A 208,297-nucleotide genomic window follows, 5' to 3' on the forward strand; every position below is an offset into this window, starting at 1 on the left:
CCGAAACTGACCTTCCCGGGCGGCGCGCTGATTGGCTGTTCCGCCGGCCTCGTCAATGTGCCGCGCATCAAGGGCAGCCACAACGCGGTCCTGTCCGGCATTCTGGCCGCCGACAATATCGCCAAGGCAATCGATGCCGGCCGCGCCAATGACGAGGTGATCGAGATCGAGACCGAATGGCGCTCGACGCCGATCGGCACGGACCTTAAACGGGTGCGCAATGTCAAGCCGCTCTGGTCGAAGCTCGGCACCGGCTTGGGCGTCGCGCTCGGCGGTCTCGACATGTGGACCAACACGCTGTTCGGTTTCTCCTTCTTCGGCACGCTGAGACACGGCAAGACCGACGCGCAGAGCCTCGAACCGGCAGCCCGGCACAAGAAGATCGACTACCCGAAGCCGGACGGTGTGCTGACCTTCGACCGCCTGTCATCGGTGTTCCTGTCGAACACCAACCATGAGGAAGACCAGCCGGTCCATCTGCAGGTGAGGGACATGGACCTGCAGAAGCGCTCCGAGCTGGAAGTCTATGGCGGTCCCTCGACACGCTACTGTCCGGCCGGCGTCTACGAGTGGGTGGAGAAGGACGGCAGCCAAGTCTACGTGATCAACGCCCAGAACTGCGTCCACTGCAAGACCTGCGACATCAAGGACCCCAACCAGAACATCAACTGGGTCCCCCCGCAGGGCGGCGAAGGGCCGGTCTATCCGAATATGTGAGTTTCAGTGCAGATGGCTTGGCATAGCAATGCCAAGCGAATGCGCCATCTTGTGGAGTTTCTTGTCGCGCGTCCATAGTGTGTGACCAGCCGAAAGAAACACGGACGCAAGCAGGTGTGCGTCCACATAGCCGATTCCTGTTCCGAAGAGTGTCTTGCTGCGGATCATGTGCCTTACTTCGTTGTCGTCCGCTTTGACTATATTCGGCAAATCTCCCAACATAACCATGACGTCGTCGTACCGGGGGATATGTCCCAAAGACAGTTCGCCGATAACGAACGAATGAATGATAACCTCTTCCCCATCCAGCAATGCCTGCAGATGTGCGTCGCCGGCCCGAAAATGATCCACCCAGATTGAGCTGTCGACGAGAATCATTCCGGCTCCACCGGATCAAAGCGCCGCCGGGGAGGAGCCACAAGGTCGGGTGCGCTTCCTCCAAGTTGGGCTAGGCGCCTTGCTGCTTCCCGCTGGACGAGCCCTTCTAGAGCCAGCCGGATCAAGGTTGGAGTTTCAGCAACTCCCGTGTATTTGCGAGCCTTTTCAAGCAGTTCGTCATCAATGGTTATGGTCGTACGCATAGCCGGATCTCCTTGTCATCAAAAATAGCATCAATTGATGCGAAATTCAATGCGCGCGTACCGGGTCGCCGTCTACTTCTGACGCGTTCGTGATGACTGGGGCAATCGCCCGTTTAGCACTTCATTAACCATAATATTCTTAAGGTCAGCGTCATTCTCTCGACGCACCAAGGACACATTCATGTCGATTTCCCGTCGCGGCTTTCTTGCGGGTCTGCCGCTTCTGCTTGCCGGTTGCGCTTCCACCATCAACGATCAGACGAATTACGCAGCGCTGCCGAACGAACAGTTTCCGCTGAAGACCGTGCCGGTCGAAAACATCAAGCCGGAGCTGCGCCGCACCGAAGTCGCCTATGTCAGCCCGTATGCCGCCGGCACTGTGGTCGTCGATACGCCGGCCCGCCGCGCCTATTATATTCTCGGCAACGGCCGCGCGATCCGGTATGGCGTCGGTGTCGGCCGGGCCGGACTGGCGCTCGCCGGCAATGCCTATGTCGGCCGCAAGGCCGAATGGCCGACCTGGACGCCCACCGCAAACATGCAGCGCCGCGAGGAGCGATACCGGAAGCTCGCAGGCGGCATGCCGGGCGGCCCGAACAATCCGCTCGGCGCCCGCGCCATGTATCTCTATCGCGGCGGCAACGACACGCATTTCCGCATCCACGGCACTAACCAGCCGCAATCGATCGGGCTTGCCATGTCGAGCGGCTGCATCCGCATGATGAACCATGACGTCGTCGATCTCTACAGCCGCGTCAATGTCGGCGCCAAGGTCGTCGTCATCCAGGCCTGATCCACCGCCAGGCCGCTAAGAAAGCCCGCTGTTTCAGCCACGGCGGGCTTTCTTTGTTTTTTACAGGGCCTCGTCAGAAGCCCGAAAGCACCAGCTTGCCCTTGGTGCGGTTGCTTTCGACCATCGCATGCGCCTTCTTCAGGTTGTTGGCGTTGATCGGCCCCAGCGTTTCGGCAAGCGTCGTGCGGATCTTTTTGACATCGACCAGTTCGGCGACGTGGTTCAAGAGCTTGTGCTGCTCGATCATGTCCGCGGTCTGGAAGACGGCACGGGCGAACATCATTTCCCAATGCACCGACAGCGCCTTGCTCTTGAAGGCGCGCAGGTCCATCGGTTCCTTCGGATCGTCGATCAGCGCCAGCCGGCCCTGCGGGGCGATCAGCTCCAGGATGTCCTTGAGGTGGTTTTCCGTATGGGTCGTAGAGAAGACGAAGGCGGGTGCGCCGATCGCCATCTGGGCAAGCTGCGGCCCCATAGGCTTCGAATGGTCGAGCACATGGTGGGCGCCGAGTTCCTTGATCCACCCTTGCGTCTCCGGCCGCGATCCGGTGCCGATCACCGTCACGTCGGAGAGTTCGCGCAGGAGCTGGATGGCGATCGAGCCGACCCCGCCGGCGCCGCCGATAATCAGCACCGCGTTCCAGGCACCCGCCACCTTGTCCTGCACCTTCATGCGGTGGAACAGTGTCTCATAGGCGGTAATCGCCGTCAGCGGCAGGGCGGCAGCCTCCTCGAAGTTCAGGGTCTTCGGCTTGAAACCGACGATGCGCTCGTCGACCAGATGATATTCAGCATTGGTGCCCGGCCGATTGATCACGCCGGCATAATAGACCTCGTCGCCTGGCTTGAAGAGTTTGACGCCCGGGCCGACCGCCTTCACCACGCCGGCAGCGTCATAACCGAGGATCCGGTGCTGGCCGGGTTCGACCGCGGCCGAGCGGCGCACCTTGGTGTCGACCGGATTGACCGAGACCGCCTTGATCTCGACGAGCAGGTCGCGGCCCGCCGCCTCCGGCATGGGCAGCTCGATGTCGATCAGCGAGGTTTCGGCGGTGATGGGCTGGGGAGTATTGAAGCCGACGGCGCGCATGGAACGTCTCCTTGGTGTGTGTCCTGTTGTCCGGAGACTAGATGGTGCCTATGTTCAAGGAGCGCAAGAATGCACATTTTTGGTCTATAGTACCGAAAAGTATACCGTGAAAGGACGCTGACCATGTCGAAACCCCGTGCCAAGCTGACCGACAATTTCCCTGGCTGCCCGGTGGAATCGACCTTGAGTTTCCTCGACGGAAAATGGAAGGGCGTCATCCTTCATCATTTTCTGGAAGACGGCACGCTGCGCTTCAACGAACTGCGCCGCCGCATTCCGGCGGTCACCCAGCGCATGCTGACCAAGCAGCTGCGGGAACTGGAAGAGGCGGGTCTGCTGTCGCGCACCGTATTTCCAGTCGTGCCGCCGCGCGTCGATTATGCGCTGACGCCGATCGGCCGCAGCCTGGAACCGGTCATCGCCGCCCTCCGCCTCTGGGGCAAGGAACACGTCATCTGCGAAGGCGGAAAAAAGTATATGGTCATGCCGGAGGAAGAGGCTGCGTCGAAAGCGGCTTAGTCATCGAAGCGCTGCGTGTTCATGCGGACTCTAACGGGAGACGGCAGCGCAAGCCACCCCCTCATCCGACCCTTCGGGCCACCTTCTCCCCGCTGGGGAGAATAGGGAATGTGGCCGCGACCTATCGATCATCCTCTCCCCTCGGGGAGAGGTCCGCTGAGCGACAGCGGAGGCGGGGTGAGGTGGAGACTTGCTCTCAGGCCGCCGCAGTCTTCCGGTCGAGCGCCGCAGATACAGCGAACACCCCGAAGCCTAGCAGCGACAGCACCGCCCCAACATAACCGGTGGCGGCAAACCCCCAGCCCCAGGCGATCACCAGCCCGCCGAGCCAGGCGCCGAGGGCATTGGCGATGTTGAAGGCCGAATGGTTGGAGGCGGCGGCAAGCGTTTGCGCGTCGGCGGCCACATCCATCAGCCGCGTCTGCAGTGCAGGGCCAGCAGCAAACCCGCAGCCGATCAGGAAGACGCAGAGGCAGAGCACTACGGGATATTGCGCCCACAGGCCGAAGGCGCCCATGACGACGATGTTGAACAGCATCACGCCGCCGATCGTGCCCTTGAGCGACAGGTCGGCCAGCCGCGAACCGACGATATTGCCGACATTCATGCCGATACCGAACAGCGTCAGCACGATCGCCACCATGCTGACCGACATCCCGGCCGTCACCGTCGTGGTTGAGGCGATGTAGCTGAACACCGAGAACATGCCGCCGAACCCGACCGCCGCGATGCCGAGCGTCAGCCATACCTGCGCGCGGCCGAAGGCGCTGAGTTCGCGCCAGATGCTGGCGCCCTCATGCACCGCGTCGCGCGGCTGAAAATACCAGAGCAGTGCCACCGTCACGACGCCGATGCCGCCGACCAGGAAGAAGGCGGCGCGCCAGTTGAGCATTTGTCCCATGAAGGTGGCGATCGGCGTGCCGACGAGGGTCGCGACGGTGAGGCCGAGCATCACCCGGCCGACGGCGCGGGCACGTTTGTTGGGTGGCACCATCGAGGCAGCCACGAGAGCCGCGACGCCGAAATAGGCACCATGCGGCAGGCCGGTGATGAATCGCAGCGCGGTAAAGCTCCAGAAATCCGGCGCCATTGCGCTCGAGATGTTGCCGAGCGCGAACACAGTCATGAGGATCAGCAACAGCGACCGCCGCGTCATCCGGGCAGCGGCGACCGCGATGATCGGCGCACCGATGACAACGCCCAGAGCATAGGCGCTGATCACGTAGCCCGCCATCGGAATGCTGACCTGATAGGTGGAGGCGACATCCGGCAGCAGGCCCATGATGGCGAATTCGCCGGTGCCGATGCCGAAGCCTCCGACCGCCAATGCGATCTCGATCAGGATGACGGCGAGCCGCGAAAGAGCGGGTACACCATCAAAATCCTGGGCTTCCGAACGGTCCCGTGCGGATTGAAAATCGGCGGCAGTATCGGTCATAATATTGAATCTGCTGGAAAAAAGACGCGGGTAGGATGTGGGAGGCATCCACCCGCTCTGGAGGTGAGTGGGTCATCGAAACGACCGAACTTCAGGCTAACATGGCATTGTGCGTTGCGGTAGTATCCGCCATTTATTCAGGCGCGCCCTCACGGGATTGTGAGTTTTTTCCTGAAGCGACGGCGGGCTTGTTGATAAAGCTCCGGGTCGCAACCATTTCTCTGATGGGCCGTTGTCCCGCGCCAAATCCGCTCCTCTGCAAGCGAGATCAAATGAACCTTTTTGCCGTCTTCAACCGCGATGGCGGTACCTTCCGAACAACCGATATGGACGCCTATTGTGCTCGAGCAGCCGAGACGTTCAAGGCGGCCGGTCACGAGATCGAATGCCATGTAGTGTCCGGCAAGGACGTGGTCGCGACCATGGAAAAGGCGGCCTCGACGACCGGCGTCGAAGGGCTGATCGCCGGTGGCGGGGACGGGACCATCTCCGCGGCCGCCGGCATCGCCTGGAAGAGCGGCATCGCGCTCGGCGTCGTGCCGGCCGGCACGATGAACCTTTTCGCCCGCTCGCTGAGACTGCCGCTCGATATCTGGCAGGTGCTGGATGCGCTGGCCGACGGCACGCCGGAAAACATCGACATCGCCAGCGCCAACGGCAAGAGCTTCGTGCACCAGTTTTCTGCCGGCATGCATGCGCGCATGGTGCGCTACCGCAATTCGATGACTTTCGCCTCACGGCTCGGCAAGATCCGCGCGAGCACGCGGGCGGCGATCGGCGTCATGTTCAATCCGCCGGAATTCGAGGTGGAGTTCAATGCGGAGGGCAAGACCGGACATCGCAAAGTCTCGGCGATTTCCGTCTCCAACAACGAATTCGGCCGCGACCCGCTGATGTTCGCCGACAGCCTGACCGGCGGCCATCTCGGCTTCTATGTCGCCGATCCGCTGACCCCGGCGGGCGTGGCGCGGCTGACGTTCGACATCATGCGCGGCCGGCTGAAGGAAAGCGCTTCTGTCACCGCGATGACGGTGACCGAACTGGAACTGCATTTTCCGCGCGAGCGCCACGATATCCGTTGCGTCATCGACGGGGAATTGCTGCCCATGGACCGCGACGTGCTCCTGAAGATCCATGCTGGCGAGCTGACCGTGCTGGTCAACCAACCGCAGGAACGCGTGACGCAGGAACGGGACGGCAGCGGCATCTGAGCGGGCTCGCTGCGGTACCGAACCGTTCTGCCGACGCTTCAGATGGATGAAACCACCCGATTTCGCCCGAGCGATTTTGCCTCGTACAGGTTTACGTCGGCAGCTCTGAGGCATTCATGAGGATCGAAGCCCGAAGCGCAGTGGATGGCTCCGATGCTGGCCGATACCGGCACACGCGATCGTGAGGCGGAGCGCACATCCAGGCCTTCGATGAGTTCACGGATATCCTCGCACCACCTCAACATCTCGTCGACGGTCAGGCCACCTTGAAAGAGAGCGAACTCTTCGCCCCCGAGGCGGCCCGCTATGGTGAATTGCCCGTCATACGTGGCGAGTATCTGCCCGGTGCGGCGAAGGACCTCGTCACCGGTCGCATGACCGTAGCGATCGTTGATCGATTTGAAGTGGTCGAGATCCAGGAAAATAAGCGCTCCGGTTAGACCCTCCCCGCTGAAGGTCTGCAGTTCCTCCATGAAGGCGCTGCGGTTCAACAGCCCGGTCAGTCCGTCCCGGCGGGACTGCCAGTGAAGTTCCTCGTAGGCGGCGGCCAGTTTCGCGAGTGCGTCAGAGGCCACGGCTTCCGCACGTCGAACGCGTTCTGTCTGGCTGAAAAGCACGGCCGAGGCGGGAATGGAGATAGCAAGCGGGCAAACGATGGTCATCACCAGGCCGGCACCGGCGACTTCCCCGCCCAGCATCGGAACGAAGGCAAACGATAGAGCCAGAGATGCGAGCAGGGACAAAAGTCCGGCAAAGAGTGACTTGGCGATAACAATATGCATCGATTTTGCCGCAAGACTTCAAATATCAAGCTTCCTTAGCCTCCATGAATTTAAGATAGGTTGAAACATTCGCTTAAACATCGATCGTGTGCGGTCAATGCGCTGGTCAATCAATCGCAGGAACAGGATGGCAGCGGCATTTGGGCGAGTTCAGGGCCTGCAATACAACCTCTTGCATCCGCTTGTTCATATCTCGTTAAGTGGGGAGCATTAGATTTTCAACCATTGATAGAATCATTGGTTGGTCTGGCCATGAAGCGCCCGACAAATCGCGGCAATACCCATCAAGGGTGGTGCGTCGCGGGCGAGGGCCGGCATGACTTCCATCTCCGCTGTTCAACCTGCGGCTCTGCTGATCCTTCAGCAGGCGAGCGCCCAGCCTGCCGAAACTGACGAAGACAAGGAAAAGAAAGCCGATCTCGTCAAGGTGGCAAACGGTATTACCGGAGAGCCCGCTGAAGAGACGCTGAAGGCCGCCTTTGCGATCAGCGTCGCATTCATGGAACTGGCCGCCGAGGCGATGGAATTTATCGACTCGGATCAATTCAAGGTCACCGACCTGACCGTCAAGCAGACGCTGAAGCAGGTGATCTCCGAAAGGGGATGGGAATTCATGCAGCTGGTGAAACAGCAGCAGGAGGCCCATGACGGTGCTATTTCGCGCGAAAACCTCTTCGCAATCGTGCTTCCCCAGATGATCGTCAAGAACCGCGAGCGTTTCACCGAAGACGAGATCGAGCTTTCGGTGAAGTTCGAGGACAAGAGCGGCATCATCGTCTTCATTCCCGACAGCGAGGGGAACAGCACCTATAGCGACCTCATGAACGCGATGAAGGAGGAAGAGATCAACGCTGCCACGACCGGCGACGAGACGGCTTTACGTGAACTCGGCATGGAACTCGGTTCATACGCCACCGCCTGGAGTGATGCATTCGGCTTCAAGCCAGGCGATGTATTTATGTTTGTTGACGTGAAGGATATTCTCTACGCAGCATGGATGAAGCCCTAAATCCGCGTCAGGTAGGTCTGATAGTCGAAATCCGAGATCGTGCGCAGGTAGGTGATCGCCTCCTTGCGCTTCGTGTCGCCGTAAAGCTTCTGATATCGCGCGCCAAACACGTCGGCGATGAAGGGCGAGGCGGAAAACTCCTCGACCGCCGTCAGGAAGTCGTGCGTCAGCTTGTTTGCACCGATCGGCGGCTCCTTGCCCGGTTCGGTTGCAGGGCCCGGATCGAGCGTTTCGTCCAATCCTAAAAGCATGCCGCCGAGGATGGCGGTGAGCAGCAGGTACGGATTGACGTCGGCGCCGGCGACGCGGTGTTCAATGCGAGCGGCAGGCCCTTGGACATCCGGAATGCGCACCGCAGTCCCTCGATGACCGTAGCCCCAGTCGATATCGACCGGCGCGAACGAACCTGGCTGGAAGCGGCGGTAGGAATTGGCAAACGGCGCGAAGATCAGCTGTGCATCGCGCATCGTCTTCAACATTCCAGCGCAGACAGATTTCAGCCGCAGCGGATCGCCACCCCTGGCATCCAGCACATTGTTGCCGTCCCGGTCGACGATGCTCGCATGCACATGCAGGCCGGAGCCCGCATGCTCCGCATAGGGTTTTGCCATGCAGGTGGATTTGAGACCATGTTTCCTGGCCGCCTGTTCGGCGATGCGCTTCAGGTAGATGCAGTCGTCGGCGGCCGCCAGTGCATCGGCGCGGTGCAGGAGATTGATCTCGAACTGGCCGGGGCCGAATTCCGCGGTCGTCGCATCGGCCGGCAGGTCTTGGAGTTTCGCCCAGGCCCGCACCGTCTGCAGATAGTCGTCGAGCGCATCGAGGGCCCTCATGTCGTAGAGCTGGAAGCCGTTCGGCTCGCCGCGATACATGAGGCTGGCCGGCGGGCGTGGCCTGCCGGTCTCGCGCCAATCGTCCTCGATCACGTAGAATTCGAGCTCGGTCGCCACGACCGGCGTCAGGCCGCGTTCGTCGAAGCGCTTGAGAAGGGCTGCGAGGATGGCGCGGGGATCCATGAAGGAAGGCGTGCCATCGAATTCGTGCATGGTCGAGAGAACCTGCTTCGACCCTTCCGGCGCCCATGGCATCGGCGCAAGGCTACGTCGGTCGGGAAGGCAGATCCCGTCCGGATCACCGACCGATAGCGACAGGCCAGTAATGTCGTCGTTGTCATCGCCCCAGATATCCAGCGACTGGGTGGAGGAGGGCAGGCGCACCGTACCGTCCCAGACCTTCTTTTCAGCCTCGAGCGGAATCTGCTTGCCGCGCAGGTCGCCGTTCATGCCGACGAGCAGGATTTCGATGCGGGGCGGGGCGGTCTCGTCAGCCATGGGAAATGTCTTCTGCGGGGTGTTGCGGAACTCTGTTCGTAGCCGATAAGAATTGACGGCACAATCTAGGGCAGAGAGACAGTCATGACCGATATGCCGCCGCTTTCCAATCTCGCCGCCATCGATGCCGCGCATCACCTGCACCCGTTCTCGGACATGAAGCAGCTGAACGCCAAGGGTGCGCGGGTCATCCAGCGCGCGGAAGGCGTCCATATCTACGATTCGACGGGCAAGAAATATCTCGACGCCTTTGCCGGCCTCTGGTGCGTCAATGTCGGTTACGGCCGCAAGTCGATCGCCGACGCCGCTTATGCCCAGATGCAGGAACTGCCCTATTACAACACCTTCTTCGGCACCACGACGGCGCCGGCGGCATTGCTCGCCCAGAAGATCGCCTGCCATACCGGCGAAAAGCTGAAGCGCGTCTTCTTCACCAATTCCGGCTCGGAGGCGACCGACACCTGGTTCCGCATGGCGCGGGTCTACTGGAAGGCCCTGGGCAAGCCGGAGAAGACCTTGGTCATCGCCCGCAAGAACGCCTATCACGGCTCGACGGTCGCCGGCGCCTCGCTCGGCGGCATGAAGCTGATGCACGAACAGGGCAATCTGCCGATTGAGGGCATCCACCACATCAACCAGCCCTATTGGTATGCCGAGGGCGGCGATCTCTCGCCTGCCGAATTCGGCCTGAAAGTCGCCCGAGAGCTCGAGGCGAAGATCGACGAACTCGGCGAGGATCGGGTCGCTGCCTTCGTCGCCGAGCCGATCCAGGGGGCAGGGGGCGTTATCATTCCACCCGAGACCTACTGGCCGGAGATCGCCCGCATCTGCAAGGCGCGCAACATCCTGCTCGTTTCCGACGAGGTGATCTGCGGCTTCGGCCGCCTGGGTACCTGGTTCGGCCACCAGCATTTTGGCTTCGAGCCGGATCTGGCGCCGATCGCCAAGGGCCTGTCCTCCGGTTATCTGCCGATCGGCGGCGTGCTGGTCAGCGACCGCGTCGCTGACGTGATGGTCGAGGAGTTAGGCGATTTCTACCACGGCTTCACCTATTCCGGTCACCCGGTTGCAGCTGCCGCTGCGCTCGAAAACATCCGCATCATCGAGCAGGAGGGGCTGGTCGAGCGTGTCCGCGACGATATCGGCCCCTATTTTGCCGCTGCCTGGAAAAGCCTGGAGGATCACGCGGTGGTCGGCCAGGCCGAAAGCGTCGGCCTGATCGGCGGCCTGCAGCTTGCGGCCGACAAGGGCACCCGCCGGCGTTATGCAAAGCCCGACGATATCGGCACGCTGGTGCGTAATCACTGTGTTGAGAACGGCCTCATCCTGCGCGCCACCGGCGACCGCATGCTCGCCTCGCCGGCGCTGACCATCAGTCGTTCGGAAGTGGACGAAGTGATCGACAAGTTGCGGGCGGCGCTGGATCATTTGCGGGATAGCATAAGGGACTGAGCGGTCGCCACGAGTCAATCTCCCCCCTTGCGGGGGAGATGCCCCGGCAGGGGAAGAGGGGGATGGTTCAACATACTCTTCGGCAGTCGAGTTCGCGGCGCTACCCCCCTCTGTCACCTCCGGTGACATCTCCCCCGCAAGGGGGGAGAGGGAGCCTGTTGGTCTCTATCTGCCCGGCTCCACCCAGGCATATCCAAACGTGACGCCATCCCGCCCACCTGAGAAGAGATAAGACACGACCTTGGTCGCCGGCGCCAAACCTTCCGCCGCAACCCCGTTCGCCTGCAGATATGGCTTGAGAGCACCGAGCATTTCCCCGCCTCCCTGCCAGACGATCAGCCCCGGCCGGTTTCTCTCCGCCTCGCCGAGCGGCGGCGTCTGCCCGAAACTTCGCAGCAGCACGCGGGCCTGCGGCAGTTCCAGTCGGGCGCTTCCGGCAAGATAGGGGTCGTCGGTGATCACATAGGCCGGCTTGGCACCGGCATGCTCCGCCACCACCTGTTCGATGAACGGCCCGGACGGCAGGTTTTCCTTGGTATAATCGCCGAACATCGGGCCGATGAAATTGCCAACCGCGATATAGACGACGAAGCCGAGCGCCAGCCCCGCCACCGGAAACAGCAGCCGCGGAATGCTGCGGCTGGTGTCCGCTTTGGCGGCCTCGAGCTTCAGGCAGAGATAGAGGGGTAGCAGTACCAGGAACGGTGACAGCCATTTCTCGCTGATGCTGGTGGCGCCGAAACCGAGCCCGATCAGTCCGACAGCAATCAGGCAGATGACGAGCGTCCGGCCAATCACCCGCGTCCATTGGTTCGTCGCTCGCCAGGCATCGATGAGCGGCCGCCGGAAGGCGATCAGGAAAAAGGCGAGCACCGGCAGCCCGCCGGCCAATACCGCCGCCAGAAGCGTGCCGATACCGGACAGCCGGTCGAGAATGGGGTTGCCCGACGCGTCCGCGCGCATCGCCTTGATCGTCCCGGCCGTCGCTTCGCCCAGGTTTCCGAGCACCCAAAGCCCGTGCGGCAGGCACATCACCGCTGTGACGGCAAGTGCCGGGATCAGTCGCCAGTCGAGAATGCGCTTGCGCAGCTCCGGTTCCGGCAGGATGGCGAGGATCGCCGCGACGGGCACGATGACGAAATTATACTTGGCGATCAGCCCGAACCCGACTGCGATGCCGGTGAGCAGATAGGTCCAGAGGGTCGGCCGCGTCAGCGTCTTGAGGAAACCGTAGAAGAACAGCGCGACGGCAAACAGCGTGGCGATCGCATGCGTCAGGTCCCGCTGCGCCATGACGCTGACCGCCGGCATGGCGATCACGCCGATCATGGCGATGGCAACGAGCCGCTGATCTTTCAGCAACACCCGCGCCGCAAGCCCATAGACCGCACAGGTGAGGAACAGCAGCAGGTTCTTGACCAGCGCGACCGCAAGGACCGACGGGCCGATCAGGTGGACGGCCCCGTATTGCAGCCAGTTGTAGAACGGCGGCTGACGGCCGTAGCCCATCAGCAGGAACTGCGACTGGTAGAGCTGTTCCGCCTCGTCGCTTTCGAGCGCCTCCGAGCGCAGCACCCTGAGGATGATCGCGAGCACATAATATGCCGCGATCAGCCGGAGGATGAGGTCGGGACGGCGGGCAAGCGCGTCACTGATGCGCCGCATCGCCCTCATAGACTTCCCTGACGATGTAGCTGAGCGAGTTGTCATCGCGGTAATAGGTGCGGGCGATCATTTCCGCGATAATGCCGGTGGTGATCATCTGTACCGCCGACAGGAACAGCATGACGCCGATGAGGAACAGCGGCCGTGTGCCGATGTCGTTGCCCATGATGAACTTGTCGATGAACAGGTAGAAGAGGATGATCGCCGACAGCGCCCCCAGCCCGAGGCCGAGCGAGCCGAAGAAATGCCCCGGCCGCGCCTTGAAGCGCATGAAGAACATCACCGACAGCAGATCGAGGATCACCCGGAAAGTGCGGGAAATCCCGTATTTGGAAACGCCGTGCTGGCGCGCATGGTGGGTCACCGGCATTTCGCCGATCCGCGAGCTCGGCACCACGCCCGCGACCCAGGCGGGGATGAAGCGGTGCATCTCGCCCATCAGCTTGACCTGCTTGATCACCGACCCGCGATAGATCTTCAGGGAACAGCCATAGTCGTGCAGCCGCACGCCGGTGATGCGGCCGATCAGCCGGTTGGCGATGAAGGAGGGCACCTTGCGCAGCAGCAGCCCGTCCTGGCGGTTCTTGCGCCAGCCGACCAGCAGGTCCAGCTCGCGCCGCTCCAGTTCGGCCACCATGCCGGGGATATCCTTCGGGTCGTTCTGCAGGTCGCCGTCGAGCGTGGCGATCAGCCGGCCGGTTGCCTGGTTGATGCCGGCCTGCATGGCGGCGGTCTGGCCGAAATTGCGCTGCAGCGCGACGATCTTCAGGTCGAGGCCGGGACGGTTCAGCGCTTCGCGGGCATTGACGATCGTCGCGTCCGTGCTGCCGTCGTCGACGAGGATGAGTTCCCAGCTCGCCGCGTAGCCGGCCATCGCCGCGCAGATCCGTTCGATCAGCGGGCGCACGCTTTCTTCTTCGTTGAAGAGGGGCACGACGAGGGACAGTTCGATCGGCTCGGCCGTCTCGATGCGGCTGGTCACCGACTCTGCTGTTGTACGCACCTTGCGTTTCTCCTAAACCACGGGCTTGAAAGGCCCTCTGATAATGGCCGAAACCCGAAATTTCACATGGGGCACCCTACTATATGAAGAATTCTCCGGTTGCCAGCCGCCGGGCGTGGATAATTCGCCACGCGATGACGCTCGCAACGATGGCGATCATCCTCGTCTATGCCGCTTTCATCCAGTGGGTCTGGGGCTGGCAGAGCGTCGTGTCGCTGTGGAGCAGCGCCGGCTGGGGTTCGGCGGCGGTAGCGCTGGTGCTGCTGCTCGGCACCTACGTTCTGCGCACCTGGCGTATCTACGACTACTTTCCCGTCGAGACCGGCGGCCGGTTCGGCACGCTGCTGAGGTTGGTCCAGGTCCATAACCTCTTGAACATCATGCTACCCTTCCGCACAGGCGAAGCCAGTTTTCCGCTGCTGATGAAGCGCGAGTTTGGCCTGGGCGTTGCGCGCAGCACCGCGGCGCTGTTGGTCATGCGGCTCTTCGATCTGCATGCGCTGCTCGCCGCCGCCGGCACGGGGCTGGCGCTGCAGACGGGGAAACTCTGGGCCTGGGCGCTCTGGATCGCCTTCCTGATCCTGCCGGCTATCGCCTTCGCGCTGCGCGGCCCGGCCTTCCGGTTTGCAGCCAAGGTCCTGCCGGACAAGGCGAGAAAATTGCTCGACGAGGTCGAAGCCGGCATGCCGCTCGATGCAAAAGCCTTTGCCCGTGCCTGGGGTGCGACACTGATCAACTGGTTCACCAAGATCGCCGTCCTCGCCTGGGTCCTCGGCCTGCTTGGCGGGCTGTCCATCGCCGCAAGCTTCGGCGGTGCGCTCGGCGGCGAACTTTCTTCGGTGCTCCCCATGCATGCACCGGCCGGCGTCGGTACCTATCCCGCCGGCATCACCGCCGGCGCCATCGCCTTCGGCGCCGGCACGGCCGGACTGCCCCTGGCGGAACTCGGCCAGGCGGCGATCAACACGCATCTGCTGGTGATCGTTTCGTCGCTGGTAGGGACGGCGCTGTCCTTGCTGGCGGCGAGGCCGGCAAAGATCGAGTGATCAGGCGATCTGCAGGCCGAGATGTTCGACCATCGGCAGGTAGTCCTTGTCCCTATGCAACAGGCGGTGGCCGCGTTCGATGCAATAGGTGCCGATAATCATATCTATCGTCTTCCGCACGGTGACGCCTCGATCCCGAAGAAGTCGGTAATTGGCCGCCGCCTTTACTGCGAGCGAGGGCGACAGCATTTGTGCGGCGGGAAAGTCGCGGAAGTTTTGTTCGATCCAACGGGCTTGATGGTAATCACGGGCGCCCTGAAGCACTTCGAGCATGATGATATCGCCTACAAGAACAGTGCCTTGGGCTATGAAGGAGCGCAGCCTACCCGCGACGTCGACATCGTCTTTTCGAAATAACGAGATCCAGACCGAGCTGTCGGCGACGATCATTCGCGGCCCTCTAAGCCCCAATCGGCAAAGCGAATGGAGTCTTTGCGCATGTCATCGAGATCGCCATCCCAACCTATGCCTTCGAGATTGTCGACCGCACGCATCTGCCTGCGGATACGAACGAGATCCTTCAATGCCTGCTCCACCGTAGCCTTCTTCGTCGGCAGGCCGGTCAGTTCCATAGCTTCGGTGATCAGTTCATCGTCGAGTTCGATATTGGTGCGCATAGCCACCTCGTGTGTATGAATTCGGAAAATCATACACCAAGGTGGCTGGCCTTACAACATCACTGAAACGCCGTCTCATAAAAGCTTCTCAGCTTGCGCGAATGCAGTGTCTCGGTCGGCATGGCCGCAAGTTTCTGCACGGCGCGGATGCCGATCTGCAGGTGCTGGCTGACCTGGGTGCGGTAGAAGGCGGTCGCCATGCCGGGCAGTTTCAGTTCTCCGTGCAGCGGCCGGTCGGAGACGCAGAGCAGTGTCCCGTAGGGGACCCGGAAGCGGAAACCGTTGGCGGCGATCGTCGCAGATTCCATGTCGAGGGCGATTGCCCGTGATTGGGAGAGCCGCTTCACCGGTCCGCGCTGGTCGCGCAGTTCCCAGTTGCGGTTGTCGATCGTCGCGACCGTGCCGGTGCGCATGATCCGCTTCAGTTCGAAGCCCTGGTAGCCGGTGACCTCCTCGACGGCGCTTTCGAGCGCCTGCTGCACTTCGGCCAGCGCCGGGATCGGGATCCACACAGGCAGGTCGTCGTCGAGCACGTGGTCCTCGCGCACATAGGCATGGGCCAGCACATAGTCGCCGAGGCGCTGGCTGTTGCGCAGACCGGCGCAATGGCCGACCATCAGCCAGGCATGCGGTCGAAGCACGGCGATATGGTCAGTGATCGTCTTGGCGTTCGAAGGTCCGACGCCGATATTGACGAGCGTGATGCCCGCATGACCCTTCTTCTTCAGGTGATAGGCAGGCATCTGCGGCAGGCGGACGACCGGCTCGGTTTCCGGCTTGTCGTTGCCTGCAAGCGTGACGACATTGCCGGGCTCCACGAAGGCCGTGTAGCCGTCGCCGCCGCGCGCCATCATCTCGCGCGCCCAGGTGGCGAATTCGTCGATATAGAACTGGTAGTTCGTGAACAGCACGAAGTTCTGGAAGTGATCGGCGCTGGTCGCCGTATAGTGGCTGAGCCGGGCCAGCGAATAGTCGATGCGCTGGGCGGTGAACGGCGCAAGCGGCGCCGGCTCTCCGGGCACCTGGTCGTATTCGCCGTTGGCGATCAGGTCGTCGGTGTTGTTGAGATCCGGCGTGTCGAAGAGGTCGCGCAACGAGATGTCGGCGAGCGAACTGGTCGCCGATGCCTCCACATGCGCGCCTTCGCTGAAGGCGAAATGCAGCGGGATCGGTGTCGTCGATTCCGAAATCGTCACCGGAACGCTGTGGTTGCGCATCAGGAGGCCGAGCTGTTCTTTCAGGTAATGCCGGAACAGCTTCGGGCGGGTGATCGTCGTCGTATAGACGCCGGGCGACGAGACATGGCCGTAGGAGAGGCGCGAGTCGGCGTGGCCGAAGGAGGTCGTCTCGATGCTGACCTGCGGATAGCAGGCACGGTAGCGGCCGGTCACGGCAGCACCATCGGCAAGCGCCCCGAACGCATCGATGAGGAATTGCGTATTGCGCTCGTAGAGCTCGGTCAGGGCATCGACCGCCTCGACCGGATTGTCGAAGGCGCGCGGCTCTACCGGGCTCGGGCTGATGAAGGAAAGCGGGGTCAAGGAAAAGATTCGTGTGTTCATGCGCTATTATAGAGAGAACTCAATAACAATCAAACGACGTTGGAAGCCTCCCGCGATTGAACACCTGAACTTTTTCAAAGCGCCGCGACGCAGTTCGGCGTGGCGGGATGATAGCAGGGCACCACAGTGCCAAGATGCACGCGCAGATCGTTGCGCGCCGGAACGGCGACGAGTGCGGCAAAGGCGAATGCGAAAATGGTCATGATCAGCGTTACGATTGTCAGGCGGCGTGCAAGGATGGTCATGGTTCTCTCCCCAAAGCCAATGACGGCAGAATAAAGGCGCGGGGCTGAATGCGTCCTGAGAGAAGGTTTCATCCAGGGTTCAGAATGGTTAACGCCGAAGGGGGGCGGAATGCGCCACGCTCACCGGGGCGTCGGCCGCCCCACCGGAGCACTGCGTTCATGAAAAAGCCGGCCACGAGGGCCGGCTTCGAAATTGGTCTGTCGGTGGAGAGGTCATCCCGTGCATTGGTGCGACCAGCGCGGGATGCGGTATCTTGAAGCAACTGCTTAGTTATGCGGACGCAACGTACCGTCGTAGTAGTCGCCTTCGTCCTGTCCACCATCGAGATCGGCGTTGCCGCTCGCGTTGTTGTTGTACATGTAGCCGGTGCTCGGATAGATGCTGCCGGTCGACATGGTATCTACGCCCTGACTGCGATCCTGGCCGCGATCCTGCTGGATGGTCGGCGGCGATTGCGGCAGGCCGTTCGGGTCAGGATAGACGGCATCCTGCGCCATGGCTGCACCAGTAAAACCTGCTGAAATGATAAGAGCGGCAATACCGGAAGTCAGATAGCTTCTCATTGTCCTGTCCTTTCCATCTGTTCTCATGGTGCGGAGCGACAGGTTCATCGCTCCGTCCGAGGTACAAATCCCTGGAAGGGAGGATCGTTCCAATAGAAATGGAGCGGAGCCGCCAACTAGCGGTTTTTTTTGAACGGCAAAAAAGCCTGTAATATTGCGGGAAACCGGCGGCGCAGCGCCAAATGCAGGAAATCTCACGAAGAAGAGCATCAACGTGATTGATTCGTGGAAAAGCTTCACTTAATCTTGAACTCGATGGCTGGTTTCAGAGTCCGGCCATCACGCACCGGAAAGACGATTGCGACCCGTCTTTCCAATCGGTGTCTTGAATGAACTGCGAATACCAGCCGCTCGCGCGGCTGGTATTTCATTTTTTTCCGTATGTTTGCTGTCTGTTTGATCCCGCACCGGGCAAGGCTCTGTGCGGCTATCGATGGCGAACGAACTTCAGGGTTAGTTCGGGCGGTTAACGCCGCTGTAGTAGTCGCCGCTGTCCAGATTGGAAGCACGGTTATCGCGGCCGCCGCCATTGTTGAACGGAAGCTTGCCGTCCTGACGGTCGATGCTGCCGGTGTTCAGGCGATCGATAGTTGTGGCAGGCCCGGTCTTCTGGGCGCCCTGGTAGTAGTCGCCTTCAGCAAGTGCTGCACCGGCGAACGAAACCGAAGCGATCAGCGCTGCGGCGAGGGCGGAAGTCATCTTTGTCATTGTCTTATGCCTTTCAGAGTTGCCCGCGGCAGTGAGTTTGCGACCCGTCCTGCGGACATATGTTCATTGTCTTGAATAGGAGGCGGTTAGTTCGGACGAACTGCGCCTTCGTAGTAGTCGCCACGGTCCAGGGTGACGGTGCCGTCGAACGACTGGTTCGACTGGTCGGAACCCTTGGCGCGAGCGATCGAACCGGTGTAGCCGAAGCTATCGACGCGGGCGCCATGGACGGACTGAGCCTGCTGGGTGGGCTGTGCGCCTTCGTAATAGTCGCCTTCATCGGCGAGAGCGGCGGTGGCGAAGGAAGCCGAAGCGATGAAGGCTGCGGCGATAGCGGAAGTGATCCTGGTCATTGTGGTAGTCCTTTCAGAGTGTTCCGCGGCTTCAAAGTTTGCGACCCGGCCTGCGGAAATTGTTTCGGTATCTTGTATGAGCTGCGATTAGCTCGGGCGGTTTGCGCCGTCGAAATAGTCGCCGCTGTTGACGTCGGCCTTCTGGGCGTCAACCTTCTGGCCGATGCTGCCGGTCTGAACGTGGTCGACGGCAGCGGAAGCCTTGGAGGCGCCCTCGTAGTAGTCGCCTTCGGCCAGAGCGACGGAAGCGAACGAGGCCGAAGCGATAAGGGCTGCAGCGATAGCGGAAGTGATCTTGGTCATGGTGGTAGTCCCTTCAGAGTTACCCGCGGCTTTGAGTTTGCGACCTGGCCTGCGGAGATTGTTTCGGTATCCTGAATGAGCTGCGGTTAGTTCGGGCGGTTTGCGCCGTCGAAATAGTCGCCGCTGTTGACGTCGGCCTTCTGGGCATCAACCTTCTGGCCGATGCTGCCGGTCTGAACGTGATCGACGGTGGCGGAAGCCTTGGAGGCGCCTTCGTAGTAGTCGCCTTCAGCAAGAGCGACGGAAGCGAACGAGGCCGAAGCGATAAGGGCTGCAGCGATAGCGGAAGTGATCTTGGTCATGGTGGTAGTCCCTTCAGAGTGTTCCGCGGCTTTCAGTTTGCGACCTGGCCTGCGGAAATTGTTTCGGTGTCTTGAATGAGCTGCAGTTAGTTCGGACGAACTGCGCCTTCGTAGTAGTCGCCACGGTTCAGGATGACTGTGCCGTCGAACGACTGGTTCGAACCCTGGGCGTTGGAGACCGAGCCCGTGTAGCCGTAGCTGGCCGAACCCTTGGCCTTCTGATGCGTTGCCGCGTGCTGCTGGCCGGCCGACGGCGGAGTAACGCCTTCGTAATAATCGCCTTCAGCAAGAGCGACGGAAGCGAACGAGGCCGAAGCGATAAGGGCTGCAGCGATAGCGGAAGTGATCTTGGTCATGGTGGTAGTCCCTTCAGAGTGTTCCGCGGCTTTTAGTTTGCGACCTGGCCTGCGGAAATTGTTTCGGTATCTTGAATGAGCTGCGGTTAGTTCGGGCGGTTTGCGCCGTCGTAGTAGTCGCCGCCGCCGATCGGAGCCGGGACCTGGTTCTGTTGATCCTGAGCAATGCTGCCGGTCTGAACATGGTCGACGGTAGCCGAAGCCTTGGAGGCACCTTCGTAATAGTCGCCTTCAGCGAGGGCGACGGAAGCGAACGAGACCGAAGCGATAAGGGCTGCGGCGAATGCGGAAGTGATCTTGGTCATTGTCTTTATCCTTGGGTTATGTTCGGTTCGGTCTTGGGTCCGAACCAGAGTGAATTTCTGTTTGCGATGCTGATATCGGACCGATCGGTTCGATCCGAAAGCCCCCCATTTCGGCGACTGCTGTCAACGAAACGTTGACAGCGAAAACTGCTTGGAAAAAATGCACGTAAAACGTGCTTATCGTGGTTATTTCTCGGAAAAAGCCACGAATAAATCGATTAAGTTACGATTTGGTAAGATAATTAATAAGTGAAATCAGTAGGATATCTGGTTCGGAAAGGAATTGCACCGACTGCGTGTAATTTTCCGGAAATCATGTCTTTTTCGAGGCTTTTCTGTGGCATAAATAGTGTTCAATAGGTATTCAAGATTTTCACAAAACTGTGACATTGAAATTTCGCGAATTTTTACGCCCCAAATCGATGCCGTTCGCGTGATCAAATTGCCTTTTCTTGATGCGGCGCAGCAAAATAATCGGGCACCTCTTGACGGTTGGAAACCAAAAATGGCCGTGCCGTTGCCGGCGCGGCCATTTCTGCACTTCTTATATGAGACGATATTCGGGCGATCGGCTTAGAGGCGGGTCCATGTCTGCGACTTGCAAAGGATGGCGAGGACGCAGCCTTTCATCTTGAGCGAATTGCCGTTGACCGAGCCGGACCCGCTATAGGTCTTGTCCTCCGCGGGATCGGTGATCTCGCCGCTATATTCGCCGTCCTTGCCGGAGAGCTTGCCGATCTGCTTGCCCGAATGTTTGCCGGTCTTCAGCGTCACGCAATAGGCGGTGCCGCATTTGCCGATCACCGCGGTTTCGCCGCTGGCCGTCTTCCAATTGCCTTCGATCGGCTCTGCGGCCCGGGCTCCGGTCGCGGCAAGTGCCAGCACTGCAACAAGCATCAGTCTGCGCATCATGATTGTTCTCCTCCTTCGCTTCCGCCGCTGAGCTCTTCGAGAGCAGACAGACGGCGCGGTTTCCTCCAGTTCGCACCCCTCTGGACGAACTCGTGCTGAAATTTATCTTACGCACACGTAAAGGTAAATATGAGTTTGGGCCCGATATGGCGGAATTTCAGCGCTCGGGAAGCCGGGTTTTCCATAGCCCTGGAGACAGGTTCACCGAACCGAACCGTATTCGTGGTTAGCAATCGGTTTAAATCGTTTCCTAAACTTTTCGTAAAAATCTCCGCAAATTCCTTAAGATGCAAGGCATCCCATGTTTAACAAAAACTCAAATTTACGAAGCGTTTGAACTTTGTTTTCGTTGAATTAATCATGCTTTTTAGGCGTCTTTTGGAAGGTTGGGCGCATAGTGAAGTCATCAAACGAGCGGAAAAAACCGCCGGCCGGAAGGATCGAAACAGCCGCTTCAAGACGGTGATCCGGATGGAGCCCGAAAGGGCAAAAAAACAGGGCAGACGACGAACAACAGGCTTTAACAGGGATCAAACCGATGGCACGCTTTGAAATGAACAATTCCGGAATGGCCACCATGGGTGGCGAAACCCGCGCCGACACTTTCTGCGAAATGGGCCTGATGTATGCGACCGGTCGTGGTTGCGACGTCGATCTGATCTCCGCACACAAATGGCTCAACATCGCCGCGATCAAGGGCTCCGATCGCGCCGCCGAATTGCGCGCCGACCTCGCTCAGACGATGAGCAAGATGCAGCTGGCTGCGGCACTCCGCGCCGCTCGCGAATGGATGACCATGCACTGAGCGCCTTCAGAGAGCGCCGTGGTCGACGAATTGACCGGCCCCGCAAGAGGGCCGGCGGGAGAACAATCCAAAAGACAGCACCCATGAGGGATTGGGAGACAGGGCGGTCGGTCTGGACGGGGACGATCGTCGGAAATTGAGACCGCGACCGGCAGGAACAAGGCCGGCGCGGTCGTTTTTCGTATAGCCTATAGGCCCTTCAGCACCTTCGGCAGCGCTTCTTCGAACAGCGCCATGTCCGATTCCGGGCCCGTGCTGACGCGGATGCAGCGGTTGAGCTGGGCAACACCCGGCATGCGGATAAAAACCCCGTGCTCCATCAGCCCATCGACGATCGAGCGTGCATAGGCGCCGTCGCGGCCGCAATCGATAGCCACGAAATTGGTGGCGGACGCCAGCGGCTTCAGTCCATTGGTTTCAGCGATGGCCGCGATCCGGTCCCGCGAGGCCTTGATCTGCCCGATCACCTGGGAGAGGTAGGCCTGGTCTTTCAGCGCCGCGAGTGCCGAGGCGATACCGATCCGGTTCATGCCAAAATGATTGCGGATCTTGTCGAAGGCTTCAGCAGTGCCGGGCGTCGAGATCGCATAACCCACCCGCGAGCCGGCCATGCCGTAGGCCTTCGAGAAGGTCCGGGTGCGGATAATGTTCGGCCGGTCGATCAGGGCGGCGATATCGGGCGTCGCGCCGGCCGGGCCTGTTTCGCAATAGGCCTCGTCGAGAATCATCAGGCAGGTTTCCGGCAGCGCCTTGGCAAAAGCGACGATGCTGTCGGCATCCCACCAGCTTCCCATCGGATTGTCCGGATTGGCGAAATAGACCAGCGGCGCGTTTTCGCGGCGAACGGCTTCCAACAGCCCATCGAGGTTTTCGCGGTCGTCGACGTAAGGCACCGTCACCAGCCGACCGCCATGGCCGGCCACATGAAAGTTGAACGTCGGATAGGCGCCGAACGAGGTGACGACCGGCATGCCCGGCTCGATCACCATCCGCACGATCATCCCGAGCAGGCTGTCTATGCCTTCGCCGACGGCAATGTTGTTGATCTGACAGCGCAGATGCGCGGCGAGCGCCTGCTTCAGTTCGAAATTTTCCGGATCCGCATATTTCCAGGTGCTTGCCGCCGCAGCGCTGATCGCCTCGATGACGGAAGGCGCGGGGCCGAAGCCGTTTTCATTGGCGCCGATGCGGGCCTTCACCATGAGACCGCGATTGCGCTCGATGGCCTCGGGTCCGACGAAGGGGACGGTGGCAGGAAGGGCGCTGATCAGCGGTGTAAAGCGCGAGAATGCGGGCATGGACTTCAGTTCCGGTTCTTTTAAAACCGGCACACATTAGGGTCGTTTCACCGGCATGCAAGTCTGGTTGGGCTCGATTAGGCTTGATCGCCGCTAAATCTTTTCGCCTCCCGTTTGAAAAGCGTGTCGAGCCTTTCGATGACCTGGCGTACCTCCGGCCGGTGCCGGTCGTCGTCATTGGCGACGATCCACATTGTATAGGTGAGCTCCGCGATGATGCCGCCCTCGCGCACCAGACCGGGAACGGAATCACCGATGAAGCACGGCAGCACACCGCGCCCGTTGCCGCGGGCGATCAGTCTCGGCAGGATATCCGGAGAATTGGTCCAGGTGCGAATATCAGCCTCGTGATGCTGGAACACCCATTTATCGGCCGGGGAATGGGAGTTGTCGGTGCCGAGCGAAACCCAGGGCATGATCTCGTCTTCGGCAAGGGCGCTCGCCCTATATATAGAGTGTGCGACGACGACTGATCGGCGGATCGCCACATTGCCTGATTCCGGTCTCCGGGCGACTATCCCGATATCCGCCTCGCGATAGGTGAAATCGACGCCCTTGTGCAACGACTTGCAGCAGAGCCGGAACCGGTCCTCTCTGCCCCTGATCTCCGGCGTGTGATCGCAGATGTAACCGGAAAGCCAGGCATCGGCGCCGATAGAGACGATCGGCATGGCAAAGGCCTGTGCGTTCCAGTCGGCGATGCTGTCGGCGGTCCTTTGCATGGCGCGGACGTGTTCGAGCAGCGTTTCGCCATCCGGCGCCAGTCGATAGCCCTGCTGGCTGCGCACGAACAGGGTCCGGCCTGTCGCCCGTTCGAGCGCCAGCATCCGCCGGCCGATCGTCGGGGCACTGAAGCCCGTGCGGGCGGCGGCGCCGCTCAAGCCCCCTTCGCTCGCCACATGCAGAAACAGTTTGAGATCGTCCCAGCCCGCGTCCGTCATATCAGGCACCATATCGTTTCACCGGTGATCTTCCCATCGTTCACGGATGAAAAGCGGCTTTCGCCGGCGCGTCTACAAGCCGCGCGGCAAATCACTAGCTCGATGGCATCGCATCATAGATGGAGTGACCGCCATGCTTCTCAACTGGGTGAGACTTTGGGAACAGCTGAGCAAGGGAAAGGACAGGTACCGCCTGAACGGGCTCCGGCATCCGATGGCCGATCCCCTCGAGGGTGCCGAATGGGACGGGCTGCTGTGGGTCGTGCCGTTTCTGTCGCGGCTGGCGAGCGGCGGCCATGAGCGGCGGGAGGAAAAGGTCCCCCGACCGCGGGACTATCTGCCCGTCAATGACTCGTCTCGAAGCTCAGCCGGATTACGTGATGCAGAAACTCGGCGTCGATCAGCATGTTGAAGCCGACGGTGACCTTCTCTTCTTCGCGGCGGATCACCGTGCATCCGATGTCGTCATGAATGCCGAGGATTTCGAGGAAGAAGTTGTTCGGCATCGGCAGGGTAGGGCCGACCTCGATTTCCGCACCGTAGAGCGAGATGCTGCGGATCAGGCAGCGGAAGCTGGTTTTGGTGCTGAGATGATGGCCGACAAGGATGACCTTGCCGGGGCGGTCGATCGTGAACTTCTCGAAGGCCCGGTCGCGCGGGCCGTCTTTTCTGGTGTCCTGGTCCATAGTCAAGGGCATCACACCCTCCCGTTTTCATTCCTACCCTGTGACTATATTCCTCCTGCGCTGACACATTCTGAAACGGAATGATAAAATGCGACGGATCGACGGGGATATTGGAGGCAAATTCCGGTTTTAACGCTGTAGAGGCGATTTTTCCTTTTCGTATGGGACAGCTGCGAACTCATTGCGCGTAATCGGCCATGTCGCGTTGTTGACGGACCGGTGTCGCGGGGATACCCCTTGCGATCGGATTGGTGGTGCTATCAACGAAACCATGATCGGTGTGGGGAGCGAGACGTGACGGGCAGGTTGGTGATAATTGGCGCGGGCCAGGCGGGTTTCGCGCTCGCTGCAAAACTCCGGGCCTTGAAGGATGCGCGGCCGATTACGATCATCGGTTCGGAAAACGTGATCCCCTACCAGCGCCCGCCACTCTCCAAGAAATATCTGCTCGGCGAAATGGAGTTCGAGCGGCTGACCTTCCGGCCCGAAACCTGGTTTGCCGAAAACGATGTCAAGCTTCTGCTCTCGACCTATGTCGAGGAGATCGACCGCAAGGCAAAGTCCGTCCGTATGCAGGACGGTGCCGTGCTTGAATACGACACCCTGGCGCTCGCCACCGGCTCGACGCCGCGCACGCTGCCGGCAAGTGTCGGCGGCGATCTCGACGGTGTCTTCACCGTGCGCGACAAGCGCGATGCCGACCTGCTCGCCGGCGAGATGAAGCCGGGCCGCCGGCTCCTTATTATAGGCGGCGGTTATATCGGCCTCGAAGCGGCCGCCGTCGCCCGCCATCTCGGCCTCGAAGTGACGCTGATCGAAATGGCCGACCGCATCCTCCAGCGCGTCGCTGCAAAAGAGACCGCCGACGTGATGCGCGCCATTCACGACAACCACGGCGTGATCATCCGCGAAAAGACGGGCCTGCATCGTCTGGTAGGTGGAGGCGGCCCGGAAGGGAAACATGTGCGCGCCGCTGAACTCTCCGACGGCAGCACCCTCGAGGTCGATTTCGTCATCGTCGGCATCGGCGTCAAGCCGAACGACGAACTGGCGCAGGAATGTGGCCTCGACGTTGGCAATGGCGTGATCGTCGACGAATTCGCCCGCACCTCGGATCCGTCCATCTTCGCCATGGGCGACTGCGCCATGCTGCCCTGGAAGGGCGAGCGCATCCGTCTCGAATCGGTACAGAACGCCGTCGACCAGGCGGAAGCCGCCGCAGCGATCCTTGCCGGCGGCTCAGCGCCCTATGACGCAAAGCCCTGGTTCTGGTCCGACCAGTACGATGTGAAGCTGCAGATCGCCGGCTTCAACATGGGGTATGACGAGACGCTGGTGCGCAAGGGTACCCGCGAGGGAAGCCTGTCGATCTGGTATTTCCGTCAGGGCCGCTTTATCGCCGTCGACGCGGTCAACGACGCCAAGGCCTATGTGAGCGGCAAGAAGCTGCTCGATTCGGGAATCGAACCGAGCCGTGTCATCCTCGCCGATCCTACCGCCGACCTGAAACAGCTCCTCTCCTGAAGGGAAATGCGATGCCGTCTCCGAAGAATCACTTCAAGGCGGCGCTGAAGGCCCGCCAGCCGCAGATCGGCCTCTGGCTGAACATGGGCGAGGCGCTGACCGCCGAGATCGCCGGCCATGCCGGTTTTGACTGGCTGGTGATCGACGGCGAGCACGGCCCCAACGACCTGCGCAGCATTCTGGCGCAATTGCAGGCGCTTGCCACCTCGCCCTCGGAAGTGGTCGTCCGGCCGCCGGTCGGCGAGACCTGGGTCATCAAGCAGATGCTCGATATCGGCGCCCGCACGCTGCTCGTGCCGATGGTCGATTCGGCCGAACAGGCGAGGGAACTCGTCCGGGCCGTGCGTTATCCGCCACGCGGCGTGCGCGGCGTCGGTGCCGCCGTCGCCCGCGCCTCCGGCTTCAACTCTATTGCCGACTACGCCGAGACGGCCGCCGACGAAATCTGCCTGATCGTTCAGGCCGAGACCATGGCCTCGATCCGCGACCTGGAGAACATCGCAGCCGTGGATGGTGTCGACGGCGTCTTCATCGGCCCGGCCGATCTTTCGGCCGACATGGGTTATCTCGGTCGCATGGAAGCTCCGGAGGTCCAGGAGGTGATCGAGAAGGCCATCGGCACGATCCTGAAATTCGGCAAGGCGGCCGGCATCCTGACATTCAGCGAAACCCTGAACCGCCATTATCTCGATCTTGGCGCGAGCTTCGTGGCGGTCGGCGCCGATGTCACCGAATTTTCCGGCGCGCTGCGATCGCTGGCCGGTCGTTACGGCCGTGGCGGCGGCGTCGGCAAGCAGCGTTCGGGCTACTGAGAACCACTGAAGCTGCGGGAATGGAATCACTTGTTGCGATTCGCGTGTCGTGACCGGTGGGAATCGCATGACATTTCCATAAAAGACCTTGCCATCGATATCGTTTCCCAATAATCAGGCCCGACCGGAGAGGTGGCCGAGTGGTCGAAGGCGCTCCCCTGCTAAGGGAGTATACCCGAGAGGGTATCGTGGGTTCGAATCCCATCTTCTCCGCCATTCCAGGCTCGAAACGCCGACCCAATCCTCAAATCCAATCCCGTTCTGATCGACCTTTGCGTGTTGCTCGCAGGACCGCGCAGTCGCGCCCCCGTGGTGGGCGAGGTGATTCCCCTCCGGAGCTTTCCCGAGGCGCTAAGTGGCTGCCAGATAAGCTCTTTCTTAACAAAGCGTAAAATACCATCTAAGCCAGTCCCCGGCTTTGTGTCCTTTCGGCAACAGACTTATGGGAAGCGGGTACCGGAAGGGCGCCCGATTGAAGTTCCAGATTGCATGACCTCCCCCGTCTTGTATTTTCAAATCCAGAAGCGAGGCGGTGGATCGTCCTTCTTCTAGCAATCGACGGGGATGGGGCAGGGAACGCTGTCCTTCAGCAAAAAGAACCCAGACCCATACGAAACTTTGACTGGAGGTCAAAAATGAACATCAAGAGCCTTCTTCTCGGCTCCGCTGCTGCCCTCGCAGCAGTCTCCGGCGCTCAGGCAGCTGACGCCATCGTAGCTGCTGAACCGGAGCCCATGGAATACGTTCGCGTTTGCGACGCTTTCGGCACCGGCTACTTCTACATCCCGGGCACCGAAACCTGCCTCAAGATCGGCGGTTATGTCCGTTTCCAGGTTGACGCTGGTCAGGACGTAAACGGCCTCAATGACTACGATTGGGATGCCTGGTCGCGCGTTCACCTGAACTTCACGGCGAAGTCTGACACCGAGCTTGGTACGCTGACCTCGGTTGCTGCGGTTCGTTTCGAAGCTAACCAGGACAGCGCCTATACCACGAATGGTACCGGTGGACCTGTTGCTGGCACGACCCTCGGTAACAGTGGCAATTCGGCTTACATCGACGAAGCCTACATCCAGCTCGGCGGCTTCAAGGTCGGTCGTTACTACAACCCTTGGGATAAGGGCATCAACGGCGAGTCCGATTGGAACTCCGGTAGCCAGAACACTCGCATGGAGTCTGTCGGTTACTTCTACACGGGTAGCGCCTTCACCGCTGGTGTCCAGGTTGACGAACTGTCGCGCCTCCGTGGCGTTGGTGGCCAGAACGTCGGTCTCGAAGGTATCGTAACTGCCAAGTTTGGCGCAGTATCTTTCGACCTTCTCGGTGCCTATGACTTCGGTGCAGAAGAAGGCGCTGTTCGCGCTCTCGTGTCAGCTCCGGTCGGTCCTGGCACTCTGCAGGCTCTCGTTATCTATTCTACCGGTCTTGGCGATCAGAATGGTGATAACGCTTACGCCAACCGCGGCGAATGGACTCTGGCTGCTTCGTATGCCTTCAAGGTCGGCGACAAGCTGACCATCACTCCCGGCGGTTCCTACATCTGGAATGCAGCTGACGGTACTGCCGACTACGGCAGCGACGAAGCTTGGCGCGCTGGTCTGACGGTCGATTACACGATCGTTCCGGGCTTCACTGCCAAGGTTACTGCGAACTACAACAAGGTTCAGACTGTAGCTGACGAGTTCTGGGACGGTTTCGTCCGTCTCGACCGCTCGTTCTAATCATAATGGAACTCCCCCGGTTCGCCGGGGGAGTTCTCTATAAATGGCTGGCCACTATGTAGGGCCTCCATATGGGGAGATGATACTGGGGAATGGGGCTGCTTATGCGGCCTTTACGCGTTTGATCAATTTTCGGTCGGGCGCGAACTAGCATTCAGAGAAATTGACTGGAGGTCAAAAGAATGAACATTAAGAGCCTTCTTCTCGGTTCTGCAGCGGCTCTCGCGGCAGTTTCCGGTGCTCAGGCTGCCGACGCCATCGTCGCTGCCGAACCGGAGCCCATGGAATACGTTCGTGTCTGCGACGCGTTCGGCACTGGTTACTTCTACATCCCGGGCACCGAAACCTGCCTCAAGATCGGTGGTTATGTCCGTTTCCAGGTTGACTTCGGCCAGGACGTAAACGGCCTCAACGACTACGATTGGGATGCTTGGTCGCGCGTTCAGCTCGAATTCACTGCCAAGTCTGACACTGAGCTCGGCACGCTGACGTCGGTTGCTTCGGTTCGTTTCGAAGCCAATCAGGACAGCGCCTATACCACGAATGGTACCGGTGGACCTGTTGCTGGCACGACTCTCGGTAACGGTGGCAACTCGGCTTACATCAATGAAGCCTACATCCAGCTCGGCGGTTTCCGCGTTGGTCGCTGGTTGAACTGGTGGGATGCAAACGACCTTCCGGGCGAACTCGACAACCTCGGTTCGAACCGTCTGCAGTCGATCTCTTACACCTATACGGGCTCTGCCTTCACGGCTGGCATCCAGGTTGACGAACTGTCGCGTGCTCGCGGCCTCGGCGGCCAGAATGTCGGTATCGAAGCTGTTGTTCAGGCTGCGATCGGCCCGGCCAAGCTCGAACTGCTCGGTTCTTATGACTTCAGCGCCGAAAACGGTGCGATCCGTGCGATCGGCTCCGTGGCCGTTGGTCCGGGCACCTTCTACCTCTCCGGTGTCTGGTCGTCGGGTGACAATGCCTACTACGGCGTGGCCGATACCGCCGCTGGTGAAGCAGCTGTGGCCGTTGCCTATTCCTTCAAGGCGACCGACAAGCTCGAAATCATTCCGGAAGCCCAGTACATCTGGAATACGCAAGCTGATGCGGACGGTGACTTCTTTGGCGACGATCTCTGGGGCGCTGGCGTAACCGTTAACTACCAGATCGTCGAAAACTTCGCTGCCAAGGTTGCTGTCAACTATCAGGAAATTGGCGACGACGATGGTTTCGTACAGGGCATTGTTCGCCTGCAGCGCGACTTCTAATCTGATTTTATCGGATTGAATTTAGAAGCCCGGCCTCGTGCCGGGCTTTTTGCTTCGAGTGAACATCAAACTGCAGCGGGATGGCTGTTAAGCCCGCGTCGTCTCTTGTTTGAAGACAAAGGACCAAACCCGATCAAGCCGCGGTCTGACTACCGCCGCCCGAACCGCAGATCCGCTTCGATATCCGCCTTCTGCCCAAGCCTCGTCTTGTAGACTTGGTAGTTCTCCATCACCCGCTGCACGTAATTGCGGGTTTCGGGGAAGGGGATGCGCTCGATCCAGTCGACCACCTCGTCGAGCGACTTGCCGCGCGGGTCGCCATAGCGGGTGATCCATTCGGGCACACGCTTCGGGCCTGCGTTGTAGGCGATGAAGGTGAGGATGTAGGAGCCGCCGAACGTGTCGATCTGCTCGCCGAGGTAATGCGCGCCGAGTGTCGCATTGTAGCCCGCATCCGTGGTCAGCCGCGCCGCCGCATAGGTGAGGCCGTGCCGCTTGGCGACGCCCTGCGCCGTGCCGGGCAGGATTTGCAACAGGCCGCGGGCATTGGCGGGAGAAACCGCGCCCGGGTTGAAGGCGCTTTCCTGGCGGGCGATCGCATAGGCGAGTGCCTTGCCGGAACCTTCAATATCGGCACCGGCCGGGATGACGCCGATCGGGAAGGCGAGTGCCGCCACATCGATGCCGCGGCTGAAAGCCGTCTTGCCGATCTGCAACGACAGGGCGTGATTGTCTTCCGATTCGGCTCTTGCCGCGAGGATCGCCAGTTCTCCCGGGCTTGTCATTTCTTCCGCCAGCGCGCGATAGAGCACCGCGGCGCGTTTGCCGTGGCCGGCATCTTCGAGCCTTGCGATCGCCCGGACGGCTTCGCGGCTTTCGAAATTCTGACGGTCGGTCCCGCTCGCGGTCGGATAGGTGACGTCGAGTGACTTGAGGTCGAGCCGTGCGGCGGCAAGCTGGCCGTAGAACGTGCTGGAGAAATGCGCCGCCTTGGCGAAGAACTCCTTGGCGCTGCCCGGACCGCCGTCTTCCGCCGCGCGGCCGAGCCAGTAGAGGGCGCGCGACGCCGAAAGCGGCTTGTTCGAGGTCTCGAGGATCTTGCGGAAATGTTTTTCGGCGGTTGCCGGTTCATGCAGCGCCCGTAGCGCATACCAACCGGCGTGGAATTCCGCATCGACGATATCGGTGGAGGAAGCGGCGACATAATTGGCAGCGGTCCGGTAGGCGAGCTTGAACTCGCCCTGATCGGCGAGGCCGCGCGCCACGATGCGCCGCTCGTTCCACCATTCCGTCGTGTTGACCAGTTTGGCCGCGTCGCGCGGGGCCTTTTCGAGCAGGTCCGCAGCGTCCCGGTATTTGTCCTGCCGCCGAAGATATTCGACGCGGGCGAAGAGATAACCGGCATCGTCCTTCAGGGAGCCGTCGACGCCGTTCAGCAGCGCCTCGGCATTTTTGGCATTGTTGATGACGGCGGTCCAGGCCTTGTAGAGCGATTGCGCCTTGCCGAGATCGCTAAAACGCTTCGCCTGTGCCGTACGCCCCTTGTACATCAGGAAGTCCATCCGCGCCTTGTGGTCGGCGGCGGTGAGAAGCGCAGAGAATTCAGAGAGGATCCGGTCCTCGGTTGGCTTGTCGAGCGCCTCGGACAGCCAGATTTGCCGAAGCGGCCGGGCAGCCTCGACCTGTTTGCTGGAGGCGACGAGCGCGCGGGCGAGGACGAGCGTGCCCTCGGTCGTTTCCGGGCGGGTTGAGCCGAAGGCGGCAAGCACCGTCGGAGCGGGCGGGTTTTCGCGATAAAGCGCGCGTTCGGAATTGGCGCGCAGGCCCTTCAGCCCCGGCCAGCCCTTCAGTTCCGTCTGGGCCGCTGCGATCTCGCCGGACGGTACGCCCGACGCGCCGGATGTGGCGATCGCCCAGGTGAGGATATGCCGGTCGAGCGAACCTTCGGCAAGATCGTTGCGTGTGACAAGGGCGGTGGCGATGTCGTTGCCGGCAAGCGCATCGAGCCCGGCTTTCAGCGCGGGTGCCACCACCAGCGGGTCGGTCCTCGGGATCGTGCCGGTCACGTCCGGCGCCGGCATCGCGGCGGGCATAGTGATCGCGACCGGGTTTTCGGGCTTCATATAGGGAAGGGGGGCCATGCTTTCGGGCGGCGATGCGGCAAATGCATGCATGCTCGCAGCGCCGAGCCCCAGTGCTGCGAGGATCAGAACAGGCCTGTACATCCGGTAACTCGCGAAAATAGTCGTCCCCTTATTAGCCGCCAGCCACGTTAACGAAAGCTTACCGCATTTATGAAAATGCGTGGTTTCTTATATGAGATTCCATATGAAATCCCTGGCACTTGCGCTTGTCGCCGCTTTCCCGCCGCTTTATGGTGCGCGACCTGAAAGGCTTTCGGGAAAAGGTCGGCTGCGTCGCTGCCCGTCCAAAACTGTCGAGAGCCCTCATAGTCATGGATTGCGGCAGCAGAATGGACGCTGTCGATTGGGAGTTTTGCATGTTCAAGGGATCGATGCCCGCGCTGGTCACTCCGTTTACCGCCGATGATGCGGTGGATGAGCAGGCTTTTGCCGCGCATGTGGATTGGCAGATCGTCGAAGGCAGCAGCGGCCTGGTGCCTGTCGGCACCACCGGTGAATCGCCGACGCTGAGCCATGACGAGCACAAGCGCGTCGTGGAACTCTGTATCGAAGTCGCCAGGAAGCGGGTTCCCGTTATCGCCGGTGCCGGCTCCAACAACACGCGCGAGGCGGTGGAGCTTGCCGCGCACGCGGAAAAGGCCGGCGCCGATGCCATCCTCGTCGTCACGCCCTATTACAACAAGCCGACCCAGAAGGGCTTGATCGCGCATTTCTCGGCGATCGCGCAGGCGACGAAGCTGCCGATCATCATCTACAACATCCCGCCGCGTTCGGTCATCGACATGTCGCCGGAAACGATGGGCGCGCTGGTGAAGGCGCACCGAAATATCGTCGGCGTCAAGGATGCGACCGGCAAGATCGAGCGCGTCTCGGAACAGCGCATCACCTGCGGCAAGGATTTCGTGCAGCTCTCGGGGGAAGATGCGTCAGCCCTCGGCTTCAACGCGCATGGCGGCGTCGGCTGCATCTCGGTGACGGCCAATGTCGCGCCGCGCCTCTGCGCGGAATTCCAGGCGGCGACGCTAGCCGGCGATTATGCCAAGGCGCTCGAATACCAGGACCGCCTGATGCCCCTGCACAAGGCGATCTTCCTGGAACCCGGCCTCTGCGGCGCCAAGTATGGCCTCAACAGGATCCGTGGCATGAACCGCACGGTCCGCTCGCCACTGGTCTCGACGCTGGAACCGGCAACGGAGGCGGCGATCGATTCCGCGCTGCGCCACGCCGGCCTCCTGAACTGAGGCACATCCGCGCTCGCCGCTTCACTTTCGGCATCGGCCGCATTACATAGACAAGTAACCCCGCTCATAGCCCATGGGCGGGGATTTGTTTTCAGATAAGGGCGGAACGGAATACACCCATGGCCCCCAAAGGCAGCCAGCGTACGGTCAACAAGATTGTCGCGGAGAACCGCAAGGCCCGCTATAACTATGAAATCCTGGATACCTATGAGGCCGGCCTCGTCCTGACCGGCACAGAGGTCAAGTCTTTGCGTGAAGGCAAGGCCAATATTGCCGAATCCTATGCCTCGGACGAGGGCAACGAAATCTGGCTGATCAATTCCCATCTGCCGGAATATCTGCAGGCCAACCGTTTCAATCACGAACCGCGCCGCCGCCGCAAGCTTCTCCTGTCGAAGCGCGAGATCAACCGCCTGCGCGTTGGCATCAATCGTGAGGGCATGACGCTGGTGCCGTTGAAGATCTATTTCAACGAAAAGGGCCGCGCCAAGCTCGAACTTGCGCTCGCCAAGGGCAAGAAGCTGCATGACAAGCGCGAGACCGAGAAGGAACGCGACTGGAACCGCCAGAAGTCGCGGCTGTTGAAGTCGAACTGAGTAACCGCTCAGGCCCGCCGCGCCATTTCGCCGTATATCGATCGTGAACTTCCATGCCTCCCAGCCGTTAAGGGAGATACCAGGGAGTTTTCGTGCGGAAGACAAGCTATCCGGATATCATCATCGGCGCGATCGAGCGGCGGCGGATCGTCGAACTCCGTTACAAGGGCGTAAAGCGCAAGGTGCGGCCGCATATCCTCGGTTATGTCGGCGAGGGCGCGCTCGCCCTCAGCGCCTGGCAGATTGCCGGAACAGGTTCCGGGTGGCGTCTGTTTCACGTCGACGACATCAGCGATTTGACCGAGACCGAGACGGGCTTCCACAGCCCTGCGCGCGGATATAACCCCGACGATCCCGCCTTTTCGCGCATCATCGAGCGGCTGTGAAATCTTGGCTTAGGAACAAAATCCGCCTTCGCCCGTTCGTTTTTCATCTCTGAGCGCGAGCGGGCAATGGGCAACGGGGCGATGACGCGAAAGAAAATCCTCACCTATGGCATGCTGGTGATCGGCGTCAGTGCTGCCGCCTATCTGCTTTATCACACCTTTCGCGAATACTCGGTCTCCGACATCGTCGAATCCGTCCGCGCCATCCCTATTTACAACCTCCTGATGGCGCTCCTTTTCGCCTTCGGTTCCTATCTCTGCCTCTCGGGTTTCGATTGGGCCGGCGTGCGATATGTGAGGAACGACCTCGCCTATCCGAAGATCGGCGTTGCCTCCTTCATCGCGCTGTCGATCGGCCAGAGCGTCGGTCTTTCCGGCTTGAGCAGCGGCGCGCTGCGCTACCGCTATTATGCCCATTGGGGCATGAGCACCGAGGACGTGGCGAAGATCGTGCTGCTGTCGGGCGTCACGGTCGGCATCGGCATGGCAATGCTGTCGGGCATCGTCATGGTCCTCAACCCGAAGGATGCCGCTTCGGTGCTGGGCCTGAGCGAAGCCGTGATCATCGCGACCGGTTCTGCCTGCCTTGCCGCAACAGCCGGCTACCTAGTGCTGGCGGCCTTCGTCCGCACCCCGCTGAAGATCCGTTCCTGGACCTTCGAAATGCCGACATTGAAGATCGCCATCGCTCAGGTGGTGATCGGCACGATCAATTTCGCGCTGGTCTCGGCCTGCCTGCGCGAAGTCATGGCCGCCAGTGCCGACGTAAGTTATCTGAAAGCTGCCACCGCCTTCGTGCTCGCCAACCTGGCGATATTGATCACCCATGCCCCGGGCGGTCTCGGCGTCCTGGAAGCGACCGTCCGCCATGTCATGGGGGACCAGGCCTCCATCGGCTCCCTGGTCGCCTTCCGGGTGATCTATTTCTTCATCCCGTTCTTCATCGGCTTGCCGCTGTCCTTGATCGTCGAGGCGATCTTCCGCGCCAACAAGATAAAACGCCAGTCGCAGTCGGGGCTTCAGCTTTCCGAGCCGGCATCGACGTGACCTCGCTGAGGGCGTCACTCCGGTCTGAGCTTCTAGCCCTTCCTCACCGCCATCCGCCGCTCATGCTCAAGCAGCCAGCGCTTGCGCCACAGTCCGCCGCCATAACCGGTGAGGCTGCCGTCGGCACCGATCAGGCGGTGGCAGGGGATGACGATGGCGATCTGGTTGGCGCCGTTGGCGCCCGCCACCGCGCGGGTGGAGGAGGGGAGGTTGAGCTCGGCCGCGACCGCTCCATAGGTCGTCGACACCCCGGCCGGGATCATCCGCAGCGCCTCCCAGACCTGCCGCTGAAAGGGAGAACCGTGCCCCGCCAGCCGCGTTTTGAACCCACGGTCCTCGCCGGCGAAATAGGCCTTCAGCTCCGCCTCGATCTGATCGATCGGCGGATGGCGTCCCATGACGATGCCGCTGCCGGTGAACTTTTGAAGTTTCTGGATTTCCGCCGGCAGCGCCTTGCGCTCGGCGAATTCGAGGAGGTGCAGCGAATGCTGGTCGGCGATCGCCATCATCGGCCCGATGGGCGTTTCAATCCAATCTGCCCTGAGCAGCACCTTGGTCCGCAGATTGGCGGGCGCCGCACCGAACAGCTTGGTCACCGCGCTGCGGAAGCCGCTGCCGGATTCATAACCGGCATCGAGCTGCGCATCGAGAACGCTTGCGCCTTGCCTCAGCGTGTCGGCCGCCTTGCCCATCCGCCTGAGCCTGGCGATCTCGAGGAAACTCATGCCGAACTGGCGCTTGAAGGCACGTCGTGCGGTGGAGGGGTCGATGCCGAGCGAAACGACATCCTCTTCGCTCCAGCGACGGAAGGGCTCCGTATCGAGCGCCGAAAGCAGCCGCGTCACCATCGGATCCGCCTCGCCGAGCTTCAGCATTGGCCGGCAACGGCTGCAGGGTCTGAAGCCGGCCTCCAGGCATCCGGCAATCGTCTCGAAGAAACTGGTGTTTTCCCGCTTCGGCTTGCGGGCCGGACAGGTGAGGCGGCAGAAAATGCCGGTCGTCTTCACCGCCGCCCAGGCAAAGCCTTCATAGGAGGCGTCGCGGGCGACCAGCGCGTCGTAAAGAAGATCATCGGAAGGGCGTTCGAAAAGCATGGACCTTTTCTAGCCCAGAACGAAAAAAGGCGCCGCCGAAAAACGGGCGCCTATTCTTCTTTTTAGTGGTGCGGATGCCGGGTGATCAGACGTCGGTGGTTTCGGTCGACTCCGCCGGACGGGGCGGGCGTTCGGACGGATCGCGGCCGACTTCCGCCTTGAGCGACACGAGATCGATAAAATGATCGGCCTGGCGGCGCAGGTCGTCGGCGATCATCGGAGGCTGGGTTGCCATGGTCGAAACCACGGAAACTTTGCGGCCCTTGCGCTGCAGGGCTTCCACCAGCGTGGTGAAGTCGCCGTCACCGGAAAACAGCACCAGATGGTCGACGGTTTCCGACTGTTCCATGGCATCGATCGCAAGCTCGATGTCCATATTGCCCTTGATCTTGCGGCGGCCCATCGAGTCGGTAAACTCTTTGGCGGGCTTGGTGACGACCTTGTACCCGTTGTAGTCGAGCCAGTCGATCAGCGGCCGGATCGAGGAATATTCCTGATCTTCTATCAACGCGGTATAGTAATAGGCGCGTAGAAGATAACCGCGCTTCTGAAAAGCCTTAAGCAACTTGCGGTAATCGATGTCGAAGCCGAGGCTTTTCGAAGCAGCGTAAAGATTTGCGCCGTCTATGAAGAGAGCAATCTTCTCCCTTGGGTCAAACATGTGGTCTCCATCCCCTTTTCTTATCAACCTGCTTGGCAGGTGGAGGCCTGGTCAATATAAGCCGAACCAAATCTCCGGAATAATCCACTACATTACGAACTATTCATATAACTGTCATTTATGGCACGATTCATAATAATCCAAGCAGCTTGAGGTTGAAATTCGCGGGCGCCCCCAGAAGACGCGGGGCGCCTTGTCAAAAGTCAATTCTCAGGAAAAACTTGAATTTGCCGCGCAATGGCTGTATCGGGCGTATCAATTCCGAAAATCACCGATCAAAGGACAGGCAATGGCCCGTGTCACAGTAGAAGATTGCATTGACAAAGTCGACAACAGGTTCGAACTGGTCCTGCTCGCGAGCCATCGCGCCCGCCAGATTTCGCAGGGCGCTTCGATCACCATCGACCGCGACAATGACAAAAATCCTGTCGTCGCTCTTCGCGAAATCGCCGATGAGACGCTTTCCCCGGACGACCTCAAGGAAGACCTCATCCATTCGCTGCAGAAGCATGTCGAAGTGGACGAGCCCGAACCCGATCCGGCTTCGCTGATCGCTGCCGGAAGCGGATCGACCGCTTCGGATCGCGACGAGGAAGAAGACGCTCCGGAAGCCGTTACCTTCGACCAGATGTCGGAAGAGGAACTGCTCGCCGGCATCGAAGGCCTCGTGCCGCCGGAAAAGAGCGACGATTACTAAGCGAAACATTCGCTTCGCAAGTTTTCGTTCATTCTCTCGCCCTAATCTGCTTGAATGTTTTATGATGGCTGCGCCAACCTATCCGGTTGGCGCGCCATTTTCTTTTCGTCCGGTGCCCATTCGCAGGCACTGAAGCGGTATCGAGGACATTTTTCAGGATGATGCGGCAATACGAGCTGGTGGAACGGGTTCAGAAATACAAGCCCGAAGCCAACGAAGCTCTGCTCAACAAGGCCTATGTCTACGCCATGCAGAAGCATGGTCAGCAGAAGCGCGCGAGCGGCGACCCCTATATTTCCCATCCGCTCGAAGTGGCCGCCATCCTCACCGACATGCATCTCGACGAGTCGACGATCGCGGTCGCCCTGCTGCACGATACGATCGAGGATACCACCGCCACCCGCGCCGAAATCGACGAACTGTTCGGCGAGGATATCGGCCGCCTGGTCGAAGGCCTCACCAAGCTGAAGCGCCTCGACCTCGTCTCCAAGAAAGCCAAACAGGCGGAAAACCTGCGCAAGCTGCTGCTTGCCATTTCCGACGACGTCCGCGTCCTTCTCGTCAAGCTCGCCGACCGCTTGCACAACATGCGAACGCTCGAGCATATGAAGGCCGAGCAGAAGGCGCGCATTTCCGAAGAGACCATGGATATCTATGCGCCGCTTGCCGGCCGCATGGGCATGCAGGACATGCGCGACGAGCTGGAGGAACTCTCCTTCCGCTACATGAACCCGGAAGCCTACGACACCGTCACCCAGAGGCTTGTCGATCTCGAAGCCCGCAACGAAGGCCTGATCAAGAAGATCGAGGACGAGCTGCGTGAGCTGCTGATCGCCAACGGCCTCAAGGATGCCTTCGTCAAGGGCCGCCAGAAGAAGCCCTATTCGGTGTTCCGCAAGATGCAGTCGAAGTCGCTCTCCTTCGAGCAGCTCTCGGATGTCTACGGTTTCCGCATCGTCGTCGGCGACATTCCGTCCTGTTATCGCGCGCTCGGCATCGTCCATACGCGGTGGCGGGTCGTGCCGGGCCGCTTCAAGGATTATATCTCCAACCCGAAGCAGAACGACTACCGCTCGATCCACACGACGATCGTTGGCCCGTCCCGCCAGCGCATCGAGCTGCAGATCCGCACCCAGCTGATGCAGGAGATCGCCGAATACGGGATCGCCGCGCATGCGCTCTACAAGGACGGCCAAGGGGCGGTGAAGGGCGGCGAGCTGCTGCCGAAGGAATCCAACGCCTATTCCTGGCTGCGCCACACGATCGAGTCATTGGCCGAGGGCGACAATCCGGAAGAATTCCTGGAACACACCAAGCTCGAACTGTTCCAGGACCAGGTCTTCTGCTTCACGCCGAAGGGCAAGCTGATCGCGCTGCCGCGCGGCGCCACGCCGATCGACTTCGCCTACGCGGTCCACACCAATATCGGCAACACCACGGTCGGTGCCAAGATCAACGGCCGGATCATGCCGCTGGTGACGAGGCTCAACAACGGCGACGAGGTGGAGATCATCCGCTCCGGCGTGCAGGTGCCGCCTGCCGCCTGGGAAGAGATCGTCGTGACGGGCAAGGCGCGCTCGGCGATCCGCCGCGCCACCCGGATGGCGATCCGCAAGCAATATGCCGGCCTCGGCCACCGCATCCTGGAGCGCACCTTCGAGCGCGCCGGAAAGGTCTTTGCCCGCGATACGCTGAAACCCGCTCTGCCCCGGCTCGCCCACAAGGATGTCGAGGACGCGATCGCCGCCGTCGGGCGCGGCGAGCTCTCCTCGCTCGACGTGCTGCGCGCGGTGTTTCCGGATTACAAGGACGAACGTGTCACGGTGAAGCCGGCCACCGATGATGGCTGGTTCAACATGCGCAGCGCCTCGGGCATGATCTTCAAGCTGCCGAACCAGCGGCGCGTCTCGCCGGAGGAAATCGAGGCCGGGCCGGATCCGCTGCCGATCCGCGGTCTTTCGGGCAATCTGCAGGTGCGGTTCGCGCCGAGCGGCGCAGTACCCGGCGACCGCATCGTCGGCATCATGGAAAAGGACAAGGGTATCACCATCTACCCGATCCAGGCCTCCGCCCTGCAGCGGTTCGACGACCAGCCGGAACGCTGGATCGACGTGCGCTGGGATCTGGACGAAGCCAACAAGTCCCGTTTCCTCGCCCGCATCGAGGTCAACACGCTGAACGAGCCGGGCACGCTCGCGACCGTCACCCAGACGATCGCCCATCTCGACATCAACATCCGCACGCTGACCATGGGCAGCAACCGTGCCGCTGATTTCTCCGAGATCACCATGGAAGTCGAGGTCTGGGACCTGCGCCAGCTGAACCAGCTGTTGAGCCAGATGAAGGACCTCGACTGCGTGGCGAACGTCAAGCGGGTGTATGACTGAGAGGCCGTTTGAAGACGGAGCAGAAATTTAAAGGTGCCCGCGCTTCAAGCCTCTGATGTGGAAAACAGCGAACTGGGCGTCGATGGCTGTCGGTGTTGATGTGTCTGGAACGTCCTTTGTTGGGCGGGGCGAGACCCTGTCGGTTGAAACGACACATGGGAGAGTAGAAACATGGCCCTCAAGCGGATGGACAACATCGGAATCGTCGTCGAAGACCTCTCAGAGACGATCGATTTCTTTCGCGAACTCGGCCTTGAGCTCGAGGGGCGGGCGACGATCGAGGGAGAATGGGCCGGGCGCGTCACCGGACTGGGCAATCAGCATGTCGAGATTGCCATGATGCGCACGCCGGACGGCCACAGCCGGCTCGAGCTCTCCCGCTTCCTCACGCCGCCCGTCGTCGAAGATCACCGGAACGCCCCGGTCAATGCGCTCGGCTACCTCCGCGTCATGTTTACCGTGGACGATATCGACCAGACGCTCGAAAGGCTCCGCGCGCGCGGTGCTCAGCTCGTAGGCGAAGTCGTCGACTATCAAGACGTGTATCGGCTCTGCTACATCCGTGGCCCCGGAGGGCTTCTCATCGGTCTCGCCCAGGAACTCACCTGAGATCAGCCCTGCACCGTTTCCGCCTGGCTCACCACCGTAGCCGCCTCGCTCGCATCCCGCACGAAGGCGCCTTGAGCGCGCAAGGCCGACTGCAGCTCGGCAATATCCACGTCCCGCGGCGCGATGCCGCGATTGGCCGCAATGCCCGCCGCAGCGCCCGCCGCCTGTCCGGTCAGCCAGCACTGCGGAATTTCGCGCATGAAGCCGTGGCTGTTCGCATCGCAGGAGATGTGCCGCCCGGCGGCCAGCAGTCCGTCCAGCCTTGCCGGCACGAGTGCGCCGTAGGGTACTGAGATCACCGGAAACTTCGGCGAGACCGAGGGACTGACGCCGATTTCGTCCGGCAGAACGGCACCGACCGGCCACTGGCTGCGCTCGACCCGGCCGACACCGGCGAGCCGCCGTGTATGCCGGACGCCGAGCTGCGGCGCGCTGAGCAGCATATAAGCGTCCTTGAACCCCGGCGCATTTTTCCTGAAGAATTCGCAGTGTAACTGCATGAACCGGTGCGAGCGGATTTCGACTTCGGTCATGTCGTCGACGTTGAGGGCCGAAAGCCCCGATTGCCGCGGCCCGAGGAACAGCGCGATGTCGTTGCGCCAGGAAACGTACGGCGTCTGGAAGAAGCCGAGTTCTCCGCGGCCGAGCGTGTTGAAGTCGGCAAACGCCTGTTCCTGCTCCGATCGGAAGGCGAGCCAGGTGGCCATGTCCACGCCGCCAAGCATGAAGCCGGTATTCATCGAGTGATGCACGTCGCCCTCCTCGATATCGGCCTCGAAACTCGCTCCTGCGCGCGCAAAAACGTCGCCGTCTCCGGTGCAGTCCACCACGACCTTGGCCATGATCCCCTGGCGGCCTTCCTTGCTTTCGAAGATGACGCCCTTTACCGCGCCGTCCTCGACCACGGGTGTTGCCGCCCAGGAATGGAAGACGATTCGCACGCCCGCCTCGATCAGCATTTCCTGCGAGGTCAGCTTCAGTCTTTCAGGGTCGATCGTGGGCGCCCAGGTGACGATGCCGTGGAAAGCGGATGTGCGCAGCCGCCAGTATTTGGCGAGATCCGCGTCCCGCTGCCCCCACAGGCTCCTGTCCGGGCCGGCGACGGCTTCAGGGGGGAGGCGGCCGAGAACCTCCTCGGCAAAACCGCGAATGACCTGCCGCCCGTCCCAGTCGGTCATCCGGTCGATCCAGATCACCACGCCTCCGGTGGAAAGCCCGCCGAGATGATTGTAGCGCTCCAGCACCACGACCTCCGCACCGGTTCGCGCAGCGGCGAGCGCTGCGGCGGTTCCGGATGGTCCCCCACCCACGACCAACACGTCGCAGCGATGATAGACCGGAATGTCGCGCGCCTCTTCCCTGAGGACGCCCTCGCCGTTGCGACGGGGGAAGACATACTGCCCTGATTCAAAAATGTCGGAGCTCAGGAAGCGGTTCTCGTTCTGGCGTATCTCCTTCACCGATACGTTGCGATCATTCATGGCATCCTCCTCATTTCCGCCGGCCGTCACGCCCGACGAGCCCGAGGGGGGATTTAGCCAAGGAAAAGGCTAGTCGGAAAGACACCAATCCGCCGATAGAGCTTTCTCGATTCAGGGCAGGATCGGCCCCGCAGGCCGAGCAAAAAAGACTCGGATGATGGCTTCGAACCCGGAGCCGGCCGTGGTCAGCCGGCCGATGCGGCTGTGAAAACAGCCAATTGGGCGGCGAAAGCACGCTTGTATGCGGGCCGCGCTTCGCCGCGGGCGACATAGGCGGAGAGGTTCGGATAGTCGTCCAGCATATCCGATGATGCTTTCAGCCTGAGCAGTACCGACACCATCAGAAGGTCGCCGGCACTGAATTCGCCATCGAGCCAGTCAGCCTCGCCAAAGTGGCGGGAAAGATCGGCCAGCCGTTTCCGGATGGTCTCGTCGAGGGAGCGCAGACGCTTTTCATACCAGGGCTCGTCGCGCTCGAGGATCCTGGCAAGGCTGCGGTCGAAGATCGGCGGCTCCACGGTGTTGAGCGCGGCAAACATCCATGCGATCGCCCGCGACCGGGCATTCGCATCGTCCGGCAGCAGGCCCCCGTGACGTTCCGCGATATGGAGCACGATCGCTCCCGACTCGAAGAGTGCGAGATCGCCCTCTTCATAGGTCGGGATCTGCCCGAAGGGCTGAAGTGCCAGATGCGCGGGTTCCTTGATCGCCTTGAACGAAACGAGGCGAACGTCATAAGGCTGTCCCGCTTCCTCGAGCGCCCAGCGTACGCGCATGTCACGCGCCAGCCCTCTGCCGCGGTCGGGCGATCGTTCGAAGGCGGTAATAGTAATAGTCATCGTCGTCCTCCATGGCTTGTCCGTCTTGAAGACGGTCGGCTAAACGAGATTCCGACACCCGTGCTCGAAATAATGCCTGCGATCATACCAAACATGCTCAAAAGCGCACGTTCCCTATGCATGATGGAACTGGAGAACTCGGCGCTCGCCTATTTCCTGCGCATCCCCATTAACCCGCCATGCTTACCACGCAGGGCTGCCCGGCAGTTGCGGCGTTGGTAAAACATGATGCTGCGTCTTATATTGCTGCAGTGCAATATTAGAAAGAAAGAAGACATCATGTTTGACTCAGTACGCAAGTTCGCCCGCGCTTTCCGCGTTCCTACTACCCAGGACCGTGAAGTCGCTTACCTGAACGAAGCAAACGACCGGATCGACCTCGAATACCGCATGCGCCAGATCGACCGCGGCATGTTCCGCAAGTCGTCCTTCTAAGCGATACGCTCCGATCAGCTACCCGTTCGCGCGGAAAATGACGCCGCGCGGCTGCTGCAGGTCTTACCGCGTCGACGCGACCGGTGACCGGATCACCTCTGCGAAAGCCACTCTCATGCAGAGCGGGCCAATTTTTGCCATCATCTTCGGCTTGGGCTAAAGCCTGTTCGCCCGAAGATTCCCGCAGCTGACGGATGAATATCCCGCTGCCGAACCAGATGCGCCCCGATGCCGTTTCGCCGCCGTACACCGCTTGGAATTCGTGAAAGACTGCGCCGTGCCGTCCTGCCTCCCAAGGGCTTTCGCCGCGTCCTCGCATATTATCGCCTGAAGGTGATGCGCATCGGCGGTTCGCCGCATGCGGTTGCGGCGGGGCTTGCGATCGGCGTCGTCAGCGCCTGGACGCCGTTTCTCGGCCTCCACATCCTGTTTGCGATCCCGCTCGCCTATCTCTTCGGCGGTAGCATGATCGCCGCGGCACTCGGCACCACTTTCGCCAATCCCATCACCTGTCCGATCATCTGGCCGCTCACCTGGAAGCTCGGCGAGACGATGCTTGGCCACGACGCCGCCGGCCATGACAGTCTCGATCTCGGCAGGTTGTTTCACCACCTCGACGTCTCGCAGCTCTGGCGGCCGATCCTGGAGCCGATGCTGATCGGTTCCCTGCCACCGGGCATCCTGTGCGGCCTGGTTTTCTATGCCGTCACCTATCTGGGCGTGCGCAGTTTCCGCAACCGGCGGCTGGAACGCTTGACGGCGCGGGCCGGAGCCCTCAAGTCAGTATAGGACTGACGAGAACCGGCCGGGCGCCGCGAGGAAGATTTCATGATCATCGGCATGGGCAGTGACCTCATCGACATAAGACGCGTGGAGAAATCCATCGAACGGTTCGGCGAGCGTTTTACCCATCGCTGTTTCACCGAGATCGAGCGAGCGAAATCCGACCGCCGCCAGAACCGGGCGGCCTCCTATGCCAAGCGTTTCGCCGCCAAGGAGGCGTGCTCCAAGGCACTCGGCACCGGCATCGCCCACGGCGTGTTCTGGAAGGATATGGGGGTTGTCAATCTGCCTGGCGGGCGGCCCACCATGGTGCTCACCAATGGCGCCGCCGAACGTCTCGCGAGCATGATGCCGGCAGGCCACGAAGCGGTTATTCACATCACCATCACCGACGAATACCCCTATGCGCAGGCTTTTGTGGTGATCGAAGCGCGCCTCGCGGCCTAATCGACCATTGCCGCCGCTTTGCGAAGGGTTTAGAGAACGCAAAACCGCTGGCAACAGCCGAGCCGAACAGAAAGACGTCAAACGTGTCCGACAAAGCCGAGACCAAGTCGCAGAACAGCCTCTGGGAAAACATCAAGGTCATCATCCAGGCTCTCCTGCTGGCAATGGTGATCCGCACCGTGCTGTTCCAGCCTTTTACCATCCCGTCCGGCTCGATGATGCCGTCGCTGCTCGTCGGCGACTATATCTTCGTCAACAAGTTCGCCTACGGTTATTCGAAATATTCGCTGCCGTTCTCGCCCAATCTGTTCTCCGGCCGTATCCTGGAATTCAGTGAACCCAAGCGCGGCGACGTCATCGTCTTCCGCCTGCCGAGCCATCCGGACATCGATTATATCAAGCGCCTGATCGGCCTGCCGGGTGACCGCGTCCAGGTTACCAACGGCGTGCTGCTCCTCAACGGCAAGCCGGTCCCCAAACAGGGCGACGGCACCTTCACCTCCGATTACAGCCTCGATCCGGGCACCGACGTGCCGGTCTTCCGCGAAACGCTCGATAACGGCGTGACCTATGACACGCTCGACCATTCGCCGGTTTCGCGCGGCGACAATACCCAGGAATTCGTCGTCCCGGCCGGCCACTATTTCTTCATGGGCGACAACCGCGACAACTCGCTCGACAGCCGTTTCGACGTCGGTTACGTGCCCGCCGAGAATCTTGTCGGCCGCGCCAGCGTCATCTTCTTCTCGCTCGGCAACGACACCTCGTTCCGTGAAATCTGGAAGTGGCCGACGAACATGCGCTGGGATCGGATTTTCAAGGTCGTCCGGTGATGAAGTCCAAGACGCTTTCGGCGGAGGAACGCGGCCAGCTTGAAAAAGCCATAGGTCATGAATTCGCCGACAAGCAATGGCTCGACCGGGCGCTCACCCACGCGAGCACCGGGTCGGCCAAGAGTGCCAATTACGAACGGCTGGAATTCCTGGGCGACCGCGTGCTCGGCCTCTGTGTCGCCGAACTGCTGTTCAAGACGTTCCGCACCGCCGCCGAAGGTGAGCTTTCGGTGCGTCTGAACCAGCTGGTCAGCGCCGATAGCTGCGCTGTTGTCGCCGACGAACTCGAACTGCATAAGTTCATCCGTACCGGCGCCGACGTCAAGAAGCTGACCGGCAAGCGGATGATGAACGTGCGCGCCGACGTGGTCGAAAGCCTGATCGCCGCCCTCTATCTGGATGGCGGGCTGGAAGCCGCCCGCGGCTTCATCATCAGGTACTGGGAAGGCCGCGCCACCCGCGCAGACGGCGCGCGGCGCGATGCCAAGACCGAGCTGCAGGAGTGGGCGCACGCGAAATTCGGCCTGACGCCCGCCTACCGGGTGGACGAACGGTCCGGCCCGGATCATGATCCCCGTTTCACGGTGACCGTCGAGGTAACCGGCGTGGCGCCGGAGACCGGCGTGGACCGTTCCAAGCGCGCCGCCGAACAGGTGGCCGCCAGCAAAATGCTCGAACGCGAAGGCGTGTGGCAGAAACCCTCTGCCGAACAATGAATTGGACACCATGACCGAGAACGACAACAATACCGGTGAAGAGAACGCAGCCGGCCAGACATCCGCCGGTGCTACCCATTCCGGCTTCGTGGCGCTGATCGGCCCGACCAATGCCGGCAAATCGACGCTGCTCAACCGGCTCGTCGGCGCCAAGGTCTCGATCGTCAGCCACAAGGTGCAGACGACGCGCGCCATTGTGCGCGGCATAGCCATCCACAACAACGCCCAGATCGTCTTCATGGATACGCCCGGCATCTTCAAGCCGCGCCGCCGGCTCGACCGTGCCATGGTGACGTCGGCCTGGGGCGGCGCCAAGGATGCCGACCTGATCCTGCTCCTGATCGACAGCGAGCGCGGCATCCGCGGCGATGCCGAGGCGATCCTCGAAGGCCTGAAGGACGTCCACCAGCCAAAAATCCTGGTCCTGAACAAGATCGACCGCGTCCGCCACGAAGACCTGCTGAAGCTCGCCGCCGCGGCCAACGAAGCCGTGCCGTTCGAGCGCACCTTCATGGTCTCGGCCACCACCGGTTCCGGCTGCGGCGACCTGATGGATTATCTCGCCGAAACCCTGCCGGAAGGCCCCTGGTATTATCCGGAGGACCAGATCTCCGACCTGCCGATGCGCCAGCTGGCGGCCGAAATCACCCGCGAAAAACTCTTCCTGCGCCTCCACCAGGAACTCCCCTACGCCAGCCATGTCGAGACGGAGAAGTGGGAGGAACGCAAGGACGGTTCGGTGCGCATCGAACAGGTGATCTACGTGGAGCGTGACAGCCAGAAGAAGATCGCGCTCGGCAAGAACGGCGACGCCATCAAGGCGATCTCGACCGCATCCCGCAAGGAGCTGGCGGAGATCCTCGAACAGCCGGTCCACCTCTTCCTGTTCGTCAAGGTCCGCGAGAACTGGGGCGACGACCCGGAACGTTTCCGCGAAATGGGACTGGAATTTCCGAAGTCCTGAGCAACGCCATATCCGCCTACGCCGCCGCATGGCGGCGTCAAGTCCTCCGAGCATCACCTGCGGACGAGGTAGATAGCTAGCGGTTTTTATCCATCATTATAATGACTTGTTAACGTAGAGCCGACGATCCAATTTATCGACAAAGTGGCGCGGAGAGTCATGAATGTCGGACGTCGGATCGGAAGAGGAAGACACAGGCTCGGATAATCCGAATTCTCTCGGCTTCTACAGTTGGGTCGTCCCGGAAAACAAGGTGTATGGCGACCAGGTGATCGCCGACATATTCGGTGTTTCCGAAGAGGAACTGGCCGCCGGCGCCCCCATCGAAAGGGTCATCCGCTACATCAACGAGGGCGACAGGCAGCGGGTCGCAAAGGCGATCCACGACGCGATCGTCGGCGGTGGCGCATACCAGGAAAATTACCGCCTTACCCATCCGGACGGGCGGCGGATCGACGTCACCGCCAATGGCCGTTGTCTGCGCGATGCCGAGGGCGTTCCGTATATCTATTCCGGCACCGTTGCCATCCAGTCCGCGGCAGTTGCCGCGACCGATCCTCTGGAACACCATTGCCGCGCCGCCCTCTGGCTCGCCACCAAACGCCGCCAGATGCTCGCTGCACGCTATCTCACCTCGGCGCTCAACGTGCTCGGCAAATAGGCTTGCGCGTCACTTCTGCCGGTCCATCAGCGCCCTGACCTCCTGGTAGCGGCGTCGGTTGTCCTGGTCCTGCTCGTTGGGTCCGTAGCAGGTCTCGGAAATGCAGAAGCGCTGCAGGCGGAAGGGCGGCTGCCCCTTGTCGAACTCGCACTCGATCTGGTTGGTGAAATCGGTCGGCTTGGCGTCCTCGCGGGTGGAATAGGTCAGCCGCGCGCCAGGCGGATCCAGTTCCGGGAAGGACTGGACGATGCCCGTCTTGATCGACGGCACCAGCAGGAAATTTTTGGCGACCGTGATGCAGGCCTGCTCGAGCTGCTGCGATTGCGCGGCGGCCGGCGAGGGGAGAAGGGTGGCAGGCGAGGCGGCCAGAAGGGCGGCGGCGAGGAGGGCGTGTTTCATGAGGACTCCCGAGGGTCGTATTTGACGTGGCGAATTTCGGACAAGAATCCAAATGGAGGCCGATTTGTTCCAGGCAAGTCCATGGGCACATGCATCTTTGCCGCAACCGCGCGACAGCAGAAACCGATTCAGTCCGAAGGACTTATGCTCTATTGTTGAATCGGCTCGAAAGGAGCTTGAACCGATACATGCAGTGGCAGGACGAAGCGATCATCATAGGCGTCAAGCGCCACGGCGAGACGAGCGTCATCGCCGAGCTGATGACCCGTGACCGCGGAAGGCACCTGGGCCTCGTCCGCTCCGGCCGTTCGCGGGCGATGCAGCCGGTGCTGCAGGCCGGAAACCGGGTGGACGTGGTCTGGCGCGCGCGGCTCGACGAACATCTCGGCGAGTTCAAGCTGGAACCGATCCGCCTGCGCGCCGCCAAGCTGATGGAGACGGCGACCGCCGTCTACGGCGTCCAGGCCATGGGCGCGCTGCTGCGCCTGCTGCCCGAGCGCGACCCCCATCCGCATCTCTTCGATGCGCTGGACATCATCCTCGATGCCTTCGACGACCCCGCCGATGCCGGCGAGCTTTTTGTGCGCTTCGAGCTTGCTGTGTTGAACGACCTCGGTTTCGGCCTCGACCTCACCGAATGTGCGGCGACCGGCGGACGGGAAAACCTCGTCTACGTCTCGCCGAAAAGCGGCCGCGCCGTTTCCCGCGAGGCCGGCACGCCCTATGCCGACCGCATGCTGGCCCTGCCGGGCTTCCTCGGAGAAGGCGCCGCTTCGGCCGCCGATCGCGACAGCATGGCGGAAGCCTTCCGGCTTACCGGCTATTTCCTGCACCGCCACGTTTACGAACCTCGGGGCCTGATGGAAAACGCCGCCCGCGACGGTTTCGTCCAGGCGGCGCTGAAGGCGCTTTCGAAGGATGCGGAACGTCAGGCCAGCTAAGGCTTGTCCGCCATTACTCCGCCGGCTGCGGCTGCAATACCCCGCGGTCCACCGCCTTTTCCTGTATCGGCCAATGCACGGCGGCGGCAAAAAGGCCGAGTGCCACGCCGAGCCACCAGACCGGATCGTAGGAGCCGAAACGGTCGTAGAGATAACCGCCCATCCACACGCCGAGGAACGAACCCACCTGGTGCGACAGGAAGACGAGGCCGCCCAAGAGCCCCAGATGGCGCGTACCGAACATGATGGCGACGAGCCCGTTGGTCGGCGGCACGGTAGAGAGCCACAGGAGCCCCATGACGATCGCGAACACGATCACCGAGGTCGGCGTTTGCGGCAGGAGGAGGAAGGCCGTTACCGCGATCGACCGGGCGATATAGATGTAGGCGAGGAAATAGGGTTTGGAATACCGCTGGCCGATAAAGCCCGCGCCGAGCGAGCCGATGATGTTGAAGAAGCCGATCAGCGCCATGGCGATCACCGCGTAAGCGGGCGCGATGCCGATATCCCCGAGATAGGCGGGGAAATGTGCGGTGATGAAGGCGACCTGGAAACCGCAGACGAAGAACCCGGCGGTCAGGAGCAGGTAGCTCTGATGAGCAAAGGCTTCCTTCAGGGCCGCACCGACCGATTGCTGGAACTGGCTGTGCGACTGGCTTCCCGAGTTTGCATTGCCGCGCAACGGAAAGGCGAGCAGCGGCACGATCAGCATCAGCACCGACAGATAGACCAGACTGTCGGACCAGCCGAAATTGCTGATCAGCGCCTGGCTCAGCGGCGCAAACAGGAACATCCCGGCCGAGCCTGCGGCGGTGCCGATGCCGAACGCCATCGAGCGCTGCTCCGGCGTCACGTTGCGGGCAAAGGCCGAGAGGATGACGCTGAAGGAGCCCGCGGCGATCGCCAGGCCGATCAGCACGCCCCCGCCGATATGCAGCCAGACCGGCGCGTTGGCATTGGCCATGATGATGAGGCCGGCGGCATAGAGCACGCCGGACATGGTGAGGACGCGGCCTGTGCCGTATTTGTCGGCAAGCGCCCCGAAGAAAGGCTGGCCGAGTCCCCAGGCAAGGTTCTGGATCGCCATGGCAAGCCCGAAGGTGGACCGGTCCCAGCCGGTGTCGGAGAGCATCGGAAGCTGGAAGAAGCCCATGGCGGAACGCGGGCCGAAGGTCAGCATGGCAATCAGGGCGCCGGCGACGATGATCAGCCAGGGCATGGAAGCCTGCTTCGGCCTCGAGGGGAGCACGGATGGCGACGCGGACGTGGGCATGGGAATCTCCTCGAACACAAGGAGCAAAACATACCGCGTGCGCCGCTGTTCTTAAAACAACTTTTGCTCAATCAATCCATCACCAGGATTGATGGTGCGCTGCCTTACGGCGTGCCCGGCGGGTCGATCGCCGGCGGCGCGGCGCGGCCGAGCCGGGCCTCCCGCCAGATGGTGAAGATGCCGGCGCCGATGACGATCGCGACGCCGAGGATCATGTTGGCGGTCATCACTTCGCCGAACACGAAGACGCCGATCAGGCAGACCAGCACCGACTGGATATAGGACATCGGCTGCACGACCACCGCATCGAGCAGGTTGAAGGCGCGGATCAGAAGGTAATGCCCGCTTATGCCGGTGATGCAGAGCACCAGCATCCACAGCCAGTCGGCGGGCGTGACCTGCGTCCAGTAGAACGGGCCGACGACGGTGATCGTCACCGCGCCGACGACGCCGGTATAGAAAAACGCCGTGTCGGAGGTGTCGGTGCGGCTGGCAAGCCGGGTCATGACGGAATAGAGCCCGAACATCAGCGTCGCGATCATCGGGATGACGATCCGGGCGTCGAAGGTGGCGTTGAGCGGGTTGACGATCAGAAGGATGCCGACAAAGCCGACGCCGATCGCCGTCCACCGCCGCCAGCCGACCTTTTCGCCGAGGAACGGCACCGAAAGACAGGCGACCACCAATGGCGTCGCCGCAAACATCGTATGGCTGGCCGCGAGCCCGACATGCGAGAAGGAGAAGATCGAAATGACGATCTGCACCGCCAAAAGCGCGCCGCGGGCAACCTGCAGCCAGGGCCGGCGGGCGTTCGCCGCAACCTTCACCCCGCCGGCCGAGCGGCTCGCCAGCGCAAACGCAAAGCCCGCGAACGCCCAGTAGCGGATCATGGTGATGAAGATCGGCGGGTAGGCGCTGCCCAGATGTTTGGAAATCCCGTCCTGCATCGAAAAGATCGTCACCGCCGCAATGGCGCAGATGAGGCCGGTGGACCGAGGGGTCATGAAGGCAGTCTCTTTCGGGGAAACCGCCCGGAAACCCGGCCGGCGCATGAGCAGCATATGGTGATGACCCCGTTGTGACCGTTCGGCAAGGGGCCGGACAACCTGCTTTTGCGAATAGCTGCCATGCGTGGGGCGGGGGAGTGGGGTGGAATCACGCCTTGAACAGTTCGCCAGCCATGTAATCGACGAAAGCCCGGACCTTGAGGGAGAGATATCGATTGGTCGGCCAAAGGACACGGAATGTCCCGGTCTCGGCCATGTACTCTTCCAGCAGCGAAACGAGTTTTCCCTCGGCCAGTTCCGATGCCACGGCGAATGGAGGAAGGCAGGTAATGCCGAAGGATCGTTCCGCCAGGTAGATCAAGGGTTCCAGCGTGCTTGCAACGGTGGTCACGGGAATTTCGAGCTTCACCTCGCGTCCGTCGCGAACCAGCGGCCAAGGCTCGAGAGTTCCGGAATTGGCGAACCGGTGGTGAAGGCACTGATGCCGGAGCAGGTCTTCCGGAACCTTCGGCCAACCGTTTGCGGCGAGATATCCGGGTGCGGCGACGATCTTGTGCCGGAAGGTCCCGAGCTTTCGGCTCATCAACCGGGTGTCTCTGACCTCGCCCGTTCTGATCACCGCATCGAAGCCTTCCTCGATGACGTCGACCAGCCGATCAGTGAAGTCGAGATCGAGATTGATCTCCGGGTATGCCTTCATGAAGGCCGAGATCGTCGGCATCAAAAGCATGCCTGCGAGCGGAAGGCTGACGCGAAGTTGTCCGCGCGGGCTCGTCTGCGACCTCGACAACTGCGCCCGGGCCGCCTCGACCTCGGATTGAATCCGCCGACAGGTATCGAGGAAGAAACTGCCTTCTTCGGTCAAAGCCATGCTGCGGGTCGACCGATGGAACAGCCGCACACCCATCTCGTCTTCGAGCCGTGAAATGGCCTTTCCCACGGCCGAGCCGGACAATCCAAGACGGTGGGCTGCCGCGACGAAGCTTCCGCATTCCGCGACCTGGATGAAAACTCCGAGCGTTCCAAGCTTATCCATGACAATCCAATTGCGGAATAAAAATCCGATGTGATGAGAATACGGGCTCATTTATCCGATATCTGTCGCCGGATATCCAGATGCCGCCGCGGCAGCTAGCCGCGTTTCAAACGGAGACACTCATGGATACGAATTCTTCCGCCACCTTCTCGCCGATGCCCGTCCCTACGACATTCATCGTCAACGTCATTCACGCCCATCCCGGCAAGCAGGAGGAGGCGTTCGCCATCATCCAGGATGTCGTCCACTATGTGGCCGAACGGAAAGAGGGGTTCCTGTGGAGCACCTTGGCGAAGAGCACGGACGGACAGACCGTCGTCAATATCGAAGCCATCCAGGCCGCCGGAAATGTCGACGAGTTCTTCTCCGACCCGGTATTCGCCGAGAAGTTTCGAAAGCTGGACGGCGTCTCGAAGAGCGAGTTCCACACCTATACCGTGGGTGACCTTGTGCTGCCCAAGCGCGTAGCGGCGCTCTAAGGGGGAAGGCGAGGGAGCTGTACGCGATGCGTAGAACTCCTTCCCTTGTAGGAATGAGGCTCAAGGGTGCGTTTCCGACGGGGGGCTCCGGGGATCGTCAAATCCGCGCGGCGGACATCCAAGAACTCGCTTATAAGGGCTGTTTTGCTGAACTTGATAGGTCCAGCGTTTCCCGACGCAGATAGGTCCAGTCGATCAATTCTGCCATCGCTGGCCCAAGCGCCTTACCCAAGTCGGTCAGCGCATATTCCACCCTCGGAGGTACCTGCGGATAGACTGTTCGGGTAATTATCCCGTCCTTCTCCAGCTCCTTCAGTTGCTGGATGAGCATCTTCTGATTGACGCCTTCCACACGCCTCTCAAGCTCCGAGAAGCGCAGGGGCTCCTTCGCACCGAACAACTGGCAGATAATCACGATCTTCCATTTGCCCTCCAACACTCGGAGGGCGTCCGTGGTCGCTTCTGCCCAAACAAGATGCTGTTGCGGGTCGCCGCAATTCCATTCGCGTTCCTGTGCCATACTTACCTTTTGGTGGGTAACCCACTTTTCAGTCCGTTCTTGCTGATATCGCAGTATGTATTATCTTTGGGAGCTGAATAACAGGAGTAATCACTATGAAAATCGGCATTATCGGTGTTGGCAACATCGGTGGCACGCTTGCTCGGAAGCTCACATCTGCTGGGCATGAGGTCAGGGTCGCCAACTCCAAGGGCGTTGACGATGTGAAGCCATTCGCGGACGAGGCGGGAGCCACGGCGGTGGACGTGCGCGGGGCCGTCTCCGGCGCGGATTTGGTCATCATGTCCATCCCTCTCCCTGCCCTGGGGAAGTTGCCAAAAGACCTTTTCAAGTACGTGCCTGGGAGTGTCCCTGTCGTTGACACTAGCAACTACTATCCGAGGATGCGTGACCCTCAGATTGCTGACCTTGATGCAGGCGAGGTGGAGAGCGTGTGGGTGTCAAAGCAACTCGGCCGTCCGATAATCAAGGCCTTCAACAATATCCTTGCCGAGTCCCTGTCGGAACTCGGTCGGCCAGAAGGCGCTGCCGGTCGATTGGCTGTGGCAGTTGCGGGAGACGACGCCGCGGCCAAGCAGGTTGTCATGGGTATCGTCAATGAGATCGGTTTTGACCCGGTTGACGCCGGATCGCTGGCGGAATCATGGCGGCAGCAGCCTTCAACGCCCGCCTATTGCTGTGACTACCCCGCCGCCACCATGCGCAAGGCTCTCGGCGCTGCGGTGAAGGGCGAAGCACCTAAGAAGCGCGACCAGTTGCCCGAGAAAATGGGGGCACTTGGCCCTAACCCGACCCATTCTGACGTGGTGGCGATGAACCGCTCGCTCAACCCGCTGACCTGACGAGCGAGCCGTGACGACATTTGTCACAGGCGCAGCGGTGTGTTGATTTACGCAGGTGGCGCCTACCTTCTGTGGCCTCGGGAGCCGGACAGGCCGGGAGAGCCGCGCCTCACGATCTCACTCCAACCCAATCAGACTGGGTTCGTCCGCAACGAGCTGAAAGCGGAAGCAAGATGTCTTCCCGGCTCGGCCAACGTAGCGCCTCAATCTCACCTCTCCACCAACAACCCCGAAACCAGCGTCAGAAACGCCTCCACCGCCTTTTTCGACACCGCTTTCGGGTCCTCGGCACTGGCGATCCAGAGTGCGGCACTCAAGGTCGCGCCGTTGACGAGGCGGGCGGTGGCTTCGGCGTCGACGGGGCGGATCGTGCCGTCGTCGATCAGTTTCTGGATGCTTGCGGTGGTGGTGCGGATGCAGGCGCTCTGGCTCGGCCACTGCGACGGATCGCCGAGCACCGCCGGGCCGTCGAGCAGCATGATCCGCTGGATTTCGGGCTCCAGCGACATCTCGATATAGGCGACGCATTCGTCGACGAAGCCGCGCCAGGTATTGTCGGCCCGGCTCGAGATCTCGCAGAGCCGGTCGGATATCTCCGCGTCGATCTGGGTGACCACCGCCATCAGCAGGCCCTTCTTGTCGCCGAAATGGTGGTAGAGCGCCCCGCGCGTCAGCCCGGCGCCGGCGGTGAAATCGTCCATCGAGGCTTCCGCATAACCTTGGCGCGCAAACGCATTCCGTGCGGCGGCGATCAGCTTGGCCTTCGTTTCGGCGATCATTTCCTTGCGCGGCCTGGCGGCGCTCTTCGGGCCCGTGCCGGGAGCCATCTCGGGTGCGATCTTGTCTGCCATCTTTTCTGCCATGCGGACTCCGAATTATTCGCATACGTCCCGTATGTGAATTGACATACGAAACGTATGCTACTATTTACCTCACATACGCGGCGTATGTAAGTCCTCATTCAAAATAACCCAAGGAGCAGGTTATGCCCAATCCCTATCGCGAAATATTCGCAAGGCCGGGTACCAAAGGTTTTTCCGCCGCTGCTTTCGTGGCGCGGCTGCCGCTGCCGATGACGACGATCGGCCTCGTTGCCATGCTGTCCCAGACGCATGGCGAATATTGGCTGGCTGGCGCCGTCTCGGCCACCTTCGCACTCGCCAACGCCTTCATCTCCCCGCAGGTGTCGCGCTGGGTGGACGCCAGGGGCCAGTCGGCGGTGCTGGTGCCGACCACGATCATCACTCTCCTGGCGCTTGTCGGCCTTGCCGCCGCCGCCTGGATGCGCTGGCCGAACTGGACGCTGTTCGCCTTCGCCTTCGTCGCCGGGCTGATGCCGAGCATGATGGCGCTGGTGCGCGCCCGCTGGTCGGAAATCTACCGCGACCGGCCGGAACTGCACACCGCCTTCGCCTTCGAATCGGTGATGGACGAGCTCGTCTATATCTGCGGACCGGTCTTCGGCATCGGCCTCAGCGTCGCGCTCTTCCCGGAAGCCGGCGTGCTCGCTTCCGCCGCTTTCCTCGCCGTCGGCACGGCATTGTTCGTGGTCCAGAAGTCGACCGAGCCGAAAGTCGATCCGCAGCGGATGAAAGGCGGCGGTTCGGTCATGCGGCTGCTGCCCATGTGGTTCCTGGTCGTGGTCTTTGCCGGCATGGGCACCATTTTCGGCACGGCGGAAGTCTCGGTAGTCGCCTTCTCGGAAGCGCTCGGCAACAAGGGTGCCGCCAGCTACATCCTGTCGGCCTACGCCGCCGGCTCCTTCGTGGTCGGCCTCGTCTTCGGCGCCATCAAGTTCAAGTCGTCGCTGGCCCGCCGGCTGCTCTTCGCAAGCCTGGTCGCTGCCGTCACCACGCTGCCCATGCCTTTCGTCGGCAGCCTGTGGGCGCTGACGGCCGTCATCTTCCTTGCCGGTGCCGCGATTTCGCCGACCTTCATCAGCGCCATGACCCTGATCGAGCGCATCGTTCCCTCGTCGCAGGTCACGGAAGGCATCACCTATGCGATGACCGGCGTCAGCATCGGCTTTGCCGCCGGCTCCTCGCTCGCAGGCTGGACGATCGATGCCTACGGCGCCTCCAACGGCTTCTGGGTCGCCGTCGCCGGCGGCGCGGTGGCGCTCACCACCATGCTCGCCGGTTACGGATTGTTGAGCCGGCCGGATCGGCAAACGGTGCCAGGGGCAGGGGCGCTCAATCCTGCTGAGTGATCTCTTTGGGTGACTTTCTGCGGGGAGGCAGCCCCTCACCCCGCCTCCGCTACGCTCGGCGACCCTCTCCCCGCAAAGCGGGGCGAGGGGGACCGGATAGGGCGCGGCAATAGCCTTCTCCCCGCCTGCGGGGAGAAGGTGCCGGCAGGCGGATGAGGGGCTACCCTCGGCAATCATCTCCAGAGCCTTCACCGCGAACCAATTTCCGTCAGTCGTCTCAGGCCCGCCGCTTGATCGCCCAGGCCTCCGCCCGCTCGGCAGCCACAGTCGCGATATCGCCAACCTTGATATGGCCGGTGCCGCGCGGCACGGCGTTCCAGCCGAACAGCGGGCCGGGCACGCGCCGGTCGGCGGACATGCGGATGCGGCCCATGGCGGGGATCGGGTCCGGCACGTCGCGCGAACCGGTCTGCTGGTCCTGAGTGGTCATGATGCAGCGGGCGCAGGGCTTGACGAAATCGAAGCGGATGCCGGCGATTTCGATGCCGGTCCAGCCGTCCTCCGCCCAAGGTTCGTCGTGGTCGAGCACGATGTTCGGCCGGAACCGTTCCATGCCGACCGCGCCTTCGCCTCTCGCCGCCATGTCCGCATTGAGCGCGGCAAGCGACCCGGTCGTGGTCACCAGCACCTGGTAGCCGTCGGCAAACGTCACCGGCGAATTGTCGCCCGCCCATTCGGGGCTTGCAACGCGCTTTGCCGCATCATCGAAGAACACCAGCCGGATATCGCGCCCGAGCCAGTCCGACAGCACCGCATTGGCCGCATCGTCGGCGAGCGCCGCGTTGACGCTGGATTTCCACACCACGGTTTCCATGCGCCGCTCAGTCGGCGGCCGGGCGACGCTGATCTCGCCCTGACCTTCCATCGCGAAGCGCACGGCATCGGTTCCGGGGTAGACCTGAAGCCTGGCAAGCGACTGCAGTTCCCGCTGGGTGATGAACATGCCGGTCGGATCCACGACCATCATCTCCCGGTCGCCGGGAATGCCCGCGGCCGTGATCTCCGCGCGGTCAAGCGCAATGCCGCGGCCGCTTTTCAGGGGATAGAAGTTGAGTTCGCTGATCCGCATGGTTTCTCCTTCAGATCTCGTCGATGAAGAGGTCGAGCACCTGGCGCAGGCGCTCATGCCGTTCAGTGGCAAGCGCGCGGCCCGTCGCCGTCTGGAAACCGTCGGCGAGCTTGAACAGTTTCACCTCGAAGTGGTCGATCGCAAACGCCTTGTCGTCGAGCGGGCGATGTCTGGCGAGCGGATCGGCCGGGTCGTAGAGGCCGGACCCCATCCGCCCGGCGATATAGAAACAGCGCGCCGCTCCCACCATGCCGATCGCATCCAGCCGGTCCGCATCCTGCAATATCCTGGCCTCCAGCGTCTCGGGTACGATGTTGGCCGAAAAGCTGTGCGCCGTCACCGCGTGCGCGACGGCCGTGATATCCGTCTTGTCCCAGCCGAGATCGGCAAGGACGGTCGCGGCCTTTTCCGCCGCCAGCCGCGAGGCCTGCGCCCGCAGCGGCGAGTTCTTCTCCACCGAAACGCAATCGTGCAGCAGCACGGCAGCGGCGAGCACCCGCCCGTCGCCGCCTTCCTTGGCATGAATGCGCATCGCGTTACGGAAGACGCGCAGGATATGGGCGATGTCGTGCGAGCCGTCGTCGCCTTCGGTCGCATGCGGGATCAGGGTCTCGGCAAGCGCCTCGAAGGGTGAAAAGGCGGCGATAAGCGAAACGGTCACGAAGCGGGTTCCTGGGAATCGATAGCTGCGGGTTCACCGCTCTTGTTCACCAGAATGCGCTGGTAGAAAAGCCCGATCCCGATCAGCACCGCACCGAGCCCGATGAAGGACAGCGCCCGGAGGATCCCTTCGAGGTTCGACATGTCAACCAGGAACACCTTTACCACCGCGACCAGCACGAGAGCGGCGGAGGCAAGCCGCAGGCTCTTGGCGTCGAGCTTGGAGCCGATCGCCAGCAGCGCCACGCCGATCAGCAGCCAGACCACGGAATAGGTGTAGGTCTCGGCGGCGATGAACCCCTTCCAGTCGGCGATGTTCTCGCCCTGCCAGAAGCGCCGCACGGAAAGCGTCGCCCAGAGGAAACCGAGCACCGCGCCGGCGAGCGCCAGCATGATCACATAGGGCATCGGCCGCCGCCCGCGTGCGTAATAGGCAACGAGCGCATAGGCGAGGCCGGGCAGAAGATAACCGAGCAGCAGCAGGTTTAGGAAAGGCCAGGCGCCGGTGTTTTCGCCGCTGAAATAGGGGTTGAGCGCAAACACGTGAAGCGACAGAACGTTGATGGTCGCAAGCACGCCGGCGATCATCGAACCCCAGCGGAACACCGGGCTTGGCGACTTGAGGTCGAGTGTCATCAATATGCCCGAGAAGCCGACCGTCAGCAGCGTGTAGATCGACTGTTCGCCAAGCGTCGGCACCCGGTCGTCGAGCACGCCGCCGTTCATCGCGTGGCGCACCAGAACGGCAACCGTCATGAGAGCGGCGAGCGAGGCCAGCGCCTGCATGAGGTTGCGGATGCGGAAATCGGAAGAGCCCTTCAAGAGGTAGGCCGTCACGATCGCCAGCAGCGTCGGAATGCCGTAGCCCGGCAGAAGTGCGTTGAAGAACGGCGTGGTGCCGAGACTGTTCTGGCCGATCAGCGTCGGCTCCCAGGCGATCCGGCCGAACACGATCAGGATCGCAGCCGCCATCATCCAGGGAAGCGCCGGCCATGGCCGCGCCCGCATGCCCAGTACATAGGCAAAGCCCAGCACGGACAGCAGAATGGTGGTGACGATGCCGTTGGTCAGCGCGTGCAGCGCGAACGTGAACCCGGCAAACGAGCCGGCGATGAAGAAATTGGCCGCCCAGTCGACGCGTCCATCGCTCGTCTCGTCACGCTCGCGGAACAGCCATTCGGCGCCGGCCAGCAGCACCAGGCCGAGGCCGACCCCGTAAAGCCCATGCGTCCAGTCGCGTCCGAGATTGCCGAAATTGAGGAAGCTGATGGTCGCCAGCGCCACCGGCACGCCGGACATCAGCACGCTCCAGACCATCGAGAATTCCGGCTCCGTCCTGCGGAAGCGCTTCAGGAACGCAAAGCCGAGCAGCGTGAACACTGCCCCGAGCAGCAGACTGATGGCGATTTCCGTCGCATAGGTCACGACCGGCAGCGGTTCGTTGCCGACCGGTTGCGGCACATAGGTATCGAGCAGCATCAGCGCCACGACGGCAAGGACCAGCACCGACCCGCAGGCGGCGATCATCGCCGGCCAAACCGTATAAGCGCGGCTGGCGCCGAGGGCGGCGAGGGCCGCGATCACGGCAGCGGAGGCGAAGTACGGATCGATGCCGGTGACCGTGTCCGCCACCAGCATGGCGAGCGCCGGCAGCACCGACATGATCGCCACCGACAGCGTGATGGCCAGCGGCTGGCGCCCGAGCAGCCCGCTCCAGCCGCTTTTTGCCACACGGTCGGTACCATAGGCGGCACCGGGCCAGAAGAAGCCGGTGCCGGCGATCATCACGATCAGCGTCAGCGTCGACGGCATCGGGTCGAATTCGGCGGCGCCGAACGTGTAGGCGATCGCCCAGAGCCCGATGCCGATATTGGCGAGCATAGGCACGATCGTCCAGCGGCGGAAGCGCGAGGCGGCATTGACGGCCACCCAGGTGAGGCAGAGGAAGGCGAACAGCGCATTGGGGTTCGGTTGTTCGCTGGCGACCAGGGCCGGCGTCAGCAGCGAAGCGAGCAGGCCGAGCCCGGCCAACGCCTGCCCGTGCAGCAGCGACAGTGCGATGGTTGCAAAGGATACGAGCGCGAGCAGGATGAAGGCCGGCGTCGCGCCGATAAATCCGTAGACGCCGTAGGCCGCATAGATCGCGCCCAGCAGCGTCACTGCACCCGCCGCGGTCAGCGCGCCGGGGATCATCGCATTGCTGAACCGGTCGGATACCTGCGGCATCGCCCGGCGCCGCACGATCTCGCCGCCGGCCATCAGGACGAGGCCGAACAGGCAGGCGAGCACGAGGCGTGCGCCCGGTCCGAGCAGCCCGGCCTCGATCGAGGCGCGCACCAGGAAGATGCCGCCGAAGGCAAGCGCCACGCCGCCGACCCAGACCGGCCAGCGTGCACCGAGATAGCTTTCGAGATTTTCGCGGTTTTTGGGTTTGGCGGGCGTCGGTGCCCTCGCTACCGCCGGGCCCGGAGCCTCTTCTATGGCCGGAGCCTCCTCGGCCGTCGTGCTCGCCGCGATCGTCTCCTCCGGCAGGGCCGCGGGCGCAGCCGGAACAGCCTCGGGCATCGGCTCTGCCTGAGCAGGCTGTTCCTCGACAGTCGTCTCGGTGGTGACAGCCGCTGCTGCAGCCGGAACGGCCGCCGGCCCTGCCATGGGCGTGGCAGCGGAAACCGGTTGCCGAGCCAGGAGATCGGCCTTGACCGCCTCGAGCTCCTTTTCAAGCAACGTCACCCGGGCCGATGTCTTGCGGTGGAGACCCGTCATCAGGATCACCAGCAGCAGAAGGAGGATTTCGATCATCGGCACGCTCGCGAGTGAAGAGTTCGGTCTTGCGTTTATACAATTGCCGGACGAGGGAAGGGAAGAGCCGTTCCACAGCCAATTTCCAAACGGAAGCCTCGGAAACTATTGTCGTTTCGGAGTTCCGTCTGCCGCCTCCGGTGGCCGGCACCTCCTTTGCGACGTGGTCCGGACCGTTCCAGGTGTCGCGGCGGCTCCTGCCGGAAAGATAGGCAGTGGTATGTGCGCCAAAGCAGCATGTGCCTGCGTAGAGGGCGATGCAAAAATATGATTGTTTTATGTGCAGTTTCGACTTGCGCGGCCCTCGAATAAGCGCTTGGATGCAGCCCATCCGCACAAAAAACTCCAGGGGACGACCTTTCATGATCTCGCGCAGACTGCTCTCAAAACTTTCGGCCGTCGCGGCACTGGCGCTTGCTGCCGGCTTTTCCATGCCGGCCGGCCAGGCTGTGGCGCAAACCGCGGTCAAGTTCACGCTCGACTGGAAATTCGAAGGCCCGGCCGCCGGCTTCCTGCTCGCCCAGGACAAGGGTTACTTCAAGGCCGAGGGCCTCGACGTCACCATCGACACCGGCAACGGCTCGGTCGAAGCGATCCCGCGTGTTGCGACCGGTGCCTACCAGATGGGTTTCGGCGACATCAACTCGCTGATCAAGTTCCTGGACGAGGATTCCTCCCAGAAGATCAAGGCCGCGATGATGGTCTACGAGCGCCCGACCTTTGCGGTCGTCGGCCGCAAGTCGCTCGGCATCACCACCGATCCGAAGTCGCTGGAAGGCAAGAAGCTCGGCGCGCCTCCTCCGGATGGTGCCTTCGCGCAGTGGAAGGCCTTCAAGCAGGTCGCCAAGATCGACGATTCGAAGATCACGCTGGAATCGATCGGCTTCCCGGTCCGCGAGCCGATGCTCGCCCAGGGTAAGGTCGATGCGGTCTTCGGTTTCGCCTTCTCGGTCATCCTCAACCTGAAGGCCCAGGGCATCAAGGATGACGACATCGCCACGATCCTGATGGCCGAGCACGGCCTCAACCTCTATGGCAACGCGGTGCTGATCAATACCGATTTCGCGGCCAAGAACCCGGCCGCCGTCAAGGGCTTCCTGAAGGCACTCGCCAAGGGTTTTGCCGATGCCGTCGCCAAGCCGGAAGAGGGCGTTGCCGCCGTCCTCAAGCGCAACGAGACGCTCAACAAGGATATCGAGCTCGAGCGCCTCAAGATGGCGAATGCGATGAACATCAAGACGCCCTACGTGGTCGCCAACGGCTTCGGCGGCATCGACCCGACCCGCCTTGCCGCCTCGATCGACACGCTGAAGGTCTCCATGGGCCTCAAGGGCAACGTCAAGGCTGAGCAGGTTTTCGACGCCAGCTTTCTGCCGGCGAAGGCGGAGCGTATGCTGCCGTAGCATCCCCTCACTTGCGATTTCTAACACTTAGCCGTTGGCTAAGATGTTGAAATCGCTTTCTCTCCCGCAAGGGGGAGAGATAAGTGTGCCGCAGCGCCGCAGCTCTACCTCCCCCTTGGCGGGGGAGGAAGAAAAATCAGCATCTTAGCCAAAGGCTAAGTGCTAGATTTTTCAGGTGAGGGGGTATTTGCCCCAATTGTCCGAAGAAAGAAGATCGATGTCTCACCTCGTTACCATCGACAATGTCGACATGCGCTATGGCGGCGCGGCCGGCACGCTTGCCGTCTCCGGCCTCACTATGAAGGTCGGCAAGGGCGAGTTCGCGGCCGTCGTCGGCCCGTCCGGCTGCGGCAAGTCGACATTGATGAAACTGGTCACCGGCCTGCACATCCCGCAGAGCGGCGTGGTGATCGTGGCGGACAAACAGGTGACCAAGCCGGTCTCGATCGTCGGCATGGCCTTCCAGAACCCGACCATGCTGCCCTGGCGCACCACGCTCGACAACATCCTGCTGCCGCTCGAAATCGTCGAGCGACATCGCCACCGCCTGCGCGCCAACAAGAAAGAGTATGTCGAGAAGGCCGAGCACCTGCTCGAAACCGTCGGCCTCAAGGGGTTCGGCTCGAAATTCCCGTGGCAGCTTTCAGGCGGCATGCAGCAGCGCGCCAATCTCTGCCGCGCACTCATCCACGAACCCGAACTGCTGATGCTCGACGAGCCGTTCGGCGCGCTTGACGCCTTCACCCGCGAGGAACTGTGGTGCGTCATCCGCGACCTGCACGCCGCCCAAGGCGTCACCATCGTCCTCGTCACCCACGACCTGCGCGAGGCGACCTTCCTCGCCGATCGCATCTTCGTGATGAGCGCCCGTCCCGGCAAGGTGCTGAAGGAACATACCGTGCCCTTCGCCCGGCCCCGCGATCTGGAAGTCATGTACGAAAAGGCCTTCAACGACATGGTGCATGAACTGCATGGCGAAATCGCCAGCGCGAGGGTGGTCGCATGAGTATCGTGACCGGAAATACCGCCGCTCCCGCCTCGCCGGCGAAGCCGCTTGCCCAACGCATCAACTGGGTGAAGCTCGCCCCCTGGCTCTACACGATCGGGCTCTTCGTCCTTTGGGAACTGCTGGTCATCGTGCTGCAGACGCCGCCGACCATCCTTCCGGCGCCCTCCCGCGTCTTTCAGGCGATCGTCCAATACTGGTCGCCGATCTGGAAGAATTCGCTACAGACGCTTTATACGACCACCGTCGGCTTCGCGATCGCCGTCGTCGCGGGCCTTGCGATCGGCCTTTTCATCGGTTGGTCGAAGGCTATCTACGCCGGGCTCTACCCGTTGATGATCGGCTTCAACGCCATCCCCAAGGTGGCCCTCGTGCCGATCCTGGTCATCTGGTTCGGCATCGGCGCCGTACCGGCCATACTAACCGCCTTCCTGATCTCCTTCTTCCCGATCGTCGTCAACGTCGCGACCGGCCTTGCCACGATCGAGCCGGAGACCGAGGACGTGCTGCGCGCGCTCGGCGCAAAGAAGCTCGACATCATGCTGAAGGTCGGCATCCCGCGCTCGATGCCCTATTTCTTCGGCTCGCTGAAGGTGGCGATCACGCTCGCTTTCGTCGGCTCCGTCGTCTCGGAAACCGTCGCCTCGAACTATGGCCTAGGCAACATGATGAGTTCGGCCCAGAGCCAGTTCAACGTGCCGCTGGTCTTCGCCGGCCTCTTGATGCTCGCCGTCGAAGGCATCGCCATGTATGCGCTGATGGCCTGGATCGAGAGGCGCATGACCGGCTGGGCCCACCGCTCGACCATGTCGCAGTAAGGAGCCCCTAGCCGGTGGCCTTCGGCGCTTGTTCTGCACCCGCAGTCCGGTCACCCCCGCGGTCCCGGCCGAAAAGCATCCCGCAGGTGCTCGACGACCTCCGCGACGCTCGGCCCGTGGATCGGTGGCGGTACCGACCGTTCGCAGAATTCCCGCCAGACGAAGAACGTCAGTTCTGCGCCATCCGTCGCGGTCTCGCCCGGGCCTTCCGCGAACGTACTAAGCATCCGGTACCGATCGTCCTGCCAGAAAAGTGCTTCCACCCAGCGGTAGATCGGGATCACGTGGAAATGGAGCGAATGGCCCGGCATGTGGCCGTATCGTCCGATATAGACCCGCTCCGCGTTCAATTCCCCGCCTAGCGCCCTCTGAGCCTTCGCCATCAGTGGCCCGAGCTCCAGCAACGCTTCCTCCGCGAGCTCAGAAAGATCATCCACAAAGCGCTTCGAGCCGATCATCAGATAGCCGGGAAGGGCGGAATTGGTCCGTTGGTTGATAAGCCAATGTTCGGTTTCGAAGACATGGAATTCTGGAGGAATGCGCATCTCGACCGACTTTCTGCAGAAATCCCATAAGCGATAGCAATACTGGCGATCCGCGACAATGTGCCATAAAAGGTCATATGGCCTTTACATTGAGTGCAAATGGACTAAACTCTGCCGAAGCAGGAGCCTTGCCCATGGAAGTCGCCGCCAGAAAAGAAAAAGCAGAACAGCTGACGGCCGTCGCGCTGAAGGCCTTCGGCAATGTCGTCGCCGAATGGAGCGTGCCGGTGAACGAGGCGGCGGCCCTTGCCGACATGTCGGAAAGCACCTGGAAACGTGCTCGGAAACCCGGTTATTCGGGCGGCCTGACCAAGGACCAGATGCTGCGCCTCAGCGCCGTCATCGGCATCTATAAGGCTTTAAAACTCTATTTCAGCGATCCGATCGCTTCCCGGTGGATGACGTTGCCGAACGAGGGGCCGCTGTTCCGCGGTACCCGCCCGATCGATACGCTGATCGAGGAGGGGTTGCCGCAATTCCTTGCCGTCCGAAACTACCTCGACGCCCTGCGGGGCGGCGCGTGATCGTCACGCCTGTCAGCGACCGGGCCCTCGTGCGGCTGATCCCGGCGACCTACCATAAGCCGCCTAGCCTGCGCGGCCTGGTGGATAGCGACGAGGAACTGGCGATTCTTGCCGAGATCGAGGGTATGACCAGCGCCCGGCTGACCGCCGAGCGGGGATTGAACCTGCATCTCGACCGCCGCGAGCTCGCCTGGAAACGCCGCAAGCACGACCTGCAGGTCTACGGCAACACCCATATCAACGCGGCCTTCACCTATACGCGAAAAGGCGGGAACCGCTTCAACGACGAAAACCGAGGCGCCTGGTACTGCAGCTGGGACACGATGACGTCGATTGCCGAGGTCGCCTTCCACAAGACGCGGGAACTGCGCTTCATCGGCCTGTTCGAGGAGACCGCGCGTTATGTGGAACTGCTGGCGGATTTCATCGGCGAGTATCCGGACATCACCGGCGAGCGCGGCCACCCGGCGCTCGATCCGGATCCGGCGATCGGCTACCCCCGTGGGCAGGCGCTTGCCGAAAGATTGAGGCGCGACGGGCATGACGGACTGATCTATCCGTCGGTGCGGCACGATGAAGGCCGCTGCCTCGTCGCCTTCGAGCCGACTGCCATCCGCAACGTACGCCCAGGTGCATCCTGGGACATCGTCTGGTCGGGCAGCGAGGAATACGACCTCAAGGCGGTGTGACGGCGATCGCCGATTCGATTCTCGCGAAAATTTGGGCATCGGGGCCGGCTTCCTCGTAAAAAGCCGGCCCCGATGCATCCTTTCCTTCAGGTCCGCTGCGTGACCGGTTCGTCCGCACCGTGAGGAGCCGGAGGTCCGCTCTCACCGGTGACGTCGCGGGCTTCTACCTGAGGGTCTGGAATCTGTTCCGGCGATTTGTCGCCAGGGAATTTATCGCCGGGGAACTTATCGCCGGGGAATTTATCGAAGGCGAGCTTGACCTCCCGGGTCAGGTCGCGGCCGGTTTCCCACCAGTCGCTGCTCTTCGTCCAGTAGCGCAGCGTCAGCTTGGCGCTGCCGGCATCGAATTCGGCGACGTAGACAGTCGGCGCCGGGTCTTTCAGCACCCGCCTGTCGCCGCTGGCGATCGCCATCAGTTTCGCCTGGGTCCGGCCGATATCGCGGTCAGTGCCGATACTGACCGAAATCTCGTTGCGGCGCGTCTTCAGCCGGCTGTAATTGGTGATCGGCACGTTCCACAATGTCGAGTTGGGCGCCAGCCGATACACGCCGTCGGCGGTCCGAAGCTCGGTTGCAAATAGTCCAACATCGACGATCGTGCCGGTGACGCTGCCGGTCTCGATGCTCTCGCCGACCCGGAACGGCCGCAGGACCAGGAGCATGATGCCGGCCGCGATGTTCTGCAGCGTGCCCTGCAGTGCGAGGCCGACCGCAAGGCCGATCGCGCCGAGGGCGGCAAGTACCGATGCCGTCTGCACACCGAACTGGCCGAGCACCATGACGACGACGAGAACCAGCATCGCATAACGGATGATGTTGGAGAAGAATTGCGACAGCGTCGCATCGATGCCGTGGATGCGCGACAGGCCGCGATGAGCCCAGCGGCTGATCAGGCCGGCGGCCATCCAGCCGAGAATGAGGAGAACGATCGCGCCGACCGCGGAGAAGGAATATTGCACCGCCAGTGCGCTCAACTGAGCAAGCGCCGCCCTGGTCGCCACAACAAATTCCGACGCCTGGTCCATCCGGCGGTCTGCTCCTGATTTTAGTTTCGCCGTTAATTGGGGCAGCAGGCCGCGACGTCAAGATAAAAGTGGAGCTTTTTCACCCCGAGCTAAACAATTAGGAAAATTCAACTTTCAGGTTCAAGGCGAGATTTTTAGCGGCAGGATGAAGGACGCCCGGCCATCGGTCTCGGCGCCGCGGCCTATCCCCTTCATGGCAGCGACCAGCCGGCCGTTGCGGCCGAGCAGCCGGTCACCGATCTCGATCAGTCGCGTATTCGGCGTCGCATGTGGCGCGACGCTGCGAAGCCTCGCAGCCAGCGCGAAATCGTCCTCTTCCGGGCGTAGCGAGAGAACGGCGATCACCGCTGCGGCCGGCGAACGGGAGACGCCCATCCAGCAATGGATGACGATCGGCGCTGCCTGGTCCCAGTCGCGCACGAAGCCGATCAGGCTTTCCACATGCGCCTCGCTCGGCGCGATCAGGCCGCCGGTGCCGGCAAAACCGATATCGTTCATCGCCAGCTTCAGGTGCCGGTCGGCGGAAATGACGCCCGGCCGGTGAAAGTCCTGGCCCTCGGCGATCAGGCTCACCATCTCGCGCGCCTTGTGGCGGACGGCTGTCTCGGCGATGGAGCTCAGCGGGCAGACGACGATCGCGGTCATGGCGTCTTGCCCGCGCGCTCGGCCTCGATCTGATGGAACCGGTCGAGGAAAAGCTGTTGCGCCGCCAGCGCCGGCATCGGCTGGATCGGCAGCATGTCTCGGGTGATGCCGCGCGGCTGGCCGAAAAATTTCCGCGCCTCAGTGACCGAGAAGCCGGCAAGTTCCGTGGCCTCGAAAAAGGCAGCGATCGTGTCGGCCTTCTTGATCAGCGCCTTGAGTTCGCGAGTCGGATGCGGCGGCAGGCCGAAACGCAGGTGGATCGCCGCCTCCAGCCGCTGCTCGACCGCCTTGTAGCCGCCGCCGACCACCGATTTGAACGGCGAGATCATGTCGCCGATCACATATTCCGGCGCATCGTGCAGCATCGTCATCTGCAGCGCATCGGCCGTGCAGGCCTCGTTGCAGCGGCGAAAGATCTCCTCCACGACAAGGCAGTGCTGGGCGACGGAAAAGGCATGGTCGCCGCGCGTCTGGCCGTTCCAGCGGGCGACGCGGGCAAGCCCGTGGGCGATATCGGAGATTTCGATGTCGAGCGGCGAGGGATCGAGCAGGTCGAGCCGGCGTCCCGACAGCATCCGTTGCCAGGCGCGTGGTGCCGTCATCGCTGGGCTCACGTCTCGGCCTCTTCAGCCCCGACAGGGAAGGAGAGCCCGCTCCAGGCGGGAAGCGCCAGGCTGACGGTCACGTCGCCCGCGGAAAGCGGCACGCCACGTGCCAGGGCGTCGCCGACGCGGTCGATGCGCACGATCGCCAGCCCCTTGTTTCCGGCGACCGATCCGAGCGCGCCGACCGGCTTGCCGCCGACCACGATCTCGGTGCCGGAGGCGGGCAGGGCGGCTTCGCCCGAAACGATCGCGACCCGTCGCCGCGCCGTGCCGCGATGCTGCATGCGGGAGACGACTTCCTGGCCGACATAGCAGCCCTTGCGGAAGGAAAGTCCGCTCGTCTTATCGAGTAGGACGTCGTGCGGAAAGGCGTCCTGCAGCGCATAGTCGTGACCGGAGATCGAGATGCCGGCTTCGACGCGCAACGCGTGATAAGCCCCTTCCGGCCTGTCATCCAGCTTGCCGGGAGCGCGGGCGAGGCCGATGCCGGCCTTGGCGAAGGCCGCATCCTTCACCGCGCCCTTGCCCGAATCGTCACCCCAGAACACGGTGACACCGTCTTCCGGACCGGCCGTGATATCCACGGCTGCGCGCAGCTTGTACATCGTCAGCCGCCGCATCAGCGCCTCGTGCTGGGCCGCCTCGGTTTCGATGAGGAAACCGTCTCCCTCCCGCCAGACCAGGAAATCGAACAGGATCTTGCCCTGCGGCGTCAGCAGCGCGCCTGGCCGGGCTTCACCTTCCGGCAGCGAATCGATGTCGGTGGTGATCAGCCCCTGCAGGAAATCCTGCGCATCCTTGCCGGTGAGGCGGATCAGGCTTCGCGAGGGAAGAAAGGCGGCGGGCATGGTGCAGGAATCCGGTTGTTCTGAACCTGACAATTAAGTCTTCGCTCTCAACGCGGCAAGGCGTTCCCGGAGATTGCCGACAAAGTTTGGTGGCTGTGCGGGTGCGGCACACTCCCTCTGATCTCCCTCCTTGTGGGGGAGATGTCACCGAAGGTGACAAAGGGGGAGCGACGGTGCGGCAGATGAAGGTAGCGAGAGTGCAGCTTGCTCATGCAAGCCTGTTGAAAACAGCAGTTCACACCCGCTCAGTCGCCGCCGGAGAAGAACTTCCATTTGCCGTCCGGGCTGATGCCGGCGCGGAAGAAGTTGTAATTGCCGTTCTCTTCCATGCCTGCGAGGTCGCCAGCCGTCACGATGCGCAAAAGGTCGACCCGTTCCGGCGGCGTCAGCGTCGAAAGCTGCTTTCCTGCGAAATAGGGCCAGACATAGGCCTCGTCCGGCGTACCGACGTCGAAATGCGCAGCACCGGTGGACAGGATGTCGAGCAGGATGGCGAGGATCTCCTGGCCTTCCGCGTCGCCCGAAAAGCTCTTCAGCGTTTCGATCGGGTCCTCGAACTCGCCGTTCATGACCTGCGTCTGGGTGGCACCTGTTCCCATCAGGGCGCGCAGGCGGGCGATGTCGCCGGAGGCTGCGGCCTCGACGAGCTGTTCGCGCATGTGCTTGACCGGCGCCGGCAGCTTGGTCATGTCGCGGATGATCTCCGCCGGCTTGCTGTCGGCCGGTGCGGGCTTGGCGGCGTTGGGGTCCGCCGGGGGGGTGGTCGTCTTGGTGTCGCTGGCCTGTGCCGACCGATTGATCGCAGGACCCGGCTGCGGCAGGGTCGTACCTTCGAACGCCTGGAGGATGGCGCGGCTCTGCCCCTGCTCAGGCTGACTGGGCTCGTCGCTCGGGCGCAGCTCGGAGAGCGCAAGAGCGTGGCCGCCGACCATCGCGGCAAGCATCGTTGCCGCCGAAAAGCGGAGGATCAATTGGGCTATCGTCGTTTCCGCCGCATTCCGCACGGGAAACCTCTATCGTTATTGAACAGTGCGCTCGGGGGAGAATTCGCCGGCGAGCATGCGGCTCTTGAGCGAATCGAGCATGGCTTCGGCGCCCATTTCTCCATGAATGCGGATGGTTTCCCGCATGGCAAGTACCAGAGCTGCGTCGGCGATGATTTCCGGCTCGATACCGTCGGCACGGCCGTCTGCCCATGCCTCACTCTGATATTCCAAGGCAGCCTGCATCTTCTCATGCACAATCATGTCGTCGATGTCGTTGCGGCCTGTCTGCATTCTGTCGTCCTCGGTGCCCGTTTAATTACTAGCCCGTTAAAAACTTTATCAGCCTTTTATCAAAACGACACGGCCTCCCGCCAAAAGAGGTAAATAATCCTCTAATTTCCGAAGCGCGCGGCGATTTCTGTCGCAAGTGTTGCGCCTTCGATACGATAACGCTCCTCGGCGGTCCTTGCCGCATCCGTGCAGGACGTGTGCACGGCGGCAAACGACCGGTACCCCCGATTGAAGGCCGCCGTCAACCGCTCGCGGCGCTTCGGTTCGGTGCCGGTATCGGCATCCAGCAGCTGCTGCATCGAGGCCCGCCATTCGGATGTCGGGACGCCGCAGAGCGTGCGAAGATACTGGATCGAGCCGAGCACTTCCGCAAGCCGCGTCAACTGCAGGTCATAAGGCGCCGGCTTTTCCTCGGCCGGCGGAGGCGGGGACGGCACCGCCGGCTGCTGTTTCGCCGGCTGGGCGGCAAGCGGCGTCGCCGCCAGGATTGCCAGCAGCGTCAGGCAGCCAAGTCGCGGAATGAGCTTCATGTACGGGTCCCGATGCGGCGCGATCGCGCCGGTTTTGCGAGCATTCTTAGCGGGCATTGATCTCCGCCGCCAGCCTCTCGGCGCATTCGAGCACGCTCGCCGGCACAGCCAGGCCGCGGATCTCCTCGACCGTATACCAGCCGGCATCGGCCGCATCGTCGGCGGCGATCGCCTGGGCATCGGGATCGGCCTCCACACGGAAGACCGACAGAAAGAAATGCCGCCTGTCCTCTTTCTCGTTCTTCAGGTCGTAGGTCGCGAAGAGGACGGGATTGCGCACCGGAATGCCGGTCTCCTCGAGAAATTCCCGCACCGCGGTCTGGTCCGGCGTCTCGCCGGGCTCCGCCCGCCCGCCCGGAAACGCGAACAGATCCATCGACGGCGGGTTCACCCGCCGAATCAGCAGAAACCGGCCATCCCGTTCGAGAATGGCGGAGGACGCGGCTTGGGGAGAGGAGGGCATGTTCAACTGACCAACGGCAGGGATCGCGGGATACTCGGCACCTTCCTAGGAGAGGCCAATATTGTAAAAGTATTGTATTTCATCGTATGCTTCAAGCAAAGGAGCTTGCCATGGCACGTGCGAAAACATTCTCGTTGGGCGACGCCTATGATGGCATCCTGTCCGATCTGGTCAAGAACGGGCGCTTTGGCACCGAGACCGAAGCCGTTCGGGCAGGCATACGTATGCTTGCGGACTATGAGATGCGCATCCAGTCGCTGCGCCATGCGATCAATGCGGCGGATGCGGAAATCGAGGCGGGCCTCGGTGAGGAATATGCCTCGGGTGCAGACCTGCTTGCCGACGTCATGAGCGAAGGCGACGGTCATTAGCCCCAAGCGCCTCATCGTAGCACCTCTTGCGCGCGAAGACCTGCGTGCCATCCGTCACTTTATCGCAGAAAGCAGTCCCTTCTATGCCCGGGAATTCCTGGCGGACATCACCGCCAAGATCGCCTGGATCGCCGAGGTGGATTTCACCGGTTCGCCGCGTGACCATATTTCGCCCGGCCTGCGCGGCTTTCCCTATCGGCAACGCTGCATCTACTATCGCTCCTATCTCGACCGGATCGTGGTTCTCCGGGTCATGCACGGTGCGCAGGATGTGAAGCCGCAGGATTTCGGGTAGGCAATCGATGAAAACCTATACACTCTACTTCCTCGCCGCCCTTGCCGAGATCGCCGGCTGTTTCGCCTTCTGGGCATGGCTGAGGTTGGAAAAGCCGGTCTGGTGGCTGGTGCCGGGCATGGCGTCGCTGGTCGTTTTCGCCTGGGTTCTGGCGCTGGTGCCGAGCGAGGCGGCGGGGCGCACCTATGCGGCCTATGGCGCCATCTATATCCTCGCCTCGATCCTCTGGCTCTGGGCCATCGAGGCCCGGGTGCCGGACCGCTGGGACATTCTCGGCGTCATGGTGTGCCTGGTCGGCGGGGCGATCATCCTGTTTGGCCCCAGGAGCGAATGACGTCAGCGCCTGATCGGCGCTTGACCCTTCGAAAGCCCGATGCCACATAGTTTGCATGTGCGGACGCTACGCCCTGACGGCGACCCCCAAGGAAATTTCGGAATTCTTCAGCCCGGCTGATCTCGACGATTTCCCGGCACGCTACAATATCGCGCCGACCCAGCCGATCCTCGTCGTCATGTCGTCCGAAAGGCGTGAGCCGGGCAGCAACCTGCCGGAGCGCCGTGCCTTCCTTGCCCGCTGGGGTCTGATCCCTGGCTGGGTGAAGGACATGAAGGAGTTTCCGCTGCTGATCAACGCCCGCTCCGAGACGGCGATCGGCAAGGCGTCCTTCCGCGCCGCCATGCGCCATCGCCGTATCCTGATCCCGGCCACCGGTTTCTACGAATGGCGCCGGCCGCCGAAGGAAAGCGGCGTCAAGCCGCAGGCCTATTGGATACGTCCCAAGCGCGGCGGCGTCGTCGCCTTTGCCGGCCTGATGGAAACCTGGTCTTCCGCCGACGGTTCCGAGGTGGACACCGCCGCGATCATGACGACGGCGGCGAGCGGCGGCATCCGCCACATCCACGACCGCATGCCGGTCGTCATCGCGCCCGAGGATTTTTCCCGCTGGCTCGACTGCAGGACGCAGGAGCCGCGCGAGGTGGCCGACCTGATGCGGCCCGTCCAGGAAGATTTCTTCGAGGCGCTGCCGGTCTCCGATCTCGTCAACAAGGTCGCGAACATGGGTCCGGATCTGCAGAAACCGGTCGCTGTCGCCCAACCGGAAGAGGAGCCGCCGAAAAAGCCGAAACCCGACTCCACCCAGATGTCGCTTTTCTGATCCCTCGGCCTCCTCCCTAGACGGACAATGCCATGAACCTGTTTTCCGCCGGCCTTTCGGGCCTCGCACTCGGGGCTTCGCTGATCATCGCCATCGGCGCCCAGAACGCCTTCATCCTGCGCCAGGGGCTGATTCGCGCCCACGTCTTCATCCTCTGCCTGATCTGCGCCCTGTCCGATGCGACGTTGATCGCCGCCGGCGTTGGCGGGCTCGGCACGATCGTCGCGCAATCTCCCGTGCTGATCTCGGTGGTGACGCTGGGCGGCGCGGTGTTCCTCGGGCTTTATGCCGTGATGGCCTTCCGCCGGGCGGTAAAACCGGCCGCGTTGGTGGCGGGCGCGCCGGAACCGATGGAGCTGAAGGCGGCGGTTCTGACCTGCCTGGCCTTCACCTTCCTCAACCCGCATGTCTATCTGGATACGGTCGTGTTGCTCGGCAGCCTGTCTGCGGCCTTCGAAGGGGCGGAACGCGTGGCCTATGGCGCCGGTGCGGCGATTGCCTCGTTCGTCTGGTTCTTCGGGCTCGGTTACGGCGCGCGGTTTCTGGCGCCGCTTTTTGCCAGACCCGCCGCCTGGCGGGTGCTGGATGTCGTCATCGGCATCGTCATGGGCCTTCTCGCGCTGGGGCTCCTGTGGAGTTTTCTCAGCGGCGAATGAAGTCGGTCGCCTGGTCCCTGGGCCGGCTCAGCGGGCCTGATCAGCCTGCAGGGGTAAGCTTCGGCTTGCGGTTCAGCATCAGGGCCGCCGCAACCACGGCCTTCAAGCCCAGCGGACGGTAGGGCGTGGTCATTTCCGGTTTGGATTCAATCTTCTTCTCGGTGCTCATGGCTGTCTCCTCAACACGCGAATCTCTTGTTTGCATTTTGCGATCGCGGCTTTTCCCATAAAAGCGGGCGGAATCGTGGCCGGCAAGCCGGCAGTGCCGCCCGGTATTCGTAGAACTGTCATCTTGCGGGAAACTGTTGCGCGGAAGTTGCAACTTACCGAGTGCGCCTGCCTTCAGACGTTGGCACTGTCATCCTCGATCGTGATCGTGCCGTAGCGGCGATGCCAGGCGCGCGCGCTGAACGGCAGGACGAGGAGGTATCCGACGACGGTGATCGACAGCACTTCCCAGGTATAGCTCATCAGCAGCGCCACATAGAGCACCACGGCGAGCATGATCGGCAGCATCAGGTCGCGGCGGATACGGCTCGACTTGCCGGACCAGACCGGCAGGCGGGACACCAGCAGGTAGCCGATCAGCAGCGTATAGGCGACGCTGACATATACGAAGACCGGCGTGGCCTCGAGCCCGAGGAAGCCCAGATAGACCGGCAGCAGCACCAGCATGGCGCCCATCGGGGCTGGCACGCCGACGAAGAATTCCGATTGCCAGTCGGCCTTGATGTTGCGGTCTTCCATGACGTTGAACCGGGCGAGGCGCAGGCCGGCGGCGATCGCATAGAGCAGCGCCGCGATCCAGCCGATCGAATGTGCCTGGTCGAGCAGGAAGGCGTAGGAGACCAATGCTGGCGCGACGCCGAAATTGATAATGTCGGCAAGCGAATCCATCTGCACGCCGAATTTGGAGGTGGCCTTCAGGAGCCGTGCCACGCGCCCGTCGATGCCGTCGAGGAAGGCGGCCAGCAGCACCATGGCGACCGCCAGTTCGAAACGCCCCTCGAAGGCGAGCCTTATCCCGGTGAGGCCGGCGCAGATGGCAAGCACGGTGATGAGGTTCGGCACCAGCAGCCGGAGCGGGATTTCGCGCAGGCGCGGCCCGCGGGCCTCTTCGTTCGGGCGGTTGTGTTCCCTGTGCGAATGAGGGGGCGAGGGCGGCGAGGCGGGCGTCTCCATGAGGCTTTGTCTTCCCTTTACGTGCGGCGGCTGATGATCGGGCCCTTGGTCGAGCCGAATTCCGCAAGCACGGTCTCGCCGCCGATGGCGAGCTGGCCGACGGACACTCGCGCCTGGCCGCCGGCCGGCACGAACACGTCGAGTCGGGAGCCGAAGCGGATCAGGCCGAATCGTTCGCCGGCATTGACCGGTTCGCTGGGCTTCACCCAGCAGACGATGCGCCGCGCCACCAGGCCGGCGATCTGCACCACGCCGACCTTGCCGTGGCGGGTTTCGATGACGAGGCCGTTGCGCTCGTTGTCCTCGGAGGCCTTGTCGAGTTCGGCATTGATGAACTGGCCTGGGCGGTATTCGATGCGCGACACCTGGCCGCGCACCGGCGAGCGATTGATGTGGCAGTCGAACACGTTCATGAACACCGAGATGCGCAGCATGGGTTCGGAACCCAGCTGCAGTTCGACCGGCGGCACGACCATGGCGACATGGCTGATGCGGCCATCGGCAGGGCTGAGGATGAGGTCGTCGTCCTGCGGCACCGCCCGTTCCGGATCGCGGAAGAAGTAGGCGCACCACAAAGTCAGCACCAGGCCGATCCAGAACAGCGGCTCGGCGATATAACCGAGGATCAGCGAGGCGATGAAGAAGGCGGCGACGAAGATGTAACCTTCCTTGTGGATCGGCACGAGCGTGTTGCGGATGGTGTCGAAGAGGTTGATCAACGTTTTCTCCCGTATGTCAGTGCCATCTGACTACAGCGAAACCGTTTTTGCGGCAATGCGGTTCCGTATCGCCGAAACCGCAGCGCGGATATGCCGGAAAAATGCCGATCCTCATTTCCGCCCGGCCTGCAGATGCGATGCGTATTCGCTCGGCGGACAACCGACCCTGTTGCTGAAGGCAGTGCTGAAGGCGCTGGCTGACTTGTAGCCGACCGCCCCGGCGATCTCCTCCAGCGATCCGCGGCCGCGCAGCAGCACGTCTTTCGCCAACGCCATCCGCCAGCCGAGCAGATATTCGACCGGCGCGACGCCGACAGTCTCGGAAAAACGGCGGGCGAAGACCGAGCGCGACATGCCGACCCGCCTTGCCAGCTCGCCGACCGTCCAGCCGCGGGCGACATCGGCATGGATATGGCCGAGCGCCTGGGCGAGCTGCGGATCGGCAAGCCCTCCCAGCAGGCCCGCATGTGGCGCCCAGGCCGCCTCGCGGCGCAGGGTCTCGATGAGCATGACCTCGATCAGGCGGCAGAGGACGGCGTCGCGCCCGGGCCGTGTGTCGCCGGCTTCCTCCAGGATCATGGAGACCAGCGCCCGCAATCGCGCGCCAGTCTGCTCCGTGGCCCGCACATGTACGAGACGCGGCAGAAGCCCGATCAGCAGATCGGCATTGGCGGGATCACATTGGATGAGGCCGCCGAGGACACGCGTCGCTGGTCCCGATCCCTCTTCGCCAACACGAATCTCGCCGTCAACGGTATGTCGGGCCTTGAAGGCATCGTCCGACAGCTCGGTTTGCGCGTTGATATCGCTGAGGAACGAATCCGAAAGCGGTCTAGCCGAGAGAATATAATCTCCCTCCTGCAGCTCGACGGGGCCGCCGTCATGGGTCCTGAACCAGCACCGGCCTTCCGTGATGAAGTAGAAGGTCGGCCCCGGCTGTTCCGGCACGCGAACGCCCCACCTCCCTCTGGCCGACATGCTGCCGAGCAGAACGGTGGACGGGCGAAGCAGCTTGATGACGTCGGTAAGAGCATCCATCGGGACGATCCGTAATGATTGTCGGATGTTACATTATAGAATGTTCCGATTGGCTGGTCTAGTGAAGGCGCATCAACACATTGGAGCCAGATCATGACCAAGACCATTCTCATTACCGGCTGCTCGTCGGGCCTCGGAAAGATGACCGCCAGCCATTTCGCGGGAAAGGGCTGGAACGTCATCGCGACGATGCGCAGGCCGGACCCGGATCTTGCCAATCAGTATCCCGACCGCATTCTGGTCGCAGCCCTCGACGTCGCCGATCCGGCGAGCATAGAGGCCGCAATCCAGGCCGGCGTAGAGCGCTTCGGCGGCCTCGACGCGGTCGTCAACAATGCCGGCATCACCATGGTCTCGATCTTCGAGGCGACGCCGGCGGAGGCGATCCGCCAGATCTTCGAGACCAATGTCTTCGGCATGATGAACGTCATCCAGGCGGCGTTGCCGCATCTTCACCGGCGAAACGGCGGCACTATCGTCAACGTCGGTTCGGGTGTCGGGATCGCAGCCATGCCACTGCTATCGCTCTACAGTGCCTCAAAGCAGGCCGTGGAAGGTCTGTCCGAATCGCTCTCCTACGAACTGGCGTCGCAGAACATCAAGGTCCGGCTGATCCAGCCGGGCGCGATGCGCAGCACGAATTTCACCGCCACCGGAATGGCCGCATCACAAGCGGCTCCGCTGCCGGAAAGCTATAAACCCTATTTCGACCACATGCTGCAGTCGATGATCAACTACCCGTTCGCTTCGACGCAAGAGCAGTCGGTGGTCGAGGCGATCTATGCGGCGGCCGTCGACGCGACGGGTCGCCTTCGCTATCAGGTCGGCCCGGATGTGGAAGAATATGCCCGCCTGCGCTGGTCGACCTCGGAAGATGAATATCGTGCCGGGATGCACCGGCTGACCGGACACACCGCCTGGCTTGAAATGCCGAAGTGATCGCTGAGGCTACAGCAGGCCGATCCCAACCGACCGCCGTGCCTGCCGCATCACCGCCCCCTACTGGCTCCAGCGACATCCCGCAAGGAGGTCGCTGGAGCTTTCGGCAACTGCGTTCTCCGACTGTGGGCTATCTCAGCGCCACCCCAGCCCCGGCGCCACATGCTTCAAGATGCTCTCCAGCACATGCGCATTGTACTCTACGCCAAGCTGGTTCGGCACGGTGAGCAGCAGCGTATCGGCCTCGGCGATCGCCTCGTCGGCCTTCAGCTGGTCGATCAGCTTGTCCGGCTCGGCGGCATAGGAGCGGCCGAAGATCGCCTGCGTCTGCGGGTCGATATTGCCGATCTGGTCCTGGCTCTCGCCGCTGCCGCCGAAATAGGCGCGGTCAGTGTCGTTCATCAGCGCGAAGATGCTGCGGCTGACGGAGACGCGCGGTTCGCGGGCGTGGCCGGCTTCCTTCCAGGCCTCGCGATAGATGCGGATCTGCTCGGCCTGCTGGATGTGGAACGGCTTGCCGCTCTCGTCGGTCTTCAGCGTCGAGCTCTGCAGGTTCATGCCCAGCTTGGCTGCCCAGACGGCGGTCGAGTTTGAACTCGAACCCCACCAGATGCGGTCGCGCAGGCCCGCCGAATGCGGCTCCAGGCGCAGCATGCCGGGCGGGTTGGGGAACATCGGCCGCGGGTTGGGCTTGGCGAAACCTTCGCCGCGCAGCACGTCGAAGAACACTTCCGCATGACGCCTGCCCATATCGGCATCGGTCTCGCCTTCCGCGGGCTGATAGCCGAAATAGCGGAAACCGTCGATCACCTGTTCCGGCGAGCCGCGGCTGATGCCGAGCTGCAGGCGTCCGCCGGCGATGAGGTCGGCAGCGCCGGCATCTTCCACCATGTAGAGCGGGTTTTCATACCGCATGTCGATGACGGCGGTGCCGATCTCGATGCGCTTGGTGCGGGCGCCCACGGCCGACAGAAGCGGGAAGGGCGAGGCGAGCTGCCGCGCGAAATGGTGGACGCGGAAATAGGCGCCGTCGGCGCCGAGCTCTTCGGCGGCGACCGCGAGATCAATGGATTGAAGCAGGACGTCGGATGCCGACCGCGCCTGCGACTGCGCCGAGGGCGTCCAGTGCCCGAAGGAGAGAAAGCCGATCTTTTTCATTGCGTTACCACCGTGAATTTATTGTGTCTGAAGTTACACGTTAGATGGCATCTCGACCGCGACATGAACAGTCGCCGCCCCGTGAACAGTGCGTCCGCTTACCGCGCGGCCTGCGGATCGACCCAGCCCATCCAGGTGGTGAAGGCGAGCAGCGGCGAGCCGAAGAAGATCAGCACCAGCACATAGGCGATCGCGATGCCGCCGAGGACGAGCATGCGGGGGGTGAGGTATCGTTTCACGTTGAGATTCGTCCCTTTCCGAAGTTCATTGCGCCGCCGGCCTATTCCGCCGCCGGCACGCCGCGCAGCACCACCCCGAGGTCGTCGCTTTCGCGCACCTTGCGCAGCTGCTCTTCGGCCTGCACCGCCTCGCGCTGGCGGTTCCACATCGAGGCGTAGAGCCCGTTCTGTTCGAGCAGCGAACTGTGCGTGCCGCGCTCGGCGATCAGCCCGTCGCGCAGGACGATGATCTCGTCGGCGCCGATGACGGTCGAAAGACGGTGGGCGATCACCAGCGTCGTGCGGTTCTTGGAGACGACGTCGAGCGCCGACTGGATCTCGTGTTCGGTCGTTGTGTCCAGCGCCGAGGTCGCTTCGTCGAGGATCAGGATCGGCGGGGCTTTGAGGACGGTGCGGGCGATCGCCACGCGCTGCTTCTCGCCGCCCGAAAGTTTCAGGCCCCGTTCGCCGACCTTGGTGTCGAAACCGTCGGGCAAGGCGCTGATGAAATGGCCGATCTGCGCCACTTCGGCGGCGGCAAGCATTTCTTCCTCGCTCGCCGAAGGGCGGCCGTAGCGGATGTTGTAGGCGATCGTGTCGTTGAACAGCACCGTGTCCTGCGGCACCATGCCGATCGCCGCGCGCAGCGAATGCTGCGTCACGTCCCGCACGTCCTGCCCGTCGATGGTGATCGAGCCGCCCTGGATGTCGTAGAACCGGTAGAGCAGGCGGGAAATGGTCGATTTGCCGGCGCCCGAGGGCCCGACGATCGCCACCGTCTTGCCAGCCGGTACGTCGAACGAGACGCCTTTGAGGATCGGCCGGGCCGGATCATAGGAAAAATGCACGTCCTTGAAGGAAATCGACCCTTGGGGGATGGCGAGAGGCGCGGCATCCGGCCGATCGACGACCTCCGGCTGCACTTCGAGCAGCTCGAACATCTGCTCGATATCGGTCAGCCCCTGGCGGATTTCGCGGTAGACGAAACCGATGAAGTTGAGCGGTACGGAAAGCTGCAACAGCAGCGCGTTGACGAACACGAAATCGCCGATCGTCTGCTCGCCGCGCTGCACGGCCAGCGCCGACATCACCATCATGACTGTCGTGCCGAGGCCGAAGATGACGCCCTGGCCGAAGTTGAGCCAACCGAGAGAAGTCCAGACGTCGGTCGCCGCCTTCTCGTAGCGTGCCATCGAGCTATCGAAGCGCTTGGCTTCCATCTCCTCGTTGCCGAAATATTTGACGGTCTCGAAATTGAGGAGCGAATCGATCGCCTTGGTATTGGCGTCGGTGTCGCTGTCGTTCATCGAGCGGCGGATGGCGATGCGCCAGTCGCTGGCCTTCACCGTGAACCAGATATAGAGCGCCACCGTGACGGCGGTGACGAGAACGTACCAGAAGCCGTAAGCGACCCAGAAAATGATGGCCGTCAGCAGGAATTCGAGCAGAGTGGGCACGGTGTTGAGAATGGTGAATCGGACGATCGTTTCGATGCCCTTGGTGCCGCGCTCGATGATCCGCGACAGGCCGCCGGTCTTGCGCTCGAGATGAAAGCGCAGGGAGAGCTGGTGCATGTGCACGAAGGTGCGGTAGGCGAGCTGGCGCACCGCATATTGGCCGACGGAGGCAAACAGCGCGTCGCGCAGCTGGTTCAGCCCCACCTGCAGGATGCGGGTGAAATTGAGCGCGATGACCAGCACCACGGCGCCGAGCAGGAAGGCGGGCAGGAGACCTGCCATGTCCAATTTGCCGTTCAGTGCATCCGTCGCCCATTTGAAGAAATAGGGCACCGTCAGGAGCACGAACTTGGCGAGGAAGAGGTAGAAGGTCGCCCAGACGACGCGGGCCTTCAGGTCGGCGCGCCCTTCCGGCCACATATAGGGCCACAGGTTGACGAGCGTGCCGAGCGGATTGCTGGCATCCGCCGAAATGGTCTTCTTGTTATTCGCCATCAATGTCTCCGGGCCGGGCGCGTCGAAACGCCTCCCGCACATAAGGTCCGGGGAAGAATGTTGCAATGACGGTTTCGTGAAACTTCAGGGCCGGGACGGACCGGCCAGGCGATGCGGCGAAGGCTGGATGTCTCCCGCCCTCGCCGGTGGCGATCACTTGGTGCTGGTGGAGGCGGCAGGGGCGGTGCCGGCTGCCGGCTTGGTGGTCGCTGCCGGCGTCGGCCAGGAAATGTAATAATAGGCCTCGCCTACCATGCCGAAATAGGAGCTGACCCCGGTCGCCTTTTCGATATAGCTGCCGTCGGCGTTACGCACGAACTTGCCGCTTTCGTCCCGTCTCAGGCGGTCCTTGAGGAACTGGGTCCAGTCGGATTTGTCGACGGAGGTAATACCGGCCGAGGTCTGTTTGCCGTCGGTAATGTCCCAGGCGGTGATCTGGTCGCCGGCGACCGCGTCGGTCATCTTCAGCGTGCCGGCGTCGAGCGCCTTCTGCATCGCCTCGGCCATCGCCTTACTGTCGGGGCTCGCCTTCAGCGCGTCCAGCTTCTCCTGCAGCGCCTTCATGAACGCCTTGCTGGACATGTCGCCGACCGATCCGTCGCCTGCGGTGTCCGGGACACTGCCGTTCATGGTCTGCTGCAGCGAGGCGATCAGCGCTGCGATCTTGTCGTCCTCGTAGTCGTCGTCACCGCCGCTGCCGCTGGAAAACAGTATATCGGCGAGCGAAGTGGAGGACGAGCCGGACGCCGAACTGCCGGGCGCCCTGTTGTTGGAGACATCATTGAATGCATTGAGGGCCGCCTGAGAGGACCAAGTCCGAATGGAATTAATGCTGGAAACCATTTTCTTCTCCTGTCCGCGCGGCATGGATCAGAGCCGGAGATAATATGCGAGCACGCCGCCTGATCACCGCGGTATTCCTCCTAACCTGCGCCAAGCTGGCCGAACGGCAGCCGGCATGGCCATTGGCCGTCCAGGGATCTTGTGGGGGAGGCCGGGATGGACGGGGAAATGAATGCGGCTAAGGGATTGAGGGCGCTGGATGCGTTTTTCTAACCAAATGAAAGTATCCCCGGCAAAGACCCCTCCCGGCCTGCCGGCCACCCTCCCCACAAGGGGGGAGGGAACCCAGCCGCGATGTCGCGCAATCCACGCGTTATATCCGCCTCTTCGCCAGTCTGTTGGGAGAGGTGTGTTTCAGTGAAGAACAAGCGCTTCGTTGGAGAACGGTGAGCGTGCTGCATATTTCTCTCCCCTTGTGGGGAGGGTGGCCGGCAGGCCGGGAGGGGATCTTTTTGCGTCACCCTCGCATACCAGAACGTCTTGCGCCCCCTTACGACCGGCGCTGTGTCATCCGCTGGCGATGGAGTTCTTCAGCGTCCGGCAGGGCCGCGTCGGGCACGCCAAAGATCTGGCCGGGCTGGATGACGTCGGGGTTGCGGATCTGGGCCTCGTTGGCGAGGTAGATCGTCGTGTAGCGCACACCCTGGCCGTAGACGCGGCGGGAGATCTGCCAGAGCGTGTCGCCGCGGCGGATGATCACCGAGCTGCGTTCACTCTGGGTCAGCGGCTCCTGCTGGATGGTGCGGGTGCCGCTGGCATCGGTGACCGTCATCGGGGCGGCTGTGGTGGCCTGGACGCCTTGCAGCTCGCGGGCGATGGTCGGGCCGACGGCGCGGGCGATCATTTCGCCGATCCGCTTCAGGCCGGCACCGACGCTTGCGACATCCTTGGGAAGCGCGTCGAGGGCGGCAACCGCTGCCGCGGCGTTCTGGACGGTGGTTTCGGCAAGCACCCGGGCGGAGGCGGCCGCATCGGCCGGCAGGCGATATTCGGAGAGCGATTTCAGGGCGATCGAAGTGGCGGAGCGGGCGGCTGCCATCTGTTCCGCCGAGGGTACGCGGCCGTTGTCGTAAAGCCCGCGCAGCAGGTTGAAGGCGCGTACCGTTTCGTTGCGCAGCTTGTCGAAGGCGCCGCTGTCGGCCGCCGACATGCCGTTATTGGCGGCCTGCGGCGCTGCGACGGCAGCGACCTGGTCTCCGGCCGGGCGGTTGAAGGGCACTTCGACCCGTACCAGAGCCTGTCCACCGGCTCCGACAACCTCGACGCCGATCCGGTGGTCGCCGACTGCAAGGTCGATCGCCCCTTCGATCACGAAACTGCCGTCCTGGCCCGCCTGGGCGGTACCGATCGGCCGGCCGTCGGCCTGGCCACGCAGCATGGTGCCGGCCTTCGTGTTGCCGGCGACGAAAATCTTGTTGCCCTCGATTTCGACAGCGGTGATGCGCAGTTCAGGCGCAGCGGATGTCGCCGCCGAAGAGGCGGGCGCCGAGACCGGTATGCTCGGCGCGGAAGATGCGAGATTGGACGAGCCGGCCGGCGGTGCCGGCAGGGCGACAACGGAGGTACTGGTCGACGGCGCGGCCGAGGGGGCGGCAAGCGCGGGGCTGGCCGGAGCCTGATTGGTAGCGGGCGAAGCTGCCGCGGCCTGGGCTGCCGGCTGCGCAGCGTTCGTGCCAGGTGAAGTTGCGGCGTCCGGGGTCGCGATCAGGCGGCTTGCCTTGCCGGGCTTGGTGACCATGGCGAGCAGCTTGCCGTTCTTGTCGGCGGGCACCGAGACGGTCGCCGTTTCTTCCGACACGGTGGTCTTGCCATCCTTGCCGATCGCCTTGAGCACGAGCTGGTGGTCGCCGGGCGGCAGCGGCTTGTCGAGGATGGCGGCGAAATCACCGCTCGGGCCGACGTCGACCTTGGCGACGATCGCGGTGCCATCGGTAACTTCGAGCTTGGAATGGGGCGCGGCGCGGCCGGCGATCACGGTCGATCCGTCCGGCTCGACGCGCAGCACGTCGAAGGATGGCGGCGTCATGGCCGCGGCCTGGCCTGCTGCGGAAGACGCGGCGGGCTGAGCCGTCTGCGGCGCCGTGGCTGCAGCCTGGTCGGCCGGCTTTGCGGCATCGGGCGCCCTGGCCGTCGGCTGCGGTTCCGTCACCGCGTCCTTGACGGCATTGCCTGCGGCATTGATCGCGTCGCCGATCGGCTTGGAATCCTTGTTTATCGCAGGCATCACCAAGAACACCATCAGCAGCGATGCGATAGCCAATACGATCAGAGCCAGCCAGCCGGCGCGGTTTTTCATCATCAATGCCTCTCCCGACAGCTATAGCCATCGCATATCCGGATTAACCTTTTCCTCCCGCATTCACAAGCTTTTCACACGATAAACCCTTGCTCTTCCGGGCATTTCCCGTCAATTTTGACGACCGGGGCTTGGTTTGGCCCTCCCTTTGAAATGCGTTGCGGAGAAAACTGTGCCGATTCGATCCATCTGCGTTTACTGCGGCTCGCAGCCGGGGCGCGATCCCGCCTACCTTGCAGCCGGCCGTGCGCTCGGAAAATCCATCGCCGCCCACGGGCTTCGACTTGTCTATGGCGGAGGCACCAAGGGCATCATGGGTGCGGTCGCGGCCGGCGTTCTATCGAACGGCGGTCAGGTCACCGGCATCATTCCCGAATTCCTGGTCGACATGGAGGCCACGCGCCATTCGCTCGGCCAGCTCGACGAGCTGATTGTGACGGAGGACATGCATGCGCGCAAGCACAAGATGTTCGAGCGCGCTGACGCTTTCGTGACCCTGCCGGGCGGCATCGGCACCTTGGAGGAGATTGTCGAGATCATGACCTGGGCGCAGCTCGGACGGCATGAGAAGCCGATGGTGTTCGCCAATATCGGCGGCTTCTGGGATCCGATGCTCGACCTCATCACCCACATGCGCGAACAGGGGTTCATCCACCGCGCTCATCTCGTCCAGCCGTTGGTCATCGCCGACGTCGAGGACATCGTTCCGGCGATCCTGGAACAGGGCGAGGAGCGCCCGCCGACGAGCGGCGAGGGCGCGGTGATTTCGAGGCTGTGAGCGCCGGCGCTTGAGCCCTAGTCGACGATGAAGAGTTTCGCGCCGACGGATGTCGAGGAGCGGTGGGGCTCGGCATCGTCGGCCACCTGATAGCTCATGCCGGGCGTCAGCACGAAGACCCGGCCATCGGCGAGTTCGGTCGCCAGCTCGCCTTCGAGGCAGAGCAGGATATGGCCTTTGACGCACCAGTGGTCGGCGAGATAGCCTGGGGTATATTCGACCATCCGCACCCTGATCCCGCCGAAATGGCAGGTCTGCCAGGTCGCCAGCCCCGTGTCGCCCTTGTGCTCTGTCTTCGGAATGGCGCTCCAGTCGGTGGTACCGAACGGGATATCGCTGATTTTCATGGGAATGCTCCGGGAAAGGCCTATCGGCCGCGCGCTTGCTTGAGAAGCGACCAGGTATAGATTGCCAGCGCCGTCCAGATCAGGACGAAGGCCCCGAGCTTCACGGGGCTGAGCGGCTCGTGGAAGGCGAAGACGGCGATCAGGAAGATCATTGTCGGCGCGATATACTGCATGATGCCGATGGTCGAGAGCTTCAGGAGTTTTGCGCCGTTGGCGTAGATCATCAGGGGTGCGGCGGTGACGATGCCGGCGGCCATCAGGATGAAGGTGTCCCAGCCGGTCGAATTGAGGAGATGGCCCTGGCCGGTCGATTCCAGCCAGATCACATAGGGCAGGCAGGGAATGCTGATCAGCAGCACTTCCAGGAAGAAACCCTGGTTCGGGCCGATGGGCAGGGTTTTCCGGAACAGCGCATAGAACCCCCAGGTGAAGGTGAGCGCCAGCGAAACCCAAGGCAATCCGCCCGCATCATAGGTAAGGATCGCCACCGCCACCACCACAAGGCCGATCGCGGCGAGCTGAACCGGCGCCAGCCGCTCCTTGAGCAGCACCGCCGCCAGGAAAATGCTGAACAGCGGATTGATGAAATAGCCGAGCGCCGCATCGAGCGCCCGTCCGGCGGCGACCGCCCACACATAGATGCCCCAGTTCGCCATGATGATCAGGGCCGTCAGGCACGCCATCGCCAGCATGCGCGGGTTCTGCACCGCCACCTTGAGATCTCCGGTGCGGCGCAGGATCAACAGAACGATCCCGGCGACCGGCACCGACCAGATCGCCCGGTGCGCCAGCACTTCGAGCGAAGGAATATGGGCGACGGCCTTCAGGTAGAACGGCAGGAAGCCCCAGAGGAAATAAGCCGTCAGCCCGAAGGCGAAGCCACGCGGCGTATCTTCGTTCTTCACTGTCGTCGCCGGGGCGGTGTCGGTGGCCATGTGGGGTGTTTCCGGTATGTTGTTCTGGTTATCCCCCGTTTAAACGAATAGGTTGAGCCGGACCAATTCATTTCATTGAAGAACCTATCGTTTGTCGCGATTCTGTCGGCTTGGCTTGCGATAGTGAGCCCTTGTCAGAACGGAGGAGTTGGATGGATTTCGAAAGCCAGCCGTTGCACCGGCAGATCTATGCCCGCCAAATCCTGGCGAAGGCCGGCGTGAGTGCGGACGCCCGCCTTTTCGCGGCCTTCGCGAAGGTGCCGCGCGAACAATTCATTGGCCCGCCGCCCTGGGTCTACAACGACTTTCGCAACTACCGGGAGCTCGCCTCCACCGACCCGCTGGTGCTTTACCAGGATGTGCTGGTCGGGCTGGATACGGGCCGGGGCGTCAACAACGGCATGCCGTCGCTGCATGCCGGGGCCCTTCACGCGCTCGGCATCCGCGAAGGAGAGACCGTCGCTCATCTCGGCGCCGGGACCGGATATTACACGGCCATCATCGCCGAGCTGGTGGGGCCGTCGGGCCGGGTGATCGCCGTTGAATATGACGAGGCTCTCGCGGACAAGGCACGGCAGAACCTGGCGGGTTACGCGAATGTCGAACTCGTCCGCGGTGACGCGACAGAATGGCCGAAGGAGGACGCGGACGTGATCTACGCCAATTTCGCGCTCGACCACCCGTCGGCCGCCTGGATCGACAATCTCGCGGTTTCCGGGCGCACGCTCTTCCCGCTCGGCTTTCCGGCGATCGACAACGGCCGGCGGAGCGGCTTTACCCGTTCTGCGGGTTTCCTGATGATCGACCGGCGAGCGTCGGGTTTTGGCGCCAGGTTCCTGCAGCCGGTCTCCTTCGTCTGGGCGGAAGGCCAGCAGCCACCTCCGCCAGGCCGTCACGAGGGGCTGGCGGAAGCCTTCCGCTCCCGCCGCGGCTATCAGGTCCGCAGCCTGCGCTGGCATCGGCCGTCTCAAGAGGGCGAGTGGTATGGCGAGGAGGATTGGGGGCTTTCGTTCGAGGAGGTGTGAGGGGAGCCACTTAAGGCGGTCAATCGTGGAGAGAGACAGCGGCATACCGATCTCCTCCTCAAGGAGGGAGATCAGAGGGAGTGTGCCGCACCGTTCCGCCTCGCCGATTGTTTCCAACCCGAATCTCTGATCAATCACGCCGAACGAATGTCGGCGGAGGCGAAGGTCATGGCGGAGCAGGATCCCATCGAGGTTTCCGAACAACAGATAGGACGCGCCGAGGTGCTCGACTTTACGGCGGCCGGAAACAGGGTGGTCCTGAAAGACTGCACGCTGGAGGAAGCGGACCTGTCGGGGCTCGATCTTCAGCGCTGGGAATTTCGAAACTGCAGGATGACGACCGTCAATCTGCGGGCCGCCGACCTGGAAGGGGCGAAGTTCGAGGGGTGCCGGGGGGCGTTCGCCAATTTTACAGGCGCCAACCTCGCCGAGGTGGAGTTCGGGAATTGCGACTTCAACAACGCCGCTTTTTTGGAAGCCAAAATGAACGACACCCGGTTCGTCGGCTGCAAGCTGACCGGTGCCAACCTGACGCGGATCGCGTCGCTTGGCCTGTCGTTCAAGGAGACCATCCTGGCGCAGGCGAGACTTCCCGCACTGTCGTTCCGGAAGTCCCGGATCGAGCGGGTCGATTTCGGCATGGCCGATCTGTCGAAATGCGATTTTCGCGACGTCGTGTTCGACGGCTGCAGCCTGCGTGACACGGGGCTCGTCGATGCTAGGTTCGAAGGGGCCGATCTGCGCGGTGCGGACCTCGGCGGACTGAAGCTGATCGACGCCAGGAAGTTCAAGGGGGCAACGATCTCGCGGCAGCAGGCCGGAGATATCCTGGCGGAACTGGGACTGAAGGTTCAATAGCCGGGTGCGGCATCCTCAGTCTCCGGTTCTTCCAGTCGTCTTGCAGGCGAGAAGGATTAGACGGCTACGCGCCGTGCTTCCTTGTCGGCCGACTTCCGGTCTGCGCCGTGCTTTTCGATGATCGCCTTCGCATCCTCAACCGAAATGCGATGCTTCTTGGCAAAGGGGATGGGCTGGTAAGGCTGGTCCGGGGTGTTTGTTTTTTTATCAGACATGAACGTCTCCGATCTCGATGCTCCGGCAGAATGCCGAGGCCTCTTTGGATTAATGAATAGTGAGGGGGTTGGTTGCCAGGCGCTGCTGCGTCATTACCGCGAGCGGCTGCCTCAATGTGCCGCCTATATGGTACGAAATCCCCTGAAATACAATGGCCCGGATCGGGGCCACAGGAATCGGGGCCACCTGCTAACTCCTGCAGGGACGGGATTCGCGCGCGAAACTCTCAGTATTTCTTCTTGCGGACGATCTTGTTGCCCTTTGGGCCGCTCAGCACCGGCGTCCTGTCGCGGTTTTCCGCAAGCAGGCTGCGCCAGCGTTCCAGGCGCTCGGCAGAAAGTTCGCCTTTGGCAACGGCTGCCTGCACCGCGCAGCCCGGTTCGTGGGCGTGGGTGCAATCGCGAAACCGGCAATTTGGCGCCAGATCGGTGATTTCGGCAAACAGCGTATCGATGCCGTCGGTGACGTCGCTGACATAAAGCGTCCGAATACCCGGCGTATCGATCACCCAGCCGCCGCCGGCAATCGCATGCAGCGACCGCGCCGTCGTGGTGTGACGACCCTTTGCATCACGTTCGCGGATGCTTCCGGTCTTCTGCATCGTGTCGGACGCATGCCCGGCAAGCGTGTTGACCAGCGTCGACTTTCCGACTCCGGAGGAACCGACCAGCGCTACGGTCTGCCCGACGCCGCACCAGGGCTTCAGCAAGGCAACGGCATCCGCTGTACGCGCATTGAGGACGACCACCGGCAGGTCGCGCTGCAGCGCCTTGGCCTGCTGTTCGAACGGGCCGGCATCTTCGACCGTGTCGGCCTTGGTCAGCACGATCACCGGATTGGTCGCGGCCTGGTTGGCCATGATCAGGTAGCGTTCCAGCCGCCCCGGGTTGAAATCGGCATTGCAGGACGTGACGATGAACAGCGTATCGACATTGGCCGCGGCAAGCTGCTGGCCGTGCCCGCCTTCCGCACGCCGTTGAAACACGGTTTTCCGGTCGAGACGGCGCACGAGCATGCCCGTCAGCGGATCGGCAAGAACCCAGTCGCCGACCGCAAAATCCGCGGTATTGCTATTGGGCGGAAGTTCGATCTCGACTGGCCCGCTGATGTCGATCGCATCGATGCGCGCCCGGTGAACCGAAGCGACGCGCCGGGGTACGAGATCCGCTTCGCCCGGCTCGACCTGAGCCGCAAAGAAATCGGACCAGCCAAGCAATTCGAGCGATGAGGGCGGGTTGGAGCCGGTCAAGGTTCGGTACGAAAATTCGGGGACGCCGTCATGGGCAGGCTTTCCGCAGGTTGCGATTGCGTGGTTTATGGAGAGCCGCGTTGTCCACGCTCCAACAGTGTCGATAGTGGGTAACCCAATATAGCAATCATTGGACGGTGGAAATGGCGCCGCAGCGAAGAACGACCCTCGAACTCGACGGGGAAACCGTTGATCGGCTCGTCCGGCACCTCGATCGTGGTTTTGTCGCCAGCGGTTTCAGCAGACTCGAGGGCGGCAGTACCGAGGTTTACAGGATTGATCTCGTGCGGGCCGAGCACAGCTCGCCTGTCCTCAAAATCTATCCGGATGAACCCGAATGGCTGCCGAAGAAGGAGAACCTGGTGGCCGGCTGGCTGGAAGGGCTGATACCCCCTGTTCCCCGGTGGTTGAGGGTCGACGAAACACGCACCCTCCTGCCGTTGCGCTACGCCCTCCTGACACTTTTACCAGGCCGGTCGCTCCGCCACTGGATGGACGAACCGGATATCGAGCAAGCTTATCGGCAAATGGGAAAGCTGCTGAGACAGGTTCACGCCGTGCCGATGCCAGCCTATGGCTACATTCGTGGCGACGGGATCGACAAGCCGTGTCCGACCAATGCGGACTGTATGACGGCGGCGTTCGAAGACGTGTTCCGGCGTTTTCGCGATCTCGGCGGCGATGCCGAACTCGGGCGAAACCTGCAGCGCCTTGCCGAAGGCAGTTTCGATCTCCTGGCCGAAAACGGCGGCCCCGTGCTCTGCCACGATGACTTCCATCAGGGCAATGTGCTCGCGTTGCGCGACGGTGCAGGAGATCTTCGGCTGAGCGGGCTCATCGATTTCGGCAATGCGCGGGCAGGGGACAGGCTCTTCGATCTGGCCAAGGCCCTATTCTGCTCCTCGCACGAGGACCCGCGCAGCCACCGGCCCATCCTTGAAGGTTACGGCCGGACCGACCATCCGGATATGGAGCGAGCGCTGTGGCTCTACACCCTTTTCCATCGCACCAGCATGTGGTGCTGGCTGACCAAACTCGGCGTCGCGGCGACAGCCGAGACTGGTCCCGGCGGCCTCATCCAGGACCTGCGCGAAATGGCCGGGCGGTGAAGGTTCGAACATGGCGAGGCGGCCTCAGCCTCGCCCTTCCAGCCTCACTCCGCCGCGATCTTGCCCGCCAGCTCCCGGTTCTTCATCAGCTTGTAGATGACCGAATCCATCAGTGCCTGGAACGAGGCGTCGATGATGTTTTCGGAGACGCCGACCGTCCACCAGCGCACGCCGGTGCTGTCGATCGATTCGATCAGCACGCGGGTGATCGCCTCGGTGCCGCCGTTGAGGATACGCACCTTGAAGTCGGCGAGAACCAGGTCGTCGATCTCGTGCTGGTATTTGCCGAAATCCTTGCGCAGCGCCCGGTCGAGCGCGTTGACCGGGCCGTCGCCCTCGGCGACCGACATCAGCGTCTGGCCGTCGACGACGAGTTTCACCACCGCTTCCGAGACGATCTTGATCTTGCCATGCGAGTCGAACCGGCGCTCGACCATCACCCGGAAACCTTCGACCGAGAAGAATTCCGGAATGGTGCCGAGCGTGCGGCGGGCGAGCAACTCGAAGCTCGCGTCCGCCCCTTCATAGGCGTATCCGGTCGCCTCGCGTTCCTTGACGATCGAGATCAGCTGATCGAGCTTCGGGTCGTCCTTGCCGACTTCGATGCCGCGGCGCTTCAGCGCGTTGATGAAGTTCGACTTGCCGCCCTGATCGGACACCATCACCTTGCGCAGATTGCCGACGCTTTCCGGCGTCACGTGTTCGTAGGTGCGCGGGTCTTTGAGCAGCGCCGAGGCGTGGATGCCGGCCTTGGTGGCGAACGCGGAAGCGCCGACGTAAGGGCTCTGGTGGTTCGGGGAGCGGTTCAAGAGCTCGTCGAAGGCGTGGCTGAGGCGGGTCAGCCCGGTTAGCCGCTCCGCATCGATCGCCGTCTCGAACCGGCTGCGGTAAGCGTCCTTCAAGGCGAGCGTCGCGATGATCGTCACCAGATTGGCATTGCCGCAGCGCTCGCCGATGCCGTTCAACGTCCCCTGGATCTGCCGACAGCCCGCCTCGATCGCGGCGAGCGAATTGGCGACCGCCTGGCCGGTATCATCATGGGCATGGATGCCGAGCGAGGCGCCGGGAATGCCCGACGCGATCACCGCCTCGACGATGGCGCGGATCTCGCCCGGCTGGGTGCCGCCATTGGTGTCGCAGAGCACCACCCAGCGGGCACCCGCTTCATAGGCCGTCCTGGCGCAGGCAAGCGCATATTCGGGATTGGCCTTGTAGCCGTCGAAGAAATGCTCGCAATCGACCAAGGCCTCCTTGGCCGCGCTGCGGGCGGCCTCGACGCTGTCGCGGATCGATTCGAGGTTCTCCTCGTTCGAACAGCCAAGCGCGACGCGCACGTGATAGTCCCAGCTTTTCGCGACGAAACAGGTGGCGTCGCTTTTCGCCTGCAGCAGGACGGCCAGTCCCGGATCGTTCGAGGCCGAAATGCCGGCCCGCTTGGTCATGCCGAAGGCGACGAATTTCGATTTCACCGTGCGCTTCTCCGAGAAGAAGGCGGTGTCGGTTGGGTTGGCGCCGGGATAACCGCCCTCGACATAATCGAGGCCGAATTCGTCCAGCAGGTTGGAGATGGCGATCTTGTCCTCGACGGAAAAATCGACGCCGGGGGTTTGTTGCCCGTCGCGCAGCGTTGTGTCGAAGAGATAGATGCGTTCGCGTGTCATGGGTGCTCCTCCTGGAGCGGTGTCAGTTCCGAAATAGGCGTCCGAATTTCACGACACCCCCTCATCCGGCTGCCGCCACCTTCTCCCCGCTGGGGAGAAGAAGATATGCCGCACCGTTGCCCTTCTTCCTCGCCCCAGCGGGGAGAGGGTGGCCGAGCGAAGCGGAGGCCGGGTGAGGGGGCTGCAGGAACGCAGCTCAAATCTTCCCCGCAAACCGGTCCGTCGCGCGGATCAGCTGGTCGGTGATGCCGGGTTCCGAGACAGCATGCCCGGCGCCCTCGATGATGTGGAAATCCGCGTCCGTCCAGACTTTCGAGAGCTGCCAGGCATATTTCAGCGGGCAGGGCATGTCGTAGCGGCCGTGCACGATGACGCCGGGAATGCCCTTGAGCTTGGTAGCGTCGCGCAGGAGCTGCCCGTCTTCCAGCCAGCCGGCATTCATGAAGAAGTGGTTCTCGATGCGCGAGAAGGCGAGCGCGAAATGGTCGTCGTCATGGTCCGACGCCAGTTCGGGGCTCGGTAGAAGCGTGATGGTCGAGCCCTCCCAGACGCTCCAGGCCTTGGCGCAGCGGATTTGTTCCGCCTTGTCGGGGCCGGTGAGGCGGCGGTGATAGGCGGCCATCATCTCGTGGCGTTCGGCTTCCGGAATGGGGGCGACGAAGGCTTCCCACTTGTCCGGGAACATTTCCGAGACGCCGAACTGGTAGTACCAGTCGAGCTCCGGCCTGGTCAGGGTATAGATGCCACGCACCAGAAGTTCGGTGACCCGCTCGGGGTGGGTTTCCGCATAGGCGAGCGCCAGGGTCGAGCCCCAGGAACCGCCGAACACCTGCCATTTGTCGACGCCGACCAGTTCGCGCAGCCGCTCGATATCGGCGACCAGGTGCCAGGTCGTGTTGGCCTCGAGGCTTGCATGCGGGGCGGAACGACCGCAGCCGCGCTGGTCGAACAGCAGCACGTCGTAGAGGTCCGGGTTGAAGAGCCGGCGCTGGTTCGGGTTGCAGCCGCCGCCGGGGCCGCCATGCAGGAAGACGGCCGGCTTGGCGCCCGGCTTGCCGACCCGCTCCCAATAGATCACATGGCCGTCGCCGACATCGAGCTGTCCGGTCGCGTAGGGTTCGATCTCGGGATAGAGGGTACGCAGAACTTCGGTCATAGATGGAGACCCTTTGCCGGCCAGTTTTCGGTATCGTGATCGGGATGCTGGAAGGAGATGATCTGCTCCTGCTGGACGGCGTCCTCGCCGCTGTCGCGCACCGGCTGGTCGAAGATCGTCGTCACCCACGGGATATGCGAGGCGTAGTTCACCTGGATTTTCGGGGCGAGATCGTCGCGGTTGTCGAAGGCGCCGATCGCCAGGTCCAGCCCACCCGGATAGCGGTAGGTGAGCGGCGTGCCGCAATTTTCGCAGAAACCGCGATCGATATTGACCGAGGACTGGAAATATTTCGGTTCGGCGCGGGTCCATTCGACACCGTCCTTCGGCACGGTGACCAGCGGCCCGAAAAAGCCGCCGAAGGCCTTCTGGCACATGCGGCAATGGCAGATCGAGGCGCGGCCGAGTTCACCATGGATCCGGAAGCGCACGGCGCCGCACTGGCAGCCGCCTGTTCTAAGGGTTTCGCTCATCGCTTGTTCTCCGGTGGCTGGTTTTCGGGCGGGCCGCTCTCCGGCGGCCAGATTTCGGTGTCGTGGTCGGGATGCTGGTAGGAGACGATATCGGCCAGGAAGGGGGCGGTATCGATGTCGTCCATCGTGTGGCGCGCCGGCAATTCGGACAGCCGGTCGACGAAGGGAAGTTTGCCCTCGACGCCGAACTGCACGACCGGCGGCAGCAGGGTTGGATCGTCGAAACTGCCGGCGGAGATCGCGATCCCGTCCGCCGCCTCGTAGGTCATCGGCGTGCCGCAGTCTCCGCAGAAGCCGCGCCGGACATGGTTCGACGACTGGAAATATTTCAGTTCGCCGCGCGTCCAGGTGAGCTTCGCCTCGCCGGTCGCCACCAGCGGCGCGTAATAGGCGCCGAAGGCCTTCTGGCACATTCGGCAATGGCAGACCGAAGAATCGAACGGCTCGCCTTCAAGCCGGAAGCGGATCGCGCCGCACTGGCAGCCGCCGGTTCGGATGGTATCGCTCATGATTGACCCTCCGCATGTCGATTGCCTGGAGGCCAGACCTCGGTGTCGTGGTTGGGGTGCTGGTTGCTGCTGGCCGAGACAGTCTTTTCCTGTTCCTCGGTTATGTCCATGGCGTTATCGTGCTGTAGGTGATCGAGCTCGCCGAACCAGGACATCTTGTGGGCAAGATTGGTCTGCAGCTCCGGCTTCACCGATTGCGGATCGTCGAGCGAACCGAGCGTGATGCTCATATGATCGCTCGACCCGTCATAAAAGAGCGGCGTGCCGCATTTCTCGCAGAACCCGCGCCGCACGGTTTCCGACGACCGGAACCAAGCCGGCTCACCGCGCGTCAGCTTGAAATTTTCATGCATCACCCCGCCGAGCGGCATGAAATAATTGCCCGCCGCCTTCTGGCACATGCGGCAATGGCACAGATGCGGAAACCCGATCTCGCCCTCTGCCCGGTAGCGCACCGCTCCGCACTGGCACCCACCGGTGTGGATCTGGGTCATCTTCAGGCCTCCCCAATAATTTTCAGGATATGGAGACAGACATTGTCGATGTCCTTCAGAACGTCGTCGTTCCAGAAGCGCAGCACCGTCCAGCCATCTCGCTCTAGACGTTCGGTCCTGACGATATCATACCGCAGATCATCGTCGTTGCCGTGCTGCGAACCATCGACCTCAACAATGAGATGATGCATCGGGCAGGCGAAGTCGACGATATAGCCGGCGATCGGCACCTGGCGGCGGAAACTCAGGCCCATCAGGCGGTGGGCGCGCAATTCGTTCCAGAGCTTCAGTTCGGCATCGGTCAAGGCTTTGCGCATGCGCCGGGCGTTGGCGCGACGTTGCGGCGGGACTGGGGCATGTGGCATGTCATGCTCCTTGTCTGCGGGCAGCGCGCGGTTACCCCCCTCTGTCCTGCCGGACATCTCCCCCACAAGGGGGGAGATCGGATTGTGGCAAACGCTCGCGCTCACATTGGATGTCGCAATCTGGGATAGGTATTTTTGCGAGGCAAGTAGGTTTTCAAAATTTGGAAAACCTACTTGCCGCTGCGAATTGGAGTGCCGGCGTTTTAGGGTGCGGGGGCGGCAATGGCGGCGATCAATGTCCGGGCAAGCGGGCGCGCCCAGCCGATCTCCCCCCTTGTGGGGGAGATGCCCGGCAGGGCAGAGGGGGGTATCTCCGGGCGCCAACTCCATCCTACCGCTTCACCTCCCAGGTCGTCACCCTCTCACCCGTTGCCGGGTCCTTGCCGTCTTTCAGCTGGATGCCCTTGTCCGACAGTTCGTTGCGGATCTTGTCGGCCTCGGCGAAATTTTTCGCCTTGAGCATTTCGAGCCGCAGGGCGACCAGCGCATCGACGGCGGACGCCAGTGCCTCGTCGACCTCGGTTTTCTCCGGCAGTACGCCGAGAAACGCGGCACTGGCGGCAAACACCGCAAGTGCGTCCGGGTCGCCGTGGGCCTCCTGCGCGAGCGCGTGCAGCGCCTGCACGGCGGCGACCGTGTTGAGGTCGTCGGCAAGCGCGTTGATCACCGTATCGCAAGGCGCTGCACCGGAAGCCTCCGCCGCCGGCCACTTGGCGAAAAGGCGCTCGGCCTCTTCCAGCCGCTTCACCGAAAAGTCGATCGGCTCACGGTAGTGCGTCATCAGCATGGCAAGCCGCAGCACCTCGCCCGGCCATTGGCGGCCGCCGAATTTTTCGGTGTGCAGCAGGTCGTAGATGGTGATGAAGTTGCCCTCGGACTTCGACATCTTGCGGCCTTCGACCTGCACGAAGCCGTTATGCATCCAGACATTCGCCATCACCTCGGTGCCGTGGGCGCAGCGCGACTGGGCGATCTCGTTTTCATGGTGCGGGAAGATCAGGTCGAGCCCGCCGCCATGGATGTCGAACACTTCGCCGAGATAACGCCGGCTCATCGCCGAGCACTCGATATGCCAGCCCGGACGGCCGCGACCCCAGGGGCTTTCCCAGCCGGGTTCGTTGTGGGAGGAGAGCTTCCACAGCACGAAATCGCTCGGGTTTTTCTTGTGCGCATCGACCGCGACGCGGGCGCCGGCCTGCTGTTCGTCGAGCGGACGCTTGGAAAGCTGGCCGTAGTCGGCCATCGACTTGGTATCGAACAGCACTTCGCCTTTTGCCACATAGGCATGGCCGTTGCCGATCAGCTTCTCGATGATCTCGATCATCTCGGCAATGGTGTCGGTGGCACGCGGCTCGACGGTCGGCTCCAGGTTGCCGAGCAGGGCGATGTCCTCGTGGTACTGCGTCTCGGTCTTTTCCGTGACGAGGCGGATCGCCTCGTTGAGCGGCAGGCCGGGATGGTCGCGCAGCGCCCGCGCGTTGATCTTGTCGTCGACGTCGGTGATGTTGCGGGCATAGGTGACGTGGGCCTCGCCATAGACATGGCGGAGCAGCCGGAAGAGCACGTCGAAGACGATGGCCGGTCGGGCATTGCCGATATGGGCGTAGTCGTAGACCGTCGGGCCGCAGACATACATGCGTACGTTCTGGGGGTCGATCGGCGCGAACGCCGTCTTTTCACGGGTCAGCGTATTGTAGAACCTGAGCGAAATGCTCATCGAAAAATCTCCCCAAAGTCTCGCACGGCGAGCATCCGGCTGGGCGGGATGTCGAAAGTGTACGCGGTTTTCGGACGACATCCCGCTCTCACTATCAACTAGGAGCCGTATGCTTTCGCGTTCAGGAGACACGAAAGCATCCGGCTCCGGCCGGGTCGTTTGTCTTCAAGGCTTTTCGAGAGACGAAAACGGCCGGGCCAGCGCGAACGCTAGCGGATAATGATCCCACAAATGGAAATCGCCGTTTTCATGGAGGTGGTTATGGCGCGGGCAAGCCGTTTGGTCAAGTGGGCTTTGCCCGCGCGGGATGTCCGTAACTGGCCTTACGCCGTCTTGCGGCCGATGCCGTTTCTGGCGACGGTGAACAGAAAGATCAGCATTGACACGACGGTGAGGATCGAGCCGATCGCGGCAAGCGCCTCGCCGCCCGAGGACACCGCCATCGCGATGCCCGGCACGATACAGAGCACGCCGAGAACCGCAAAGCCGAGATGGACCTTCGACAGCACGGAATCGGCCGCCGCCGGGGTCACCGTGTAGTAGAGACCGAAAAGCCCCATCGTCGTCCAGCCGACCAGGTTCAGATGCGCATGCGCCGGCGCCATCAGATGGTCGCCGGAGATGGCCATCTGAATGCCCCAGAACATGCCGACGGTGACACAGAGCACAGCCGCGCCGAAGAAATAGAAGGCGATGTTTCTCATCAGATATTCCCCCGAAATATGAAGTTCCTGCGCCCTATCGCAGGACCTGCAGCATAGCAGAAAATCGGATTTTCATACATGGGGTATCTCCCGGGGGCGCCGCCGGGATCAAAACATGCGCTTTGCACGTTGATGGGCACCAATTCCACCAATCGGATGGATAACCGAAATGGCCAGACAGGATAGACATCACAACGTTTTCGACATCTTCTCGAGCGCCATCTCCTCCTGGTCGGGAAAGCCGGTCACGTTCGTTGCGGCCGTTGTCCTGATCGTCATCTGGGGCGTCACTGGACCGTTCTTCGGATTCTCGGAAACCTGGCAGCTGGTGGTCAACACCGGAACGACGATCATCACCTTCCTGATGGTCTTCGTCCTGCAAAATTCCCAGAACAGGGACGGCGAGGCGGTCCAGGCGAAACTCGACGAGCTTATCCTGTCCAGCCAGGCTGCCAACGAGTTCATCGGCATCGAGAAACTGGACGAGAAACAGCTTCGCAAGCTCAGCGAAAATCTGCAGCGCCGCGCCAAGACGCTGGATCAGGAGGCGGAGAACGTCTAGGCCGCCTTAGCGGCCTTGTTCGGTCGGCGGGTTGCTGTTGTCGAGCAGGGCCTGGGCGATGGACCTGCGCCGCGCGTCGTCGGTCATGGCGGAGCTGATCAGCCGCATCGCCTCCATCACGGCGGCGTCCCCATGTTCGCGGTGAAGGCGGGCCATCGCCGCGGCGACAAGGTTGGCGGTCGCCGTCGCTTGCTCTCTTTGCTCGTCGGTAAGGTGCGATTGCATCATCCAGGCTTCTTGCGGCGCGCGACGCCTCTATTCTGGCGCACGAAAATCCACGAACTTGTTGTCGCGCACGACGAATAGGCGACCGGTATCCTGAAGATCGGGGGAGGCGAGGAAGAGGATCTTTTCGGCGACTTCCGACGGATGCGGCAGGGTTTCCGGGTCTTCGCCCGGCATGGCCTGGGCGCGCATTGCGGTGCGGGTGGCGCCGGGATTGACGATGTTGACCTTGAGCGGGGTGTGGGCGGTCTCGGCAGCCCAGATGCGGGCCATGTTCTCGACGGCCGCCTTGGAGATCGAATAGGCGCCCCAGAAAGCCGGCGCCTTGGATGCGACACCGGACGACAGGATCAGCGCGCGGCCGGCATCGGACTTGGTCAGCAGCGGCTCGACCGAGCGGATCAGCCGCCATGTGGCGGTGACGTTGGTAAGCATTACCTTTTCGAACACCTTCGCCTCGATATGGCCGAGCGGCGAGATGACGCCGAGGATGCCGGCGTTCGCCACGAGGATATCGAGCTTGCCCCAGCGCTCATAGATCGAGGCGCCGAGCTTGTCGATCGCCGCCATGTCGGTGATGTCGAAGGGAACCAGCGTGGCGGTGCCGCCGGCCGCCTTGATCGCATCGTCGAGATCTTCGAGGCCGCCGACGGTGCGCGCGGTGGCGATCACATGCGCGCCGGCTTTCGCGAGTGCCAGCGCCGTGAAATAGCCGATGCCCCGCGATGCGCCGGTCACCAGCGCGATCCTGCCCTTCAGATCGATATTCATGATTTTCCGCCCTCAAATGCAATGCGCGCGACGGTCGTTACAGTCGCCGATGGATATTGGTGGAGGAGGCGATAGCTGCTTGTCGCAGGAGCCCAGCCTCGATCTCCGTTGTCCCTGTGCTTGTCACAGCGATCCGGTGCGCGCAAGTCCTTGCGCGCGGGAGAAACTTTTCGTCATTCGGAGAGCCGTGCCAATAAACGTCGAGCCAGGATGCCCCCCCTCTGCCCTGCCGGGCATCTCCCCCACAGGTGGGGAGATTACAAGCGGCACGATCCCCCGCCTACAAAAGCACCGCTGCGAAGGATGTAACGCTCAATGCAGGGCCGTGAGCAGGCTCCCAGCCGATCTCCCCACCTGTGGGGGAGATGCCCGGCAGGGCAGAGGGGGGCGAGCTTGCTGGGTGCGTGAAGGAACTTGCCGAAGGGCGGTGCTGCAAAGCCACCCAATCACCTCAGCCGTTGCTGGCCAGTACCGAAACCTTGCGGCCCATCGTCTCGCCGTCCTTGTCGAGCAGGCGGGTGGGGTAATCGCCGGTGAAGTAATGGTCGGTGAATTGCGGGCGGGCGTTGTTGCGGTCTTCGCCGCCGACGGCGCGGTAGAGGCCGTTGATCGACAGGAATTCGAGGCTGTCCGCGCCGATATATTGGCACATGGCTTCCAGGCTGTCGTACTGGTTGGCGAGCAGCTTGTCGCGGTCGGGCGTGTCGATGCCGTAGAAGTCGGGGTAATAGATCATCGGGCTGGCGACGCGCAGATGCACTTCCTTGGCGCCGGCATCGCGGATCATTCGGACGATCTTCAGCGACGTGGTGCCGCGCACCACCGAATCGTCGACCAGCACGACCCGCTTGCCCTCGATCATCGCCCGGTTGGCGGAATGCTTGAGCTTGACGCCGAAGGCGCGGATCTGCTGGGTCGGCTCGATGAAGGTGCGGCCGACATAGTGGTTGCGGATGATGCCGTATTCGAACGGAATGCCGCTTTCCTGGGCGTAACCGAGAGCAGCAGGCGTGCCGCCATCCGGCACGGGCACGACGACGTCGGCTTCGACGGGCGATTCCTTGGCCAGGTTGATGCCCATGTTCTTGCGCGCCACATAGACGCTGCGGCCGCCGACGACGGAATCGGGACGGGCGAAATAGACGTATTCGAACAGGCAGAGCCGTTCGGCCTGGCCGTTGCCGGCCTTGCGGGCGTCGATCGAGATAGAGCCGTCCGCCTGGATTTCGCAGATGATGACTTCACCGTTCTCCACGTCGCGGACGAACTTGGCGCCGATGATGTCGAGCGCGCAGGTCTCGGACGCGAAGATCGGCTTGCCGTCGAGTTCGCCCATGACCAGCGGGCGGATGCCGGTGGGGTCGCGCGCGGCGATCAGCTTGGTGCGGGTGACGGCGAGCATCGAATAGCCGCCTTCCATCTGCCGGATCGCGTCGATGAACCGGTCGGCGGTCGACGAATAACGGGAGCGGGCGATGAGATGCAGGACGACTTCGGTATCGGAGGTCGACTGACAGATGGCGCCGCCGGCAATCAGCTGCCGGCGCAGGGTCAGGCCATTGGTGAAATTGCCGTTATGGGCAACCGCGATGCCGCCGACTTCGAGTTCGGCAAACAGCGGCTGGACGTTGCGCAGCGCCACTTCGCCGGTGGTCGAATAGCGGTTGTGGCCGATCGCGATATTGCCGGGCAGGCGGGCAAGGGTGACGGGATCGGTATAGTGGTCGCCGACGAGGCCCATGCGGCGTTCCGAATGGAAGCGCAGGCCGTCGAAGGAGACAATGCCGGCCGCTTCCTGACCGCGATGCTGCAGTGCGTGCAGCCCGAGCGCCGTTAGCGTCGCAGCCTCGGGATGGCCGAGAATGCCGAACACACCGCATTCTTCATGCAGCGTATCGCCATCCCACTCGTTGACGCTGTCTTCGGCGAACGTCTCGGAAACCGCCTGATTCATCTTGGCCCCTTATCCCTGTGGACAACCTGTCCCTGTCGGAAAAATGGAAAGGCCGGCCGGGGAGAACCTCCCCGGAAACCAGCCTGTTTTCACTTGAATGCGAATGATACCACAAATGGTGACGTTTTGCGCTGCATCAAGCGCAAGATCGCGTCAATTATTTGTCGCAGGCGCGTCGTCTGCCGTCGGCTGATCCTGAGCCGGAGCGCCATCGGTTGGCGCTGCCCCGCGGCCGAGGATGCGGGCGCGGATCTGCGGCTCGATATCGGCGGGCAGCACGGCTTCGAGGCGGGCGACGAGCGTGTCGAGGAACGGCTTCGATTTCGCCTGCGTCACCCAGGTCGGCTGGGCATTGGCGGCAACCAGCCAGTTCCAGAACGCGACGGCCACGACGAGCAGCAGGATGCCGCGGGCGGCGCCAAACAGGAAACCCAGCGTGCGGTCGAGCGCGCCGATGCGGCTGTCGATGATGAAATCGGCGATCCTGGTGGTGATGAACGAGATGATGATCAACGCGATCAGGAAGATGGCGCCAGCGGACGCAGCAATCGCAATGCGCTCGTCACTCAGGTGCGGCTTCACATAGGGCAGAACCAGGGGGTAGAGGTAATAGGCGGCGGCGACTGAGCCAGCCCAGCTTGCGATCGACAGCACCTCTCGCGAAAAACCGCGAACCATGGCGAGAACGGCGGAAAACAGCGTCACAGCGATGACGATACCATCGAAAATCGTGATGGGCATATATGATCTACTCCAGACTTGCCGACTTCAAGACTTGCCGGCTTCAAGCCCGGCGCCCCGCCTTACCGCAGCCGTCATACATCAGCGGGCTTGTTAACGGAAGATCAATCATCTTCCGGCGTTTGTCTCAGCTTGGCGGCGGAACCCGCGATGCGGGATACCAAATCCGGCAGGTCCTCGATCGTCACCCAGCGTCCGTTCGCGCCCTTCGGCACCTCCGCGGACGTGGCCGGCAGCATCGCTCCTGCAAAACCAAGTTTCTCAGCCTCCTTAAGGCGTTGCGCAGTCTGCGAAACCGGCCGCACCGCGCCCGAGAGGCTGATTTCGCCGAAATAGACGCAATCGGCCGGCAGAGCAAGACCGGCAAGCGAGGATACCAGTGCGGACGCGACCGCGAGGTCGGCCGCAGGCTCGGTAATGCGATAACCGCCCGCGACGTTGAGATACACATCGTGCTGTCCGAGCTTGACGCCGCAATGGGCCTCGAGGACTGCGAGAATCATCGACAGGCGCGACGAATCCCAGCCGACCACCGCGCGCCGCGGCGTGCCGAGCGAGGTGGGCGCCACCAGCGCCTGCACCTCGACCAGAACCGGCCGCGTGCCCTCCATGCCGGCAAAGACCGCGGCACCTGGCGATTTCGAGTTGCGCTCGCCGAGGAAGAGTTCGGACGGATTGGTGACTTCGCGAAGTCCTTTGTCGGACATTTCGAAGACGCCGATCTCGTCGGTCGGGCCAAATCGGTTCTTGACGGTGCGCAGGATGCGGTAGTGGTGGCCGCGGTCGCCTTCGAAATAGAGGACCGCATCGACCATGTGCTCGACGACGCGCGGGCCGGCGATCTGGCCTTCCTTGGTGACGTGGCCGACAAGGACCATGGCGGCCCCGGTCTGCTTGGCGAACCGGATCATCGCCTGCACGCCGGTGCGCACCTGGGTGACGGTGCCCGGCGCCGAATCGGCCGTGTCGCTCCATAGCGTCTGGATCGAATCGATGATCACGAGGTCGGGGCGTTTGCCTTCGCCGATCGTGGCGAGGATGTCCTCGACATTGGTTTCGGCCGCGAGCAGCACTTCTGTATCGGCGGCATCCAGCCGCTGGGCACGCAGCCGCACCTGAGCCACCGCCTCTTCGCCCGAGACGTAGATGATCCGGTGGCCGCGACGGGAAAGGGCCGCCGCCGCCTGCATCAGAAGCGTCGACTTGCCGATGCCCGGATCGCCGCCGACCAACACCGCCGAACCGCGCACGAACCCGCCGCCGGTCGCCCGGTCGAGTTCGGAAATGCCGGTGAAGATGCGCGGCGCTTCCTCGGTCTCGCCGGACAGCGTGGTGAGCGCCACGGCACGGCCCTTCTTCGGCACCTTGCCGGGGCCTCCACCGATGCCGCCCATCTGGTCGTCTTCGATAATGGTGTTCCACTCGCCGCAGCCGTCACACTTGCCGGCCCAGCGGTTATGCACCGTGCCGCAGTTCTGGCACACGAATTGGGTTTTTGCTTTTGCCATGGGATCAGGTGCCGCCTTCGATATTCACAAATTCCACCGTGAACAAAAGCGGAACTCTTATTCTCTAATCCGAAAATGTGGCTGATGGCAAGGAGGGCGGCAGCTATTCGGTTTCGATATAACGCCGCTCGTAGCGCAGACCGAGGCTGGTCAGCAGTTCGTAGCCGATCGTGCCGGCGGCGCGGGCGACGTCGTCGAGATCTATGTTCGGGCCGAACAGCTCGACATAGTCGCCGGCCTGGATCTCCGATGCCGGGACGTCCGTGACGTCGAAGATCGTCAGGTCCATGGTGATGCGGCCGATGACCGGAACCTTGCGGCCGGCGACGAAGCCGAAGCCGCCATCCTTCACCGTTTGACGCAGCGGCACGCCGGAGCCGGAGAGCGCTCGGCTGTAGCCGTCCGCATAACCCGCGGAAACGATCGCCAGCCGGCTGTCGCGGGAGAGCTGGTAGGTGCCGCCGTAACTTACCGTCTCGCCCTTTTTCCCGTCGCGGATCTGGATGATGCGCGCTTCCGCCTTGGCAACCGGCTTCATCGGATTCGGTACCCCGACGACCGCCTCGCCGCCATAAAGCGCGATGCCGGGGCGGGTGAGATCGAAATGATAGTCCGGTCCCAGAAAGATCCCGGCGGAAGCCGAAAGGCTCGTCTCGATGCCTTCGAAAGCCTCCGCGACCTTCTGGAAAGCCGAAAGCTGTTTTTGGTTGAGGGGCGAGGAGGGCGTGTCGCCGCTATGGAGATGCGACAGCACCAGGACCGGCGAGAAGCTTGCCGGTCGCGACACGTCGTCAGCAAAGGCGATCGCATCCTCAAGCGGCAGACCGAGACGGTTGAAGCCGGTGTCCACCTGCAAAGCACAGGGATGGTCGCCATATTCCGATGTCACCGACATCCAGAAGGCGAGCTGTTCTTCCGAGGCCAGAACCGGCACCAGATCGTGTTCGAAGAACATCGCCTCCTGGCCGGGCCAGATTCCGGAGAGAACATAGATGCGGGCGTCGGGTGCATAGGCGCGCAGCGTCACGCCTTCTCGCGCGACAGCGACGAAGAAATCCCGGGCGCCGGCTTCGTAAAGCGTGATGCCGCAATCCTCGAGCCCCAGTCCATAGGCATCCGCCTTGACGACGGCCGCCGCCCGCGCCGTTCCCGAACGCCGCGCCATCTCCCGCCAATTATCGGCAAGCGCACCCAGATCGACCGTCAGCCGGACGGGCGCAATGTCGAAATCGTCGGGATAGGAAAGCTCGCTGTCGAAATCGGTCATGTCGGCTCGTAGGGCATGAGGATCGGGAGGCATGAGAACGGTCGCAGCGATCCTACCGGTTTCGAAGGCAGGAAAAAGACCGCGCCCGCAAAATCTTTCGCGCTGCACAATCTTTTAGGCCGTCGGGAATTCAGGCAACGCTGCGCAAGTCGAAATCCGCATGGATGACGTCGTAGGGTACGTGGATGCGACCATCGTCGTTCACTTCGACAAGGCCCCATTCTATCAAGACGGCCGTATCCTCATGCACCCGCTTCACATCGCGGGAAAGGGCTGTGGCCAAAGCGCGGTAGGTCGAGGGGCCAAGGCTCTGCAACGTCTCGATCAATGTCCAGCGCTTGGGCGTCAGGACGGTAAAGAGCTGTTCAGGGGAGGAGAAGCTGAAGACGTGCTCCTGAGCTTTGCCGGTTTTCCAAGCGTCGAGAAAGCCTCCTGCGGCGTCTTGAAGCGCAGTTTCGTCGCCCCGCTGAATTCGGATTGTTGCGGTTGTCATCGGCGCTCTCTCCTTGAATGGACGTCAGCGAGAAAATCACGGGTCAGGGCATCGACCGTCGTGAAGCTGTAGTTCTCCTCGCGGCCATCGATATGTCTGTGGTCGCCTTTGCCTCTTTCGTTGTCGAAGCCGACAACCCGCTGTCCTTCATAACCGTAGAACAGGCGATATTTGTAGTCGTGCCGGCTCCCGACCACGGGATGCGGAAGCTTCCAGATGACCATCTCGACGATGGCCCCATCCGACAGGACGTTCTTTGAGCGGTAAAGCAGTTCCGCCTTCATGTTGGCGATAATGCCAACATGAAGGCGGTCTGTCAAATTAGCTCGATCAATGCTCTTCGTATTGCGTAAAGCTCGGGTCGGCCAGATCGGCGAAGCGGGTGTATTCCGACTGGAAGGCGAGCTTGACTGTGCCGGTCGGTCCGTGACGCTGCTTGGCGATGATCACGTCCGCTGTGCCCTTGACCTTGTCCATCAGCACTTCCCATTCGGGATATTTCGGGTCGGCGATGTCGCGGGGTTCCATGTTCTTCACGTAATATTCCTCGCGGAACACGAAGAGCACCACGTCGGCGTCCTGCTCGATCGAGCCCGATTCGCGAAGGTCGGAGAGCTGCGGGCGTTTGTCGTCGCGGCTTTCCACCTGGCGCGAGAGCTGCGACAGCGCGATGATCGGCACGTTCAGCTCCTTGCCGAGCGCCTTCAGACCCGTGGTGATCTGGGTGATTTCCTGGACGCGGTTCTCGCCCGATTTGCCCGAGCCGGTCATCAGCTGGATATAGTCGACCACCAGGCAGTCGAGGCCGCGCTGGCGCTTGAGGCGGCGGGCGCGGGCGGAAAGCTGGGCGATCGAGATACCGCCGGTCTGGTCGATGAACAGCGGCACCTTCTGCATCATCTGGGAGCAGGCGACGAGCTTTTCGAAATCGGCCTCGGTGATGTCGCCGCGGCGGATCTTTGACGACGAGACTTCCGTCTGTTCGGAGATGATACGGGTGGCGAGCTGTTCGGCCGACATTTCGAGCGAATAGAAGCCGACCACGCCGCCGTTCTTGGCCTTGAACGAACCGTCCGGCTGGACTTCCGGTTCGTAGGAGGCGGCAATGTTATAGGCGATGTTGGTGGCAAGCGATGTCTTGCCCATGCCAGGGCGTCCCGCAAGCACGATCAAGTCGGAACGCTGCAACCCGCCCATCTTGCTGTCGAGAGACATGATGCCGGTCGAGACACCGGAAAGATGGCCGTCGCGCTCGAAGGCCTGGCCGGCCATGTCGATAGCAAGCGCCACCGCATCGTTGAACGACTGGAAGCCGCCGTCGTAGCGGCCGTTTTCGGCGAGCTCGAACAGCCGGCGTTCGGTATCCTCGATCTGCGTCTGCGGCGGCATGTCGAGCGGCGCGTCAAAGGCGATGTTGACCATGTCCTCGCCGATGGTGATCAGCGCGCGGCGGAGCGCCAGGTCGTAGATCGCCCGGCCGTAGTCCTCCGCGTTGATGATCGACACGGCTTCGGAGGCAAGGCGGGCGAGATATTGCGCCACCGTCAGATCGCCGACCTTGTCGTCGGCGGGCAGGAAGGTCTTGATCGTCACCGGATTGGCGGTCTTGCCCATGCGGATGATGTCGCCGGCGACCTCGAAGATCTTGCGGTGCAGCGGCTCGTAGAGATGGACGGGCTTCAGGAAATCGGAGACGCGGTAATAGGCGTCGTTATTGACCAGGATCGCGCCGAGAAGCGCCTGTTCGGCCTCGATATTGTTCGGGGCTTCGCGGTAATGCGGCTCTGCCGGCTGGATGTTGGCGAGCTTGCGTACTGCGTCGTTCATGGTGTTTTCCGTTCTGTCCCTGTACCCCGGCAGTACCCTTAGAGGTGTCTGGCCTGTCACGAAACGGCAATATTGATTCCCACAGTAGTTCACAGGCAAAACTGCGCCGTGAAGCGAAAAACGGTCGGAAATCGTAAATCCGTTTGACTGTGTTCCCGGAGCGAATCGACTCGGGGAACTCTCCCTCTTTTATAGCCCGAAAAAGACAAAAAAACGCCCGGACCTTGTCGGCCCGGGCGCTCTTTGAACAGTCTTTGGAACGACGCTTATTCGTCGTCGCCGGCGCCGTCGGCTTCCGGATCGAAGAAGTCTTCCGGACGCAGCGCATCTTCGTCGACGCCGTAGATGGCGTCGGCCGAGGTGAGGCTTTCGCCCTGGGACTGGCGGCTGGCTTCTTCAGCGGAGCGGGCAACGTTCAGTTCAACCGAAACTTCGACTTCCGCATGCAGGTGCAGCGAGACCTTGTGCAGGCCGATTTCCTTGATCGGCGTGTTGAGGTCGACCTGGTTGCGGCCGATGGTGAAGCCTTCGGCAGCCAGCGCGTCGACGATGTCACGGGCAGCGACGGAGCCGTAGAGCTGGCCGGTTTCGCCGGCGGCGCGCACGACGACGAAGGACTTGCCGTCGAGGACTTCGGCGACCTTCAGGGCTTCGCCCTTGCGCTCGAGGTTGCGGGCTTCGAGAGTGGCGCGCTCGGATTCGAAGCGCTTCTTGTTGGCTTCGTTGGAGCGGAGAGCCTTGCCGAGCGGCAGAAGGTAGTTACGGGCAAAGCCGTCGCGGACCTTGACGGTTTCGCCCATCTGGCCAAGCTTCGGTACGCGTTCAAGCAGAATGACTTGCATGGTTCAGGTTTCCTTTCGATCAGTCAATCTTGTTTTCGGTAGTCTTGTTGTCGGGGCTGGCGCCTGCTTTGAGCGGGGTCAGCGCGATCGTCCGCCTTGTATCGGTAAGCCCCAGGATGAGGATCGCGATGGCCGGCAGGACAAGCATGGAAGAGAGATAGCAGAGGACGAGGGCCGGGATGCGCCAGTCCTTGCCGAGGCTGCGGAAGTGCAAGGAGGCGAAACCTGCCATCAGGAAGCCGGCGCCGAACGTGCCGCAGATCGTCGCGCCGATCATCGCCGGAACGCCGCCGAGGAAGGCGAGCACGATGCCGCCGAGGAAGATGAAGATCGCGTGCCGGTTCATCCGGAGTGCCGAGGGCATATCCTCGCGCGGGCGGACGGCCCGGCCGGAGCGCGACACGATGCGCACGGCGATGTAGAAGGCGGCAAACAGCAGCGTTACCCAGACGCCGCCCTGGACGAGTGGCAGCATCAGCACCAGCAGCGACTTGGTCTGCGCCATGCCCGCCGGTTCCGGCGTGAAGGCGGGTTCCTGGGCTTGCAGAGCCGCGATCATCGCGTCGACCATCCGGTCGGTGAGTTCCGGGCCGTAGCCGATTGCGACCCCGAGAGCGATTACGGCGATCGTCACCAGGCCGCAGAGATGCAGGAGGATATCCGAGATCGGATACCAGGCCATCAGGTTGTCCGGGCCGCCGAGTTCGGAGGCGGGGCGCGCAAGGTTGGCGAGATGCGACAGCCAGCCCGCCGGGATCAGCGTGAACACTGCCATGGCGACCGCAAACATCGGCGAAACGAGGATGGCGCCAAGGATGCCGGCGGTGACGATGCCGATGACGGCGGCGCGATTGCCCCAGCCGAGGCCGGCGATGAAGATCGGAAGCGAAGAGGCGGCGTAGAGCACGGACGCAAACGACAACTGCGCATTCGCACCCAGCACGAGCAGGGTGGCGGCGATGCCGGCAAGGATGCCGGTGGGCAGCACTGTCTGTATCTTGTTCGTCACGGTCTCGCTGTCCTGCTTTTTGAAGCAGTTAGGGGATCACACCTGATGAAATGTCTCAGGTACTTCATCCCCAACATGGGATTTGGAAATTCCGATCCGCGCCCATCGCGGAAGGGACGAACCCGCTGACTCTTCATCAGCGGGTTCGGTATTCGTAATTACGCTACGACGTAAGGCAGCAGGCCGAGGAAGCGGGCGCGCTTGATTGCCTGGGCGAGTTCGCGCTGCTTCTTCTGGGAAACAGCCGTGATGCGGGACGGAACGATCTTGCCGCGCTCGGAAATGTAGCGCTGCAGGAGGCGTACGTCCTTGTAGTCGATCTTCGGCGCATTGGCACCCGAGAACGGGCAGGTCTTGCGGCGGCGATGGAACGGACGGCGTGCCTGGGAGGAGGATGATGATACGTCAGCCATGGTCTTTTCTCCTTAGCCTCTATTACGCACGGTCTTCGCGCGGACGGCGCTCGAAGCCGCCTTCACGCGGACCACGGTCCGGACGGTCGCCGAAGCCGCCTTCGCGGCGCGGCGGACGGTCGCCGAATTCGCGGCGCGGACCACGGTCGTCGCCATCACGGCGCGGGCGGTCGTCACGGTCGCGCTTCTGCATCATCGCCGACGGACCTTCTTCATGCTTCTCGACGGCGATCGTCATGTAGCGAAGAATGTCTTCGTTAATGCGCATCTGGCGTTCCATCTCGTGCACGGCCGGAGCCGGTGCGTCGATGTCCATCAGGGCGTAATGAGCCTTGCGGTTCTTGTTGATGCGGTAGGTGAGGGACTTGAGGCCCCAGTTTTCAATGCGCCCGACTTTGCCGCCGTTAGCTTCGATGACGCCCTTGTACTGTTCGACGAGGGCATCAACCTGCTGAGCGGACATATCCTGCCGGGCAAGGAATACGTGTTCGTAAAGAGCCATGTAGCTTTGCCTTTTCTTGCGGTTGTCTACCCGGACCTCGGCGGCTAAGCCTCAACGACTGCTCCTGAACGGGAAAACCCGAGGCAAGAAAAGTGTTGTATCGAGACGGTCGAGAGCGGAGACACGGGAGGCTTGGACCCTATGGTCCCTGCGGCTTGCCTTGCGGCAAACCTGCCCTCCGTTCAGCCACCAGCCAGAAGACCGGGTATTGCGAACAGCGCGCTTATACGGATTTTTGGAGAGAAGGCAAGGGCGGTTCACCGAATGTAATCAATTGGCGATATCTAAATTATACTTAAGGTAGAGTTAACAAATCTTCAGGTTGAAAATCCGAGTAATCGGAGTATAGTTCGCCGCGGGAAAAGTGCTGGAGGGTATTCAACCAAGGTGGAGGGGAATTTGTTATGCATCATGGAGAGAAGAATTTTGAAGTAACCGCACCACGTTCTCGATTTTACCAGGGAGGTTTTGGACGGTTGTTTCCTGAACTTCCGGGCTGGGAGCCGGATACAACCGGTTTTACAGGTGCAGGGATAGGTAGTGCTGCGGCACTCGAAGCCTATTTCATGAATTTCGTCGCGACCAAGATGGTCGATACGACGGCGCCGCCGGCGGGCGACTCCAAACTTCCGTCCGGTTACGTCTATTTCGGTCAGTTCATCGACCATGACCTGACGCTGGACACGACGCCGCTCAGCGAGGCGGAGCTCGATCCGAACCGGCTTCATAACTTCCGGACGCCGCGGCTCGATCTCGATTGCATCTACGGGCAGGGGCCGGATGCGCAGCCCTATCTCTACGACAAGACTGCGCCGGGCTGTTTTCGGATCGGCGAGATCGCTGGCACGCCGTTCAAGGATCTGCCGCGCGCTGCCGGCCAGGATACCGCTCTGATCGGCGACCCGCGCAATGACGAGAACGCCATTGTCTCCCAGCTGCACCTGGCCTTCCTTCTGGCCCATAACACGCTCGTCAAGGCGGCGGTCAAGAAGGGCATGTCGTCCAGGAAGGCCTTCGAGGCGGCGCGGAAGACGCTGCGCCGGCTCTACCAGTGGATTATCTGGCACGACTACATGGCTCGCATCTGCGATCCCTCCGTCCACAAGCGGGCGCTTCGCAAGGATCGTGACGCCGGCAACGGGCGCACCTTCTGGGAGCTCGGTTACGAAGACGTCTACGACTGGAAAAACAATCCGTTCATGCCGCTGGAGTTTTCGGTCGCCGCCTACCGGTTCGGGCATTCGTTGGTCCGCAACGGCTACCAGACGAATTTCGCCAAGGGCGTCGGCGTCTTCACGCCGACCTTCAAGTTCAATGCCGAGGACCTCAGAGGGTTTCGCGCGCTGCACCCGGACCGGGTCGTCCAGTGGGACTGGTTCCTCAGGATGTCGTCCTCCGTGCGGCCGACATTCCCGCAGGTTGCCCGCAAGTTCGACGGCGTGCTGGCGAATGCGCTGCGCGAACTGCCGGAGGATCCCGACAAGCCGGGCGACAACACCAGAATCCTCAACGTGCTTGCGGCCCGCAATCTGGTGCGCGGCGTCAGGATGCAGCTACCGTCGGCCATCGAAATCGCCAAGCTCCTGGATATCCCAATCATCAAGATCAACGAGGATGAGCGGGAAGCCCTCTGGTACTACATCCTGCGCGAGGCCGAGTTCGATCCCCAGGTCGAGGGCTCGACGCTGACCGTCGGCGGCGCTGGCGATCGCCTGGGAACGCTCGGCTCGATCATCGTCGCGGCCACGTTCGCAGGCCTCCTGAAAGGCGATCCGCTGTCGTTCTTCAATCTGGAGCCCGGATGGACGCCCGACAAGGACGAGCTGCTCGACAGCGTCGAGGCGGACTTGGTCGCCGCCGGCAAGCCCGGCCTCAACGCCGATGAACAGGTCAACGGCCGCAAATGGGGGCTGCCGACCATCGTCCGCCTGTCGGGCCTGCCGGTCGATGCCTCGCCGTTCCGGCCGGTGCCGATCCCTGTCCCCGAGCCCGTCGTCGAGCCCGCAGCACCGCCGACGGAGTGAACTATCGGACATAACTATCGGATATCGCCGGGAGAACCGGCGATATCCCCGATAATGTCCCGGGGGGCATGCTTTTGCTTGGAAGATTGGATCAGCCGATCTTGAGGACGGTCTGTCCATTTTCGAAAGCGAAGCCATAGGACAAGACGCTGCCCTTCAGCGCCTTCTCGTCGAGCGTCACTGTGATCTTGTCGTCCGAGTCCTCGAAGGAGGCGGTCAGCACATTGTCCTTGATCGAAATGCTGACATCCTTCTCGAAAGAACCGTCGAACCGCAGCGAGATCGGGCCGTCGGTGGCGATCGTGTCCTGGCCGCCATTCTTGCCGAACGTGTATTCGACGACGCCCTTGCCGGCCGGTTTGCCGGTCTGGAGGATGGTCACCGTGTCGTTGCCGCCACCGCCGGACGCAAAGATGCGGCGTCCTTCGAGATAGAGGATATCGTCGCCATCGCCACCATCGATGCCGGTCATCGTTTCGGCCGATATCCGGATGCTGTCGGCGCCGCTGCCACCGGACACGTCCATCGCCAGCTTTCCTGCAAGCTGGATGTCGTCCTTGCCGGCACCGCCGTTTATGGCGCGCAAGAGGGTGGCCTTTGCCTCGATCTTGTCGGCGCCGTCGCCAGCCTCGACGCCGGAGACGGAAGCGGTCTTGATTTTCAAGGTATCGTCACCGGCGCCGCTATCGACATCGTAGACGGCGCGGCCGGTCATCGTCAGGCTATCGTCGCCTTCGCTGCCGGAGGCATGGGTGATATAGCCGAGGCTTTCGCTGACATTCACCTCCGATGGGTCGTCGGCCTTGCCGAGCGCCAGGATCTCGACGATCCGCGCCAGCGCCCGCTGCGCCGGTCCCTGCGTGTCGGGCTCGATGCCGCCCGCGCTGGCCGGGCCGATGCCATGGGCGCTGCCGGATGACTGGCCTGCCGAAACGGACGGACCGGAAAACAGCAGCGATGCATAGCTCGCCGCATTGGAGTTCCGGTAGAAGGCGTTGGTGATGCTGGTGATGGCTCTGTCCTCCGGCATGCAGCCCAGAGGCCGCAGGTCCCGTCTTTCACATGCCGCCATCATGCCGGACATTGATTGAGAACAGCTTACAGCAGAGCAGGGTAGCGAGACAGCGGCACCGCTTTGCGCGGTAAGCGCTTGGTAAAGAAAAAGGGATGCTTTGCGGCGGCAGAGCATCCCTCGAGCAAAACCTGAAGATCGCCGTATCAGAGCGGCATCGGATACTGCCGATGAACCCTGGCGATGTCCGCGAACACCTCGTCCGACAATGTCAGGTCCGCAGCCGCCATGTCGTGTTTCAGCTGGGCCATCGACGTCGCGCCGATGATGATCGACGTCATGAAGGGGCGTGACAGGCAGAAGGCGAGCGCCATCTGGGCGAGGTCGAGGCCGTGCTTTTCGGCGACCTCAAGATAGGCCTTCACGGCCGGCTCCTGATAGGGTGTCAGGCGGCCGCCGAGATCCGTGTTGATCGTCGCCCGGGATCCTTCCGGCCTTGCGCCGTTCTGGTACTTGCCGGTGAGGAGGCCGGCGGCGAGCGGCGAATAGGCCATCAGCCCGACATCCTCGTGATGGGCGACCTCGGCGAGGTCGAGATCGAAATGCCGGTAGAGGAGATTGTATTCGTTCTGCAGCGAGGCGATGCGCGGCAGGGCCTTTTTCTCCGACAGGCGCAGGTATTTCATCGCGCCCCAGGCGCTTTCGTTGGACAGGCCGACAGCGCGCAGCTTGCCTTCCTTCACCAGATCGCCGAGCGTTTCGAGGATTTCGGCGATTTCGGCGGCGGCCTTGTCGCGGTCCTGCTGCGTGACGTCGAAAGTCCAGGAATTGCGGAAATGGAAGGTGCCGCGGTTCGGCCAGTGGATCTGGTAGAGGTCGATATAGTCGGTCTGGAGGCGGGTCAGGCTGGCGTCCACGGCCTGGCGGATGGTGGCGGATTCGATGTCGCGTCCGTCGCGGATATGCGGACGACCGCCGCCGGCGATCTTCGTGGCGAGGACGAGGTCCTTGCGCTTGGCCGCATTCTTCTTCAGCCAGGTGCCGATATATTCCTCGGTACGGCCATAGGTGGCGGGGCCGGCCGGTGTGGTCGGATAGAGTTCGGCGGTGTCGAAGAAGTTGATGCCGTTCTCGAACGCGTAGTCCATCTGTTCATGGGCTTCGGCTTCCGAATTCTGGGTGCCCCAGGTCATCGTGCCGAGGCAGATTTCCGACACGGAGAGGTCCGTGCGCCCAAGTTTCTTGTATTTCATGCCGACAGATCCCGTCCTCAAAAAGTCGGCGGCACTCTAAGCGCGATTTGACGAAGCGCAAGGGGACAACGGGCCGGAAAAGGCCCCGAAAACCGCGCCGCCCTTGACTCTCCGGGCCGGAATGTGAATGGAGAGGGCAAAACATAAGGGAAGGAAATCATCCCATGGCCACAACAGACGGCACTTCAACGAGCATCGCATTCACGTTCCCCGGCCAGGGCAGCCAGGCTGTCGGCATGGGCAAGGATCTGGCGGAGGCTTTTCCCGAAGCCCGCGCAGTCTTCGATGAAGTCGACGAGGCGCTCGGCCAGAAGCTCTCCGACATCATGTGGAATGGTCCGGAAGAAACGCTGACGCTGACCGCCAATGCGCAGCCGGCGCTGATGGCCGTCTCGGTCGCCGCGATCCGGGTGATGGAAGCGCGCGGCCTGAAGCTCGCCGACAAGGTCGCCTTCGTCGCCGGCCATTCGCTGGGCGAATACTCTGCTCTTTGCGCCGCCGGCACTTTTTCGCTGGCCGATACCGCACGCCTGCTGCGCATCCGCGGCGATGCCATGCAGTCTGCGGTGCCTGTCGGGCAGGGCGCCATGGCGGCGATCATCGGCCTTGAGCACGGCGACGTCGATGCGATCTGCGCCGAAGCGCGCGAGGCCGGCATCTGCCAGATCGCCAACGACAATGGCGGCGGCCAGCTGGTCATCTCCGGCTCCAAGGCAGCGGTCGAAAAGGCAGCAGGGCTTGCGACCGAAAAGGGCGCCAAGCGCGCCATCATGCTGCCGGTCTCCGCACCCTTCCACAGCGACCTGATGGCGCCGGCGGCCGACGCCATGCGCCACGCGCTCGACAAGGTGGCGAAGAACAATCCGGTCGTGCCGGTTATCGCCAATGTACGCGCCGTGCCGGTCTATGATGCCGACGAGATTGCCAAGCTGCTGGTCACCCAGGTCACCGGCCAGGTCCGCTGGCGCGAGACGGTGGAATGGTTCGGCGCCAACGGCGTGACGACCCTTTACGAGATCGGCTCGGGAAAAGTGCTGACCGGCCTTGCCCGCCGCATCGACAAGAATATCTCCGGCATTGCCGTCAACACGCCGGCCGATATCGAAGCCGCGCTCACAGCCGTTCTCGGCTGAAACCAAAGACACGCGAAGGAACACGATCATGTTTGATTTGACCGGCCGCAAGGCATTGGTGACGGGCGCAACCGGCGGGCTTGGCGAAGAGATCGCCAGGATGCTGCACAGCCGGGGCGCCACAGTCGGCCTGCACGGCACGCGCGTCGAGAAGCTCGAGGCGCTTGCCGCCGAACTCGGCGACCGGGTCAAGATCTTCCCGGCCAACCTCTCGGACCGCGCCGAAGTGAAGGCGCTCGGCGAAAAGGCCGAGGCCGAGCTCGAAGGCGTCGACATCCTCGTCAACAATGCCGGCATCACCAAGGACGGCCTGTTCGTGCGCATGAGCGACGAGGACTGGGATGCGGTTCTGGAAGTCAATCTCACGGCGGTCTTCCGCCTGACCCGCGAACTCACCCATCCGATGATGCGCCGCCGTTACGGCCGCATCATCAACATCACCTCCGTGGTCGGCGTCACCGGCAATCCCGGCCAGACCAATTACTGCGCCTCCAAGGCCGGCATGATCGGTTTTTCCAAATCGCTGGCGGCGGAGATCGCCACCCGCAACGTGACGGTCAACTGCGTCGCGCCGGGGTTCATCGACAGCGCGATGACCGGCAAGCTCAACGACAAGCAGAAAGAGGCGATCCTCGGCGCCATTCCGATGAAGCGCATGGGCGCCGGATCGGACATCGCGTCCGCGGTCCTTTATCTCGCCTCCAGCGAGGCTGGCTACGTCACCGGCCAGACCCTGCATGTCAACGGCGGCATGGCGATGATCTGATTGAGTGCCGCCGTCAGGAAAACACGTTACAATCGGTTGTTGGCGGCTGTGCAATGGAACAAATTCTGGCTTTGCTGAACACGGAAACCATGTTAAGCGGGCCATGACTGTGAATGGTCACCCTGAAATGCAGGCCGTCATATTGCGTGAGTGCAATAGGATCGGAACCTGAAAAGGGGAGAACGGGTTTGCCCGCATCGGCGCTGAACAAGCGGCGGTCGCAGGTTTTTAACAGGGTGCGGATGCCGATCGGGCATTCGATAAAGACAAAGGTCGAGGAAACCGACATGAGCGATATCGCAGAACGCGTTAAGAAAATTGTTATTGACCACCTCGGCGTCGACGCCGACAAAGTCGTCGAAGGCGCAAGCTTCATCGACGATCTCGGTGCGGACTCGCTCGACACCGTCGAACTGGTCATGGCTTTCGAGGAAGAATTCGGCGTTGAGATCCCTGACGACGCTGCCGATTCCATCCTGACCGTCGGCGACGCTGTGAAGTTCATCGAGAAGGCCCAGGCCTGATCAACCCGACATAGTGGGGATGACGCCGCAAGGCAGGTCCCGAAAACGGCCCGCTTGTTCGGGCCGTTTCAGCAATTGGGGCTTGGGCCCTGAAAATCGAGAAAAAATTATAGGGTAGGGCACTGGCGATGAGACGGGTCGTTATCACCGGTACCGGCATGGTATCTCCTCTCGGATGCGGAACGGAAGTCAGCTGGTCGCGCTTGCTGGCCGGCCAGAACTCCGCCCGCGTCGTCACTGAATTCGAGGTCGAAGACCTTCCCGCAAAGATCGCCTGCCGCATTCCTGTCGGCGACGGTTCCGATGGCACGTTCAACGTGGACCAGTGGATGGAGCCGAAGGAACAGCGCAAGGTCGATCCCTTCATCATCTACGGCGTGGCCGCCGCCGAAATGGCGCTCGAAGATGCCGGCTGGCATCCGAAGACCGACGAGGACCAGATCGCCACCGGCGTGCTGATCGGCTCGGGCATCGGCGGCCTCGAAGGCATTGTCGAGGCGGGCTACACGTTGCGCGACAAAGGTCCGCGCCGCATCTCGCCCTTCTTCATTCCCGGCCGGCTGATCAATCTCGTCTCCGGCCAGGTGTCGATCCGCCACAAGCTGCGCGGTCCGAACCACGCGGTCGTCACGGCCTGTTCCACCGGCGCCCACGCGATCGGCGACGCGGCCCGGATGATCGCCTTCGGCGATGCCGAGGTGATGGTCGCCGGCGGCGCGGAATCGCCGATCTGCCGCATTTCGCTGGCCGGTTTCGCCGCCTGCAAGGCGCTTTCGACCCAGCACAACGACGATCCGCAGAAGGCCTCGCGCCCCTATGACCGCGACCGCGACGGTTTCGTCATGGGCGAGGGCGCCGGCATCGTGGTTCTGGAAGAGCTGGAACATGCCAAGGCCCGCGGCGCCAAGATCTATGCGGAAGTGGTCGGCTACGGCATGTCCGGCGACGCCTTCCACATCACCGCGCCTTCGGAAGACGGCGACGGTGCGTTTCGCTGCATGACTGCGGCGCTGAAGCGTGCGGGTATTTCGGCGTCGGACGTCGACTACATCAACGCCCACGGCACCTCGACCATGGCCGACACGATCGAGCTCGGCGCGGTCGAGCGCCTGGTCGGCAACGCCGCCTCGAAGATCTCCATGTCGTCGACCAAATCGGCGATCGGCCATCTTCTCGGTGCTGCCGGTGCGGTCGAGGCGATCTTCTCGGCGCTCGCAATTCGCGACAACATCGCGCCGCCGACGCTCAACCTCGACAATCCCGATGTCGAGACGGCGATCGACCTCGTGCCTCACAAGGCGCGCAAGCGCGAGATCAACATCGCGCTGTCGAACTCCTTCGGTTTCGGCGGCACCAACGCATCTCTCGTGCTGCGCCGCTACGAAGCCTGATTTTTAGGGCTTGCCCTGAAACATATGCCGGCTGGACTCGCGGCTCGGCTCGTATCATCTTCTGGACCTGTTTTTCGCCGCATTGGTTGGCCAGAAGCAGGTCTAAAGTCTTTGAGTCTGTAGGGGGGCGTTAACCCCGGGGGGCGCGGTTGAACGATACGAATCATGTCAGTGAATTGCCGCCCGGCAATGGCAGAGGGCCGATTATTCCGAAATCGCCGAACGAGGCCTTGAAGCCTGAACGCGTTCCGGAACCGCCCCGTCGTTCCAAGAAGGCACGCAGCCAGGTCGTCATCTTCCTGAATTTCCTGATGACCATGGTCGTCGTTCTCTGCGTGATCGGTGTTGCCGGCTTCTACTACATGATCTCGGCCTTCCAGCAGCCGGGCCCGCTCGAAGCCAACACCCATTTCATGGTCCGCCCCGGCAACGGGCTTGCGGAAATCGCCACCAATCTCGAACGCAACGGCATCATCTCCGACGCGCGCATCTTCCGCTACGTGACGGCGACCTACCTGCGCAAGGGCGAGACGCTGAAGGCGGGCGAATACGAAATCAAGGCGCGGGCCTCCATGAAGGACATCATGGGTATCCTGGAATCGGGCAAGTCGATCCTCTATTCGGTCGTCATGCCGGAGGGTCTGACGGTGCGCCAGATGATGCTGCGCCTCGCCGAGGATGCGGTGCTCGAAGGCGACCTGCCGTCCGAACTGCCGGCCGAGGGAAGCTTGAGGCCCGATACCTACAAGTTCTCGCGCGGCAGCAAGCGCGCCGACATCATCCAGCAGATGCGGGTTGCGCAGCAGAAGATGGTCGACCAGATCTGGGAGCGTCGCGACCCGGATCTGCCGATCAAGACCAGGGAAGAATTCGTCGTGCTCGCCTCGATTGTCGAGAAGGAGACCGGCAAGGAAGACGAGCGCGCCCATGTAGCCTCTGTCTTCATCAACCGGCTGCAGCGCGGCATGCGCCTGCAGTCGGACCCGACGATCGTCTACGGCATCTTCGGCGGCGAGGGAAAACCCTCAGACCGGCCGATCTTCAAGTCGGACCTTGCCAAGCAGACGCCCTATAACACCTACCAGATCAAGGGTCTGCCGCCGACGCCGATCTCCAATCCCGGCCGGGCCGCCCTCGAAGCCGTAGCCAATCCCTGGCGGACCAAGGACCTCTATTTCGTGGCCGACGGCACCGGCGGGCATGTGTTCGCCGCGACGCTCGAGGAACACAATGCCAACGTCCGTCGTTGGCGTAGAATGGAGTCCGAGCGCGCCGCCAACCCGGAAGTGGTGGACGGCCAGCCGGACGGCGACGAAGCGGAAAAGCCGCCGAAGAGCAACTGACCGCTTCCCGAAAGCATGATCTGGAGACACCGATGACATTGCAGTCCATGACCGGTTTTGCCCGCAGCGAAGGCACGAGCGGGCGCAACCGTTATGCATGGGAACTGCGCTCGGTGAACGGCAAGGGCCTCGATATAAGGCTGCGTCTGCCGCCGGGTCTCGAACGGCTGGAGCCGGACGTCCGCCGGGTGATCTCGGAGAAATTTTCGCGCGGCAATCTGCAGGCGACCCTGACCCTCACCGTTGCCGAGACCAAGGTGGAAGCGGTGCTGAACCGCGATGCGCTGGCAGCCGTGATGGCGCTGCGCGCCGAACTGGGCGATCTCGTTGATCCTTCGCCGCTGAGGCTCGATACGCTGATGGGCATTCGCGGGCTTGTGGACATCCGCGAGGCGGAAGAGGACGAGGAGACGGTCGCAGCCCGCGATACTGCGATCCTCGCGAGCCTCGACGAGGCGATCGGGCATCTGCAGCGGATGCGCGAGGGCGAGGGCACGGCGCTTGCAGCCGTCCTCAAAGGCCAGGTCGCCCGCATCGCCGAACTTGCCCAGGTCGTCGAAATCGACCCTTCCCGCACGCCGGAAGAGATCGCCCGCAAGCTGTCCTTCCAGCTCGCTGCGCTCCTCCAGGAGGCGCCGACGCTCGACCGCGACCGGCTGCATGCGGAAGCGGCCCTGCTTGCCACCAAGGCCGATCTGCGCGAAGAGATCGACCGGCTGAAGGCGCATGTGGCGGCCGCGGGCGAGCTTATAGACAAGGGCGGCCCGGTGGGTCGCCGGCTCGATTTCCTTGCACAGGAATTTAACCGGGAATCGAATACTATCTGTTCGAAGTCCAATTCGGCCGCGGTCACCTCCGCCGGCATCGATTTGAAAGTCGTCATCGACCAGTTCCGCGAACAGGTCCAGAATCTGGAGTAAGACATGAGCCCGGCCCCATCGTCTCAGGGCAAAGCGTCCCCGGCCGTGAAGATCGCCCGGCGCGGACTGATGCTGGTTCTTTCCTCGCCGTCGGGCGCCGGCAAGTCGACGATCGCCCGCAATCTTCTGGATGCGGATCGCAGCCTCGAAATCTCGATCAGCGTCACAACCCGGGCCAAGCGGCCAAGCGAGATCGCCGACAAGCACTATCATTTCATCACCGTGCCGCAGTTCGAGAAGATGCGCGACGCCGGCGACCTGCTCGAATGGGCCGAGGTGCACGGCAATTTCTACGGCACCCCGCGCGAGCCCGTGGAACTGGCGATGAGCGAAGGCCGCGACATGCTGTTCGACATCGACTGGCAGGGCGCCCGCCAGCTGCAGGAAAAGATGGCCGCCGACGTCGTCTCGATCTTCGTGCTGCCGCCGACCATGACCGAACTGCAGTCGCGCCTGCATCGCCGCGCCGAGGACTCCGAAGAAGTGATCCGCACCAGGCTCCTGAACTCGCGCGCCGAGATCGAGCACTGGCGGGAATACGACTACGTCATCGTCAACGACGATCTCGATGAGGCCTTCGGGCATGTCAGCTGCATCGTCAACGCCGAACGCATCCGCCGCGACCGCCGGCATGGGTTGTTCGATTTTGTGAGCGAGTTGCTGACGGAAGAGCCGAAGCTGTAGGCGGTTTGATCGCTGGCTGGCAGGATGCCTGCGGCTCCGAATTTCGGTGGTTCATTGCGGGATTTACGGTCTTGCGCAGCCCACGTAAGCAATGACGGTGTCGCCTTGCGCCATCACCTGGCCCCAGCGTCCTGCTCACTTCAGAAGTGTGCAGGATCGAAGAATCCAGCAGCATCTGGTAAGTCGACCAAACGGGCCTTGAAGCACTCGGCGTGTGCGTACCATACCTGCCATTTGCCCTCGGAGGTCTCTACCGTAAGGCGGAGCGGATCCAGGCCCTCTGGCTTGATGCCCTCCGCGCAAAAGCAGCACGGTCCCCATGCAACCCCGATAGACGTATCCATCTGGCCCCCTTCAACCATAGTGCCATGCTCGTCTTATGTCGTTTTGCATCTATGCCAAACGCGTCATTCTGCTTTTGGCGTCTGCGCCTCCAGGGCTTCAATTCGCTGATAGATCCAGGACAAATATTCCTGCGGAGACGACGTCTTCTGATCGCCGTTAAACGCGTTCACATGGCGACCGTCCAACATACCGTTTTCCATGAAGATTTTGACGACATTCGCCTCGCTACGTGCTGCATCGAGATCCATAGCCGCGACATTGCTGAAATAGACCTCGTTGCTTTCGATGTTGGAGATTTCCTTTTCCCATGCCGTTTGATCCGCCTTTGATTTTGCATAGGCTGCCTGGCCAGCAGTGAAAGCCGCCATTTCCTCCGGCGTTGCGTCGCGGAACGTATATTGGCTTTTATCGAGAATGATTACATCCTCAACTGGCGTTCCCTTCATCAATCGCTCGGAAAGAGATTGAATTTCTTCTGGGGAGTAACGGGGAATGCGATTGGCCGCTTCTTCTGGCGACCCAACCTGTCGGCTGCGGGAGGATTGAGTTGATGAGACCTTAGGGTAGGGCATGCCCGAATTAATTTCCATCATTTACACTCCAGCCAAATTTCAGTCTTTCTACCTATGGTAGCTTGCCCGGAGGTTGTGGTCGTAGCTACGTCATCGCCGCGCCCTAAACGAGGTGACGGGGAAGCGACGAATGTCGTCTTCGAGCCAAAGGAGTTACTGCCGCAGCTCACAAACAGTTCGCCAGCCGCACAAACTCTTCCACCGACAGCGTTTCCGCCCGCCTCGCCGGGTCTATCCCGGCTTTCACCAGCAGCGCCTCGCCGCCGAGCGACTTGACACTCTGGCGCAGCATTTTTCGACGCTGGCCGAAGGCGGCGTGGGTGACGCGCTCCAGCTTCGTGACGTCACAGGGCAGGGGATTTGTCCGGGGCGTCAGGTGCACGACCGTTGAGGTGACCTTCGGCGGCGGCGAGAACGCCTGCGGCGGCACGTCGAAGACCATGTGGGCGTCGGTGCGCCAACCGGCGAGCACGCCGAGACGGCCGTAGTGGTCGTCGTCCTCGTCGGCGACGATCCTTTGGCCGACTTCCTTCTGGAACATCAGCGTCAGGCTTTCCCAGAAGGGCGGCCATCGGTCCGGCGCGGGCAGCAGCCAGTTGATGAGCAGCTGGGTGCCGACATTGTAGGGCAGGTTGGCGATGATCTTTACCGGGCCTTCAGGCGCGAGCGCCGCGAAGTCGGTCTTCAGTGCGTCGCCTTCGATTACCTCCAGCCGGCCGGGATAGTGGTCGCCGATTTCGGCGAGTGCCGGCAGGCAGCGGCTGTCCCGTTCGACGGCGATCACCTTTTTGGCGCCGAGCGACAGGATGGCGCGGGTCAGGCCCCCAGGGCCGGGGCCGACCTCGAAGACGGTCGCATCGCCGAGCGGTCCGGCGCTGCGGGCGATCTTCTGGGTGAGGTTGAGGTCGAGAAGAAAATTCTGGCCGAGCGCCTTTTTGGCGTCGAGCCCGTGACGCTGGATCACGTCCCGTAGCGGCGGCAAGCCGTCCAGAGTGGCCATCAGGCGGCTTTCGACTTGGACGCGAGATTGCCGGCCAGCTTGATCGCCTCGACGAGGCTGGTTTCGCGGGCCACGCCCTGGCCTGCGATACCGAATGCCGTGCCATGGTCCGGCGAGGTGCGGATGAAGGGCAGGCCGAGCGTGACATTGACGGAGGTGTCGAAACCGAGCGCCTTAGCCGGGATCAGCGCCTGGTCGTGATACATGCAGATCGCCACGTCGTAACGGGCACGCGCCTCGTCATGGAACATCGTGTCGGCCGGCAGCGGCCCGAAGACGTGCAGGCCCTCGGCGCGCAGCTTGAAGATCGCCGGATGGATGATGTCCTGATCCTCGCGGCCGATCGCCCCGTCCTCGCCCGCATGCGGATTGAGGCCGGCAACCGCAAGCCGGGGGTTGTCGATGCCGAAGCGGGTCTTGAGATCGTGATGGGCGATGCGGCAGGTCTCGGCGATCAGGTCCGCGCTCAGCGCCGCGGGCACATCTTTCAGCGGGATATGGATGGTCACCGGGATGGCCCGGAGTTTCGGGCCCGCCAGCATCATCACCGGCAGGATCTTCTTGCCGGTCGCACGCTCGGCGAGGGCGGCGAGGAACTCCGTGTGGCCGGGAAACCCGAAGCCGGCCTGGTAGAGAACGGATTTGGCGATCGGGTTGGTGACGGTGCCGGCGGCCTTGCCTTCTAGGGAGAGCGAAACGGCGGTCTCGATCGCCTGGATGGTCCCCTTGGCGGTCGCCACGTGCGGTTGTCCGGCGGCGATTTCCGCGCCGGCCGGGATCGGCAGCACGGGCAGGGCGTCCTGAAAGATCGACATCGCGCTTTCGCTATCCGCCTCGCGGATCGGCACGTCGAGGCCGAGCATCACGGCGCGGGCCTTGAGCACGGCCGGATCGCCGAGGAAGAGGAAAGGCGGCAGGTCGTATGCCTGGCGCGAAGCCCAGGCGACAAGCGTGATATCGGGGCCGATGCCGGCAGGATCGCCCTGGGTCAACGCAAGCGGACGGTCGAGAGGCATTACGGCTCCGAAAATGACTTAAGTGTCGAGATCAGCGATGTTCTTAGCGATACTCGATCTGGGCCTTGCTGCGCAGGTCATCGAGATATTTCTTGTCGTTGGGGTCGACGCCTTCCTTCTTCGCCTTGCCGAGATCCTCGGCCCGGAAGACGACTTCCGCCGCGAGGTCGTCCGACACCTGGCGCTGTTTGCAGATGGCCAGGAATTCGACGCCACGTTCGGTGACGCGGGTGCCGGTCGTGCCGCCATCCGTCGTCTTCTCGATCAGCGGCTTCCAATCGGCCGGCAGTTCGGGAGCGAGGACGCGGCCGAGGTCACGGATCGACACGTCCAGCATGGTCGCGGCGAAATCCTTCGATTGCTCGCAGCCCGGGAATTTGGAACGCGCGGCGTTCGCTTCCTTCTGGCGCTTGGCGAGAATGGCGTTACGCTTGGCCGGCGGCACGACAAAAATCACCTGCTGCAGGAAATATTCGGTCGTGACCGGCTTTTCCTTATTCTCCATCATGCGCGTGACGAGTTCCTGGCTCGACATGCGGCCGCGCGAACCGCCGTAGCGGGCGTTGACCAGTCGTGGCCAGCTCATCTGCACGGCGATGTAACTCTTGAAATGCTCGACACCGACGCCGGCTTTGTCGAGGATCTGGCTCATCTGCGCCGCGCTCAGCTTGTTGCCGGCGGCAAACCGCTCGAAGGCCTTGTCGACGTCCTCGGTGCTGACCGACATCTTCACGCGGGAAATTTCCTGTCGCTTCAGCGCTTCATCCACCAGCGCCTCACGCGCCGTCTTGGCATCTGCCTTCTGGCGCTGAAGGCGCAGGAAGGCGACGCGTCGGCCGACGTCGGTGCTGGTGATCGCCGTCCTGTTGACGACGGCCGAAACTTCGCTGGCGGCCTGCGCCTGCTGGGCGGCGGGCTGGATGACGACCGAGGCGGCCAAAGCGGCCGCGGCCAGCACCAGCTTGCGCGTTGCGGTCATTGCGAACATGATACCAATCCCTTTTCCCGCCCCGGTGGGCACTTGAGCCCGACCGGCCTCGCATTTCATACTCTATTTGCGACCGCTTGCACAATTCTTGCGGCGAAACGATGACGGTCAGCCGATCGGACGAGCCGCTACCTCAGTAGCGGTAGTCCTGATCGAAACCTTCGGTCGAGCCGACGCTGATATCGCCGAGCGTGCGGAAGCTCAGGCGGGCGCTGACGGTCCAGTCATTGGCGGCCGTGTCCGACGGCTTGTCCGTATAGGCAACCGTAAAGATCGTGCACTCGTCCGCATAGCTGATGCCGATGCCGCGCCGGACAAGTTCCTTGTCCGCGAGATCCCAGGTCGCCGTGCCGGCAAGCGCCCAGTTTTCGTTGATCCGGAAGCTCATCGAATGCTTCAGCACGTCTTGCGCGTCGTCCGAACCGTATTCCGGCTGAGCATCGACCTGCGTGTAGACCAGCGAGCCGCTCACCCGCGGCGTCGTGTAGGAAAGCGAGGCATCGGTGCGCTTGATCGCGAATGTCTTCTCATCGAAGCGGGCGTTTGCCCCGATCGTGAAACCCTGCGGCAGATCGACGGCCGCCATCGCGACATAGTCGGACCGGCGCGTTTCGAGCCCGGAATTGGCGCCCGCCTGAACCAGGTCCTCGGTCGCGAACGAGTTCTGGCCGGCAATATGGTAGGACTGGCCGACAATGCTGCGCACGCCGATGCCGTTGGCGAACGTGCCGGTATAACGGAGCCCGACATTGGCGCGCGTGCCGCCTTCGACACGGTCGAAGCCCGAGAACTTGTCGCGCTCGAAAAGGCTGGTGGCGTCGAAGACGAAGCTCTGGGCATCCTCGTTCGGCAATCCGCCGGCCATCTGCTCGTCGGGACGCGCGAAGATCTGCGCAATCGGCTCGATGATATGGCTGCTGGTTTCGGTGGTCAGCAGGATCGGATAACGCGCCTCGAGACCGGCCGTGAGCATGTAACGGCCGTTGGCACCTTCAGACTCCATATCGCCGAAATAGGGACCCGGTGTGCCGGAACCGGTATGGCGGATGCCGTCGCCGCGGGCGGCGAGGATCGGCGTCAGCAGCAGGCCGTCGAGCGTGTTGAAGGTGCGCTTCCATTCGGCTTCCACGGTCAGGCGACTGTAGCTGCCTTCAAGACCTGGGAAACGATTGGTGGTGCCTTCCCTGTACCAGTCGTCTTCGCGACGGGACAGGTTGGTAATGTTGGAGGTGACCGAAAGCTCGCCGCCGAGAATCGGTTCCGGCGCGTAGTAGGTATAGTCGAGCGAAGGGTAGACGATCGCCTGTTCCTGCTCGGCCGTGTTGCTATAGGTGTCGTCCTGGATGTTGAAATAATAGTTGTGCAGGTCGAAATAGTTCCGCGTCCCCAACCCGGTGAGATAGATGTCGTTGGTGAACGTGCTGCCCCCGACGCCAGTCAGCTTGTAGGTCCGCGAGAAATTGTTGTCGCTCTGGGTCATGACGTTCCAGCCGAACGTCCAGCGCGGATTGATCTTGAACTCGCCCTTGGAGGCGGCCATGAGGCGGTTATCCGCAGCCCGGTCGCTGGTATTCGGATCGAAGGCTTCCGGATCGTTCTGATGGATCCCGGCGAAGCGGAACGTATGTTCGCCTGTCTCGAACTTGTTGCGGATCTCGCCCTGAAGCAGCAGCCCCTGATTGGAATAATAGGTGGGGCTGAGCGTCGCATCCATGCTCGGCGAGAACACGTGATAATAAGGCACCGTGATGCCGAAGCCGAGATTGTCGCTCGCGCTGTACTGCGGGAACAGAAGGCCCGATTTGCGCTCGACCGTTTCGTCCGGCACCTCGATTGCAAAAGGCAGGCGACCGATCGGCAGGCCGAACAGTTCGAACTGGGCGTTTTCAAGCCGAATCGTATGGGTCTGGCCATTGCGGACCACCCGTTGCGCCTTGACCTGCCAGAGTGGGGCCTTGCCCGGCGTCTGGGCACAGGGAAGGCAGGCGGTGTAGACGGTATTGTTGAGCACCATCAGGTCGCCAGGCTGGCGCTCGGCGCTCTCGGCGGCAAGGCGGGTATTGTCGGTGGTCTCGACGCGGAGCGCGTTGATGAAACCCTCGCCGAAGCTGTCGGTGACGTCCATCTGCTCGGCATAGACACGGCTGCCGCCCGGCTCGATCAGCTCGATATTGCCGGTTGCCATGACGCGGCCGCTCTTCTGATCGTACTGAACGCGCTGCGCCACCATCTTGTAGCGGTTGTAATAGATCTGCACGCCACCGGTCGCGGTGACCACCTCGGCGTCCTGATTGTAGACGAGCTCATTGGCGCGCAACAGCATCTTGGCGCCGTCCGCTGCCTGAGGCACCAGACCCTGAGCCAGCACAGCCGTTGCGGATACGCCAAATACGCATACAGACACACCTGTCAGCAGGGCGGCGGCGAGCCGTCTTATATGTTTGCGGTTACTTACCGCCACTAGCCATCCTCCTGATGAAGCAGAATTGTCGTCCCCAGTGCCGTCGCGACGATCACTGGAATCCAGACCGCCACGAAAGGAGGAATTGCCCCGCTGCTTCCGAATGCCTTCACAAGCACCGTGACGACATAAAGCACGAAGCCAGAAACTATTCCACCCAGAATCACGGACCGGGACTGGGCGAACCGACTGAATTTTAATGAGACTGTTGCAGCAATGAGAGTCATTGCCACGAGCAGGATCGGCAGGGAGAGCAGCGAGTGATACTGCGTCTCGAGCGCCTTTGTGGGAATGCCGAAAGATTTGCTGACCTCGATTTTTCTGGAAAGATCAAAAAACGCAACAGTATCAGGCTGCGCCAGGCTCTCTTGGATATATTCCTGCTTCAACTTGGTGCGAACCTGTGCTGTCTCGCGACGCACCGGAATTTCGCCCGGCCGGTTTTCCAAAACGTCGTTAAGCAGCCAGTAACCATCTTCCAATTTTGCGGTCTTGGCGTCCTGCCGCATGATCACGCGACCGTCCTTGTCGAACTGGAAAGCCACCACGTCGATAAGCCGCGTTCCCTTCTCCTGATAGCTCTTGGCGCCGATGACCGTGTCGTCGTCGCCGCTGATCTGGCGGATCCAGGGAATGAAGGTGGATGCCCGCGAGCGGTTGCTCGCTTCGCGCCAACTGGCCTCCATGGAAGCGGATTCGCGCTGGCCCCAGGCAGCGAGCGGATTGATCACAAGCAAGGTTGCGAGCCCGATCAGAAACGCTCCGATGACGAACGGCGAGATGAACTGCCAGACGGAAATGCCGGCGGCACGCGTCACCACCAGTTCGTAGCGGCGGTTGAGCGCGATCAGCACCGTCATGCCGATAAACAGGCTGAGCGTCGGGATGGTCTGCTGCAGGATGAGCGGCACGCGCATGGCAGTCATCGCCAGCCCGGTCGAGACAGTGTAGCCGCTGAAGCCCGACATGCGGCGGCTGGTCTCGCTGAAGTCGGCGAGGAAGATGATGGCGCCCACGCCGAGCAGGAACCAGAGTGCTGTGATGATATAACGACGGAAGAAATATCGGCCGAGCGTCGTGAAGATCATGCCGTACCTCCGCCCGAAGTCCGCGAGGCGGGTATGCGCCGCTGCACGCTGCCGGCCAGGCGCGACATGCCGCGAGCGATGAAGCGCGGCGCCGAGAACTGCCGGTTGGTGGCAAGCATGAAGATCGCAATCAGCGAGAAGACGATCGGCACGGCGTAGGGGAGCGGGGTGTAGAGCGGATGGCGTTCGACCATATTGGTGGCCGAGAACCCGAGCCAGCGCACGCCGAAAGCGAGGAAAAGCGCAAACACCATCGGATGGACCCGGGTCTGCCGGTGCGAGCGGGTGCTGCCGGCGATAACCAGCGAGATCAGCGCGAAGGTGATCGGGAAAAGCCAGTCGGACAAGCGCCTGTGCAGTTCCGACCGATAGGCGTCCGGCGATTTCTGGTAGACCGGATCGTTCGGATCCGGGTTCAGAAGGAAAGCGAGGCTGCGGTCGGTCGAATATTGCGGCAGACCGCCTTCCGCCTTCGTCATCGCCGACAGATCGAAGGCGTAGGAGACGAACTTGATGATCGAGATACGTCCGTCGGCGGATTTGCGGTGGACCTCGCCGTCACGCATGGTGAGCGAGGTACCGCTTTCGTCGATCGATCCCTCGCGGGCGTAATAGATGAGGTCGAAATTCGGGTCGCGGTAATCGACGACGAACAGGCCCTTGAGCACCCGGCCGGAATGGCGCTCCGAGATCTGCACGTAGAGCCCCGGCTCGATGCTGCGGAAGGTCTTTTCCTCGATGACCGAGGAAAGCAGGTCGGCGTAAGCGGCGGCGACCATCTGGCGGGCCGCGACGCGAGACGGCGGTTCGACGAAATTCGTCACCAGGAACGAGAAGAGACTAAGCGCGAGTCCGAGCATCAGCACCGGCCGGTAAATGATGCTGCGCGACGCGCCGGCCGCGTCGATGACCGGCAGTTCCGAATCGTTGTTCATCGCCGTCAGCGTCTGGGTGATACCGATGACGAGCGCGAAGGGCAGCACGACGGGGATGATGGTCGGCAGGATGAAGGTTGCAAGAGTCGCGAACGAGCCCATCGACTGGCCGGTATCGGTGACCAGGTTGATGCGTCCCAGCACCTGGATGGTCCAGATGATGGTGAGCACCGGCAGGAGCGTCACCAGGAACATCTGAAAAATCCGGCGCAATATGTAGACTTCGAGAAGCTTCATTCCGGCCTAGATACCTTGCACAACGTCACCCGGGGAATGGTGACAGCTGGTTACCCCGAGATGACGGTCGCGCCTATCTAAGCGATTGATATCAGCTTTGCGACAGGGGCTGCGTCACAAATTTGTTTGCGAATTCCGTTTTCTTCTTCGCTGTGACATTTCGAAACACGCAGCCACCGCTGCATAGACCACCAGCGACGACAACCAGCCGAGCGTCACGTCCGAAAAGTAATGGCCGCCGAAGGAGGTCCTGAGTGCCGGCGAGATCAGCGAGATGGCGATCAGGGGTGGGCCGAGCACCGGACGCAGCGGTTTCGGCAGCAAAACGATGAGGCAGGCCAGCCATCCGGCGCCCGCCGCCTCGCCGGAAATGAAGGAACAGTTGCCGACACAGGCGCCGCCGAAATCGCCGGCCGGCGTGAACACATCCTTGCCGCCGAAAAAGTCGGTCTCGTAGGGGCGGGGCCGGTTGGAGACCTGCTTCAGGATCAGGTTGACCAGCACATACGGGCCGATCAGGAAGGAAACCAGGGCGATGGAATAATCCCGCGTCTTGCGCGGGCTGTAGGTCTCGCCGTGGTGCTGCAGGTTGGCGATCAGCCGGTAGAGGAGATAGATCGCGACCAGCGCCGGCAGGTAGAAGAGAACGCGCCGGATCAGGACGAACAGGGTTTCCGTACCATAGGGAAAACTGCCGCAGACCCGGCCTCGTTCGATAGCCTCGCCGCAGGCGGCCTGGGCGAAGAAGGCGCGTGCCACGGCAAGGTCGATCTCGGGTACCAGGTAGAAGACCGCCAGCAGCACCCACCAGAGCGCCATCAGCACGATGAACCAGCCCTTCGGCCTGGCAAAGAATCGTCGCATGGCGGCAAGCCATTCGGGGAGGGTTTGGGAAGGCGATGTCATGCGAAATGATCCGTTGGTCGTCGGGCGGCGCGACCCTAGAGCAAGACGCGTCGGATTTGAACAGGTGCTGGCTGCCGATAGAGGGAATGTCCCCTCCCGAAATCAGGCTTTTTGACGCGCCGGAGAGGGAGCCCGCAACCGGGTTGACGCAGTTGTGACATCTCGCCCTTGCGCTTCAAGCCGAAACGGCGATGATCGCCGCGTTCTTTCGAAAGCCTCCTGGAGTCGCAATGTCCGTGAAATTCGATATCTCCTTCGCCAAGTCCGCCAAGATCGACGGCGGCCTTGCCATCCAGCTCAAGCTTGCCGGCAACGGACCGGCAGCGGGAGCTGCCGATGCCGATCCTGCCGGCATCGTGACCCGGGCGGCGGAGATCGCGAAGTTTTCCGGCAAGTCGATGTCGACGCTGGACATTATCGCGCCGCAGGGGTCTCCCGCCGACAGGCTGGTCGTGCTCGGCCTCGGCAAGGCCGAGGCGCTGACCGCCTATGACTGGCTGAAGGCGGGCGGCATCGCCGCTTCCACGGTCAAGTCGATGACCAGGGTGGCGATCTTTACGGATGTGCCCGGCCTTGCGGTCGGCGCTGCCGAACTGGCCGGCTTCGCGCTCGGCATGCTGCTGCGGGCCTACAGTTTCGACACCTACAAGACGAAGAAGGGCGACGACGAGGAAAAGGCGCCGAAGACGGTGAAGGTGACGATCGTCACTGCCGATCCTGCGGCCGCCAAGAAGGCTTTCGCCGAATCCGAGGCGATCGCCGGCGGCGTGCTTTTGGCCCGCGAACTCGTCAACCTGCCGCCCAACGTGCTCGGACCGGTCGAATTCGCCGACCGGGCGAAGGAACTGGAGAAGCTCGGCGTCGAGGTGGAAATCCTCACCGAGAAGGAGATGAAGAAGCTCGGCATGGGCGCGCTTCTCGGCGTGGCGCAAGGTTCGGTCCGGCCGCCGCGGCTTGCCATCATGCAATGGAAGGGCGGCAAGCCGAAGGATGCGCCGGTTGCCTTCATCGGCAAGGGCGTCGTTTTCGATACCGGCGGCATTTCCATCAAGCCGGGTGCCGGCATGGAGGACATGAAGGGCGACATGGGCGGCGCCGCTGCCGTGATCGGCCTGATGCATACGCTTGGCGCCCGCAAGGCCAAGGTCAACGCGATCGGCATTCTCGGCCTCGTCGAGAACATGCCCGACGGCAACGCCCAGCGACCGGGCGACATCGTCACCACCATGTCGGGCCAGACGATCGAGATCATCAACACCGATGCGGAAGGCCGGCTGGTGCTTGCCGATGCGCTTCACTATTGCAACGATCGCTTCAAGCCGCGTTTCATGATCAATCTCGCCACCCTGACCGGCGCGATCCTGGTGGCGCTCGGCAATCTGCAGGCGGGCCTGTTCTCCAACGACGACACGCTGGCCGGCCAGTTGGCCGGCGTCGGGGACGTCACCGGCGAGCGCCTGTGGCGCATGCCGCTCGGCAAGGAATACGACAAGCTGATCGATTCGAAATTCGCAGACATGAAGAATACCGGCGGCCGCAACGCCGGGTCGATCACCGCAGCGCAACTGCTGAAGCGCTTCGTGGGTGAAACCCCCTGGGCGCATCTCGATATCGCCGGCACCGCGATGAACTCCCCGTCGAGCGAGATCAACCAGTCCTGGGGATCCGGCTACGGCGTCCGGCTGCTGGACGAACTCGTGCGGGCGCATTACGAGAGCTAATGACTGAAGTCCTGTTCTACCACCTGACCGAATCGAAGCTCGAGGAGGCGCTGCCAGCGCTGCTCGAAAAGAGCGTCGAGCGTGGCTGGAAGGTGGCGGTGCAGACGAACGGCGATCTGCGCCGGGATTTTCTCGACGCGCATCTCTGGACCTTCCGCGAGGACAGTTTTCTGCCGCATGGCACCGACGCCTCGCCGATGGCCGAAGCGCAACCGGTGCTGCTGACCTCCGCTGCCGAAAACGGCAACGGTGCGACGGTTCGTTTTCTGGTGGATGGTGCCGAGCCGCCGCCGATCGCCGACTATGACCGGATCGTCTTCATGTTCGACGGCTACGATACCGTCCAGCTCGACAACGCCCGCGCCCAGTGGAAGAAGCTGAAGGGCGAGGGGCATGCGCTGACCTACTGGCAGCAGTCGGAAGAGGGGCGCTGGGTCAAGAAGGCCTGACCCCGCGCATTCTTTCCCTCAGTTCAGCCAAGCCATCATCATCGACGAATTGCTGTGGCGCAGGCGAACGACTTTGTAGCCTTCGGCGCTGAGCTGGGTAAGCAGCGCCGGCAGCATGGCGGCCGTGCGGGCATGGATGTCGTGCAGCAGGATGATGCCCTTGCCGTGGGTGCGCAGCGAATTCATCGTGCGGGTTGCGACGGCGGCCGGCGAGACGCCGAAATAATCCTTGGAATCGACCTGGACGTCCAGCACCACCATGCTGTTCGAGGCGACCCACTGGCGCAGGCGCCTGGTGTCGGCGAGATAGGGGAAGCGGAAGAAGCCGGCATCCTCATGGGTGACGCTGGTCACCGCATCGCGCCCCTTTTCGATTTCGGCCACGGCCGCATCGAAGGAAAGGTTCTGCAGGTCGGCATGGCGATAGGTATGGCTGCCGATCGTGTGGCCGGCATTGACCACCTTGCGGGCGATCTCCGGATGGGCCTTGGCCATCTGCCCGACCATCAGGAAGGTGGCCTTGACGTCGTATTCGTCGAGGATGGAGAGGATCTTCTCCGTCTTCTCCGTCTTCTTCGGCATCGGGCCGTCGTCGAAGGTCAGCACGACCTCCTTGTTGGCAAGCTTCAGGTCGGAAAGCGACGAGGCGGTGAGGGTGCGGCCGGAAAGGCTGCCCGGATTGTTGAAACGCCCCCAGGCAACGGGCGTCAGCGCCACCGGCGAATCCGCCTCCGCCTTTTTGGGCGATTTGGACGAGGAAAGCCCCTTGGCGGGTGCAAATGAAGTGGCAAGCGAGCCGCTCTCGGTCTGGCTGCGGCCGGCGCAGGAGGAAAGAAGGCACGCGACGGCGGCGGCGGCACAAAGGACGCGGACAAACATGGGAGCGACTCGGCTGAAAAATGACTAAGGAGTTGAAGCGACGTCACATTCGCCGATTATGGTTAATGGCTGGTTATGATGGATCGCTGGCCGGGCTCAATTGGCGAAACGAGCGTCCGTCCCAGATACGGAGGATCTCGATCCTATCCGCCTGGATGCGGTAGAGAATGATGAAAGGGGTCCTCGCGATCACGAGTTCCCGTGTGCCCGACAGTGCCCCAGGGCGTCCCGCTTGCGGATTGTCTTTGAGAAGTTGCTCGGCGTTTTGAAACCGCAGCCGCGCATACCGAGCACCGTCTGGAAATACGTGCGTATAATACTCTTTCATCCATCGAAGATCGGCGCGCGTTCGCGGCAGATAGACGATCTTCATCAGGATCAGGCGCGTCTGGAAAGTTTTGTAAATATATCCGGTTCCGGTTCCGGGAGTTCGTTCTCCGAACCCCAGGAGGCAATCCAGTCTGCCATTTTTTCGCTGGAAACAAAGGTGCCTTCGTCGGCGGACGCAATCGCCTGCTCAAGCTGAAGGCGTTTTTCCGCCTGGCTTTCCAGGTAGGTCTCGATAGCCGTCGCCGCGATTTCGGCCATCTTCTGTTCGCTGGCTTCAGCTTCTGCTTGAAGGCGCGCCTGGACGTCTGGCTTGAGGCGAAGTGACAGCGGATGGCTTTGCATTGGCAACCTGATGAGCTGTGTGTTGGCCGCGCAATAATAACCTGAAACTCCGGTTATCCCAAAGCAGAACTTCGTTCTGGGAGCGCCGCTTCATATCTGCCGGGAGGATGAGGCGAATGGCAAACAGGCGAGGTCGGTGAAGGCGAAATTCTCGCTGGCGTAGAACCGTGCGGCGCCGGCAGTCTTGGTGTCAACGCCACTGACGCAGTCGCCGCAATCGAGGTTTGCGGATGCGGTTCCTTTGCCGCGGCAGCTTTCGCGAGGACAACCTCTGTTGGACGGCCCTACTTCTTGGCGATTTTGTCGCCGACCCGCGGGCGGGAGATCGCCTTGCCGACGAAGCTGTACTCACCCGAGCCGGTGACTGCGGAAAACAGAGAGGTGAAAGGCGTCGCCATTGCATAATTCACCTGCACGACGACGAGCTGCACATTGCTTTCGATCAGATCGGCGGGGATTTCGAAGGCGGGCGGATCCCCGGATACCTGCGCGTTCGTTTGATAGGCCGACGACCAGTTGACCTTCGCGTTGCCTGCGGCGTCGAAGTCTACGAGGGCGACCTGGATTGCGAGTGCGCTGCTGTCGAAGGGAATGAGAATGGAGGCGGTCCCTTGGAGAAGGGTATTGAGCTCGCTGTTGCTCCAGCTTGTTTCCTGGGAGACGATGTCGCTCGCCACTTCCGCGATCTGGTTGATCTTCCGCTTCACCATCAGGCCTTCTCCGAGATCGACGGTGCCCGCGAACAGCAGCGCCATCACCGGCAGAAGCAGGGTGAACTCGATGCCAGACTGGCCTTTGCGGTCGGCGAGCAAAGCCCGCATGCTGCTTTCGCGCCGGTTCCCTTGCCTGTGGTCGGGATCATGCCTTGGTGCCATCGTGCGATGTCTCAAAAGGGTTCATTTCTGAAAACCACGGAAGCCGAGAGCACATAGGTTCCATCGGCGAGCGTGTTGACGTCCGCGCCGATCGCGGCCAGCAGGCTGTCCCAGGGAAGGAAAGCCTGGATCATCACGTAGTCCCCCGACGCGGCCGGAGAAAAGCTCTCGGTTACGGAGAGAACGCCGCCGCTGACCGGCGACGTGAAGCTCATCGACGAGAAATCGGACATCGTGGTGGTCGTGACCAGCAGTTCGTCTTCGCAGCTGAACGCGAGCGCCATGCCGTCGCAGACATTGCTCTTGAAAGTGGCGAGATCCCAGCCGTTCGAATGGGCGCTGCCGACCCGGACGGAACGGGCGGCCACATGCAGGGCCGAATCGAGCGCGCTGTCGACGAAGAACATCAGCGCCATATCGAGAATGCAAAACAGGAAGACGAAGAATGGCAGGACGAGCAGTGCAAACTCGACCGCGGCGGTTCCCTGCTCGTTCCGTAGGAGGGCTTTGAAACGGTGCATCGCCGTCATCTAGTTTGTCAGCCTTACCTTGGAGAGATATTGCTTGAAGAGCGAGGACAGGCCTTCCTCGATTTCCTCGGCAGAGTTCGCCTGGAGGAAAAGATCGCCGCTCGTTGCGCATTCTTCGAGTGCTTTGGGGATATAGGCTGTCCGCGTACTGCTGCTCTTGCCGGAAGCGACCGTGCCACCCCAGATCGAACTGAAGCCGCTGCTGCTCATGGTCTTGCCGAGCGTCGCATTGTAACCCCAGTCCCAGGTCATCGGCAGGTATTCGGTATAGAGAACGCCGATAGTGGCGTCGAGGTCCTTCACCTGTTTGCACCACTTGGAATTGATCGGGGTGACGACGGTCTGCAGCGAGCTTTTTGCCGTCGGGAAGCGGATGCCGGAATTGTCTTGCAGCACCCAGTTGCGCTCGGACTGGACGCCGTCCGTCAGAATCAACACGAGTTTCAGCGGCTCATCTTTGCTGGCTCCGTCCCCGGCCGCTCCGATCATGGGCTTGAGGGCCGTCAGGGAAGTGTCGAAATATGTCGCCTCTTCGGACGTCGCGCTCGTCATCCCGCTGGTTTTGTCGTTCAGCTTCGTCCGGGCCGTCGAGGTCGAGAAGGTGGGCGACAATACCTGGGTCGTAGTCTTGCCAAGGGTATAGAGGCCGACCCGGATGCGCTCATGGGCGGCGTCTGCCGTGTCGATGAGGTCTAGAACTTCGCGCGCGGCGTCCACCGAGACATCGGCCCGCAGCTTGATGTTCATCGCCACCGACAGGTCGTAGACGTTGCTGTAGGTCTTGCCCTTGTAGGAGAAGGTCGCCCCTTCCGGCGTATGGCACGCAAAGGCGCAGTTGGCGGGTGACGACATCAGGCTGGACTGACCGGCGCTCGTCGCCGCGAGCAGCATCGAAGCGGATTTGTCGAGTACGATATGGACATCGAGATAGGCGCGGCCGGGACCTTCGACCGATGAGGCGGTGGCGACGCCGACGTCATCTATGCCTGCAATCTTGAGTAGCGTCGTGGGCACTGTAGCACGGGCTGTCGCCGTGATCTTATTGTTCGATGTGTCGATGTCGATTTCTTCGAGTGTGTAGCCGCCGCTCCCGAGATCGGTCTGGGCAGCAAACCACTCCTGGATGCGCTTTTTGAGTGCGGCATTGTCCAGTGTTCCCACGCTTTTCACTGCGCCGAGCAAGGCGGAATCGAGATCGGCCTGCATCTTTGAACGGGCGTTATAGGCCCGCACGTAGTCGAGGCTGGCGCCGACGGCGGTGATCAGCGGGACGAGCAGCAGGGAGAACATGATGGCAATATTGCCGCGGCGATCCGCGAGCAGGCCAGAAAGAGCGAGAAGCCGCCGCGGATTGGACATAAGGCCTGAAAATCATCCCTGTGAATAATCGGCCGATATTATAATGCATTCCTAATTTAATGATTAATCGCATTGCGGGTGCCGGGTTCGGCGATTTCCCCCGCCACACCGCCGGGGACATCGCTGGCCTGGTCGGCTAGAGGTTAGTATTCAACCGCTGGAGCAAGGTCAGCTCGCCATCGCCTCCTCGTACTCCGACGACAGCATCAGCCATTCCTCTTCGGCAGACGAGAGCTTTGCGGCCGCTTCTCCGCGTTCCTTGGCCTTCTGGGCCGCCTTGGCGGGAGTTTTTTCGTAGAGGGCGGGGTCGCCAAGTTCTTTATCAAGAGCCTTGATCAGTTTCTCCAGCTTGGCGGTTACCGCTTCGATTTCGTTGATCTTCTTCTTGAGCGGCGCCAGCGAGGCGCGCTTTTCGGCGTTCGCCTTGCGCTGGTCCGCCTTGGAGGAGAGATCTTCGGTCAGCTCAACTTTTTCTTCTTTTTTTTTACCGGAGCTGACGATCAGGTTGCGGTATTCCTCCATGTCGCCTTCGAAATTCGACACCGTGCCGTTGTTGACCAGCCACAGCCGGTCGACGGTGGCCTCGATCAGGTGACGATCGTGGCTGATCAGGATGACGGCGCCCTCGTAGTCGTTGAGCGCTTCGATCAGCGCACGGCGGCTGTCGATGTCGAGATGGTTGGTCGGTTCGTCGAGGATCAGGAGGTTTGGCGCGTGGAAGGCGGCAAGGCCCATCAGCAGGCGCGCCTTTTCGCCGCCCGACAGGTCTTTTGCGGCCGTCGCCATCTTTTCCGTCGCAAGCCCCATCTGCGCCACGCGGGCGCGAACCTTGGCCTCTGGCGCATCCGGCATCAGCCGGCGCACATGGGCCACGGGCGAATCCGCCGGCACGAGATCGTCGAGCTGATGCTGGGCGAAGAAGCCGATCTTCAGGCTCGGCGCCAGGCGGATATCGCCGCTTTCCGCCTTGAGGCGGCTGGCGATGAACTTGGCGAAGGTCGACTTGCCGTTGCCGTTCGAGCCGAGCAGGGCGATGCGGTCGTCGTTGTCGATGCGCAGCGTGATGTTCTTGAGGATCGGCTTGCCCGGTTCATAACCGACGGCGGCGTTCTGGATCGCAACGATCGGCGAGGCGGGCTGTTTTTCCGGCTCGGGAAAGGTGATCGGCTGCACATGGTCCTCGATCACCGCGGCGACGGTACCCATGCGCTCCAGCGCCTTGACGCGGCTCTGCGCCTGCCGGGCCTTGGTGGCCTTGGCCTTGAAGCGGTCGATGAAGCTCTGCAGGTGCTTGCGGGCTGCCTCGTTCTTGGCCTTGGCCTTGGTCTGCAATTCGTCGGCCTCAGCCTTCTGCCGCTCGAACTGGTCGTAGCCGCCGCGGTAGAAGGTCAGCTTCTTCTGGTCGAGATGCACGATGGCGTTGACCGCGTTGTTGAGGAGGTCGCGGTCATGGCTGATGATGATGACGGTATGCGGATAACGCCGGATATAGTCCTCCAGCCATAACGTGCCTTCGAGATCGAGATAGTTGGTCGGTTCGTCGAGCAGCAGCAGGTCTGGCTCGGCAAACAGGACGGAGGCGAGCGCCACGCGCATCCGCCAGCCGCCGGAAAACGACGAGGCGGGACGCGACTGGGCTTCCTGGGAGAAGCCGAGACCGGCGAGAATGCTGGCCGCGCGCGCCTCTGCCGAATGCGCATCGATATCGACGAGCCGCATCTGGATGTCGGCGATGCGATGCGGATCGGTGGCGGTTTCCGCTTCAGCCAGAAGTGCCGCGCGCTCCTTGTCGGCGGAAAGCACGATTTCGATCAGCGAATCCTCCGTGCCCGGCGCTTCCTGCGCCACCTGGCCAAGCCGGGCGCTTTTCGGATAGGAGACCGAACCGGTTTCCGAGCCGAGCTCACCGGTGATGACCTTGAACAGCGTAGACTTGCCGGCACCGTTGCGGCCGACGAGGCCTGCCTTGGTGCCCGCGGGAAGCGTCACGCTGGCATTGTCGAGGAGGAGACGCCCGGCGATGCGGGCGGAAAGTTCGGTAATCGTGATCATGGCGGCGGTTTTGGCCGAAACACCGTTTGTTGGCAAGGGCGCCGATGGACCGGTATTTCGCTGTTCCGAGGGAAACAGAAGAAGATTGCACGTTCTGGTAGATCGTTGAGGCGGCGCCGCCGCGGGTCGCGATGGTGCGATCGAACTTCGATCGGGAGAGCAAATGTCATGAGAGTAACGAGATTGACGTGGTCGATGCTGCTGTCGGCATCCGCACTGATGACGCCGCTCAGCGCCGGGGCGGTGGAGTTTACCTGCTGGAGCCCTGGCGGTGCCATGTTGGCGGGCGCCGACGGCGGCTACTGGACTGCGGAGCGGATCGCCAACGCGATTCCGTTTGGGGAGACGATTAGCCGGGGCGAAGGTGGTCTCTCCGAACAACGGCGCAGCCTCAAGGATACCGATGCGGAGCGAGCGCCGATCAATGAAGCGCCTTATAAGTTCGGAGGCAAGCTGCTGTTTACGCTCGGCGGCGTGGATTACACGGCCAGCGCTCAGTTTGTCGCGGATGACCGGATCGTCATGGGTGCCGCCCATTCCGCCTGGGGCAACGGCAACCAAGCCACCAATATCCGCTTTTATCAAGGTTATGCGGGCGGTGGCGGGACTCTCTTCCAAATCGACCGGGTGGCGGTGCTGTTGCGCTGGACCGAGGTGTCGGGCAACCCGCCGAGCATGGCGCGGTCGCAGTTCGATTATTCGGTGATGCGCACCACCCAGGCATCCGCCGTCGGCAAGTATGAACTCGGCATTGACGGCGCCCATGTCGATGACAATGTGACGATCAGCGGCTACCCCGGCCGGCTCGACGGCGGCGAATACATGTATCGGGAAACGGCCCGCATCGCCGTGCAGGCCGGCACCGCCTACGAAGCCGGCCCGCATCCCATGTATGGAGGTGGCGCAAGCGGCGGGGCTTGGTTCGTGACCGCCAACAACGTCCATAAGGCGGTCAGCGTCGTCTCCAGCGGCGCGCCGGACGGCGTCTACGGGCCGAGTTTCACCCAGGATACCGCTGACCTGATCGCCATCGTCAAGAACGGCTGCCCGTAAGCCGCCGGATCCGGCCGGGCGCCGGGGGCGCCGGGCATCGCCACACCGGTCCGGCACTCGCAAGCATCCGTGTCATTCAGGCTGCCGGGTCTGAATGGCGCGAGATGATCTGCAGCGATCTCTTGTTGAAAATGACGATGCGGTGCTGCCGCACGCCGATCAGCCGTTCGCTTTTCCAGGCCTGGAGCTGGGCGTTGATGCGCGGCCGGCTGGCATTGATGAGCTGGCCCATGCGGCTCTGGGATATCGGTTTTTCGATGAGGATGCCGTCGCTGGTCGACCGCCCGTGGGAGGCGCCGAGATTGAGCAGCAGGCGCGCAAGGCGAATCTCCAGCGGGTAAAGCGCCATTCCCTCCGCAAACATGATGGTGCGGTGGAGCTTTCGGGCGATCGTCCGCATCAGGTATGAAGACACCTGCGGGATCGCCGAGAGTTCGTTGAAGGTTTTCCGGTCGATTTCGAGCAGCCGCGTCGCCCCGCATATCACTGCGTTCGAGGAATGCCGGTAGTTGAGGGCGAACTCGATCTCGCCGACTGCGTCCCCCGGTTGAAGTTCGGAAAAAATTACTTCATTGCCTTCCTCGGATATAAAATAAAGATAAATGCCGCCAGAAAGTATAATATAAAGTGTATCGCAAGTATCTCCATTAAAAAATAGTGTTTGCCGATCTCTATATGAGTTTATATTTATTTTATTTGCGAACGTTGAGATTACATCGTCATCAGCAGTGCTGAATAGCTCTGTTTTTCTTATCTCGTCTGAAATCTTCATGTTTTTCATTGTTTTCATCTGCCCGTATCCCCCCTGAAATCGAAAGCATGGCTGCCGTCTGTAGGGTTGATATTTAGCAAAAATGCAAACCAGGGTTGTTACCTGTGTGACATATTTTCAGATTTAAATATCCTAGGTTGTGTTCGTGCAAATGATGCTCCGCGGAAGCCGGTGCCGTGAGCACAGATGCCGTCACCGCATGGTGTGGTCGCGGCAACCCGAAAGAGGAGAGGTATTATGACAATTTTCATGGGGCCGAACGCGATCAAAGCCTTCAGCGGCCAGGCCGCCGGCCAGCCCTACAGCCTCACGGTTCTCAACGAAAACGCGAAATGGCAGCAGTTTGCCCTGTTCCAGACGATCCCGAAGATTATCGGGCCGTCGGTCGACCCCCTGTCGCTGGCCTGGATGGTCGGCGGCGCCGCTGCGGGTACCCCCGACAATCCGAGCACATCGTCCTTCAACTGGACGATCGATTATTCCGTGACGGTGGGCTACATCCAGGAACAGGGCTCGCCCAGCTCCCCGCGCTCCTTTCAGACGGCGAGCTCGGTCAGCGTCATGATCAACAATCAGAACTACGTGCCGGTGACCTATCAGGGGCCGTTCCCCTATGGCGCCCCCGGTTTTCCGGAGGGGACATCCGACTCTACGAAAGGCCTTATCCTCGCCCAGGCCGACGGCACCATTCCGACCGTGCCCGTGCAGGCCAGCAAGAGCGTCTACCTGAGTGTCGGCATCGCCATGGCCGACAAGCCGACGATCGCGGTCCAGCTGGAGCCCGGCCTCCTGTACCAGTTCACGCCGAAGCCGAAATATTACATCCTCGCCGGCTCTTTCGTTCAGGGACAGGTGATCGACACCGCGACGTCTTCGGCGGCCTACGAGGTGAACTTTGCCGGTGTCACGGATGTCTCCGTTCGGTTCACGCAGCAGAACCAGTTCGTGCCGGCATAATTCCGCTGGCCTGCTGGCAGGACAGGAGGGTGGCCGTCGGACGTATCGCTATCGGCCACCGATCTTCATTCGCCGAATAGAGGCCGCGGGAAACCGCGGCCTCTTCTGTTTTGGATAAAATCCTGGCCGTCTCAGGATGACCGTTTCGGTGCCTCGCCGTGAAGCGCGACGATCATTCGCGGATTGGCCTTGGCCGTTTCGAGCGCCGTGCCGGCCTGGAGGCGGAGTTCCTGCGGTGAAAAAGCGTCCGCGGTGAGAGCCGCGCCGACCGAAAGACCGATCCCGCTCGTGCCATCGGAGGCGGCGAAGACGAGATTGTCGGTGATCGAGGCGATCAGTCGCTCGGCGATCGGCTGCACGCTGTCGCGGCTGACGTCGCGGAAGACGAAAGCAAAATCACCCTTGCCGATGCGCGCCAGGAAATCGTTCTTCTTGATTGCCTTGCGGAAGATCGAGGCGGCCTTCTTGATGATCCGGTTGACGGCGGGATCGCCGTAGGTGCGGGCGAAATGCGGCAGGTCGGTAACCGTCACCAGGAAGAGGGCGGTATCGCGGCTGTCGGCATCGACCCCGTAGAGTGCCTCCAGCCTTTCGGCGAGCGCCGCATGGTTCGGCAGCGAGGTCAGCCGGTCGCGCAGCGTCACCGAGCGGGCAACGGACGCCTCGCGTTCGGCCTTGACGAGACGATCGGCACCGGCGCGAAGAATGGCTTCCAGTTCGGTTTCGGCGACTACGGCATCGGACAGCGAGACGCTCAGATATTCGATCTCGGCCAAAATATCCTCAGGCCCCGCCGTGCTGTCCTGGCGCAGGCTGCGGGCGACGGTTTCCAGAACCCGGCTGAAACCCTTCTTTTGGGTGACGCCGCTTGCCATCTTGTCCCGGAGTTCCAGCAGCAGCTTTATTTCCTGATCGCGGCCCCTGGCGGGCATGAGCGCCACGAAAGCCGAGAGCTGATGGCGTAGCCCCATCTCGTCGAGCACCGTCTGGGAAGGCCCGGCGGAAAGCGCCAGAACTTCGCGCGAAAGGGCGGGGTCGCCGCCCAGCAGCGCTTCGTGGAAGAGCTCGTAGTTGCGCGGCAGGCCGCTCACGTCCAGCTTCGCCATGAGCTGGACGACAGCCTGCAGGCCGCGATCCTGTCCCGTTCTGCTCGCTTCGCCCGCCATGTCTCGTCCTCACAATTGTTCGATCGTGCGACAAGCCATGCGGGACCGGTTTTAACATTTGCTAAAACGGGCCGGATTGCCCGTGGTTACGGTTAAGGGATCGTCGAAATGGTCGATCGACTGCGACCCATGAAATTTCCTGATTGGATTCAAACGAGAATTTGCTTTCAATATCGCCGGCCGAACGTTCAGATCAGGAGCCTGCCGTGACCCGTATTCTCTACTCGCTCTGCGGCGCCGACGAGAGCCGCCCATTTTCGCCCCATTGCTGGAAAGTCGTGCAGGCGCTCGCCCACAAGGGCCTGGATTTCATCGAGAAACCGACGCCGTTTACCGAGATCCCCAGCCTCGAAGGCGGGTTTTCGAAGACGGTGCCGATCCTTCGGGACGGCAACGAGCTGATCCGCGACAGTTTCGAGATCGCGCTTTATCTGGAGGAGACCTATCCGGACCGGCCGACGCTGTTCGGCGGCCCGGCCGGCAAGGCGCTCGCCCGTTTCGTCGAGGGTTTTTCCCAGATGGTGGTGCATACCGCGATCACCAAGATTGCGGTCAAGAACATTCACGACATGCTCGGGGAGACGGACCAGGTCTATTTCCGCGCCAGCCGTGAGGCTCGGCTCGGCAGGACGCTCGAAGAGATGGAAGCGAGCCGCCAGGCGGAGATCGACGGTTTCTCGCCGAAGCTGGAGCCGATCCGCCACGCCCTGAAATATCATGACTTCATCGGCGGCGACGGCCCGCTTTTCGTCGACTACATCCTGTTCGGCGCGCTGCAGTGGATGCGCATCACCGCCGGCACCAAGGTGTTTTCCGATGACGACCCGGTGGGGTTGTGGTTCGAGCGCTGTCTCGACCTGCATAATGGCGTCGGACGCAGTGTGACAGCGGCGTGAAATTGCCCGAACCCCCTTGTTTCCAGCGAAAGGGGCGGGTAAAGACCGCCCACTTTCCCCCTAGTCAGGGGGCCACAGGAAACGAAGGATAAAACAATGGCGATTGAACGCACGTTTTCGATGATCAAGCCGGATGCCACCAAGCGTAACCTCACGGGCGCCATCACCAAGGTGTTTGAAGACAATGGCCTGCGCGTCATCGCTTCCAAGCGCGTCTGGATGAGCAAGCGCGAGGCAGAAGGCTTCTACGCCGTTCACAAGGAACGTCCGTTCTTCGGCGAACTGGTTGAAGGCATGACCTCCGGCCCGACCATCGTTCAGGTTCTGGAAGGCGAAAACGCCATCCTGAAGAACCGCGAGATCATGGGCGCCACCAATCCGGCAAACGCCGACGAAGGCACCATCCGCAAGACCTTCGCGCTGTCGATCGGCGAGAACTCGGTTCACGGTTCCGACGCTCCGGAAACTGCCGCCCAGGAAATCGCCTACTGGTTCTCCGAAACCGAGATCGTCGGCTGATTTAAGCCCAATCTCGACGGAAGACTTTGAAGAAACCGGGGTTTGGCCCCGGTTTTTTCGTTATGGGATATTCGGCGGCGTCTCCGCCTCAGGCCGGGCAGTCGTCGTCCCGCCCGTAGTCTACCGTCCCGTCCGACTTGAAGACGTCCGGGTTCCGTTCGTAGCCGGCTCCGAGCACCAGCGGCTTGCTGGGAAGCACCGACTGGTCGACGTCCGAGACGAGCTGGGTCTTCAGTTCCTGCAGCGTCCGCCCGCCCGCATCCACCAGCCGGATATCCACGGAATAGGGCTTGTCCTTGCGCACGCAGCGGACATTGGGGCTCTGCAGGGTGATCTTGTTCCAGGCGGGGAAAATTTTCTCACTGATGACGATCGGATCGCCGCCTGCGGGGTCGTGGAATTTGGCGATCGCCACGGTCCCCTCCGGTATCGGCCCGGTCTTGTTAAGCGTCACGAGGTAGGTGGCGCTGGCGACCCGGTAGTTGAACACGAAGATATGCCCGCTCACCTCGACCAGCTTTTCGGTTTCCCGCTGGCATGCGGCAAGGGTGAGGGCTGCAAGGCTGAGAACCATAAACCGGTGCGTCATGATGCGGCCTCCTTTTTCCTCCGATGATAATGGCGGCTGGCTTTAACCCGGTTGCCGCACACCGCCATGTCGCACCAGGTACGGCTTCGGTTGCGGCTTCGGTCGAGGAACAGCCAGCCGCAACTGCCGCAGATCTTCATCCGCGAAATCTCTTCCTCGGCAAGCAGCCTGAGCGCCGAATGGGCGGTCGCCGCCTCCAGCGAATTCCTCTCGGCACGGCGCAGGATAGCCGCCGTCGCTTCGAGGAAATCGGCAAGCAACGCCTGCGCGTCGTCACCACGAACACGGGCGCGAAAATAGCGGTCTATCGCTTCGCGCAGCGCGATGAACGGCGTGTGGTTCTCGGCCGGGACAGGTGCGAGATCCCCGAACAGCGCCCGCTCGGCCGAGAATTTCTCGGCTGCTTTCGGAAAGGCGTGCATCTGCTGCGGCTCGGCGAACCGGTCGATGCTGCGCTCGGGATCGAAGCGCAGGATGACACTGTTGGCGACATCCAGCGCCAGCGCGCCGCCGGCAAAACGATGCGGGGTCCAGGAAAAGCTCATGCGATATTATAACTGGCAAAATGCGATTGACCAGTTATATTCATCGCCGCTATCGGAGTGCCCATGGCCTATCTCTTGCAGCAACTGGCGAACGCGGTTCCGCTGGCGGCGCTCTACGCGACGCTTGCCTTCGGATATGCAATCGCCTTTGCCGTGACGCGAAGGGCCGACATCACCTATGGCGCGATCTTCGCCTTTTCCGGCCATCTCTACCTGCTCTTCGCCCATTTCGCCTGGAACCGGCTCTGGCTGATCCTGCCGGCCGCATTGGGACTGGGCGCCGCGGCCGGGATCGCCGGCGGCATCGGGGCGGGGATAACGATCGGGCAGGTGGTCATGCGGCCGCTTGCAAAGATCTCGCCGAATGCGGTGATCGTCGCCTCGCTCGGCGCGCTGATGGTGCTCATGGAAGGCGCCCGGATCGCCGCCGATACCCGCGAACTCTGGCTGCCGCCCTTCCTCAACGACGCGGTCGTCTTCTGGCACGCAGACGGCTTTCCGGTGACCCTGACGCTGATCCAGCTCGCCAACGTCGCCATCATGCTGGCGACCATCGGTGCGGGTTATCTGGTGCTGTCGTGCACCCATTGGGGCCGCATGTGGCGGGCGGTCTCGGACGATCCGCTGGCGGCTGAACTCTCCGGCACCAATTCCGCGCGGGTTTTCGTCACCGCCTACGCGGCGGCGGCATTCTACGCTGCCATCTGCGGCGTGCTCGCGACCTCCCACTACGGCACGATGGATTTTGGCGCCGGCCTGCTGTTCGGCCTGAAGGTCGTGCTGATCGCCGCGGCCGGCGGTCATTCCAATCCCCTGCGTGCCGCCGCCGGCGCCGCCGTCATCGGCTTTGCCGAAACGCTCTGGAGCGGCTACGGTCCGATCGTCTGGCGCGACCTGGTGATCGTCGCCTTGCTGGTCATGGTCTTGGTGATGAGCCGCCGGGAGCGGGTGGTGCCGTAATCACCGCCACTTGTCCCGCGCAGTGTCGTCCGCGTCCTTGGCGGCGATCCAGTCGCCTTGGGCGCCGTCGGCGGCGTGTTCCTTCTTCCAGAAGGGCGCTGAGGTCTTCAAAAAGTCCATCACGAAATTGGCACCGTCGAAGGCCGCCTGACGGTGCGGGGCGGTGGCGATGACCAGCACGATGTTTTCGCCGGGCATGATCTTGCCGAACCGGTGGATGGCGGTGAGGCCGAGCAGCGAAAAGCGATCGATCGCCAGTTCGCCGATGCGAAACATTTCAGCCTCCGCCATGCCCGGATAGTGTTCGAGCTCCAGCGCCGACAATGCACCCTGTTCGTCGCGGCAGAGGCCGGTGAAGGTGACGACGGCGCCAATATTCTTGCGGCCGGCGGTGAGGGCGGACATTTCGGCCTGCAGGTCGAAGTCGGCGGATTGGACGCGGATGGTGGGAGCGGTCATGGGCAACCTCTCCCTCTCCCCGCCGGGGAGGAACGGGTTGTTCCGCAACTGGCGCCGGCCCCAGCCATTATCACCCTCCGGTCATCGGCGGAAAGATGCCGATCTCGCGCGCGCCGGCGATCGGTTCGTCGTGTTCGGCATGTTCCTGGTTGATGGCGACGCGGATGACGTCGGGGAACTGCAGCGCGTTCTCGTATTCCTCGCCGAGCGTCGTCAGATGCGCGAGCAGATCGTTGACTGTGACGACGTCTGCCGGCAGGTCGAGATCCTCCTCGGATTTGCCGATCCGTTCACGCACCCAGGCGAAATAGACGAGTTTGACGGTCATTCTTCGTCCACCAGATGTTTGACCCCGGCCTTGAAGTAATCATAGCCCGAGTAGAAGGTCAGGATCGCGGCGAGCCAGAGAAGCACGATGCCCATCTGGGTCGTATAGGGCAAGATTTTGTCGCCGGCAGGCCCGGCAAGCAGGAAGGCGATCGACACCATCTGGATCGTCGTCTTCCATTTGGCAATGCGCGTAACCGGCACGGAGACCTTCAGCGCAGCCAGATATTCGCGCAGGCCCGACACCAGGATTTCGCGGCAGAGGATGGTGATTGCCGCCCAGAGCGACCAGCCGGCGATCGTCTGGTCGGCCGCGAGCAACAGCAGCACGGCGGCGACCAGCAGCTTGTCGGCGATTGGATCGAGCATGCGGCCGATATTCGACGTCTGGTTCCAGATGCGGGCGAGATACCCGTCGAGATAATCGGTGATCGAGGCGACGGCGAAAAGCACCAGCGCCGTCCAGCGCGCGACATCCGAGCTTTCAAGCTGCCCCTCGATGAAGAAGCAGCCGACGATGATCGGCACCGCCACAATGCGCGCATAGGTCAAAAGGTTGGGAATATTGTATGCGCGCGACGCCATGGGGAGCCTTCCGGATGTTTGCTCCTAGTTGATGTGTTGAGGCCAAGGCGTCAACAGGGTCTAGCGGCTTTTTTGCAGCCGATGGCGTCATGCCGATTTAGCCAGCCCGGTTCTCGTGAAAGTGATTGTAAATCTGCTTGGCGACGGCCTCCGAAATTCCCTCGACCGCCATGAGGTCGGTGAGGCCGGCGCGCGACACCGCCTTCGCCGTGCCGAAATGCTGCAGGAGCTTGCGCTTGCGGCCAGGCCCGATCCCGGAAATCTCGTCCAGCGGGTTCTTGACCATCTCCTTCTTGCGCCGCGCCCGGTGGGAGCCGATCGCGAAACGATGGGCCTCGTCGCGCATGCGCTGGATGAAATAGAGGACCGGATCGCGCGGCGGCAGCGAAAAATCTGACCGCCCGTCGGCGAAGAACCGCTCGCGGCCGGCGTCGCGGTCGACGCCCTTGGCGACGCCGATCGCGGTCACCACGTCGCGGATGCCGAGTTCGTCGAGAATGGCGCGTACCGCGCTCATCTGCCCCTGGCCACCGTCGATCAGGATCACGTCCGGCCAGGCGGGGAAGGCGGCATCTGCCGCATCCTCGGCGCTGGCAGTCGTCGCGGCGGTGCGGTCGGGAATGCCCTCTTCCTTGAGAAGGCGCGAGAAGCGGCGGGTCATCACCTCGCGCATCATGCCAAAGTCGTCGCCGGGGGTGATGTCGGTCGATTTGATGTTGAACTTGCGGTACTGGCTCTTCACAAAACCTTCCGGCCCCGCGACGACCATGCCGCCGACCGCATTGGTGCCCATGATATGCGAGTTGTCGTAGATCTCGATGCGGCGCGGTACGAAGGAAAGCCCGAAAGTCTCCGCAAGCCCCTGCAGCAGGCGGGCCTGCGATGAGGTTTCGGCAAGCCGGCGGCCATGCGCCTCGCGGGCATTCGCCAGAACATGGTCCGTCAGGTCCTTCTTCTCGCCCCGCTGCGGAACGGAGATCGTCACCTTATGGCCGGCTTTTTCGCAGAAGGCCTGGGCGAGCAATTCCTGTTCCTCGACGGTCTCGGACAGCAAGATCTGCTTCGGCACCGGCTTGTCGTCATAGAACTGCGCCAGGAAGGCGTTGAGCACTTCCGGGCCGGAAAGCTGCGGATCGGCCTTCGGGAAATAGGCGCGGTTGCCCCAGTTCTGGCCGGTCCTGAAGAAGAACACCTGGATGCAGGAGAGGCCGCCCTCGTTGTAGATGGCGAAGACATCCGCCTCCTCGACGCCGGCCGGATTGATGCCCTGATGGCTCTGGACGTGGCTCAGCGCCGCCAGGCGGTCGCGATAGACGGCGGCGCGCTCGAAATCCAGGTCCTCGGAAGCTTCCGCCATCTGGCGGGCGATCGCCGACTTGACGTTCTGGCTCTTGCCGGAGAGAAAATCCTTGGCTTCGCCCACCAGCGCCGCATAACCCTCGTCGCTGATCTCGCGGGTGCAGGGCCCCGAACAGCGCTTGATCTGAAAGAGCAGACAGGGGCGGGTGCGGGTCTCGAACACGCTGTCGGTGCAGGTGCGCAGCAGGAAGGCGCGCTGCAGCGAGTTGATGGTGCGGCCGACGGCGGCAGCCGAGGCGAAGGGACCGAAATAATCGCCTTTGCGCGCCCGCGCGCCGCGATGTTTGAAGATCGCCGGAGCCCGATGGTCGCCGGTGATCATGATATAGGGAAACGACTTGTCGTCGCGCAGAAGAACGTTGAAACGCGGCCGCAGGCGCTTGATGAGATTGGCTTCGAGCAGCAGCGCCTCGGTTTCCGTCCGCGTCGTGACGAATTCCATGTGGGTGGTTTCACGCACCATCTTGGCGATGCGGTTGGAATGGACGCGGCCTTGGGCATAATTGCCGACGCGCTTCTTGAGGCTGCGCGCCTTGCCGACGTAAAGCACATCCTGCGCGTCGTTGAACATCCGGTAGACGCCCGGCGCATTCGGCAGGTGCTTGACGAATTCGGCGATCAGGTCGGCGCCCTTCAGCGCCGTCTCGTTCTTCCAGCCCTCGTTCCAGTCGATCGACGCGGCGGGGCCTTGGCTCGGTTCTGCCACGAGCACATCGTCTTCTTCTTCTTCCGTCTCGTCGTAGAGAACGCCGCCGTCGGGCAGCTTCGTTCCGTTCATTCCATAGTCTCCGCCGGATATCGACATCCGGCCATCACCGATTCGAACCGTGCGCCCAAGACATGTGCCGGAGACCGGCAGCTTGTCAAAATATTGCGCTGAAGCGGCCCGATTCCCTGCACGAAGGCCGCTGCCGGAGAAATAGTGTGTCGAGGCAGATTTTGAAAGCGCTGGCGAGAATTCCGTCGCGTGCTCTTGACGAAGGCCGAAATGGCCGTTCCTGCGGTGGAATATTTAAGGCAGAAATCCGGCGGCAGGCGCCACCGGTTCCGGCCGCCTTCCTGCGGAGAGGAGAAATACGTGCGTGTTTCAGCTCAGATTTTTGTTTCTACAAGCGCCCGATCCGGTGTTGCTGCGAATACAAGTCGAACTTGGCGAGTGGCGCCCGCGCCGGTTCGCGCCGGCAGGTGTATTGACTGAATTGTGCTTTGGATTTAAGAAGTAATTTATAAATGTAAAAATATTTATATTCAAAGTAAGCATTGTTTAAGGTTAATCAAACGTGTGTTGCGATACAGCAACATCAAATTTTGGCCTTCTGCGCGCCACAATCAATTCACATTTCGGCTCTTTCTATTCCTCAATTGACCTCCACATTCCGTTTCAGCGGGCAGGGAACAAATGTGTCGCCAACCATGTTGTCGCGGCGAATTCCCGGCGCAGCAGTAAAAGGAGAAAATGTATGCGTACTCTCATCGCAACTCTGATGGCCTCGGCAGTCAGCTTCATCGCCATCTCTGCGGCCAATGCCGCTGATGCCGTCGAACAAATTCCGCAGGCCCCGGTTGCAACCGAGGAGCCGGCCCCGGCCGCCAGCTGGCAGGGTTTCTATCTCGGTGGTTATGGTCAGTATGACTGGGGTCGCTTCGGTAGCGGCGATCGTGACGGCCAGTTCGGCGGCGGTGCTTATACCGGCTACAACTTCCAGAGCGGTTCGATCGTTTACGGTGTCGAAGCAGACGTCGGTTACAACGGCACGAAGAGCACCACGGATGACGGCTTTGAAGGCAAGGCCGGCTGGAACGGCTCGGTTCGCGGCCGCGTCGGCTACGACCTCAACCCCTTCCTGATCTATGGTACGGCCGGTGTTGCCCTGCAGGACAACGAACTGAGCGACGCGACTTCGTCCGAAAACAAGACCGCCGTCGGTTACACGGTCGGTGCCGGTGCCGAAGCCTTCGTCACCAACAACATCACCGCTCGTGTCGAATACCGTTACACGGATTTCGGTTCGGACAGCTACTCGCTCGATTCCGGTTCGGTTTCGAAGGGCTTCGACGATCACAGCGTCAAGGTCGGTATCGGCGTGAAGTTCTAAGTTCGATAGCCTTAACAGGCTGGGGAAAGCCCGGGCTTCGGCCCGGGCTTTTTTTGTTTCAGGCCGCCGATTTCATGGCAGTGTAGGAGGCGAAGCGCTTGGTGAAGACATCCGGCCAGGAGGCGAGCTCAGGCCGGCCTTCGGCCCATTGCCCGTTGAAGCGCAGATCGAGGTAACCGATCAACGCGGCCAGCGCGAAATGGCCGCCATGCAGCTTCTTGCCGGTTTTCGGCAGGTTGTTCTCCAGGTGATCGAGGCCGCGCACCACCTTGGCCCATTGTTTGTCGATCCACGGCTGGTGGACCTTGTCCTCGTCACGCGAGCGACGCTCGTAGACGATCGCCAGCAGGCAATCCATCATGCCGTCGCAAAGCGCTTCCAGCACTTCCGCCTCGGTGCGTTTCGCATCCTTCTTCGGATAGAGCTTGCCGCCCGACTGGCGATCGAGCCAGTGCATGATCGCGATGCTGTCGTAGATCGGCGGCTCGCCATCACGGATCAGGACCGGGATCTTGCCGAGCGGGTTGTTGCTCACGAGTTCCGCCGGGGCCGCATTGGTGTCAGTCTTCACCTCGGTAATCTCGATGCCGAGATGGCGCGCCGCCATGCGCACCTTGGCCGAATAGGGGGAGGCCGGGGAATACAGCAGCTTCATGGTCTTGTCCTTCTCGATAAATGTCATCTTGCCGGCGGCAGAGTGATCTGGCTGATCCGGCAGCCGTCACGATCGACTTCGGCGCAATCGCGGAATTGCAGGTCCTTGCTGAGGCAGATGCGCACTTCCTCCAGTTGCCGGCCCTCGCAACTCGTCGAAATGCCGCGCCGGCTCATGCCCGGATTGGCGGCGAGGAACTTCTCTTCGATCTGGTCGGCCGACAGCGTCAGGGCCGAGTCGCCGCGGGACAGGTCGGCGGGCAGTTTGACCCGCGAAAAGGCGTCACGCAGCTTGCCGAAATAATCACGCTGACTGAGCCCCGTGCAGCTTCCGTGCTTGCGCCACTGATGGCCGATCAGTCCCATCGACGGCATGATGTCGAAGAGCGGCTGGCCGAGCGATTGCGGCACGCGGCCCGGTTCCTTCGTTTCGCAGAAATCCGGATAGCCCTTTTCGTATTGCGGCCACAGCCCGTGGACGATGAAACGGAAATCCTTGTCCGTGCTGCATTGCTGGTCGTTCTTGCCGCCGCTCTGCGAAGCGCAGAAGGTCGGCGACCAGGAAAGCGACAGGACGTAGAAATCGAACTGCCCCGCATGATCCTGCCGATTGTCCGATCGGCGCTCCTGGGCGGAGGCAGTGGACGCGAAAAGTGCGAGAAAAAGGAAAGCGATAAATCGGTTGGTCATCGGCCGGCCCCCTGCAATGCGCGGCACCATGGGCGGGAAGCCTCGCCCGGTCAAGACTCCGAATCGAGGTCGCTGTCGACGGTCTCACCGGTCAGCCAGAAGGCGCGCTGCGAGGCGAACCGGTCCTGCGCCAGGATGGTTTTCAAGGTCGGCAGAAGCGCGTGCAGCTCCTCCTTCAGCGTGAAGGGCGGGTTGACGATGATGAGGCCGGAGCCGGACAGCCCGGTCGTCTCGCGGTCGCTTTGGACGGTCAATTCGGCGCACAGCATTTTCGGGATTTCCAGCGCCTTCAGCTCGTCGTGAAAGGCCCTGAGCGGCGCGCCCTTCTTGATCGGATACCAGAGGCAGAAGGTGCCGCCCTGAAAGCGGCGCCAGCCGGTCGACAGGCCTTTCACCAGCCGCCTGTATTCGCCTTCTTCCTCGAAAGGCGGATCGACAAGCACGATTCCGCGCTTTTCCTTCGGCGGCAGATGGGCGCCGAGCGCCAGCCAGCCGTCGAGTTCGGTGGCACGCACCTGGAAATCGCCCTCGAACAGATTGTGCAGGCGATTGAAGTCTTCCGGATGCAGTTCCATCGCCGACAGCCGATCCTGCGGACGGAACAGCATGCGGGCAAGCTTCGGAGAGCCGGGATAAAGTTTCAGCGGACCGGTCGGGTTCAGTTCCCTGACCGCCGTCAGATAGGGCTCCAGCAGGTCCGCGACCTTTGCCGGCAGTTCCGCTTCCATCAGCCGGCCGATGCCGTCGCGCCATTCGCCTGTCTTCTGCGCCTCGTCAGAGGAAAGGTCGTAAAGCCCGATACCGGCATGGGTATCTAGCATGCGAAACGCCTTGTCCTTGTTCTGGGCATAGCGGATCAGCCGCGCCAGGATCGCGTGTTTGAGAACATCGGCAAAATTGCCCGCGTGATAGATGTGCCGGTAGTTCATCGTTGCTGGTGTCTCGCTTGAATTAAATTGATGCGCTGCAAATCACGCTTTTTGCGGACGTCAGCTTGCAATATAGAAAAGCCATGAACGTTGCGACCCCGATTACCGCGAAAACCCCAATCGCCCCAGAAAAGTCCGGCCACAATTCCGTCGGACACACCGTCTGTCCGCACGACTGTCCGTCGGCCTGCGCGCTGGACATAGATCTCACCGCCGACGGCCGCATCGGCCGGGTGCGCGGGGCGGCCGACAACAGCTATACGGCCGGCGTCATCTGCGCCAAGGTCGCCCGTTATTCCGAGCGGCTCTACCATCCTGGCCGGCTGATGCACCCGAAGCGCCGCGTGGGCGCCAAGGGCGAGGGGAACTGGCAGGAGGTTTCCTGGGAAGCCGCACTCGACGAGATCGCCGACGCTTTCGTCAAGGCCGAGGCGAAACACGGGTCGGAGGCGGTCTGGCCCTATTTTTATGCCGGCACGATGGGCCAGGTGCAGCGCGATTCGATCGAGCGCCTGCGGCATGCGAAAAAATACTCCGGCTTCTTCGGCACGATCTGCACCAACATGGCCTGGACAGGTTACGTGATGGGAACCGGCGCCCTGCGCGGTCCCGATCCGCGCGAGATGGCGAAGTCCGATTGCGTGGTGATCTGGGGTACCAATGCCGTCTCCACCCAGGTCAACGTCATGACCCACGCGGTGAAGGCCCGCAAGGAACGCGGCGCCAAGATCGTCGTCATCGACATCTACGACAACCCGACGATGAAGCAGGCCGACATGGCGCTGACCGTGCGCCCCGGCACCGATGCGGCGCTTGCCTGCGCCGTCATGCACGTCGCCTTCCGCGACGGGTACGCCGATCGCGCCTACATGGCGCAATATGCCGACGATCCGGCCGGCCTCGAAGCGCATCTGAAGGCGAAGACGCCGGAATGGGCTTCCTCCATCACCGGCCTGTCGGTCGAAGAGATCGAGACCTTCGCCCGCCTTGTCGGCACCACCCAGAAAACCTTCTTCCGGCTGGGCTACGGTTTTGCCCGCCAGAGGAACGGCACGGTCGCCATGCACGCGGCGCTGTCGATCGCGACGGTGCTCGGCTGCTGGCAATACGAGGGCGGCGGCGCTTTTCACAACAACGGCGAGATTTTCCGGCTCAATAAATCCGAGCTGATGGGCACGGCCTATGCCGATCCCGATATCCGCCAGCTTGACCAGTCGCAGATCGGCCGGGTACTGACCGGCGATGCGGAGGCTCTGCGGAACGGCGGGCCGGTGACGGCGCTCTTGATCCAGAACACCAATCCGATGAACGTCGCGCCGGAACAGCGCCTCGTCCGCCAGGGTTTTTTGCGCGACGACCTGTTCGTCGCGGTGCACGAGCAGTTCATGACCGATACGGCCGAAGTCGCCGATATCGTCCTGCCGGCAACGATGTTCGTCGAGCATGACGACCTCTACCGCGCCGGCGGGCAGCAGCATATCCTGCTCGGGCCGAAGCTGGTCGAGCCGCCATCCACGGTGCGCACCAACCTCTTCGTCATCGAGGAACTGGCCAAGCGCCTCGGCGTCGATCATTTTCCCGGTTTCGGCCTCGACGAACGCCAACATATCGACCGCATCCTGAAGGCCAGCCACTGGGGCGCCTACGAGGATCTGGCGCGCGACAAATGGATCGACGCGCAGCCGGATTTCGAAACCGCCCATTACACCAAGGGGTTCGGTTATCCGGACGGCAAATTCCGCTTCAGGCCGGACTGGGCAAACGGCCCGTCGCCGGACAAGCCACCGAAAAATGTTGGGCCGCTGGGACCGATCGCCGAACTGCCGGTCTTCCCCGACCAGGTCGACGTCATCGAGGTGGCGGACGAGGCGCATCCCTTCCGGCTGGCGACTTCGCCGGCGCGCAGCTTCCTGAACTCCTCCTTCACCGAGACCAAGAGCTCCTACGAGCGGGAAGGGCGGCCCGAAGTGATGATCGAACCGACCGATGCGGAGCGCCTCGGCATCGTCGACGGCGATATCGTCCGGCTCGGCAACACCCGCGGCGAAATCCGCCTGCATGCAAGGCTCGTGGCCGGCGCAAGGCCGGGCGTGCTGATCGCCGAGGGGCTTTGGCCAAACCGCAAACATCTCGACGGCGAGGGCATCAACGTGCTGACCGGCGCCGATGCCGTGGCGCCCTATGGCGGTGCGGCCTTCCACGACAACAAGGTTTGGCTTCGCAAGGACGCAGCATGACCGAGGGGAATGATCGGGTGAAGCTCGTCAGCGAGAAGACGTTGTCGGACGGCTGGACGCGGCTTTCGAGCTACGAGCTCGACTACGCCGATCGCAGCGGCGAGACGCACCGCCTGCATCGCGAAATCTACCATAAGTCCGAGGCCGCCTGCATCCTTCTCTACGATGCCCGGCGCGACATGGTCGTGCTGGTGAGGCAGTTCCGATTGCCCGCCTATCTGACCGGCAAGCCGGCATGGATGGTCGAAGTGCCGGCCGGGCTGCTCGACGAGGACCACCCGGAAGAGGCGATCCGGCGCGAAGCGATGGAGGAAACCGGCTACCGCCTGCGGGATGTGCGGTTTGTCTTCAAGGCATTCATGTCGCCCGGCGCGATCACCGAACTCGTACATTTCTTCCACGCGCCGGTCGACCTCTCCGACCGGGTGAATGGTGGCGGGGGGCTCGCCGAGGAGCACGAGGATATCGAGGTTCTCGAACTGCCGCTCGACGAGGCGGTCGCGATGATCGGCAATGGCGAAATCATCGATGCGAAGACGATCATGATGCTGCAATGGGCGGTGATCAATCGGGCGTCGTTCACCGTCTGATGTCCGGGCGGTGCCGCCGCGCAGGCTTGAACGCCGATCGGCGCGTTCGCCTGTTGTTTCAGACGCCGTATGATTGTGACTTGACCTTGTGCCGCGCCGATTTCACATGAATGTCACGAATGGCGGCTAAGCGCTGCCTCTTGATAATCATCCTTATATGTCAGGAGAAATCCATGTGGCTCGGCAATTTCACCCTCGTTCTGCCGAACGAGGTGGTGAACTCAGGTTCTGTGCGGGTTGAAGATGGCGTGATCGCCGAGATTCGCCCCGAACCGGTTGCCGGCGCCGTGATCGACGGCGGCGGGCGACTGCTGATGCCGGGCTTTGTCGACCTGCATGGCGACATGATCGAGCGTGAGATCGCGCCGCGGCCGAACGCCCAGATGCCGATCGACTTCGGCATCCACGAACTGGACAAGAAGCTCGCCGCCGCCGGCGTCACCACGGCTTATGCGGCCGTTTCCTTCGCCACCGAAAGCGTCTATGGCCATGTCCGCTCGCTGGAAACGACCTCGGCCGTCATCGAGGGCATCAACCGGCTGCGCGACAACCTGCTGATCGACCACCGCGTTCACGCGCGTTACGAGATCACCAATGTCGGCGCCGCGCCGGCGCTCGAACGGCTGCTGAAAGCCGACGAGATCGACATGGTCTCGCTCACCGACCACACGCCGGGCCAAGGCCAATACAATAACATCGCGGCCTATGTCGCCAGCATCTCCGAACGCCGGGCGATTTCCGAGGACATGGCCGCCGAGATCGTCCAGAAGCGCATCGCCATGCGCAACAATCCGCAGATCGAGGTGAAGCTGAAGGAAATTGTTTCGCTCTCCTTGCAACATGGCCTATCGCTTGCTTCCCACGACGATGACAGCGTTGAGAAGGTGGCGGAGATGTACGATCTCGGCGTCACGATCAGCGAGTTCCCGGTAACGCTGCCGGCCGCCGAAGAGGCGCGCCGGCGCGGGCTCTGGACGCTGATGGGCGCGCCGAACGCGCTGCGTGGCAAGTCGATGTCCGGCAATCTGAGCGCGCTCGACGCCGCCAAGGCCGGTCTGCTGACGGGGATTGCCGCCGACTATCATCCGGCTGCTTTCGTGCCGGGCGTCTTCAAGCTGGCGGACGTGGCGCAAGGTGGCCTGCCGGCGGCCGTTGCGATGGCGACCGGCAATGCCGCCCGCTCCGCCGGCCTGACGGACCGCGGCGAAATCGTCATCGGCCAGCGCGCCGATCTGGTGGTGGTGGAAAAGGGCGACGTGCACCGCATCCGAGCCACCTTCCGCGCCGGCCGCTTCGTCTACAGCGACGGCACGCTGCACCCACTCCGGGCGCTGGCGGCATAGGGCTTAGACGCCTGCGGAAAAAATCCGCTGACCCGCGATATCGGTCTCAGTGCCGGGCGAGGTGATCGTCCGGCCGCCCTCCATCCGCACCTTGCCTTCCGCCAGCAGTTTCAGCGCCAGCGGGTAGAGCTTGTGCTCGACGGTCAGCACGCGGCCGGCCAGGGTCTCGGCGGTGTCTTCGGCAAGCACCGGGACGGCGCCCTGGGCGACGATCGGGCCTTCGTCCATGCCTTCGGTGACGAAATGCACGGTGCAGCCGGCGATCTTCACGCCGGCCTCGATGGCGCGTTCATGGGTGTGAAGGCCCGGGAAGAGCGGCAGAAGGGCAGGGTGGATGTTGAGGATGCTGCCTTCGTAGCGGCTGATGAATTCGGCCGAGAAGAGCCGCATGTAGCCGGCGAGGCAGAGGATGTCCGGCTGGACCTCGTCGAGGGCTGCAAGGATCGCCGCCTCGTGTTCGGCCTTGCCGGCAAAACCCTTGCGTTCGAAAACGAAGGTCTTGATGCCGCGCGCCTGCGCCTTCTCGATGCCGCCCGCCGAGGGCTTGTCGGAGAAGACTGCGACGATTTCCGCCGGGAAATCCGGTGCGGTGCAGGCATCGGCAAGCGCCAGCATGTTGGAGCCGCCGCCGGAGATGAATACGGCGACGCGCTTTCTGCGCGCCGTTTCAGCCGCGGGTGCGCTCATAGGCCGAGCGTGCCCTGGTAGATCACGCCGGGGCCGCCTTCGGCGCGTTCGGCCATGCTGCCGAGCGGCACGACGATCTCGCCCTCACCGGTCAGGATGTCGGCGACCGCCTGGGCGTTCTCGGGCGCGACCACAATGATCATGCCAATACCGCAGTTGAAGGTGCGCAGCATTTCCTTCGCCTCGACGCCGCCTGTTTTGGCGAGCCAGGAGAAGACCGGCGGGACGGGAATGGAGTCGAGATCGATTTCGGCCGCCAGGTTCTTCGGCAGCACGCGCGGGATGTTTTCCGGGAAGCCGCCGCCGGTAATGTGGGCGAGCGCCTTCAGGGCACCCGTCTCGCGGATCGCCTTCAGGAGCGGCTTCACGTAGATGCGGGTGGGCGTCAGAAGCGCCTCACCCAGAGCCATGCCCTCACGGAAGGGGGCGGGTGCGTCCCAGGCGAGGCCCGAAAGCGTCACGATCTTGCGGACCAGCGAAAAGCCGTTCGAATGAACACCGGAGGAGGTGAGGCCAAGGATGACGTCGCCGGAAGCGATATCGCCGACCGGCAGCAACTGGCCGCGCTCGGCGGCACCGACTGCAAAACCCGCCAGGTCGTAATCGCCGTCGGAATACATGCCGGGCATTTCGGCGGTCTCGCCGCCGATCAGCGCGCAGCCGGCCTCGCGGCAGCCGGCGGCAATGCCGGAGACGATTGCCGCACCCTGGTCCGGATCGAGCTTGCCGGTGGCGAAATAGTCGAGGAAGAGAAGCGGCTCGGCGCCCTGGACCACCAGGTCGTTGACGCACATGGCGACGAGGTCGATGCCGACCGTGTCGTGGAAATTGGCGTCGATGGCGATCTTCAGCTTCGTACCGACGCCGTCATTGGCGGCGACGAGGATCGGATCGGTAAAGCCGGCGGCCTTCAGATCGAAGAGGCCGCCGAAGCCGCCGATTTCGCCGTCTGCGCCGGGCCGGCGGGTCGAGCGCACTGCCGGCTTGATCTTCTCGACCATGAGGTTGCCCGCGTCGATATCGACGCCGGCATCGCTATAGGTGAGACCGTTCTTGCCCGCCTCGCTCATCGTTCATCTCCAATGATCGTTGTAGCGGCCCGCAATTGCACGACATCGCGCCGGATGCAAGCGTTGGACGCTGTTTTGAAGGCTTTTCACAGGTCTTGCTGCACTGCTTCCAAACCCTTGACCTGGGTTGCGGGCTTCCCTATCCCTTTTTTGCCCGGGCAATTCAGAGGAAGCGGCGATGGCATATCATATCAGCGGCGCGAGCCTGAAGCGCTACATCTTCTTCTGGGTCGGCGTTCTCATCGTCTTCGTGGTGTTTTTGTGGTTCTTCCGTTCGATCCTGCTGCCTTTCGTGGCGGGCATGGCGCTCGCCTACTTCCTCGATCCGGTGGCCGACTGGCTGGAAAGACGGGGCTTGAGCCGGCTGATGGCGACGGTGGTGATCCTCGTCTGTTTCGTGCTGGTCTTCGCGTTGTCGCTGATGCTGGTGATCCCTATCATCATCAACCAGTTCACCGAGTTCGCCGCCGCCCTGCCGGGCTATATTTCCCAGCTACAGCAGATCATATCGAGCCCGGAAAGCTCGTTCCTGCCGCATTGGATCAGCGCCCAGATCGAGACGGTCAAGCAGAATTTCTCCGAAGTGCTGAGCCAGGGTGCCGGTTTCGTCGGCTCGCTGCTCGCCCAGATCTGGAATTCCGGCAAGGCGATCATCGACGTCGTATCGCTCTTGATCGTCACGCCCGTCGTCGCCTTCTATATCTTGCTCGACTGGGACCGGATGGTCGCCAAGGTGGATAGCTGGGTGCCGCGCGACCAGGTGGCGACGGTGCGCGAGATCGCCCGGGAGATGGATGAATCGGTCGCCGGTTTCATTCGCGGCCAGGGCTCGCTCTGCCTCATCCTCGGCATCTTCTACGCGGTCGGCCTGTCGGTTGTCGGGCTCAATTTCGGGCTTCTGATCGGCTTCGTCGCCGGCATGATCAGCTTCATTCCCTATATCGGCTCGCTGATCGGCCTGGTTCTCTCGGTCGGCGTGGCGCTGGTGCAGTTCTGGCCGGATTATCCGTGGATTCTGGCGGTCGCCGGCGTTTTCTTCGTCGGCCAGTTCATCGAGGGCAACATCCTGCAGCCGAAACTGGTCGGCGAAAGCGTCGGCCTGCATCCGGTCTGGCTGATGTTCGCCCTGTTTGCCTTCGGCGCCATATTCGGCTTCGTCGGCCTGCTGATCGCCGTGCCGGCCGCGGCCGTTGTCGGCGTGCTTGTCCGTTTCGTGCTGTCGCGGTATCTTGACAGCGACATCTATTTCGGGCGAGCGGCGGAACTCCCCTGGGAAGAGGCCGAGCGGTCGCAGGTGCTGGAACATGCCGAAAACGGCGCAGAGATATCCGCCCCGAATGACCCTCACACGAATGACTCTCAGAAGAGCATTTGAAAGATCAATGACCGAGACGAGCGAGCGCGAGCGGCGCAGACAAGAGCAGTTGCCGCTGCAATTCACCCATGATGCGGCGAGAACCCGGGACGACCTCCTGGTGTCCGAACGCCTGGCTGCGGCCGTGGCGATCGTCGACGAATGGCCGGCCTGGCCGTCGCCGGTCGTCGTGCTGGCCGGCCCGGTAGGGTCGGGAAAATCGCACCTGGCGCATATCTGGCGGGAAAAGGCGGGGGCGGCCGATATCCATCCCGTCGCCGGCTCGAATGCCGCAGCGGTTGCCGCAACGGGTCCGGTCCTGTTCGAGGATGCCGAACGCCGTGGTTTCGACGAAACCGAACTCTTCCACGTCATCAACAGCGTGCGCGAGAACGGCCATAGCCTGCTGATGACCTCGCGCCTGTGGCCGGTCTCCTGGGGCGTTACCCTGCCGGACCTCAAATCCCGGCTGAAGGCGGCGACCGTGGTGGAGATCGGCGAACCGGACGAGGACCTTTTGGCCCAGGTGATCGTCAAGCTCTTCGCCGACCGCCAGCTTTATATCGACGACAAACTGGTGGGCTACATCGTCAACCGGATGGAACGGTCGCTCGGTGCGGCCCAGACGATCGTCGAGCGGCTGGACCGCCTGGCGCTGGCGCGCGGCACGAGGATAACCCGCCCGCTGGCCGCGGAAGTGCTGAACGATTTTGGGAATTCCGGAACCGGAGCGGGCGCCGACGATTGACTGTGACAATTCCCTCGTCAAACTGTAGTCGGCCCTGATGGTTGGCATGACCAAGGGTTAGCATTGGGATGGATGAGATGGATTCGATCACGACTGAAACGCGCGAACCTAGTCTGGAAGCGGCCAATACCGACTTCGACCTGATGACCAGTCCGGATCGGTTCATCAATCGTGAATTCTCCTGGCTGCAGTTCAACCGCCGCGTTCTCGAGGAAACGCTGAATACCGCCCACCCGCTGCTGGAGCGGGTCCGCTTCCTGTCGATTTCGGCGGCCAATCTCGATGAATTCTTCATGGTGCGCGTCGCCGGCCTCGAAGGGCAGGTGCGGCAGGGCATCGTCATCCGCTCGCCGGACGGCAAGACGCCGGCCGAACAGCTCGACAACATCCTGCAGGAGATCGACAACCTGCAGATGGAGCAGCAGGCCTCGCTCGCCGTGCTGCAGCAGTATCTCGCCAAGGAAGACATCCTGATTGTTCGGCCCGCGGCGCTGTCCGCCGAGGATCGCAACTGGCTGGCGAACTCCTTTGACGACGAACTTTTCCCGGTCCTGACGCCGCTCTCGATCGACCCTGCCCATCCGTTCCCGTTCATCCCCAACCTCGGCTTCTCGATGGGCCTGCAACTGCACAGCAAGCACGGCAAGGAGCCGATGACCGGGCTCTTGCGCCTGCCGACCACGCTCGACCGCTTCATCCGCCTGCCGGACCTCAACAACGCGATCCGCTATATCACGCTGGAGGATGTGGTCGGCATGTTCACCGACCGGCTCTTTCCCGGTTACGAGGTGAAGGGAGCCGGCACGTTCCGCATCATCCGCGACAGCGATATCGAAGTCGAGGAAGAGGCCGAAGATCTGGTGCGCTTCTTCGAGACGGCGCTGAAGCGCCGGCGCCGAGGCAAGGTCATCCGCATCGAGACCGATTCGGAAATGCCGGCGTCGCTCCGCCAGTTCGTGGTGCAGGAATTGGGCGTGCCGGAAAACCGTGTCGCGGTCCTGCCGGGCCTCCTGGCGCTCAACACCATGTCGGAGATCACCAAGGCGCCGCGCGACGACCTGCGCTTCGAGACCCACAATGCCCGATTTCCCGAGCGGGTCCGCGAACACGCCGGCGACTGCCTCGCAGCCATCCGCGAAAAGGACATGGTGGTCCATCATCCTTACGAGTCCTTTGACGTGGTTGTGCAGTTCCTTCTGCAGGCGGCCCGCGACCCGGACGTGCTCGCCATCAAGCAGACGCTCTACCGCACCTCGAACGACAGCCCGATCGTCCGGGCGCTGATCGACGCGGCCGAGGCAGGCAAGTCGGTGACGGCGCTGGTCGAGCTCAAGGCCCGATTCGACGAAGAGGCGAACATCCGCTGGGCGCGAGACCTGGAGCGCGCCGGCGTGCAGGTCGTCTTCGGTTTCATCGAACTGAAGACCCATGCCAAGATGTCGATGGTGGTGCGCCGCGAGGACGGCAAGCTCAGGACCTATTGCCATCTCGGCACCGGCAACTACCACCCGATCACCGCCAAGATCTATACGGACCTGTCCTTCTTCACCTGCAACCCGAAGATCGCCCACGACATGGCGAACATCTTCAACTTCATCACCGGCTACGGCGAGCCGGCCGAAAGCATGAAGCTGGCGGTCTCGCCCTATACGCTGCGACCGCGCATCCTGCGCCATATCGAGGAGGAGATCTGCCACGCCCAGGAAGGCAAGCCGGCGGCAATCTGGATGAAGATGAATTCGCTGGTCGATCCGGAGATCATCGACGCGCTCTATCGCGCCAGCCGCGCCGGCGTCGACATCGATCTCGTCGTACGCGGCATCTGCTGCCTGCGCCCGCGGGTGGCCGGCCTCTCCGACAATATCCGCGTCAAGTCGATCGTCGGGCGCTTCCTGGAACACAGCCGCATCTTCTGCTTCGGCAACGGTTTCGGCCTGCCGTCAGACAAGGCGCTCGTCTATATCGGCTCCGCCGACATGATGCCGCGCAACCTCGACCGCCGGGTCGAGACGCTGGTGCCGCTGCTCAATCCGACTGTGCACGAGCAGGTCTTATCCCAGATCATGCTCGGCAACCTGATTGACAACCAGCAGAGCTACGAGATATTGGCCGACGGCACGTCGCGGCGCATGGAAGTGCGCAAGGGCGAGGAACCTTTTAACGCGCAGCACTATTTCATGACCAATCCGAGCCTCTCGGGGCGCGGTGAAGCCCTGAAATCGAGTGCTCCGAAACTTATCGCCGGCCTTGTGTCGGGACGCAAGAAATAGGCAATATGGTACGATCAGAAGCCCAGGGGCGCCTTCCAGGGGTCGCTCCTGTCTCCGTTATCGACATTGGCTCGAACTCCGTCCGCGTCGTTATCTACGAAGGCCTGTCCCGCGCGCCGACCGTCCTCTTCAACGAGAAGGTGCTGTGCGGCCTCGGCAAGGGACTGGGTTCGAACGGGCGCATGGACGACGAGGGCGTCGAGCGTGCCCTTTTGTCGCTGAAGCGTTTTCGCGCGCTTTCCACCCAGGCCCGCGCCACCGAAGTCTATGTGCTGGCGACCGCCGCTGCCCGCGAAGCGTCCAACGGGCCGGATTTCATCCGCCAGGCGGAAGAGATCCTCGGCCAGCAGGTTCAGCTTCTGTCCGGCGAGGAGGAGGCGCGCTATTCGGCGCTCGGCGTCATCAGCGGCTTCCATGATCCCGACGGCATTGCCGGCGATCTCGGTGGCGGCTCGCTGGAACTGATCGACATCAAGGGCACGGAGTTCGGCAAGGGTATCACCCTGCCGCTCGGGGGCCTGCGGCTGTCGGAATCCTCCGGCAATTCGCTTTCCAAGGCGCGCACTTTCGCTCGTAAGCAGGTGAACACCGCGCGGTTCCTGGAAAACGGCGCGGGCCGGACCTTCTATGCCGTCGGCGGCACCTGGCGTAACATCGCCAAGCTACATATGGAAATGAGCAAGTATCCGCTGCACATGATGCAGGGCTACGAGCTGTCTCTCGAGGACATGCAGAAATTCCTCGACGAGGTGATCGCGGCCAAGGACAGCAAGGACCCCGCCTGGCAGGCCGTCTCGAAGAGCCGCCGTTCGCTGCTGCCTTTCGGCGCCATCGCCATGCAGGAAGTCCTGGCGGTGATGAAGCCCGCCAAGGTGAGCTTTTCGGCGCAGGGCGTTCGCGAAGGTTATCTCTATTCGCTGCTTTCCGACGAAGAGAAGGCAGGCGATCCGCTGCTGGTTGCCGCCGACCAGCTCGCAATCCTGCGCGCCCGATCGCCCGAACACGCCCGCGAGCTTGCCGACTGGACCGGTCGGATGGTGCCGGCCTTCGGGATCGTCGAGACGGAAGAGGAAAGCCGCTATCGCCAGGCCGCCTGCCTGCTTGCCGATATCAGCTGGCGTGCCCATCCGGATTATCGCGGCCTGCAGGCGTTGAACCTGATCGCCCACTCGTCCTTCGTCGGCATCACCCATGCCGGCCGCGCCTATCTGGCGCTTGCCAACTACTACCGTTTCGAAGGCCTGCACGACGACGGTGCGACCGGGCCGCTGGCGACGATCGCCACGCCCCGCCTGCTCGATCTCGCAAAACTGCTCGGCGGGTTGCTCCGGGTCGTCTACCTCTTCTCGGCCTCGATGCCGGGCCTCGTCCACCACCTGACCTTCCGCGCGTCTTCTGAGCCGGATCTCGACCTCGAATTCGTCGTCCCCTCCGCCTACCGCGATTTCGCCGGCGAACGGCTGGACGGCCGTCTGCAGCAGTTGGCGAAGCTGACGGGCAAACGACTGGCGTTCCGGTTCGAGTAGGGCGGGCTCGCGGGGGGCAGGAGAGCGGCTGCTTCGCGGCAGGAGCTATGCCTTGGTCATGGGAAGTTTCGGGGCTGGTCTAGCGAAAACAGCTCTAACAGTCCGCTTCGAACCGTTACCAAAATCGACAACCATGACCATCGCGAGTTGTTCGCCACGAAGGGCGAAAACAACATCGAAAACCCTGTTGCTGTAGATCGTGCCGGGCCGCATTTTCCAACGCCCCTGGCCGCCGGCGAAGCGTGCGGGACCGTTTCGACCCGTTTCCACTGTCGCAGACCAACCGTTGTTTGCGCTGACGACAAGAACAGTGCCCTGCTTGACGATTCCAATAAAACAAGTTGCACATGATCCAGCATCGGATGAAATCTGCTGCCATCGGCCGGAAAGCAAGGCTTCCTCCGACCTTACACCTTGCGAAGACAACAAAGCAAAGAAAGCGAACGAAATCAGTCTAAAAGCAAGGCGCACGTCTCTCTCCGCACAACCAAAGATATCTACAATTGCCCGCCTCGGCGATGAGGGCCGAGCCATTAGTCAGTCGCGCACGTTTCCATATACAATTCAAGGTCACATTGTTGGGCAAGGAGATGTCCAGCCGTCCTTCGCATCGAGCAAAGTAGCGGATCCCGGAGGCACATCTGCCTGCGACCGAACCTCGAAATAGGCTTCCAACCCGCCGTAAACAATCACTCGCGATTGCAAAGGCAGTGGAATCGGTTGCGTCCACCGGCATTTTCATGCGCATGCTCGCGAACTGACATTACCTCTTTAATCGGCTGAGCAAGATTCGATGTCTCTGAACGCGCCTCCTCGTGAGATCGGCTTCATCCTGTTTGCCGGGCTGACCCAGCTTGATTTGACCGGGCCTTGGGAGGTTCTGACACGGCTGCCCAATACTCGTTGCCATCTGCTGGCCGAGGGACACGCTCCCGTTCGAAGTGCGAGCGGACTGAGCATCGTCCCAAACATGCTGCTTGAAGAATGCGATCAGCTCGACATCGTGGTTGTTCCGGGCGGGCCTGGCCATCTGAATGCGATGCAGGACGAACGCCTTCTCTCGTTTCTACGGCGCCAGGAGCCAGGCTGCCAATTCCTGATGGCAGCCTGCACGGGCACGCTGGTGCTTGCTGCTGCCGGTCTGCTTCAGGGCTACGAGTGCACCACTCACTGGACAGCGCTGCATAGGCTCTCAGCTTTCGGAGCAATTCCCGTAAACCGGCGGGTCGTATTTGACCGGACGCGAGCCACCGGTGGCGGCGTGACGGCAGGTATCGATCTTAGCTTGGTCATGGCCGCCAAGCTGGCAGGTGAAGATGTCGCGCGGAAAATCCAGTTGATGATGGAATACGCGCCCGAACCTCCATTCGCCGGATCGCCCATGACCGCCGACCCTGCGACGGTCAGTGCGCTGGAACCACCGGCCGATGTCGCAGACCAGATAAGAGCCATCGATGCCGACGCGATATCCAGACTTAGGGGAGAACCTCGGCTCGCATAGCGATGAGTGGAAGAGCTGTGAACGAACTGTGTTCGAAAAGGCCGAGTTTTGCGCTTCGAACTAGGCACAGGCAAGATTATTCCCTATTAGGGCAGAATGAGGATTGCCGTGCTGAAAAATGGATAACGCGGGATTGTCTCTTGACCGAATGCGCACCTTTGTTCGCGTCGCCGAACGCGGCAACCTGTCGCTAGTCGCAAGAGAACTCGGTGTCGGTCAATCGACCGTGACACGGCACCTTAATGAACTTGAGGACGCAGTCGGCGTATCTCTGCTCAGCCGAACCACACGTCGCGTGACCCTTACGGACGAGGGTAGCCGCTATTATACGAATTGCCGTCAGATATTGCGCCTGGTCGAGCAGGCTGCCGAAGAAGTGAGAAATGCCCGTCAGGCCCCGGCGGGTACAGTTAGGCTTTCCTGTACTGCAGCACTCGGCGTGATGCACATCACCCGCCTTATCTTTGAATTTCAGGATAAGCATCCGGACATCAAGGTCGATCTCAACCTGACCGACGAGCGCATCGACCTGGTTCGGGAAGGCGTTGACATTGCGCTCCGTCTTGGGCCTCTCACCGACAGCTCGATGAAGCTTCATGCGCTCGGAGAAAGCCATCGGCTGCTGGTGGGGGCTCCGAATTATTTGTCCGTTCACGGTCGGCCTGAGCACCCAACCGATCTGTCACGGTTCGAAACGGTCGTGATGTCGAATGTTGCTGGGAGCGATCAGATCATTCTTTTCTCTGACGATGGCACAAGCCTGATGATACCAGTCGGTGGGAAGTTGCGCGTCGATCACGGGGTTGCGGCGCGCCAAGCCTTTGCCGCCGGACGCGGCATTGGTCCTGCACATCTCTGGCTGGTCCACGATCTTCTGGACGACGGTCAGCTCGAAATCGTGCTTGGAGACTATCGTCCTCCACCGGTCCCGGTGAGCTTGCTGATCGTTCCAGAGCGTGCAGCCATTGCACGCGTCCGGCTTCTCGCCGACTTTCTTGTCGCCAAGGTTTCTGAATTGCCGGGAATCCGGCCATCCTGAATCAGAGGCCGAAAGATCGCCTATGGCCACGCCACCCCGTCGTCCGCAGATACTGCTCCCAGTTGAGCATGTCGGGGTTCAGACGACGGCTCCATTCGAGATCATGCTCTTTGCCGAAATAACCATATTCGACAGCATACTCGACCATCCCCAGAAGCTCTCGCACGAGAAGTTCGTTAGCGGCAAACTCCGGAAAATATTGCAGAAGGCCATCCCTGGTGAACGCGTTTCGATACTCAGCTTTAAGGCCGGTCACGCGCTGAAAAGTTTCGATCATCTCGCGCGGAGAAATGATATCGCCGACGATCGGCAGAGTTTTCCCGTTGTAACGCCCGGGATTTGAAAAAATCTCGAGCACGACCGGCCCTGTCGCCGTGAGCGGATCGACAAAAGGCGCTCGGAAGTCCTCAGGAAGATAAACCGGCAAGAGGAGAGTATCCCCCTCCATGCGCGGCACATAATATTCGAGAAGGTTCGTGTAAAAGAACGCCGGCATTATGAAGGAATGAGAGATCGGCAGGCCGCGAATGTAGTCTGCAACGCACGCTTTGTCGGTGAAGTGCGGGGCATACTTCGTCCCGCCCGAGATCTTGTCGACATTCTCGAGGGTGCTGAAAACAATATGCCCGACGCCCGCCTCAACTGCGGCGTCGGCCAGTTCTCGGCCGAGAGGAGCCTCGGTTGTCTGCGGCGGGGCGATGGGTGGCGTCATCAGAAATGCGCCATCCGCGCCCTTGAATGCAGCAATGAGATCCTTCTGAAAACCAGGTTCAAGAGGGACCGTCACGATTTCCGCACCGAGTTTTTCCAGTCTTAAAGCCTCGGTTGAATCCTTTTTCCGGGTTAAAGCACGTACACGGAAACGCTCGCTACGAAGAAGTGCCGCGGCTACGCTTCGCCCTTGTTTGCTCGTTGCCCCGACAATCGCGATAAGTGGCTTTTCTTTTGCGGACATCTTTGGGTTTAGACCTTTCCAGTCATTGGCTGCCGGCTACGCAGGCAAGCTCACGTTGCGGCAAGAGCTGTCGGCCCATGCCGCCGCCTCAATGATGGACACGCTATCTCAATACGATTTATGGCTGTAGATGTGCGAAATACATAACATAATGCCATTTTATGGATGAGTGGTCCCCGTGAATCGCCGGGCTGCTCTATCTCCGTGTCCAAGCAAAAAGAGCGCCCGGCTTTCACCGGACGCTCTTCGCTTTGGGACGTCTGCTGCTTACTTCGCAGCCAGAAACTCACCGACTTCGAGCACGCTGAACTCGTTGTTGTCGGCCTTGTCGACGGCGCGGCCGGCGGAGAAGGGTAGGTTGTTGTCGTTGCCGATGATGATGTGGGTGGCGTCGATGACGTCGACGTTCTCGATCGTCACGAACGGCATGTCGTAGACGCCGGCGACGCTGCCGGCCTTCTTCTTGTTGTCCGGGTCCTGGATGTTCATCAGGTCGATATAGCCGATCTTGCGGACGGCCTTGCCGACATTGGCGTCGGTCATTTCGATCTTGTAGACGCGCTTGTGCTTGGCCGGTGCGTTGAAGCAGGTCGGCTCGGGCTTCGCCGGATCGGCGCAGGGCTTGTCGGCGGTGCCGGCGCCGTTGTCGCGCTCGATGACGAGAGCGGTGGTTGCGTCGACCATGTTGAAATCGCCGATCGCTTCGCCGCCCTTGGAGAGTGGGTAGAGCCACCAGCGGCCGGTCCATTTCTTGGAGGCGACGTCGAACTCGATGACGCGCAGCGCCGTCAGCCCCTCGGCGTCTTCGACCTTGCCGTCTTCCTTGTAGAGCGGTCCTTCGAGCAGGCCGTAGAGCTTGGCCCCGTCCTTGGACACCGCAAGCCCTTCATAACCGCCGGAGCGCTTCACGTTGAAGACCGGTGCCTTGGCGACCGGGTTCGCCTGGAGCTGGACGAGCGGGCTGTCGGGAGACGTGACCGGCTTGCCGTCCACGAGCGTCGATACGACGTCCGTCAGGCGGCCCTGCATGTCGACCTTGATCAGGTAGGGGCCGAATTCGTCGCCGAGCCAGAAACCGTCGGCGACCGGCTGGATCGATTCGATGTCGAAATCGGCGCCGGTGAGGTAACGGGTCTCCGAAGCTTCCGTGACGATCGGGAACGGCGCGATCTTGTTCGGGTCGGAGAGGAAGACGTTCTTAACGACTTCGGCCTTGTTGGCGGCCCAGTCGAATTTCATCTGGTGCAGGAACAGCATCGCGTCGGAGGAATTGCTCTTGCCGCCGAAACCGTTGTCCGACAGCGTCCAGAACGTGCCGTCGGCCATGGTCTTGATGCCGGAGAAACCCTGGATCGGCTGGCCGTCGAGCGGCAGCTTGACGTCCGTCACGCGGGCGCCGTCCTTGCCCGGCAGGGTGCCGAGGGCTTCGGTGCGCTTGCGGTCGGCGGTGGTGAACTTGCCGGAGGTCTTGAGGAACGCCGGTGCATCGGCCGGAGCCGGAACGACCGTGTTGGCGGGAAGGATCGCCTGGCCGGTGAGCTTGGCCGGGAATACCTTGTCGTCAGCAGAAGCGGAGCCGCCGATCAGCGCGGCGAGCGCGACGGTAGCAAGCAGAAATTTGGTCATGGGGTCACCTGTTGGTTGGCGTGTCAAAGACGCCAACCGGTTAAGGTGAGTGCATGACGGTGAGGTGATGGAAGATTGACGCTTCGATGAAGCTTTGATGACTGAAATTTCACAAAGGCCGGCGGCCTCAGGCGCTCCTGCTGAGCGCCACCCAGCGCCCTGGCGTCATGCCGAATGTCTTCTTGAAATGACGGGTGAAATGCGCCTGATCGGCAAAGCCCGTATCGGCTGCGACATCCGCCAGGCTGCCGCCTTCCGACAGCATGATCTTTGCCCGATCGAGCCGGCGCATGACGAGGTAGCGGTGCGGGCTCGTTCCCAGAAGTTTCCGGAACTGCCTTGCGGTCGTGTAGCGGTCGAAGCCGCTCACCTCCTCGAGTTCCTCGGAAGAAACCGTGCGGCCCGAATTCGCCTGCAGGTAATCGCGGCAGCGCAGAACCGCCTGCTGCGCGCGCGGGCTGCCCGGGGCACCACCCTTGCCGTCCGCATGGCGCCAGAGGCTTGTTGCCATGCGGCCGATCAGGTCGTCGAGCAGCAGGTCCTGCGGCTCCGCCTCGAGATCGTCCAGGGCTTCGACAAGACACTGCCGGAATTCCGCATCCGCTATGATGGGATCAGGCACGAAGGGCAGGCCGCGCGAACCGCCGGCCGCCTCGATCAGCCGCTCCGGCGGCAGGTAGAGCATGCGGTAGCGCAGCCCGGCGTCGGTGCCGGCCGCCCCGTCATGCACCTCGTCCGGATGCAGCACGATGACATTGCCGGGCAGGCTGGCGCGGGCGGCACCGCGATACTGGAAGGTCTGCACGCCGGAAAGCGTCATCCCGATCGCATAGGTGTCGTGGCGATGCGGCTCGAAACCAAGTCCGTGGAACCGTGCCTCGATCCGCTCGATACCGCGCGAGGAGGGCGCCTGGACGATGCCATCAGGCGCGCCTCTTGCGCTGCCGTCAGGCGTAGCATCGGCGCTGCACGAACGTTCAAGACCCGCGGCATCGGCTGCCGCTATCTCGTCAGTTCTCGCATAACCTTCGACGGAGTTGTTTTTCATGTTCGATACCAAGATCGCGATCGTGCTTCGCGATGACCTCGCCCCCTGGCAGGAGCTCAACGTGACCGCGTTTCTGACGAGCGGCATCATCGCGCAAAATCCCGCGATCATTGGTGAAGCATATCGGGATGCGGCGGGTCATGTCTACAATCCGATGAGCATCCAGCCGATCGTGGTGCTGACCGCCGACCAGGAGACGCTACGCGCGATCCACCGGCGTTCGCTGGAGCGGGAGGTGACGACGTCGGCCTATATCGAGGAAATGTTCTCGACCGGGCATGACGTGGCCAACCGCGAGGTATTTGCGCAATTTGCGCCGGAGGATGCGAAACTGGTCGGCATCGCGCTCAGGGCCGAGAAGAAGATCGCCGACAAGATCACCAAAGGCTCGAAAATGCATAACTGACTGCGAAGAACGTATTCTTCGGAATGACCCAGAGCGCGGCGATCGGCGTGGTCGAGGCCACGACATAGGCAGTGATGCTCAGCAGCAAATAGTTGATCCAGGCAATTGACCGCGAGGTTCCGAGACCAGCGAGGGCGACGAGCAGGTTGGCGGCGCAGATCACCCGGGTGATCGGGCGGATCCAGAGCGACGAAAAGGCTCCGGGGCCTGCCGCTTCGATGAGAAGGACGAGCAACAGCGAGAGCAGGACGACGACTGCGATCAGGACATTCGGTGTCGGATAGCGCATCGATCGCTCCGGACTTGGGGCATGGTGGGCTCGCGTTGAAAAGCGTCTGCCAAATGGATATCATAGGAAAACAAGCAATATCTGATCGGAGGTGAGCTGATGAATGCAATCACCATACGAAACCTGTCCGACGAAGCCAGCCGTGCATTGGAAGCTCGCGCGGTTAGAAATGGAACGACTGCGGAAGCCGAAATCGAGCAGATTTTGGAGGAAGTGCTGGTGTCGAAGGAGCCGGCGATAGGGCTGGGGACGGCGTTACGGCAACTCGGGGAGAAATACGGCGGCCTGGACGACGTTGATTTCTCCCGGGATCAAGCCCCGGCAAGGGGCGTATCGTTTGAATGATCATCCTCGATACCAATGTAATTTCAGAAGCGGCGAAGCTCGGAATTAATTCGGATGTGGAAACCTGGCTCAATATCCAGCCAGTGAACATGCTATATGCGACCGCCATAAGCTTGGCTGAAATCTCTCTCGGCATCGAGAAGCTGCCGGATGGGCGCCGGAAGAATGAACTTCGGCACGATATGGAGCAGATCTTTGGCCGTTATTTCGGGCCGCGCATCTTGCCATTCGACCGAGAGGCCGCCGTTGCATACGGCCGGTTGGTTGCTCTGGCCCGAGCCAACGGTAAAACAATCTTGATGGCAGACGGCCAGATCGCCGCGATAGCCCAGGTCCACAGCTTCGCCGTCGCGACTCGAGATACAGCGCCGTTCGAAGCGGCGGGCATTCCGGTCATCAATCCCTGGAAGCTCTAAAGCTCTACCGCCTCGACCTTCTTGTTGACGAAGCGCAGGGCCACGCCGCCGCTGATCAGTTTCAAGGCGGTTTCGCCGAAAAGGTCGCGGCGCCAGCCGTGCAAGGCGCCGACATCGGCTGCCTCACCCTCGGCGGCGATCCTTTCGAGATCGTCGGTATTGGCGATGATCTTGGCGGCGACGCCCTGCTTGTCGGAGATCAGCTTCAGGAGAACCTTGAGCAGCTCGACGGCGGCCGCGGTGCCTTCCGGAACATGCACGTGTTTCGGCGCATGCGGCATCTCGGTCTTCGGCAGGGCAAGGGCTGCATTGACCGCTTCGATGATGGCGGTGCCGGAGGCGGAGCGCTCCCAGCCTTTGGGAATGGTGCGGAGCCGCGACATGGCTTCCACGTCCTTCGGCTGCTGCTGGGCGATCTCGTAGATCGCGTCGTCCTTCAGCACGCGGGAACGCGGCACATTGCGGCTGCGCGCTTCGCGCTCGCGCCAGGCGGCGACGAATTTCAGGACGGCGAGCTCGGTCGGCTTGCGCAGGCGCGACTTGAGGCGCGCCCAGGCGTCGTCCGGATGCAGGTCATAGGTGCCGGGCGATTCCAGCACGGCCATTTCCTCGGTCAGCCACAGCGCCCGGCCTTCCCGTTCGAGCTGGGCCTTGAGGAACAGATAGACGTCGCGCAGATGGGTGACGTCGGCGAGCGCATATTCGAGCTGCTTGTCGGAAAGCGGCCGGCGGCTCCAGTCGGTGAAGCGCGAGGACTTGTCGATATGGACGTCCTTGATGCGGCTGACGAGCTGGTCGTAGGAGACCGAATCCCCGAAGCCGCAGACCATTGCGGCGACCTGGGTGTCGAAGATCGGATGCGGCACCAGATTGCCGAGATGGTGGATGATTTCGATATCCTGGCGGGCGGCGTGAAACACCTTGGTGACGGCGGGATTGGCCATCAGCTCGAAGAAGGGTTTCAGGCTTAGCCCCTTGGCGAGCGGATCGACGAGAACTTCCACGGTCGGGCTCGCCATCTGGATGAGGCACAGCTCTGGCCAGAAGGTCGTTTCCCTGAGGAACTCGGTATCGATAGTGATGAAGTCCGATTGGGCCAGCTGGATGCAGGCTTCTTCGAGTGCGGCGGTCGTTAGGATCATCGTTTCATTCACGTGAGGGTGATCAACCTTCCTTCTCCTTCCCGCCGCATATGTCAATACGGAACGGTGTTTAACCTTTACTCCCGCTCGTCTTTATCGGGTCTGTCGGGCGGGCCGGCGAGCCGGTTGAAATAAGCCGACGTCCGGAGCAATGCCCGGAACCGCCAGGAACGCTCCGACGGGGGCACGGGCGCCCGCGCCCGCATCCGCCTCAACGTGAAGATCATGAAGCCCAGGAAGATGAACGAGGTGTAGGCGAAAAAGGCGCGTGGGCCCCAATACTGCAGCAGGATCGAGGCGAGCAGCGGCCCGATCGTCGCTCCGACCGACCAGTAGAACAGCAGACCGGCCGAAACCAGCGCATGCTCGCCGGGCTTGGCGTAATCGTTGCCATGCGCCGAGCACAGCGAATAGAGCGGCATCGAGAAGGCGCCGAACAGGAAGACGCTGACGATATTGGCGGTCTCGCTGGTGCCGGCACCGAAGGAGAGGTAGGCGCCGGTGACGATCGAGCCGATCGTCGTCCACAGGATGACGCGGCGCCGGTCGAGCCTGTCGGAATAGATGCCGAGCGGATATTGCAGCACCACGCCGCCGACGATGCCGGCGCTCATGAAGGTGGCGATCGAGGTGATGCTCATGCCGATCTCTGCTGCATAGATCGGCCCGATATTGCGGAAGGCGGCCATCGACAGGCCGACTGAAATGACGCCCACGACCGCGAGCGGCGAAATCCGCCAGACAGCCTTGAGATCGAAGGCGATCGTTTCCGGCGGCGCCGGGCTCGACTTGTCGGCAATCGAGATCGGCACCAGCGACAGGATCAGCGCGATTGTGATGATGTTGAAGATGATCGGCCCTTCGATGCCGACGGTCGGAATGATGTATTGCGCCACCGTCACCGAGCCGAGATCGACGAAACGGTAGATGGAGAGCGTGCGCGCCCGATTGGCATTGGTGACCTTGGCGTTGATCCAGCTCTCGACCGTCGCAAACAGGCTGGCCACCGCAATGCCGGTCACGAAGCGCATCGCGAACCAGAAGGTCGGGTCGACGATCATCGACATGCCGATCGAAGCGGACGCGGTGACCGCCGCCATCGCCGAGAAGGTGCGGATATGGCCGATCTGCCTGAGCAGCCGCGTCACGTACATGCAGCCGACGGCGAAGCCGATGCTGTAGCCCGCGCCGATCATGCCGATCGTCGAGGGCGAAAACCCTTCGGCTGAGCCGCGCAGCGCGATATAGGTGCCCTGCAATCCGTTGCCGCCGATCAGGATGCCTGCAGTGACGAGGAGGGGGACCAGCGGACGGATATGGCTCATCGGGGAGGGCTTTGCAGGGGAATCGCGAGAGGTTTTGGACGGTTCTACCCGTTCTATATCCCGAACCATCGGCAAGGCCAGCGATAAGCGACACGCTTGGCCTTTCTGATGTGAGCGGTTCACGGAGAGGGCGATGAGCGACCTGTTCGCGCGTGGCTCGACACGCTGAAGGCCACAGGATATCCCGTCATTCCCGGCAGGCGTTTGGGCGGAACATCGGTTCTGCCTTGACAAAGCATGTCCATCATGCGCTTTTCCCGCCGATTTTCCATAAAGCCGGCAGGCCGTGCCATGCACGCCAAAAGACCGCAAAACCTACCAGTCCAGGATACTGAAATGCACCGTTACCGCAGCCATACCTGTGCCGCCCTCAAGAAGTCTGACGTCGGATCGACCGTCCGCCTGTCCGGCTGGGTGCATCGCGTGCGAGATCACGGCGGCGTGCTGTTCATCGACCTTCGCGACCATTACGGCATGACCCAGGTCGTCGCCGATCCGGACAGCCCCGCTTTCAAGACCGCCGAGATCGTCCGCGGTGAATGGGTGATCCGCATCGACGGCCTCGTCAAGGCGCGCTCGGAAGACACCGTCAACAAGGGCATGGCGACCGGCGAGATCGAACTCTACGCCCAGGAGATCGAAGTGCTCTCCGCCGCCAAGGAATTGCCGCTGCCGGTGTTCGGCGAGCCGGACTATCCGGAAGACGTGCGCCTCAAGTACCGCTTCCTCGACCTGCGCCGCGAAACCCTGCACCGGAACATCGTCAAGCGCACCCAGATCATCTCCGACATGCGCCGCCGCATGGGCGAGATCGGTTTTGCCGAATATTCGACGCCGATCCTGACGGCATCCTCGCCGGAAGGCGCGCGCGACTTCCTGGTGCCGAGCCGCATCCATGAAGGCAAGTTCTTCGCGCTGCCGCAGGCGCCGCAGCAGTACAAGCAGCTCTTGATGGTCGCCGGCTTCGACCGTTATTTCCAGATCGCGCCGTGCTTCCGCGATGAAGACCCGCGCGCCGACCGCCTGCCGGGCGAGTTCTACCAGCTCGACCTGGAAATGAGCTTCGTCACCCAGGAAGACGTCTGGAACACGATGGGTCCTGTGATGACCGGCGTGTTCGAACAGTTCGCCGAAGGCAAGCCTGTCACCAAGGACTGGCCGCGCATTCCCTACGACGTGGCGATCCGCAAATATGGTTCCGACAAGCCGGACCTGCGCAACCCGATCGAGATGCAGGCCGTCACCGAACATTTCGCCGGCTCCGGCTTCAAGGTGTTCGCCGGCATGATTGCCGCCAACCCCAAGGTCGAAGTCTGGGCGATCCCGGCCAAGACCGGCGGTAGCCGCGCATTCTGCGACCGCATGAACGCCTGGGCGCAGTCGACCGGCCAGCCGGGCCTCGGCTACATCTTCTGGCGCAAGGAAGGCGACAAGCTCGAAGGCGCCGGCCCGCTCGCCAAGAACATCGGCGAAGAGCGCACCGAAGCGATCCGCACCCAGCTCGGCCTCGATGACGGCGACGCCTGCTTCTTCGTCGCCGGCGACCCGGCCAAGTTCTACAAGTTTGCAGGCGAAGCCCGCACCCGCGCCGGCGAGGAACTGAACCTTGTCGACCGCGACCGTTTCGACATGTGCTGGATCGTCGACTTCCCGTTCTACGAATGGAGCGAGGAAGAAAAGAAGCTCGATTTCGCCCACAACCCCTTCTCCATGCCGCAGGGCGGCATCGAGGCGCTGGAAAACCAGGATCCGCTGACGATCAAGGCATTCCAGTATGACGCGGTTTGCAACGGCTTCGAAATCGCTTCGGGTTCGATCCGCAACCAGTCGCCGGAACTGATGGTCAAGGCCTTTGAAAAGGTTGGTCTCAGCCAGGCGGATGTCGAGGATCGGTTCGGCGGCATGTATCGCGCCTTCCAGTACGGCGCGCCTCCGCATGGTGGTGCAGCTTTCGGCATCGACCGTATCGTCATGCTGCTCGTCGGCGCCAAGAACCTGCGCGAAGTGACGCTGTTCCCGATGAACCAGCAGGCGCAGGACTTGCTTATGGGCGCCCCGTCGCCGGCGACGCCACAGCAGCTGCGCGAACTCGCCATCCGCGTCATGCCCACGCCGAAGAAGGACTGAGTTTTCAAGCGAACAAAAAAAGCCCGGCCATGTGCCGGGCTTTTTGATTCAATCTCTGAGGATCGCCGGCCTAAAGGTCGGCGGCGACGGCTTTTTTAAGGTTCAGCGTAAACTGGCCCCACATGCCTTCGAGCGTCGTGTTGGTCAGCCCCACCAGCGTGATTTTCTTCGCCAAGTCCATGAGCCAGTGGTGGCCGTAGACGCCGCCCCATTGCAGCGAACCGGGCGAAACCGGCAGTCCTGCCTTTGCCGGATCGAGCACGATCGCCCAGCCGAAACCGAATCCGAAGCCCGGCCGCGTCGGCTCCAGCAGGTCGCCGATCTGGTTTGTCGTCATCTGCCTGACCGTCCTTTCCGACAGCAGTGGCGCGCCGCCCTTGGCGATGGTTTCGAGCACGGTCAGCACGTCGGAGGCGGTCCCGGCCATGCCGCCGCCGCCGGAATGGAAGGAGGCGGGGTTGAAGATCCGGTCCGGCGCGAACGTCACCGATCCGTCGAGCGCACGGACTTTCTCCGTCGCGCCCATGCGTTTCGGTTCGGGTGAACCGTCGACGTAAGGCGCCGCGAGCCGGCTACGGTCGGTAACCGTGAAGCCGGTATCGGAAAGTGCGAGCGGCCGCATCACCAGCTCGGCGACGGCCTCGCCGAGGCGTTTGCCGGTCTCCTTCTCGATGACGCCGCCGATCACGTCCATGGCGACGGAATATCGCCAGCCGGTGCCGGGGGCGAAGAGCAGCGGCACCGAGGCGATGCGGCGGAGGTTCTCTTCCAGCGAGAGGCCCGGCTGATCGACGCCATCCGACACGCCGGCCCGGACATAGGGACCATCTTCCAAGTGAAAACAATAGCTGAGGCCGGAGGTGTGGGTGAGGAGATGCCGGATGAGGATCGCCGGTTCGGACCCGTCTTCGAGCCGCGGCCGGAAATCCGGCAGCCATTTCGTCACCGGATCGTCGAGGCCGATGCGGCCCTGTTCGATCAGCCGCATGGCGGTGATGGTGACGATCGGCTTGGTGATCGAGGCCAGGCGGAAGATCGTGTCCTCGCTGGCCTTCAGGCCCGCTTCCCGGTCCGCCAATCCGGCGGCGCGGCGGTAGACGATCTCGCCATCCCTGGCGACCATCACCACGGTGCCGACGAGCCGCCTGGCGGCGAGGGCATCGTCGATCACCGCGTCGATGGTGGGGCAGAATATCCGGGTCGATGGTTGGATTGGCAAATTCATGGCGCAAAACCTCCGCTAAAAGACACCGTTATCTAGGGTCGCCTCGGAGAGGGACGATCCTATGAGCGATAAAACATCTGCCTGTGCCTGATTGCCGGTCCCTGCCTCGCCACCGCAATGGTGTCGATCGAGCCCGCCTGGGGCGTCAGGATGCCGTCCTGGCGTCCCGTGCGTCAAGCGAATATGGGAACCATATCCGCGCCCTTGTGTTGTTAGAACAGCAGAAGCACAGGGAGAAAAAGACATGCGCAAGACCCTACTGGCCGCGTCGGCGGTCCTGATCGCACTCTCGGGCGCGGCTTACGCCCAGACGACGATCGTCACCCAGGATCCGGTCACGACCAATTCGACGGTCGTCCTGCCCGGCGAAGTCCGCACCTATGTCATGGAGCAGAGCGTTCCATCTATCTCCTATGAGGGAGAGGTCGCTGTCGGCGCCGCGCTGCCGGAGACGGTAGAAGTGCGCAGGGTCGAGGGTTACGACGATTATGCCTACACGGTCGTCAACGATCGGCGCGTTATCGTCAATCCGCAGACCCGGACCGTCATCCAGGTTCTGGAATAATTTCCATCCGGCTCTTTTCGAGCACAAGAACCCGGCGAGCGATCGCCGGGTTTTCTGTTCGTGACATTGCGCCGCAGCATCCGACCCTCTATGGTTCGCCATCACAAGGACTCGGGTGTGACTCCCGGGTGGCTCTTCCGGCCGCCGATCCGCCGGACAACGCAAAGCATCAGCCCCATTTACGTCTGGTCACACCTGGATAATCCTCCCGGCGGATGCGACTTTTTTGCGAACTTTTCCTCATGAACAGAATTTCAGCTTACCGCCGCGAATGGTTTTCCAATATTCGCGGCGACGTCCTCTCCGGCATCGTCGTGGCGCTGGCGCTCATTCCGGAAGCCGTTGGGTTTTCGGTCATCGCCGGCGTCGATCCCAAGGTCGGCCTGTTTGCCTCGGTGGCAATCGCCTGCGTCACCGCGCTGACCGGCGGCCGCCCGGCGATGATTTCGGCGGCGACCGCAGCGACTGCCGTGCTGATGGGGCCGCTGGTTCGCGACTACGGCATCCAGTATCTGTTTGCGGCGACGATCCTGATGGGGCTGCTGCAGATCCTCGCCGGCTTCCTGAAGCTCGGGCGTCTGATGCGTTTCGTATCGCGCTCGGTGATGACCGGTTTCGTCAATTCGCTGGCGATCCTGATCTTCGTCGCCCAAATCCCGCAGCTCATCAACGTTCCGAACGTGACCTATGTGCTGATCGCCGTGGCGCTTGCTGTCATCTACCTGTTCCCTTACGTGACGAAGGTGGTCCCGTCGCCGCTGGTCGCAATCATCGTGGTCACGGTCGTGGCACTGGTCTTCGGCATCAACGCCCGCACCGTCGCCGATCTCGGGGAAATGCCGACCGCGCTGCCTGCCTTGGGCTGGCCGCAGGTGCCGCTGACCTTCGAAACCCTGCAGATCATCTTTCCCTATTCGGTCGCGCTTGCCGCCGTCGGCCTCCTGGAATCCCTGCTGACGGCCCAGATCGTCGATGACATGACGGATACGACCAGCAGCAAGAGCCAGGAGTGTTTCGGCCAGGGCGCCGGCAATATCGTTGCGGCGCTGTTCGGCGGCATGGGCGGCTGCGCGATGATCGGTCAGTCCGTGATCAACGTTAAGTCGGGCGGGCGGGGGCGGCTGTCGACCTTCGTCGCCGGCGCTTTCCTGCTGGTGCTGTTGCTCGTGCTCGACGACGTGTTGAGGGTGGTGCCGGTGGCGGCGCTCGTGGCGGTAATGATCATGGTCTCGATCGGCACTTTCTCGTGGAAGTCCGTGGCCGATCTCAAGCGCCATCCGGGAACCTCGTCGATCGTCATGCTGGCGACCGTCGCGACCGTTCTCGCCACCCAGGACCTGTCGAAGGGCGTTCTGGTCGGCGTCCTGCTCTCCGGCATCTTCTTCGCCGGCAAGGTGGCACGGCTCTTCCGCGTCCGCTCGGAGCTCTCCTCGGACGGCCGTGTCCGGATCTATCGTGTGGAGGGCCAGATCTTCTTCGCCTCCGCCGAAAGCCTGCTGAAGTCCTTCGATTTCGAGGAGCCGGTGGCGACCGTGCTGATCGACGTCGGCGACGCGCATCTCTGGGATATTTCGGCGGTCGGCGCGCTGGACGACGTCGTCCTCAAATACCGTCGTCGAGGTGTGGACGTGACCGTGCGGGGGGCCAACGAGGCGAGCGCCGGCATGATCGACCGCTTCGCACTCCATGACAAGGACCATGCCTCGATGTCGAGTTCCCAGGCCCATTAAAGGAAAAGCCCCAGCGATTTCTCGCCGGGGCTTTTCGAATCACTGTCGCCGGCCTCAGTCGTTGGCGGTGACCTTGACGCCAAGGACCTTCGGCAGCGTGTTTGGTGCGCCCATCGCGGCACCCATGATCATCGGGAAGGGGACGGCACTGGCCGGTTCCGCAGTGATCGTGAAGCTGCCCGGTTTGTCGAGATAGGTGTTGACCGCAGCGCTGACCATGTTCTGCAGTTCCGGCACGTTGTATTGCGCCAGCATCAGCGGCGTCATGCCCTTCAGCATCTGCGCCATGGCTTCGCCCGTGGTGCCCTGGCTCTTGCCGGCATAGTCGAGCGCCTTCTTGGTGATGCCGGCGTCTTCGAAGCGGATCTCGGCGCTGTTGAAGGTGAGGCGCTGCATCAGGCCGAGCATCGCAAGGCCTGCGGCCTGCTGGGCTTCTTCCTTGTTCGGATTGGATTCCATCGCCTTGGCCGTTTCATTCGCCGACTTGATGAAGTCGAGCGTGTAGCCGGACATGCTGAAGGCGAGGTTGAGGCGACCGACCTTGGCGAAATCGAGCGCGTATTCGTCGATGTCGAGCGTGCCGTCCTTGAGGGTCCAGGCGCCGGACATGGCGACCTTGCCGTCAAGCGAGGTGATGCCGAGCTGCTGCAGCGTGTCCTTGGCCTGCGCATCATCGACGAGGCTGAGGTCGCTCTTGATGCCGTTGGCCTGGAGGTCGAAGCCGATGGAGGAATTGTCGTCGGCGACCTCCGTCGTGACGTTCACCTCGTCGACTGAGAAAGCCGGTTTGCCGTCGACGGTGGCGGTCATCTTGCCGACATGCGCCTCGTCATAGAGCAGGATTGCCTCGAGGCTTTCGCCGCCCGGATTGCCGGGAACGGTGAGGCCGCTGATCGAGATGTCCGAGGCGGTGAAGACGGTCTTGTCCTGGGTGGCGTTGACGTTGTCGAACGTGACCGTCTCGACAGTGTAGCCGCCATTATCCTCTTCGACGCCCTCGAACTTGACGGTGCCGAGCGGCAGGCTCTGCTTGCCGGCATGTATCAGGATTTTGGCATTGGTGAGCGTGACGTCCGAACCGCTGACGGTGGCCTTTTCCGCCGAGAAGCCGGCGCCGCCCTGGACCGAGAGAGCGCTGTTGATCTTGGCGATGAGATCGTTGCCGTCGAGCGCAAACGCCGGGCCGGCGAAAGTCGAAAGCGCTGCGCCGGCGAGCAGAAGCCGGGCCTTGGTGGAGTATTGCATCGGATTTCCTCCTGGCGGGCAATGATCCGGCCCGCGTTTCGTTTTAGGTTTTGTCGGTAGTTCGGTTACTGGTTCGCGGCACCTTATAGGCACGCCGGGTAAAAGGTTTATGGCTTTGTTCCACATTCCTTTCGTCAAAATTGCGGCTGACGATTCAGGGTAAACCAAACGCTGATTTCAGCTTCTGAAATGCCTTCATCCACAGGCTGTCGCCCGGTCTTTCTTGCCGAGAATCAGGCTTTCCGCTAGTCAAGGCCCATGGGAAAAAATCTGACACCACCCGGCGGCGACGGCGGCGACAACATCCTGCCGGTCGATCTGAAAGCAGCGCTCGAAGAGCGTTACCTCGCCTATGCGCTTTCCACAATCATGCATCGTGCATTGCCGGACGTGCGCGACGGCCTGAAACCCGTCCACCGCCGCATCGTCTATGCGATGAGCGAGATGGGCTTGCGTCCCAATGCAGCCTTCCGCAAATGCGCCAAGATCGTCGGTGAAGTGATGGGTAACTTCCATCCGCACGGCGACCAGTCGATCTACGATGCGCTGGCGCGCCTTGCACAGGATTTCTCCCAGCGCTATCCGCTCGTCAACGGCCAGGGCAATTTCGGCAATATCGACGGCGATAGCCCTGCCGCGATGCGTTACACTGAATCGAAGATGACGGCGGTCTCCGAACTGCTGCTCGAGGGCATCGACCAGGATGCGGTGGATTTCCGCGATACCTACGACGAATCGAATTCGGAACCGGTCGTATTGCCCGGTGCCTTCCCGAACCTGCTGGCCAACGGCACGTCGGGCATTGCGGTCGGCATGGCGACGTCGATCCCGCCGCACAATGTTCACGAACTCTGCGATGCCGCGCTGCACCTGATCAAGAACCCGGCCGCGACCATCGAGGACCTGATGGCGGATCCGGCCGAGCCCGCCAAGGGCGGCATCGAAGGCCCCGATCTGCCGACCGGCGGCATCATCATCGACAGCCGACAGTCGATCGTCGAGGCCTACAAGACTGGTCGCGGCGGTTTTCGCGTCCGCGCCCGCTGGGTCATCGAGGATCTCGGCCGTGGCGGCTACCAGATCGTGGTCACCGAAATTCCGTTCCAGGTGCAGAAATCGCGCCTGATCGAAAAGATCGCCGAACTGCTGCTCGCCCGCAAGCTGCCGCTGCTCGAAGACGTTCGCGACGAATCGGCCGAAGACGTTCGCGTCGTTCTCGTGCCGAAGAGCCGCACGGTGGATGCAACCCTGCTGATGGAATCGCTGTTCAAGCTGTCCGAGCTGGAAACCCGCCTGCCGCTCAACATGAACGTGCTCTCCATGGGCCGGGTGCCCAAGGTGATGGCGCTCAACGAAGTGCTGCTGGAATGGCTGGCGCATCGCCGCGACGTGCTGGTGCGCCGCTCGCGCTTCCGGCTGGCGGCGATCGACCGGCGCCTGGAAATCCTCGGCGGCCTCTTGATCGCCTACCTCAATATCGACGAGGTGATCCGCATCATCCGCGAGGAGGACGAACCGAAGCCTGTCATGATGGAGCGCTGGTCGCTCTCCGACATCCAGGTCGAGGCGATCCTCAACATGCGGCTGCGCGCCTTGCGCAAGCTCGAAGAGTTCGAGATCCGCACCGAGCATGAGAACCTCACCAAGGAGAAGGCGGATATTGAATCGCTGCTGGCTTCCGAGGACAAGCAGTGGCGGGTGATCGAGCACGAGATCCAGGACGTCCGCAAGAATTTCGCCAAGGGCCGCGGCAAGCCGTACGCGCGACTGACGACCTTCGCCGATGCGCCGGATGCCGATATCGAGGCGATCAACCAGTCGATGATCGAGAAGGAACCGATCACCGTCGTCGTCTCGCAGAAGGGCTGGATCCGCGCGCTGAAGGGACATATCTCGGATACCTCGACGCTGACCTTCAAGGAAGGCGACGGGCCGAAGATCGCATTTACGGCGCAGACGACCGACAAGCTGCTGCTCGTCACGACGGGCGGCAAGGTCTATACGCTCGGCGCCGACAAATTGCCGGGCGGCCGCGGCCATGGCGAGCCGATCCGCATCATCGTCGACATGGAGAACGACCAGGACATCCTGACCGCCTTCGTCCACGATCCACAGCGCAAGCTGATCGTCGCCTCGACCGCGGGCAACGGTTTCGTCGTGGCCGAGAGCGAGATGATCGCCAATACCCGCAAGGGCAAGCAGATCATGAACGTCGCCATGCCCGACGAGACCAAGCTGGTCGTGCCGGTCTCGGGCGATCATGTCGCGGTCGTCGGCGAAAACCGCAAGCTGCTGGTCTTCCCCTTGTCGCAGCTGCCGGAAATGACCCGCGGCAAGGGCGTGCGCCTGCAGCGCTACAAGGACGGCGGCATTTCCGACATCCGCTGCTTTACCATGGCCGACGGTCTTTCCTGGGAAGACAGCGCCGGCCGCTCGTTCACCCGCAACAAGGACGAGCTGCTGGAATGGATCGCCGACCGCGCCACCGCCGGCCGCGCCGTTCCCAAGGGCTTTCCGCGGAGCGGGAAGTTCGCTGGGTGATCAGGAGCTGATTGGGCGCGTTGCGAGATAATCGCGACGCGCCACCCGCCGCATCTGCCAGGCCGAATATCCGATCAGCGCCAGTACCAGGATCGAGCCGCCGAAGAGCGTGCGGCTTGATGGGATTTCGGCAAATATCAGCCAGACCCAGATCGGCGCGAGGATCGTTTCGAGCAGGTAGAACATGCCGACCTCGGGGCCGGAGAGATATTTCGGGCCGGTCGCCAGGCACCAGAAGGCGAGCGGCATCATGATCGCGCCGTCGAACAGCACCCAGACGGGGTCTGCGACCGAAAAGCCGCCCGTGCCGGCAACGGAGGATGCGACGACGAAGGAAAGCCCGATAGTTGCCGGAATGATGGTCGCGACCAGCGGCACGAAGCCCATGTCGATACGCGCCACCCGACTGAGCGTGATCGCTAAGGCCAGCAGGAACGAGGCCGTTGCCGCCAGGATATCGCCGAGGAGATGGCCGCCCGCGAGACCGCCCGAGACGATCAGGCCGACGCCGAAAAACATCACCAGCATGGTGACGAGCGTCGAAGGCGAGGGACGTTCCTTGAGGACCAGCCAGCCGAGAATTGCGGCGAACATCGGCGTGAAGGCGACGATGAAGACGACGTTGGCGGTGGCCGTGTTGAAGACGGCGCCGAGGAAGGCGACCGTCGAAATGCCATAGCAGAACCCGGCGGCAAGCCCTGCCTTGCCGGGGATCATCACCGGGCGGGTCGAGCCGAAGCGCCGGACGAGCAGCCACAGGATGATGGCGGCGGCGAAGGTCGCGGTGCTGCGCAGCGCAATCGTCGACCACATCTCGCCATGCCCGAGCCGCACGAGCGGCACGTCGAAGGAGAGCGCAAGGCCGCCGATCGCGGTGAGCACGAGGCCCTTTTTATGGTCCTTCATGGGGATGATTTCAGATGTCCGTGGCGGGATCGAAGATTTCCCAACCGCGCGGGGTCAGGTGTTCCTGGGGCTGGAAGCGGGTCTTGTAACCCATCTTCGCCGAACCCTTCACCCAATAACCGAGATAGACATGCGGCAGGCCGAGCGTCCTGGTGCGGGCGATGTGGTCGAGGATCATGAACGTGCCGAGCGAGCGCTTTTCATATTCCGGATTGAAGAAGGAATAGACCATCGAAAGGCCGTCGCTCATCATGTCGGTCAGCGCGACGGCAAGCAGCTCGCCCTTCGGTTCGGCGCTGATGCCGGAGCCAGGCTCGCGGCGGCGGTACTCGATGATGCGGGTGTTGACATGCGTGTCCTCGACCATGATCGCATAGTCGAGCGCCGACATGTCCGACATGCCGCCCCGCTGATGGCGGTCGTCGAGATAGCGGCGGAAGAGCGAGAACTGCTCGGTGGAGGGCTGTGCGGGGTAAACCGTCGCGATCACGTCGCGATTGGTGGCGAGAACCCGTTTCATCGAACGCACGGGCTCGAATTCGTGAGCGAGGATGCGCACGGAAATGCACGCGCGGCATGATTCGCAGGCCGGCCGGTAGGCGATGTTCTGCGAACGGCGGAAACCGCCCTGGGTCAGTAGGTCGTTCATCTCGGCCGCGCGAGGGCCTACCAGGTGAGTGAAGACCTTTCGCTCCATTTCACCCGGGAGATAGGGACAAACTGCCGGGGCCGTCAGGTAGAACTGCGGTGAGGGCGTTGCCTGGGTGTTCATTGCGTCGTGGCAGTCCGGTCTTTAGGATCGTAAATGTCATACCATGGCGCATAAAAGCGAAACGTCAACCATATGCTGCGACAGGCAGCCGGCTAGTGCCATAAACTTTCGGCCAGTAGCGTAATCGTTACGACGTACGTACCACGACAGTGCCGAGCAGCAGGTCGTGTACGAGGCGCGAACGCTCGATGAACAGGCCGGCGAGCAGAATCAGCGGCGTCAGCACCGAGTTGATGATCCAGAAGATCACCGTGTGGGCCATGGCGGTCAGGAAATCCATCCGCCGGCCGTCGAGCCGCACCATGGCTAGCCCCATGGCGCGCATGCCGGGCGAGGCTTGAGCCGACCCGCCGAGCGTCATCCCGAAATAGAGAAGGGCGACGATCACGAACAGGGCCGGATAGAGCATGAAGCCGAGACCGAGCGTGATGATGCCGAGGAAGAACACCACGACCGCGGCCGGAATGCACAAAAGCAGCACGATCACGTAGTCGAGGATGAAGGCGAACACCCGCCGCGAAAGAACGCCACTATAGGCGCGCCAGTCGTCCGGTGCGGCATAGGTCGGGTTCGGGTCGAGGCTCATCGTTTCAACATCTCCTGTTTCTCGAACATTGATATGGGATGAAACCGCCTCGGCAACAAGGTCACCCGTTCTTCGCCAGTTTCTTCGCCACGTCCATCGCGAAATAGGAAAGAATGCCGTCGCAGCCGGCACGTTTGAAGCAGAGCAGCGTCTCCATCATGACCCGTTCGCCGTCGATCCAACCGTTCATCGCGGCGGCCTTGATCTGCGTGTACTCGCCGGAGACCTGGTAGGCGAAGACGGGCAGACCGAACGCTTCCTTGATGCGCCAGCAGATGTCGAGATAGGCGATGCCGGGTTTGACCATCAGCATGTCGGCACCTTCCTCGACGTCGAGAGCCGCGTCCCGCACCGCTTCGGTGCCGTTGGCCGGCGAGATGTAATAGCTGTTCTTGTCGCCCTTCAGGAGGCCGCTGGTATTGATCGCCTCGCGATAGGGCCCGTAGAAGCCGGACGAGAATTTCGTCGCATAGGACATGATGCCGACATCCTGATGGCCCGCGGCGTCCAGCCCGCGGCGGATGGCACCGATCCGGCCGTCCATCATTTCCGACGGCGCGATGATGTCGGCCCCGGCATCTGCCTGCATGACGGCGGCGCGCACGATCTGGTCGACCGTCTCGTCGTTGACGATGATGCCGTCCCGGAGAATTCCGTCATGGCCGTGGCTGGTGAACGGATCGAGCGCCACGTCGGTGATGATGCCGATATTCGGCACGGCTTTCTTGAAAGCGGCGGTCGCCTGGTTGATCAGGTTGTTGGCGACCAGGCTGTTGGAGCCGGTCTCGTCGCGCAACGCCATCTCGATATCGGGGAAGGTGGCGATCGCCGGAATGCCGAGATCGGCCGCTTCCCTGACCGCCTCGACCGCCTTGTCGATGCTCATGCGGTTCACGCCGGGCATGGCGGCGATCGGATCGACGATGCCGGTGCCCGGAACGATGAAGATCGGCCAGATCAGATCGTCCACCGTCAGCCGGTTCTCCTGCACCAGCCTGCGCGTCCAGTCGGCCTTGCGGTTGCGCCGCATGCGGCGGTGGCCGGTGATCTCGTCGACCAGATGCGTCTTGTCCATGGCAAAGTCTCCAACTTCTCTTCCTTGCGCGCGTCATTATCATGCAGCACGCCGTTTGCGAATGGGAACGATCGCCGCAGTCGAGACCCGGCTAGATCCAGAGATCGTTTTGAGCCGTCCGTTCGCCGCCCTCGTTGCCGGTGTTCAGGACGCCACGCGGCTCGATCACCATCATCTTCACTTCCTTTTCGGCGAACGGCTTGTGCTGCACGCCCTTCGGCACGACGAACATTTCGCCCGGCCCGATGTGAACGCTGCCGTCGCGGAAGTCGATCCGCAAATGGCCTTCGATAACCATGAAGGCTTCATCCGTTTCCGGGTGATCGTGCCATATGAAATCGCCTTCGATGCGGACGAGCTTGAATTGGTAGTCGTTCATTTCGGCGACGACGCGCTGCTGCCAGAGGTCGGGTATCCGTGCCAGCTTCTCGGCGAGGTTTATCGGGGTATGTGAAAAGTTGCGCTCGGTCATGTCTTCTCCTTTGATCGGCGGCAAACCCTATCAGGGAGAGGCGCAGGGCTCTTGAACGATCGTGCAGGCGAGAGGCTGGTACTGGCGGTCGGCCACCGCGGCGGCTAGTGTAGTCCCATGGAACCCGATTCACTCACGGTGCCGAAGCGCACGCTGACCGAAATTCTCTACGTCGTCTTCCTCAGGCTGGTCGCGGTCGCCTGTTTCTGGTTCGGCCTGCAATATTGGGCGATGCTGGTTGGCTATTCGCTGAAGGGCATGGCCCGCTTCGACCTGCTGACGCTTCCCTGGAAGGTGGCGGCGTCTTCGCTTGCCGTGCTTTTTCCGGTCGCTTCGCTCGGCCTCTGGCTCACTGTTTCCTGGGGCCCCGTGCTCTGGGCGATTGCCGCAATCTCGCAGGTGTCGATGTATATCGTCTGGCCGGAGATCTTCGGACACAACCGTCTCGTTCCCCTCATGCACGGCCTCGTCGCCGCGCTTTACGTCGTATTTCGGCTCTCTTTATGGGTCGAGGCGCGCCGCAAGGCGGAGCGGGTAAGGATTGATTCACCCTGAAATTAAAGCTTTGACGGCCGGATTTGACAGGAAATTGGCCGCTAAGTGATTGATTTATCTTAAATCTGAATGGCTGCATCCTGGGCTGGCGAGGGCGGGCCGGAATTCGAAGAAACGCGTTAAGCGCTTTTTAAGCCTATGTTTTAAGTCGAATTTTATGCGTATTGGATAGTGTCTGTCTCAAGGCGGGAAGAAACAAACACCGCCAAACAAAACAGGATGAGGCAGTCATGATGAACACGAAACTGAAGCCGCAGGCGGCACCGGCAGTAGCAGATCCGCATGAAGATACCATTCGCGCCCTGTACATGGAGTCGCTGCATCTGGTCGAGCGCCTGCATCGCCGCCTTCTCGATGTGATCAAGGACGAGTTCGACCGCCAGGGTCGCGACGACGTCAACGCCGTCCAGGCTCTCCTGCTGTTCAACATCGGCAATTCGGAACTGACGGCCGGCGAACTGCGCTCCCGCGGTTACTATCTCGGCTCGAACGTCTCCTACAACGTCAAGAAGCTGGTCGACCTCGGCTTCATCAACCACCAGCGCTCGCGCATCGACCGTCGCTCGGTCCGCATCAGCCTGACGCCGGAAGGCCAGGAGATCGCCGAGGCCGTCGGCAAGCTCTACGAGCGCCATATCGGCTCGATCGAAAAGGTCGGCGGCATCGGCGAGGGTGAATTCTCTCAGATGAACAAGCTGCTCCAGCGCCTCGACCGCTTCTGGAACGACCAGATCCTTTACCGCCTTTAATCCACCGGGGGCTTGCGAAACACTCCATTACCTCCAGTCATGCGGTGCTACGCAAAAGCGTAACGGGGTGTCGGAAGACGCGCCGTTACGCTTGTTTGCGTTCGGGCTGCGTAGCCGCTCTGGCGGATACAGCCTATCGCTGGGCCAGCAGGGCGCGGCCGGCATTTCGGATGGTGAGGGCCGAGTCCGCCATCTGTGCGATCAAGCCGGCAGTCATCGCTGCGGCGAGGGTCTCTGTATAGTCTTCGCCCTGGAGACCGTGCTTTTTGCAATAATTTTGGACGGCTCCGCGTGTGGAGGTCGGCGAGACGCCAAACTTGTTGTTCTGGAAAGCATTGACAATGATTTGGTATTTTTCGTCCTGGGTCACGATAGCTCTCCAATGGGTGATGTTTGGGGTGCCTACCAGTATGGGGGCCGGGTTGATAGACGAATTCTGCCATGGGCGTCGGAAATACGTTCCGATATGTCCGTTTGCGCCGGAATGCTCGCCTACATTGTTGCTGCTGCCCGGCGAATCTCGGTCGTCATGCCCGCAAACATCGAGGAGAGGTCGAGCCAGCCGTCTGGTCTGCGGCCCGTCACCTTTTCCGGCCAGCCGCAGACGCCGTCCTGTTCGACATAACCGACGCATTGCGGGGCGGTCTCATCGCGAAAATGCAGGACGGCCAGTTTTCCAGGCTCAAGGGCTTCGATCGGGTACCAGTTCAATTCTCGTATTCCTCACTTTGACGGTCGACTTTTAGCCAATCCGCTTGTCCCAGGCTTACGGCTTTTACGTTTCCAAACGAGGGCTTGCTGTCCAGAATGCCGGGCCGGTTCCGTAAAAGAAGCAGGTCGCGGATCGACGATCCCGCAGCCCGTTCCGGGATCGCTTGCGTTCGCAGGGTGTGGCGCATATGCCGCCTGAAAAAATCACGTGCCAACACGGCTTTGTGACGCGCAAGTACCTGACACGAATTGGCCATATTGCTATGGGACCGGCTGGATGCAACGGGCCGGCGGGAATTCGCGCTTTCACGACATTGCGATGACGACGAAGCCCCCGTGCGGCTGCGCTAACTTTTTGCGCGTTCTTAACCATATCCCTGTAGGCGTCCTTGATGCTGCTCGGGACCAGATGGGTATTATTGATGTCGAAGAAGATCGGATCTGAAGCTCTTTCCCGCCGTGCCCTGCTTCGCACGGCCTTCTCTGCCGGTGCCGCCGCACTTGCAGCGCCCGCATTCGCCCAGACGGCGATGGACGATCTGATCAATGCGCCTCGCCGCGGCACCTGGGACGACCAGTTCGACGCCAAGGCCGCATCCAGAACCGCCGTCAACGTCGTCTCCAACAATCCGGTGCTCGGCGCTGGCGGACCGGCGAACATCCAGCAGGCGATCATTGACTATCAGCAGATCGTTGCGAACGGCGGCTGGCCCGAGGTCAATCCCGGCCAGCAGCGCCTGCGCCTCGGCGTCGTCGATCCGTCCGTGCAGCAGTTGCGCCAGCGCCTGATGATTTCAGGCGACCTGCCGCGTGAGGCGGGCATGTCTTCCTCGTTCGACAGCTATGTCGACGGTGCGGTGAAGCGTTTCCAGGCCCGCCACGGCCTGCCTGCCGACGGCGTAATGGGCGAATTTACCGTCAAGGCGATGAACATATCGGCCGACGTGCGCATGCGCCAGCTGGGCACCAATCTGGTGCGCCTGCAGTCCATGTCCGGCGATCTCGGCCCGCGCTACGTCATGGTCAATATTCCGGCCGCCTATATCGAGGCCGTGGAGAACGACCGCGTGGCGCTGCGCACCAATGCCGTCGTCGGCCGCATCGACCGCCCGACCCACGCCATCAACTCGAAGATCTACGAGGTCATCCTCAACCCTTACTGGACTGCGCCGCGCTCGATCGTCGAGAAGGACATCGTGCCGCTGATGCGCAAGGATCCGACCTATCTCACCCGCAACAACATCCGCCTGATCGACGGCAAGGGTAACGAAGTGGCTCCGGAAACGGTCGACTGGTTTGCGCCGAAGGCTCCGAACCTGATGTTCCGGCAGGATCCGGGCAAGATCAACGCCATGGCCTCGACGAAGATCAACTTCCACAACCCGAACAACGAATACATGCACGACACGCCCCAGCAGGGCCTGTTCAACAAGCTGATGCGCTTCGAATCCTCGGGCTGCATGCGCGTTCAGAACGTCCGCGACCTCATCAGCTGGCTGCTGCGCGACACCACCGGCTGGTCGCGCCAGGAGATCGAACGGGTGATCTCGACGCGCCAGAACACCCCGATCAAGCTCACGACAGAAGTTCCGGTCTATATCGTCTACATCACCGCCTGGTCGGCGAAGGACCGCGTCGTGCAGTTTCGCGACGACATCTACGAGCGTGACGGCAACCAGGAACTGGCACTGCAGACGACCACCGGCATCGAAAAGCCGGCCGGCGCCGCCGACGACGATCTGCTGCCGCAATAAGATCTGCTTCTTTTTTTCGTCTACGGAAGGCCGCATCCGCCAAGGGTGCGGCTTTTTTGTTTTCCAGGAGCATCTCCGCGTCTTCCGGCGAGCAAATGTCGTTCCCCGTATTGCTCTGCGCAAGGCGTAAGGCTAAGACGCGACATTGCAATGCCCACCCCTTTGAGGAGCCTCGCACATGTCGAACACCGACGTCTTCTTCTCCCGCCCGCTTGCAGAATCCGATCCGGAAATCTTTGGCGCGATCGAGAAGGAACTGGGTCGCCAGCGCCACGAAATCGAGCTGATCGCTTCGGAGAACATCGTTTCCCGCGCCGTGCTTGAGGCGCAGGGTTCGATCATGACCAACAAGTATGCGGAAGGTTATCCGGGCAAGCGTTATTACGGCGGCTGCCAGTTCGTCGATATCGCCGAGGAACTCGCCATCGAGCGCGCCAAGAAGCTGTTCGGCGTCAATTTCGTCAACGTCCAGCCGAATTCCGGTAGCCAAATGAACCAGGCCGTGTTCCTGGCGCTGCTGCAGCCGGGCGATACGTTCATGGGCCTCGACCTGAATTCGGGGGGACATCTCACCCACGGTTCGCCGGTCAACATGTCGGGCAAATGGTTCAACGTCGTGTCATACGGCGTGCGCGAAGGTGACAACCTGCTCGACATGGACGAGGTGCAGCGCAAGGCCGAGGAAACCAAGCCGAAACTGATCATCGCCGGTGGCACCGCCTATTCCCGCATCTGGGACTGGAAGCGTTTCCGCGAGATCGCCGATTCGGTCGGCGCCTATCTGATGGTCGACATGGCCCATATCGCCGGTCTGGTTGCCGGCGGCCAGCATCCGTCGCCGTTCCCGCATTGCCACGTCGCCACCACGACCACGCACAAGTCGCTGCGCGGTCCGCGCGGCGGCGTCATCCTCACCAATGACGAGGAACTGGCCAAGAAGTTCAATTCGGCCGTCTTCCCGGGCCTCCAGGGCGGTCCACTGATGCACATCATCGCCGCCAAGGCGGTTGCCTTCGGCGAAGCGCTGCAGCCGGACTTCAAGGATTATGCAGCCCAGATCGTCAAGAATGCCAAGGCGCTGTCCGAAACACTGATGGCCGGCGGCCTCGATATCGTTTCGGGCGGCACCGACAACCACCTGATGCTGGTCGACCTGCGCAAGAAGAACGCCACCGGGAAGCGCGCCGAGGCGGCCCTCGGTCGCGGCTACATCACCACCAACAAGAACGGCATTCCCTTCGACCCGGAAAAGCCCTTCGTTACCTCCGGTATCCGTCTCGGTACCCCGGCCGGCACGACGCGCGGCTTCAAGGAAGCGGAATTCAAGGAGATCGGCAATCTCATCATCGAGGTTCTCGACGGCCTGAAGGTGGCCAATTCCGACGAAGGCAATGCAAGCGTCGAAGCCGCCGTGCGCGACAAGGTCGTGGCGCTCACCGGCCGCTTCCCCATGTACCCGTATATGTGACCCCAACGGGGACCGCATTCGCGGTCCCTCTTGCCCATCCAAGGAGAGCCGATGCGCTGCCCCTATTGCGGTTCGGAAGACACGCAGGTCAAGGATAGTCGTCCGGCGGAGGATTACACCTCCATCCGCCGGCGGCGTATCTGCCCGGATTGCGGCGGCCGCTTCACGACTTTCGAGCGCGTGCAGCTTCGCGAACTGATGGTTACTAAGAAGACCGGCCGCAAGGTGCCGTTCGACCGCAACAAGCTGGTACGGTCGTTCCAGATCGCGCTGCGCAAGCGGCCGGTCGACAATGACCGCATCGAGCGGGCGGTTTCCGGTATCGTGCGCCGGCTCGAAAGCTCCGGCGAGAACGAGATTTCGTCGGAAGAGATCGGCCTGCAGGTGCTGGAGGCCTTGAAGAGCCTCGATGACGTCGCCTTCGTGCGTTATGCCTCCGTCTATCGCGATTTCTCCCACGCGGAGGATTTCGAAAAGGTGATCCAGGAGATCAACGCCAAGATCGCCCGCGATCCCGGCATCGAGCCGTAGCCATGACGAGCGCTGCCGAAGATCGGTGGTTCATGGCGTCGGCGCTGCGTCTGTCGCGCCTTCATACCGGTCAAACGGGCACCAATCCTTCGGTCGGCTGCGTGGTCGTCAAGGACGGCGAAGTCGTCGGTTCCGCCGTCACCGCACCCGGCGGTCGGCCGCATGCGGAAACCCAGGCGCTCGAGATCGCCGGCGAAAAGGCGAGGGGGGCGACCGTCTATGTCACGCTCGAACCCTGCTCGCATTACGGCCGCACGCCGCCCTGCGCCAACGCGCTCGTCGAGGCAGGCGTCGCCCGCGTCGTCATCTCATTGACCGATCCCGATCCGCGCGTCTCGGGGCGGGGGATTGCGATCCTGCGCGAGGCCGGCATTGTCGTAGAGACGGGCCTGATGGAGGAAGAGGGACGTCGGGCGCTCGCCGCCTACCTCACCCGCCAGACGAAGGGCCGCCCGCATGTGACTCTGAAGCTTGCCGTTTCCGCCAACGGCATGCTCGGCCGCCGCGGCGAGGAAGTGTCGATCACCGGACCCGAGGCGCGGGCGCAGGTGCACCGGCTGCGGGCCGAAGCCGACGCGATCCTGGTCGGCATCGGCACTGTGCTGTCGGATGATCCGGAGTTGACGGTGCGGATTTCGGGGCTGGAAAACCGGTCGCCGATCCGCATCGTGCTCGATCGTCGGCTTGAACTGCCGTTGGATTCCAAGCTGGTGAAGAGTGCGCGGGACGTGCCGGTGATTGCTGTGGCTGAACCGGGCTCGGTCTTGCAGGTTGAGGGTGCGGCGACGCCCCCCTCTGCCCTGCCGGGCATCTCCCCCAGAAGGGGGGAGATTGAATCGCGGCGGGCTCATTCGTCTCATTCTGGCTCCGAGCCCGTTTCTCCGGCGCCATCGGTGAGCTTGGGGCAAGACAGTGCATCCGTGATCTCCCCACCCGTGGGGGAGATGCCCGGCAGGGCAGAGGGGGGCGATCTGGCTCCGGGGGCGGCGGGTGATCTGGCCCCGAAGGCCGCCGCCCTCCAAGCCGCCGGCGTCGAGATCATGGACAGCACCGAACTCGACATCCTCCTGGCGATCCTGGCGGTTCGCGGCATGTCCTCGCTTCTGGTCGAAGGCGGCGCGACCGTCGCAAAGGCCTTCCTCGACGCAGACCTCGTCGACCGCGTCCTTCTCTTCCAGGGTAGCGGCATTGTCGGCGAGGGCGGGCTTGAATCGCCGCTGACGCCATCCGATATGCCGGCAGAGTTTAAGCTCGTGCGCGAGGAAAGCTTCGGGCCGGACAGCTGTTTCGAATACGAAAGAGGTTTCTGATGTTCACCGGAATTGTCACCGATGTCGGCACGGTCGCGGCAACGACGCCGATGGACGAAGGCGTCAAGCTCAGGATCGCCACCAATTACGACCCGAAAACCATCGACATGGGCGCCTCGATTTCCCATGGCGGCGTCTGCCTGACGGTGACAAACCTGCCGGACGAAGGCAGCAACGAGCGCTGGTTCGAGGTCGAGGCCTGGGAAGAGGCGCTGCGGCTGACGACGATCGCGGCCTGGACCGAGGGCACGCGCGTCAATCTGGAACGGGCACTGAAGATCGGCGACGAACTCGGCGGCCATATCGTCTCCGGCCATGTGGACGGCACGGCGGAAATTCTAGGCATCGAACATGAGGGCGAGGCGGTGCGCATCCGTCTTCGCGCACCCGAGGCGCTTGCCCGATTTGTGGCTCCGAAGGGCTCGGTCGCGCTGGACGGCACGTCGCTGACGGTCAACGCTGTCGATGGCACCGATTTCGACGTTCTGCTGATCCGCCACACGCTCGCCGTTACCACCTGGGGCGATCGCAAGGCGGGCGATTTCGTCAATTTTGAGGTCGACACGATGGCGCGTTACGCCGCACGGCTTGCGGAATTTCCGGCGAAAAGCTGACGGCTAGCCGCGCGATCAGTTTTCGCGCGCCAGCACCACGATCGGGCCATGATAATCGGCACGGGCGAACTCGCGGAAGCCGAGTTTGGATGCAACCTTGAGCGAGGCGGCATTTTCGGGGCTGATGATGCAGGTCATCCGGCGATCGGGAAAATGGGCTTCGCCCCAGGAGATCATTGCGCCCACTGCCTCGGTCGCATAACCACGGCCGTGGACGGACGGGATGAGTGCCCAGCCCGTCTCGAGCGTCCCCTCGATGGAGGGTTGAAATTCCCGGCGCATGTCCTGGAAACCGGCTTCCCCGAGAAAGCGTCCCGTTTCCTTTTCCTCGATTGCCAGGAAGCCGAAACCCATGATTTGCCACATGCCGTTGACGCGCAGCATGCGACTCCAGCTGGTTTCGCGGGACGAGGGGATACCGGATATGTAGCGGACCACGTCCGGGTCGGCCCAGAATTCCGCATAGGTCTCGAACTCCTCTAGCCGGTGAGGGCGCAGGATCAGCCGTTCGGTTTCGAGGGTTGGAATGGTGGTCATGGCGGGCTCCATGGTCCGGTGTTGGCACTGATCTTATCGTCGCTCGCTCAGCTATTCCCGATTCGCATCGCTGCGTTCAGCGAAAATTGCTTGCCATTCCCCTCAGAGCGTGTTTTGACCGCCACCTGCTCGAGACCCATATGACTATCGGCCCGCCTTGAGGCGATATCGATCTCATGCTGGGCCGATTTGAACAAAGGTGAATCATGTCACGCGAAACCGCTCCACACCTCCTCGTCGTCGAGGCGCGTTTCTACGACGATATGTCCGATGCACTGCTTGAAGGCGCGACCCATGCGCTGAAGGAGGCAGGGGCGACCTATGACGTGGTCACCGTTCCCGGTGCGCTCGAAGTCCCGCCGGCGATCGCTATGGCGCTCGATGCGTCGGAAGAGGGCGGCACCGATTACGACGGCTTCGTCGCGCTAGGTATGGTCATCCGCGGCGAGACCTACCATTTCGATATCGTCTCGAATGAATCCTCCCGCGCTCTGATGGACCTCGCCGTGTCGGAATCGCTTGCGATCGGCAACGGCATCCTCACCTGCGAGAACGACGAACAGGCCTGGGCACGCGCCCGCCGTTCGGACAAGGACAAGGGCGGCTTTGCCGCCCGTGCGGCGCTGACCATGATCGCGCTGCGTGACAAGCTGAACGGTGGTTGATTGATGGCCAAGGAAGGCGAACACCCGGTGAAGCCGGCCAATCAGCGCGGCGCCGCCCGTCTGGCGGCCGTGCAGGCGCTCTACCAGATGGATGTCGGCGGGACCGGCGTGCTGGAAGTCGTGGCCGAATATGAGGCCCATCGCCTCGGACAGGAACTCGACGGCGACACCTATCTGAAGGCCGACGCCTCATGGTTCCGCTCGATCGTTGCCGGCGTCGTGCGCGATCAGGTGAAGATCGACCCGCTGATCCGCGCCTCTCTGCAGGAAGATTGGCCGCTGTCGCGTCTCGATTCGACGCTGCGGGCCATCCTGCGCGCCGGTACGTTCGAAATCCTCGAGCGCAAGGACGTGCCGGTAGCCGTTATCGTCACCGAATATGTCGAGATCGCTCACGCTTTCTTCGGAGAGGAAGAGCCGCGCATCGTCAACGCTGTCCTCGATCGCATTGCCAAGCAGGTACGCGGCGAAGCCAAGAAATAAAAACTAAACGGCAAGACAGGGTGGGGCAGCATGGACGGCGCGGTAGACGGTCTTCAGATACAGATGAGCACCGCCCGGCGCAGTGTCGCTCTGCTTGCCGGTGCCCAGGCCGTCCTCGGTTCGGCGCCGCCTCTGGTGTTTGCGCTCGGCGGTCTCGTCGGTTACCAGCTGTTGGGCGATGACAAGTCGCTCGCGACCGCTCCGCTGACCGGCTTCAATGTCGGCATGGCGGCCGGCGCCGTCGCGGTTGCCATCGCCTCGCGGTTCCTCGGCCGCAAGGCGAGCTTCATGTTGGGCTCGGTTCTCGGAGCGGTGGGGGCCGCCACCGCGGCAATCGCGCTGTTCCATTCGAACTTCTGGCTTTTTGCGGTCGGCCTGCTGCTGATCGGCCTCTGCAATGGTTTCACCCAGAAGATCCGTTTCGCCGCCGCCGATGCGTCGCCCTCGTTCTACAAGCCGAAGGCGATCTCCTGGATCCTCGCGGCCGGCATAGTTTCGGCGGTCCTCGGGCCGCAGCTTGCGATCTGGACCAAGGACCTGTTGTCGCCCGTGCTGTTCGCCGGCGCCTTCGTGGCCGTCATTCCGCTTTATCTGATCGCCCTCCTGATGCTGGCGCCGCTGAAACTGCCGCAGATGAGCGGCAGTCACGCGGCTTCGGCCCCGGCGCGTTCGCTGGGCGAGATCGTCGTCACCCAGCGGTTCCTGACCGGCATGATCTGCGGCATCTCCTCCTATGCGCTGATGACCTTCATGATGACCGGCGCGCCGCTTGCCATGGTGATCGGCTGCGGTTTTCCGTCGGAAATGGCCACACTCGGCATCCAGTGGCACGTGCTCGCCATGTTCGCGCCGAGCTTTTTCACCGGCATGCTGATTTCACGCTTCGGCGTCGAAAAGATCGTCGCCGCCGGGCTCCTGATCCTGATGGGCTGCGCCGTGATCGCCCATATGGGCATCGAGCTGTGGAACTTCTGGGGCGCGCTGGTGCTGCTCGGCATCGGCTGGAACTTCGCCTTCATCGGCTCGACCGCCATCGTCGCCTCCAGCTATCGCCCGCATGAGGCCGACAAGGTGCAGGGTTTTCACGACATCATCCTCTTCACCACGGTAGCGCTGTCTTCCTTCTCCTCGGGCAAGGTGTTCACCGCCTACGGTTGGTCCTTCATGAACCTGATCATCTGGCCGGTGACGATCGTCTGCCTCGGTCTGGTGCTGGCGCTGATGTTCAAGCGCTCTTCCGCGAAATCCGCTTAGAGTCTTGTCCCTTCGGGCTTGACGCCAATTCATCTCCACCGCAATCTCCCGTCCGCGCAGGCGATCCCGGATTCCTTGGGAGGGGAGCGGTCGTCTGCGCGGGAATGCGCACTATGGAGTATTGCGGCGGTCTTGCTCATCTCGTGGATGTGTGCCGTCGCAGGGGTGCACGGCCGGAGGGTATGGACCACCCGGCGCTAAGGGAGAGGAAAAGCGAATGACTGTAATTATGGGTGTGATCGTGTGCGGGTTGCTATCGATCATTTATGCCGTCTGGGCGACGCGTTCCGTGCTGGCTGCCGATCAGGGCAGCATCCGCATGCAGGAGATCGCCGGATATATCCGTGAAGGCGCACAGGCCTATCTGGCGCGCCAATACATGACCATTGCCATCGTCGGCGTCGTCGTAACCATTCTGGCCTGGGTGCTGCTGTCCGGCACCGCTGCGGTCGGCTTCGTCATCGGTGCCGTACTTTCGGGTGCCGCCGGGTTCATCGGCATGCACGTCTCGGTCCGCGCCAACGTGCGCACCGCCCAGGCTTCTTCCCAAAGCCTTGCGGCCGGTCTCGACATCGCTTTCAAATCCGGCGCCATCACCGGCATGCTGGTGGCAGGCCTCGCTCTCCTCGGCGTCTCGATTTATTACTGGATTCTGACGGCCGGTCTCGGCCATCCGAGCGGCTCGCGTGAAGTCATCGACGCGCTCGTCTCGCTCGGCTTCGGCGCTTCGCTGATCTCGATCTTCGCCCGTCTCGGCGGCGGCATCTTCACCAAGGGTGCGGACGTCGGCGGCGACCTCGTCGGCAAGGTGGAGGCCGGCATTCCGGAAGACGATCCGCGCAACCCCGCGACGATCGCCGACAACGTCGGCGACAATGTCGGCGATTGCGCCGGCATGGCGGCCGACCTTTTCGAAACCTATGCGGTCTCCGTCGTCGCCACCATGGTGCTTGCGGCGATCTTCTTTGCCGGCGCGCCCATCCTCGCGACCGTCATGGTTTATCCGCTGGCGATCTGCGGCGCCTGCATCATCACCTCGATCATCGGCACCTTCTTCGTCAAGCTCGGCTCCAACGGCTCGATCATGGGCGCTCTCTACAAGGGCCTGATCGTCACCGGCTTGCTGTCGATCGTCGGTCTCGCCATCGCCACCTCCCTGACCATCGGCTGGGGCACGATCGGCACCGTTGCGGGCAAGCCGATCACCGGCGCGAACCTGTTCATCTGCGGGCTGCTCGGCCTCGTGGTGACGGCGCTGATCGTCGTCATCACCGAATACTACACCGGTACCAACAAGCGCCCGGTAAACTCGATCGCCCAGGCCTCGGTGACGGGTCACGGCACCAACGTCATCCAGGGCCTCGCGGTCTCGCTGGAATCGACCGCCCTTCCGGCGATCGTCATCGTCGGCGGCATCATCGCCACCTACCAGTTCGCCGGCCTGTTCGGCACCGGCATCGCCGTCACCACCATGCTCGGCCTTGCCGGCATGATCGTGGCGCTCGATGCCTTCGGTCCGGTCACCGACAATGCCGGCGGCATCGCCGAAATGGCCCACCTGCCGCCGGAAGTGCGCAAGTCGACAGACGCGCTCGATGCTGTCGGCAACACCACCAAGGCAGTCACCAAGGGTTATGCGATCGGTTCTGCCGGCCTCGGCGCGCTGGTTCTGTTCGCCGCCTATTCCAACGATCTCAAATATTTCGTGGCAAACAGTGCCCAGTATCCGTATTTCAACGGCGTCGGCGAAATCGATTTCGACCTCTCCAACCCTTACGTCGTCGCCGGCCTGATCTTCGGGGGCCTCATCCCATACCTGTTCGGCGGCATCGCGATGACCGCCGTCGGCCGCGCTGCGGGCTCGATCGTCGAGGAAGTGCGCAAGCAGTTCCGCGAAAAGCCGGGCATCATGGCGGGAACCGAAAAGCCTGACTATGGCCGTGCCGTCGACATCCTGACCCGGGCTGCGATCCGCGAGATGATCATTCCGTCGCTTCTGCCGGTTCTCGCCCCCATCGTCGTCTATTTCGGCGTCCTGCTGATCTCCGGCGGCGACAAGGCTTCGGCGTTTGCGGCCCTCGGCGCATCGCTGCTCGGCGTCATCGTCAACGGCCTGTTCGTGGCGATCTCCATGACCTCAGGCGGCGGCGCCTGGGACAATGCCAAGAAGAGCTTCGAGGACGGCTTCGTCGACAAGGACGGCACCCGCCACATGAAGGGTTCCGAAGCCCACAAGGCATCGGTCACCGGTGATACCGTCGGCGATCCCTACAAGGATACGGCAGGCCCTGCCGTCAACCCGGCGATCAAGATCACCAATATCGTGGCGCTTCTGCTGCTGGCGGTTCTTGCAGGCTGAAACCTGGCCCGAACGTGAAATAAAAAAGCCCGCGGGGAGCGATCCCCGCGGGCTTTTGTTTCGTTCGAGGTATTTACCTGCCGAAGTTCGACAGGATGCTGCGGGCTGCTGCCCCACCGGCACCGGAACCGCCGGAAAGCAGCTGCTGCAGGAAGGTGAGGTCGCGGCCGCCGGTCGGCGTCGTGCGCGAGATCGTGTCGAACACCTTGCCGTCCTGCATCGTATAGTTGGCGCGGCGTGCAACGACGCCGTCCTTGTCGAAATAGATGGCGAGCACCGTCTGATCGACGATCTTCGGCTTCATGAAAGCCGCAGCGCGCGTGCGTTTCTGCGAGATGTAATAGAACACCTCGGTATCGAAGGTTGCCGTCGTCGAGGGCGTGCCCATCGTCAGCAGTACCTGCTCGCGGCTCGACCCGACCGGAATAAGCTCCAGCGACTTCTGGTCGACCACGTAGCCGTTATACATGGTGTCGCCGATCTGCATGGACGTGCAACCCGAGACAGCGATGGATGCGACGACCATTGCCATCGCGGTTTTACTCAAGAATGTCATCTCGTATCCGAAAACCCGCTTGTTCAACGGCATCCCCCAAACTCAACCTGCCCCTGCTGACCCTACCATTGTGGCTATTCAGGGACATAAGATCGATCCCGACCTGTTGTTAAGGCCGCGAAGATCCCACCCCGTTCGCTGATCCGGCGGAACGGCATTGCAATTCGTGCATGCTTCGGTAAACCAGCTTTCGTTTCCATGCAACATGGCCGGTGGCAGGCCAGGGCGTTCCTGGAGGCAAATAACGGGAATTCAGATGATCTTCGGCCTTTTCAAGAAGAAAAACCAGAACCAGGCGATCGTTGACCGCCAGTATTCGACTTTGACGTCGTTGGCGCGCGTTCCGTTCTTCTACAGCGATCTGGACGTACCGGACACGGTCATGGGCCGTTTCGAGATGCTTTCGATCGTGATGATCCTGTTCTTCAGGCGGACGGCGAAATCCGATTCGAGCGGTCAGGAACTGGCTCAGGAGATCGTCGACGCATTTTTTCAGGATATCGACCATTCGATCCGCGAACTCGGCATCGGCGACCAGGGCGTGCCGAAGCGCATGAAAAAGCTGGCCGGCATGTTCTATGGCCGCGTGGAGACCTATGCTGCCGCTCTCGAAGACAAGGATAGCGAGGCGCTTGCCGCAGCCCTTAGCCGGAATATCTATCCGAAGGCGGAGGATGCGCCTGGCATGCGAGGGCTGGCGGACTGGATGATTGTTGCGGAGACGGCGCTCGCCGGCATTTCCGAAGATGAGATTTCGCGCGGCCACGCGGTCCTGCCCCTGCCGGACCCGCTGCCGCGAGAAGAGTGAGGTTTGATGAAGAACGATAGTGGCGCAGGCGAAAAGCCTCCCTTTTCCTATCCCGTCAAGGTCGGGAATATTTCCGCGAATGCGGTGACGGTGAAGCTCGAAGCCGATGCGCGCGAACTCGAGGGCCTGGCAAAGCTGTGGCAGGTCGTTTCGGTCGGTTCGCTGAAAGCGGAACTGCAGATCGCCCGGTGGAAGAAGGACGGCGTGCGTCTCAAGGGGCGCGTGAAGGCTGATATCGTCCAGTCCTCCGTCGTCACGCTCGAACCTGTCGCATCGAAGATAGACGAAGAGTTCGAGCAGATCTTCGTGCCTGAGGGATCGAAGCTCGCGCGGATCGTCACCAGCGATACCGCGGAGATGGTGATCGATCCCGATGGGCCCGATCTTCCCGAAATGTTCATCGGCGACACGATCGATGTCGGCGAAGTGGTGGCCGAGTTCGCGGCACTTGCGATCGATGCCTATCCGCGCGAACCGGGCGCCGAGTTTGCCGATCACCTGGAAACCGACGCGGATGAAAAGTCCGGGCGCCCCAATCCCTTTGCCGTCCTCAAGGACTGGAAAAAGGATTGAGGACGGGTTGTAAGCGACAGCAAAAACTATATTTTGGCCACGAATTCGCCGGCACGGCCCCGCATGAGGAGCGAAGGGCCGTTGGAGACGTTAGGACTGGCGCATGGTCCCCCCACAGGGTATGCGTTCGGCGAAGATAAGGATCAGGGACGAGTGATCAGAATTTCTATCGATGCCATGGGCGGCGATTTTGGTCCCGAGGTCGTCATTGCCGGTGCTGCCAAGGCACTGGAACGCCACCCGGATGTGACCTTCCTCATCTATGGCCTGAAGGCTGAGTGCGAGCCGGTTCTCGCGAAATATCCGAAGCTGCGGGACAAGTCCGTCTTCTACGAATGCGAACTTGCTGTCAGCATGGAGGAGAAGCCGAGTGCAGCGCTTCGCCGCGGCCGTTATATCTCCACCATGTGGCGTTCGATCGAGGCGGTAAAGCTCGGCGAGGCCGAGGTCGTGGTTTCCGCCGGCAATACCGGCGCCCTGATGGCGATGGCAAAATTCTGTCTGCGCACCATGGCCAACATCGAGCGCCCGGCGATCGCCGGCATCTGGCCGACCCTCAAGGGCGAAAGCATCGTGCTTGATATCGGCGCGACGATCGGTGCCGACGCCCAGCAGCTCCTCGATTTCGGGATCATGGGCGGCGCCATGGCGCGCTCACTTTTCGAAATAGATAGGCCGACAGTCGGGCTTCTGAATGTCGGCGTCGAAGAGGTGAAGGGCCAGGAGGAGGTCAAGGAGGCCGGACAGCTGATCCGCGAGGCAAACCTGCCGACCATCGCCTATCACGGTTTCGTCGAGGGCGACGACATCGGCAAGGGTACCGTCGATGTGGTGGTGACCGAGGGCTTTACCGGCAATATCGCGCTGAAGGCGGCGGAGGGCACGGCCCGGCAGATCGCCACGCTTCTGCGCGAATCGATGTCGCGCACGCTGCTGGCCCGGATCGGTTATCTTCTTGCCAAGCCCGCCTTCGACAGGCTGCGTGAGAAGATGGACCCGAACAAGGTCAATGGCGGCGTGTTCCTCGGCTTGAACGGCATCGTCATCAAGAGCCATGGCAGTGCCAATGCCGACGGCTTTGCTGCCGCGATCGATGTCGGTTATGACATGGCACGCAACGATCTCAACGCGAAGATCCGGCAGGATCTCGCAATTTACCATGCGCGTCGCCAGCCGCCGGCTGGCCCCGAAGCGGCATGACGACAGGATGTGAGTTAAGAATGATCCGTTCAGTGGTTCGCGGTTACGGGGCAGCGCTCCCGAAGCGGGTGGTGACCAATCGCGAGTTGGAAGACATCGTCGAGACCTCCGACGAATGGATCGTGCAGCGCACGGGCATTCGTCAGCGCTACCTCGCCGGCGAGGGCGAGACGACCGCCTCTCTCGGCGAGCAGGCGGCTCGTGCGGCGCTCGAAAACGCCGGGCTGACGCCGGATGACATCGATCTCGTGCTGGTCGCGACCTCGACGCCCGACAACACCTTTCCCGCGACCGCCGTCAATATCCAGAACCGGCTGGGCATGACCCATGGCTACGCCTTCGACCTGCAGGCGGTCTGCACCGGCTTCGTTTATGCAATGGCGACCGCTGATCTGCACATTCGCGGCGGCATGGCAAAGCGTGTCCTGGTGATCGGCGCCGAGACCTTTTCCCGCATTCTCGACTGGAAGGACCGCACCACCTGCGTGCTTTTCGGCGACGGCGCAGGCGCGCTGGTGCTCGAAGCGGCGGAAGGCGAGGGGACGATCGCCGATCGCGGCGTGCTGACCGCGCACCTGCGTTCCGACGGTTCCCACAAGGACAAGCTCTACGTCGATGGCGGCCCGTCGAGCACGGGCACGGTCGGGCACCTGCGCATGGAGGGCCGCGAGGTCTTCAAACATGCGGTCGGCATGATCACCGACGTGATCGACAGCGCGTTCGCGGCGACCGGCACGACGGCGGACGATCTCGACTGGCTGGTGCCGCACCAGGCCAATCGCCGCATCATCGACGGATCGGCGAAGAAACTCGGCATTCCTTTGGAAAAGGTCGTCGTGACGGTCGATCTGCATGGTAATACTTCGGCTGCATCGATTCCTTTGGCACTTTCGGTTGCCGCCTCCGACGGGCGCATCAAGAAGGGTGATCTGGTGATGCTCGAAGCCATGGGCGGCGGTTTTACGTGGGGCGCATTGCTGGTCCGCTGGTAGGGCGGCAACGATCGGCCGAAACGTAAATAAGCGATTGAGCACAGGTGCTTGACCCTCGCGCTCAAGCAAAATACTCTCTATCGGCTTTGATAAGATCAATTTCGAAAATTGGGCGGGGATCATGGCCGGCAAGACAGTAACACGCGCGGATCTGGCGGAATCGGTTTTCCGCAAGGTCGGACTTTCGCGGACGGAATCGGCCGAGCTCGTTGAGACGGTCATTGACGAGATATGCAATGCGATCGTCCGGGGCGAGGTGGTCAAGCTTTCCTCCTTCGCGACCTTCCAGGTGCGCTCCAAGAACGAGCGTATCGGCCGCAATCCGAAGACCGGCGAGGAAGTGCCGATCTCTCCGCGCCGGGTGATGACGTTCAAGGCCTCCAACGTGCTGAAGAGCCGTATCCTCAAGGCGCATACCGCGCGCAAGGCGAAACTGAAGCCGGCAAGCCCGGTGGCGTGAAGTCCGCGACCTTTTCCGCAATCCTGTGAACATGCTTGAATCTCTCGGCTTAAACCGTTGAGATATGTCCGATTCGGCGCATAATTCGCCCATGTATCGGAGGCTATGAGTCTGCCCTTGGGGCATGGGCAGCCTGCCGTTTGGAGTATGAACTTTGGAGAAGAGCCCGGACGCCTTTCGTACGATCAGCGAGGTCGCCGACGACCTCGACCTGCCACAGCATGTGCTGCGCTTCTGGGAAACGCGTTTTCCGCAGATCCGGCCGATGAAGCGTGGCGGCGGGCGGCGTTATTACCGGCCCGAGGACGTCGATCTCCTGAAGGGCATCCGCCACCTGCTCTACGATCACGGCTACACCATAAAGGGCGTGCAGAAGCTTCTGAAGACGAACGGCAACAAGTTCGTCTCTGCGATTGCATCAGGCGACCTCGCCACGATGGAAGCGATCATGGCGGCAAACAGCGAAAAGCAGGCCGAGCCGAAGATCAGCACGGCCGAAGAGGATCAGATCGTCGGCCGCCCCAAGGTGAAGCCGAGCGGGCGCTTTTTCGGGTTCGGCACCTCCCACGAGGACGACATGGAAGTGTCGATCGGTAAGTCCAGCATCGGCAAGGAAGACCGTGCCTTGCTGCAGGAAGCGCTCTTCGACCTCCTAGAATGCAAGCGCCTCTTGGATCAGGTTCGCTAACTCAACACACGCCAACGTTAAGCAAAATTTACCATTCACCTCTGGTTCAGGAGAAATGGAGGATCATTTCTTCACAAGGAAAATCAGAGGAGGTGAATTATGAAAAAAAAGCTCGCCGTCGCCGTTTTGTCCCTGATTACGGCCTTTAGCGGCGTCGCTCCCGCCCAGGCGTTTCCCTCGATCGGCGCCCCACGCATCGAGAGATCCCAGGACATCCAGCAGGTGCAATATTACTGGCGCGACCGTGACCGCTGGGAAGGGCGTCGTTATTACCGCGACCGCTATTATGGCGACCGGCATTACCGCCGCCACCGCCGCGGCCCGGATGCCGGTGCGATCATCGGGGGGCTTGCACTTGGCGCGATCATCGGCGGAGCACTGGCCCAACCGCGCTACACACCGAGATACGCACCGCGCTACTACCCGCCTCGGCGTTATGTCGGCGGCAATTCGCACGTGAACTGGTGCTACGCCCGCTACCGGTCCTACAGGGCCTATGACAACACGTTCCAGCCCTATTACGGCCCGCGCCAGCAGTGCTATTCGCCCTACTGATATCCGTCGTGGAACCGGATGAAAACCTTGAGCCCGCCCTGCCAATCCGGTGGGGTGGGTAGATCGCGTGGGGAAGTCCCGGTTCTCGGAAAAGGCTTTTGATCTGACTGAGATTTCAAGGGGATTTAATTGGTCGGGGCGACGGTCGGCGGTCTGTGACGCCACTTGATTGAGGCTGAACACCTATCCTATTCTTCCAAGGTGAAATCTGCGAAGGGGCAAGTGGATTGGGGTGGCACGCATACATTGACGAAAGTTATCGGCCGGACCGCGATGCTTACGTTATGGCTGGTTGCGCGGCTACGGCTGATGAATGGACGGCCTTTTCTCAGGAGTGGCGAGAGTTGCTTGCCCGTTTCGGAAGGGTCGACGAAAATGGCGATCGCTATTTTCATATGACGGAAATGGTTCATCGTACTGAGGAAGTGGGCTTCTTCTACGGCGCGATGCGGCGACATATACCGTTGTACGTGTCCGCCAGATACAATCGATCAGATTACGAGCGAGCGCGCAGAAGAATCTACATCCCAGGGGCTTGGGTGGGTT

225 protein-coding genes, 1 tRNA gene, 1 pseudogene and 1 other annotated feature (1 of these 228 only partly in view) are annotated in these 208,297 nt (G+C 62.1%); of the genes and pseudogenes, 98 read left to right on the plus strand and 129 right to left on the minus strand.

The window, feature by feature from the left end:
- On the plus strand, positions 1-717 hold the 3' portion of the coding sequence (locus C5J24_RS22520) for an electron transfer flavoprotein-ubiquinone oxidoreductase (protein ID WP_105421136.1). Its footprint begins 945 nt before the window's first position; the window shows 717 of its 1,662 coding nt (coding positions 946-1,662); its start codon lies off the left edge, out of view; its stop codon occupies positions 715-717.
- 3 nt (positions 718-720) lie between these two features.
- Here C5J24_RS22520 and C5J24_RS22525 read toward each other — a convergent pair whose 3' ends face one another.
- The gene (locus C5J24_RS22525; protein ID WP_105421138.1) at positions 721-1,095 is read right to left on the minus strand and encodes a type II toxin-antitoxin system VapC family toxin; all 375 of its coding nucleotides are present in this window, start codon (positions 1,093-1,095) and stop codon (positions 721-723) included.
- On the minus strand, positions 1,092-1,298 hold the full coding sequence (locus C5J24_RS22530; RefSeq protein ID WP_105421140.1) for a type II toxin-antitoxin system VapB family antitoxin: 207 nt from the start codon (positions 1,296-1,298) through the stop codon (positions 1,092-1,094). Before C5J24_RS22530 ends, C5J24_RS22525 begins: the two co-directional genes overlap by 4 nt.
- 181 nt (positions 1,299-1,479) lie before the next feature.
- On the opposite strand from C5J24_RS22530, the gene C5J24_RS22535 reads away from it, so the two are divergent.
- Positions 1,480-2,091: a L,D-transpeptidase gene (locus C5J24_RS22535; RefSeq protein WP_105421142.1), complete on the plus strand. Its 612-nt coding sequence runs from the start codon at positions 1,480-1,482 to the stop codon at positions 2,089-2,091.
- 73 nt (positions 2,092-2,164) lie between these two features.
- Here the strand turns inward: C5J24_RS22535 and C5J24_RS22540 are convergent, their stop codons facing one another.
- A complete protein-coding gene (locus C5J24_RS22540; protein WP_105421144.1) occupies positions 2,165-3,181 on the minus strand; it encodes a zinc-binding alcohol dehydrogenase family protein in 1,017 nt (338 codons plus the stop codon).
- 123 nt (positions 3,182-3,304) lie between these two features.
- Here C5J24_RS22540 and C5J24_RS22545 point away from each other — a divergent pair, with 123 nt between their 5' ends.
- Complete coding sequence (locus C5J24_RS22545) at positions 3,305-3,700, plus strand: helix-turn-helix domain-containing protein (protein ID WP_105421146.1); 396 nt, start codon at positions 3,305-3,307, stop codon at positions 3,698-3,700.
- A gap of 196 nt (positions 3,701-3,896) precedes the next feature.
- Here the strand turns inward: C5J24_RS22545 and C5J24_RS22550 are convergent, their stop codons facing one another.
- On the minus strand, positions 3,897-5,138 hold the full coding sequence (locus C5J24_RS22550) for an MFS transporter (protein WP_105421148.1): 1,242 nt from the start codon (positions 5,136-5,138) through the stop codon (positions 3,897-3,899).
- 272 nt (positions 5,139-5,410) lie between these two features.
- Between C5J24_RS22550 and C5J24_RS22555 the strand changes: the two genes are divergently transcribed.
- Complete coding sequence (locus C5J24_RS22555; protein WP_105421150.1) at positions 5,411-6,349, plus strand: diacylglycerol kinase family protein; 939 nt, start codon at positions 5,411-5,413, stop codon at positions 6,347-6,349.
- Between the two features lie 38 nt (positions 6,350-6,387).
- Here the strand turns inward: C5J24_RS22555 and C5J24_RS22560 are convergent, their stop codons facing one another.
- Positions 6,388-7,131: a GGDEF domain-containing protein gene (locus C5J24_RS22560; protein WP_105421152.1), complete on the minus strand. Its 744-nt coding sequence runs from the start codon at positions 7,129-7,131 to the stop codon at positions 6,388-6,390.
- A 316-nt stretch (positions 7,132-7,447) separates the two neighbouring features.
- Here C5J24_RS22560 and C5J24_RS22565 point away from each other — a divergent pair, with 316 nt between their 5' ends.
- On the plus strand, positions 7,448-8,140 hold the full coding sequence (locus tag C5J24_RS22565) for a hypothetical protein (protein WP_105421154.1): 693 nt from the start codon (positions 7,448-7,450) through the stop codon (positions 8,138-8,140).
- Here the strand turns inward: C5J24_RS22565 and C5J24_RS22570 are convergent.
- On the minus strand, positions 8,137-9,471 hold the full coding sequence (locus C5J24_RS22570) for a glutamine synthetase family protein (protein ID WP_105421156.1): 1,335 nt from the start codon (positions 9,469-9,471) through the stop codon (positions 8,137-8,139). The two genes, C5J24_RS22565 and C5J24_RS22570, sit on opposite strands and share 4 nt — an antisense overlap.
- A gap of 84 nt (positions 9,472-9,555) precedes the next feature.
- Between C5J24_RS22570 and C5J24_RS22575 the strand changes: the two genes are divergently transcribed.
- On the plus strand, positions 9,556-10,923 hold the full coding sequence (locus tag C5J24_RS22575) for an aspartate aminotransferase family protein (RefSeq protein ID WP_105402830.1): 1,368 nt from the start codon (positions 9,556-9,558) through the stop codon (positions 10,921-10,923).
- Positions 10,924-11,088: 165 nt separating this feature from the next.
- On the opposite strand, the gene C5J24_RS22580 is transcribed toward C5J24_RS22575, so the two are convergent.
- Together C5J24_RS22580 and C5J24_RS22585 are read right to left on the minus strand one after the other, a co-directional pair.
- On the minus strand, positions 11,089-12,588 hold the full coding sequence (locus C5J24_RS22580) for a glycosyltransferase family 39 protein (RefSeq protein WP_172724103.1): 1,500 nt from the start codon (positions 12,586-12,588) through the stop codon (positions 11,089-11,091).
- A complete protein-coding gene (locus C5J24_RS22585) occupies positions 12,572-13,591 on the minus strand; it encodes a glycosyltransferase family 2 protein (RefSeq protein WP_105421160.1) in 1,020 nt (339 codons plus the stop codon). The genes C5J24_RS22580 and C5J24_RS22585 overlap by 17 nt, the downstream gene beginning before the upstream one ends.
- A gap of 83 nt (positions 13,592-13,674) precedes the next feature.
- Between C5J24_RS22585 and C5J24_RS22590 the strand changes: the two genes are divergently transcribed.
- Positions 13,675-14,637, plus strand: a complete 963-nt coding sequence (locus C5J24_RS22590) for a lysylphosphatidylglycerol synthase transmembrane domain-containing protein (protein ID WP_105421162.1) — start codon at positions 13,675-13,677, stop codon at positions 14,635-14,637.
- Here the strand turns inward: C5J24_RS22590 and C5J24_RS22595 are convergent, their stop codons facing one another.
- The 12 genes from C5J24_RS22595 to C5J24_RS22645 all read right to left on the minus strand — a co-directional run bounded on the left by C5J24_RS22595 (position 14,638) and on the right by C5J24_RS22645 (position 20,864).
- On the minus strand, positions 14,638-15,027 hold the full coding sequence (locus C5J24_RS22595) for a PIN domain nuclease (protein WP_105402834.1): 390 nt from the start codon (positions 15,025-15,027) through the stop codon (positions 14,638-14,640).
- Positions 15,024-15,254: a type II toxin-antitoxin system VapB family antitoxin gene (locus tag C5J24_RS22600; protein ID WP_105402835.1), complete on the minus strand. Its 231-nt coding sequence runs from the start codon at positions 15,252-15,254 to the stop codon at positions 15,024-15,026. The genes C5J24_RS22595 and C5J24_RS22600 overlap by 4 nt, the downstream gene beginning before the upstream one ends.
- 59 nt (positions 15,255-15,313) lie before the next feature.
- Complete coding sequence (gene amn, locus C5J24_RS22605) at positions 15,314-16,816, minus strand: AMP nucleosidase (protein WP_105421164.1); 1,503 nt, start codon at positions 16,814-16,816, stop codon at positions 15,314-15,316.
- A 74-nt stretch (positions 16,817-16,890) separates the two neighbouring features.
- Positions 16,891-17,061, minus strand: a complete 171-nt coding sequence (locus C5J24_RS32015) for a hypothetical protein (RefSeq protein WP_172724099.1) — start codon at positions 17,059-17,061, stop codon at positions 16,891-16,893.
- Positions 17,062-17,328: 267 nt separating this feature from the next.
- Positions 17,329-17,865, minus strand: a complete 537-nt coding sequence (locus tag C5J24_RS32020) for a hypothetical protein (protein ID WP_172724104.1) — start codon at positions 17,863-17,865, stop codon at positions 17,329-17,331.
- 213 nt (positions 17,866-18,078) lie between these two features.
- Positions 18,079-18,333 (minus strand): hypothetical protein, encoded by a 255-nt coding sequence (locus C5J24_RS22615; protein WP_105421168.1) that lies wholly within the window; start codon positions 18,331-18,333, stop codon positions 18,079-18,081.
- An 86-nt stretch (positions 18,334-18,419) separates the two neighbouring features.
- Complete coding sequence (locus C5J24_RS22620; protein WP_105421170.1) at positions 18,420-18,686, minus strand: hypothetical protein; 267 nt, start codon at positions 18,684-18,686, stop codon at positions 18,420-18,422.
- An 87-nt stretch (positions 18,687-18,773) separates the two neighbouring features.
- Positions 18,774-18,989, minus strand: a complete 216-nt coding sequence (locus tag C5J24_RS22625) for a hypothetical protein (RefSeq protein WP_105421172.1) — start codon at positions 18,987-18,989, stop codon at positions 18,774-18,776.
- An 86-nt stretch (positions 18,990-19,075) separates the two neighbouring features.
- Positions 19,076-19,291 (minus strand): hypothetical protein, encoded by a 216-nt coding sequence (locus C5J24_RS22630; protein ID WP_105421174.1) that lies wholly within the window; start codon positions 19,289-19,291, stop codon positions 19,076-19,078.
- 86 nt (positions 19,292-19,377) lie between these two features.
- On the minus strand, positions 19,378-19,647 hold the full coding sequence (locus C5J24_RS22635; protein WP_105421176.1) for a hypothetical protein: 270 nt from the start codon (positions 19,645-19,647) through the stop codon (positions 19,378-19,380).
- An 86-nt stretch (positions 19,648-19,733) separates the two neighbouring features.
- Positions 19,734-19,952, minus strand: a complete 219-nt coding sequence (locus tag C5J24_RS22640) for a hypothetical protein (protein WP_105421178.1) — start codon at positions 19,950-19,952, stop codon at positions 19,734-19,736.
- A gap of 573 nt (positions 19,953-20,525) precedes the next feature.
- Positions 20,526-20,864, minus strand: a complete 339-nt coding sequence (locus tag C5J24_RS22645; protein ID WP_046629900.1) for a DUF2147 domain-containing protein — start codon at positions 20,862-20,864, stop codon at positions 20,526-20,528.
- Between the two features lie 538 nt (positions 20,865-21,402).
- Here C5J24_RS22645 and C5J24_RS22650 point away from each other — a divergent pair.
- Entirely contained in the window at positions 21,403-21,669 is a 267-nt protein-coding gene (locus tag C5J24_RS22650; RefSeq protein WP_046637522.1) for a sel1 repeat family protein, read from the plus strand.
- A gap of 188 nt (positions 21,670-21,857) precedes the next feature.
- On the opposite strand, the gene C5J24_RS22655 is transcribed toward C5J24_RS22650, so the two are convergent.
- The 3 genes from C5J24_RS22655 to C5J24_RS22665 form a co-directional block, all read right to left on the minus strand.
- The gene (locus tag C5J24_RS22655; protein ID WP_105421180.1) at positions 21,858-22,967 is read right to left on the minus strand and encodes a pyridoxal phosphate-dependent aminotransferase; all 1,110 of its coding nucleotides are present in this window, start codon (positions 22,965-22,967) and stop codon (positions 21,858-21,860) included.
- A gap of 77 nt (positions 22,968-23,044) precedes the next feature.
- Positions 23,045-23,908 carry a LysR family transcriptional regulator gene (locus tag C5J24_RS22660; RefSeq protein ID WP_105421435.1) on the minus strand — a complete coding sequence of 288 codons (864 nt, stop codon included), beginning with the start codon at positions 23,906-23,908 and terminating at the stop codon, positions 23,045-23,047.
- 344 nt (positions 23,909-24,252) lie between these two features.
- Positions 24,253-24,606, minus strand: a complete 354-nt coding sequence (locus tag C5J24_RS22665) for a PilZ domain-containing protein (RefSeq protein WP_080951253.1) — start codon at positions 24,604-24,606, stop codon at positions 24,253-24,255.
- 282 nt (positions 24,607-24,888) lie between these two features.
- Here C5J24_RS22665 and C5J24_RS22670 point away from each other — a divergent pair, with 282 nt between their 5' ends.
- The 5 genes from C5J24_RS22670 to C5J24_RS22690 all read left to right on the plus strand — a co-directional run bounded on the left by C5J24_RS22670 (position 24,889) and on the right by C5J24_RS22690 (position 29,910).
- On the plus strand, positions 24,889-26,118 hold the full coding sequence (locus C5J24_RS22670; protein WP_105421181.1) for an NAD(P)/FAD-dependent oxidoreductase: 1,230 nt from the start codon (positions 24,889-24,891) through the stop codon (positions 26,116-26,118).
- A gap of 11 nt (positions 26,119-26,129) precedes the next feature.
- Positions 26,130-26,930, plus strand: coding sequence for an aldolase/citrate lyase family protein (locus tag C5J24_RS22675; protein ID WP_105421183.1), 801 nt, complete (start codon positions 26,130-26,132; stop codon positions 26,928-26,930).
- A gap of 126 nt (positions 26,931-27,056) precedes the next feature.
- A tRNA-Ser gene (locus C5J24_RS22680) sits at positions 27,057-27,146 on the plus strand.
- A 419-nt stretch (positions 27,147-27,565) separates the two neighbouring features.
- Positions 27,566-28,651, plus strand: a complete 1,086-nt coding sequence (locus C5J24_RS22685) for a porin (protein ID WP_105421185.1) — start codon at positions 27,566-27,568, stop codon at positions 28,649-28,651.
- 182 nt (positions 28,652-28,833) lie between these two features.
- Positions 28,834-29,910: a porin gene (locus tag C5J24_RS22690; protein WP_105421187.1), complete on the plus strand. Its 1,077-nt coding sequence runs from the start codon at positions 28,834-28,836 to the stop codon at positions 29,908-29,910.
- Positions 29,911-30,059: 149 nt separating this feature from the next.
- On the opposite strand, the gene C5J24_RS22695 is transcribed toward C5J24_RS22690, so the two are convergent.
- Positions 30,060-32,135 (minus strand): lytic transglycosylase domain-containing protein, encoded by a 2,076-nt coding sequence (locus C5J24_RS22695; protein ID WP_105421189.1) that lies wholly within the window; start codon positions 32,133-32,135, stop codon positions 30,060-30,062.
- A 275-nt stretch (positions 32,136-32,410) separates the two neighbouring features.
- Between C5J24_RS22695 and dapA the strand changes: the two genes are divergently transcribed.
- The 4 genes from dapA to C5J24_RS22715 all read left to right on the plus strand — a co-directional run bounded on the left by dapA (position 32,411) and on the right by C5J24_RS22715 (position 35,324).
- A complete protein-coding gene (dapA, locus tag C5J24_RS22700; RefSeq protein ID WP_105421191.1) occupies positions 32,411-33,295 on the plus strand; it encodes a 4-hydroxy-tetrahydrodipicolinate synthase in 885 nt (294 codons plus the stop codon).
- Between the two features lie 119 nt (positions 33,296-33,414).
- Positions 33,415-33,891: an SsrA-binding protein SmpB gene (gene smpB, locus C5J24_RS22705; RefSeq protein WP_105402852.1), complete on the plus strand. Its 477-nt coding sequence runs from the start codon at positions 33,415-33,417 to the stop codon at positions 33,889-33,891.
- Between the two features lie 92 nt (positions 33,892-33,983).
- Complete coding sequence (locus C5J24_RS22710) at positions 33,984-34,277, plus strand: WYL domain-containing protein (protein WP_105421193.1); 294 nt, start codon at positions 33,984-33,986, stop codon at positions 34,275-34,277.
- 81 nt (positions 34,278-34,358) lie between these two features.
- The gene (locus tag C5J24_RS22715; protein ID WP_105421437.1) at positions 34,359-35,324 is read left to right on the plus strand and encodes a YbhN family protein; all 966 of its coding nucleotides are present in this window, start codon (positions 34,359-34,361) and stop codon (positions 35,322-35,324) included.
- A 32-nt stretch (positions 35,325-35,356) separates the two neighbouring features.
- Here the strand turns inward: C5J24_RS22715 and C5J24_RS22720 are convergent, their stop codons facing one another.
- Positions 35,357-36,418, minus strand: coding sequence for a bifunctional transcriptional activator/DNA repair enzyme AdaA (locus C5J24_RS22720; RefSeq protein WP_105421195.1), 1,062 nt, complete (start codon positions 36,416-36,418; stop codon positions 35,357-35,359).
- Between the two features lie 85 nt (positions 36,419-36,503).
- Positions 36,504-37,079: an NYN domain-containing protein gene (locus tag C5J24_RS22725; RefSeq protein ID WP_105402855.1), complete on the minus strand. Its 576-nt coding sequence runs from the start codon at positions 37,077-37,079 to the stop codon at positions 36,504-36,506.
- 289 nt (positions 37,080-37,368) lie between these two features.
- Between C5J24_RS22725 and rpoZ the strand changes: the two genes are divergently transcribed.
- From rpoZ to C5J24_RS22740, 3 genes are all read left to right on the plus strand, one after another.
- Entirely contained in the window at positions 37,369-37,776 is a 408-nt protein-coding gene (gene rpoZ, locus C5J24_RS22730) for a DNA-directed RNA polymerase subunit omega (protein ID WP_046629916.1), read from the plus strand.
- Between the two features lie 158 nt (positions 37,777-37,934).
- Positions 37,935-40,163: a bifunctional (p)ppGpp synthetase/guanosine-3',5'-bis(diphosphate) 3'-pyrophosphohydrolase gene (locus tag C5J24_RS22735; RefSeq protein WP_046637507.1), complete on the plus strand. Its 2,229-nt coding sequence runs from the start codon at positions 37,935-37,937 to the stop codon at positions 40,161-40,163.
- A 171-nt stretch (positions 40,164-40,334) separates the two neighbouring features.
- Positions 40,335-40,772 (plus strand): VOC family protein, encoded by a 438-nt coding sequence (locus tag C5J24_RS22740; protein WP_105421197.1) that lies wholly within the window; start codon positions 40,335-40,337, stop codon positions 40,770-40,772.
- Between the two features lie 2 nt (positions 40,773-40,774).
- Here C5J24_RS22740 and C5J24_RS22745 read toward each other — a convergent pair whose 3' ends face one another.
- Both C5J24_RS22745 and C5J24_RS22750 read right to left on the minus strand, forming a co-directional pair.
- On the minus strand, positions 40,775-42,253 hold the full coding sequence (locus C5J24_RS22745) for an FAD-dependent oxidoreductase (RefSeq protein ID WP_205836969.1): 1,479 nt from the start codon (positions 42,251-42,253) through the stop codon (positions 40,775-40,777).
- A gap of 185 nt (positions 42,254-42,438) precedes the next feature.
- Positions 42,439-43,092: a glutathione S-transferase family protein gene (locus C5J24_RS22750; RefSeq protein ID WP_105421199.1), complete on the minus strand. Its 654-nt coding sequence runs from the start codon at positions 43,090-43,092 to the stop codon at positions 42,439-42,441.
- Positions 43,093-43,371: 279 nt separating this feature from the next.
- Between C5J24_RS22750 and C5J24_RS22755 the strand changes: the two genes are divergently transcribed.
- The 7 genes from C5J24_RS22755 to C5J24_RS22785 all read left to right on the plus strand — a co-directional run bounded on the left by C5J24_RS22755 (position 43,372) and on the right by C5J24_RS22785 (position 47,931).
- The gene (locus tag C5J24_RS22755; RefSeq protein WP_080951252.1) at positions 43,372-43,527 is read left to right on the plus strand and encodes a DUF3563 family protein; all 156 of its coding nucleotides are present in this window, start codon (positions 43,372-43,374) and stop codon (positions 43,525-43,527) included.
- A gap of 228 nt (positions 43,528-43,755) precedes the next feature.
- Positions 43,756-44,316, plus strand: coding sequence for a DUF2062 domain-containing protein (locus C5J24_RS22760; RefSeq protein WP_105402858.1), 561 nt, complete (start codon positions 43,756-43,758; stop codon positions 44,314-44,316).
- A 39-nt stretch (positions 44,317-44,355) separates the two neighbouring features.
- The gene (gene acpS / locus C5J24_RS22765) at positions 44,356-44,757 is read left to right on the plus strand and encodes a holo-ACP synthase (RefSeq protein WP_037080909.1); all 402 of its coding nucleotides are present in this window, start codon (positions 44,356-44,358) and stop codon (positions 44,755-44,757) included.
- A gap of 83 nt (positions 44,758-44,840) precedes the next feature.
- A complete protein-coding gene (gene lepB, locus C5J24_RS22770) occupies positions 44,841-45,590 on the plus strand; it encodes a signal peptidase I (protein WP_046605691.1) in 750 nt (249 codons plus the stop codon).
- Positions 45,587-46,306, plus strand: coding sequence for a ribonuclease III (gene rnc, locus C5J24_RS22775; protein ID WP_105421441.1), 720 nt, complete (start codon positions 45,587-45,589; stop codon positions 46,304-46,306). Before lepB ends, rnc begins: the two co-directional genes overlap by 4 nt.
- 10 nt (positions 46,307-46,316) lie before the next feature.
- On the plus strand, positions 46,317-47,270 hold the full coding sequence (gene era / locus C5J24_RS22780) for a GTPase Era (protein ID WP_046637608.1): 954 nt from the start codon (positions 46,317-46,319) through the stop codon (positions 47,268-47,270).
- A 163-nt stretch (positions 47,271-47,433) separates the two neighbouring features.
- Positions 47,434-47,931 carry a PAS domain-containing protein gene (locus tag C5J24_RS22785; RefSeq protein WP_105421201.1) on the plus strand — a complete coding sequence of 166 codons (498 nt, stop codon included), beginning with the start codon at positions 47,434-47,436 and terminating at the stop codon, positions 47,929-47,931.
- A gap of 9 nt (positions 47,932-47,940) precedes the next feature.
- On the opposite strand, the gene C5J24_RS22790 is transcribed toward C5J24_RS22785, so the two are convergent.
- A complete protein-coding gene (locus C5J24_RS22790; protein ID WP_105421203.1) occupies positions 47,941-48,330 on the minus strand; it encodes a hypothetical protein in 390 nt (129 codons plus the stop codon).
- A gap of 188 nt (positions 48,331-48,518) precedes the next feature.
- On the opposite strand from C5J24_RS22790, the gene recO reads away from it, so the two are divergent.
- Positions 48,519-49,271, plus strand: coding sequence for a DNA repair protein RecO (recO, locus tag C5J24_RS22795; protein WP_105421205.1), 753 nt, complete (start codon positions 48,519-48,521; stop codon positions 49,269-49,271).
- A gap of 13 nt (positions 49,272-49,284) precedes the next feature.
- Here recO and C5J24_RS22800 read toward each other — a convergent pair whose 3' ends face one another.
- The 3 genes from C5J24_RS22800 to C5J24_RS22810 form a co-directional block, all read right to left on the minus strand.
- The gene (locus C5J24_RS22800) at positions 49,285-50,544 is read right to left on the minus strand and encodes an MFS transporter (protein ID WP_105421206.1); all 1,260 of its coding nucleotides are present in this window, start codon (positions 50,542-50,544) and stop codon (positions 49,285-49,287) included.
- Positions 50,545-50,648: 104 nt separating this feature from the next.
- The gene (locus tag C5J24_RS22805) at positions 50,649-51,548 is read right to left on the minus strand and encodes a DMT family transporter (protein WP_105421443.1); all 900 of its coding nucleotides are present in this window, start codon (positions 51,546-51,548) and stop codon (positions 50,649-50,651) included.
- Positions 51,549-51,699: 151 nt separating this feature from the next.
- A complete protein-coding gene (locus tag C5J24_RS22810) occupies positions 51,700-52,587 on the minus strand; it encodes a LysR family transcriptional regulator (protein ID WP_105421445.1) in 888 nt (295 codons plus the stop codon).
- A gap of 122 nt (positions 52,588-52,709) precedes the next feature.
- Between C5J24_RS22810 and C5J24_RS22815 the strand changes: the two genes are divergently transcribed.
- Complete coding sequence (locus tag C5J24_RS22815; protein ID WP_105421208.1) at positions 52,710-53,066, plus strand: antibiotic biosynthesis monooxygenase; 357 nt, start codon at positions 52,710-52,712, stop codon at positions 53,064-53,066.
- 130 nt (positions 53,067-53,196) lie between these two features.
- Here C5J24_RS22815 and C5J24_RS22820 read toward each other — a convergent pair whose 3' ends face one another.
- Positions 53,197-53,586 carry a helix-turn-helix domain-containing protein gene (locus C5J24_RS22820; protein WP_105402863.1) on the minus strand — a complete coding sequence of 130 codons (390 nt, stop codon included), beginning with the start codon at positions 53,584-53,586 and terminating at the stop codon, positions 53,197-53,199.
- A gap of 95 nt (positions 53,587-53,681) precedes the next feature.
- Here C5J24_RS22820 and C5J24_RS22825 point away from each other — a divergent pair, with 95 nt between their 5' ends.
- A complete protein-coding gene (locus C5J24_RS22825; RefSeq protein ID WP_105421210.1) occupies positions 53,682-54,428 on the plus strand; it encodes an NADPH-dependent F420 reductase in 747 nt (248 codons plus the stop codon).
- A gap of 209 nt (positions 54,429-54,637) precedes the next feature.
- Here the strand turns inward: C5J24_RS22825 and C5J24_RS22830 are convergent, their stop codons facing one another.
- Positions 54,638-55,255 (minus strand): TetR/AcrR family transcriptional regulator, encoded by a 618-nt coding sequence (locus C5J24_RS22830; protein ID WP_245446763.1) that lies wholly within the window; start codon positions 55,253-55,255, stop codon positions 54,638-54,640.
- A 158-nt stretch (positions 55,256-55,413) separates the two neighbouring features.
- Between C5J24_RS22830 and C5J24_RS22835 the strand changes: the two genes are divergently transcribed.
- On the plus strand, positions 55,414-56,637 hold the full coding sequence (locus C5J24_RS22835) for an MFS transporter (RefSeq protein WP_105421214.1): 1,224 nt from the start codon (positions 55,414-55,416) through the stop codon (positions 56,635-56,637).
- Positions 56,638-56,854: 217 nt separating this feature from the next.
- On the opposite strand, the gene C5J24_RS22840 is transcribed toward C5J24_RS22835, so the two are convergent.
- From C5J24_RS22840 to C5J24_RS22850, 3 genes are read right to left on the minus strand one after another with little or no spacing between them, the layout of a single operon-like run.
- Entirely contained in the window at positions 56,855-57,706 is an 852-nt protein-coding gene (locus C5J24_RS22840) for an MOSC domain-containing protein (RefSeq protein WP_105421216.1), read from the minus strand.
- 10 nt (positions 57,707-57,716) lie between these two features.
- Positions 57,717-58,367: an HD domain-containing protein gene (locus tag C5J24_RS22845; RefSeq protein ID WP_105421218.1), complete on the minus strand. Its 651-nt coding sequence runs from the start codon at positions 58,365-58,367 to the stop codon at positions 57,717-57,719.
- Positions 58,364-61,165 (minus strand): DUF2339 domain-containing protein, encoded by a 2,802-nt coding sequence (locus C5J24_RS22850; RefSeq protein ID WP_105421220.1) that lies wholly within the window; start codon positions 61,163-61,165, stop codon positions 58,364-58,366. The genes C5J24_RS22845 and C5J24_RS22850 overlap by 4 nt, the downstream gene beginning before the upstream one ends.
- A 362-nt stretch (positions 61,166-61,527) precedes the next feature.
- On the opposite strand from C5J24_RS22850, the gene C5J24_RS22855 reads away from it, so the two are divergent.
- The 3 genes from C5J24_RS22855 to C5J24_RS22865 all read left to right on the plus strand — a co-directional run bounded on the left by C5J24_RS22855 (position 61,528) and on the right by C5J24_RS22865 (position 64,392).
- Positions 61,528-62,568 (plus strand): ABC transporter substrate-binding protein, encoded by a 1,041-nt coding sequence (locus C5J24_RS22855; protein WP_105402869.1) that lies wholly within the window; start codon positions 61,528-61,530, stop codon positions 62,566-62,568.
- Between the two features lie 217 nt (positions 62,569-62,785).
- The gene (locus tag C5J24_RS22860; protein ID WP_172724105.1) at positions 62,786-63,574 is read left to right on the plus strand and encodes an ABC transporter ATP-binding protein; all 789 of its coding nucleotides are present in this window, start codon (positions 62,786-62,788) and stop codon (positions 63,572-63,574) included.
- On the plus strand, positions 63,571-64,392 hold the full coding sequence (locus tag C5J24_RS22865; protein WP_105421222.1) for an ABC transporter permease: 822 nt from the start codon (positions 63,571-63,573) through the stop codon (positions 64,390-64,392). The genes C5J24_RS22860 and C5J24_RS22865 overlap by 4 nt, the downstream gene beginning before the upstream one ends.
- 50 nt (positions 64,393-64,442) lie before the next feature.
- Here the strand turns inward: C5J24_RS22865 and C5J24_RS22870 are convergent, their stop codons facing one another.
- On the minus strand, positions 64,443-64,937 hold the full coding sequence (locus C5J24_RS22870) for an HIT domain-containing protein (RefSeq protein WP_105421224.1): 495 nt from the start codon (positions 64,935-64,937) through the stop codon (positions 64,443-64,445).
- A gap of 134 nt (positions 64,938-65,071) precedes the next feature.
- Here C5J24_RS22870 and C5J24_RS22875 point away from each other — a divergent pair, with 134 nt between their 5' ends.
- Positions 65,072-65,461: an MbcA/ParS/Xre antitoxin family protein gene (locus C5J24_RS22875; RefSeq protein WP_105421226.1), complete on the plus strand. Its 390-nt coding sequence runs from the start codon at positions 65,072-65,074 to the stop codon at positions 65,459-65,461.
- The gene (locus C5J24_RS22880) at positions 65,458-66,150 is read left to right on the plus strand and encodes an RES family NAD+ phosphorylase (protein WP_105421229.1); all 693 of its coding nucleotides are present in this window, start codon (positions 65,458-65,460) and stop codon (positions 66,148-66,150) included. Before C5J24_RS22875 ends, C5J24_RS22880 begins: the two co-directional genes overlap by 4 nt.
- A gap of 86 nt (positions 66,151-66,236) precedes the next feature.
- Here C5J24_RS22880 and C5J24_RS22885 read toward each other — a convergent pair whose 3' ends face one another.
- The 8 genes from C5J24_RS22885 to C5J24_RS22920 all read right to left on the minus strand — a co-directional run bounded on the left by C5J24_RS22885 (position 66,237) and on the right by C5J24_RS22920 (position 71,543).
- Positions 66,237-67,175: a mechanosensitive ion channel family protein gene (locus C5J24_RS22885; RefSeq protein WP_105421231.1), complete on the minus strand. Its 939-nt coding sequence runs from the start codon at positions 67,173-67,175 to the stop codon at positions 66,237-66,239.
- Between the two features lie 120 nt (positions 67,176-67,295).
- A complete protein-coding gene (locus C5J24_RS22890) occupies positions 67,296-67,820 on the minus strand; it encodes a tyrosine phosphatase family protein (RefSeq protein WP_105421233.1) in 525 nt (174 codons plus the stop codon).
- Positions 67,817-68,422 carry a YfbR-like 5'-deoxynucleotidase gene (locus C5J24_RS22895; protein ID WP_105421235.1) on the minus strand — a complete coding sequence of 202 codons (606 nt, stop codon included), beginning with the start codon at positions 68,420-68,422 and terminating at the stop codon, positions 67,817-67,819. Before C5J24_RS22895 ends, C5J24_RS22890 begins: the two co-directional genes overlap by 4 nt.
- A gap of 8 nt (positions 68,423-68,430) precedes the next feature.
- Complete coding sequence (locus C5J24_RS22900; protein WP_105421238.1) at positions 68,431-69,273, minus strand: folate-binding protein YgfZ; 843 nt, start codon at positions 69,271-69,273, stop codon at positions 68,431-68,433.
- A 245-nt stretch (positions 69,274-69,518) separates the two neighbouring features.
- A complete protein-coding gene (locus tag C5J24_RS22905; protein ID WP_245446765.1) occupies positions 69,519-70,217 on the minus strand; it encodes a hypothetical protein in 699 nt (232 codons plus the stop codon).
- Between the two features lie 75 nt (positions 70,218-70,292).
- Positions 70,293-70,550 carry a hypothetical protein gene (locus C5J24_RS22910; protein ID WP_007752665.1) on the minus strand — a complete coding sequence of 86 codons (258 nt, stop codon included), beginning with the start codon at positions 70,548-70,550 and terminating at the stop codon, positions 70,293-70,295.
- 101 nt (positions 70,551-70,651) lie between these two features.
- Positions 70,652-71,080, minus strand: coding sequence for a TIGR02301 family protein (locus C5J24_RS22915; protein WP_105421447.1), 429 nt, complete (start codon positions 71,078-71,080; stop codon positions 70,652-70,654).
- A 46-nt stretch (positions 71,081-71,126) separates the two neighbouring features.
- The gene (locus tag C5J24_RS22920) at positions 71,127-71,543 is read right to left on the minus strand and encodes an NUDIX domain-containing protein (protein ID WP_105421449.1); all 417 of its coding nucleotides are present in this window, start codon (positions 71,541-71,543) and stop codon (positions 71,127-71,129) included.
- Between the two features lie 110 nt (positions 71,544-71,653).
- On the opposite strand from C5J24_RS22920, the gene C5J24_RS22925 reads away from it, so the two are divergent.
- Genes C5J24_RS22925 through C5J24_RS22945 form a run of 5 tightly spaced genes read left to right on the plus strand, consistent with a single transcriptional unit; the run spans position 71,654 to position 74,022 of the window.
- Positions 71,654-71,914, plus strand: coding sequence for a type II toxin-antitoxin system ParD family antitoxin (locus C5J24_RS22925; protein ID WP_105403012.1), 261 nt, complete (start codon positions 71,654-71,656; stop codon positions 71,912-71,914).
- Between the two features lie 13 nt (positions 71,915-71,927).
- Entirely contained in the window at positions 71,928-72,209 is a 282-nt protein-coding gene (locus tag C5J24_RS22930) for a type II toxin-antitoxin system RelE/ParE family toxin (protein WP_080955222.1), read from the plus strand.
- 7 nt (positions 72,210-72,216) lie between these two features.
- Positions 72,217-72,543 carry a YnfA family protein gene (locus tag C5J24_RS22935; RefSeq protein WP_105421243.1) on the plus strand — a complete coding sequence of 109 codons (327 nt, stop codon included), beginning with the start codon at positions 72,217-72,219 and terminating at the stop codon, positions 72,541-72,543.
- Positions 72,544-72,598: 55 nt separating this feature from the next.
- Positions 72,599-73,366 carry an SOS response-associated peptidase gene (locus tag C5J24_RS22940; RefSeq protein WP_105421245.1) on the plus strand — a complete coding sequence of 256 codons (768 nt, stop codon included), beginning with the start codon at positions 72,599-72,601 and terminating at the stop codon, positions 73,364-73,366.
- A 38-nt stretch (positions 73,367-73,404) separates the two neighbouring features.
- Positions 73,405-74,022, plus strand: a complete 618-nt coding sequence (locus C5J24_RS22945; protein ID WP_205836971.1) for a LysE/ArgO family amino acid transporter — start codon at positions 73,405-73,407, stop codon at positions 74,020-74,022.
- Positions 74,023-74,062: 40 nt separating this feature from the next.
- Here the strand turns inward: C5J24_RS22945 and C5J24_RS32590 are convergent, their stop codons facing one another.
- The 4 genes from C5J24_RS32590 to C5J24_RS22960 all read right to left on the minus strand — a co-directional run bounded on the left by C5J24_RS32590 (position 74,063) and on the right by C5J24_RS22960 (position 76,961).
- Complete coding sequence (locus tag C5J24_RS32590; protein WP_255759033.1) at positions 74,063-74,191, minus strand: hypothetical protein; 129 nt, start codon at positions 74,189-74,191, stop codon at positions 74,063-74,065.
- 173 nt (positions 74,192-74,364) lie between these two features.
- Positions 74,365-75,204 (minus strand): CDP-diacylglycerol--serine O-phosphatidyltransferase, encoded by an 840-nt coding sequence (gene pssA, locus C5J24_RS22950; protein WP_105402883.1) that lies wholly within the window; start codon positions 75,202-75,204, stop codon positions 74,365-74,367.
- 17 nt (positions 75,205-75,221) lie between these two features.
- Positions 75,222-75,920 carry a phosphatidylserine decarboxylase gene (locus C5J24_RS22955; RefSeq protein WP_105403013.1) on the minus strand — a complete coding sequence of 233 codons (699 nt, stop codon included), beginning with the start codon at positions 75,918-75,920 and terminating at the stop codon, positions 75,222-75,224.
- Between the two features lie 114 nt (positions 75,921-76,034).
- Positions 76,035-76,961 carry an AraC family transcriptional regulator gene (locus C5J24_RS22960; protein ID WP_105421249.1) on the minus strand — a complete coding sequence of 309 codons (927 nt, stop codon included), beginning with the start codon at positions 76,959-76,961 and terminating at the stop codon, positions 76,035-76,037.
- Positions 76,962-77,054: 93 nt separating this feature from the next.
- Between C5J24_RS22960 and C5J24_RS22965 the strand changes: the two genes are divergently transcribed.
- Positions 77,055-77,900 carry an SDR family oxidoreductase gene (locus C5J24_RS22965; protein ID WP_105402885.1) on the plus strand — a complete coding sequence of 282 codons (846 nt, stop codon included), beginning with the start codon at positions 77,055-77,057 and terminating at the stop codon, positions 77,898-77,900.
- Positions 77,901-78,035: 135 nt separating this feature from the next.
- On the opposite strand, the gene C5J24_RS22970 is transcribed toward C5J24_RS22965, so the two are convergent.
- From C5J24_RS22970 to C5J24_RS22985, 5 genes are all read right to left on the minus strand, one after another.
- Positions 78,036-79,058, minus strand: coding sequence for an LLM class flavin-dependent oxidoreductase (locus tag C5J24_RS22970; protein ID WP_105421251.1), 1,023 nt, complete (start codon positions 79,056-79,058; stop codon positions 78,036-78,038).
- A 98-nt stretch (positions 79,059-79,156) separates the two neighbouring features.
- A complete protein-coding gene (locus C5J24_RS32025; RefSeq protein WP_172724106.1) occupies positions 79,157-79,297 on the minus strand; it encodes a hypothetical protein in 141 nt (46 codons plus the stop codon).
- A gap of 41 nt (positions 79,298-79,338) precedes the next feature.
- Positions 79,339-81,228, minus strand: coding sequence for an ABC transporter ATP-binding protein/permease (locus C5J24_RS22975; RefSeq protein ID WP_105421253.1), 1,890 nt, complete (start codon positions 81,226-81,228; stop codon positions 79,339-79,341).
- Positions 81,229-81,381: 153 nt separating this feature from the next.
- A complete protein-coding gene (locus tag C5J24_RS22980; RefSeq protein WP_105421255.1) occupies positions 81,382-82,071 on the minus strand; it encodes a hypothetical protein in 690 nt (229 codons plus the stop codon).
- A gap of 490 nt (positions 82,072-82,561) precedes the next feature.
- Positions 82,562-84,370 (minus strand): LysM peptidoglycan-binding domain-containing protein, encoded by a 1,809-nt coding sequence (locus tag C5J24_RS22985; protein WP_105421257.1) that lies wholly within the window; start codon positions 84,368-84,370, stop codon positions 82,562-82,564.
- 145 nt (positions 84,371-84,515) lie between these two features.
- Here C5J24_RS22985 and C5J24_RS22990 point away from each other — a divergent pair, with 145 nt between their 5' ends.
- The gene (locus C5J24_RS22990) at positions 84,516-85,145 is read left to right on the plus strand and encodes a TIGR00730 family Rossman fold protein (RefSeq protein ID WP_105421259.1); all 630 of its coding nucleotides are present in this window, start codon (positions 84,516-84,518) and stop codon (positions 85,143-85,145) included.
- A gap of 17 nt (positions 85,146-85,162) precedes the next feature.
- Here C5J24_RS22990 and C5J24_RS22995 read toward each other — a convergent pair whose 3' ends face one another.
- Both C5J24_RS22995 and rarD read right to left on the minus strand, forming a co-directional pair.
- Positions 85,163-85,492: a DHCW motif cupin fold protein gene (locus C5J24_RS22995; protein ID WP_105421261.1), complete on the minus strand. Its 330-nt coding sequence runs from the start codon at positions 85,490-85,492 to the stop codon at positions 85,163-85,165.
- Between the two features lie 20 nt (positions 85,493-85,512).
- Entirely contained in the window at positions 85,513-86,427 is a 915-nt protein-coding gene (gene rarD, locus C5J24_RS23000) for an EamA family transporter RarD (protein ID WP_105421263.1), read from the minus strand.
- Positions 86,428-86,579: 152 nt separating this feature from the next.
- Here rarD and C5J24_RS23005 point away from each other — a divergent pair, with 152 nt between their 5' ends.
- Both C5J24_RS23005 and C5J24_RS23010 read left to right on the plus strand, forming a co-directional pair.
- Positions 86,580-87,452 (plus strand): protein-L-isoaspartate O-methyltransferase, encoded by an 873-nt coding sequence (locus C5J24_RS23005; protein ID WP_105421265.1) that lies wholly within the window; start codon positions 86,580-86,582, stop codon positions 87,450-87,452.
- A gap of 168 nt (positions 87,453-87,620) precedes the next feature.
- Complete coding sequence (locus C5J24_RS23010) at positions 87,621-88,310, plus strand: pentapeptide repeat-containing protein (protein ID WP_105403014.1); 690 nt, start codon at positions 87,621-87,623, stop codon at positions 88,308-88,310.
- A 56-nt stretch (positions 88,311-88,366) separates the two neighbouring features.
- Here the strand turns inward: C5J24_RS23010 and C5J24_RS32030 are convergent, their stop codons facing one another.
- Positions 88,367-88,525 (minus strand): hypothetical protein, encoded by a 159-nt coding sequence (locus tag C5J24_RS32030; RefSeq protein ID WP_172724107.1) that lies wholly within the window; start codon positions 88,523-88,525, stop codon positions 88,367-88,369.
- Between the two features lie 227 nt (positions 88,526-88,752).
- Entirely contained in the window at positions 88,753-89,775 is a 1,023-nt protein-coding gene (rsgA, locus tag C5J24_RS23015) for a ribosome small subunit-dependent GTPase A (RefSeq protein WP_105421267.1), read from the minus strand.
- 143 nt (positions 89,776-89,918) lie between these two features.
- On the opposite strand from rsgA, the gene C5J24_RS23020 reads away from it, so the two are divergent.
- Positions 89,919-90,884, plus strand: a complete 966-nt coding sequence (locus tag C5J24_RS23020; protein WP_105421269.1) for a phosphotransferase family protein — start codon at positions 89,919-89,921, stop codon at positions 90,882-90,884.
- Positions 90,885-90,928: 44 nt separating this feature from the next.
- Here C5J24_RS23020 and cimA read toward each other — a convergent pair whose 3' ends face one another.
- From cimA to C5J24_RS23060, 8 genes are all read right to left on the minus strand, one after another.
- Positions 90,929-92,545, minus strand: a complete 1,617-nt coding sequence (gene cimA / locus C5J24_RS23025) for a citramalate synthase (RefSeq protein ID WP_105421271.1) — start codon at positions 92,543-92,545, stop codon at positions 90,929-90,931.
- Positions 92,546-92,741: 196 nt separating this feature from the next.
- Positions 92,742-93,701 carry a prolyl aminopeptidase gene (gene pip, locus C5J24_RS23030; RefSeq protein WP_105421273.1) on the minus strand — a complete coding sequence of 320 codons (960 nt, stop codon included), beginning with the start codon at positions 93,699-93,701 and terminating at the stop codon, positions 92,742-92,744.
- A complete protein-coding gene (locus tag C5J24_RS23035; protein ID WP_105421275.1) occupies positions 93,698-94,174 on the minus strand; it encodes a GFA family protein in 477 nt (158 codons plus the stop codon). Before C5J24_RS23035 ends, pip begins: the two co-directional genes overlap by 4 nt.
- Positions 94,171-94,683: a GFA family protein gene (locus tag C5J24_RS23040; protein ID WP_046667885.1), complete on the minus strand. Its 513-nt coding sequence runs from the start codon at positions 94,681-94,683 to the stop codon at positions 94,171-94,173. The genes C5J24_RS23035 and C5J24_RS23040 overlap by 4 nt, the downstream gene beginning before the upstream one ends.
- Positions 94,680-95,177, minus strand: coding sequence for a GFA family protein (locus C5J24_RS23045; protein ID WP_105421277.1), 498 nt, complete (start codon positions 95,175-95,177; stop codon positions 94,680-94,682). Before C5J24_RS23045 ends, C5J24_RS23040 begins: the two co-directional genes overlap by 4 nt.
- 2 nt (positions 95,178-95,179) lie before the next feature.
- Positions 95,180-95,542, minus strand: a complete 363-nt coding sequence (locus C5J24_RS23050; protein WP_105421278.1) for an endonuclease domain-containing protein — start codon at positions 95,540-95,542, stop codon at positions 95,180-95,182.
- A gap of 331 nt (positions 95,543-95,873) precedes the next feature.
- Complete coding sequence (gene cysS, locus C5J24_RS23055) at positions 95,874-97,259, minus strand: cysteine--tRNA ligase (protein WP_105421280.1); 1,386 nt, start codon at positions 97,257-97,259, stop codon at positions 95,874-95,876.
- Between the two features lie 323 nt (positions 97,260-97,582).
- On the minus strand, positions 97,583-97,963 hold the full coding sequence (locus tag C5J24_RS23060) for a hypothetical protein (RefSeq protein WP_105421282.1): 381 nt from the start codon (positions 97,961-97,963) through the stop codon (positions 97,583-97,585).
- 169 nt (positions 97,964-98,132) lie between these two features.
- Here C5J24_RS23060 and C5J24_RS23065 point away from each other — a divergent pair, with 169 nt between their 5' ends.
- Positions 98,133-98,525: a low affinity iron permease family protein gene (locus C5J24_RS23065; RefSeq protein ID WP_105421284.1), complete on the plus strand. Its 393-nt coding sequence runs from the start codon at positions 98,133-98,135 to the stop codon at positions 98,523-98,525.
- A gap of 6 nt (positions 98,526-98,531) precedes the next feature.
- On the opposite strand, the gene C5J24_RS23070 is transcribed toward C5J24_RS23065, so the two are convergent.
- The 13 genes from C5J24_RS23070 to rpsF form a co-directional block, all read right to left on the minus strand.
- Positions 98,532-98,753, minus strand: coding sequence for a hypothetical protein (locus tag C5J24_RS23070; RefSeq protein WP_105421286.1), 222 nt, complete (start codon positions 98,751-98,753; stop codon positions 98,532-98,534).
- Positions 98,754-98,780: 27 nt separating this feature from the next.
- Positions 98,781-99,521 carry an SDR family NAD(P)-dependent oxidoreductase gene (locus C5J24_RS23075; protein WP_105421288.1) on the minus strand — a complete coding sequence of 247 codons (741 nt, stop codon included), beginning with the start codon at positions 99,519-99,521 and terminating at the stop codon, positions 98,781-98,783.
- A gap of 451 nt (positions 99,522-99,972) precedes the next feature.
- Positions 99,973-101,475 carry an amidophosphoribosyltransferase gene (purF, locus tag C5J24_RS23085; protein WP_105402901.1) on the minus strand — a complete coding sequence of 501 codons (1,503 nt, stop codon included), beginning with the start codon at positions 101,473-101,475 and terminating at the stop codon, positions 99,973-99,975.
- Positions 101,476-101,628: 153 nt separating this feature from the next.
- Complete coding sequence (locus C5J24_RS23090; RefSeq protein WP_046636456.1) at positions 101,629-102,216, minus strand: CvpA family protein; 588 nt, start codon at positions 102,214-102,216, stop codon at positions 101,629-101,631.
- Between the two features lie 104 nt (positions 102,217-102,320).
- Positions 102,321-103,724, minus strand: coding sequence for a DNA repair protein RadA (gene radA, locus C5J24_RS23095; RefSeq protein ID WP_046636457.1), 1,404 nt, complete (start codon positions 103,722-103,724; stop codon positions 102,321-102,323).
- A 103-nt stretch (positions 103,725-103,827) separates the two neighbouring features.
- Positions 103,828-104,991: an alanine racemase gene (gene alr, locus C5J24_RS23100; RefSeq protein ID WP_105421290.1), complete on the minus strand. Its 1,164-nt coding sequence runs from the start codon at positions 104,989-104,991 to the stop codon at positions 103,828-103,830.
- Between the two features lie 130 nt (positions 104,992-105,121).
- Positions 105,122-105,484, minus strand: coding sequence for a transcriptional regulator (locus C5J24_RS23105; RefSeq protein ID WP_105421292.1), 363 nt, complete (start codon positions 105,482-105,484; stop codon positions 105,122-105,124).
- On the minus strand, positions 105,481-105,804 hold the full coding sequence (locus C5J24_RS23110; protein ID WP_371674766.1) for a DUF6516 family protein: 324 nt from the start codon (positions 105,802-105,804) through the stop codon (positions 105,481-105,483). Before C5J24_RS23110 ends, C5J24_RS23105 begins: the two co-directional genes overlap by 4 nt.
- Positions 105,805-105,814: 10 nt before the next feature.
- On the minus strand, positions 105,815-107,311 hold the full coding sequence (locus tag C5J24_RS23115; protein WP_046605633.1) for a replicative DNA helicase: 1,497 nt from the start codon (positions 107,309-107,311) through the stop codon (positions 105,815-105,817).
- 266 nt (positions 107,312-107,577) lie between these two features.
- A complete protein-coding gene (gene rplI, locus C5J24_RS23120; RefSeq protein ID WP_105402905.1) occupies positions 107,578-108,153 on the minus strand; it encodes a 50S ribosomal protein L9 in 576 nt (191 codons plus the stop codon).
- 19 nt (positions 108,154-108,172) lie between these two features.
- On the minus strand, positions 108,173-109,162 hold the full coding sequence (locus C5J24_RS23125; RefSeq protein WP_105402906.1) for a DUF2232 domain-containing protein: 990 nt from the start codon (positions 109,160-109,162) through the stop codon (positions 108,173-108,175).
- 158 nt (positions 109,163-109,320) lie between these two features.
- Positions 109,321-109,575, minus strand: coding sequence for a 30S ribosomal protein S18 (gene rpsR / locus C5J24_RS23130; protein WP_007771634.1), 255 nt, complete (start codon positions 109,573-109,575; stop codon positions 109,321-109,323).
- 22 nt (positions 109,576-109,597) lie between these two features.
- Positions 109,598-110,077, minus strand: a complete 480-nt coding sequence (gene rpsF / locus C5J24_RS23135) for a 30S ribosomal protein S6 (RefSeq protein ID WP_046636463.1) — start codon at positions 110,075-110,077, stop codon at positions 109,598-109,600.
- Positions 110,078-110,553: 476 nt separating this feature from the next.
- Here rpsF and C5J24_RS23140 point away from each other — a divergent pair, with 476 nt between their 5' ends.
- On the plus strand, positions 110,554-112,101 hold the full coding sequence (locus C5J24_RS23140; protein WP_172724108.1) for a peroxidase family protein: 1,548 nt from the start codon (positions 110,554-110,556) through the stop codon (positions 112,099-112,101).
- A gap of 91 nt (positions 112,102-112,192) precedes the next feature.
- Here C5J24_RS23140 and C5J24_RS23145 read toward each other — a convergent pair whose 3' ends face one another.
- Both C5J24_RS23145 and C5J24_RS23150 read right to left on the minus strand, forming a co-directional pair.
- On the minus strand, positions 112,193-113,131 hold the full coding sequence (locus C5J24_RS23145; RefSeq protein WP_245446761.1) for an RTX toxin: 939 nt from the start codon (positions 113,129-113,131) through the stop codon (positions 112,193-112,195).
- A 188-nt stretch (positions 113,132-113,319) separates the two neighbouring features.
- Entirely contained in the window at positions 113,320-114,366 is a 1,047-nt protein-coding gene (locus C5J24_RS23150) for an aldo/keto reductase (protein WP_105421298.1), read from the minus strand.
- Positions 114,367-114,530: 164 nt separating this feature from the next.
- On the opposite strand from C5J24_RS23150, the gene fabD reads away from it, so the two are divergent.
- Together fabD and fabG are read left to right on the plus strand one after the other, a co-directional pair.
- Positions 114,531-115,499 (plus strand): ACP S-malonyltransferase, encoded by a 969-nt coding sequence (gene fabD / locus C5J24_RS23155; protein WP_105421300.1) that lies wholly within the window; start codon positions 114,531-114,533, stop codon positions 115,497-115,499.
- 28 nt (positions 115,500-115,527) lie between these two features.
- Positions 115,528-116,265 (plus strand): 3-oxoacyl-[acyl-carrier-protein] reductase, encoded by a 738-nt coding sequence (gene fabG, locus C5J24_RS23160; RefSeq protein ID WP_105421302.1) that lies wholly within the window; start codon positions 115,528-115,530, stop codon positions 116,263-116,265.
- A gap of 13 nt (positions 116,266-116,278) precedes the next feature.
- Here the strand turns inward: fabG and C5J24_RS32035 are convergent, their stop codons facing one another.
- A complete protein-coding gene (locus C5J24_RS32035; RefSeq protein ID WP_172724109.1) occupies positions 116,279-116,554 on the minus strand; it encodes a hypothetical protein in 276 nt (91 codons plus the stop codon).
- Here C5J24_RS32035 and C5J24_RS23165 point away from each other — a divergent pair.
- The 5 genes from C5J24_RS23165 to gmk all read left to right on the plus strand — a co-directional run bounded on the left by C5J24_RS23165 (position 116,553) and on the right by gmk (position 121,127).
- Complete coding sequence (locus C5J24_RS23165; protein ID WP_003502080.1) at positions 116,553-116,789, plus strand: acyl carrier protein; 237 nt, start codon at positions 116,553-116,555, stop codon at positions 116,787-116,789. The genes C5J24_RS32035 and C5J24_RS23165 overlap by 2 nt on opposite strands.
- A gap of 128 nt (positions 116,790-116,917) precedes the next feature.
- Positions 116,918-118,180, plus strand: a complete 1,263-nt coding sequence (fabF, locus tag C5J24_RS23170) for a beta-ketoacyl-ACP synthase II (protein ID WP_105421303.1) — start codon at positions 116,918-116,920, stop codon at positions 118,178-118,180.
- A gap of 149 nt (positions 118,181-118,329) precedes the next feature.
- Positions 118,330-119,523, plus strand: coding sequence for an endolytic transglycosylase MltG (mltG, locus tag C5J24_RS23175; protein ID WP_105421305.1), 1,194 nt, complete (start codon positions 118,330-118,332; stop codon positions 119,521-119,523).
- A gap of 32 nt (positions 119,524-119,555) precedes the next feature.
- Positions 119,556-120,443 carry a YicC/YloC family endoribonuclease gene (locus tag C5J24_RS23180; RefSeq protein WP_105421307.1) on the plus strand — a complete coding sequence of 296 codons (888 nt, stop codon included), beginning with the start codon at positions 119,556-119,558 and terminating at the stop codon, positions 120,441-120,443.
- Between the two features lie 3 nt (positions 120,444-120,446).
- Positions 120,447-121,127 carry a guanylate kinase gene (gene gmk, locus C5J24_RS23185; protein ID WP_105421309.1) on the plus strand — a complete coding sequence of 227 codons (681 nt, stop codon included), beginning with the start codon at positions 120,447-120,449 and terminating at the stop codon, positions 121,125-121,127.
- 407 nt (positions 121,128-121,534) lie between these two features.
- Here gmk and C5J24_RS23195 read toward each other — a convergent pair whose 3' ends face one another.
- From C5J24_RS23195 to C5J24_RS23230, 8 genes are all read right to left on the minus strand, one after another.
- Entirely contained in the window at positions 121,535-122,065 is a 531-nt protein-coding gene (locus C5J24_RS23195) for a hypothetical protein (RefSeq protein WP_172724110.1), read from the minus strand.
- Positions 122,066-122,210: 145 nt separating this feature from the next.
- A complete protein-coding gene (gene rsmA, locus C5J24_RS23200; protein ID WP_105421314.1) occupies positions 122,211-123,044 on the minus strand; it encodes a 16S rRNA (adenine(1518)-N(6)/adenine(1519)-N(6))-dimethyltransferase RsmA in 834 nt (277 codons plus the stop codon).
- Complete coding sequence (gene pdxA, locus C5J24_RS23205) at positions 123,044-124,060, minus strand: 4-hydroxythreonine-4-phosphate dehydrogenase PdxA (RefSeq protein WP_105421316.1); 1,017 nt, start codon at positions 124,058-124,060, stop codon at positions 123,044-123,046. Before pdxA ends, rsmA begins: the two co-directional genes overlap by 1 nt.
- 43 nt (positions 124,061-124,103) lie before the next feature.
- Positions 124,104-125,048: a molecular chaperone SurA gene (locus tag C5J24_RS23210; protein ID WP_105402920.1), complete on the minus strand. Its 945-nt coding sequence runs from the start codon at positions 125,046-125,048 to the stop codon at positions 124,104-124,106.
- A gap of 133 nt (positions 125,049-125,181) precedes the next feature.
- Positions 125,182-127,509 carry an LPS-assembly protein LptD gene (locus tag C5J24_RS23215; protein WP_105421318.1) on the minus strand — a complete coding sequence of 776 codons (2,328 nt, stop codon included), beginning with the start codon at positions 127,507-127,509 and terminating at the stop codon, positions 125,182-125,184.
- The gene (lptG, locus tag C5J24_RS23220) at positions 127,509-128,597 is read right to left on the minus strand and encodes an LPS export ABC transporter permease LptG (RefSeq protein WP_105402922.1); all 1,089 of its coding nucleotides are present in this window, start codon (positions 128,595-128,597) and stop codon (positions 127,509-127,511) included. Before lptG ends, C5J24_RS23215 begins: the two co-directional genes overlap by 1 nt.
- Positions 128,594-129,769, minus strand: a complete 1,176-nt coding sequence (gene lptF, locus C5J24_RS23225) for an LPS export ABC transporter permease LptF (protein WP_105402923.1) — start codon at positions 129,767-129,769, stop codon at positions 128,594-128,596. Before lptF ends, lptG begins: the two co-directional genes overlap by 4 nt.
- Positions 129,770-129,883: 114 nt before the next feature.
- Positions 129,884-130,675, minus strand: coding sequence for a phosphatase PAP2 family protein (locus tag C5J24_RS23230; protein WP_105421320.1), 792 nt, complete (start codon positions 130,673-130,675; stop codon positions 129,884-129,886).
- A gap of 230 nt (positions 130,676-130,905) precedes the next feature.
- Between C5J24_RS23230 and C5J24_RS23235 the strand changes: the two genes are divergently transcribed.
- Both C5J24_RS23235 and C5J24_RS23240 read left to right on the plus strand, forming a co-directional pair.
- Positions 130,906-132,396 (plus strand): leucyl aminopeptidase, encoded by a 1,491-nt coding sequence (locus C5J24_RS23235; RefSeq protein ID WP_105421322.1) that lies wholly within the window; start codon positions 130,906-130,908, stop codon positions 132,394-132,396.
- Complete coding sequence (locus C5J24_RS23240; protein ID WP_105421324.1) at positions 132,396-132,845, plus strand: DNA polymerase III subunit chi; 450 nt, start codon at positions 132,396-132,398, stop codon at positions 132,843-132,845. The genes C5J24_RS23235 and C5J24_RS23240 overlap by 1 nt, the downstream gene beginning before the upstream one ends.
- 18 nt (positions 132,846-132,863) lie before the next feature.
- Here C5J24_RS23240 and C5J24_RS23245 read toward each other — a convergent pair whose 3' ends face one another.
- The 7 genes from C5J24_RS23245 to C5J24_RS23275 form a co-directional block, all read right to left on the minus strand.
- A complete protein-coding gene (locus tag C5J24_RS23245; RefSeq protein ID WP_105421326.1) occupies positions 132,864-133,724 on the minus strand; it encodes a polysaccharide deacetylase family protein in 861 nt (286 codons plus the stop codon).
- 73 nt (positions 133,725-133,797) lie between these two features.
- Positions 133,798-134,097, minus strand: coding sequence for a type II toxin-antitoxin system RelE/ParE family toxin (locus C5J24_RS23250; protein WP_105421328.1), 300 nt, complete (start codon positions 134,095-134,097; stop codon positions 133,798-133,800).
- Positions 134,098-134,102: 5 nt separating this feature from the next.
- Positions 134,103-134,396, minus strand: a complete 294-nt coding sequence (locus C5J24_RS23255; RefSeq protein ID WP_105421330.1) for a CopG family ribbon-helix-helix protein — start codon at positions 134,394-134,396, stop codon at positions 134,103-134,105.
- A 284-nt stretch (positions 134,397-134,680) separates the two neighbouring features.
- Positions 134,681-135,217 (minus strand): TadE/TadG family type IV pilus assembly protein, encoded by a 537-nt coding sequence (locus C5J24_RS23260; protein WP_172724111.1) that lies wholly within the window; start codon positions 135,215-135,217, stop codon positions 134,681-134,683.
- A gap of 65 nt (positions 135,218-135,282) precedes the next feature.
- Positions 135,283-135,792, minus strand: a complete 510-nt coding sequence (locus tag C5J24_RS23265; protein WP_172724112.1) for a TadE/TadG family type IV pilus assembly protein — start codon at positions 135,790-135,792, stop codon at positions 135,283-135,285.
- A 9-nt stretch (positions 135,793-135,801) separates the two neighbouring features.
- Positions 135,802-137,160 carry a TadE/TadG family type IV pilus assembly protein gene (locus tag C5J24_RS23270; RefSeq protein ID WP_105421336.1) on the minus strand — a complete coding sequence of 453 codons (1,359 nt, stop codon included), beginning with the start codon at positions 137,158-137,160 and terminating at the stop codon, positions 135,802-135,804.
- A gap of 168 nt (positions 137,161-137,328) precedes the next feature.
- On the minus strand, positions 137,329-139,212 hold the full coding sequence (locus tag C5J24_RS23275) for an ATP-binding cassette domain-containing protein (protein WP_105421338.1): 1,884 nt from the start codon (positions 139,210-139,212) through the stop codon (positions 137,329-137,331).
- Between the two features lie 168 nt (positions 139,213-139,380).
- Between C5J24_RS23275 and C5J24_RS23280 the strand changes: the two genes are divergently transcribed.
- On the plus strand, positions 139,381-140,265 hold the full coding sequence (locus C5J24_RS23280; protein WP_172724113.1) for a hypothetical protein: 885 nt from the start codon (positions 139,381-139,383) through the stop codon (positions 140,263-140,265).
- Positions 140,266-140,341: 76 nt separating this feature from the next.
- Here the strand turns inward: C5J24_RS23280 and C5J24_RS23285 are convergent, their stop codons facing one another.
- Positions 140,342-141,055: a Crp/Fnr family transcriptional regulator gene (locus tag C5J24_RS23285; RefSeq protein ID WP_105421342.1), complete on the minus strand. Its 714-nt coding sequence runs from the start codon at positions 141,053-141,055 to the stop codon at positions 140,342-140,344.
- A gap of 219 nt (positions 141,056-141,274) precedes the next feature.
- Between C5J24_RS23285 and C5J24_RS23290 the strand changes: the two genes are divergently transcribed.
- Entirely contained in the window at positions 141,275-141,994 is a 720-nt protein-coding gene (locus C5J24_RS23290) for a hypothetical protein (protein ID WP_105421344.1), read from the plus strand.
- 131 nt (positions 141,995-142,125) lie between these two features.
- Here C5J24_RS23290 and C5J24_RS23295 read toward each other — a convergent pair whose 3' ends face one another.
- Positions 142,126-143,160 carry a diguanylate cyclase gene (locus C5J24_RS23295; RefSeq protein ID WP_105421346.1) on the minus strand — a complete coding sequence of 345 codons (1,035 nt, stop codon included), beginning with the start codon at positions 143,158-143,160 and terminating at the stop codon, positions 142,126-142,128.
- Positions 143,161-143,366: 206 nt separating this feature from the next.
- Here C5J24_RS23295 and C5J24_RS23300 point away from each other — a divergent pair, with 206 nt between their 5' ends.
- Both C5J24_RS23300 and ndk read left to right on the plus strand, forming a co-directional pair.
- Entirely contained in the window at positions 143,367-144,056 is a 690-nt protein-coding gene (locus C5J24_RS23300; RefSeq protein WP_105403016.1) for a glutathione S-transferase family protein, read from the plus strand.
- Between the two features lie 96 nt (positions 144,057-144,152).
- Entirely contained in the window at positions 144,153-144,575 is a 423-nt protein-coding gene (ndk, locus tag C5J24_RS23305; RefSeq protein ID WP_007769585.1) for a nucleoside-diphosphate kinase, read from the plus strand.
- A gap of 88 nt (positions 144,576-144,663) precedes the next feature.
- On the opposite strand, the gene C5J24_RS23310 is transcribed toward ndk, so the two are convergent.
- Positions 144,664-145,167 carry a hypothetical protein gene (locus C5J24_RS23310; protein WP_371674783.1) on the minus strand — a complete coding sequence of 168 codons (504 nt, stop codon included), beginning with the start codon at positions 145,165-145,167 and terminating at the stop codon, positions 144,664-144,666.
- On the minus strand, positions 145,161-145,709 hold the full coding sequence (locus C5J24_RS23315; protein ID WP_105421350.1) for a CGNR zinc finger domain-containing protein: 549 nt from the start codon (positions 145,707-145,709) through the stop codon (positions 145,161-145,163). Before C5J24_RS23315 ends, C5J24_RS23310 begins: the two co-directional genes overlap by 7 nt.
- Positions 145,710-145,772: 63 nt before the next feature.
- On the opposite strand from C5J24_RS23315, the gene C5J24_RS23320 reads away from it, so the two are divergent.
- Positions 145,773-146,669 (plus strand): branched-chain amino acid ABC transporter permease, encoded by an 897-nt coding sequence (locus C5J24_RS23320; protein WP_105421352.1) that lies wholly within the window; start codon positions 145,773-145,775, stop codon positions 146,667-146,669.
- Here C5J24_RS23320 and C5J24_RS23325 read toward each other — a convergent pair whose 3' ends face one another.
- The 4 genes from C5J24_RS23325 to uvrC form a co-directional block, all read right to left on the minus strand.
- Complete coding sequence (locus tag C5J24_RS23325; RefSeq protein ID WP_105421354.1) at positions 146,670-147,128, minus strand: molybdenum cofactor biosynthesis protein MoaE; 459 nt, start codon at positions 147,126-147,128, stop codon at positions 146,670-146,672. It abuts the gene before it with no gap.
- A 70-nt stretch (positions 147,129-147,198) separates the two neighbouring features.
- Positions 147,199-147,456, minus strand: coding sequence for a molybdopterin converting factor subunit 1 (gene moaD / locus C5J24_RS23330; protein ID WP_105421356.1), 258 nt, complete (start codon positions 147,454-147,456; stop codon positions 147,199-147,201).
- Entirely contained in the window at positions 147,453-148,040 is a 588-nt protein-coding gene (pgsA, locus tag C5J24_RS23335; RefSeq protein WP_046605600.1) for a CDP-diacylglycerol--glycerol-3-phosphate 3-phosphatidyltransferase, read from the minus strand. The genes moaD and pgsA overlap by 4 nt, the downstream gene beginning before the upstream one ends.
- Before the next feature lie 97 nt (positions 148,041-148,137).
- Positions 148,138-150,177: an excinuclease ABC subunit UvrC gene (gene uvrC / locus C5J24_RS23340; protein WP_172724114.1), complete on the minus strand. Its 2,040-nt coding sequence runs from the start codon at positions 150,175-150,177 to the stop codon at positions 148,138-148,140.
- A 682-nt stretch (positions 150,178-150,859) separates the two neighbouring features.
- Here uvrC and C5J24_RS23345 point away from each other — a divergent pair.
- On the plus strand, positions 150,860-151,495 hold the full coding sequence (locus C5J24_RS23345) for an outer membrane protein (protein ID WP_046667843.1): 636 nt from the start codon (positions 150,860-150,862) through the stop codon (positions 151,493-151,495).
- A 58-nt stretch (positions 151,496-151,553) separates the two neighbouring features.
- Here C5J24_RS23345 and C5J24_RS23350 read toward each other — a convergent pair whose 3' ends face one another.
- The 3 genes from C5J24_RS23350 to C5J24_RS23360 are packed head-to-tail and all read right to left on the minus strand — an operon-like array spanning position 151,554 to position 153,768.
- Entirely contained in the window at positions 151,554-152,150 is a 597-nt protein-coding gene (locus C5J24_RS23350; RefSeq protein ID WP_046667913.1) for a glutathione S-transferase, read from the minus strand.
- A gap of 23 nt (positions 152,151-152,173) precedes the next feature.
- Positions 152,174-152,839 (minus strand): ribonuclease, encoded by a 666-nt coding sequence (locus C5J24_RS23355; RefSeq protein WP_105403018.1) that lies wholly within the window; start codon positions 152,837-152,839, stop codon positions 152,174-152,176.
- A gap of 50 nt (positions 152,840-152,889) precedes the next feature.
- On the minus strand, positions 152,890-153,768 hold the full coding sequence (locus tag C5J24_RS23360; RefSeq protein ID WP_105421358.1) for a 23S rRNA (adenine(2030)-N(6))-methyltransferase RlmJ: 879 nt from the start codon (positions 153,766-153,768) through the stop codon (positions 152,890-152,892).
- An 83-nt stretch (positions 153,769-153,851) separates the two neighbouring features.
- Here C5J24_RS23360 and C5J24_RS23365 point away from each other — a divergent pair, with 83 nt between their 5' ends.
- From C5J24_RS23365 to C5J24_RS23375, 3 genes are all read left to right on the plus strand, one after another.
- Positions 153,852-156,005 (plus strand): molybdopterin-dependent oxidoreductase, encoded by a 2,154-nt coding sequence (locus C5J24_RS23365; RefSeq protein ID WP_105421360.1) that lies wholly within the window; start codon positions 153,852-153,854, stop codon positions 156,003-156,005.
- Positions 156,002-156,595 carry an NUDIX domain-containing protein gene (locus C5J24_RS23370; protein WP_105402945.1) on the plus strand — a complete coding sequence of 198 codons (594 nt, stop codon included), beginning with the start codon at positions 156,002-156,004 and terminating at the stop codon, positions 156,593-156,595. The genes C5J24_RS23365 and C5J24_RS23370 overlap by 4 nt, the downstream gene beginning before the upstream one ends.
- Positions 156,596-156,768: 173 nt before the next feature.
- Positions 156,769-157,938, plus strand: coding sequence for an alpha-D-ribose 1-methylphosphonate 5-triphosphate diphosphatase (locus tag C5J24_RS23375; protein WP_105421362.1), 1,170 nt, complete (start codon positions 156,769-156,771; stop codon positions 157,936-157,938).
- Positions 157,939-157,941: 3 nt separating this feature from the next.
- Here C5J24_RS23375 and purN read toward each other — a convergent pair whose 3' ends face one another.
- On the minus strand, positions 157,942-158,625 hold the full coding sequence (gene purN, locus C5J24_RS23380; protein ID WP_105421364.1) for a phosphoribosylglycinamide formyltransferase: 684 nt from the start codon (positions 158,623-158,625) through the stop codon (positions 157,942-157,944).
- The gene (purM, locus tag C5J24_RS23385; RefSeq protein ID WP_105421366.1) at positions 158,622-159,695 is read right to left on the minus strand and encodes a phosphoribosylformylglycinamidine cyclo-ligase; all 1,074 of its coding nucleotides are present in this window, start codon (positions 159,693-159,695) and stop codon (positions 158,622-158,624) included. Before purM ends, purN begins: the two co-directional genes overlap by 4 nt.
- 178 nt (positions 159,696-159,873) lie before the next feature.
- Here purM and C5J24_RS23390 point away from each other — a divergent pair, with 178 nt between their 5' ends.
- From C5J24_RS23390 to ppx, 4 genes are all read left to right on the plus strand, one after another.
- A complete protein-coding gene (locus C5J24_RS23390; RefSeq protein WP_105421368.1) occupies positions 159,874-161,070 on the plus strand; it encodes an AI-2E family transporter in 1,197 nt (398 codons plus the stop codon).
- A 7-nt stretch (positions 161,071-161,077) separates the two neighbouring features.
- Positions 161,078-161,797 (plus strand): DnaA regulatory inactivator HdaA, encoded by a 720-nt coding sequence (gene hdaA / locus C5J24_RS23395; RefSeq protein WP_105421370.1) that lies wholly within the window; start codon positions 161,078-161,080, stop codon positions 161,795-161,797.
- A gap of 68 nt (positions 161,798-161,865) precedes the next feature.
- The gene (locus C5J24_RS23400) at positions 161,866-164,067 is read left to right on the plus strand and encodes an RNA degradosome polyphosphate kinase (RefSeq protein ID WP_371674778.1); all 2,202 of its coding nucleotides are present in this window, start codon (positions 161,866-161,868) and stop codon (positions 164,065-164,067) included.
- 5 nt (positions 164,068-164,072) lie between these two features.
- Positions 164,073-165,593, plus strand: a complete 1,521-nt coding sequence (ppx, locus tag C5J24_RS23405) for an exopolyphosphatase (RefSeq protein ID WP_105421374.1) — start codon at positions 164,073-164,075, stop codon at positions 165,591-165,593.
- Positions 165,594-165,638: 45 nt separating this feature from the next.
- Here ppx and C5J24_RS32040 read toward each other — a convergent pair whose 3' ends face one another.
- Complete coding sequence (locus C5J24_RS32040) at positions 165,639-166,064, minus strand: hypothetical protein (protein ID WP_172724115.1); 426 nt, start codon at positions 166,062-166,064, stop codon at positions 165,639-165,641.
- Between the two features lie 322 nt (positions 166,065-166,386).
- On the opposite strand from C5J24_RS32040, the gene C5J24_RS23410 reads away from it, so the two are divergent.
- Both C5J24_RS23410 and C5J24_RS23415 read left to right on the plus strand, forming a co-directional pair.
- Positions 166,387-167,094 carry a DJ-1/PfpI family protein gene (locus tag C5J24_RS23410; RefSeq protein WP_105421376.1) on the plus strand — a complete coding sequence of 236 codons (708 nt, stop codon included), beginning with the start codon at positions 166,387-166,389 and terminating at the stop codon, positions 167,092-167,094.
- A gap of 118 nt (positions 167,095-167,212) precedes the next feature.
- Positions 167,213-168,133 (plus strand): LysR family transcriptional regulator, encoded by a 921-nt coding sequence (locus tag C5J24_RS23415; protein WP_105421378.1) that lies wholly within the window; start codon positions 167,213-167,215, stop codon positions 168,131-168,133.
- A gap of 1 nt (position 168,134) precedes the next feature.
- Here C5J24_RS23415 and C5J24_RS23420 read toward each other — a convergent pair whose 3' ends face one another.
- From C5J24_RS23420 to C5J24_RS23430, 3 genes are all read right to left on the minus strand, one after another.
- Complete coding sequence (locus C5J24_RS23420) at positions 168,135-169,088, minus strand: NmrA/HSCARG family protein (RefSeq protein ID WP_105421380.1); 954 nt, start codon at positions 169,086-169,088, stop codon at positions 168,135-168,137.
- Positions 169,089-169,355: 267 nt separating this feature from the next.
- Positions 169,356-170,714 (minus strand): esterase-like activity of phytase family protein, encoded by a 1,359-nt coding sequence (locus tag C5J24_RS23425; protein WP_105421382.1) that lies wholly within the window; start codon positions 170,712-170,714, stop codon positions 169,356-169,358.
- A gap of 127 nt (positions 170,715-170,841) precedes the next feature.
- Positions 170,842-171,762: an AraC family transcriptional regulator gene (locus C5J24_RS23430; protein WP_105421384.1), complete on the minus strand. Its 921-nt coding sequence runs from the start codon at positions 171,760-171,762 to the stop codon at positions 170,842-170,844.
- Here C5J24_RS23430 and C5J24_RS23435 point away from each other — a divergent pair.
- Complete coding sequence (locus C5J24_RS23435; protein WP_105421385.1) at positions 171,761-172,168, plus strand: DUF2000 family protein; 408 nt, start codon at positions 171,761-171,763, stop codon at positions 172,166-172,168. The two genes, C5J24_RS23430 and C5J24_RS23435, sit on opposite strands and share 2 nt — an antisense overlap.
- On the opposite strand, the gene C5J24_RS23440 is transcribed toward C5J24_RS23435, so the two are convergent.
- Positions 172,140-172,457: a hypothetical protein gene (locus C5J24_RS23440; RefSeq protein WP_105421387.1), complete on the minus strand. Its 318-nt coding sequence runs from the start codon at positions 172,455-172,457 to the stop codon at positions 172,140-172,142. The two genes, C5J24_RS23435 and C5J24_RS23440, sit on opposite strands and share 29 nt — an antisense overlap.
- Before the next feature lie 99 nt (positions 172,458-172,556).
- Between C5J24_RS23440 and C5J24_RS23445 the strand changes: the two genes are divergently transcribed.
- Together C5J24_RS23445 and C5J24_RS23450 are read left to right on the plus strand one after the other, a co-directional pair.
- Complete coding sequence (locus C5J24_RS23445) at positions 172,557-172,802, plus strand: hypothetical protein (protein WP_046636509.1); 246 nt, start codon at positions 172,557-172,559, stop codon at positions 172,800-172,802.
- Positions 172,799-173,218: a type II toxin-antitoxin system VapC family toxin gene (locus tag C5J24_RS23450; protein WP_046636510.1), complete on the plus strand. Its 420-nt coding sequence runs from the start codon at positions 172,799-172,801 to the stop codon at positions 173,216-173,218. The genes C5J24_RS23445 and C5J24_RS23450 overlap by 4 nt, the downstream gene beginning before the upstream one ends.
- On the opposite strand, the gene rnd is transcribed toward C5J24_RS23450, so the two are convergent.
- Both rnd and C5J24_RS23460 read right to left on the minus strand, forming a co-directional pair.
- The gene (gene rnd, locus C5J24_RS23455; protein ID WP_105421389.1) at positions 173,215-174,360 is read right to left on the minus strand and encodes a ribonuclease D; all 1,146 of its coding nucleotides are present in this window, start codon (positions 174,358-174,360) and stop codon (positions 173,215-173,217) included. The genes C5J24_RS23450 and rnd overlap by 4 nt on opposite strands.
- Positions 174,361-174,437: 77 nt before the next feature.
- Positions 174,438-175,685, minus strand: coding sequence for an MFS transporter (locus C5J24_RS23460; RefSeq protein WP_105421391.1), 1,248 nt, complete (start codon positions 175,683-175,685; stop codon positions 174,438-174,440).
- Positions 175,686-176,021: 336 nt separating this feature from the next.
- Between C5J24_RS23460 and aspS the strand changes: the two genes are divergently transcribed.
- Complete coding sequence (gene aspS / locus C5J24_RS23465) at positions 176,022-177,812, plus strand: aspartate--tRNA ligase (protein ID WP_046636513.1); 1,791 nt, start codon at positions 176,022-176,024, stop codon at positions 177,810-177,812.
- A gap of 70 nt (positions 177,813-177,882) precedes the next feature.
- Here aspS and C5J24_RS23470 read toward each other — a convergent pair whose 3' ends face one another.
- The gene (locus tag C5J24_RS23470; RefSeq protein WP_105421393.1) at positions 177,883-179,037 is read right to left on the minus strand and encodes a serine hydrolase; all 1,155 of its coding nucleotides are present in this window, start codon (positions 179,035-179,037) and stop codon (positions 177,883-177,885) included.
- A gap of 244 nt (positions 179,038-179,281) precedes the next feature.
- Between C5J24_RS23470 and C5J24_RS23475 the strand changes: the two genes are divergently transcribed.
- Both C5J24_RS23475 and C5J24_RS23480 read left to right on the plus strand, forming a co-directional pair.
- Positions 179,282-179,602 (plus strand): DUF1236 domain-containing protein, encoded by a 321-nt coding sequence (locus C5J24_RS23475; RefSeq protein ID WP_105402959.1) that lies wholly within the window; start codon positions 179,282-179,284, stop codon positions 179,600-179,602.
- Between the two features lie 104 nt (positions 179,603-179,706).
- Positions 179,707-179,764 (plus strand) — a sequence feature (sul1 is cis-regulatory element that is thought to sense ions involved in sulfur or methionine metabolism; They are found in Alphaproteobacteria).
- Between the two features lie 80 nt (positions 179,765-179,844).
- Positions 179,845-181,332 (plus strand): SulP family inorganic anion transporter, encoded by a 1,488-nt coding sequence (locus C5J24_RS23480; RefSeq protein WP_105421455.1) that lies wholly within the window; start codon positions 179,845-179,847, stop codon positions 181,330-181,332.
- Between the two features lie 54 nt (positions 181,333-181,386).
- Here C5J24_RS23480 and C5J24_RS23485 read toward each other — a convergent pair whose 3' ends face one another.
- On the minus strand, positions 181,387-182,577 hold the full coding sequence (locus tag C5J24_RS23485; protein ID WP_105421395.1) for a hypothetical protein: 1,191 nt from the start codon (positions 182,575-182,577) through the stop codon (positions 181,387-181,389).
- 258 nt (positions 182,578-182,835) lie between these two features.
- Here C5J24_RS23485 and parC point away from each other — a divergent pair, with 258 nt between their 5' ends.
- Positions 182,836-185,118: a DNA topoisomerase IV subunit A gene (parC, locus tag C5J24_RS23490; protein ID WP_105421397.1), complete on the plus strand. Its 2,283-nt coding sequence runs from the start codon at positions 182,836-182,838 to the stop codon at positions 185,116-185,118.
- On the opposite strand, the gene C5J24_RS23495 is transcribed toward parC, so the two are convergent.
- The 5 genes from C5J24_RS23495 to C5J24_RS23515 form a co-directional block, all read right to left on the minus strand.
- Entirely contained in the window at positions 185,119-186,024 is a 906-nt protein-coding gene (locus C5J24_RS23495; protein WP_105421399.1) for a DMT family transporter, read from the minus strand.
- A 10-nt stretch (positions 186,025-186,034) separates the two neighbouring features.
- On the minus strand, positions 186,035-186,796 hold the full coding sequence (locus C5J24_RS23500) for an arginyltransferase (RefSeq protein ID WP_046630036.1): 762 nt from the start codon (positions 186,794-186,796) through the stop codon (positions 186,035-186,037).
- 127 nt (positions 186,797-186,923) lie between these two features.
- The gene (locus C5J24_RS23505; protein WP_105421401.1) at positions 186,924-187,382 is read right to left on the minus strand and encodes an RDD family protein; all 459 of its coding nucleotides are present in this window, start codon (positions 187,380-187,382) and stop codon (positions 186,924-186,926) included.
- A gap of 61 nt (positions 187,383-187,443) precedes the next feature.
- The gene (hemB, locus tag C5J24_RS23510) at positions 187,444-188,457 is read right to left on the minus strand and encodes a porphobilinogen synthase (protein WP_105421403.1); all 1,014 of its coding nucleotides are present in this window, start codon (positions 188,455-188,457) and stop codon (positions 187,444-187,446) included.
- A gap of 91 nt (positions 188,458-188,548) precedes the next feature.
- On the minus strand, positions 188,549-188,929 hold the full coding sequence (locus C5J24_RS23515; RefSeq protein ID WP_105421405.1) for a cupin domain-containing protein: 381 nt from the start codon (positions 188,927-188,929) through the stop codon (positions 188,549-188,551).
- A 117-nt stretch (positions 188,930-189,046) separates the two neighbouring features.
- On the opposite strand from C5J24_RS23515, the gene C5J24_RS23520 reads away from it, so the two are divergent.
- Together C5J24_RS23520 and ldtR are read left to right on the plus strand one after the other, a co-directional pair.
- Positions 189,047-189,484 carry a DUF6163 family protein gene (locus C5J24_RS23520; protein ID WP_046636524.1) on the plus strand — a complete coding sequence of 146 codons (438 nt, stop codon included), beginning with the start codon at positions 189,047-189,049 and terminating at the stop codon, positions 189,482-189,484.
- A 233-nt stretch (positions 189,485-189,717) separates the two neighbouring features.
- Positions 189,718-190,233: a transcriptional regulator LdtR gene (ldtR, locus tag C5J24_RS23525; protein ID WP_037081118.1), complete on the plus strand. Its 516-nt coding sequence runs from the start codon at positions 189,718-189,720 to the stop codon at positions 190,231-190,233.
- Positions 190,234-190,366: 133 nt separating this feature from the next.
- Here the strand turns inward: ldtR and C5J24_RS23530 are convergent, their stop codons facing one another.
- Positions 190,367-190,603: a hypothetical protein gene (locus C5J24_RS23530; RefSeq protein WP_105421407.1), complete on the minus strand. Its 237-nt coding sequence runs from the start codon at positions 190,601-190,603 to the stop codon at positions 190,367-190,369.
- A gap of 122 nt (positions 190,604-190,725) precedes the next feature.
- Positions 190,726-190,944, minus strand: coding sequence for a hypothetical protein (locus C5J24_RS23535; RefSeq protein ID WP_105421409.1), 219 nt, complete (start codon positions 190,942-190,944; stop codon positions 190,726-190,728).
- A 422-nt stretch (positions 190,945-191,366) separates the two neighbouring features.
- On the opposite strand from C5J24_RS23535, the gene C5J24_RS23540 reads away from it, so the two are divergent.
- The 5 genes from C5J24_RS23540 (at position 191,367) to C5J24_RS23560 (ending at position 196,621) form a co-directional block, all read left to right on the plus strand.
- The gene (locus tag C5J24_RS23540) at positions 191,367-192,698 is read left to right on the plus strand and encodes a murein L,D-transpeptidase (protein ID WP_105402968.1); all 1,332 of its coding nucleotides are present in this window, start codon (positions 191,367-191,369) and stop codon (positions 192,696-192,698) included.
- A gap of 178 nt (positions 192,699-192,876) precedes the next feature.
- Complete coding sequence (gene glyA, locus C5J24_RS23545; RefSeq protein WP_046636526.1) at positions 192,877-194,166, plus strand: serine hydroxymethyltransferase; 1,290 nt, start codon at positions 192,877-192,879, stop codon at positions 194,164-194,166.
- Between the two features lie 51 nt (positions 194,167-194,217).
- Positions 194,218-194,697 carry a transcriptional regulator NrdR gene (gene nrdR / locus C5J24_RS23550; RefSeq protein ID WP_007771094.1) on the plus strand — a complete coding sequence of 160 codons (480 nt, stop codon included), beginning with the start codon at positions 194,218-194,220 and terminating at the stop codon, positions 194,695-194,697.
- A gap of 2 nt (positions 194,698-194,699) precedes the next feature.
- Complete coding sequence (gene ribD, locus C5J24_RS23555; protein WP_105421411.1) at positions 194,700-196,007, plus strand: bifunctional diaminohydroxyphosphoribosylaminopyrimidine deaminase/5-amino-6-(5-phosphoribosylamino)uracil reductase RibD; 1,308 nt, start codon at positions 194,700-194,702, stop codon at positions 196,005-196,007.
- Positions 196,007-196,621 (plus strand): riboflavin synthase, encoded by a 615-nt coding sequence (locus tag C5J24_RS23560; protein WP_105421413.1) that lies wholly within the window; start codon positions 196,007-196,009, stop codon positions 196,619-196,621. Before ribD ends, C5J24_RS23560 begins: the two co-directional genes overlap by 1 nt.
- A 15-nt stretch (positions 196,622-196,636) precedes the next feature.
- Here the strand turns inward: C5J24_RS23560 and C5J24_RS23565 are convergent, their stop codons facing one another.
- Positions 196,637-197,158: a GNAT family N-acetyltransferase gene (locus tag C5J24_RS23565; protein ID WP_105421415.1), complete on the minus strand. Its 522-nt coding sequence runs from the start codon at positions 197,156-197,158 to the stop codon at positions 196,637-196,639.
- Between the two features lie 206 nt (positions 197,159-197,364).
- On the opposite strand from C5J24_RS23565, the gene ribH reads away from it, so the two are divergent.
- The 4 genes from ribH (at position 197,365) to C5J24_RS23585 (ending at position 201,919) form a co-directional block, all read left to right on the plus strand.
- Positions 197,365-197,823, plus strand: coding sequence for a 6,7-dimethyl-8-ribityllumazine synthase (gene ribH, locus C5J24_RS23570; RefSeq protein ID WP_046636529.1), 459 nt, complete (start codon positions 197,365-197,367; stop codon positions 197,821-197,823).
- A 3-nt stretch (positions 197,824-197,826) separates the two neighbouring features.
- Positions 197,827-198,306 carry a transcription antitermination factor NusB gene (gene nusB / locus C5J24_RS23575; RefSeq protein ID WP_038549009.1) on the plus strand — a complete coding sequence of 160 codons (480 nt, stop codon included), beginning with the start codon at positions 197,827-197,829 and terminating at the stop codon, positions 198,304-198,306.
- Positions 198,307-198,336: 30 nt separating this feature from the next.
- Positions 198,337-199,560 (plus strand): MFS transporter, encoded by a 1,224-nt coding sequence (locus C5J24_RS23580; protein WP_105421417.1) that lies wholly within the window; start codon positions 198,337-198,339, stop codon positions 199,558-199,560.
- A 217-nt stretch (positions 199,561-199,777) separates the two neighbouring features.
- Positions 199,778-201,919, plus strand: a complete 2,142-nt coding sequence (locus C5J24_RS23585; protein WP_105402973.1) for a sodium-translocating pyrophosphatase — start codon at positions 199,778-199,780, stop codon at positions 201,917-201,919.
- 73 nt (positions 201,920-201,992) lie between these two features.
- Here the strand turns inward: C5J24_RS23585 and C5J24_RS23590 are convergent, their stop codons facing one another.
- The gene (locus tag C5J24_RS23590) at positions 201,993-202,508 is read right to left on the minus strand and encodes an outer membrane protein assembly factor BamE (protein ID WP_037080654.1); all 516 of its coding nucleotides are present in this window, start codon (positions 202,506-202,508) and stop codon (positions 201,993-201,995) included.
- 223 nt (positions 202,509-202,731) lie between these two features.
- Here C5J24_RS23590 and C5J24_RS23595 point away from each other — a divergent pair, with 223 nt between their 5' ends.
- The 8 genes and pseudogenes from C5J24_RS23595 to C5J24_RS32210 form a co-directional block, all read left to right on the plus strand.
- Entirely contained in the window at positions 202,732-203,283 is a 552-nt protein-coding gene (locus tag C5J24_RS23595) for a ubiquinol-cytochrome C chaperone family protein (protein ID WP_105421419.1), read from the plus strand.
- A 6-nt stretch (positions 203,284-203,289) separates the two neighbouring features.
- Positions 203,290-203,856, plus strand: coding sequence for a DUF177 domain-containing protein (locus C5J24_RS23600; RefSeq protein WP_105402975.1), 567 nt, complete (start codon positions 203,290-203,292; stop codon positions 203,854-203,856).
- A gap of 153 nt (positions 203,857-204,009) precedes the next feature.
- Positions 204,010-205,056, plus strand: a complete 1,047-nt coding sequence (gene plsX / locus C5J24_RS23605) for a phosphate acyltransferase PlsX (protein WP_105421421.1) — start codon at positions 204,010-204,012, stop codon at positions 205,054-205,056.
- 20 nt (positions 205,057-205,076) lie between these two features.
- Positions 205,077-206,048 carry a beta-ketoacyl-ACP synthase III gene (locus C5J24_RS23610; protein ID WP_037080647.1) on the plus strand — a complete coding sequence of 324 codons (972 nt, stop codon included), beginning with the start codon at positions 205,077-205,079 and terminating at the stop codon, positions 206,046-206,048.
- Between the two features lie 121 nt (positions 206,049-206,169).
- Entirely contained in the window at positions 206,170-206,508 is a 339-nt protein-coding gene (locus C5J24_RS23615) for an integration host factor subunit alpha (RefSeq protein ID WP_007770264.1), read from the plus strand.
- A 154-nt stretch (positions 206,509-206,662) separates the two neighbouring features.
- Positions 206,663-207,196, plus strand: a complete 534-nt coding sequence (locus C5J24_RS23620; protein ID WP_046624314.1) for a MerR family transcriptional regulator — start codon at positions 206,663-206,665, stop codon at positions 207,194-207,196.
- A 99-nt stretch (positions 207,197-207,295) separates the two neighbouring features.
- A complete protein-coding gene (locus tag C5J24_RS23625; RefSeq protein WP_046636536.1) occupies positions 207,296-207,751 on the plus strand; it encodes a BA14K family protein in 456 nt (151 codons plus the stop codon).
- Positions 207,752-208,035: 284 nt separating this feature from the next.
- Positions 208,036-208,297, plus strand: a pseudogene (locus C5J24_RS32210) (hypothetical protein); the annotation flags it as partial.

Source organism: Neorhizobium sp. T25_27 (assembly GCF_002968565.1).
In the GTDB taxonomy this organism is placed as follows: Bacteria; Pseudomonadota; Alphaproteobacteria; order Rhizobiales; family Rhizobiaceae; genus Neorhizobium; species Neorhizobium tomejilense.

Bases quoted from the DNA above. Each gene is read 5' to 3' on its own strand.
- C5J24_RS22525 (WP_105421138.1), bottom strand. From the start codon at position 1,095: ATGATTCTCGTCGACAGCTCAATCTGGGTGGATCATTTTCGGGCCGGC.
- C5J24_RS22530 (WP_105421140.1), bottom strand. From the start codon at position 1,298: ATGCGTACGACCATAACCATTGATGACGAACTGCTTGAAAAGGCTCGC.
- C5J24_RS22535 (WP_105421142.1), top strand. From the start codon at position 1,480: ATGTCGATTTCCCGTCGCGGCTTTCTTGCGGGTCTGCCGCTTCTGCTT.
- C5J24_RS22540 (WP_105421144.1), bottom strand. From the start codon at position 3,181: ATGCGCGCCGTCGGCTTCAATACTCCCCAGCCCATCACCGCCGAAACC.
- C5J24_RS22545 (WP_105421146.1), top strand. From the start codon at position 3,305: ATGTCGAAACCCCGTGCCAAGCTGACCGACAATTTCCCTGGCTGCCCG.
- C5J24_RS22550 (WP_105421148.1), bottom strand. From the start codon at position 5,138: ATGACCGATACTGCCGCCGATTTTCAATCCGCACGGGACCGTTCGGAA.
- C5J24_RS22555 (WP_105421150.1), top strand. From the start codon at position 5,411: ATGAACCTTTTTGCCGTCTTCAACCGCGATGGCGGTACCTTCCGAACA.
- C5J24_RS22560 (WP_105421152.1), bottom strand. From the start codon at position 7,131: ATGCATATTGTTATCGCCAAGTCACTCTTTGCCGGACTTTTGTCCCTG.
- C5J24_RS22565 (WP_105421154.1), top strand. From the start codon at position 7,448: ATGACTTCCATCTCCGCTGTTCAACCTGCGGCTCTGCTGATCCTTCAG.
- C5J24_RS22570 (WP_105421156.1), bottom strand. From the start codon at position 9,471: ATGGCTGACGAGACCGCCCCGCCCCGCATCGAAATCCTGCTCGTCGGC.
- C5J24_RS22575 (WP_105402830.1), top strand. From the start codon at position 9,556: ATGACCGATATGCCGCCGCTTTCCAATCTCGCCGCCATCGATGCCGCG.
- C5J24_RS22580 (WP_172724103.1), bottom strand. From the start codon at position 12,588: ATGCGGCGCATCAGTGACGCGCTTGCCCGCCGTCCCGACCTCATCCTC.
- C5J24_RS22590 (WP_105421162.1), top strand. From the start codon at position 13,675: ATGAAGAATTCTCCGGTTGCCAGCCGCCGGGCGTGGATAATTCGCCAC.
- C5J24_RS22595 (WP_105402834.1), bottom strand. From the start codon at position 15,027: ATGATCGTCGCCGACAGCTCGGTCTGGATCTCGTTATTTCGAAAAGAC.
- C5J24_RS22600 (WP_105402835.1), bottom strand. From the start codon at position 15,254: ATGCGCACCAATATCGAACTCGACGATGAACTGATCACCGAAGCTATG.
- amn (WP_105421164.1), bottom strand. From the start codon at position 16,816: ATGAACACACGAATCTTTTCCTTGACCCCGCTTTCCTTCATCAGCCCG.
- C5J24_RS32015 (WP_172724099.1), bottom strand. From the start codon at position 17,061: ATGACCATCCTTGCACGCCGCCTGACAATCGTAACGCTGATCATGACC.
- C5J24_RS22615 (WP_105421168.1), bottom strand. From the start codon at position 18,333: ATGACAAAGATGACTTCCGCCCTCGCCGCAGCGCTGATCGCTTCGGTT.
- C5J24_RS22620 (WP_105421170.1), bottom strand. From the start codon at position 18,686: ATGACCAGGATCACTTCCGCTATCGCCGCAGCCTTCATCGCTTCGGCT.
- C5J24_RS22625 (WP_105421172.1), bottom strand. From the start codon at position 18,989: ATGACCAAGATCACTTCCGCTATCGCTGCAGCCCTTATCGCTTCGGCC.
- C5J24_RS22630 (WP_105421174.1), bottom strand. From the start codon at position 19,291: ATGACCAAGATCACTTCCGCTATCGCTGCAGCCCTTATCGCTTCGGCC.
- C5J24_RS22635 (WP_105421176.1), bottom strand. From the start codon at position 19,647: ATGACCAAGATCACTTCCGCTATCGCTGCAGCCCTTATCGCTTCGGCC.
- C5J24_RS22640 (WP_105421178.1), bottom strand. From the start codon at position 19,952: ATGACCAAGATCACTTCCGCATTCGCCGCAGCCCTTATCGCTTCGGTC.
- C5J24_RS22645 (WP_046629900.1), bottom strand. From the start codon at position 20,864: ATGATGCGCAGACTGATGCTTGTTGCAGTGCTGGCACTTGCCGCGACC.
- C5J24_RS22650 (WP_046637522.1), top strand. From the start codon at position 21,403: ATGGCACGCTTTGAAATGAACAATTCCGGAATGGCCACCATGGGTGGC.
- C5J24_RS22655 (WP_105421180.1), bottom strand. From the start codon at position 22,967: ATGCCCGCATTCTCGCGCTTTACACCGCTGATCAGCGCCCTTCCTGCC.
- C5J24_RS22660 (WP_105421435.1), bottom strand. From the start codon at position 23,908: ATGACGGACGCGGGCTGGGACGATCTCAAACTGTTTCTGCATGTGGCG.
- C5J24_RS22665 (WP_080951253.1), bottom strand. From the start codon at position 24,606: ATGCCCTTGACTATGGACCAGGACACCAGAAAAGACGGCCCGCGCGAC.
- C5J24_RS22675 (WP_105421183.1), top strand. From the start codon at position 26,130: ATGCCGTCTCCGAAGAATCACTTCAAGGCGGCGCTGAAGGCCCGCCAG.
- C5J24_RS22685 (WP_105421185.1), top strand. From the start codon at position 27,566: ATGAACATCAAGAGCCTTCTTCTCGGCTCCGCTGCTGCCCTCGCAGCA.
- C5J24_RS22690 (WP_105421187.1), top strand. From the start codon at position 28,834: ATGAACATTAAGAGCCTTCTTCTCGGTTCTGCAGCGGCTCTCGCGGCA.
- C5J24_RS22695 (WP_105421189.1), bottom strand. From the start codon at position 32,135: ATGTACAGGCCTGTTCTGATCCTCGCAGCACTGGGGCTCGGCGCTGCG.
- dapA (WP_105421191.1), top strand. From the start codon at position 32,411: ATGTTCAAGGGATCGATGCCCGCGCTGGTCACTCCGTTTACCGCCGAT.
- smpB (WP_105402852.1), top strand. From the start codon at position 33,415: ATGGCCCCCAAAGGCAGCCAGCGTACGGTCAACAAGATTGTCGCGGAG.
- C5J24_RS22715 (WP_105421437.1), top strand. From the start codon at position 34,359: ATGACGCGAAAGAAAATCCTCACCTATGGCATGCTGGTGATCGGCGTC.
- C5J24_RS22720 (WP_105421195.1), bottom strand. From the start codon at position 36,418: ATGCTTTTCGAACGCCCTTCCGATGATCTTCTTTACGACGCGCTGGTC.
- C5J24_RS22725 (WP_105402855.1), bottom strand. From the start codon at position 37,079: ATGTTTGACCCAAGGGAGAAGATTGCTCTCTTCATAGACGGCGCAAAT.
- rpoZ (WP_046629916.1), top strand. From the start codon at position 37,369: ATGGCCCGTGTCACAGTAGAAGATTGCATTGACAAAGTCGACAACAGG.
- C5J24_RS22735 (WP_046637507.1), top strand. From the start codon at position 37,935: ATGATGCGGCAATACGAGCTGGTGGAACGGGTTCAGAAATACAAGCCC.
- C5J24_RS22740 (WP_105421197.1), top strand. From the start codon at position 40,335: ATGGCCCTCAAGCGGATGGACAACATCGGAATCGTCGTCGAAGACCTC.
- C5J24_RS22745 (WP_205836969.1), bottom strand. From the start codon at position 42,253: ATGAATGATCGCAACGTATCGGTGAAGGAGATACGCCAGAACGAGAAC.
- C5J24_RS22750 (WP_105421199.1), bottom strand. From the start codon at position 43,092: ATGACTATTACTATTACCGCCTTCGAACGATCGCCCGACCGCGGCAGA.
- C5J24_RS22755 (WP_080951252.1), top strand. From the start codon at position 43,372: ATGTTTGACTCAGTACGCAAGTTCGCCCGCGCTTTCCGCGTTCCTACT.
- C5J24_RS22760 (WP_105402858.1), top strand. From the start codon at position 43,756: ATGCCGTTTCGCCGCCGTACACCGCTTGGAATTCGTGAAAGACTGCGC.
- acpS (WP_037080909.1), top strand. From the start codon at position 44,356: ATGATCATCGGCATGGGCAGTGACCTCATCGACATAAGACGCGTGGAG.
- era (WP_046637608.1), top strand. From the start codon at position 46,317: ATGACCGAGAACGACAACAATACCGGTGAAGAGAACGCAGCCGGCCAG.
- C5J24_RS22785 (WP_105421201.1), top strand. From the start codon at position 47,434: ATGTCGGACGTCGGATCGGAAGAGGAAGACACAGGCTCGGATAATCCG.
- C5J24_RS22790 (WP_105421203.1), bottom strand. From the start codon at position 48,330: ATGAAACACGCCCTCCTCGCCGCCGCCCTTCTGGCCGCCTCGCCTGCC.
- recO (WP_105421205.1), top strand. From the start codon at position 48,519: ATGCAGTGGCAGGACGAAGCGATCATCATAGGCGTCAAGCGCCACGGC.
- C5J24_RS22800 (WP_105421206.1), bottom strand. From the start codon at position 50,544: ATGCCCACGTCCGCGTCGCCATCCGTGCTCCCCTCGAGGCCGAAGCAG.
- C5J24_RS22805 (WP_105421443.1), bottom strand. From the start codon at position 51,548: ATGACCCCTCGGTCCACCGGCCTCATCTGCGCCATTGCGGCGGTGACG.
- C5J24_RS22810 (WP_105421445.1), bottom strand. From the start codon at position 52,587: ATGGATAAGCTTGGAACGCTCGGAGTTTTCATCCAGGTCGCGGAATGC.
- C5J24_RS22815 (WP_105421208.1), top strand. From the start codon at position 52,710: ATGGATACGAATTCTTCCGCCACCTTCTCGCCGATGCCCGTCCCTACG.
- C5J24_RS22820 (WP_105402863.1), bottom strand. From the start codon at position 53,586: ATGGCACAGGAACGCGAATGGAATTGCGGCGACCCGCAACAGCATCTT.
- C5J24_RS22825 (WP_105421210.1), top strand. From the start codon at position 53,682: ATGAAAATCGGCATTATCGGTGTTGGCAACATCGGTGGCACGCTTGCT.
- C5J24_RS22830 (WP_245446763.1), bottom strand. From the start codon at position 55,255: ATGGCTCCCGGCACGGGCCCGAAGAGCGCCGCCAGGCCGCGCAAGGAA.
- C5J24_RS22835 (WP_105421214.1), top strand. From the start codon at position 55,414: ATGCCCAATCCCTATCGCGAAATATTCGCAAGGCCGGGTACCAAAGGT.
- C5J24_RS22840 (WP_105421216.1), bottom strand. From the start codon at position 57,706: ATGCGGATCAGCGAACTCAACTTCTATCCCCTGAAAAGCGGCCGCGGC.
- C5J24_RS22850 (WP_105421220.1), bottom strand. From the start codon at position 61,165: ATGATCGAAATCCTCCTTCTGCTGCTGGTGATCCTGATGACGGGTCTC.
- C5J24_RS22855 (WP_105402869.1), top strand. From the start codon at position 61,528: ATGATCTCGCGCAGACTGCTCTCAAAACTTTCGGCCGTCGCGGCACTG.
- C5J24_RS22860 (WP_172724105.1), top strand. From the start codon at position 62,786: ATGTCTCACCTCGTTACCATCGACAATGTCGACATGCGCTATGGCGGC.
- C5J24_RS22865 (WP_105421222.1), top strand. From the start codon at position 63,571: ATGAGTATCGTGACCGGAAATACCGCCGCTCCCGCCTCGCCGGCGAAG.
- C5J24_RS22870 (WP_105421224.1), bottom strand. From the start codon at position 64,937: ATGCGCATTCCTCCAGAATTCCATGTCTTCGAAACCGAACATTGGCTT.
- C5J24_RS22875 (WP_105421226.1), top strand. From the start codon at position 65,072: ATGGAAGTCGCCGCCAGAAAAGAAAAAGCAGAACAGCTGACGGCCGTC.
- C5J24_RS22885 (WP_105421231.1), bottom strand. From the start codon at position 67,175: ATGGACCAGGCGTCGGAATTTGTTGTGGCGACCAGGGCGGCGCTTGCT.
- C5J24_RS22890 (WP_105421233.1), bottom strand. From the start codon at position 67,820: ATGACCGCGATCGTCGTCTGCCCGCTGAGCTCCATCGCCGAGACAGCC.
- C5J24_RS22895 (WP_105421235.1), bottom strand. From the start codon at position 68,422: ATGACGGCACCACGCGCCTGGCAACGGATGCTGTCGGGACGCCGGCTC.
- C5J24_RS22900 (WP_105421238.1), bottom strand. From the start codon at position 69,273: ATGCCCGCCGCCTTTCTTCCCTCGCGAAGCCTGATCCGCCTCACCGGC.
- C5J24_RS22905 (WP_245446765.1), bottom strand. From the start codon at position 70,217: ATGCTTGCCGCGATGGTCGGCGGCCACGCTCTTGCGCTCTCCGAGCTG.
- C5J24_RS22910 (WP_007752665.1), bottom strand. From the start codon at position 70,550: ATGCAGACAGGCCGCAACGACATCGACGACATGATTGTGCATGAGAAG.
- C5J24_RS22915 (WP_105421447.1), bottom strand. From the start codon at position 71,080: ATGAAGCTCATTCCGCGACTTGGCTGCCTGACGCTGCTGGCAATCCTG.
- C5J24_RS22920 (WP_105421449.1), bottom strand. From the start codon at position 71,543: ATGCCCTCCTCTCCCCAAGCCGCGTCCTCCGCCATTCTCGAACGGGAT.
- C5J24_RS22925 (WP_105403012.1), top strand. From the start codon at position 71,654: ATGGCACGTGCGAAAACATTCTCGTTGGGCGACGCCTATGATGGCATC.
- C5J24_RS22935 (WP_105421243.1), top strand. From the start codon at position 72,217: ATGAAAACCTATACACTCTACTTCCTCGCCGCCCTTGCCGAGATCGCC.
- C5J24_RS22940 (WP_105421245.1), top strand. From the start codon at position 72,599: ATGTGCGGACGCTACGCCCTGACGGCGACCCCCAAGGAAATTTCGGAA.
- C5J24_RS32590 (WP_255759033.1), bottom strand. From the start codon at position 74,191: ATGAGCACCGAGAAGAAGATTGAATCCAAACCGGAAATGACCACGCCC.
- pssA (WP_105402883.1), bottom strand. From the start codon at position 75,204: ATGGAGACGCCCGCCTCGCCGCCCTCGCCCCCTCATTCGCACAGGGAA.
- C5J24_RS22960 (WP_105421249.1), bottom strand. From the start codon at position 76,961: ATGGATGCTCTTACCGACGTCATCAAGCTGCTTCGCCCGTCCACCGTT.
- C5J24_RS22965 (WP_105402885.1), top strand. From the start codon at position 77,055: ATGACCAAGACCATTCTCATTACCGGCTGCTCGTCGGGCCTCGGAAAG.
- C5J24_RS22970 (WP_105421251.1), bottom strand. From the start codon at position 79,058: ATGAAAAAGATCGGCTTTCTCTCCTTCGGGCACTGGACGCCCTCGGCG.
- C5J24_RS22975 (WP_105421253.1), bottom strand. From the start codon at position 81,228: ATGGCGAATAACAAGAAGACCATTTCGGCGGATGCCAGCAATCCGCTC.
- C5J24_RS22980 (WP_105421255.1), bottom strand. From the start codon at position 82,071: ATGGTTTCCAGCATTAATTCCATTCGGACTTGGTCCTCTCAGGCGGCC.
- C5J24_RS22985 (WP_105421257.1), bottom strand. From the start codon at position 84,370: ATGATGAAAAACCGCGCCGGCTGGCTGGCTCTGATCGTATTGGCTATC.
- C5J24_RS22995 (WP_105421261.1), bottom strand. From the start codon at position 85,492: ATGAAAATCAGCGATATCCCGTTCGGTACCACCGACTGGAGCGCCATT.
- rarD (WP_105421263.1), bottom strand. From the start codon at position 86,427: ATGGCCACCGACACCGCCCCGGCGACGACAGTGAAGAACGAAGATACG.
- C5J24_RS23005 (WP_105421265.1), top strand. From the start codon at position 86,580: ATGGATTTCGAAAGCCAGCCGTTGCACCGGCAGATCTATGCCCGCCAA.
- C5J24_RS23010 (WP_105403014.1), top strand. From the start codon at position 87,621: ATGGCGGAGCAGGATCCCATCGAGGTTTCCGAACAACAGATAGGACGC.
- C5J24_RS32030 (WP_172724107.1), bottom strand. From the start codon at position 88,525: ATGTCTGATAAAAAAACAAACACCCCGGACCAGCCTTACCAGCCCATC.
- C5J24_RS23020 (WP_105421269.1), top strand. From the start codon at position 89,919: ATGGCGCCGCAGCGAAGAACGACCCTCGAACTCGACGGGGAAACCGTT.
- cimA (WP_105421271.1), bottom strand. From the start codon at position 92,545: ATGACACGCGAACGCATCTATCTCTTCGACACAACGCTGCGCGACGGG.
- pip (WP_105421273.1), bottom strand. From the start codon at position 93,701: ATGACCGAAGTTCTGCGTACCCTCTATCCCGAGATCGAACCCTACGCG.
- C5J24_RS23035 (WP_105421275.1), bottom strand. From the start codon at position 94,174: ATGAGCGAAACCCTTAGAACAGGCGGCTGCCAGTGCGGCGCCGTGCGC.
- C5J24_RS23040 (WP_046667885.1), bottom strand. From the start codon at position 94,683: ATGAGCGATACCATCCGAACCGGCGGCTGCCAGTGCGGCGCGATCCGC.
- C5J24_RS23045 (WP_105421277.1), bottom strand. From the start codon at position 95,177: ATGACCCAGATCCACACCGGTGGGTGCCAGTGCGGAGCGGTGCGCTAC.
- C5J24_RS23050 (WP_105421278.1), bottom strand. From the start codon at position 95,542: ATGCCACATGCCCCAGTCCCGCCGCAACGTCGCGCCAACGCCCGGCGC.
- cysS (WP_105421280.1), bottom strand. From the start codon at position 97,259: ATGAGCATTTCGCTCAGGTTCTACAATACGCTGACCCGTGAAAAGACG.
- C5J24_RS23060 (WP_105421282.1), bottom strand. From the start codon at position 97,963: ATGAGAAACATCGCCTTCTATTTCTTCGGCGCGGCTGTGCTCTGTGTC.
- C5J24_RS23065 (WP_105421284.1), top strand. From the start codon at position 98,133: ATGGCCAGACAGGATAGACATCACAACGTTTTCGACATCTTCTCGAGC.
- C5J24_RS23070 (WP_105421286.1), bottom strand. From the start codon at position 98,753: ATGATGCAATCGCACCTTACCGACGAGCAAAGAGAGCAAGCGACGGCG.
- C5J24_RS23075 (WP_105421288.1), bottom strand. From the start codon at position 99,521: ATGAATATCGATCTGAAGGGCAGGATCGCGCTGGTGACCGGCGCATCG.
- purF (WP_105402901.1), bottom strand. From the start codon at position 101,475: ATGAATCAGGCGGTTTCCGAGACGTTCGCCGAAGACAGCGTCAACGAG.
- C5J24_RS23090 (WP_046636456.1), bottom strand. From the start codon at position 102,216: ATGCCCATCACGATTTTCGATGGTATCGTCATCGCTGTGACGCTGTTT.
- radA (WP_046636457.1), bottom strand. From the start codon at position 103,724: ATGGCAAAAGCAAAAACCCAATTCGTGTGCCAGAACTGCGGCACGGTG.
- alr (WP_105421290.1), bottom strand. From the start codon at position 104,991: ATGACCGATTTCGACAGCGAGCTTTCCTATCCCGACGATTTCGACATT.
- C5J24_RS23105 (WP_105421292.1), bottom strand. From the start codon at position 105,484: ATGACAACCGCAACAATCCGAATTCAGCGGGGCGACGAAACTGCGCTT.
- C5J24_RS23115 (WP_046605633.1), bottom strand. From the start codon at position 107,311: ATGAACGACGCAGTACGCAAGCTCGCCAACATCCAGCCGGCAGAGCCG.
- rplI (WP_105402905.1), bottom strand. From the start codon at position 108,153: ATGCAAGTCATTCTGCTTGAACGCGTACCGAAGCTTGGCCAGATGGGC.
- rpsR (WP_007771634.1), bottom strand. From the start codon at position 109,575: ATGGCTGACGTATCATCATCCTCCTCCCAGGCACGCCGTCCGTTCCAT.
- rpsF (WP_046636463.1), bottom strand. From the start codon at position 110,077: ATGGCTCTTTACGAACACGTATTCCTTGCCCGGCAGGATATGTCCGCT.
- C5J24_RS23145 (WP_245446761.1), bottom strand. From the start codon at position 113,131: ATGCCGGAGGACAGAGCCATCACCAGCATCACCAACGCCTTCTACCGG.
- C5J24_RS23150 (WP_105421298.1), bottom strand. From the start codon at position 114,366: ATGAAATACAAGAAACTTGGGCGCACGGACCTCTCCGTGTCGGAAATC.
- fabD (WP_105421300.1), top strand. From the start codon at position 114,531: ATGGCCACAACAGACGGCACTTCAACGAGCATCGCATTCACGTTCCCC.
- fabG (WP_105421302.1), top strand. From the start codon at position 115,528: ATGTTTGATTTGACCGGCCGCAAGGCATTGGTGACGGGCGCAACCGGC.
- C5J24_RS23165 (WP_003502080.1), top strand. From the start codon at position 116,553: ATGAGCGATATCGCAGAACGCGTTAAGAAAATTGTTATTGACCACCTC.
- C5J24_RS32035 (WP_172724109.1), bottom strand. From the start codon at position 116,554: ATGTCGGTTTCCTCGACCTTTGTCTTTATCGAATGCCCGATCGGCATC.
- fabF (WP_105421303.1), top strand. From the start codon at position 116,918: ATGAGACGGGTCGTTATCACCGGTACCGGCATGGTATCTCCTCTCGGA.
- C5J24_RS23180 (WP_105421307.1), top strand. From the start codon at position 119,556: ATGACATTGCAGTCCATGACCGGTTTTGCCCGCAGCGAAGGCACGAGC.
- gmk (WP_105421309.1), top strand. From the start codon at position 120,447: ATGAGCCCGGCCCCATCGTCTCAGGGCAAAGCGTCCCCGGCCGTGAAG.
- C5J24_RS23195 (WP_172724110.1), bottom strand. From the start codon at position 122,065: ATGATGGAAATTAATTCGGGCATGCCCTACCCTAAGGTCTCATCAACT.
- rsmA (WP_105421314.1), bottom strand. From the start codon at position 123,044: ATGGCCACTCTGGACGGCTTGCCGCCGCTACGGGACGTGATCCAGCGT.
- pdxA (WP_105421316.1), bottom strand. From the start codon at position 124,060: ATGCCTCTCGACCGTCCGCTTGCGTTGACCCAGGGCGATCCTGCCGGC.
- C5J24_RS23210 (WP_105402920.1), bottom strand. From the start codon at position 125,048: ATGTTCGCAATGACCGCAACGCGCAAGCTGGTGCTGGCCGCGGCCGCT.
- lptG (WP_105402922.1), bottom strand. From the start codon at position 128,597: ATGATCTTCACGACGCTCGGCCGATATTTCTTCCGTCGTTATATCATC.
- lptF (WP_105402923.1), bottom strand. From the start codon at position 129,769: ATGAAGCTTCTCGAAGTCTACATATTGCGCCGGATTTTTCAGATGTTC.
- C5J24_RS23230 (WP_105421320.1), bottom strand. From the start codon at position 130,675: ATGACATCGCCTTCCCAAACCCTCCCCGAATGGCTTGCCGCCATGCGA.
- C5J24_RS23235 (WP_105421322.1), top strand. From the start codon at position 130,906: ATGTCCGTGAAATTCGATATCTCCTTCGCCAAGTCCGCCAAGATCGAC.
- C5J24_RS23240 (WP_105421324.1), top strand. From the start codon at position 132,396: ATGACTGAAGTCCTGTTCTACCACCTGACCGAATCGAAGCTCGAGGAG.
- C5J24_RS23245 (WP_105421326.1), bottom strand. From the start codon at position 133,724: ATGTTTGTCCGCGTCCTTTGTGCCGCCGCCGCCGTCGCGTGCCTTCTT.
- C5J24_RS23250 (WP_105421328.1), bottom strand. From the start codon at position 134,097: ATGAAGATCGTCTATCTGCCGCGAACGCGCGCCGATCTTCGATGGATG.
- C5J24_RS23255 (WP_105421330.1), bottom strand. From the start codon at position 134,396: ATGCAAAGCCATCCGCTGTCACTTCGCCTCAAGCCAGACGTCCAGGCG.
- C5J24_RS23260 (WP_172724111.1), bottom strand. From the start codon at position 135,217: ATGCGGGCTTTGCTCGCCGACCGCAAAGGCCAGTCTGGCATCGAGTTC.
- C5J24_RS23265 (WP_172724112.1), bottom strand. From the start codon at position 135,792: ATGCACCGTTTCAAAGCCCTCCTACGGAACGAGCAGGGAACCGCCGCG.
- C5J24_RS23270 (WP_105421336.1), bottom strand. From the start codon at position 137,160: ATGTCCAATCCGCGGCGGCTTCTCGCTCTTTCTGGCCTGCTCGCGGAT.
- C5J24_RS23275 (WP_105421338.1), bottom strand. From the start codon at position 139,212: ATGATCACGATTACCGAACTTTCCGCCCGCATCGCCGGGCGTCTCCTC.
- C5J24_RS23280 (WP_172724113.1), top strand. From the start codon at position 139,381: ATGAGAGTAACGAGATTGACGTGGTCGATGCTGCTGTCGGCATCCGCA.
- C5J24_RS23285 (WP_105421342.1), bottom strand. From the start codon at position 141,055: ATGAAAACAATGAAAAACATGAAGATTTCAGACGAGATAAGAAAAACA.
- C5J24_RS23290 (WP_105421344.1), top strand. From the start codon at position 141,275: ATGACAATTTTCATGGGGCCGAACGCGATCAAAGCCTTCAGCGGCCAG.
- C5J24_RS23295 (WP_105421346.1), bottom strand. From the start codon at position 143,160: ATGGCGGGCGAAGCGAGCAGAACGGGACAGGATCGCGGCCTGCAGGCT.
- ndk (WP_007769585.1), top strand. From the start codon at position 144,153: ATGGCGATTGAACGCACGTTTTCGATGATCAAGCCGGATGCCACCAAG.
- C5J24_RS23315 (WP_105421350.1), bottom strand. From the start codon at position 145,709: ATGAGCTTTTCCTGGACCCCGCATCGTTTTGCCGGCGGCGCGCTGGCG.
- C5J24_RS23320 (WP_105421352.1), top strand. From the start codon at position 145,773: ATGGCCTATCTCTTGCAGCAACTGGCGAACGCGGTTCCGCTGGCGGCG.
- C5J24_RS23325 (WP_105421354.1), bottom strand. From the start codon at position 147,128: ATGACCGCTCCCACCATCCGCGTCCAATCCGCCGACTTCGACCTGCAG.
- moaD (WP_105421356.1), bottom strand. From the start codon at position 147,456: ATGACCGTCAAACTCGTCTATTTCGCCTGGGTGCGTGAACGGATCGGC.
- pgsA (WP_046605600.1), bottom strand. From the start codon at position 148,040: ATGGCGTCGCGCGCATACAATATTCCCAACCTTTTGACCTATGCGCGC.
- uvrC (WP_172724114.1), bottom strand. From the start codon at position 150,177: ATGAACGGAACGAAGCTGCCCGACGGCGGCGTTCTCTACGACGAGACG.
- C5J24_RS23345 (WP_046667843.1), top strand. From the start codon at position 150,860: ATGCGTACTCTCATCGCAACTCTGATGGCCTCGGCAGTCAGCTTCATC.
- C5J24_RS23350 (WP_046667913.1), bottom strand. From the start codon at position 152,150: ATGAAGCTGCTGTATTCCCCGGCCTCCCCCTATTCGGCCAAGGTGCGC.
- C5J24_RS23355 (WP_105403018.1), bottom strand. From the start codon at position 152,839: ATGACCAACCGATTTATCGCTTTCCTTTTTCTCGCACTTTTCGCGTCC.
- C5J24_RS23360 (WP_105421358.1), bottom strand. From the start codon at position 153,768: ATGAACTACCGGCACATCTATCACGCGGGCAATTTTGCCGATGTTCTC.
- C5J24_RS23365 (WP_105421360.1), top strand. From the start codon at position 153,852: ATGAACGTTGCGACCCCGATTACCGCGAAAACCCCAATCGCCCCAGAA.
- C5J24_RS23370 (WP_105402945.1), top strand. From the start codon at position 156,002: ATGACCGAGGGGAATGATCGGGTGAAGCTCGTCAGCGAGAAGACGTTG.
- C5J24_RS23375 (WP_105421362.1), top strand. From the start codon at position 156,769: ATGTGGCTCGGCAATTTCACCCTCGTTCTGCCGAACGAGGTGGTGAAC.
- purN (WP_105421364.1), bottom strand. From the start codon at position 158,625: ATGAGCGCACCCGCGGCTGAAACGGCGCGCAGAAAGCGCGTCGCCGTA.
- purM (WP_105421366.1), bottom strand. From the start codon at position 159,695: ATGAGCGAGGCGGGCAAGAACGGTCTCACCTATAGCGATGCCGGCGTC.
- C5J24_RS23390 (WP_105421368.1), top strand. From the start codon at position 159,874: ATGGCATATCATATCAGCGGCGCGAGCCTGAAGCGCTACATCTTCTTC.
- hdaA (WP_105421370.1), top strand. From the start codon at position 161,078: ATGACCGAGACGAGCGAGCGCGAGCGGCGCAGACAAGAGCAGTTGCCG.
- C5J24_RS23400 (WP_371674778.1), top strand. From the start codon at position 161,866: ATGGATGAGATGGATTCGATCACGACTGAAACGCGCGAACCTAGTCTG.
- ppx (WP_105421374.1), top strand. From the start codon at position 164,073: ATGGTACGATCAGAAGCCCAGGGGCGCCTTCCAGGGGTCGCTCCTGTC.
- C5J24_RS23410 (WP_105421376.1), top strand. From the start codon at position 166,387: ATGTCTCTGAACGCGCCTCCTCGTGAGATCGGCTTCATCCTGTTTGCC.
- C5J24_RS23415 (WP_105421378.1), top strand. From the start codon at position 167,213: ATGGATAACGCGGGATTGTCTCTTGACCGAATGCGCACCTTTGTTCGC.
- C5J24_RS23420 (WP_105421380.1), bottom strand. From the start codon at position 169,088: ATGTCCGCAAAAGAAAAGCCACTTATCGCGATTGTCGGGGCAACGAGC.
- C5J24_RS23425 (WP_105421382.1), bottom strand. From the start codon at position 170,714: ATGACCAAATTTCTGCTTGCTACCGTCGCGCTCGCCGCGCTGATCGGC.
- C5J24_RS23435 (WP_105421385.1), top strand. From the start codon at position 171,761: ATGTTCGATACCAAGATCGCGATCGTGCTTCGCGATGACCTCGCCCCC.
- C5J24_RS23430 (WP_105421384.1), bottom strand. From the start codon at position 171,762: ATGAAAAACAACTCCGTCGAAGGTTATGCGAGAACTGACGAGATAGCG.
- C5J24_RS23440 (WP_105421387.1), bottom strand. From the start codon at position 172,457: ATGCGCTATCCGACACCGAATGTCCTGATCGCAGTCGTCGTCCTGCTC.
- C5J24_RS23445 (WP_046636509.1), top strand. From the start codon at position 172,557: ATGAATGCAATCACCATACGAAACCTGTCCGACGAAGCCAGCCGTGCA.
- C5J24_RS23450 (WP_046636510.1), top strand. From the start codon at position 172,799: ATGATCATCCTCGATACCAATGTAATTTCAGAAGCGGCGAAGCTCGGA.
- rnd (WP_105421389.1), bottom strand. From the start codon at position 174,360: ATGATCCTAACGACCGCCGCACTCGAAGAAGCCTGCATCCAGCTGGCC.
- C5J24_RS23460 (WP_105421391.1), bottom strand. From the start codon at position 175,685: ATGAGCCATATCCGTCCGCTGGTCCCCCTCCTCGTCACTGCAGGCATC.
- aspS (WP_046636513.1), top strand. From the start codon at position 176,022: ATGCACCGTTACCGCAGCCATACCTGTGCCGCCCTCAAGAAGTCTGAC.
- C5J24_RS23470 (WP_105421393.1), bottom strand. From the start codon at position 179,037: ATGAATTTGCCAATCCAACCATCGACCCGGATATTCTGCCCCACCATC.
- C5J24_RS23475 (WP_105402959.1), top strand. From the start codon at position 179,282: ATGCGCAAGACCCTACTGGCCGCGTCGGCGGTCCTGATCGCACTCTCG.
- C5J24_RS23480 (WP_105421455.1), top strand. From the start codon at position 179,845: ATGAACAGAATTTCAGCTTACCGCCGCGAATGGTTTTCCAATATTCGC.
- C5J24_RS23485 (WP_105421395.1), bottom strand. From the start codon at position 182,577: ATGCAATACTCCACCAAGGCCCGGCTTCTGCTCGCCGGCGCAGCGCTT.
- parC (WP_105421397.1), top strand. From the start codon at position 182,836: ATGGGAAAAAATCTGACACCACCCGGCGGCGACGGCGGCGACAACATC.
- C5J24_RS23495 (WP_105421399.1), bottom strand. From the start codon at position 186,024: ATGAAGGACCATAAAAAGGGCCTCGTGCTCACCGCGATCGGCGGCCTT.
- C5J24_RS23500 (WP_046630036.1), bottom strand. From the start codon at position 186,796: ATGAACACCCAGGCAACGCCCTCACCGCAGTTCTACCTGACGGCCCCG.
- C5J24_RS23505 (WP_105421401.1), bottom strand. From the start codon at position 187,382: ATGAGCCTCGACCCGAACCCGACCTATGCCGCACCGGACGACTGGCGC.
- hemB (WP_105421403.1), bottom strand. From the start codon at position 188,457: ATGGACAAGACGCATCTGGTCGACGAGATCACCGGCCACCGCCGCATG.
- C5J24_RS23515 (WP_105421405.1), bottom strand. From the start codon at position 188,929: ATGACCGAGCGCAACTTTTCACATACCCCGATAAACCTCGCCGAGAAG.
- C5J24_RS23520 (WP_046636524.1), top strand. From the start codon at position 189,047: ATGGAACCCGATTCACTCACGGTGCCGAAGCGCACGCTGACCGAAATT.
- ldtR (WP_037081118.1), top strand. From the start codon at position 189,718: ATGAACACGAAACTGAAGCCGCAGGCGGCACCGGCAGTAGCAGATCCG.
- C5J24_RS23540 (WP_105402968.1), top strand. From the start codon at position 191,367: ATGTCGAAGAAGATCGGATCTGAAGCTCTTTCCCGCCGTGCCCTGCTT.
- glyA (WP_046636526.1), top strand. From the start codon at position 192,877: ATGTCGAACACCGACGTCTTCTTCTCCCGCCCGCTTGCAGAATCCGAT.
- nrdR (WP_007771094.1), top strand. From the start codon at position 194,218: ATGCGCTGCCCCTATTGCGGTTCGGAAGACACGCAGGTCAAGGATAGT.
- ribD (WP_105421411.1), top strand. From the start codon at position 194,700: ATGACGAGCGCTGCCGAAGATCGGTGGTTCATGGCGTCGGCGCTGCGT.
- C5J24_RS23560 (WP_105421413.1), top strand. From the start codon at position 196,007: ATGTTCACCGGAATTGTCACCGATGTCGGCACGGTCGCGGCAACGACG.
- C5J24_RS23565 (WP_105421415.1), bottom strand. From the start codon at position 197,158: ATGACCACCATTCCAACCCTCGAAACCGAACGGCTGATCCTGCGCCCT.
- ribH (WP_046636529.1), top strand. From the start codon at position 197,365: ATGTCACGCGAAACCGCTCCACACCTCCTCGTCGTCGAGGCGCGTTTC.
- nusB (WP_038549009.1), top strand. From the start codon at position 197,827: ATGGCCAAGGAAGGCGAACACCCGGTGAAGCCGGCCAATCAGCGCGGC.
- C5J24_RS23580 (WP_105421417.1), top strand. From the start codon at position 198,337: ATGGACGGCGCGGTAGACGGTCTTCAGATACAGATGAGCACCGCCCGG.
- C5J24_RS23585 (WP_105402973.1), top strand. From the start codon at position 199,778: ATGACTGTAATTATGGGTGTGATCGTGTGCGGGTTGCTATCGATCATT.
- C5J24_RS23590 (WP_037080654.1), bottom strand. From the start codon at position 202,508: ATGCCGTTGAACAAGCGGGTTTTCGGATACGAGATGACATTCTTGAGT.
- C5J24_RS23595 (WP_105421419.1), top strand. From the start codon at position 202,732: ATGATCTTCGGCCTTTTCAAGAAGAAAAACCAGAACCAGGCGATCGTT.
- C5J24_RS23600 (WP_105402975.1), top strand. From the start codon at position 203,290: ATGAAGAACGATAGTGGCGCAGGCGAAAAGCCTCCCTTTTCCTATCCC.
- C5J24_RS23610 (WP_037080647.1), top strand. From the start codon at position 205,077: ATGATCCGTTCAGTGGTTCGCGGTTACGGGGCAGCGCTCCCGAAGCGG.
- C5J24_RS23615 (WP_007770264.1), top strand. From the start codon at position 206,170: ATGGCCGGCAAGACAGTAACACGCGCGGATCTGGCGGAATCGGTTTTC.
- C5J24_RS23625 (WP_046636536.1), top strand. From the start codon at position 207,296: ATGAAAAAAAAGCTCGCCGTCGCCGTTTTGTCCCTGATTACGGCCTTT.